The 224,084-nt window shown below is 40.9% G+C and carries 206 protein-coding genes, 8 tRNA genes, 1 other RNA gene and 7 pseudogenes (1 of these 222 only partly in view); 38 read left to right on the forward strand and 184 right to left on the reverse strand.

The genetic code is table 11. The features are described 5' to 3' along the window. From BN1356_RS07505 to BN1356_RS07515, 3 genes are all read left to right on the forward strand, one after another. Positions 1-132: the 3' end of a transporter substrate-binding domain-containing protein gene (locus BN1356_RS07505; protein WP_425423528.1), read on the forward strand. The gene continues 684 nt to the left of window position 1, outside the view; the window shows 132 of its 816 coding nt (coding positions 685-816); its start codon lies off the left edge, out of view; the stop codon is at positions 130-132. 12 nt (positions 133-144) lie between these two features. Continuing rightward, the gene (gene argF, locus BN1356_RS07510) at positions 145-1,119 is read left to right on the forward strand and encodes an ornithine carbamoyltransferase (protein ID WP_093650781.1); all 975 of its coding nucleotides are present in this window, start codon (positions 145-147) and stop codon (positions 1,117-1,119) included. Between the two features lie 150 nt (positions 1,120-1,269). Then, positions 1,270-1,572, forward strand: a complete 303-nt coding sequence (locus BN1356_RS07515; RefSeq protein ID WP_093650782.1) for a hypothetical protein — start codon at positions 1,270-1,272, stop codon at positions 1,570-1,572. A 60-nt stretch (positions 1,573-1,632) separates the two neighbouring features. Here the strand turns inward: BN1356_RS07515 and tpx are convergent, their stop codons facing one another. The 7 genes from tpx to BN1356_RS07550 all read right to left on the reverse strand — a co-directional run bounded on the left by tpx (position 1,633) and on the right by BN1356_RS07550 (position 10,322). After that, the gene (gene tpx, locus BN1356_RS07520; RefSeq protein WP_093650783.1) at positions 1,633-2,121 is read right to left on the reverse strand and encodes a thiol peroxidase; all 489 of its coding nucleotides are present in this window, start codon (positions 2,119-2,121) and stop codon (positions 1,633-1,635) included. 90 nt (positions 2,122-2,211) lie between these two features. Beyond that, positions 2,212-2,739, reverse strand: coding sequence for a GNAT family N-acetyltransferase (locus BN1356_RS07525; protein WP_093650784.1), 528 nt, complete (start codon positions 2,737-2,739; stop codon positions 2,212-2,214). A gap of 199 nt (positions 2,740-2,938) precedes the next feature. After that, entirely contained in the window at positions 2,939-5,407 is a 2,469-nt protein-coding gene (locus tag BN1356_RS07530; protein ID WP_093650785.1) for a heavy metal translocating P-type ATPase, read from the reverse strand. A gap of 116 nt (positions 5,408-5,523) precedes the next feature. Further along, positions 5,524-7,035, reverse strand: coding sequence for a PTS transporter subunit EIIC (locus tag BN1356_RS07535; RefSeq protein WP_093650786.1), 1,512 nt, complete (start codon positions 7,033-7,035; stop codon positions 5,524-5,526). A 27-nt stretch (positions 7,036-7,062) separates the two neighbouring features. Then, positions 7,063-7,752 (reverse strand): N-acetylmannosamine-6-phosphate 2-epimerase, encoded by a 690-nt coding sequence (locus BN1356_RS07540; RefSeq protein WP_093650787.1) that lies wholly within the window; start codon positions 7,750-7,752, stop codon positions 7,063-7,065. A 3-nt stretch (positions 7,753-7,755) separates the two neighbouring features. After that, positions 7,756-8,574 carry a MurR/RpiR family transcriptional regulator gene (locus BN1356_RS07545; RefSeq protein WP_093650788.1) on the reverse strand — a complete coding sequence of 273 codons (819 nt, stop codon included), beginning with the start codon at positions 8,572-8,574 and terminating at the stop codon, positions 7,756-7,758. 218 nt (positions 8,575-8,792) lie between these two features. Further along, positions 8,793-10,322 carry a helicase HerA-like domain-containing protein gene (locus tag BN1356_RS07550; protein WP_093650789.1) on the reverse strand — a complete coding sequence of 510 codons (1,530 nt, stop codon included), beginning with the start codon at positions 10,320-10,322 and terminating at the stop codon, positions 8,793-8,795. A gap of 147 nt (positions 10,323-10,469) precedes the next feature. On the opposite strand from BN1356_RS07550, the gene BN1356_RS07555 reads away from it, so the two are divergent. After that, entirely contained in the window at positions 10,470-11,084 is a 615-nt protein-coding gene (locus BN1356_RS07555) for an NUDIX hydrolase (protein WP_093650790.1), read from the forward strand. A 426-nt stretch (positions 11,085-11,510) separates the two neighbouring features. On the opposite strand, the gene BN1356_RS07560 is transcribed toward BN1356_RS07555, so the two are convergent. The 8 genes and pseudogenes from BN1356_RS07560 to BN1356_RS07595 all read right to left on the reverse strand — a co-directional run bounded on the left by BN1356_RS07560 (position 11,511) and on the right by BN1356_RS07595 (position 17,146). Continuing rightward, a complete protein-coding gene (locus BN1356_RS07560; protein WP_093650791.1) occupies positions 11,511-12,548 on the reverse strand; it encodes an oxidoreductase in 1,038 nt (345 codons plus the stop codon). A 136-nt stretch (positions 12,549-12,684) separates the two neighbouring features. Further along, positions 12,685-13,548 carry an aldo/keto reductase gene (locus BN1356_RS07565; RefSeq protein WP_093650792.1) on the reverse strand — a complete coding sequence of 288 codons (864 nt, stop codon included), beginning with the start codon at positions 13,546-13,548 and terminating at the stop codon, positions 12,685-12,687. Positions 13,549-13,583: 35 nt separating this feature from the next. Beyond that, positions 13,584-13,919 (reverse strand): carboxymuconolactone decarboxylase family protein, encoded by a 336-nt coding sequence (locus BN1356_RS07570; protein WP_093650793.1) that lies wholly within the window; start codon positions 13,917-13,919, stop codon positions 13,584-13,586. 27 nt (positions 13,920-13,946) lie between these two features. Continuing rightward, a complete protein-coding gene (locus BN1356_RS07575) occupies positions 13,947-14,369 on the reverse strand; it encodes a cupin domain-containing protein (RefSeq protein WP_093650794.1) in 423 nt (140 codons plus the stop codon). Between the two features lie 25 nt (positions 14,370-14,394). Beyond that, entirely contained in the window at positions 14,395-15,435 is a 1,041-nt protein-coding gene (locus BN1356_RS07580) for a zinc-dependent alcohol dehydrogenase family protein (protein WP_093650795.1), read from the reverse strand. A gap of 42 nt (positions 15,436-15,477) precedes the next feature. Then, positions 15,478-15,855 (reverse strand): annotated as a pseudogene (locus tag BN1356_RS07585) (MerR family transcriptional regulator). Positions 15,856-15,932: 77 nt separating this feature from the next. Beyond that, entirely contained in the window at positions 15,933-16,751 is an 819-nt protein-coding gene (locus BN1356_RS07590; RefSeq protein WP_093650796.1) for an SDR family oxidoreductase, read from the reverse strand. A 23-nt stretch (positions 16,752-16,774) separates the two neighbouring features. Continuing rightward, positions 16,775-17,146: a nuclear transport factor 2 family protein gene (locus BN1356_RS07595; RefSeq protein WP_093650797.1), complete on the reverse strand. Its 372-nt coding sequence runs from the start codon at positions 17,144-17,146 to the stop codon at positions 16,775-16,777. Positions 17,147-17,527: 381 nt separating this feature from the next. Here BN1356_RS07595 and BN1356_RS07600 point away from each other — a divergent pair, with 381 nt between their 5' ends. Further along, positions 17,528-18,415, forward strand: a complete 888-nt coding sequence (locus BN1356_RS07600) for a LysR family transcriptional regulator (RefSeq protein ID WP_093650798.1) — start codon at positions 17,528-17,530, stop codon at positions 18,413-18,415. Between the two features lie 48 nt (positions 18,416-18,463). On the opposite strand, the gene BN1356_RS07605 is transcribed toward BN1356_RS07600, so the two are convergent. Further along, complete coding sequence (locus BN1356_RS07605; RefSeq protein WP_093650799.1) at positions 18,464-19,843, reverse strand: 6-phospho-beta-glucosidase; 1,380 nt, start codon at positions 19,841-19,843, stop codon at positions 18,464-18,466. 192 nt (positions 19,844-20,035) lie between these two features. Here BN1356_RS07605 and BN1356_RS07610 point away from each other — a divergent pair, with 192 nt between their 5' ends. Further along, the gene (locus BN1356_RS07610; RefSeq protein ID WP_093650800.1) at positions 20,036-21,454 is read left to right on the forward strand and encodes a glycoside hydrolase family 1 protein; all 1,419 of its coding nucleotides are present in this window, start codon (positions 20,036-20,038) and stop codon (positions 21,452-21,454) included. A gap of 196 nt (positions 21,455-21,650) precedes the next feature. Here BN1356_RS07610 and nfsA read toward each other — a convergent pair whose 3' ends face one another. The 25 genes and pseudogenes from nfsA to BN1356_RS07735 form a co-directional block, all read right to left on the reverse strand. Continuing rightward, on the reverse strand, positions 21,651-22,391 hold the full coding sequence (gene nfsA, locus BN1356_RS07615) for an oxygen-insensitive NADPH nitroreductase (RefSeq protein WP_093650801.1): 741 nt from the start codon (positions 22,389-22,391) through the stop codon (positions 21,651-21,653). Between the two features lie 117 nt (positions 22,392-22,508). Then, the gene (locus BN1356_RS07620; protein WP_093650802.1) at positions 22,509-23,234 is read right to left on the reverse strand and encodes a CBS domain-containing protein; all 726 of its coding nucleotides are present in this window, start codon (positions 23,232-23,234) and stop codon (positions 22,509-22,511) included. Between the two features lie 204 nt (positions 23,235-23,438). Continuing rightward, positions 23,439-23,714, reverse strand: coding sequence for an HU family DNA-binding protein (locus BN1356_RS07625; RefSeq protein WP_093650803.1), 276 nt, complete (start codon positions 23,712-23,714; stop codon positions 23,439-23,441). 93 nt (positions 23,715-23,807) lie between these two features. Further along, on the reverse strand, positions 23,808-24,401 hold the full coding sequence (locus tag BN1356_RS07630; RefSeq protein WP_093650804.1) for a YpmS family protein: 594 nt from the start codon (positions 24,399-24,401) through the stop codon (positions 23,808-23,810). Then, on the reverse strand, positions 24,373-25,215 hold the full coding sequence (locus tag BN1356_RS07635; RefSeq protein WP_093650805.1) for an SGNH/GDSL hydrolase family protein: 843 nt from the start codon (positions 25,213-25,215) through the stop codon (positions 24,373-24,375). Before BN1356_RS07635 ends, BN1356_RS07630 begins: the two co-directional genes overlap by 29 nt. Then, on the reverse strand, positions 25,208-26,038 hold the full coding sequence (locus BN1356_RS07640) for a DegV family protein (protein WP_093650806.1): 831 nt from the start codon (positions 26,036-26,038) through the stop codon (positions 25,208-25,210). The genes BN1356_RS07635 and BN1356_RS07640 overlap by 8 nt, the downstream gene beginning before the upstream one ends. 87 nt (positions 26,039-26,125) lie before the next feature. Continuing rightward, positions 26,126-26,776 (reverse strand): HD domain-containing protein, encoded by a 651-nt coding sequence (locus BN1356_RS07645; protein WP_093650807.1) that lies wholly within the window; start codon positions 26,774-26,776, stop codon positions 26,126-26,128. Positions 26,777-26,813: 37 nt separating this feature from the next. Further along, positions 26,814-28,472 (reverse strand): DNA repair protein RecN, encoded by a 1,659-nt coding sequence (recN, locus tag BN1356_RS07650; RefSeq protein ID WP_093650808.1) that lies wholly within the window; start codon positions 28,470-28,472, stop codon positions 26,814-26,816. 3 nt (positions 28,473-28,475) lie between these two features. After that, positions 28,476-28,901: an arginine repressor gene (locus BN1356_RS07655; protein ID WP_093650809.1), complete on the reverse strand. Its 426-nt coding sequence runs from the start codon at positions 28,899-28,901 to the stop codon at positions 28,476-28,478. Further along, on the reverse strand, positions 28,894-29,715 hold the full coding sequence (locus tag BN1356_RS07660; protein WP_093650810.1) for a TlyA family RNA methyltransferase: 822 nt from the start codon (positions 29,713-29,715) through the stop codon (positions 28,894-28,896). Before BN1356_RS07660 ends, BN1356_RS07655 begins: the two co-directional genes overlap by 8 nt. Then, on the reverse strand, positions 29,708-30,574 hold the full coding sequence (locus BN1356_RS07665) for a polyprenyl synthetase family protein (protein WP_093650811.1): 867 nt from the start codon (positions 30,572-30,574) through the stop codon (positions 29,708-29,710). Before BN1356_RS07665 ends, BN1356_RS07660 begins: the two co-directional genes overlap by 8 nt. Then, positions 30,574-30,792 (reverse strand): exodeoxyribonuclease VII small subunit, encoded by a 219-nt coding sequence (locus BN1356_RS07670; RefSeq protein ID WP_093650812.1) that lies wholly within the window; start codon positions 30,790-30,792, stop codon positions 30,574-30,576. The genes BN1356_RS07665 and BN1356_RS07670 overlap by 1 nt, the downstream gene beginning before the upstream one ends. Beyond that, positions 30,767-32,110 (reverse strand): exodeoxyribonuclease VII large subunit, encoded by a 1,344-nt coding sequence (xseA, locus tag BN1356_RS07675; protein WP_093650813.1) that lies wholly within the window; start codon positions 32,108-32,110, stop codon positions 30,767-30,769. The genes BN1356_RS07670 and xseA overlap by 26 nt, the downstream gene beginning before the upstream one ends. Before the next feature lie 214 nt (positions 32,111-32,324). Next, positions 32,325-33,212 (reverse strand): VOC family protein, encoded by an 888-nt coding sequence (locus BN1356_RS07680; RefSeq protein ID WP_093650814.1) that lies wholly within the window; start codon positions 33,210-33,212, stop codon positions 32,325-32,327. A gap of 188 nt (positions 33,213-33,400) precedes the next feature. Next, on the reverse strand, positions 33,401-34,060 hold the full coding sequence (pgmB, locus tag BN1356_RS07685) for a beta-phosphoglucomutase (protein ID WP_093650815.1): 660 nt from the start codon (positions 34,058-34,060) through the stop codon (positions 33,401-33,403). Further along, positions 34,053-36,050, reverse strand: a pseudogene (locus tag BN1356_RS07690) (glycoside hydrolase family 65 protein). The gene pgmB and the pseudogene BN1356_RS07690 overlap by 8 nt, the downstream one beginning before the upstream one ends. Positions 36,051-36,058: 8 nt before the next feature. Continuing rightward, entirely contained in the window at positions 36,059-36,910 is an 852-nt protein-coding gene (locus BN1356_RS07695; RefSeq protein ID WP_093650986.1) for a carbohydrate ABC transporter permease, read from the reverse strand. After that, positions 36,891-37,811, reverse strand: coding sequence for a carbohydrate ABC transporter permease (locus BN1356_RS07700; RefSeq protein ID WP_093650816.1), 921 nt, complete (start codon positions 37,809-37,811; stop codon positions 36,891-36,893). The genes BN1356_RS07695 and BN1356_RS07700 overlap by 20 nt, the downstream gene beginning before the upstream one ends. Before the next feature lie 65 nt (positions 37,812-37,876). Next, positions 37,877-39,139, reverse strand: a complete 1,263-nt coding sequence (locus BN1356_RS07705) for an ABC transporter substrate-binding protein (protein ID WP_093650817.1) — start codon at positions 39,137-39,139, stop codon at positions 37,877-37,879. 19 nt (positions 39,140-39,158) lie between these two features. Then, positions 39,159-41,477: a glycoside hydrolase family 65 protein gene (locus tag BN1356_RS07710; protein ID WP_093650818.1), complete on the reverse strand. Its 2,319-nt coding sequence runs from the start codon at positions 41,475-41,477 to the stop codon at positions 39,159-39,161. 9 nt (positions 41,478-41,486) lie between these two features. Further along, on the reverse strand, positions 41,487-41,738 hold the full coding sequence (locus BN1356_RS07715) for a hypothetical protein (RefSeq protein ID WP_093650819.1): 252 nt from the start codon (positions 41,736-41,738) through the stop codon (positions 41,487-41,489). Further along, positions 41,725-42,120: an RDD family protein gene (locus tag BN1356_RS07720; RefSeq protein WP_093650820.1), complete on the reverse strand. Its 396-nt coding sequence runs from the start codon at positions 42,118-42,120 to the stop codon at positions 41,725-41,727. The genes BN1356_RS07715 and BN1356_RS07720 overlap by 14 nt, the downstream gene beginning before the upstream one ends. Positions 42,121-42,224: 104 nt before the next feature. Then, positions 42,225-43,208, reverse strand: coding sequence for a LacI family DNA-binding transcriptional regulator (locus BN1356_RS07725; protein WP_093650821.1), 984 nt, complete (start codon positions 43,206-43,208; stop codon positions 42,225-42,227). Between the two features lie 553 nt (positions 43,209-43,761). Continuing rightward, positions 43,762-47,115, reverse strand: a complete 3,354-nt coding sequence (locus BN1356_RS07730; RefSeq protein WP_093650822.1) for an FtsX-like permease family protein — start codon at positions 47,113-47,115, stop codon at positions 43,762-43,764. Between the two features lie 9 nt (positions 47,116-47,124). Beyond that, entirely contained in the window at positions 47,125-47,826 is a 702-nt protein-coding gene (locus BN1356_RS07735) for an ABC transporter ATP-binding protein (RefSeq protein ID WP_093650823.1), read from the reverse strand. 219 nt (positions 47,827-48,045) lie between these two features. On the opposite strand from BN1356_RS07735, the gene BN1356_RS07740 reads away from it, so the two are divergent. Further along, a complete protein-coding gene (locus BN1356_RS07740) occupies positions 48,046-48,579 on the forward strand; it encodes a TetR/AcrR family transcriptional regulator (RefSeq protein ID WP_093650824.1) in 534 nt (177 codons plus the stop codon). Positions 48,580-48,734: 155 nt separating this feature from the next. On the opposite strand, the pseudogene BN1356_RS07745 reads toward BN1356_RS07740, so the two are convergent. The 6 genes and pseudogenes from BN1356_RS07745 to BN1356_RS07775 all read right to left on the reverse strand — a co-directional run bounded on the left by BN1356_RS07745 (position 48,735) and on the right by BN1356_RS07775 (position 58,520). Next, positions 48,735-50,452, reverse strand: a pseudogene (locus BN1356_RS07745) (IS1182 family transposase). A gap of 349 nt (positions 50,453-50,801) precedes the next feature. Further along, a complete protein-coding gene (locus BN1356_RS07755) occupies positions 50,802-52,184 on the reverse strand; it encodes a hypothetical protein (RefSeq protein ID WP_093650827.1) in 1,383 nt (460 codons plus the stop codon). Positions 52,185-52,406: 222 nt separating this feature from the next. Further along, on the reverse strand, positions 52,407-54,458 hold the full coding sequence (locus BN1356_RS07760; protein WP_093650828.1) for an SEC10/PgrA surface exclusion domain-containing protein: 2,052 nt from the start codon (positions 54,456-54,458) through the stop codon (positions 52,407-52,409). A 250-nt stretch (positions 54,459-54,708) separates the two neighbouring features. Next, positions 54,709-55,560 (reverse strand): serine hydrolase, encoded by an 852-nt coding sequence (locus BN1356_RS07765; RefSeq protein ID WP_245620323.1) that lies wholly within the window; start codon positions 55,558-55,560, stop codon positions 54,709-54,711. After that, on the reverse strand, positions 55,472-57,262 hold the full coding sequence (locus BN1356_RS07770; RefSeq protein WP_141651835.1) for a GBS Bsp-like repeat-containing protein: 1,791 nt from the start codon (positions 57,260-57,262) through the stop codon (positions 55,472-55,474). The genes BN1356_RS07765 and BN1356_RS07770 overlap by 89 nt, the downstream gene beginning before the upstream one ends. A gap of 256 nt (positions 57,263-57,518) precedes the next feature. Next, complete coding sequence (locus BN1356_RS07775) at positions 57,519-58,520, reverse strand: helix-turn-helix transcriptional regulator (RefSeq protein ID WP_093650830.1); 1,002 nt, start codon at positions 58,518-58,520, stop codon at positions 57,519-57,521. 198 nt (positions 58,521-58,718) lie between these two features. Here BN1356_RS07775 and BN1356_RS07785 point away from each other — a divergent pair. Further along, a pseudogene (locus BN1356_RS07785) lies at positions 58,719-59,945 on the forward strand (MFS transporter). Positions 59,946-60,052: 107 nt separating this feature from the next. Here BN1356_RS07785 and BN1356_RS07790 read toward each other — a convergent pair. The 8 genes from BN1356_RS07790 to BN1356_RS07825 all read right to left on the reverse strand — a co-directional run bounded on the left by BN1356_RS07790 (position 60,053) and on the right by BN1356_RS07825 (position 67,088). Next, on the reverse strand, positions 60,053-60,826 hold the full coding sequence (locus BN1356_RS07790; protein WP_093650833.1) for an HAD hydrolase family protein: 774 nt from the start codon (positions 60,824-60,826) through the stop codon (positions 60,053-60,055). 15 nt (positions 60,827-60,841) lie between these two features. Next, positions 60,842-61,687 (reverse strand): bifunctional methylenetetrahydrofolate dehydrogenase/methenyltetrahydrofolate cyclohydrolase, encoded by an 846-nt coding sequence (locus BN1356_RS07795; protein WP_093650834.1) that lies wholly within the window; start codon positions 61,685-61,687, stop codon positions 60,842-60,844. 274 nt (positions 61,688-61,961) lie between these two features. Next, positions 61,962-62,102: a FeoB-associated Cys-rich membrane protein gene (locus tag BN1356_RS07800; protein ID WP_093650835.1), complete on the reverse strand. Its 141-nt coding sequence runs from the start codon at positions 62,100-62,102 to the stop codon at positions 61,962-61,964. 9 nt (positions 62,103-62,111) lie between these two features. Beyond that, entirely contained in the window at positions 62,112-64,253 is a 2,142-nt protein-coding gene (feoB, locus tag BN1356_RS07805; protein ID WP_093650836.1) for a ferrous iron transport protein B, read from the reverse strand. Beyond that, complete coding sequence (locus BN1356_RS07810; RefSeq protein ID WP_093650837.1) at positions 64,243-64,737, reverse strand: FeoA family protein; 495 nt, start codon at positions 64,735-64,737, stop codon at positions 64,243-64,245. The genes feoB and BN1356_RS07810 overlap by 11 nt, the downstream gene beginning before the upstream one ends. Positions 64,738-65,326: 589 nt before the next feature. Beyond that, a complete protein-coding gene (locus BN1356_RS07815; protein ID WP_093650838.1) occupies positions 65,327-66,061 on the reverse strand; it encodes an amino acid ABC transporter ATP-binding protein in 735 nt (244 codons plus the stop codon). After that, complete coding sequence (locus BN1356_RS07820; protein WP_093650839.1) at positions 66,054-66,743, reverse strand: amino acid ABC transporter permease; 690 nt, start codon at positions 66,741-66,743, stop codon at positions 66,054-66,056. Before BN1356_RS07820 ends, BN1356_RS07815 begins: the two co-directional genes overlap by 8 nt. A 114-nt stretch (positions 66,744-66,857) precedes the next feature. Next, positions 66,858-67,088 (reverse strand): DUF1797 family protein, encoded by a 231-nt coding sequence (locus tag BN1356_RS07825; protein ID WP_093650840.1) that lies wholly within the window; start codon positions 67,086-67,088, stop codon positions 66,858-66,860. A gap of 225 nt (positions 67,089-67,313) precedes the next feature. On the opposite strand from BN1356_RS07825, the gene BN1356_RS07830 reads away from it, so the two are divergent. The 3 genes from BN1356_RS07830 (at position 67,314) to BN1356_RS07840 (ending at position 70,560) form a co-directional block, all read left to right on the forward strand. Next, the gene (locus tag BN1356_RS07830; RefSeq protein ID WP_093650841.1) at positions 67,314-69,554 is read left to right on the forward strand and encodes an ATP-dependent Clp protease ATP-binding subunit; all 2,241 of its coding nucleotides are present in this window, start codon (positions 67,314-67,316) and stop codon (positions 69,552-69,554) included. A gap of 193 nt (positions 69,555-69,747) precedes the next feature. Continuing rightward, positions 69,748-70,206, forward strand: a complete 459-nt coding sequence (locus tag BN1356_RS07835) for an NUDIX domain-containing protein (protein WP_093650842.1) — start codon at positions 69,748-69,750, stop codon at positions 70,204-70,206. Between the two features lie 51 nt (positions 70,207-70,257). Further along, on the forward strand, positions 70,258-70,560 hold the full coding sequence (locus BN1356_RS07840) for a DUF1827 family protein (protein ID WP_093650843.1): 303 nt from the start codon (positions 70,258-70,260) through the stop codon (positions 70,558-70,560). Positions 70,561-70,632: 72 nt separating this feature from the next. On the opposite strand, the gene ileS is transcribed toward BN1356_RS07840, so the two are convergent. The 14 genes from ileS to typA form a co-directional block, all read right to left on the reverse strand. Next, entirely contained in the window at positions 70,633-73,431 is a 2,799-nt protein-coding gene (gene ileS, locus BN1356_RS07845; protein ID WP_093650844.1) for an isoleucine--tRNA ligase, read from the reverse strand. 495 nt (positions 73,432-73,926) lie between these two features. After that, positions 73,927-74,655, reverse strand: coding sequence for a DivIVA domain-containing protein (locus BN1356_RS07850; protein ID WP_093650845.1), 729 nt, complete (start codon positions 74,653-74,655; stop codon positions 73,927-73,929). Positions 74,656-74,663: 8 nt separating this feature from the next. Then, entirely contained in the window at positions 74,664-75,458 is a 795-nt protein-coding gene (locus BN1356_RS07855) for a YlmH family RNA-binding protein (protein WP_093650846.1), read from the reverse strand. Positions 75,459-75,467: 9 nt separating this feature from the next. Next, positions 75,468-75,728 carry a YggT family protein gene (locus BN1356_RS07860; RefSeq protein WP_093650847.1) on the reverse strand — a complete coding sequence of 87 codons (261 nt, stop codon included), beginning with the start codon at positions 75,726-75,728 and terminating at the stop codon, positions 75,468-75,470. Between the two features lie 5 nt (positions 75,729-75,733). Further along, the gene (gene sepF, locus BN1356_RS07865) at positions 75,734-76,294 is read right to left on the reverse strand and encodes a cell division protein SepF (protein WP_245620324.1); all 561 of its coding nucleotides are present in this window, start codon (positions 76,292-76,294) and stop codon (positions 75,734-75,736) included. Positions 76,295-76,303: 9 nt separating this feature from the next. Next, on the reverse strand, positions 76,304-76,975 hold the full coding sequence (locus BN1356_RS07870; RefSeq protein ID WP_093650848.1) for a YggS family pyridoxal phosphate-dependent enzyme: 672 nt from the start codon (positions 76,973-76,975) through the stop codon (positions 76,304-76,306). 1 nt (position 76,976) lies between these two features. Further along, entirely contained in the window at positions 76,977-78,197 is a 1,221-nt protein-coding gene (gene ftsZ, locus BN1356_RS07875) for a cell division protein FtsZ (RefSeq protein WP_093650849.1), read from the reverse strand. Positions 78,198-78,220: 23 nt separating this feature from the next. Next, complete coding sequence (gene ftsA / locus BN1356_RS07880) at positions 78,221-79,588, reverse strand: cell division protein FtsA (RefSeq protein WP_093650850.1); 1,368 nt, start codon at positions 79,586-79,588, stop codon at positions 78,221-78,223. Between the two features lie 156 nt (positions 79,589-79,744). Then, positions 79,745-80,794 carry a cell division protein FtsQ/DivIB gene (locus tag BN1356_RS07885; RefSeq protein WP_176694253.1) on the reverse strand — a complete coding sequence of 350 codons (1,050 nt, stop codon included), beginning with the start codon at positions 80,792-80,794 and terminating at the stop codon, positions 79,745-79,747. Next, a complete protein-coding gene (locus BN1356_RS07890) occupies positions 80,787-81,863 on the reverse strand; it encodes a UDP-N-acetylglucosamine--N-acetylmuramyl-(pentapeptide) pyrophosphoryl-undecaprenol N-acetylglucosamine transferase (protein WP_093650852.1) in 1,077 nt (358 codons plus the stop codon). The genes BN1356_RS07885 and BN1356_RS07890 overlap by 8 nt, the downstream gene beginning before the upstream one ends. Next, positions 81,860-83,218 carry a UDP-N-acetylmuramoyl-L-alanine--D-glutamate ligase gene (gene murD / locus BN1356_RS07895; RefSeq protein ID WP_093650989.1) on the reverse strand — a complete coding sequence of 453 codons (1,359 nt, stop codon included), beginning with the start codon at positions 83,216-83,218 and terminating at the stop codon, positions 81,860-81,862. The genes BN1356_RS07890 and murD overlap by 4 nt, the downstream gene beginning before the upstream one ends. A gap of 163 nt (positions 83,219-83,381) precedes the next feature. Then, the gene (locus tag BN1356_RS07900) at positions 83,382-84,065 is read right to left on the reverse strand and encodes a beta/alpha barrel domain-containing protein (RefSeq protein ID WP_093650853.1); all 684 of its coding nucleotides are present in this window, start codon (positions 84,063-84,065) and stop codon (positions 83,382-83,384) included. Between the two features lie 529 nt (positions 84,066-84,594). After that, positions 84,595-84,855 carry a DUF3165 family protein gene (locus tag BN1356_RS07905; protein ID WP_093650854.1) on the reverse strand — a complete coding sequence of 87 codons (261 nt, stop codon included), beginning with the start codon at positions 84,853-84,855 and terminating at the stop codon, positions 84,595-84,597. A 148-nt stretch (positions 84,856-85,003) separates the two neighbouring features. Continuing rightward, positions 85,004-86,845: a translational GTPase TypA gene (gene typA / locus BN1356_RS07910; protein WP_093650855.1), complete on the reverse strand. Its 1,842-nt coding sequence runs from the start codon at positions 86,843-86,845 to the stop codon at positions 85,004-85,006. A 213-nt stretch (positions 86,846-87,058) separates the two neighbouring features. Here typA and BN1356_RS07915 point away from each other — a divergent pair, with 213 nt between their 5' ends. Further along, on the forward strand, positions 87,059-87,958 hold the full coding sequence (locus BN1356_RS07915; protein WP_093650856.1) for an excalibur calcium-binding domain-containing protein: 900 nt from the start codon (positions 87,059-87,061) through the stop codon (positions 87,956-87,958). A gap of 13 nt (positions 87,959-87,971) precedes the next feature. Then, complete coding sequence (locus BN1356_RS07920) at positions 87,972-88,397, forward strand: thioredoxin family protein (protein ID WP_093650857.1); 426 nt, start codon at positions 87,972-87,974, stop codon at positions 88,395-88,397. A 196-nt stretch (positions 88,398-88,593) separates the two neighbouring features. On the opposite strand, the gene asnA is transcribed toward BN1356_RS07920, so the two are convergent. From asnA to BN1356_RS08020, 20 genes are all read right to left on the reverse strand, one after another. Further along, positions 88,594-89,586 (reverse strand): aspartate--ammonia ligase, encoded by a 993-nt coding sequence (gene asnA, locus BN1356_RS07925; protein ID WP_093650858.1) that lies wholly within the window; start codon positions 89,584-89,586, stop codon positions 88,594-88,596. Positions 89,587-89,728: 142 nt separating this feature from the next. Then, on the reverse strand, positions 89,729-90,967 hold the full coding sequence (locus BN1356_RS07930; RefSeq protein ID WP_176694254.1) for a carbohydrate-binding domain-containing protein: 1,239 nt from the start codon (positions 90,965-90,967) through the stop codon (positions 89,729-89,731). 79 nt (positions 90,968-91,046) lie between these two features. Further along, on the reverse strand, positions 91,047-91,430 hold the full coding sequence (locus tag BN1356_RS07935) for a rhodanese-like domain-containing protein (protein WP_093650860.1): 384 nt from the start codon (positions 91,428-91,430) through the stop codon (positions 91,047-91,049). Further along, entirely contained in the window at positions 91,427-91,648 is a 222-nt protein-coding gene (locus tag BN1356_RS07940) for a YqgQ family protein (protein ID WP_093650861.1), read from the reverse strand. The genes BN1356_RS07935 and BN1356_RS07940 overlap by 4 nt, the downstream gene beginning before the upstream one ends. Positions 91,649-91,737: 89 nt before the next feature. Then, complete coding sequence (locus tag BN1356_RS07945) at positions 91,738-93,018, reverse strand: O-acetylhomoserine aminocarboxypropyltransferase/cysteine synthase family protein (RefSeq protein WP_093650862.1); 1,281 nt, start codon at positions 93,016-93,018, stop codon at positions 91,738-91,740. A gap of 114 nt (positions 93,019-93,132) precedes the next feature. Continuing rightward, positions 93,133-93,819 carry a 5'-methylthioadenosine/adenosylhomocysteine nucleosidase gene (locus tag BN1356_RS07950; RefSeq protein ID WP_093650863.1) on the reverse strand — a complete coding sequence of 229 codons (687 nt, stop codon included), beginning with the start codon at positions 93,817-93,819 and terminating at the stop codon, positions 93,133-93,135. A gap of 8 nt (positions 93,820-93,827) precedes the next feature. Beyond that, positions 93,828-94,169, reverse strand: a complete 342-nt coding sequence (gene macP, locus BN1356_RS07955; protein ID WP_093650864.1) for a cell wall synthase accessory phosphoprotein MacP — start codon at positions 94,167-94,169, stop codon at positions 93,828-93,830. Positions 94,170-94,177: 8 nt separating this feature from the next. Continuing rightward, on the reverse strand, positions 94,178-94,726 hold the full coding sequence (locus BN1356_RS07960) for an NUDIX hydrolase (protein ID WP_093650865.1): 549 nt from the start codon (positions 94,724-94,726) through the stop codon (positions 94,178-94,180). Positions 94,727-94,848: 122 nt separating this feature from the next. Then, on the reverse strand, positions 94,849-95,637 hold the full coding sequence (locus BN1356_RS07965; protein WP_093650866.1) for an ABC transporter permease subunit: 789 nt from the start codon (positions 95,635-95,637) through the stop codon (positions 94,849-94,851). Beyond that, entirely contained in the window at positions 95,634-96,467 is an 834-nt protein-coding gene (locus BN1356_RS07970; protein ID WP_093650867.1) for an ABC transporter ATP-binding protein, read from the reverse strand. The genes BN1356_RS07965 and BN1356_RS07970 overlap by 4 nt, the downstream gene beginning before the upstream one ends. Continuing rightward, positions 96,448-96,915, reverse strand: coding sequence for a DUF3021 domain-containing protein (locus BN1356_RS07975; RefSeq protein ID WP_093650868.1), 468 nt, complete (start codon positions 96,913-96,915; stop codon positions 96,448-96,450). Before BN1356_RS07975 ends, BN1356_RS07970 begins: the two co-directional genes overlap by 20 nt. Next, positions 96,905-97,357 carry a LytTR family DNA-binding domain-containing protein gene (locus BN1356_RS07980; protein WP_093650869.1) on the reverse strand — a complete coding sequence of 151 codons (453 nt, stop codon included), beginning with the start codon at positions 97,355-97,357 and terminating at the stop codon, positions 96,905-96,907. Before BN1356_RS07980 ends, BN1356_RS07975 begins: the two co-directional genes overlap by 11 nt. A 284-nt stretch (positions 97,358-97,641) precedes the next feature. Further along, on the reverse strand, positions 97,642-99,021 hold the full coding sequence (gene glmU, locus BN1356_RS07985) for a bifunctional UDP-N-acetylglucosamine diphosphorylase/glucosamine-1-phosphate N-acetyltransferase GlmU (RefSeq protein ID WP_093650870.1): 1,380 nt from the start codon (positions 99,019-99,021) through the stop codon (positions 97,642-97,644). Between the two features lie 172 nt (positions 99,022-99,193). Beyond that, positions 99,194-100,171, reverse strand: a complete 978-nt coding sequence (locus tag BN1356_RS07990; RefSeq protein WP_093650871.1) for a Gfo/Idh/MocA family protein — start codon at positions 100,169-100,171, stop codon at positions 99,194-99,196. Next, positions 100,168-100,626, reverse strand: coding sequence for an ASCH domain-containing protein (locus tag BN1356_RS07995; RefSeq protein WP_093650872.1), 459 nt, complete (start codon positions 100,624-100,626; stop codon positions 100,168-100,170). Before BN1356_RS07995 ends, BN1356_RS07990 begins: the two co-directional genes overlap by 4 nt. Before the next feature lie 19 nt (positions 100,627-100,645). Then, complete coding sequence (locus BN1356_RS08000; protein ID WP_093650873.1) at positions 100,646-101,050, reverse strand: hypothetical protein; 405 nt, start codon at positions 101,048-101,050, stop codon at positions 100,646-100,648. Positions 101,051-101,058: 8 nt separating this feature from the next. Then, on the reverse strand, positions 101,059-101,757 hold the full coding sequence (locus tag BN1356_RS08005; protein WP_093650874.1) for a 3-oxoacyl-ACP reductase: 699 nt from the start codon (positions 101,755-101,757) through the stop codon (positions 101,059-101,061). Further along, on the reverse strand, positions 101,750-101,986 hold the full coding sequence (locus BN1356_RS08010; protein ID WP_093650875.1) for a DUF2829 domain-containing protein: 237 nt from the start codon (positions 101,984-101,986) through the stop codon (positions 101,750-101,752). Before BN1356_RS08010 ends, BN1356_RS08005 begins: the two co-directional genes overlap by 8 nt. Before the next feature lie 89 nt (positions 101,987-102,075). Further along, a complete protein-coding gene (locus BN1356_RS08015) occupies positions 102,076-102,900 on the reverse strand; it encodes a DUF1129 family protein (protein WP_093650876.1) in 825 nt (274 codons plus the stop codon). A 1-nt stretch (position 102,901) separates the two neighbouring features. Further along, the gene (locus tag BN1356_RS08020; RefSeq protein ID WP_093650877.1) at positions 102,902-103,219 is read right to left on the reverse strand and encodes a PadR family transcriptional regulator; all 318 of its coding nucleotides are present in this window, start codon (positions 103,217-103,219) and stop codon (positions 102,902-102,904) included. A gap of 348 nt (positions 103,220-103,567) precedes the next feature. On the opposite strand from BN1356_RS08020, the gene BN1356_RS08025 reads away from it, so the two are divergent. Further along, the gene (locus BN1356_RS08025; RefSeq protein WP_093650878.1) at positions 103,568-104,845 is read left to right on the forward strand and encodes a DUF2974 domain-containing protein; all 1,278 of its coding nucleotides are present in this window, start codon (positions 103,568-103,570) and stop codon (positions 104,843-104,845) included. On the opposite strand, the gene BN1356_RS08030 is transcribed toward BN1356_RS08025, so the two are convergent. The 4 genes from BN1356_RS08030 to BN1356_RS08045 all read right to left on the reverse strand — a co-directional run bounded on the left by BN1356_RS08030 (position 104,816) and on the right by BN1356_RS08045 (position 108,689). Beyond that, positions 104,816-105,511: a DUF1803 domain-containing protein gene (locus tag BN1356_RS08030; RefSeq protein ID WP_093650879.1), complete on the reverse strand. Its 696-nt coding sequence runs from the start codon at positions 105,509-105,511 to the stop codon at positions 104,816-104,818. The genes BN1356_RS08025 and BN1356_RS08030 overlap by 30 nt on opposite strands. 53 nt (positions 105,512-105,564) lie before the next feature. Further along, positions 105,565-106,500, reverse strand: coding sequence for a manganese-dependent inorganic pyrophosphatase (locus tag BN1356_RS08035; protein ID WP_093650880.1), 936 nt, complete (start codon positions 106,498-106,500; stop codon positions 105,565-105,567). A gap of 75 nt (positions 106,501-106,575) precedes the next feature. Beyond that, positions 106,576-107,799, reverse strand: a complete 1,224-nt coding sequence (locus tag BN1356_RS08040; protein ID WP_093650881.1) for an ABC transporter permease — start codon at positions 107,797-107,799, stop codon at positions 106,576-106,578. Next, on the reverse strand, positions 107,796-108,689 hold the full coding sequence (locus BN1356_RS08045; RefSeq protein WP_093650882.1) for an ABC transporter ATP-binding protein: 894 nt from the start codon (positions 108,687-108,689) through the stop codon (positions 107,796-107,798). Before BN1356_RS08045 ends, BN1356_RS08040 begins: the two co-directional genes overlap by 4 nt. 128 nt (positions 108,690-108,817) lie before the next feature. Between BN1356_RS08045 and BN1356_RS08050 the strand changes: the two genes are divergently transcribed. Next, positions 108,818-110,515 carry a M3 family oligoendopeptidase gene (locus BN1356_RS08050; RefSeq protein ID WP_093650883.1) on the forward strand — a complete coding sequence of 566 codons (1,698 nt, stop codon included), beginning with the start codon at positions 108,818-108,820 and terminating at the stop codon, positions 110,513-110,515. A gap of 48 nt (positions 110,516-110,563) precedes the next feature. Here the strand turns inward: BN1356_RS08050 and pflA are convergent, their stop codons facing one another. Both pflA and BN1356_RS08060 read right to left on the reverse strand, forming a co-directional pair. Next, the gene (pflA, locus tag BN1356_RS08055; protein ID WP_093650884.1) at positions 110,564-111,352 is read right to left on the reverse strand and encodes a pyruvate formate-lyase-activating protein; all 789 of its coding nucleotides are present in this window, start codon (positions 111,350-111,352) and stop codon (positions 110,564-110,566) included. 209 nt (positions 111,353-111,561) lie between these two features. Continuing rightward, a complete protein-coding gene (locus tag BN1356_RS08060) occupies positions 111,562-112,896 on the reverse strand; it encodes a hemolysin family protein (protein WP_093650885.1) in 1,335 nt (444 codons plus the stop codon). Positions 112,897-113,067: 171 nt separating this feature from the next. Here BN1356_RS08060 and BN1356_RS08065 point away from each other — a divergent pair, with 171 nt between their 5' ends. Then, on the forward strand, positions 113,068-113,847 hold the full coding sequence (locus BN1356_RS08065; protein WP_093650886.1) for an ABC transporter ATP-binding protein: 780 nt from the start codon (positions 113,068-113,070) through the stop codon (positions 113,845-113,847). 508 nt (positions 113,848-114,355) lie between these two features. On the opposite strand, the gene BN1356_RS08070 is transcribed toward BN1356_RS08065, so the two are convergent. The 13 genes from BN1356_RS08070 to BN1356_RS08125 form a co-directional block, all read right to left on the reverse strand. Beyond that, positions 114,356-114,916, reverse strand: coding sequence for a sortase (locus BN1356_RS08070; RefSeq protein ID WP_245620325.1), 561 nt, complete (start codon positions 114,914-114,916; stop codon positions 114,356-114,358). A gap of 19 nt (positions 114,917-114,935) precedes the next feature. Continuing rightward, a complete protein-coding gene (locus tag BN1356_RS08075) occupies positions 114,936-115,598 on the reverse strand; it encodes a hypothetical protein (protein WP_093650888.1) in 663 nt (220 codons plus the stop codon). A gap of 4 nt (positions 115,599-115,602) precedes the next feature. Beyond that, the gene (locus BN1356_RS08080) at positions 115,603-116,469 is read right to left on the reverse strand and encodes a class C sortase (RefSeq protein WP_093650889.1); all 867 of its coding nucleotides are present in this window, start codon (positions 116,467-116,469) and stop codon (positions 115,603-115,605) included. Positions 116,470-116,491: 22 nt separating this feature from the next. After that, complete coding sequence (locus tag BN1356_RS12475) at positions 116,492-118,009, reverse strand: SpaH/EbpB family LPXTG-anchored major pilin (protein WP_141651837.1); 1,518 nt, start codon at positions 118,007-118,009, stop codon at positions 116,492-116,494. Between the two features lie 24 nt (positions 118,010-118,033). Further along, positions 118,034-122,392 (reverse strand): InlB B-repeat-containing protein, encoded by a 4,359-nt coding sequence (locus tag BN1356_RS08085; RefSeq protein ID WP_342666768.1) that lies wholly within the window; start codon positions 122,390-122,392, stop codon positions 118,034-118,036. Between the two features lie 36 nt (positions 122,393-122,428). Next, positions 122,429-123,001, reverse strand: a complete 573-nt coding sequence (gene lepB, locus BN1356_RS08090) for a signal peptidase I (RefSeq protein WP_093650890.1) — start codon at positions 122,999-123,001, stop codon at positions 122,429-122,431. Further along, positions 122,994-123,260, reverse strand: coding sequence for a DNA repair protein (locus BN1356_RS08095; protein ID WP_093650891.1), 267 nt, complete (start codon positions 123,258-123,260; stop codon positions 122,994-122,996). The genes lepB and BN1356_RS08095 overlap by 8 nt, the downstream gene beginning before the upstream one ends. A 236-nt stretch (positions 123,261-123,496) precedes the next feature. Continuing rightward, a complete protein-coding gene (locus tag BN1356_RS08100) occupies positions 123,497-123,775 on the reverse strand; it encodes a hypothetical protein (protein WP_093650892.1) in 279 nt (92 codons plus the stop codon). A 317-nt stretch (positions 123,776-124,092) separates the two neighbouring features. Then, a complete protein-coding gene (locus BN1356_RS08105; protein ID WP_093650990.1) occupies positions 124,093-126,138 on the reverse strand; it encodes a cation:proton antiporter in 2,046 nt (681 codons plus the stop codon). Positions 126,139-126,180: 42 nt separating this feature from the next. After that, complete coding sequence (locus tag BN1356_RS08110) at positions 126,181-126,417, reverse strand: hypothetical protein (RefSeq protein ID WP_093650893.1); 237 nt, start codon at positions 126,415-126,417, stop codon at positions 126,181-126,183. Position 126,418: 1 nt separating this feature from the next. Then, positions 126,419-126,976: a tRNA 5-(aminomethyl)-2-thiouridylate-methyltransferase MnmM gene (gene mnmM, locus BN1356_RS08115; protein WP_093650894.1), complete on the reverse strand. Its 558-nt coding sequence runs from the start codon at positions 126,974-126,976 to the stop codon at positions 126,419-126,421. 64 nt (positions 126,977-127,040) lie between these two features. Continuing rightward, positions 127,041-127,979: a tRNA modification radical SAM protein MnmL/YtqA gene (gene mnmL / locus BN1356_RS08120; protein WP_093650895.1), complete on the reverse strand. Its 939-nt coding sequence runs from the start codon at positions 127,977-127,979 to the stop codon at positions 127,041-127,043. Positions 127,980-128,012: 33 nt separating this feature from the next. After that, the gene (locus BN1356_RS08125; RefSeq protein ID WP_093650896.1) at positions 128,013-128,300 is read right to left on the reverse strand and encodes a hypothetical protein; all 288 of its coding nucleotides are present in this window, start codon (positions 128,298-128,300) and stop codon (positions 128,013-128,015) included. 92 nt (positions 128,301-128,392) lie between these two features. On the opposite strand from BN1356_RS08125, the gene BN1356_RS08130 reads away from it, so the two are divergent. The 3 genes from BN1356_RS08130 to nadE all read left to right on the forward strand — a co-directional run bounded on the left by BN1356_RS08130 (position 128,393) and on the right by nadE (position 131,434). After that, complete coding sequence (locus BN1356_RS08130; RefSeq protein ID WP_093650897.1) at positions 128,393-129,055, forward strand: prepilin peptidase; 663 nt, start codon at positions 128,393-128,395, stop codon at positions 129,053-129,055. 94 nt (positions 129,056-129,149) lie between these two features. Continuing rightward, positions 129,150-130,607 (forward strand): nicotinate phosphoribosyltransferase, encoded by a 1,458-nt coding sequence (locus BN1356_RS08135; RefSeq protein ID WP_093650898.1) that lies wholly within the window; start codon positions 129,150-129,152, stop codon positions 130,605-130,607. Beyond that, complete coding sequence (nadE, locus tag BN1356_RS08140; protein ID WP_093650899.1) at positions 130,607-131,434, forward strand: ammonia-dependent NAD(+) synthetase; 828 nt, start codon at positions 130,607-130,609, stop codon at positions 131,432-131,434. Before BN1356_RS08135 ends, nadE begins: the two co-directional genes overlap by 1 nt. A 138-nt stretch (positions 131,435-131,572) precedes the next feature. On the opposite strand, the gene BN1356_RS08145 is transcribed toward nadE, so the two are convergent. The 7 genes from BN1356_RS08145 to BN1356_RS08175 all read right to left on the reverse strand — a co-directional run bounded on the left by BN1356_RS08145 (position 131,573) and on the right by BN1356_RS08175 (position 137,328). Beyond that, complete coding sequence (locus tag BN1356_RS08145) at positions 131,573-132,097, reverse strand: VanZ family protein (RefSeq protein ID WP_093650900.1); 525 nt, start codon at positions 132,095-132,097, stop codon at positions 131,573-131,575. Beyond that, positions 132,094-133,218: a dual-specificity RNA methyltransferase RlmN gene (gene rlmN, locus BN1356_RS08150; RefSeq protein ID WP_093650901.1), complete on the reverse strand. Its 1,125-nt coding sequence runs from the start codon at positions 133,216-133,218 to the stop codon at positions 132,094-132,096. Before rlmN ends, BN1356_RS08145 begins: the two co-directional genes overlap by 4 nt. A gap of 2 nt (positions 133,219-133,220) precedes the next feature. After that, positions 133,221-133,817 carry a YutD family protein gene (locus tag BN1356_RS08155; protein ID WP_093650991.1) on the reverse strand — a complete coding sequence of 199 codons (597 nt, stop codon included), beginning with the start codon at positions 133,815-133,817 and terminating at the stop codon, positions 133,221-133,223. Positions 133,818-133,946: 129 nt separating this feature from the next. After that, positions 133,947-134,996: a SepM family pheromone-processing serine protease gene (locus BN1356_RS08160; protein WP_093650902.1), complete on the reverse strand. Its 1,050-nt coding sequence runs from the start codon at positions 134,994-134,996 to the stop codon at positions 133,947-133,949. Then, complete coding sequence (gene coaD, locus BN1356_RS08165) at positions 134,983-135,471, reverse strand: pantetheine-phosphate adenylyltransferase (protein WP_093650903.1); 489 nt, start codon at positions 135,469-135,471, stop codon at positions 134,983-134,985. The genes BN1356_RS08160 and coaD overlap by 14 nt, the downstream gene beginning before the upstream one ends. Continuing rightward, a complete protein-coding gene (gene rsmD / locus BN1356_RS08170; protein WP_093650904.1) occupies positions 135,461-136,000 on the reverse strand; it encodes a 16S rRNA (guanine(966)-N(2))-methyltransferase RsmD in 540 nt (179 codons plus the stop codon). The genes coaD and rsmD overlap by 11 nt, the downstream gene beginning before the upstream one ends. 260 nt (positions 136,001-136,260) lie before the next feature. Continuing rightward, positions 136,261-137,328, reverse strand: coding sequence for an MmcQ/YjbR family DNA-binding protein (locus tag BN1356_RS08175; protein WP_093650905.1), 1,068 nt, complete (start codon positions 137,326-137,328; stop codon positions 136,261-136,263). Positions 137,329-137,436: 108 nt separating this feature from the next. On the opposite strand from BN1356_RS08175, the gene BN1356_RS08180 reads away from it, so the two are divergent. Then, entirely contained in the window at positions 137,437-137,796 is a 360-nt protein-coding gene (locus BN1356_RS08180; RefSeq protein ID WP_093650906.1) for a hypothetical protein, read from the forward strand. A gap of 49 nt (positions 137,797-137,845) precedes the next feature. Further along, on the forward strand, positions 137,846-138,703 hold the full coding sequence (locus BN1356_RS08185) for a metallophosphoesterase (protein ID WP_093650907.1): 858 nt from the start codon (positions 137,846-137,848) through the stop codon (positions 138,701-138,703). Positions 138,704-139,006: 303 nt separating this feature from the next. Here the strand turns inward: BN1356_RS08185 and pknB are convergent, their stop codons facing one another. The 9 genes from pknB to BN1356_RS08230 form a co-directional block, all read right to left on the reverse strand. Next, a complete protein-coding gene (pknB, locus tag BN1356_RS08190) occupies positions 139,007-140,983 on the reverse strand; it encodes a Stk1 family PASTA domain-containing Ser/Thr kinase (protein WP_093650908.1) in 1,977 nt (658 codons plus the stop codon). Between the two features lie 3 nt (positions 140,984-140,986). After that, a complete protein-coding gene (locus BN1356_RS08195) occupies positions 140,987-141,721 on the reverse strand; it encodes a Stp1/IreP family PP2C-type Ser/Thr phosphatase (protein ID WP_093650909.1) in 735 nt (244 codons plus the stop codon). 41 nt (positions 141,722-141,762) lie between these two features. Beyond that, positions 141,763-143,076 carry a 16S rRNA (cytosine(967)-C(5))-methyltransferase RsmB gene (gene rsmB, locus BN1356_RS08200; protein ID WP_176694256.1) on the reverse strand — a complete coding sequence of 438 codons (1,314 nt, stop codon included), beginning with the start codon at positions 143,074-143,076 and terminating at the stop codon, positions 141,763-141,765. Further along, positions 143,066-144,001 (reverse strand): methionyl-tRNA formyltransferase, encoded by a 936-nt coding sequence (gene fmt, locus BN1356_RS08205; RefSeq protein WP_093650910.1) that lies wholly within the window; start codon positions 143,999-144,001, stop codon positions 143,066-143,068. The genes rsmB and fmt overlap by 11 nt, the downstream gene beginning before the upstream one ends. A gap of 342 nt (positions 144,002-144,343) precedes the next feature. Then, positions 144,344-145,009, reverse strand: coding sequence for a CPBP family intramembrane glutamic endopeptidase (locus BN1356_RS08210; protein WP_176694257.1), 666 nt, complete (start codon positions 145,007-145,009; stop codon positions 144,344-144,346). A gap of 324 nt (positions 145,010-145,333) precedes the next feature. Further along, positions 145,334-147,715 carry a primosomal protein N' gene (locus BN1356_RS08215; RefSeq protein WP_093650912.1) on the reverse strand — a complete coding sequence of 794 codons (2,382 nt, stop codon included), beginning with the start codon at positions 147,713-147,715 and terminating at the stop codon, positions 145,334-145,336. 165 nt (positions 147,716-147,880) lie between these two features. Next, the gene (gene rpoZ / locus BN1356_RS08220) at positions 147,881-148,195 is read right to left on the reverse strand and encodes a DNA-directed RNA polymerase subunit omega (RefSeq protein WP_093650913.1); all 315 of its coding nucleotides are present in this window, start codon (positions 148,193-148,195) and stop codon (positions 147,881-147,883) included. Positions 148,196-148,223: 28 nt separating this feature from the next. Further along, positions 148,224-148,850, reverse strand: coding sequence for a guanylate kinase (gene gmk, locus BN1356_RS08225; RefSeq protein WP_093650914.1), 627 nt, complete (start codon positions 148,848-148,850; stop codon positions 148,224-148,226). 72 nt (positions 148,851-148,922) lie between these two features. Then, positions 148,923-150,536: a ribonuclease Y gene (locus tag BN1356_RS08230; protein WP_093650915.1), complete on the reverse strand. Its 1,614-nt coding sequence runs from the start codon at positions 150,534-150,536 to the stop codon at positions 148,923-148,925. A gap of 126 nt (positions 150,537-150,662) precedes the next feature. On the opposite strand from BN1356_RS08230, the gene BN1356_RS08235 reads away from it, so the two are divergent. Beyond that, positions 150,663-151,145: an S-ribosylhomocysteine lyase gene (locus BN1356_RS08235; RefSeq protein ID WP_093650916.1), complete on the forward strand. Its 483-nt coding sequence runs from the start codon at positions 150,663-150,665 to the stop codon at positions 151,143-151,145. A gap of 147 nt (positions 151,146-151,292) precedes the next feature. On the opposite strand, the gene BN1356_RS08240 is transcribed toward BN1356_RS08235, so the two are convergent. The 5 genes from BN1356_RS08240 to BN1356_RS08260 all read right to left on the reverse strand — a co-directional run bounded on the left by BN1356_RS08240 (position 151,293) and on the right by BN1356_RS08260 (position 155,579). Continuing rightward, positions 151,293-152,753 carry a cell division site-positioning protein MapZ family protein gene (locus tag BN1356_RS08240; protein WP_093650917.1) on the reverse strand — a complete coding sequence of 487 codons (1,461 nt, stop codon included), beginning with the start codon at positions 152,751-152,753 and terminating at the stop codon, positions 151,293-151,295. A 19-nt stretch (positions 152,754-152,772) separates the two neighbouring features. After that, positions 152,773-153,924 (reverse strand): THUMP domain-containing class I SAM-dependent RNA methyltransferase, encoded by a 1,152-nt coding sequence (locus BN1356_RS08245; RefSeq protein WP_093650918.1) that lies wholly within the window; start codon positions 153,922-153,924, stop codon positions 152,773-152,775. A gap of 309 nt (positions 153,925-154,233) precedes the next feature. Continuing rightward, an RNA gene (rnpB, locus tag BN1356_RS08250) (RNase P RNA component class B) lies at positions 154,234-154,598 on the reverse strand. Between the two features lie 30 nt (positions 154,599-154,628). Next, a complete protein-coding gene (gpsB, locus tag BN1356_RS08255) occupies positions 154,629-154,970 on the reverse strand; it encodes a cell division regulator GpsB (protein WP_093650919.1) in 342 nt (113 codons plus the stop codon). 69 nt (positions 154,971-155,039) lie between these two features. Continuing rightward, entirely contained in the window at positions 155,040-155,579 is a 540-nt protein-coding gene (locus tag BN1356_RS08260; protein WP_093650920.1) for an SLOG family protein, read from the reverse strand. A 65-nt stretch (positions 155,580-155,644) separates the two neighbouring features. Here BN1356_RS08260 and recU point away from each other — a divergent pair, with 65 nt between their 5' ends. Genes recU through rsmG form a run of 3 tightly spaced genes read left to right on the forward strand, consistent with a single transcriptional unit; the run spans position 155,645 to position 159,182 of the window. After that, complete coding sequence (gene recU / locus BN1356_RS08265; protein WP_093650921.1) at positions 155,645-156,256, forward strand: Holliday junction resolvase RecU; 612 nt, start codon at positions 155,645-155,647, stop codon at positions 156,254-156,256. After that, positions 156,246-158,411: a penicillin-binding protein PBP1A gene (gene pbp1a / locus BN1356_RS08270; protein ID WP_176694258.1), complete on the forward strand. Its 2,166-nt coding sequence runs from the start codon at positions 156,246-156,248 to the stop codon at positions 158,409-158,411. The genes recU and pbp1a overlap by 11 nt, the downstream gene beginning before the upstream one ends. Positions 158,412-158,468: 57 nt before the next feature. After that, complete coding sequence (gene rsmG, locus BN1356_RS08275) at positions 158,469-159,182, forward strand: 16S rRNA (guanine(527)-N(7))-methyltransferase RsmG (protein WP_093650923.1); 714 nt, start codon at positions 158,469-158,471, stop codon at positions 159,180-159,182. A 220-nt stretch (positions 159,183-159,402) separates the two neighbouring features. On the opposite strand, the pseudogene ltrA reads toward rsmG, so the two are convergent. The 3 genes and pseudogenes from ltrA to trhO all read right to left on the reverse strand — a co-directional run. Beyond that, positions 159,403-160,487 (reverse strand): annotated as a pseudogene (gene ltrA / locus BN1356_RS08280) (group II intron reverse transcriptase/maturase); the annotation flags it as partial. A 419-nt stretch (positions 160,488-160,906) separates the two neighbouring features. Beyond that, the gene (locus tag BN1356_RS08285) at positions 160,907-161,554 is read right to left on the reverse strand and encodes a uridine kinase family protein (protein ID WP_093650924.1); all 648 of its coding nucleotides are present in this window, start codon (positions 161,552-161,554) and stop codon (positions 160,907-160,909) included. Between the two features lie 76 nt (positions 161,555-161,630). Beyond that, positions 161,631-162,617 (reverse strand): oxygen-dependent tRNA uridine(34) hydroxylase TrhO, encoded by a 987-nt coding sequence (gene trhO / locus BN1356_RS08290; protein ID WP_093650993.1) that lies wholly within the window; start codon positions 162,615-162,617, stop codon positions 161,631-161,633. A 248-nt stretch (positions 162,618-162,865) separates the two neighbouring features. Between trhO and BN1356_RS08295 the strand changes: the two genes are divergently transcribed. Continuing rightward, positions 162,866-164,215 (forward strand): CHAP domain-containing protein, encoded by a 1,350-nt coding sequence (locus tag BN1356_RS08295; protein ID WP_093650925.1) that lies wholly within the window; start codon positions 162,866-162,868, stop codon positions 164,213-164,215. Between the two features lie 88 nt (positions 164,216-164,303). On the opposite strand, the gene lplA is transcribed toward BN1356_RS08295, so the two are convergent. From lplA to BN1356_RS08350, 11 genes are all read right to left on the reverse strand, one after another. After that, positions 164,304-165,293 (reverse strand): lipoate--protein ligase, encoded by a 990-nt coding sequence (gene lplA / locus BN1356_RS08300; RefSeq protein ID WP_093650926.1) that lies wholly within the window; start codon positions 165,291-165,293, stop codon positions 164,304-164,306. Between the two features lie 242 nt (positions 165,294-165,535). Continuing rightward, positions 165,536-166,969 (reverse strand): 6-phospho-beta-glucosidase, encoded by a 1,434-nt coding sequence (locus tag BN1356_RS08305; protein WP_093650927.1) that lies wholly within the window; start codon positions 166,967-166,969, stop codon positions 165,536-165,538. 29 nt (positions 166,970-166,998) lie between these two features. After that, complete coding sequence (locus BN1356_RS08310) at positions 166,999-168,435, reverse strand: 6-phospho-beta-glucosidase (RefSeq protein ID WP_093650928.1); 1,437 nt, start codon at positions 168,433-168,435, stop codon at positions 166,999-167,001. 29 nt (positions 168,436-168,464) lie between these two features. Further along, a complete protein-coding gene (locus tag BN1356_RS08315) occupies positions 168,465-169,064 on the reverse strand; it encodes a histidine phosphatase family protein (RefSeq protein ID WP_093650929.1) in 600 nt (199 codons plus the stop codon). Between the two features lie 3 nt (positions 169,065-169,067). Further along, on the reverse strand, positions 169,068-169,679 hold the full coding sequence (locus BN1356_RS08320) for a histidine phosphatase family protein (RefSeq protein ID WP_093650930.1): 612 nt from the start codon (positions 169,677-169,679) through the stop codon (positions 169,068-169,070). A 41-nt stretch (positions 169,680-169,720) separates the two neighbouring features. Further along, complete coding sequence (locus BN1356_RS08325; protein ID WP_093650931.1) at positions 169,721-170,326, reverse strand: hypothetical protein; 606 nt, start codon at positions 170,324-170,326, stop codon at positions 169,721-169,723. A gap of 104 nt (positions 170,327-170,430) precedes the next feature. After that, positions 170,431-171,912 carry a 6-phospho-beta-glucosidase gene (locus BN1356_RS08330; RefSeq protein WP_093650994.1) on the reverse strand — a complete coding sequence of 494 codons (1,482 nt, stop codon included), beginning with the start codon at positions 171,910-171,912 and terminating at the stop codon, positions 170,431-170,433. A gap of 206 nt (positions 171,913-172,118) precedes the next feature. Continuing rightward, the gene (locus BN1356_RS08335; RefSeq protein ID WP_093650932.1) at positions 172,119-173,048 is read right to left on the reverse strand and encodes an AEC family transporter; all 930 of its coding nucleotides are present in this window, start codon (positions 173,046-173,048) and stop codon (positions 172,119-172,121) included. 197 nt (positions 173,049-173,245) lie between these two features. Further along, positions 173,246-174,076 carry a Cof-type HAD-IIB family hydrolase gene (locus BN1356_RS08340; protein ID WP_093650933.1) on the reverse strand — a complete coding sequence of 277 codons (831 nt, stop codon included), beginning with the start codon at positions 174,074-174,076 and terminating at the stop codon, positions 173,246-173,248. A gap of 81 nt (positions 174,077-174,157) precedes the next feature. Then, a complete protein-coding gene (locus BN1356_RS08345; protein WP_093650934.1) occupies positions 174,158-175,639 on the reverse strand; it encodes a glycoside hydrolase family 1 protein in 1,482 nt (493 codons plus the stop codon). A 42-nt stretch (positions 175,640-175,681) separates the two neighbouring features. After that, a complete protein-coding gene (locus BN1356_RS08350) occupies positions 175,682-176,065 on the reverse strand; it encodes a VOC family protein (RefSeq protein ID WP_093650935.1) in 384 nt (127 codons plus the stop codon). 116 nt (positions 176,066-176,181) lie between these two features. Between BN1356_RS08350 and BN1356_RS08355 the strand changes: the two genes are divergently transcribed. Further along, positions 176,182-177,105: an AraC family transcriptional regulator gene (locus tag BN1356_RS08355; RefSeq protein WP_093650936.1), complete on the forward strand. Its 924-nt coding sequence runs from the start codon at positions 176,182-176,184 to the stop codon at positions 177,103-177,105. Positions 177,106-177,126: 21 nt separating this feature from the next. After that, positions 177,127-177,459, forward strand: coding sequence for a putative quinol monooxygenase (locus BN1356_RS08360; protein ID WP_093650937.1), 333 nt, complete (start codon positions 177,127-177,129; stop codon positions 177,457-177,459). 62 nt (positions 177,460-177,521) lie between these two features. Here the strand turns inward: BN1356_RS08360 and BN1356_RS08365 are convergent, their stop codons facing one another. From BN1356_RS08365 to BN1356_RS08400, 8 genes are all read right to left on the reverse strand, one after another. Continuing rightward, on the reverse strand, positions 177,522-179,207 hold the full coding sequence (locus BN1356_RS08365; protein WP_093650938.1) for a carboxylesterase family protein: 1,686 nt from the start codon (positions 179,205-179,207) through the stop codon (positions 177,522-177,524). A gap of 145 nt (positions 179,208-179,352) precedes the next feature. Beyond that, the gene (locus BN1356_RS08370) at positions 179,353-181,266 is read right to left on the reverse strand and encodes a beta-glucoside-specific PTS transporter subunit IIABC (protein WP_093650939.1); all 1,914 of its coding nucleotides are present in this window, start codon (positions 181,264-181,266) and stop codon (positions 179,353-179,355) included. Positions 181,267-181,511: 245 nt separating this feature from the next. Then, positions 181,512-182,348 carry a BglG family transcription antiterminator LicT gene (gene licT, locus BN1356_RS08375; RefSeq protein WP_093650940.1) on the reverse strand — a complete coding sequence of 279 codons (837 nt, stop codon included), beginning with the start codon at positions 182,346-182,348 and terminating at the stop codon, positions 181,512-181,514. A 299-nt stretch (positions 182,349-182,647) separates the two neighbouring features. After that, positions 182,648-183,490 (reverse strand): HAD family hydrolase, encoded by an 843-nt coding sequence (locus BN1356_RS08380; RefSeq protein WP_093650941.1) that lies wholly within the window; start codon positions 183,488-183,490, stop codon positions 182,648-182,650. A 566-nt stretch (positions 183,491-184,056) separates the two neighbouring features. Next, a complete protein-coding gene (lpdA, locus tag BN1356_RS08385) occupies positions 184,057-185,817 on the reverse strand; it encodes a dihydrolipoyl dehydrogenase (RefSeq protein ID WP_093650942.1) in 1,761 nt (586 codons plus the stop codon). A 259-nt stretch (positions 185,818-186,076) separates the two neighbouring features. Beyond that, entirely contained in the window at positions 186,077-187,459 is a 1,383-nt protein-coding gene (locus tag BN1356_RS08390; protein WP_093650995.1) for a dihydrolipoamide acetyltransferase, read from the reverse strand. A gap of 268 nt (positions 187,460-187,727) precedes the next feature. Next, the gene (locus BN1356_RS08395; RefSeq protein WP_093650943.1) at positions 187,728-188,723 is read right to left on the reverse strand and encodes an alpha-ketoacid dehydrogenase subunit beta; all 996 of its coding nucleotides are present in this window, start codon (positions 188,721-188,723) and stop codon (positions 187,728-187,730) included. Positions 188,724-189,061: 338 nt separating this feature from the next. Then, on the reverse strand, positions 189,062-190,030 hold the full coding sequence (locus BN1356_RS08400; protein ID WP_093650944.1) for a thiamine pyrophosphate-dependent dehydrogenase E1 component subunit alpha: 969 nt from the start codon (positions 190,028-190,030) through the stop codon (positions 189,062-189,064). Positions 190,031-190,261: 231 nt separating this feature from the next. Here BN1356_RS08400 and BN1356_RS08405 point away from each other — a divergent pair, with 231 nt between their 5' ends. Beyond that, a complete protein-coding gene (locus tag BN1356_RS08405) occupies positions 190,262-190,930 on the forward strand; it encodes a trimeric intracellular cation channel family protein (protein ID WP_093650945.1) in 669 nt (222 codons plus the stop codon). Between the two features lie 199 nt (positions 190,931-191,129). Beyond that, entirely contained in the window at positions 191,130-191,930 is an 801-nt protein-coding gene (locus BN1356_RS08410) for a TspO/MBR family protein (RefSeq protein WP_093650946.1), read from the forward strand. 289 nt (positions 191,931-192,219) lie between these two features. Here the strand turns inward: BN1356_RS08410 and BN1356_RS08415 are convergent, their stop codons facing one another. The 5 genes from BN1356_RS08415 to BN1356_RS08435 form a co-directional block, all read right to left on the reverse strand. Beyond that, positions 192,220-193,884, reverse strand: coding sequence for an ABC transporter permease (locus BN1356_RS08415; RefSeq protein WP_093650947.1), 1,665 nt, complete (start codon positions 193,882-193,884; stop codon positions 192,220-192,222). Further along, on the reverse strand, positions 193,885-194,964 hold the full coding sequence (locus BN1356_RS08420; protein WP_093650948.1) for an ABC transporter ATP-binding protein: 1,080 nt from the start codon (positions 194,962-194,964) through the stop codon (positions 193,885-193,887). It abuts the gene before it with no gap. 11 nt (positions 194,965-194,975) lie between these two features. Then, on the reverse strand, positions 194,976-196,010 hold the full coding sequence (locus tag BN1356_RS08425; protein ID WP_093650949.1) for an extracellular solute-binding protein: 1,035 nt from the start codon (positions 196,008-196,010) through the stop codon (positions 194,976-194,978). 67 nt (positions 196,011-196,077) lie between these two features. Continuing rightward, entirely contained in the window at positions 196,078-196,848 is a 771-nt protein-coding gene (locus BN1356_RS08430; protein ID WP_093650950.1) for a response regulator transcription factor, read from the reverse strand. Next, positions 196,836-198,500, reverse strand: a complete 1,665-nt coding sequence (locus tag BN1356_RS08435) for a sensor histidine kinase (RefSeq protein WP_093650996.1) — start codon at positions 198,498-198,500, stop codon at positions 196,836-196,838. The genes BN1356_RS08430 and BN1356_RS08435 overlap by 13 nt, the downstream gene beginning before the upstream one ends. 180 nt (positions 198,501-198,680) lie before the next feature. Here BN1356_RS08435 and BN1356_RS08440 point away from each other — a divergent pair, with 180 nt between their 5' ends. Further along, complete coding sequence (locus BN1356_RS08440; protein ID WP_093650951.1) at positions 198,681-199,073, forward strand: (deoxy)nucleoside triphosphate pyrophosphohydrolase; 393 nt, start codon at positions 198,681-198,683, stop codon at positions 199,071-199,073. Positions 199,074-199,243: 170 nt separating this feature from the next. On the opposite strand, the pseudogene BN1356_RS13120 reads toward BN1356_RS08440, so the two are convergent. Beyond that, positions 199,244-199,966, reverse strand: a pseudogene (locus BN1356_RS13120) (MAE_28990/MAE_18760 family HEPN-like nuclease). Continuing rightward, a complete protein-coding gene (locus tag BN1356_RS08450; protein ID WP_093650952.1) occupies positions 199,956-200,324 on the reverse strand; it encodes a hypothetical protein in 369 nt (122 codons plus the stop codon). The pseudogene BN1356_RS13120 and the gene BN1356_RS08450 overlap by 11 nt, the downstream one beginning before the upstream one ends. 160 nt (positions 200,325-200,484) lie before the next feature. On the opposite strand from BN1356_RS08450, the gene BN1356_RS08455 reads away from it, so the two are divergent. Both BN1356_RS08455 and BN1356_RS08460 read left to right on the forward strand, forming a co-directional pair. Continuing rightward, positions 200,485-201,507, forward strand: coding sequence for an IS30 family transposase (locus BN1356_RS08455; RefSeq protein ID WP_141651815.1), 1,023 nt, complete (start codon positions 200,485-200,487; stop codon positions 201,505-201,507). A 113-nt stretch (positions 201,508-201,620) separates the two neighbouring features. After that, positions 201,621-202,568 (forward strand): annotated as a pseudogene (locus tag BN1356_RS08460) (IS30 family transposase); the annotation flags it as partial. A 145-nt stretch (positions 202,569-202,713) separates the two neighbouring features. On the opposite strand, the gene BN1356_RS08465 reads toward BN1356_RS08460, so the two are convergent. The 14 genes from BN1356_RS08465 to BN1356_RS08535 form a co-directional block, all read right to left on the reverse strand. Beyond that, positions 202,714-203,403, reverse strand: coding sequence for a DUF262 domain-containing protein (locus tag BN1356_RS08465; RefSeq protein WP_093650953.1), 690 nt, complete (start codon positions 203,401-203,403; stop codon positions 202,714-202,716). Beyond that, positions 203,396-204,442: a DNA cytosine methyltransferase gene (locus tag BN1356_RS08470; RefSeq protein WP_093650954.1), complete on the reverse strand. Its 1,047-nt coding sequence runs from the start codon at positions 204,440-204,442 to the stop codon at positions 203,396-203,398. The genes BN1356_RS08465 and BN1356_RS08470 overlap by 8 nt, the downstream gene beginning before the upstream one ends. Positions 204,443-204,567: 125 nt before the next feature. Continuing rightward, positions 204,568-207,219, reverse strand: a complete 2,652-nt coding sequence (locus BN1356_RS08475) for a valine--tRNA ligase (RefSeq protein WP_093650955.1) — start codon at positions 207,217-207,219, stop codon at positions 204,568-204,570. 12 nt (positions 207,220-207,231) lie between these two features. Continuing rightward, complete coding sequence (locus BN1356_RS08480) at positions 207,232-207,798, reverse strand: DEAD/DEAH box helicase family protein (protein WP_093650956.1); 567 nt, start codon at positions 207,796-207,798, stop codon at positions 207,232-207,234. Next, positions 207,795-208,373 (reverse strand): GNAT family N-acetyltransferase, encoded by a 579-nt coding sequence (locus BN1356_RS08485; protein ID WP_093650957.1) that lies wholly within the window; start codon positions 208,371-208,373, stop codon positions 207,795-207,797. Before BN1356_RS08485 ends, BN1356_RS08480 begins: the two co-directional genes overlap by 4 nt. A 287-nt stretch (positions 208,374-208,660) precedes the next feature. Beyond that, entirely contained in the window at positions 208,661-209,032 is a 372-nt protein-coding gene (locus tag BN1356_RS12480; RefSeq protein WP_425423530.1) for a helix-hairpin-helix domain-containing protein, read from the reverse strand. Positions 209,033-209,236: 204 nt separating this feature from the next. Continuing rightward, a complete protein-coding gene (locus BN1356_RS08500; RefSeq protein ID WP_093650997.1) occupies positions 209,237-209,491 on the reverse strand; it encodes a DUF1912 family protein in 255 nt (84 codons plus the stop codon). Between the two features lie 16 nt (positions 209,492-209,507). Next, the gene (locus BN1356_RS12640) at positions 209,508-209,681 is read right to left on the reverse strand and encodes a hypothetical protein (protein WP_176694259.1); all 174 of its coding nucleotides are present in this window, start codon (positions 209,679-209,681) and stop codon (positions 209,508-209,510) included. 311 nt (positions 209,682-209,992) lie between these two features. Further along, positions 209,993-210,997 (reverse strand): aldose epimerase family protein, encoded by a 1,005-nt coding sequence (locus BN1356_RS08505; RefSeq protein ID WP_093650958.1) that lies wholly within the window; start codon positions 210,995-210,997, stop codon positions 209,993-209,995. Between the two features lie 486 nt (positions 210,998-211,483). Continuing rightward, positions 211,484-211,888, reverse strand: coding sequence for a PTS sugar transporter subunit IIA (locus BN1356_RS08515; protein ID WP_093650960.1), 405 nt, complete (start codon positions 211,886-211,888; stop codon positions 211,484-211,486). A gap of 1 nt (position 211,889) precedes the next feature. Next, complete coding sequence (locus BN1356_RS08520; RefSeq protein ID WP_093650961.1) at positions 211,890-212,708, reverse strand: PTS system mannose/fructose/sorbose family transporter subunit IID; 819 nt, start codon at positions 212,706-212,708, stop codon at positions 211,890-211,892. Further along, the gene (locus tag BN1356_RS08525) at positions 212,695-213,606 is read right to left on the reverse strand and encodes a PTS mannose/fructose/sorbose/N-acetylgalactosamine transporter subunit IIC (protein WP_093650962.1); all 912 of its coding nucleotides are present in this window, start codon (positions 213,604-213,606) and stop codon (positions 212,695-212,697) included. The genes BN1356_RS08520 and BN1356_RS08525 overlap by 14 nt, the downstream gene beginning before the upstream one ends. 39 nt (positions 213,607-213,645) lie before the next feature. Then, positions 213,646-214,131, reverse strand: a complete 486-nt coding sequence (locus tag BN1356_RS08530; RefSeq protein WP_093650963.1) for a PTS sugar transporter subunit IIB — start codon at positions 214,129-214,131, stop codon at positions 213,646-213,648. Positions 214,132-214,144: 13 nt separating this feature from the next. After that, entirely contained in the window at positions 214,145-215,926 is a 1,782-nt protein-coding gene (locus tag BN1356_RS08535) for a glycoside hydrolase family 35 protein (protein WP_093650964.1), read from the reverse strand. 626 nt (positions 215,927-216,552) lie between these two features. Between BN1356_RS08535 and BN1356_RS08540 the strand changes: the two genes are divergently transcribed. Continuing rightward, entirely contained in the window at positions 216,553-217,263 is a 711-nt protein-coding gene (locus tag BN1356_RS08540; RefSeq protein ID WP_093650965.1) for a GntR family transcriptional regulator, read from the forward strand. A gap of 29 nt (positions 217,264-217,292) precedes the next feature. On the opposite strand, the gene BN1356_RS08545 is transcribed toward BN1356_RS08540, so the two are convergent. From BN1356_RS08545 to BN1356_RS08560, 4 genes are all read right to left on the reverse strand, one after another. Then, positions 217,293-218,027, reverse strand: coding sequence for a GntR family transcriptional regulator (locus BN1356_RS08545; RefSeq protein WP_093650966.1), 735 nt, complete (start codon positions 218,025-218,027; stop codon positions 217,293-217,295). Positions 218,028-218,147: 120 nt separating this feature from the next. Continuing rightward, positions 218,148-219,503, reverse strand: a complete 1,356-nt coding sequence (gene rlmD, locus BN1356_RS08550) for a 23S rRNA (uracil(1939)-C(5))-methyltransferase RlmD (RefSeq protein WP_093650967.1) — start codon at positions 219,501-219,503, stop codon at positions 218,148-218,150. Between the two features lies 1 nt (position 219,504). Next, the gene (locus BN1356_RS08555) at positions 219,505-219,807 is read right to left on the reverse strand and encodes a DNA-directed RNA polymerase subunit alpha C-terminal domain-containing protein (RefSeq protein WP_176694260.1); all 303 of its coding nucleotides are present in this window, start codon (positions 219,805-219,807) and stop codon (positions 219,505-219,507) included. Then, complete coding sequence (locus tag BN1356_RS08560) at positions 219,765-220,391, reverse strand: tetratricopeptide repeat protein (protein WP_093650969.1); 627 nt, start codon at positions 220,389-220,391, stop codon at positions 219,765-219,767. The genes BN1356_RS08555 and BN1356_RS08560 overlap by 43 nt, the downstream gene beginning before the upstream one ends. Before the next feature lie 156 nt (positions 220,392-220,547). On the opposite strand from BN1356_RS08560, the gene BN1356_RS08565 reads away from it, so the two are divergent. The 4 genes from BN1356_RS08565 (at position 220,548) to BN1356_RS08580 (ending at position 223,105) form a co-directional block, all read left to right on the forward strand. Next, on the forward strand, positions 220,548-221,327 hold the full coding sequence (locus tag BN1356_RS08565) for an aminoglycoside 3'-phosphotransferase (protein ID WP_093650970.1): 780 nt from the start codon (positions 220,548-220,550) through the stop codon (positions 221,325-221,327). A 10-nt stretch (positions 221,328-221,337) separates the two neighbouring features. Further along, positions 221,338-222,114, forward strand: a complete 777-nt coding sequence (gene recX, locus BN1356_RS08570) for a recombination regulator RecX (RefSeq protein ID WP_093650971.1) — start codon at positions 221,338-221,340, stop codon at positions 222,112-222,114. Positions 222,115-222,188: 74 nt separating this feature from the next. After that, on the forward strand, positions 222,189-222,722 hold the full coding sequence (gene ntdP, locus BN1356_RS08575) for a nucleoside tri-diphosphate phosphatase (RefSeq protein ID WP_093650972.1): 534 nt from the start codon (positions 222,189-222,191) through the stop codon (positions 222,720-222,722). A 65-nt stretch (positions 222,723-222,787) separates the two neighbouring features. After that, positions 222,788-223,105: a DUF960 domain-containing protein gene (locus tag BN1356_RS08580; RefSeq protein ID WP_093650973.1), complete on the forward strand. Its 318-nt coding sequence runs from the start codon at positions 222,788-222,790 to the stop codon at positions 223,103-223,105. Between the two features lie 285 nt (positions 223,106-223,390). Here BN1356_RS08580 and BN1356_RS08585 read toward each other — a convergent pair. The 8 genes from BN1356_RS08585 to BN1356_RS08620 form a co-directional block, all read right to left on the reverse strand. Beyond that, positions 223,391-223,474 (reverse strand) — tRNA-Leu (locus BN1356_RS08585). 14 nt (positions 223,475-223,488) lie between these two features. Then, positions 223,489-223,560: transfer RNA gene (locus BN1356_RS08590), tRNA-Gln, on the reverse strand. A 7-nt stretch (positions 223,561-223,567) separates the two neighbouring features. Further along, positions 223,568-223,640 (reverse strand) — tRNA-His (locus BN1356_RS08595). An 11-nt stretch (positions 223,641-223,651) separates the two neighbouring features. Next, positions 223,652-223,722 (reverse strand) — tRNA-Trp (locus BN1356_RS08600). Between the two features lie 4 nt (positions 223,723-223,726). After that, positions 223,727-223,807 (reverse strand) — tRNA-Tyr (locus BN1356_RS08605). A gap of 14 nt (positions 223,808-223,821) precedes the next feature. Then, positions 223,822-223,894: transfer RNA gene (locus BN1356_RS08610), tRNA-Phe, on the reverse strand. A 9-nt stretch (positions 223,895-223,903) separates the two neighbouring features. Beyond that, positions 223,904-223,977 (reverse strand) — tRNA-Met (locus tag BN1356_RS08615). Between the two features lie 14 nt (positions 223,978-223,991). Beyond that, positions 223,992-224,081: transfer RNA gene (locus BN1356_RS08620), tRNA-Ser, on the reverse strand. Positions 224,082-224,084 lie beyond the last annotated feature (3 nt).

The raw sequence follows: 224,084 nt of genomic DNA on the forward strand, positions 1-224,084 counted from the left end.
TATGCCATTGCCTTGCCAAAAGGATCTACCGCGCTCAAGGCCGAAATTGATAAGGTTCTTCAAAAACTGATCGATTCCGGTCAAATTGAGCAAATGATTCAAGAAGCTTATGATTTATCCATAAAGGATTAGGAAGGAAAAGAGATGAAACTAACTTCATTTTTAAAAGAAATTGATTACAATAAAGAGGAATTAACTTATTTGATTGATGAAGCTATCCGCTTCAAGCAACTCAAGAAAGATAAGGTACTCCACAATTATCTGACTGGTCTCAATATCGCCTTGATTTTTGAAAAAGCCTCTACAAGAACCCGGGCTGCTTTCACTGTAGCCGCACAAGATTTGGGGATGAACGCGACCTACTTAGGCGCATCCGAAATCCAGCTGGGCAAAAAGGAGTCGGTGGTCGATACGGCCAAGGTTTTGGGTTCCATGTTCGACGGTATCGAATACCGGGGGTTTTCTCAAGAAGCCCTTGAAGATTTAGCTAGATACTCCGGTGTCCCTGTCTGGAATGGCTTGACCGACCAGTGGCATCCTACTCAAATGCTGGCTGATTTCATGACTCTCAAAGAACACTTTGGTAAACTAGAAGGCCTGCACCTGGTCTATGCTGGTGATGGCCGTAATAATGTTGCCAACTCCCTCTTGGTCACTGCTGCTATTCTGGGTGTCGATATTACCATCCTATCCCCTGAGAGCCTGCAGCCAGAACAAGCGGTCATTGATTTAGCTCACAAGCACAACACTGGGTCTAAGATAAAGATCACTTCTGACACGGCTGCTGTCAAGGGAGCAGACGCCATCTATACTGATGTCTGGGTGTCTATGGGTGAGGAAGTGGACTTCAAGGAGCGGATTGACCTGCTCTTCCCCTATCAAGTCAATCAAGCCCTTTTGGACAAGACTGAAAATCCTAATACGGTCGTTCTCCACTGCCTACCAGCCTTTCATGATACCAAAACTGCTATCGGCCTTGAAATCTATGAAAAATATGGCTACGAATCACTAGAGGTAACGGATGATGTCTTCCAAAATCATGCGGATATCATCTTCCAAGAAGCGGAGAATCGTATGCATACCATCAAAGCAGTCCTCTACCATAGTCTAAAAGACTGACCTTATCTGCTCAAAGATTCAGACAGCAACATTCAATAATCTTTCGATTATATAAACTTATCTCCAAAATTCTTTGGAACTATTTTTTCCTTTCTGACCAAGCGCTGTTTTTATGGTATAATGGATATGTTTTAGTCATGGAGGTGCCTTATGTGTATTAATTGCGGTATTATTTCGGATTTGTTTAACGCGACCAAGCAAAATCCCATTATCGGGTCTAAAAGAGTCTACCAGCTCTTGCTGGAAATGCATACACGTGGGCGTTTGCTGGTCCATACAGCGGCAGCAACCTCTTTTGAACATCTTGCAGCATTTTTGAAGACTTCACAAGAATCAGAAGGTTACTTTTATTTTGAATGTCCCAGATGTGGAGCCTATTTTCACTTCAGCATGGACAAAGAGGGACAGACTGCATATGGTCACGTCAATCAGATTCCTGCCCAAGTCCTATAACATTTCACAACAAAAAAACAGCTCTGGATTGATTGTCCAAGGGCTGTTTTTCATATGATTTTACAAGGCCTTTACAGCTGCTAATGCTTTCTCGTAGTTTGGATGTTCATTCACATTATCCAAGTATTCTGCGTAGGTGATGGTATTGTCTTCATCCAAAACCAGTACCGCACGTGCCAAGAGATTCCACTCTTGCATCAAGAGGCCGTAGGCTTTGCCAAAAGAATGATCGTAGTAATCTGAAAGAGTAATCGCGGACTCCAGTCCTTCGGCTCCGCACCAACGAGCTTGTGCAAATGGCAGATCGCATGAAACGGTGATCACTACTGTATTGTCCATGTCGGTCAAGTCTTGATTAAAACGGCGCGTCTGTGCTGAACAAATACCTGTGTCGATAGACGGTACGACACTGATGACCTTTTTTCCTGTATAATCTGACAGAGATTTCTTAGACAAATCAGGTGCCATAATGGTGAAATCTGGCGCCATAGTCCCAATCTGATGCTGTTTGCCCACCAACGTTACTTCTTTTCCGATAAATGTTGTCATAGAGACCTCCTTAAAACTCTTTTTCTTTATTGTAAGCATTTCCAATGAAAAATACCAATCATTTGACTGGTAATTTTTTTTATTTTCTATTTAGCTTGGCAAATCAGACTCCAACATGCCATAGATATAGGAGTCGGTCCATTCTCCCTTAGTCCAATAATCCTGGATAAAATGTGCCTCTCTTCTCATACCGATGCTTTCGCAAAGTTTTGCAGAAGCCAAATTACGTGCATCAAGTTTTGCTTGGATTCGATGAACAGCATAATCTTTGAAAAGAATGTTTACAAGCGCAGAGAGAGCCTCTTTGGCGTAGCCATGACCGGTGTACTTCTTATTAAAAACATAACCAATTTCGACTGTGTCTCGCATTTCCGTATAGAAAACGTTAATATTTCCAATGACCTTGCCATCATATTCTACGGCCAAATCCAACATGGAATCCTTGTCCAGCTTCCTTCTAGCCAGTTTCTTTTTAAAATATTCTGCAAAATCAGCCTCTGTCCATGCTTCATGAAGTAGAAAACGACAGGTTTCTTCATCACGATAGATTTCAAAAGTATCTTCTCCATCTTTATCTTCAAAGGGTCTAATACTTAATCTCTTTGTTTTAAGCTGCATGATTTCAGTTACTCCTTCCAAATCAGTCCATCATTTTCATACCGGTCGCAAATTTTGAAAAGCCCAGTTTTTCATAAAAGGGTGTCAATTCATCCTCACAGAAAAATTATAATAAACGATATATCTATATTTTCATTATAGCATATTTTCAATTTCCAATATCAAAAAGACAAGAATTGCTTCCTGTCTTCTCTATGTTTTATTCCGGTTTAAAGCCTTTCAAACGCAGGGCGTTGATAAGGACAGAGACAGAGCTGAGGCTCATGGCTGCACCGGCAAACATAGGGTCTAATAATGGGCCACCAAAGACATGGAGGAGCCCCATAGCGATAGGGATACCGATGACATTGTAGGCGAAGGCCCAGAAGAGATTCTGCTGGATGTTGCGGATGGTGGCGCGTGACAGCTGGATGGCCGTGGCTACATCGGTCAACTTGTTGTGCATAAGGACGATATCAGCTGATTCGATCGCCACATCGGTCCCATTTCCAATAGCCATACCGATGTGAGCCTGAGCTAGGGCTGGGGCATCATTGATACCATCACCAACCATGGCTACATGGCGGCCGGCTGCTTGAAGATTTTTGACTTCACGGGCCTTGTCTTCCGGTAGGACCTCACTCAAAACCCGGTCGATACCTACTTGCTGGGCAATAGCTTGGGCGGTCAATTCATTATCACCAGTCAGCATGATAGTTTCAATGCCCATCTTCTGCAGTTTGGCAATGGCTTCTAGGCTAGACTCCTTGATAGTATCTGCCACGGCAATGATACCTAAGAGCTGACCTTTTTTGCCCACATACATAGGCGTTTTTCCTTGAGTTGCCAGAGCTTGAGCCTGGCCTTCAAATTCTTCTAAGTCAATGCTCTGTTCTTGCATCCACTTGTTGTTCCCCAGATAAATGTTCTCATCTTCAATCTTAGCAACAATACCAAATCCTGAGATGGTTGTAAAATCAGTTGCCTTTGGCAAATCCAATTTTCGATTCTTAGCGGATTCGACAATGGCTTCACCCAGTGGATGCTCAGAACCCTGTTCAGCAGCTACAGCCAAACGCAAAAGCTCATCCTCAGCCACATCAGTTGCAACCAATAAATCTGTCACGACTGGTTTTCCTTCTGTGATGGTTCCTGTTTTATCAAAGACGATGGTCTGAATCTTCTTGGCTTCTTCCAGTGCATCGCCTGATTTAATCAAGACTCCGTATTCCGCTCCCTTTCCTGTGCCCACCATAATGGCTGTCGGCGTTGCTAAACCCAAGGCACAAGGGCAAGCAATGACCAGAACGGAGATAAGGATAGAGAGGGAGAAGATCCAGGATTCCTGACCTAGGACAAACCAAGCTAGACCTGAAAGGAGGGCCAGACCCATGACGATGGGAACAAAGACGGCCGACACTTGGTCTGCTAGTTTCGCGATAGGAGCCTTAGAACCTTGAGCTTCTTGCACCAGCTGGATAATTTGCGATAAAGTCGTATCCTTACCCACCTTGCTTGCTCGGAAGGTGAAAGAGCCATTTTTGTTAATGGAAGCACCGACAACAGAAGATCCTTCTTCCTTAAGGACTGGCAAAGATTCGCCGGTCAACATAGATTCGTCAACGGTGGATCGCCCTTCCACTACCTGACCGTCCACAGGAATTTTTTCCCCTGGTTTCACCAACAATAAGTCACCCACTAAAACCTGCTCCAATGGAAGCTGAATTTCTTTACTGTTGCGGATGACACGGGCAGTCTTCGGAGCCAAGCCCATCAGTTGCTTGATAGCTTGGGAAGTCCTCCCCTTGGACACATGCTCCATGTATTTACCCAGTGTGATGAGAGTCAAAATAACCGCTGCAGACTCAAAGTAAAGTTCCGGATGTCCTCCATGATGAACACCTACTTTACCCATAGCTAGAAGAATGGTCATGGCTAAGCCTTGTATGAGGGCTGCGCTGGTCCCGATAGCAATGAGCGAATCCATATTGGGATGACGCGCCATCAGGTTTTTAAACCCGCGGACATAAAAGGAGCGACCCAAATATACAACGGGTAGAGTAAAAATAAGCTGGGTCAGGGCGTAAGTGACTAACTCGTGGGCCGGATCCAAAAATCCTGGCAAGGGAAGACCTCCCCAAGGGACCATGGGTCCCATAGCAATATAGAGCAGGGGTAAGGTGAAAACGGTAGACCAGATAAAACGAGTCCAGAAGTTCTTGATTTGCTTTTCCTGACGATCTTCAGCCGGTGCTACTTCCTGACTTGCCAGAGACAAGGCTTTATATCCTGCTTTGTTCACCGCTTCGATGATTTGAGAGGGATAGAGATTTTGAGTATCGTAGCTGACCGTCAGTTTTTCTGTCGCTAAGTTGACGTTGGATGTGTCGACACCAGGTAGCTTACCAACTGCCTTTTCCACGGTTAAAGCACAGGTAGCGCAGGTCATGCCTTCAATATCAAAGGTCTCTGTCTTTACATCACGAGCCAAATGATAGCCAGCCTTTTCAACAGTAGCCTCCATGTCTGCAAAACTTAAAAGATTTTCATCATAATCTATACTGACTGTTTCATTTGCCAAGTTCACATGAACTTGTTGGATCCCTTCCAACTTTCCAAGGGCTTTTTCCACCGTCAAAGCACAACTAGCACAAGTCATGCCTTCCACTGCATAAGATTCTTTTCTCATAGATTTACCTTTCGATTACATTTGTAAACTTATTATATACAATTCGATTACATTTGTAAACAACTTTGCTTCATGCCAAAGAAAAGAGACTGAATTTCTCCAATCTCTCGCATTTCTTATTCTTCTCTACCGAGAATTTGATTGATTTCCTGACTGTAAAGAATGGCTTTACCACCATAGATGGCTTGAATCCCATTTTTTACATCCAAGACAGCTGTCGCTCCAATTGCTTTCAGAACATCTTTATCAACAAGACTGGAATCTTTTAGTGATACCCGAAGTCGCGTTGCGCACGCTGCGACATCTTCAATATTGCTATCACCGCCTAGAGCATCAATAATGTTAATAGACAACTCATGTAAACTGCTGCCATTTGCCATCATTTTGTTGGAAGTACTTGAGTTTAAATCTCCAGTCTCCATACCAGGGATAGCTACTTTGAATTTAGCAATGAGGAATTTAAAGGTGAAATAGTAAATTGCTGCCCAAAGCACACCCACAGGAAGAACTAAAATCCAGTTGGTATGAGCATTTCCTTGGAAAATGCCAAAGATTGTAAAGTCAATGAGACCACCAGAGAAAGAGTTCCCGATACGAATTTTAAGCAAGTCAGCTATGAAGAAGGATAAACCATCTAGAAAAGCATGGACAACATAGAGCCAAGGGGCTACAAAAAGGAAAGCGAACTCGATTGATTCTGTAATACCTGTTAAGATAGAAGTTAAGGCACTACTTGAATAGAAAGAACCAAATTTCTTACGATTTTCCTTTGGAATAGAATGATACATAGCCAAACAAGATGCTGGCAAACCAAAGATCATAGTTGCAAAACGACCTGCAAAGAAACGAGTTCCATAGGTAAAGAGACCTGTATGATTTGGATCACCCAATTGGGCAAAGAAAATATTTTGAGCACCTTGAATGGTCTCCCCAGCTACCACTTCTGTACCACCTAGCGAAGTGTACCAGAACATTGGATAAATGGTGTGATGAAGTCCAAAAGCACCTGTCAAACGAAGGAAGAAACCATACAAGAAGGTTCCAAAACTACCCATATCTGCAATCTTTTCACCAAAGACCACTAAAGCATTTTGAACAGGTGGCCAAATTACATAGAAGATGGCTCCAATGGCAATGGCTGCAAAAGAAGACACAATCGGAATAAAACGAGAACCACCAAAAAAACTTAAGTAAGCTGGTAACTCAATTTTCCGATAACGATTGTGAAGAGCAACGACTACCAAACCGATCACCAAAGCGCCCAAAACACCCGTATCAATGGTTGCTCCCTCTTTTGAAAAGAGACCAAGGAAACCAGAGATGGTTGCTGTATAAACCAAGTAAGCAACCCCAGCAGACAAACCAGCTGTTCCCTTATCAGCCTCCGCCAAACCAACTGCAACCCCAATAGCAAAAATAAGAGCTAGGTTTGCAAAAACCGCACCACCAGCAGTACTCATAATCTTAAAGATTACCTGCAACCACTCTTGATTCAAGAGCGGAAATTGTGACACTGCATTAGCATTGGATAGTGCACCACCGATACCAAGCAAGAGCCCCGCAACCGGAAGGATCGAAATAGGTAACATAAAAGCTTGACTCAATTTCGAAAATTTCTTAAAATCCATTTTTCTTCTCCTTTATGAATGAGTATGTTATAGAGCTGAAATAAAGCGATGAGCTATTTCTTTGGGGCGCGTAATGGCACCACCGACGACAATTCCTGCTACCCCTAATTTATGGATTTGGCTAGCTTGTTCGGGTGTGTGAATCTTGCCTTCTGCAATGACTGGAATTCCAGCTTTGCAGAGTTTATCCATCAAGTCCAAATCTGGTCCTTCCTCTTGCCGACTGTAGGAAGTATAGCCAGAAAGCGTAGTCCCAACAAAGTCAACGCCATCGCGATAGGCCGCAAGACCTTCTTCAAAAGTTGAAATATCTGCCATAAAAAGCTGATTAGGGTATTTTTCTCGGATTTGATGAATAAATTGTGAGATCGTCAAATCATCATGGCGTTCCCTTGAGGTACAATCTAGTGCTATCACCGCGATTCCTAAGGCAGCTAATTCATCCACTTCTCTCATGGTAGCCGTGATGAAAGGCTCCTCTGGTAAATAATCTCGTTTGATAATCCCGATAATGGGAAGACTAGTCACCGCTTGAATCTCTTGGATATCACGAACCGAATTGGCCCGAATCCCTACTGCACCAGCTTGCTCTGCTGCCAGTGCAAAAAGTGGCATGATTCCTCCCTTCTCCGTATAGAGCGGTTCTCCAGGTAAGGCTTGACAAGACACAATAATCCCATCTTTTATTTGGTCTAAAAATTCATCTTTTTTCAACATTCTTTAACCTCCTTCTATTTTGATAATGGTTCGTTTAAAGCGTTTTTCTTTTTCAATTTGGTTATTGGCCATAAAATTGGCATAGAGTAGATCCACAATCAATAAGAGTGGGAATTGTGGCGAAATACGGTTCCCATAACTCAAGTTTTTAGCAGAAGCGACCAGTAGAACTTCATCCGCTACATCATCTTTTTCCAGCTTTTGAGTTGACATTAAAATGGTATATGCTCCTTTTTTTTGAGCCTTCTTCAATGCCTCCATAACTGCCAAAGTTTTTCCAGAAATCGACTGACCTATAACCAAACATTCTGAATCAATGAGATTATCCATCCATTGCAACATGTGATCATCTGTTACTGCCTCACAAATCAGACCCAACCGCATAAAGCGAATCTTCATTTCTTGAGAAACTAAGCTAGACAAACCTTGGCCATAAAAATAAACCCTTTTGGCTTCTTCCAGACGACGACTAATCCGTAAAATTTGCTCTTCATCCACCAGAGAATAGGTCTTGGCTAATATCTCATCATAGTCGGATAAGACTCTCTTGGTCAACCCCTGATGAATGGTTGAAAATTGACCTTCACTTTCTTCCTTATAACGTTGGTATTCAAAGGCAAATTCGCGATAGCCCTTGAAGCCACATTTCTGTGCAAAACGTGTCAGACTGGCTTTTGAAACATGTAATTTCTTTGCTACTGCTTCAGCAGTCAATCCTTTTGGAGAGTCGTATAAAAAGTAATGTGCAATCTCTTTCTCCAAATGTGTCATTCCATCCAAGGAGGATTCGATAATGGGAAGAATCTTATATTTTATTTCCATAGTTTCTCCTAAGTAACCGATTACATTATCAGTATAGCTGTTTTTGAAAATTATTTCAATACTTTTTAAATTTTAGAAATTACTTTCACAAGTCATCCTAATTATTCATTTTTTGAAAAGTATTTCACAAGTCAATAGTGGTTGTCTGAACAGCTTCCATATCTAAAAATCAAAAAAGGAGCAGCTGCTCCCTTAGTGTCTGTGTGAAAGTTTCTAACTTATTTCTTACCTGTCAACATGCCGGTAATCCCGCGCATAAGAATGCGACCTGCCTCGCGGCCAACCGCTGACATAACATTTTTTGTGAAGCGATCCATTGGTGAATCGGAGCGACGTGTGCTCACTGTTTTGTCAGTTTTCTTACTTTCTGCTCTCTCTTCTTTCTGAGCTTCTTTTTCAGCTAACTTCTCTGCAGCTTTTTGGGCTTTTTCCGCTTCCTCTTTAGCCACTGCTTCTTTCAGAGCTGTTTCTTTTTCCTCATTCCAGGCAGCAATTTGTTCATGAGCAGACTCACGGTCAATGCTGTTTGCATACTTGTCCATGAGATTGGAGCGGTTGATCAAACTATTGACCAAACTTGGATCGGCCGTTCCCAGAAGACTCTTAGGTGGATAAATCATAACACGGTCAGCATAGCTAGGTGTACCATCTACTCCGAGCACAGATACGACAGCTTCCCCCACTTTGAGTTCTTGAATGACTTTCGCCAAATCTTGCCCAGCTTCTTGACGGAAAGTGTCTGCAACCACAGTAACGCTCTTCAATTCCTTCGGTGTAAAAGCACGAAGACCATGCTGAATTCGATTACCCAGCTGACTAGCGATAGTGTCAGGAATATCGGTTGGATTTTGAGTTACAAAGAAGATACCGACACCCTTGGAACGGATGAGACGGACAATCAGTTCAATTTTTTCTAAGAGAACCTTTGGCGTATCCTTAAAGAGAACATGAGCCTCATCGAAAAAGAAGACCATCTTAGGTTTGTCCAAATCTCCTACTTCTGGCAAGACTTCATAGAGTTCTGACAAGAGAGATAAGAGAACCGTTGAATACAGGGTCGGTTGGCTAAAGAGCTGAGTGGCATTGAGGACACTGATAATCCCACGTCCATCACTATCCAAGCGCATCAAGTCTGCGATGTCTAGGCTGGGCTCGCCAAAGAAAATCTTTCCACCCTGTTGTTCTAGAACCACTAAACTGCGGATAATCGCTCCAACTGATTGAGCAGGAATATTGCCATAGTGTTTGCTGAGTTCAGAGGCATTGTCTGCTACAAAGTTGAGCATGGCACGCAAGTCCATCATATCAATCAGAAGTAATCCACGTTCATCTGCTACGCTAAAGACAATATTTAAAATGCTTTCCTGAGTTTCATTGAGACCCAAGAGACGAGTTAGAAGGACAGGTCCCATCTCTGAAATGGTCATACGAACTGGAATTCCCTTATCACCGGTCACATCCCAAAGCTCAATAGGATATGATGATGGCTGATAGTCTACATAGTGAGTCGCTTCTAGTCGTTCAGTAGATACAGGCTCCGTATTTTCCTGAGCTAGACTCATGAGGTCACCCTTAATATCAGATAGAAAGACTGGGATTCCCGCATCACTCAGTTGCTCAGCTAATACCTTAAGAGTAACGGTCTTACCAGTCCCTGTTGCTCCTGCGATAATGCCATGGCGATTGAGTCGCTTGAGTTGCATTTGAGCGACAGATTGGCCGTAACCAAATTGTAAAACATCCGTCATAGTGTTTTCTCCTTGTTTTGTTTCTGCCTTTATTTTACCATAAATTCCTAAAAAAACAGCGTTTTCAGACTATCCTATTGACCATCTTTCAAAACTTTTGTAAGATAAAGAAAAAGAAGTTCTTCATCTAAGAAAGTCAGGTCTCCCATGAAAGAGTTGTTCTCCCATTATATTCCGAAACCCTTGGGCCAACGAAAAATCTATAGTGTACTCATTCCACTAGTCAAGGTTGATGGTAATTGGCACATCCTCTACCAAATCCGTAGTGAGACTATTCCGCAGCCGGGTGATGTATCCTTTCCAGGTGGTCGTGTAGAAGAGGGGGAAAGCCTGAGTCAAGCTGCTATTCGAGAAACCTGTGAGGAACTCAATCTTCAAAAGGAAGACATTAATCTTTTCGGAGAAATAGATTATCTCGTTCACCAGCACCGGACTATCCACTGCTTTATCGGTCAAATCCTAGTCCATGATTGGCAGGCCATTGAGCCAAACAAGGATGAGGTAGCTAGACTCTTCACCATCCCGTTACAAAAACTCATGGAGCAAGCTCCAACCTATCATTCTCTGGCCATGACTCTCGATGATCAGCAGGACTTCCCCTTTGACCGCATCCGTAAAGGACGCAAATATCCTTTTTCTGAGCAAGCTCGGACAATTCCTTTCTATGATGAAAACGGGGAAACTATCTGGGGTATGACAGCCCTCTTCACCCATCGATTCACTGAAATTTTAAAAGAAAATGGAGAAATACCTGACCAGTGAGCTAGGCATCTTTCACATAGAAATAGAAAGTTTGATTCATCACATCCAAGGAAATTTTAATAGCAGACCTGGTTTTATCCTCATCAATGAAATTTCTAATCTTATCTCTTTTCAAAGAAAGGACTTTACTTATCCTATGAATACTTTTTTTCAAAAATGTGACTTCTTGACTTACAGAGTTTTTACTTTGGTTGGGAGATACTTCGCTATTATCCTGCCAGCATACCTTCTTAGTTTCATTCTAGGATATTTTTTAATTGTTTGGGAAGTTACTTGGGCATTCATCCCTTGGAGTATCCTCATTTTCATCATCAGCTTCTTCTACCTTGCTTGTGTCGCCTATTATTACATCCGACAAAAACGCTCATAAAAAAATGCTTGACAATCAGTCAGGTATTTTTTATAAGCTTGCTTAACACTTCTTTCCTACTTTGCAAGACCACGCGCATACGAATCATTGTAAATTACATAGTCATGATCATGGAGCACACTGGCCGCATGGGCAGGCCAGTTAGGATTGCCAATCAGTCCACGACCGACTTGCACTAGATCAGCTTGCTGATATTGAAGAAGGTATTCACACAATTCCGGGCTGTGGAGCAATCCGACAGCCGTGACAGGAAGTTTGACCGCTTCTTTTATTTTTGCCGAAAAGCCTGCTTGATACCCACCATAGATAGGAATATTAGGTCTACGTGGTAACAAGCCACCAGTAGAAATATCCAGACAAGATACTCCCAGTTCTTCCAACCATTTAGCAATTTGCTGGTAGTCTTCGATCGTATTTTGTAATCCTGTCTCATCATAGGCAGAAACGGACAATCGGACCCAGATTGGTTTTGCAAAAACTGGTTTGATGTCCTCAATGATTTCTTTTAGGAAGCGGAATCGATTCTCCAATGAGCCGCCGTAAGCATCTGTCCGCTGATTGGTCATAGGTTCAAAAAACTGATTGATCAAGTAGCCGTGGGCTGCATGTATTTCAATCATATCATAGCCAGCAGCATCTGCACGTTTGGCTGCAGCAACGAAAGCAGCTTTGATACGGACAATATCGTCCATGCTCATTTGAATAGGATCATTAAAACTGTCATTATAAGGAATAGCACTTGGAGCTAGTGGCTCAAGGGCATCTGCTGCTTTGCGGCCTGCATGACAGATTTGTGCACCGACTTTTGCTCCAAAAGCATGCAATTCTTCCACCAGATGAGAGAGTGCCTCTCCTTGAGCGTCATTCCAGAGACCCAAATCATGTTTGGTCAGACGACCATCAGGCTCAACAGCCGTAGCCTCTTGAATAATCAAGCCGACACCGCCAATTGCCCTTGCACCATAGTGAGCGTGGTGAAATGCCGTTGGCAAACCATCTTCCGACTTGACTTCATACATACACATAGGTGGCATAACCACACGGTTTTTCAAGTCCAAACGAGCAATTTGTACTGGAGATAACAACATTGACATGGCAAATCCTCCTTTTTTGTCATTATATCAAAGTGAAAAATCTTTGTCTGAATTTTGCTACGGAGCTAGAGTTTTTAAGGCTTATTTCCAAAATTATCCAAAACATGCCCAACCATTTGGTCAGACATGATTGATTTTATTCATCAAAAGCGTGAATGTCGTAGTTACTGAGGAGCCACTCACCCACACCTGGTGCATCTGGGTCGTGTTTGCCTTGTCCCTTGTCCAAGTTCTGTAGGACTTCCATCTCTTCATCTGTCAATGTGAAATCAAAGATATCCAGGTTGGACTTGATGCGTTCTGGTTTGGTGGATTTTGGCAGAACGATGATCCCTTCCTGGTTTTCAAATCGCAGGATAATCTGGCCCGCATCCTTGCCATATTTTTTAGCCAAGGAGACGATGAGGGGATCTGATAAAAGTTTCGCATCTCCCTGACCAAGCGGGCCCCAAGCTTCCAGTAAGACATTGTCCTTAGCTAGTAACTGACGCAATTCTTTCTGCTGGGAATAAGGATGTAGTTCTACCTGGTTGACAGCTGGAAGCGTCATAAAGTTTGGGACAAATTTCTGCCATAATTTTGGCGTCATGTTGGAAACCCCGATGGACTTGATTTTGCCAGCCGCCTTAAAATCTTCTAGGGCACGCCAGGCATCATGAACTTCTCCGTATGGCTGATGGAGGAGGACCAAATCAATATAGTCCAAGCCAAGTTTTGCCAGCGAAGTCTCCAGACCCTTGACCGCTAAATCATAGGCATAGTCCTGTAACCAGAGCTTTGTGGTAACAAAGATTTCTTCCCGCGAGATACCAGAGTCGGCGATGGCTTGTCCTACTTCCTTTTCATTTAGATAGACTTGAGCCGTGTCAATGTGGCGATAACCAGCAGCTATAGCCTCTTTCACTGCTGCATAGGTGGAACCATCAGCTGGAATCAGGAAAACACCAAATCCCACACCTGGAATGGTGTTTCCGTCGTTCAGTGTAAATGTTTCTGTCATCTTGTCTCTCCTTTTTACATTCATAAATTGTCTGTCTAGTCTGTCCAAATGTCTTTGGCTAGGTGAAAGGTTGCCCAGGCTTTTGGCCAACCCGCATAAAAGGCCACATGGGTAATGGCTGCAGCGATTTCTACCTTTGTCACTCCATTGTTTTTGGCATTTTGTAGATGGTGCTCAAGAGAGGAATCCGTAATGCCCTGAGCCATGAGAGCTGTCACCGTCAGCAGGCATCTGGTTTTCAGGTCAATGTCCTTATTGTTCCAGTTCTCACCAAAGAGGACATCGTCATTGTAATGGGCAAATTCTGGTGAAAAATCACCTAAATGATCACGTCCAGCAGTTTGGACGATTTTTTTATTTTCTTCAGTCATCCGCAACCTTCTTTCTTTTGAAAAAATCTAATCCTGAACTTCATGTGCTAAGGCATAATCTTCATCAGATACAGCCTCATACCACTCCGCGCTGCCAGCTGAGATAGCCACATGGGAAAACCAGGAATCTTTGGTGGCACCATGCCAGTGCTTAACGCCATCCTCAATCACTACTACATCTCCTTTTGTCAAGAGACGAGCTAGCTTGCCATCTTCCTGATAAAAGCCTTGACCACCGGTCACTAAGAGAATCTGATAACCACCGATATGGGCATGCCAGTTATTGCGGCAACCCGGTTCAAAGGTTACATTACTGATTCCAAAATGCCCATCTGGAGCCTGGGCCAATGCCTGCAGATAGGATTGGCCCGTAAAGACATGGGAGTAGGCTTCATTTTTTTGCCCCAAAGGGAAGACGCCATTGTCCTTTAATTCTTCAAAATTTGCCATATGAACCTTCTTTCTATCTCTTGTTTTAGTCTCGAACGATGACCAAAGACTTGATGGCTTGTCGCTTGTCCATAGCTTCATAAGCAGCCTGAATGTCCTCCAACTCAAAGCGCTGATTAAAGACTTTACCAGGTTCAATGTCGCCCTTGAGAACAGCATCTAAGAGAACTTCCTTGTCGTAAGTGGTCACAGAGGCAACACCACCACGCAGTCCGATATTTTTCCAGAAGAGCTTGGCAGTATCCATGTCTGCTTTTTGTGGCACACCGACACGACCCACGATTGCACCTGGACGAGCAACATCGACAGCTGTTTCTAGAGATTGCTCGGTTCCGACGCATTCTAAAATGGCATCTGCGCCATCACCATTTGTCAAGGCCAGGACTTTAGCCACCGCTTCTTGACCCCGTTCAGCAATAATGTCTGTCGCACCAAATTCTTTGGCCAATGTTTGGCGATCAGGGTAGCGACTCATGGCTATGATGCGTTTGGCACCCAACATCTTGGCACCAATGATCCCACAGAGTCCCACAGCACCATCACCCATGACAACCACTGTATCCCCTTCTTTGACCTCAGCTGTTCTTGCAGCATGGTAGCCCGTTGCCATCACATCTGACAATGTTAGCAGAGAATTGAGCTGTCCATCTGTATAATCTGATGGCTGACCAGGAACTTTGACCAAGGCCCAATTGGCATTTGTGAAACGTAGATATTCTCCCTGGTAACCCGCATTGCCACCTGGCTCACGATGTGTACAGTTGCCATCAAAACCAGTCCGACAAGCCGCGCATTCTCCACAGCCATGGGTAAAAGGAACAATGACAAAATCACCTGCTTTGACAGCTGTCACCTCTACCCCAACTTCTTTGACAATACCAATGGCCTCATGTCCAGCATAAGTATCATGTTCACGAGGCGAAATACCTCGGTACCACCACAAATCGGAACCGCAGACACAGGCACGCACAATCTCGATGATGGCATCTGTCTCTTTTTCGATTTTCGGCATGTCAGCCTCAGTAATGACCATTTTACCTGGCTCAATAAAGGTTGCAACTTTCATATTTGTCCTTCTTTCTATGCTTTTTATTAAAGATTGTTCCACCTATTCAAACAATTCCTTCTCTGGTCCTGAAATCAAATTTTCATAATTTTCAACTTTGAAATGAAGTCGGTCTCTAGCAGCAGTCAATTCGGAAATCCTGCTATCCAAACCTTGCAACTCCTCTTTTAAAATCTCCAAACGAGCACGTTCAGTCCCCTCCCCTTGTTCCAAGAGCAATACATAATCAATCAGGGACTCGACACTGACACCTGCCTTCCGAAAACAGAGGACAAACTCTAAAACTTTTATCTCCTGTTCGGTAAAATCGCGAATGCCAGACTAGTTACGCGTGATAGTTGGAAGGAGTCCAATCCGTTCATAATAGCGAATAGTATCCGCAGATACGCCCACCAGTTCACTGACTCTTTTTATGTTCATGAAAACGCCTTCTTTCTATGGTTTATGACTATTATATATCTTAGAGTCAACTCCAAGTCAAGTATTTTTGTAAATTTTTACTGACCATAGAAAAATGTAGCGGTAGCACCACCATCGATGAGGAGAGTAGAACCCGTGATAAATTGACCTCGCTCACTGAGGATGAGGTCAGCTAGATTAGCCACTTCATCGGCTGTTCCAGGACGACCCGCTGGAGATTTGGCAAACATATTCATATAAAATTCACCGCGTGGTCCGTTGAATTCGTCCAATGCCAGTGGGGTGACGATGATCCCTGGTGCAATATCATTGATGCGAGCTCCTCGTTTGCCCCAGCGAACTGCTTCAAACATGACCCGCTTTTCATTAGCCCGCTTGGCTAATTGATAGGCATGGAGAGAGTCTGTGATGACATCTGACTGTAGGAAATCCAAATCCAGAAGTTCTTCCGCTGGACAGGTCGCCAAAGCCCTATCCTGTTCCGCTGTCAGAGCCGGCATACGAAAACCAGATTGGCTGGAAATGGTCACTCCAGCACCACCACTGGCGATGACCTTACCTACTTCTTCCAATAAAACTGCCGTTCCATACAAATCAACTTTGAGAATGGTCTCAATGGATGCCTGTGATGGCGAAACACCTGCACCATTGATAAGATATTTAATAGGACCATATCCTAATCCAGTAGCGATGAAGGTTTTTATGGAATCACGGCAGGACAAATCCATCTCCACCGGTAACACATCAAAACCAGATTGGCTTAAAATCATGGCCATTTTCTCAGCATTTTCCAGAGATTTATCGCCTAAAATGACTTTCTTACCAAAGGCCATACGACGCGTGATAGCCAGTGAAATCTGACCAGCACCGGTTACTAATACAACTTCTTTTGTCATTTCTTTTTCCTCTCTAGTTGAGTTTATTCATATGTACTTGCAATCTGTTTCACTATCTCCCACTGACCATCCACTTTTTCAAAGTGCATTTCAATTTGCAAGGGCCAGGTATGAGGACCGCCACCCCAGATGAGAGCTTTGACTCGACTTTGACCAATCAAACTAGCCTTGTCACCGTCAATAACAATATCCTTAATTGCTTCCTCTTTCCAAGAATAATACTTCATTTCCTCGGATTTAATCTGGTCCAGCCATTCTGAAACTGGCTGCTTGTAACCTGTCATATGAACCAAGACAGTATCCGCTTTTAAAAGTTCTTCCAACTTAGCAATGTCTTTGTCCACCATAGCTTGATTGACCTGACGATGTAAATCTTTTAGCACTTCCTTTGTCATTTCGCTTTTCCTCTCTGACTTGATAATTCTATTCTAATCCTCTATAATAAAATTATCCAATACATTTTTTCGATTATTAATAAAATAATTTTATAAGAAATAAAATGATAGAAAGGAATTGAACAGTTAGTTTATCTAACTGAACCCGCCCTCAATCCTGTGCAAAAAAGATGATTGTTTAAGTTGATTATCCTAATGATTGATATTCTCACGTCGTAGTCGTTTGAGTTTTCCTCGGTTTTTATAAACCTTTAAAAAATCTAGTCGACCTGACCGGGGTGCGTTAACGAAATCATTGTTAAAAGAAGCAATACTTCTTTCATTTTTAGCTGATTTACCGCCTATTTTTGCTTTGGATTTTACGGGCTTAATATCTTACTTATGAACACAAAACAAATGGACTATATCATCGAGACGGCGAAGACGCTCAATCTTAGTCGGGCTGCAGAAAATCTCTACATATCCCAGCCCTCTCTTTCTTATCAAATCAAGGTCATTGAGGAGGAAGTCGGATTTCCTATTTTTGATCGCATTGGGAAAAGCATCCGCCTGACACCTGCTGGTCAGCAGCTGGTCACGTCACTCCAACGCCTCTCAGTTGAACTACAGTTTGCCATTGAGCAGGCTCAAAATATGGGGGAAAAATACAGGGATTCCATCAGGATTGGCTATGCCACGCGCAGTTCTCTTTACTATCTGCCCCAAGCCATCAAGGCATTTGAGGAAAAACATCCCCAGATTCAGATTGTCCCTGAAATCCAGCCACCAAATGGTTACAGAACTGCCTTTCTACAAAAGGAACTGGATATGATTCTCTTGCCTAGGGAGGAAGCTGAGAAACTGAATGGCGTGACCATCCACCCTCTCTATACCAGCCATATTTACCTGCTCTGTCAACACAAGGATCCGCTAGCAAAACTCAATAGGGTGACGGTTCAAGATTTGGCTGGTCGAACCCTTCTTGTCAATGGTGGCTCTTCAAAGACCCTGCGGAAAGCGCAGCAACGAGTGTTGGAGACTGTTCCTATCCATTACTACAACAGTCCCACTCATGATTTCACCATGATTCAAGTTGCCAGCGACAAAGCCATCTGCCTTTCCCCAGGTTATCTCAATGATCATAACGGTGAATTTGCTTGGATTCCCTTCGACTGTCCAGAACATTTCGAGCTGGTTTTGGTCACTCACCAGGATAAGACAAGTCCTGCAATTCAGGATTTGATTGGTATTTTGAAAGATTGGTATGCCAAAAGTGACTTGAATCTGTAAGTATAGATAGACTAAAAGAAGACCAAATGGCCTTCTTTTCCCTGTTCATTAGTTGACCAAGTCACGGACTTTTTCATCCTTGATAGTGATACCTTGAGCTTCCAATTTAGAAATGGTATCCGCAAACTGTGGTAAGTGCTCTTTGTGAGCAATAAAGAGTTCATCCATAACACGTTTTGCTGTCGCACCAGCAGGAATGAGCGGATTGATGGTAAAGGCTTGAAGAGCTAGCGCATAGTTACCTGTTACGGCTGCTTCGATGGTCAAAAGTTCCATGGCTTTCATGACCTGCAACCAACCTTTTTCAGCAGTTGGCAGAGGACCAAAGACAACATTTCGCGCTCCTGCGGCACCCAAATTAGCCGTTACTTCGACAGCACAATCAGCTGGCAGGTCTGGCACCGCACCATCATTACGAGTGGACACCACAATTTCTGTATTTTTGTTAGCATAGATAGAGGCGATCGTTTCACAAGCCGCATCCGAGTAGTAGGCTCCACCACGCTCTTCCAATTGTTTTGGTTTGTAGTTAAGTTCTGGATCCTTGTAGAGTTCAAAGAGTTCATGTTCTAAGGCTTTGACTTGCTCTGCACGAGTACCGATTGTTGCAAACTCCTCCAAACCATGAGCCAGCATTTCCTCAGCCCGGTAGTAATACTGATGATACCCACATGGAATCATATTCATCTGGTCCAATTGTTCTCTAAAGAATGGCACACCATGGATATTTTTCGGCAGACCATTTTCCTCTTCGTAAAGTTTTTCGATGACCTGAGGCGTCACATCATTGCCAGCTCTATCAGCTACCTTATGCCAGTGGAAATGGTTGAGTCCTGCAAACTTGTAAATCAAGTCCTCAGCTGGTTGATTCAGCATTTCAGCTTCAACTTTTTTAGCCATAACAGGAACATTACAAAGACCAACGACCCGGTCCCATTTGCCATAACGCAATACTGCTTCTGTTACCATGCCACTTGGATTGGCAAAGTTAATAAGCCAAGCATTTGGACAGAGACGTTTCATATCCTCCACTACAGATAGGACAATTGGAATGGTTCGGAAAGCCTTGAACATACCACCAGGTCCATTTGTTTCTTGGCCTAAAAGACCATAAGAGAAAGGAATCCGTTCATCTTTGATGCGGGCATTGAGCTGACCAACACGGAACTGAGTAGTAACAAAGTCTGCATCTTTGAGTGCTTCTTCGCGATTGAGAGTTGTATAAACTTTAACATCATATGGAGATGCATCCCACATCCTCTGAGCCATGGCACCAACAATTTCTTGTTTTTCACGACCAGCTTCCACATCCACCAACCAAATTTCTCTAATTGGAAGTTCATCATATCGTTTGATAAAACCTTCCATTAATTCTGGAGTATAGCTAGACCCTCCACCAATTGTTGCAATTTTAACACCCTTAGACATTAAAATACCTCGCTTTTTTTATTTGTTCTTTCATTTTATAAAATTATGAAAACACTTACAAGAAAAAAGAGAAAAGTTCAGACTAAAAGCAAAGTATTCCAGAGGATAGTATCAAGAGAGCAGTTTATAGCATTAGTTTTTCCATCTATCCAAAAGTATACTATATAGTAAGAAAACAAAAAGGAGAATCTCATGCTTCATAAAAACTTAAAACCATTTCCAGATGATTTTTTCTGGGGAGCTTCCTCATCTGCTTATCAAGTAGAAGGTGCAGCCCTCATTGACGGAAAAGGACCGTCTTGTCAGGATGTTAAAGAAATTCCAGAAGGGACTTCGGATCTTTCTGTTTCGGTCGACCATTACCATCGTTACAAGGAAGATATCGCCCTCATGGCAGAAATGGGCTTTAAGTCTTACCGCTTCTCTATTTCATGGACACGGATTTTACCGGAAGGAACAGGCAAAGTCAACGCTCAAGGAATCGAATTCTATAACAATCTCATTGACGAGTGTTTAAAATACGATATTGAGCCAATCGTGACTATGTTCCACTTTGATATGCCTGCTGCCTTGGATGAACGTGGTTCTTGGTCTAAACGTGAGTCCATTGATTGGTTCGCGGAATTTGCCACTGTTCTCTTTGAAAACTTTGGTGACCGTGTCAAGTATTGGTTGACCATCAATGAACAAAACATGCTGACCTTGGTCGGTCCAGTTATCGGAACTTTGCATATCCCAGAAGGAACGACAAATAAAACCAAAGAAATTTACCAGCAAAACCATCACCAATTGGTGGCTCAGGCTAAGGCCATGCAAATTTGTCATCAAATGTTGCCCCAAGCCAAGATTGGCCCAGCGCCAAACATTGCTCTTGTTTACGCTGCTTCTTCAAAACCAGAAGATGTGATCGCATCCCAGAACTTTAATGTCATCCGTAACTGGCTTTACTTGGATGCTGCAGTCTATGGAGTATACAACAACCTCGTTTGGTCTTATTTGGAAGAAAATGATGCGACTCCGCATGTGACCAAAGAAGATTTGACCATCATGAAAGCTGCTAAACCAGACTTCCTAGGAATTAACTATTATAATACAGCAACGGTTGAAGCCGTCAGTGAATCTGATGTCGACGGGGTGACCGGTGACCAACAATCTCGTCGCACCATCCCAGGTATAGCCAAAGCTGTACTCAATCCAAATCTTGTTACAACTGAGTTCGGATGGGAAATTGATCCCCTTGGCTTCCGTTCTACTCTCCGTGAAATTTACAGCCGCTATCGCCTACCGATTCTCATCACAGAAAACGGCTTAGGTGCCTACGATACACTGACGGAAGATGGAAAAATTCATGACCCATACCGCATCGACTACCTCCGTCACCACATCGAGCAAATTCATTTGGCTATCACAGATGGTGTTGAGATGATGGGTTACAATCCATGGTCAGCCATCGATTTGATTTCAACCCATGAAGGAATCAAAAAACGCTACGGCTTCATTTATGTAGATCGTGATGATTTTGACCTCAAGACCCTCAACCGCTACCGCAAGGACTCCTTCTTCTGGTATCAAAAGGTCATCGCAACAAAGGGACAAGATTTAACTAATTAAAATTCTATAAAAGTAAAAAGGCTCAGAATCAGCACGGCTTTAAATTGCTGGTTCTGAACCTTTTATACCTTATTTTAAAAAATAAGCTGAAGATTGAGCTCTTTTAATCTCCTTGTTTAGAAAGTCAAAAAAATTCTGAAGCTAATCAACCAAGCAATCGTTACCTTATAAAATTTATGATAAGGAAAGTTTATTTCTATTTCTTAGCCAAGCCTTGCTTATTAAGAAAAGCTTTCATATGCTTACGAGGACGGCTGAGTAGGCTTTTAAAGGCAGTGGAGGACCAAGTGAGAGGCCCTTTACTGGAATCTCGCTTGAAATAATAATCTGCTGTCATTTCCTCGTACTCATTTGTTTTCTCTAACGTTTCCTTTGAATAACCATTATAATGATGAATACTGGTTCGTGGGAAACGAGGTTTCCTATCATTTATTTTTGCAGAATAACCAAGAACTAAACCATAGATGGGAAAGACATATTGAGGCAAATGCAGGAGCTCTGCAATAGCCTCAATACCATCCCTTACACCACCAATATAACAAGCCCCCATGCCCAAAGATTCTGCTGCAATAACCAAATTTTGAGCAGCCAAACTAGCATCTATAGCTCCAACCATAAGAGCATCAATTCCTTCAAGGGTCCCACTGATATCAATTTTTTGATGAGCAGCTAAATCGGCATGGCGCCTAAAATCTCCACAAAAAATGAAGAAATGACCTGCCTCTAGGATGAAAGACTGTAATTTTCCTTTTTCAACAATTTTCTCAAGAAGGTCTTCATCATCTATGCTGATAATAGAATAGGCCTGAAGAAAGCTAGCAGTTGAAGCTGATTGAGCAGCCTCGACCAAGGTTTCCACTTCTTTTTTATTTAATTTTTGAGGTTTGAAATTGCGAACGGATACATGCTTTTTTAATAATTGGATGGTTGGGTTCATTGTTACTCCTTTAAATATAGAGGGCCTAATACTTTCATTTTACCACATAAAATACTTACTTGCTGAGACCATTTTACCGTTTAAAAAGTCACCTGAAAAACAGATGACCACTGAGTATCATTGCAAATCTTTGATCATCTGACCAAGATCCGATTTGGTGATAATACCGGCAATATCAGCAGCTGATTGGATGCTTAAATTTTTCCGGTGGCAAACAATAGCGACACGGACTTTTGTACCTGTAAAATGATGAAGGGTTTGATGCAAAGTAGTTTCCTTGAAAAGACTGATCACTGCATCGCCATTTTCCTCAAAAGGAATAACTTCTGCTATCTTTACCCTATGCAAATCTTCTGAAGAAAAGGTTCCCTTTTGACTGAGAGTTGCTAGCCAATTTGCAATACCACTATTAGAAATAATACCCACATAACCCTTGTTATCAAAAACTGGAAACTGAGAAAAATGCTTTTGGTGAATCACCTTGAGAACATCCATTAAGGAGTCAGTCACTTTAAAGGAAAAGATTTTTTCACGCTGACCCTCTGCGAGAAAATCAGCAAGAGATTTTGGATGCTGATAATCATGTGTAACTTTTTTGAGAATATTGATAATTTGCTGGGAAGGAGTAGCTACCACCGGTAGATTCGTTTTGGTTTCATGAGCAAGCAGATTCCTTAGACGCCTAGCAATATCCAATATTTCCCAATTTGCCTTAACAGGATTGCTCTCCAAAGCATTCTTCTCCCGATCCAAGAGATCATAAATCGTTTCAGTACTATCATACTTATTTTGAAGCGTCTGCTCCAAATCATTAAAGATTTTCAAGAACTCAGTTTGACTCATCCTATCACACACTCTCTAAAAGATTTGCCTATATTATAGCACAATTTGGATATAGATTTTTTAAATTAATTAAAGTATGGGGAATTTGTTTACTCTTACTAGTAGGATGTTAATTCCCAAAGCCTATCTTATCCTTCCTCAGCCAAATAACTTAGACATACAAAAAACTACTGGCGAACCAGTAGTTTTTTCATCACAATGTGATTATTTAACAGCGTCTTTAAGAGCTTTACCTGCTTTAAATGCTGGAACTTTTGAAGCTGCGATTGTGATTTCTTCACCTGATTGTGGGTTACGACCTTTACGAGCTGCACGTTCGCGAACTTCGAAGTTACCGAAACCGATCAATTGAACTTTTTCACCTGCTGCAAGGTAGTCAGCTACTGCTGCAAATACAGCATCTACTGCTGCTGCTGAGTCCTTTTTAGTCAATGAAGTTGCTTCTGCAACTTTTGCGATCAAATCTTGTTTATTAGCCATTTTGCTAAATCCTCCAAAAATTTTCTGAGTTATTACTCACTCTCTTATCTTACCTAAAAATCTTGATTTGGTCAAGTTATTTACATACTAAGCCTAGTTTTTTCGATAGATATCAAAGATAATTTGATCATTATAGAGATCTAAAGTGTTGGCCTTTACATAGATCCCCAAATTATTACTAATGTTTTGGGTTTGAATGTGAATACTAGAATTAGCTACATCAACGGAAATAAAATCAGGCAAGGAATAATTCTTTTTGATGTAGGTCAAAATTTCAGCCCTTGGTAAAGCTAAGGTTCCTGCAGAAATCTCTGAGACCGTAAGCAAGACACTTCCATCTGCTAGCTTACTCGGTTGAAAGTAGATATACAGTGGAATTTTTTGTCCTAAAATCAAATATTGACCCTCGAATAAAACCAATTGGTTGCTGGCGTAGAGCTTGTAAGAAAAATCCATGCGTTGATAATCTTTTAGATAGGTAGCCACCGTATCGTTGAGCTGATCACGAGTAGTTATAAAGGTCCCAATCTTGGTCTCACCTTCCTTTTTAATCACAATTTGGCTGGTATCTTCTCGAAAGGTCGTTATCCGATTCAGTAAAATCATACCGAAACCCAAAACGGCCGCTAACAAGAGCAAGAAGAGCCACTTCCATATATTAATTTTTCCAGTTGTCTTTTGTTTCACGAATTTTCTCCAAGACTGCTCGTTTCATGATTTCATAGCCCGTATTATTGGGATGAAAATTGTCTTCCTGATAGAGGGCATTATTAATAATTTTTGTTTCATCACCTATTACTTGTATGATCCCTTTTTCACCATCAATGCCTTGATAAAGCAAATCATTGATCGGTACAAAATAAACATTATGCAAGTCGGCAATGGTATTTTCAGTTGTCTGATTCCAATTGTCCACGATAATCTGCATATCTGTCATTTCAGGAAAATTCAAATAGAATGGATTGTAAATTCCCAGTACATAGATTGGTAGGTCAGGATTTTTTTTGCGGGCCAACTTAATAATCTCAAGCAATCGTTTACTGTAATCTTTCGATGGTTTCTTAAAAGTTGAAATCTTTAAGTTGGTAATATTATCTAAAATAACTTTACGCAAGTCATTGCCACCTACTGTTAGAGTCATTAAGTCTGCTTTCTCCAAAGCATCGCTGATTTCTGATGTCTCCTTCATTCGCTTAAGAATCTGATTGCTGGTATTCCCTGCAACCCCGAAATTCTGAGCTTCAACAAGAACACCCTCGTCGTTCGTTAAACTTTGCGCCACAAGAGGAACAAAACCGCCTTGATTGGTCGCATCGCCAACCCCTTGGGTCAGCGAATCACCTAATGCAACGTAAAAGAACTGTTCGATTTTGTTTTTTTTGTAATCAGCTCTTGTCAAAATAGGTTTAGCTGGAACAACCAAAAGATGAAATAATAATAGAAAACCTAAGAGACTGATAAAAAAGAAGACCAGTCCCTGTAATAATTTTCGACTATTCATAACGCACCAAGATAGCCCATGCATCCTCACCAGTATGGGTTTGGATGATGGAACTGGTTTCTAAAACGGAGATAGGTGCAGGGACAAGTGGCTGCAATCTTTCTCGCATTTCTTGAGCATAATTGGCAGAGCCAGCAAAGGAAATTCCAATCTCTGCAACATTCTTACCTGCCAAATTGGCAATAAAATCATCAAACCATTTTTTAAAGGTTTTATTCCCACGACCTTTTGCGACTGGTTCAAGCAAGTGATTTTTCATGATCATGACAAGACGGATATTGAGGAGGGAACTAATAAGACCTGTCACACGACTAATACGACCACCCTTGACTAAATTTTCAAGAGTTGATACACCGATAAAGAGTTCCGTTTTCTCTTTCACTTCTTCAATAGCAGATAAGATTTCATCCTTAGTTGCTCCATCCTTGGCCATTCGAGCTGCTTGAAACACCTGGAATTTGGTCGCCTGATCAGTGAAACCTGAGTCCACAACTGTCACATCTGCACCTGACAAAATGGCACCTTGACGAGCTGCCTCAACAGTTCCAGATAGAGCGTGAGAAAGATGAATGGCAATAATCTGACTACCATCCTTCGCTAAGTCAGAAAATACCTCTGCAAAGAGACCAACTGGTGGTTGGCTTGTTTTGGGTAAGGCCTTACTAGCTCGCATCAATTCCAGAAATTGACCTTCTTTTATATCAAAATCAGAATAGACTACGCCATCAATCAAGGTGGTCAAAGGAACAATAGTAACCCCCAATTCCTCAGCCAAGTTCTTCTCCATAGTATTGGACGAATCTGTTACAATTTTAACTGTCATATCTTTTCCTACTTTACAATTGTTCTTCTTATTATATCAAAAAATGTAAAAAGCGGGCAATTTTATGGAAGAATATAGAAAGATTATCTAGCGTTTTGCATCCCACTCATCATAAAATTCTTGTAAGTAACGTTCTAAAAAATCATGGCGTCCTTGGGCCATTTCTTTTGCCGTCTTAGTATTCATTAGATCCTTGAGCTTTAAGAGTTTTTCGTAAAAATGAGCGATAGCCGAGCCTTGATTGGATCGGTATTCAGACAAGCTCATTTCTTGACGGATGGGCAGTTTGGGATCATGGATGATCCGGTTTTTATTGCCAGAATAGGCCATGGTCCGTGCAATCCCAATGGCTCCAAGAGCATCCAAACGATCCGCATCTTGAACAACCTGCCCCTCTAGAGACAGAACTAGATGATTTTGTGTACCCCCTTTATAGGACATCTGTTGAATGATGAGCATGACTTGCTCAACTTGGTCTCTAGACATACCTTTCTCAACCAATAATCGCCTCACTTCCCTTAAAGCAAGAACTTCATCCGCCACTAATTTGTCGTCTGCCAAATCATGAACCAGTGCTGCCACTTGGCAGATAAATGGATCTGCCCCTTCTGTCTTAGCCAATTTTTCAGCCATATTCCGAACACGGACAATATGCCACCAATCATGGCCAGATCCTTCACCAGACATTTTATGCTCCACATAAGTGGCTAGAGCATCTAAGATTTCTTGTTCTTTCATTCGTCCTTCCCCCATTTCAAAAAAAGCAAGCTCTCGCTTACTTCATTACTAATTCTCTTGCCTGACTTCTTGCCGCATCCGTCACGTGTTCACCAGCCAGCATTTTAGCGATTTCTTCCACGCGCTCATCCATCTCCAAAAGACGAACTTGAGAAACGGTCGATGCTTCATCGGAAATTTTCTCAATAAAGAACTGATTGTCCGCAATCGCAATTACCTGAGGGAGATGTGAAATCGCCAAAACCTGACCAAATTGACCAATCTTGTAGATTTTTTGAGCAATGGCCTGAGCCACACGGCCCGACACGCCCGTATCCACCTCATCGAAGACAATGGAGGTCTTTCCTTCCTTGCGAGCAAAAGCAGACTTGATTGCTAGCATAAGACGGGATAATTCCCCACCCGAGGCCACCTTAACCAACGGTTTAAAATCTTCGCCTGGGTTTGTCGAAATATAAAATTCAACTTGCTCATTGCCTTGTCGACTGAATTTTCCTTTCATAAACTCCACACGAAAACGAGCTTTTTCCATATAGAGATCTTGTAATTCCTGATGAATATGATTTTCTAAGATAATGGCTAAGTCATGTCTGGCCTGGCTAAGATTCTTAGCCTTATCAATCAAGTCTTTTTCCAAAACTTTGAGTTGACTTTCCATATCATTGCCTGATGCATTGGAGCCGGTCAGCAACTGGTATTCTTCCATAATTTTAGCAAAATAATCCCGAACATCATCTACCTGACCACCGTATTTGCGGGTGATAGAATAAATGAGGTCCAAACGATTTTCCACCTGCATGAGGCGATTCCCATCAAAGTCCAAATCCTCTAAGATATCCCCCAAACGCTTGCTGATATCTTCAATAACATAGTAAGACTCGGTCAACTGTTGAGAAATTTCCTTATAGGCCTTGTCAAATTCCTCCACAGACTGCATATCGTTCATAGCCGAGCGGAGATTACTTAAGCTTGAAAAATCTTCATTGTCCAACATGGTGTAGGCATTGGTTAAGGTATCGGCAATCTGCTTGTGATTCATGAGACGGTCACGCTCTTGTATCAATGCCAGATCCTCACCAGCCTGCAATTCAGCAGCTTCAATCTCGGAAATCTGGTATTCCAACATCTCGATGCGGGCTTTGTGCTCCAGTTCGTTCCTTTGCTTATCCAAAACTTGTTTACGCAGTGTCCGATAGGCATCGAAAACACCTTGGTAATCCTGTTTTAACTCAAGAAAATCAGCCTGTCCAAAACTATCTAAGAGACCGATATGATGGGCCACCTTCATCAATTCTTCTTGATCATGTTGCCCATGAATATCCACCAAAAATTGACCGACTTCTTTCAAGACAGATAAATTAACCATCTGTCCATTGATACGACTGACTGAACGGCCATTGGATAAAATTTCCCGACGAATGATCAAGTCATCCGTCATCTCAATTCCTTGATCAAGCAAAAGTCGCTCTAATTTCGCATTTTTTTCCAGCGAAAAAAGACCTTCAATCTCAGCTTTAGGACTACCATGTCGAATAACATCAGTTGTCGCACGGCTCCCTAACATGAGATTCATGGCATCAATAATAATGGATTTCCCTGCGCCCGTTTCTCCAGTCAAGACAGTCATCCCTTTGTCAAAAGTCAGAGAAACTTCTTGGATAATGGCGAAATTTTTAATAGAAATTTCCAGTAACATTCTTTACCAGACCTTTATTGTTTGTTCGATTTGTGGGAGGTAACTTTCCTCTTTTACGATAATCAAAATGGAATCATCGTCTGTAATAATGCTAAACAAATGATCCTTAAAACGTTCTAAAATCTGACGTTTAACAACAGCTGTACTACCTGGAACTAAGTTTAAGTGTATCATCTTATCCATGGAAGCAATGTCGAGAACATTCTTAGCCTTCATTTTAGATGAACCAGTCTTTGGCAAGCCATAAATATAACCCTTGCCACTAGCTGGAACCTTGACAATCCCCAACTCCTTGATGTCACGTGAAACAGTTGCCTGAGTAGCGTTGATGCCGACTTCATGTAGTCGGAGGACCATCTCTTCTTGTGTGTCGATTGGGTAACGAACCACTAGATCTTTGATAACATTTAAGCGTTCTTTTTTATTCATCTTTTGTAAATTCTCCATGTGCTTTGGCCACGACTTCCCTTAGTTGACTTGCAGGGAGAGCTTGTGGCGACTGTGATTTTTCTAAATAAGCCAAAAATTCGATATTACCATGACCGCCCTGTATAGGCGAGAAATCCAGCCCCTTAATTGTAAATCCATAATTCACAGCAAAATCTGTTACTTTTTCTAAGACCATCTCATGGACAGCTGGGTCTCTGACGATACCATTCTTACCGACGGCCTCTCGTCCCGCTTCAAATTGCGGTTTGATAAGAGCTACGACCTGTCCACCATCCGCTAGAACCTTATGAAGAGCTGGCAAAATTAAGTTGAGGGAAATAAAACTCACATCAATTGAGGCAAAAGAAGGCAAACCTTCTGTGAAATCAGCTTCTTCTGCATAACGGAAATTATACTGCTCCATAGAACGAACCCGCTCGTCATTGCGTAATTTCCAAACCAGTTGATTGGTTCCGACATCTACTGCATAAACCAGTTTGGCCCCGCTCTGCAACATAACATCGGTAAATCCACCGGTTGAAGCACCAATATCAATGGTAATCAAGTCAGCAACTGAAATCCCAAAAACGTGCAGGGCTTTTTCTAATTTGAGTCCCCCTCGGCTGACATATTTGAGTTTTTCACCCTTTAGTTTGAGCTCAGTATCTTCATCAATTTTCTCGCCAGGCTTGTCATAGCGCTCACCATTGATAACCGAGACCACTAACCCTGCCATAACGCCACGTTTGGCTTGTTCTCTGGTTTCAAAAAGACCCTGTTTATAGGCTAAAACATCTACTCTTTCCTTAGGCATGAAGACGCAACCTTTCTAGCATATCATGGATCTTTTCGGGATGAAAAGCCAGGAATTCATGCAGTTCTTGAAAAATAGATTGGGTTTGATTCAGTGACTCATTCAGCAGTTGGTATGATTTTTCTAGGCCCAGCAAGCTAGGATAGGTTGCTTTTTCAGCCTGTAAATCTTTCTTGGGTGTCTTACCCAAGTCATCAAAACTAGCTGTAAGATCCAGAATGTCGTCACGCACCTGAAAAGCATGTCCAACTAAATCCCCAGCCTTAGTCAGCTGATGGATAACTTCCTGGCTCTGTTCGGTGATAATACCAGCCGCCATAAAAGGAAAGGCTAAGAGCCGACCCGTTTTATTCTCATGTATAGCAGACAGTTGAGTTATATCCAAGTGCTGACCCTCAGAGCGCATATCAAGCATTTGACCACCAACCATACCGAATGTTCCCGATGCCCTTGACAAGGCTTGAATCAAGCCAACTTTAACAGCATCTGGCAAATCAGCAGCCGCAAGCAAACCAAAGGGATCCAAGAATAGACTATCTCCAGACAGAATGGCTGTCGCTTCATCAAATTTTTTATGATTGGTCAAACGCCCACGACGGTAGTCATCATCATCCATAGCTGGCAAATCATCGTGTATCAGACTGCCCGTATGAATCATTTCGATTGCAGCCGCTACATCAAAATGGGCCTCCGTCAACTCCATACCAAAGCCTTCTAACAACTCCAACAAAAAGAGAGGACGAATACGTTTGCCACCAGCATCCACCGAATAGAGGATAGCTTGAAGCAAATCTTCTGATACAGGCTTTTGACTATAAAAACGACGGATTGCCGCATTGATTCCTAGTCGTTTATCCATTAGGCTTCCATTTCTATTTCTGTTCCGTCAGCCTGCATAACCTTGACCAGTGTTTTCTCTGCTTCCTGCAAGGTTTTTTGTAGGTTTTTTGACAACTTCATCCCTTTTTGAAACTCAGACAAAGCCTCTTCCAGGGCAACATCCCCCTGCTCCAACTTGGTTACGACTGCTTCCAATTCCGCTAAATTTTCTTCAAATGTTTTGGTCTCTTTGGACATCTTTTACCTCCACCACTACTTGTCCGTCTCTCATACGGACGGTCATCTCTTCTTTTTCATCAATTTGTGTAATGCTATCAATCACTCGACCACCCTGCTCCACCATGGCATAGCCACGCGCTACGATGCGACTGGTATCCAACATGGTCAGAGCCTCCATGAGCTTCTCTGCCTTGGCTACTTTCTGATCATAACTATTGGCCATATTGCTCTTTAAAAGGCGTTCCTGTTGGTTGATTTTTTCACCTAGGCTACGCAAACGCTCTTGCAGATCAACAGACTGCAAGCGCTGGCTCAAGAGACGTTCGGTGTTCAGATTTTCTCTATAAGTCTGACGCATAACTGTCTGAAGATGCGTTGTCAAGGTATCTAATTTCTGCAAGTACCCATCATAAAGGCGCTCTGGTTGCCTGAAAATGACTGATTTACTAGACTGATCCAAACGCTCCTGCCTCTGCCGAATTCCTCTCAGTGCTGCCTGATAAGCCCTATTTCCCCGTTCGCTAATCCAGGAAATGATATCTGCCTTGGTCACTGGCGTGGCCAGTTCAGCCGCAGCCGTCGGAGTCGCAACTCGCCTGTCTGCCACAAAGTCAGCCAAAGTCGTATCGGTTTCATGGCCCACACTAGAAATAATGGGAATCTGTGATTCAAAGATAGCACGGACCACGATTTCCTCATTGAAGGCCCAGAGGTCCTCTATGGAACCGCCACCGCGTCCAACAATCAGAAGATCTAAATCATCTCGCAAATTCGCCGCCTGGATATTGGCAACCACTTCTTGAGCCGCCCCATCTCCTTGCACCTTGGTTGGATAGAGGACAATTTCCACACCCGGAAACCGCCGGGAAACGGTGGTAATAATATCCTTGATGACCGCCCCACTTGGACTGGTCAAAACCCCAATTTTTTGGACGAACTGAGGCAGAGCTTGTTTCCACTCTGGATTAAAAAGTCCCTCCTTGGAGAGAGCACTCTTCAACTGCTCGAACTTAATGGCCAATGCACCAATCCCATCTGGCTGAGCACTTTCGATGACAATGGAGTAAGAACCGCTCGGCTCATAGAGCTGAACACGACCGATGACATTGATTTTCATGCCCTCTTCCAGATCAAAACCTAACTTCTTGTATACACCGCCCCAAACGGTAGCTTGGATGACAGCATTTTCATCCTTGAGTGAAAAATATTGATGGCTCGGACGCCTCCGAAAATTGGACACTTCTCCCGTTAGGTAAACCCGCTCCAGATAAGGATCACGGTCAAATTTCAATTTTAAATACTTGGTCAAACTGCTGACCGATAAATAATCTGCCATAGCATCCTTTTCTACTTTGTATCTCTATACAATTCCATACAATTATACCATTTTTTGCATAAAATAGGCTAATGGAAAGCTAATTTATTCACTTCCTATAAACAAAAGCACCAGTCATTTCTGACTGGTGCTTTTGTGGAGATTATGAAAAATATTTAGGATTGATATTAGTATAACCTGATTAAGGTTATCTAACATCGGTCTCAAGTCTGATTTATCCTTTCTTTTTCACTAATTCTTTGATTTCATCGTAGTTTAAACGCTTCATGGTTAAAATGGCATCATGGACCGGCTTCATTTCTTCTTTTGAAAGGATCTGGTAGGCATCCATGAGAGGACGAGGAACAATCTGCCAGGAGATACCAAACTCATCCTTGACCCAGCCACACTGCTCTGACTCTGGAACATGGGAGAGTTGCTGATAGAGCCTTTGCGTTTCTTCTTGACTATCCGTATAAACCATCAAGGAAAAAGCTTCATTAAAGGAATTCTCTCCTCCAAATCCATTTTCCATGACTACTAGCCTTTGCTGATTTAGCAGTAGTTCACCATAATTGATTTGAGCCTTAGCTTCTTGCTTTTCATTTTCCTGATAGTGGTTGACTGTCCCAATCTGACTATTTGGAAACAGAGCCTGAGCCTTTTCTAAGAATGACCGAACTTGTCCTACCTGTTCTTGTGAGAAAAGAAGACAGATTTCCAACTGCACAGCTCTGCTATTTTCCGGAGAATAAAAGAATTGCCAGGACAGACCAAATTGATCTTCGAGCCAAACATAATAGGAATTAAATGGGTATTCTCCCAAAGGCATCAAGACACGACCAGCTTCCGAAAGAGTTTCAAAAATCCGATCTAATTCATCCTTATTTTGAAAATGAACCATCAAGGAAGTAGATTCATTGAGTTTGAAGTAAGGACCCGCACTGATAGCCGCTAAGGTTAGATTTGCCAATTGAAATTGAACAAGAACAGCATCTCCCGATGGGGTGTCTGTTAAATCATGTGTCCAATCCATGTGACTGTCTGGAAAAGGACTAGTGTAGAGTTGAGCAGCTTCCAAAGCTTCCCTATCAAACCAGAGGTGTGGAATAATTGTTTGCATTTTCTCTCCTTTATTGTTTGCCTCAATTCAGTATACCATCGTAGGTAAACATCTGATTAAACAAACTCCCAAAACCAAAGGAAAACACCAGCTGGAGAACTGGCGTTTTCAGGAGATTATGAAAAATATTTAGGATTGATATTAGTTTAACCCGAATCGAGTTATGTCACATCGGTCTCAGGGCTGATTTATCTTTTTTTCCAAATATCTTCAAGATAGGCCAAGGTCAAGTGACTTGTATCTGCTACAAGATGGATATCCTCTCCCAAATCTTCAGCTTTTCCGACTCCTACAGGGAAAGCTCCTACTGACTTGATGGCCTCAATTCCAGCAAAGGCATCTTCGATTCCGATAGTGTCCGAGATGGCCACACCTACTTGGTCTGCAGCAGCTAAGAAGATATCTGGAGCAGGTTTTGAAGCTGCCACTTTTGCAGGATCTGCTACAGCATCAAAATAGTCCTCGATTTCCATTTGTTTCAACAAAAAGGGACCATTTTTTGAAGCTGATGCCAGAGCAATTTTTATCCCATTTTCTCTAAGGTCTTTCAGTAATTCTAAGATACCAGGATAAATATCAGAAGGACTGACCTTTTGAATCATCTCTACATAATTGCGATTTTTCCTGTCGGCCAATTCAGCAAATTCTTCTGGTGAAACTTTTCGATTATCCAAATCCAGAATTTTTTGCAGCGAGTCGTCTCGGGATACACCTTTTAATTGTTCATTAAATTTACGATCTACTCCCTGAATATCTAATTCTTGAGCCAATGCTTTCCAGGCAAGATAATGATATTCGGCTGTATCTGTAATAACTCCATCTAAGTCGAATAAAACGGCTTTAAACATGTCTGTCCTCCTGAGTGAGAGAAATGCATTGAATTTCTCCCTTAATCTTGACCTTAAAGGTCATTTTCTTGATTTGTTTTGGTAATTGATTAGCAAATGCGACTTGACCATTTTCAAAATGCAGACCAGCAAAGCCATAAATCAAACCGAGCCAACTACCTCCCATGTTGGCTGCATGGATACCGTGACTGGCATTTCCTTGCCCGTCAGCCATATCCATAATGGCGCTGTCAGAAAAGAAGGCATAAGCTTGTTCATCTCTGCCTAAACGACTGGCAAGAATACCATGGATAGCTTTGGAAAGACTGCTATCATGGGTTGTTAGGGGTTCATAATAATCAAAATCTCTTTGCGTCTGATCCAGTGAAACGGGATAGAGCATGTGAGCTAGCAGTGTATCTGCCTGCTTGAGAACTTGATGCTTGTAGATTTTGATAGGGTGATAATGTAAGAGAAGAGGATAGTTTTCTGCTGGCGTTGCCTCAAAATCCCAAACTTGCTTATCCAAAGAATGATCGTCCTGCTTGGTTAACCCTCTTTCGTCATCATAAGCTAAATACATGGATTGACTGGCTTTCTTCCAATCAGTTGCTTCTTGCTCATGTTAAGTAAAACGCTGCGCCAGTTCTGCCGCATAAGCCAGATTGTGCTGAGCCATTTTGTTGGTGTAGTAGTTATTGTTAACAAGGGCAGTGTATTCATCCGGTCCAGTCACTTCGTGAATTTCAAAACCTCTCTTTGAAAAGAATCCAAAACTCATCCAGAAACGAGCTGTTTCATAGATAACTTCACGCGCTTGAGCAATAAAATCAGAATCTCCAGTCACCTGCTCATAGAGAGAAAAGGCGTGAGCGATATCCGCATTAATATGGAACTGAGCTGTCCCAGCTGGATAGTAGGCTGATGTCTCATGTCCACTGATGCCCCGCCATGGGTAGAGGGCACCTTTAAAACTTAGTTCTTCTGCCCTTTCTTTTGCTAGAGGAAGCTTATTAAGACGGTAGGTCAGCAAGGATTTGGCAATTTCTGGCTGTGTGAAGGTAAAGAAGGGAAGAAGGTACATTTCCGTATCCCAGAAATAATGACCTTCATAGCCCTCGCCCGTCAGGCCCTTGGCTCCAAAATTGGTCAGGCCATCTCTACCAGCAGAATTAAACAGATGATAGAGATTAAGACGGATCCCCTTTTGCAACCGATCATCCCCTTCAATGACAATATCAGAAAGCTTCCAAAATTCTTCAAAGACAGAAACCTGGTGAGCTTTTAATTCCTCATAAGAGTGATGCGCAAAATCATTTTCTCTTGATAAACGATAAACTTGCTCAAAGGAAATCTCTTCCCCTTCTACCAATTCATGACTTTGATTGTATTCTGCAAAATCAAAATAAAGGGATTGCTGGCTATTTTTCGTACTCAATTTATTTCCATCAAAAAGTAAGTCGGCACTGGCCTCACGAATGCGAGGATCAAATTCTTCATCCGATTGAACAGCTATATGTTGGGCTCCTTTTTTGATCTGAACTTTTCCAGAAGAATTGAGCAGGATGATAGTCCATTTTTGGAGGTAGCTCGTACGGTCCTTGTGACTAGTAAAACTCTCAAGTTCTAGCTTGACCTGCTTACCTGACTCTGTTTCATAGATGAACTCTTCAGTCAAAATCCCTTGATAAAGATTCAACTGCCTTTTCTCCTCAACTAAGTTTATTACTTCTTCGCCATCCACACTGATCTCCATGCTTCGAAAATCGAAGAGTTTGACCATGGTTTCATGCTTTTTGGCATAACCATAAGCATTCTCGCCATAGATAATATCATGCGATTCATAAAAACCATTGACAAAAGATCCTGGAGTGGAGTCCTCAGCAGCAAGGGGCAAGCTGGCTCTGACCCCCATAAAACCATTGGCTTGGGCGAAAAGCGTTTCAATATTCCCAACTGACTGAGTGGATAAATCATCCAAAGTCAGTAAGAAATCCTCTTTTTTGTGCATAACTTCTCCTATTTCTCTCCGTCCATCCGCACTCCTTGTAGGAAGTAACGGTTAAAAATGATGTAAAGAATGATAATGGGAATGATGGTCAAAATGGAGGCCGCCATCACACGGTTCCACATTTGTCCTCCTTGGTCGGCCTTTTGCAACATCTGCAAACCGACGGTCAATGTAAACTTACTCTGAGTTTTCAAGTAAAGCATTGGGGATAAGAAATTGTTCCAAAAACCCATGAAAACAAAGACAGCCTGTGTGGCAATCGATGGCTTAGCAAGAGGCATAACGATACGGAAAAAAGTACCCGTTCTGCTTAGACCATCAATGCGGGCTGCTTCTTCCACATCCTTTGGAAAACTAAGGAAGAATTGACGCATCATGAAAATGTTACCAATATTAACTGCGGCTGGAAGAATCAGAGCCCAATAGGAATCCAGCAGACCAAGATTGTTAATAATAAGGTAATTAGGAATGAGAAGGACCTGAGTCGGTACCATCATCATAGCTAAGATTCCATAATAAATTTTTCCCCGTCCAGGATAGTGAAGTCGGGCTAAACTGTAGCCAGCCATTGTGTTGAGAAAAAGATTAATCGTCGTTCCAATGGTAGAAATGATAGCGGAATTTAAGAACCATTGAACGAACATAGAGCCTGATTCCGGACTAAAGAGGTAGTTATATTGTTCAGTCGTAAAATTCTCAGAAATAAGGGATAGACTTCCACTTGTAATCTCCGACAAAGGCTTGAAAGAGGCAGCCAAAGCCCACATGAAGGGATAGAAAGTAATGAAAGCATATACAATCAAAATGGTGTACAATAAAATTTTGAGCATGCGACTCTTATCAAGTGTTTTCAATACCATTTCCTCCATTTAATTTTTCTGCAATTCGTGTCACGATAAAGATGATGACGGCTAATAATATGGCTAGAACTGCTGCATAGCCCATTTGGTGATTTTGCCCAAAGGCATATTGGTAAATTAATAAGGAAACCGTCAAAGTTGAGTTTACTGGTCCACCCGTACCTCCCGAAAAGATGTAGGCTTGATCAAACATTTGGAAAGTACCGATAATCCCCGTTAAAACAACGTAGGTTGTGATCGGTCTTAAATAGGGAATAGTGATATAGCGTAGCTTTTCAAAAGCATTGGCACCATCAATTTCTGCTGCCTCATAGAGCGAATGAGGCAAATCTACTAAAGAAGCAAGGTAAATCGTCATGAAATACGGTACTGTTGACCAGATGTTCATGACCATAATGACTTTTAGGGTCCAGTTTGTATCATTGATAAAATTAATTGGACTATCAATAAAATGAAGCGACATCAGTAGCTGATTTATAGGACCATTTTGGTTGAAAATAAACATAAAAATGAGAGTCAGAGCCGCTGAACTAGTCAAGGTTGGCAAGAAGTAGATCAAACGGAAGAAACGTTTCCCCTTTACTTCTCGATTAGCCAATACATAAGCCATGATTAAGGCAATGACCGTTTGCGCTGGAACAACAACCAAAGCAAAGAATGCTGTATTTTGCAAAGCTCGAATCAACTGCTTGTCGGTCAATAAATTCCTGAAGTTTCTGAGATCATTCCATTCATAGGTTTGAGCTATCAGATTGACATTATTGAAGGTCAAATAGATAGCAAAAAGGATGGATAGGATAAAAAATATAAAGATAACTAATAAGGCCGGTGCCAAAAAACTATAGCCCTGAATCCACTCCTCTATTTGTCTCTTACTGGTTTTCGGTTTCGGTGCTGTCATATCATTCTCCAGATAAGTATTTTACAGATAAGAAAGGGCGGTGTCGCCACCACCCCTTGTCAGTCTTATTTATTTAGTTTACTGTTAGCATCTTCATCAATTTGTTTCAAAGCTTTTTCCAAATCTGCTTGAGTTGCACCTTTCTTGAAGGCTTCGGAAATAAAGTTACCATATGAACCAACAAGCGTTGAAAGATTTGTACCATCTTGCCAAGCAACAGCATATTCAATAGCATCCTGGTGAACCTGTAGACCTGGATTAGCCGAAAGGAACTCAGAGTTTTCAGCCACATCTGGACGAGTTGCTAAAGTTCCAACTGCTTCTGTCCAAGATGCCATACCATCTTTACCACCAACAAATTGGATCCACTTATCAGCTAGGTCTTTAACTTTAGTGTTTTTGTATTGTCCCCAACCAACTGTAAATTGCATAGTGACTTTTTTGCCTTTATAGGTCATATTTGGCAAAATCTCAAATTTCAAATCTTTATATTGAGTTTTGAAAACTTGATAGTTCCAGTTACCAGTCAAAGCAAGAGCAAATTTCCCTGTTGCAAAACCAGCCCCTTCATCACCAGCACCAACTTGCTGAGGAGTAGCTACTGCCCCAGTATTGAACAAATCAATAGCAGTCATAAGGTTTTTAACGATAGTCGGATTGGACGTATTGATGCTACCATCTTTTTGAATTGGTTCTTGGTCATCCGCTATTAGATACGGCCAGTTACGAGCAAGGTCAGCATTCAAATTCATCAGATAAACTTGCCCTTTACCATAGGCAGCATCAATTTTTTCTTGTGCTGATGGTGCCCACTTAATGAAGTCTTCATATGAAGTTGGTACATCCGTCAAAGCGATACCAGCTTTTTCAAAGATAGCTGTATTCGCATAGAGGGCTAATGTAGATACATCTTTTGGTGCTGCATAGAGTTTACCATCTGTTGAGAAAGCAGTCGCAAGAGTTGAGTAGTAATCATCAGCATTCACTACATCAGAAATGTCATTCAAAACTCCCTCCCCTTGCAGATAAGGATAGAAACTAGAGTCAATATAGAAAACATCTGGTGCAGTTCCACCAGCCAAATCTGTTGGTAATTGTGTAGTAATATCCGTATAAACTTTTGATTCTACTTTAACCCCATTATCTTCTTCAAATTTCTTAATGAGAGTGTCCAAGGCAGCGTTTTCTGTGTCGCTTCCCTTCCAATAACCAATTGTCAGAGTATCATTAGATGAACCTGACTTGCTTCCTCCACCTGCGCAGGCTGCTAAGCCAACAACCGCAGTAGCTAATAAACCTGTTGCAAAAAACTTTTTCCAAGTTTTCATATCTTAAAACCTCCTAGTTTTAATAAAAAATTGTTAACGAATCGTTTAGTTTGTGAGTTTTTCCTTTTGAAGTAAACTCAATGGCTTTACCTTGTCCACTTTTTTCAATGATAAAATGATCTGGTCTAACCTCTACTGTTATTTCTTGACCTTTATAGTCGAAACCAAAGGTCAAAGTGTTCCATTCCTTAGGCAGATGTGGTTCAATCCTCAATTGTTCATTGACAATACGAACTCCTCCATAGCCAAAGACAATCATTTGCCAAATCCCCCCAAGACTTGCAGCGTGAATCCCTGGATCTGAGGATTTCATGTACTCACCCATATCAATATTACTTGCTTGCTGGAAGAAATGATAGGATTTTTCCAACTTACCCAAATCAGCGGATAAAATTGCATGAGTAGAGAGACTTAAGGAGCTGTCATGAGTCGTTTTAGGCTCGTAATAATCAAAGTTTTTCTCTTTCAATTCTTTGTCGAAGAGTCCTTCAAACAAGAGGAGCAATAGCAAAACATCAGCCTGCTTGGTAATCTGCATCTCATTAACTTGCTCTAAATTGTATTCATGGAAAAGTGAGTCAACCCCATCTGCTTCCTTATATTTGGTCAGATCCAAGACTTTTTTAGATAAGTAAGAGTCATCTTGAGGAATAATTCCATCCTCTGTTGCTTGAGGGAGAAAGATTTTTTCAGATTTTTCTTCTAAAGTTTGCACGAGAGATTTTAAATCAAATTTTTCATCCAGTTTTGCGTAAACTTGTGGCTCTCTCTCCTTTAGTTCCGCAACTAAGTCGATAACATAGACCATGTTCCAGTGAGCAGTATAGTTGGTGTAACTATTGTTGTTAACATGCTCTTTGTACTCATCAGGTCCAATCACATCACAGATTTCGTAATAATCCTGTTTAGCATTGTATTCCAATCGGCTGGCCCAAAACTTAGCTGTATCCACTAGGATTTCATAACCTTTTTCTCTGGCAAATGTGTCATCACCTGTTACATCCAAGTACTGCTTAATCCCAAAGGCAACATCGGAAGTAATATGTTGTTCAATAAAGCCAGACCAAATCTTTGTTGCTTGCCCCGTCACGATATCAGCAGCTCCCCAGACAGGAGTTACTTCACCATCCGTTGGCCATGCAGCCTCCCATGGGTATTGGGCACCTTCATAACCATTACTGGTCGCCTTTTTATGGGCGCCGTCCAGACCAAGATAACGGTAAGTCACCAGACTTTTGGCAATTTCTGGATGTGTAAAACTGAAGTAGGGAAGCATAAAAATTTCTGTATCCCAGAAAGTGTGCCCTTTGTATCCTTCACCGGACATTCCTTTGGCACCGATATTCATCCGTTCATCGTGGGCAGGTGTCATAACATGAAGGTGGTACTGAGCGAAACGAATAGCAATTTGATCTCGAAAATTCTTTGTTTCAATCTTAATTGGATGTTTATCCCAAATTTTTTGCCACTCTTTAGCCGATTCACTGAGTAAATCGTCAAAGGATAATTCTTCAAGAGAAATCAATTCAGCAACAGCAAATTGGCGCATATCCTCAACCTTATTACTGGATAGCTCCTTGTCTATTGAGGTGTAGATTGACGAGCGTTTCTCGAAACTGATTGAAGAATTCCCGTTCAAATCAAAGGCGTAATTCATGTAGAAACCGCGACGGGCTGTTTCAGGACGATTCTCAGTAAGCTCTACTCCCTCAAAACGATGCTCTGAAGTCTGAACAAATTGAATCTTACTTTGTGTCGTCTCAGGCATCATTTGGATAAAGCGCCCTTCCATCAGACCCTTTTCTCCATCCGTGAAATGCTGACTGCCTTCATTGGATAATTGCCCATTGATACCCGAACGAACTTTAACAGATAAGGGTTGATCGCTTAAATTTTCAATCTGAACCTGTGTTGCTAGGAAATGAAGTCGAGCTTTTGAAACAAAGCGACGAAAAGTCAGTTTAACAACTACCTCATCTTTTTTCCAGATAAAACTACGAACTAGTTCTCCTGTTTTTAGATTCAATTTTTTACTGTAGTCGCTGACCTGTCCCTGAATCAAAGATAAAACGTGTCCATTGAGAACAAAGTTCATACCAAGCATATCAGGTACATTGGGCAGCTCAGTTACCTCATTCTCATCAAAAGCATTGAAAGTTCCTGCAACAAAGGTATCGCGCGTTTCTCCAACATAGGATTCCTCCTCGCTGGACCGAACTGCTAAGTATCCATTTCCTAAAACCATGATGCTCTCAGTTTTACCTAAAAACTTCTCATCGAAACCGACTTGCTCAATTTTCCAGAGATCATTGGTATCGTAATGCATTAGTGTTGACATCTTCTCTTATTACTCCTTATCAAAATAATGTTGATTTCTAAAAATCAAAACAATAAAACCAAATATAAATAAACCAATAGCCAAAAACCAGTTGACATCTATAGGTATCATCAGTAAACAGAATCCTCCGCCAATAAGAGCATAAAGTTTGGCTACTTTAACAAAATCGTATTCATCTCTTCCGATCCAGGCTGCTAAATAGGCAATAATCCAAATCCCTAGAAAGCCGAGCAACAAAGAGAATGTATTAATTTCTTCCATAAACGATAACCTCACTTTTTGCAAACTTATCATGAAGGAAGCGACCTTCTTTGATATAAATCAATAGAGAGAGAATCATAAAAATGAAACCGACCAGAGGAAGAAAGTATAAAAGCTTTATTGCTTCTCTTTGTCCCATTTCCATCAAAGATTTTGTAACTGGTGTAACTTTCAAACTTGCAAAGTATTTCCCAATGGTCTGACCGGAAAAATAGACTGTGGACAAAACATTGTAAACAAGAAAGAGAATGATCGAGAGCCAATTTTGGTAACTATTTTCTCTTCCAAAGAGAATAAAGACCAGAAACTGACTTGGTAAATAAATAACTAAAATATCAATTAAAGCCGCTAAAACACGTTGTATAAACAAGATTTTTTTCATTTTGAAATCCTTCTAAAACGTTTTAGTTAACTCTATTATACCGTAAGCGTTTCCAGAAGTCAACAAAAAAAGAGAAATATTAATCCCTCTTCCAAATGATGCTATTAAATGTTTGCGCTTTCTCTCACAATAATTTCATAGGGCAACAAGCGATGCCTTACTTCTTTTTCCTCAATTTGTAAAAGAAGATCCTCAACAGCAGATTCTGACATAGTCTTAACATCCTGTCTAACGGTTGTTAAGGTCGGGGAAACATAACTTGCTAAAACATTATCGTCGAATCCAACAACAGCTATAGATGTTTCTTTTTTTCGAAGCCGTAATGCTTTAATAACACCGATGGCCATCAGATCACTGGCTGCAAAGATAGCATCAATTCCGGTCAAATCTGCATCTAATATTTGTAACATTGCTTTTTCTTCTGAAAAATGTGCATAGTCAATCAGAACTTCTTTAACTTGCGAACGATATCCTGCTTCTCGTTTTTGGGATACTTCATCATGAGTTGTTCCATTCAGAAACAGAATTTTCTCATAGCCTGCTTGTCGCAAGCGTTTTGTAACTTCTGCAGCAGCACTCTCATTATCAATTGATACCGTTCCAATCTTGCAATTCTCTATTCGTAAATCTATGGCAACTGTTGGCATAGAAAAATTTGCTAATTCTTTATAATATGGATCTGTTGTTTTAAGTCCCTGAATTAATAGACCTGTTATACTATGTTCTGCACAAAATTGTTTGAGACTTTTCTCTGCCTGTTTTTTACTTGTGGTACCATAGAAAACAAATTCATAATCTGTTGCCTCAAGGTAATTGCTGACTCCACTCAAAATTTCTAGTGGCATGGTGACTCCACGTTCAACCTTGATTTCGTTTAGAATCAAAGCGATAATCTTAGTATGCTTACTAGAAAGTTTCCGTGCTGCTTGATTAGGAATATATTCTAATCTCTTTGCAGCAGCAAATACTTTATTCTGGGTTTCTATACCAATGTCTCCATACTTATTGAAAACTTTAGACACAGCGCTAACCGAGACTCCTGCCTCTCTAGCAACATCTTTAATGGTACTTGCTTTTTCCTTTGTCATTTTATCACCTACTTAATTTCATACATTGTATCACAAACCTTCTCTTAACTTCAAGTTGCATTTCCTTGAAACAAAAAGAAAACACCAGCTGGAGAACTGGCATTTTCAGGAGATTATGAAAAATATTTAGGATTGATATTAGTATAACCCGAATCGAGTTATGTCACATCGGTCCTAGGGCTGATTTATAGTTTCCTGCTTTAAGACAAGAGAAAACACCAGCCACAAGGCCAGTGTTTTCAGGAGATTATGAAACTATTTAGGATTGATATTAGTATACCCTGATTAAGGTTATATGGCATCCGTCTCAGGGCTGATTTATAGTTTCCTGCTTTAAGAAAAAAGAAAACACCAGCCACAAGGCCAGTGTTTTCAGGAGATTATGAAAAATATTTAGGATTGACTATAGTATACCTTATACAAGCATCGACCACATCCGTCTCAAGGCTGATTTTGAAAACAGCAACCATATGTGAAAGAGTTCATATTGGTACATCCAAAACTATTCGTTTATCGCATCTCTCGTTACAGTCTAAGATATGTGCTCTTTTTATCATTCTACCGATTTGAGTGCTTCTAACATATCCACTCGCTTCAATCTACGATTCACTAGCACTCCTAAAATAGTTAAAATGATGCTAATCGCAAAGATGGGAATAAGATAAACTTCTAAAGTGGCATTTGGATTAAACATCATGCTATGAGGTGCTATCAGTTCAATGAGGAGTTGGTGGAGGAAATGTCCTGCAATGAGGCCTGTCACAATGCCAAGAACTGATAAAAGGACGGTTTCTCTGTAGATATAGAGGGTTACTTCCTTACTATGAAAGCCTAAGACCTTGATGGTGGACAGTTCTCTAATTCTTTCCGCCACATTGATATTAGTCAAATTATATAAAATGACAATGGCCAATAAGACCGCGACTACCACAAGAATAATCATAATGGCCTCCAAAGATGTGACAATCGTATTGACCTGATTGATGACCGAAAGATTTTGAACAACCGCATCAACAGCAGCTTGACTGAGTAGATGACTGGCTGACATTTCTATTCCAGCTTGACTTGCATCCTTGAGGCCAATTAGATGGGCATTGGACTGATAGTTTTGACCGAGCAATTCTTCATAGTAGACCTTGCTCATATAAATCGAATGCCCCGCATACATCTCCGAAATCCCAGAAACTTTTCCGGATACTGGCTTGTCCTTGATGGTAAAGCTGACTGAATCTCCAACAGATACCTTTAAAAGTTTGGCTAATTTTTCCGTAAGAATCAGTCCATCGTCAGGCAAGGCCAACTGTTGCCCCGTCTGTCGATTGGTCAATTTAATAAAGGAATCCAAGTCTTTGTCAGCAATCAAGAGTGAAATCGTCTCTTGATTACCAGCAATGTTTTTTTCTATCCGTTCATAGTGAATAGCTTGACTATGTGAAACTTGATCTGACGAGAGATAGTTCAGCAAGTCCTCTTTTTCTGTCTGACTGGCATCATTATTATCAACCACGAGCATGTCGTAATGCAGTAGCTCATCAAATTGCCGACTGGCAACACCAGATAAAGAAGAACGAATACCCAGACCACCCACCAAGAGAGCGACCGAGCCAGCGACTCCAAAAATAGTCATCAACATCCGTTGTTTGTAGCGGAAAATATTTCGTGCGGTTACTTTTTGAGTAAAGCTCAGTCTTTTCCAAATAAAGCTAGCTTTTTCTAAAAGAATGCTCGAGCCAGATACAGGCGGCTTGGGCAAGAGGAGCTGTGCAGCTTCTTCTGACAATTCTCTCCTGGCAACAAGAAAGGCTGGTAAGACGGCAGATAGAAGCGATAGACCAACAGCCAGTAGAATATAGGCTGGATAGTCATAGAGATTGGCTCTACCAATGACCGTATCTGCTGTAATCAGGTCCGAAATCATTGGCGACAAAAGATAATTCCCCCCTAAAATACCAATCAGTGTTCCGATCAGACCAGTGACCAGACCATAAATGACAAATTTAGAAATGATTTGGAAATTAGTATAGCCCAAGGCCTTGAAGATTCCTGCATTGGTCCGCTCTTCATCGACAAAGCGGGTCATGGTAGTAAAGGTTACCATGGCAGCAACCAAGTAAAAGACAACCGGGAAAATATTGCTGACTGCAGCAATGGAGTTGGTTGAATTTAAGTAAACATTATAGCCTTCGCTCCCTGGCAAACTTTTACGACTATAGGTTCTGTAACTGGGCTCCTTTAACTGAGAAAGGTCTTTTTCACCCTTTAACAAGTCCTCTTTAGCAGAAGAAATCTCCTGTTTGGCACTTTCTGATTCCTTGGAAAAGTCCTCCCGAGATTGTTCTAATTGCTTCTGAGCGTCTGTCAGTTTGTCTTGATTCCTAGCCAATTCAGCCTGACCCTCCTGCAAGCGAGAAAGACCAGCCTGGTATTCAGCTTCTGATGCTTGCAGTTGAGCCTGACCTGTTTGTAACTGGGCCAAGCCAGATTGATACTGCGTTTGATTAGCCTCATAGACTGTCAGGCCCTCTTGGTACTGCTGGAGACCTTGTTCATAGTGTGAACGTTGCTTTTCCAATTCAGTTTTGCCCGCCTCATACGTAACTTCTCCAACAGCTAATTGGGATTGAGCCTGCGAAAGAGCCTCTTCCTGCTGCTTTATTTTTTCCTCTGTAGCCAGAATTTCTGGGACTGTCTCAGGGTCAATTCCTTGAGCCAAAAGTTGATTTTTTTGGGCTTGTAATTGTTCTTTTCCTTGAATAAGAGAGGCATAACCAGCCGTTACTTGCGCCTGACCTTCATCTAATTTTGCCTTGCTTGCATCAAGCTCTGCTTGGGCTGCCTGAATTTGTTTAGCAGCTTGATCTAATTGAGCTTTGCTTTGATCTAACTGACTTTTCGCAGTTGCCAATTGTTCCTTAGCAGCTGCGAGTTGAGCCTCTCTCTGAGCAAGTTCAGCTTGACCTGCCTTTAGTTGGCTTTCAGCCTCTGCTAACTTGGCTTGATTGGCAGCTAATTCAGCTTGTCCAGCAATCAGTTGATCTTGACCTGCTGTCAAATCATCCTCAGCTTTCTGGAGCTGATTCTCCCCATCTTTCAGTTTTGCTTCTGCATCCGCAATCTCTGCATAACCATCATCCAGTTTTTCTTGAGATTGACCTTTTAAAGCACTGAGTCTCTGCGCCCCATTATCTTTCAGAAGAGCATCCAATCTTGCTTGATGGGCTGCTACTTTCTTTTCATAACCTTTGTCATAATAGGGAAGCGATTTTAAATCATCATAACGCAGGCGAGCAATCATATAGACATCGCTATCAAAAGCCCCCTCTGCTACCAAGGCATACCCATTCAAAGTCCCTGCCCCTGCAGAGGATGGACCCATATTGATGTTGGACCAGATTTCAGCCGACTTTACAAAGCCTGTAATGGTGAAAGTTTGCGACTTTAAGACCTTATGTCCACTTCCAGATTCAAAAAAAGTAATCCGATCCCCAATTGTGTAATCTGATTGGAAGTTATCCCCCAGTGCGATTTCATCCGTCTGGCTGGGAAAGTGACCTGAGACTAACTGGGAAAGAGAGATATCAGAAGGTTGAGAGAAAATTCTCACAGCCTTTTGACTATTTTCAATGCTAACATCTACCAAATAGCCGAACTCTACTTGGCTATCTGCTATATTTTTCAGTTCTGTCTGATCTTCCTGACTCAGACCATAGTCAGCCATGACTGCTACATCCATGGTTTGAGCCTCATTTTGATAGGACTGGGCTGTCTTCTCCATATTAGGCGCCGTCACTCTTAAACCGATTAAGGCAAAGGCTCCTAGCCCCATCAAACTCATAATGGATAAAAAACGACCCTTTGATTTTTTGAAGGACTGAAAAACATCCTTCCAATACGTTTTATAAGACATAGACACCTCCTAATATTCCAAAGTAGCAATATTTTGAGGACTTGGATTCACCTTTATAGACTTAACGCTGGCGTCTCTCATATGAATGACCCGATCTGCGATGGGAGCTAGAGCTGTATTGTGGGTAACAATAATCACTGTTGCCCCCTTCTTACGGCACATATCCTGTAAAATCTGCAAAACCTGCTTGCCAGTTTCATAGTCAAGGGCTCCAGTCGGTTCATCACAAAGCAAAATCTTAGGATTTTTAGCTACTGCCCGCGCAATGGAAACCCGTTGCTGTTCTCCACCAGAAAGTTGGGCCGGAAAGTTATTTATCCGATCCTGCAAGCCAACCTCTCTTAAGATTTGAAGTGGATCCATAGCATCCTTTACAATTTCTGAAGCCAGCTCTACATTTTCCTTGGCTGTTAAATTGGACACTAAGTTATAAAATTGAAAAACGAATCCAACATCATCTCGTCGGTAATTGGTCCGTTGATGGGATGAAAATTGAGCAATATCCACACCATCTATGATGACCTGTCCCTGATCATTGGTGTCCATACCTCCTAAGATATTCAAGACTGTTGATTTTCCAGCACCTGAAGAGCCTAAAATAATCACCAGTTCGCCCTTATTGATTTCAAAATTGACATCTCTGTTGGCGATAATTTCAGTATCCCCTACTTGATAGCGTTTGTATGAATTCTTTACCTCTATATAGGCCATTCTCTTCCCTCTCTTTCAAAACAAATCACACTTGACTCCCTGTCTAAATCATGTTAAACTGAGATTAAATGAACAACGTGTTGATTTAATAACTCTATTATAACTAGAAACAAAACTGAATGCAATGGTCAAAAATTCTGAATCTGTTGATTTAAGAAAGAGAACAGGCAGAACGGATACAACATAAGGCAGCAAAAACAGAATGCTGAGAGGAACAACATGGCGCAAATAAGAAAAACAGATACGAAAGCTGCCATCAAAGAAGCCCTAGTATCCTTACTAGAAGAAAAAAACTTTGAGGAGATTTCAGTCTCTCATATAACACGACTCGCTGGTATCAATCGCGGAACTTTCTATCTGCATTATCTCGATAAGTACGATATGGCTGACCAAATGATGTTGGATATGAAAACTATTTTTCAGCAATTTATTGAAAATTCCTATTTAAATCCTTATGAAATTATCCTCCAAGCTCTGACTTATGTTTATGAGAATAAATCTTTTATCAGAGCAATCAGCAAATCAACCTATTTTAACATGTCTTCTTTCATCAAAGATTTGATTCGCCAACAGATTGATCAATCTCCAGAATTTCAAACCTTGGTCCATGAGACCTACAAAATTCCAGAACAGTACGCTCGAGAAGCCATGGTCAGTAGCCTGACTGGCGTGGTCCTCCTATGGATTGAATCAGGCCTGTCTGAAAGCCCTATTGAAATGGCGAATATCCTTTTTAAAGTTTTAGGGGCTTAAAGAGGGTTGAATCAAACAGAGTGTAGGAAAAAGACTGTTGTACTCACTGAGGTTGGTCGCTAGAAGAACTGAAGGACTCCTCCTCTTTGAACATGCACCGTTGACTTTTTGTTGAGCACCTTGCCCACCACTCGGTATGCCTGCATTACTTTGCCTCATCTATTTGATTTTCTTCTATAGTAAAAGTTGAATACAGAAGAAGAGGCTGGGCAAAAAGTAGCTTCAAATAAAACCACACGGTGATTTCTGTCTTGAAAACAATCAAGATGAAAAAATCACTGTGTGGTTTTTGAGTATGTGAAGTTTTAGAGGCTAGATTCTTGGCCAATTTCGTGAGATTCATACTCATGAAGAGGAATCCAACCTCCGTTTGGACGGCTCGATTGCCTCTGACATGAACCCTGCGCACGCCAAAAACACTCTTTAATCGGCCAAAAACGGGTTCAACATCGATTTTCCGTTTGGCATAGATTCGAGAGCCTTCTTCGCTATGTAATTCTTCCTTGATGAGTTCTTTAAAGTAATTCCAAGTTGGATTGTAATGGATTTGTTTCTGGCGACCACTTTCTGTTTTGGAAAGTTTTTCTAACTCTTCTGTGCCTTGTATGTTATCCGCCTCATAGATTTTAAAGTCACGTTTAAATCCGTACTTGTCAGTTCGACGAGAGTAATTCTTAAAGGAATAAACAACTCCGTCTGGTTTAATAAACTGATCTGTCTCTTCAAGGTAGTCCCAATTATTTGGATTAGTAGGACTGTTCTTATATTTCTTCGTCAATTCCTTCTGGTACATACCATAGGGAATCAGAGGGGTCTTCTCCAACTCATCAATGATAAAACTATAATTCTCCTCACTGCCATAACCGGCATCGGCGACAATATTTTGGAACAAGTCTAAGGTTTGAATCGATTGGAGAAAGGGTTTTAGAGTTCTGGTGTCCGTTGGATTTGAAAAAATATCGTAGGCAAGTACATATTGACCATTGGTGGCAGCTTGAACATTATAGCCAGGTTTGAGCTGGCCATTCATCATATGGTCTTCTTTCATTCGCATAAAGGTGGCATCATGGTCCGTTTTGGAGAAAGAGTTACGCTCTTCTAGAATCTCTCTAGCCTCCTCATAGCGCTGTTTACGAGGAATGTAATCTCTTCTCAACTGGTTGCGCAGTTTCTTGATGCGACGTCGTTTCTGTTTATTAATAGAACCACCCTTGATAACTTTGGGTTCCTCAGAAATAGCCTTCTCAACTTCAGCTAAGGCTTCCGCAGTTTTTTCAAGCAATTCTTCCAAACCTTGGCTGGTTTCGCATTCTTCTTTAGACAGAGCTAGGTTTACCCCCTCTTGAACCAGCTGGTCATAGAGTTCTGAGATTTTCCCATTTAGGGCATCTTCATATTTATCAACAGCTCTTTTCCAAGTGAAAGAGTAGAGATTAGCATCAGCTTCTAGCTTGGTGCCATCGATAAAGAGAGCCTCGTCTTCAATCATGCCATTTTCACGCATGAGGAGGGTGAAGTAAATAAAGGCAGTCTTAATCAGGTTGTTGGCATGCTTACTGGAACGAAAATTATTGATGGTTTTGTAGCTGACGTAAGTATCCTGGCTCAACCATTTCATGGGAATGACTTCCTCATTCATCTGAACCATTTTGCGACCAGAAAAGACCTGACGAGCGTAGGCGAAGAGCGTCATCTTCATGAGCATAGCCGGATGGAAGGCAGGACGGCCAGTGTGTGATTTATCTTCCAATAAAACATGATTAGGGATACTGTCCACAAAAAGACTGATCAATCTAACCTCGTGATTCATAGGAATATCGTAGGCAAGATTTAGTTCCAAACTGAGTTGATTTGTGTTATACTCTTTATACATGATCATGGCTTTCTAGTTGTTTTGTCGTTATTATAATTATAAACCATGACATAGGGAAACGAGCATCTCCAACTGCGGAAATGCTCGTTTTTTCTATTCTGAAGCTACTTTTTGCCCAGCCTCCTTTTATTATCTTTTCATGATACGATTCTCTTCCTGCAGAAAACGAAAATAAGAAAGAGAAGCCCCTGAAAGTTAGGTTATAAAGATGCTCCAGGTGATGGCTATCTCTTCCTTGTCTCTTCCAGATTTAACCTCTCTAGAATCATCTCGATTCCTTTGGAAAAAAAGCATAACAACTTTAAAATGATTAAATTTGTTAGGCCATACTTCTTTCAAAAAGAGCTTTTTATTGGCTATTCCAAGAAACACCTTCATCTTTCCAACCTCGGTTAGAAAGGATAGAGCGCTCATTTGCATCTCTAGTATAGAGGTGTTTGCGAATAGCTGGGTGATAGAGGCGGTAGACTCTTACAGGGCCGGAGGAACGGTAGGCGATTCCCTCTTGTTTCCATCCACGTGAGGCAAGAACTTGATACTCATTGGCATCTTTGGTATACAAGTGGTATCTCATTCCTGGATGGTAAAGGCGATAGACGGGATCTCCCTGCTGGGACTCTGTCTTCCAAGCGACCCCTTCGTACTGCCAACCATTTGCACGCAAGACATTTCGTTCATTGCTATCTGCACTGTATAGATGAACCTGAAGTCCTGGATGGTAGAGACGATAAACATCTTTTAATTCTGACCTAGGGACTACTACTCCCCAAGATGCTGCTGCGGCGGCATTGGCTCTTGCCAATAAGTCTTTACCCTCCTTATTGGCCCATTCTTCTATGCTCTTATATCGATTGAAAAATACTGCACCTCCTTGAGTTCCTCCATAAAATGATAGGGTAAAGCGATAGGATGCTGGACTTTCTTCGATTTTGTATAACTTCTCATCGTATCCTAAATTCGTCATCGCCTGACGGATTCCTGCGGAGTCATAGAAGATCTGTTCGCCATTAAAGAGGCCTGCCTTTCTTGCAAGATCCGCAACTTCCTTTCGAAAGCGATCCAAAGATTCTTTGGTCTTGAAATTTGCTGATTTTAAGAGTAGGCCATATTCTCCTGGAGATGTAGATGCCAAAAAGCTATCTTCTTCCCGTTTGGCTGAATCCGAGATAGGTAGATTACTAGGAGCAACATCTCCCGGTGCACTCCATGCTTTGTAAACTGAACCATAATATATCAGCTTATCCAAAGTCGTTGAAATAGTGATTAAATTATCCATTGCACCACCAGTATTGCTAATACGATAGCGAACATAGTCGGTTAAGTTTCCCTTTACTTGGCCGGTTTCTTTATCTACGATTTGATAGTTCTTGTCAATAGAAAATTTTGGATGCCTTGTGACTCTAGCACTACCTGCAACCCAAAGACCTAATTCATAGTCTTGTGAAACCTTCCCAGAAGCATCATGTAGTTGGCCATTGCTATCAATAAAGCCCACAATCTGACCTTGTGAGGCATTGCCAATAGTGTTTTCTGGAATATAGAGGGCATCTCCTAAATATTGCGTAGTCATAGCTGACTCATTTACTGCCTCGGATAGAGCTTCAGTCGTTGTATCTGTATTGGCTAAGGCTAAGTGGCTAAAGGCGAGTGCTCCAAATAGAGCCGCTGTTGTCATCCCAACAGTAAACCATTGCTTAGTGATTGTTTGTTTTGTTCTTCTTGATTCTTCCATCGTGTCGAACTCCTTTCAAGTTAATCTTGAGTGAATATCACCCAAGTAAAGATAGCAAGTCATCTAGCAGACAGTTTGCTAGATGAGGTTTTAAAAAAATGGAAATTTTATTATCCTTAAGAAACTGATTCTTCTAAAAGATGTTTATTTTTCTACAAATCCTCCCTCCAAAAAGAGAGAACTTATAAAGATTCCTCTCTTAATCGAGTTAGGAATATCCTTTTATTTATTAAGGGCTGCTTTTAATGCAGCTTGTGCGGTAGTATATGCTTTTTGTGCGTTTGTAAGATTTGTTTCGGCAGTTTTCCGGTCAGCAATAGCTTTTGTATATACGCTTTCAGCTGCAGGCGTTTTATTTGGTGTTGCTTTCAAAGCATTGAGTTGATCCGTTGTTGCTTTAAGAGAGGCTTGAGCGGCGTTATAAGTTGCGACACTAGCGTCTTTGTCGGCAAGCACTTTTTGCAAGTTCGTTTTAGCCTCATCAAGTTTTGATTGAGCAGCCGCTACAGCAGCTTGATCGACAGTTGAAACAGTTGAAGTTGCTTTAGATTGCAAGTCAGCGATTTTGGCGTCGAGATTCATTGCTACTGGCTTGTTGTTAGACTGGTCAGGCGTCGTAAAATTATACACAATTTTGACATTGCCATCACTAGTATATAATGTAGAAAACATCATATTGTGCAGACCGCTAGCACCAAACTTTGCGCCTGATTTGATGATCGATGCTGTATGACCCCAGCCTGAATCAGCGTCATCAAACAACATGCTAGTGATGCCCTCAGTGATCATAATTTTCACGTCAGACAAGCTCATCGACTTGTCACGATAGAAATACGTCACTACATCTTCTTCCTGAGCTTTCTGAATGAAAGTGCCTTGCAAGTCAGATGAAGCAACGGCTTGTTGCACTACGTGTCCAGTGTAGCCGCCTGGATAGTTTTTAGCGAGCCAGTTCATGTATTGGCGAGCACCTGCTAGACTTTCAACTGTGACCTGCACAAGAGGAATCTTGATATCAGAGCCTGCTGCGTCAAGCTGCTTCTGCGTTTGTGTACGGAACATGTTGATGACGTTTGCTGAGTATTGAGCAAGCACGATCAGTTCGTCATCAGAGATGTTAGCAAGATTGATCTTGTAGTTTTGCTCATCAGCGTTTATGCCCGCATTATAGAAAGCATTGATGTATTGACGATAAAGGTTTTGCTCTTGAGCATAATTCTGTGACAAAGTAGTTTGGGCAGAGCCGTACATCTTTAAGTCGTCTCCAAACATGAAGCGAGCAAAGTCCTTTGGCACATCCCATGAGACGATGTTTGTTGTTGCTGCGTTGTTCAGCGTTTGCAACGTAGCGATTTGAGCTGCAACTGGCGAAGTTTTCGGTGTTTGCAAAGCGGTTAAAGTAGCCGTTGCATCTGTCACAGCTTTTTCAGCAGTTTGTACCTTTGCCTGATTAGCATTAACTTTTTGTTGGGCAGCAGAGACTTCGGCAGTTTTTGTCTGAACTGCTCTAGTGAGACTATTAATTTGATTGGCCTTTTGCGCATCAGCTTGCTTAGCAGCTGAAATAGCAGACTGTGCCCTAGACTCTACTAGTTTTGCTTGAGCTAAAGCCTCTTTTGCTTTTTGAAGATCTTTGAGAGCTGCTGCCTCTTTTGCCTTAAGTTGGTCTAGTGGAGTTGGTTCTGGAGCTGGGGATTGAATTGGCCAACCATCATTCATGGCCATGAATGCTACACCTTCTTTGTTCCACCCCTTTCTACCTAGAGTATTGTACTCATTGGCATCTTTTGTATAAAGGTGTTTTTTTATCCCCGGATGGTAGAGGCGGTAGATAGGAACCGTTCCATAGGATTTATAAGCCTCTCCTTCTTGATTCCAACCTCTTGTCGCTAGGACAGAGTATTCATTTTTGTCCTGTGTATAGAGATGAACCCTAAGTCCCGGATGGTACATGCGATAAACCGGCTTTCCTATCGAAGTATTTGTCTGGAAAGCCACTCCTTCTTGATTCCACCCGCGTCCGGCTAAGATGTTATATTCATTCTTATCCTTAGTATAGAGATGAGCTTGTAGACCCGGATGATAGAGGCGATAGAGTGGTTGCCTAGGATCTCCATTAGCTGTTTCCGCTTGTGCCTCCTCAGCATCAGCAGCAAGAATAGACTGTGGACGGTTCTCTTGATTATTCTCTGCCCTAACAACCAGAGACAAGGACTGACTAAACAACATACCAGACAGTATGGCCATTGTCAGATAAGGTAATTTCTTTTTCATATGGGCTCCTTTTCTTTATACATAATCATTATACACAATCAAGTGTTCAAAATATGAACACTTACCAATTTTTAGAAATTGCCGTCTTGTGAAATGTACACTCTCAGATTAATAATGCATGCTCTATCATTTCATTTCCAAAGAAGAGGCTGGGATTCGAATTCTCCCCAGCCTCTTCTTAAGTATTCTTTTAGTAAATGTGAAACCTATGGTTTTTGTACTAACTAGATTTTTTCTCTTACTTTCTCAATCAACGTTGGCGCATAATGGCTGCAATGGCAGCTCCTAACTGAGCAAATTTAGAAGTGTAGCTTAGTCCATTTGATCCTGTGTGTTGTGTGAGGAGTCCCACGACGTATGCACGTCCATTGACTCTTATAACGGCTATGTCATTTTCAACACCGAAGCGAGGGTCATTACCAGGCTTGTCCCAAGTGCTTGCGCTTGTCGATAGGTTTGCGGTTAACCACCAGTTATAGTAGTTGTTAGACAATTGATTGAGCATCAATACCTCCGAATTATTATTTTGGAGAGTATTGTTATAGATGTTTTTTAAAAGGTCACTTGCTTCTTGGGCATTGATATAGTTTTCTAAACCGGCATCAATTTGAGATTGGATACGCATATAACGATTAAGAGTCGTATTTGTGTATCCCATTCTCCTGATTTCGTTATTGACTGCCTGGATTCCACCAATTCTATCAATGATAATATTAGTGGCAGAGTTATCAGAATACTGAACCATGAACCGTGCAATCTCATTGAGGCTATAGGTAGAGCCGGCCTTACCATCTAATATAGGAGAGGCAGGAACGAGATCAGTTGCTTTAACGGTATAGTTTGCATTCATGTTCAATTCACCACGAGCAACTTTTTGATAGGCTGCTGCTTGAATGAAGAGTTTAATTGTTGATGCAGAGCGTTGGGCACCATCCGCATTTACGGCAACAAACTCAGTTCCATCACTTGAAGTTACGTAAAAACTTTTGTTTCCCCCTATAGAGTTAAAGATGCTATGGTAACTTGCCAGGATTTGGTTTAGTTCTCCTTGAATGACAGAACGAGGAGCTTTGATAGCGACAGTTGTTTTTTTTACTAGCAATGCCTATTGTTTGTCCCTTGTTTGTTTCGATATAAGCATGGACATGGTAGAGTCCATTTGCGTAGGAGTGGCTAGAGAGTCTGGTAATGGCTGAGTAACTTCCATCTGGGTTTCTAAATGTTGTCAGCCACTCAATATCATCCTGTCCTTTTTCATCTGTCCAAACCGCGATTTTGATCGACTTAACACCGTCTTTTGCAGCCACGTTTTTTAAATGTGCCGTAAAGGTATAATCACTATGATTAACTGCAGAGATGGACAATTCACCAGTTGAACTTGGTGTCTCATTAACGGTGAAGTTAGTTGCCGCAAGAGCCACTTGTTTGTTATTACCAACCAAACTATTTCCATAGACATGAGCTGAGTAACTTCCAGACTCCAGATTATGGTCTGCAACGGAAACTGTAGCGACATAGCTTCCATCAGCTTGTTTTTTTGCTGGCCACCACTTGATATCATCCTGTCCATTTCTTTGAGACCAGACTGGAACATTCACTTCTGTGATGTAAGTTGGTAAGCTGGAAACATGGACGTTGTAACGCAGAGCATCGACTTTTTTTACAGAAATACTTGCTGATGGTTTTGGGACTTCAATAGTGGAGGTTGTGAGTCCTCTTGCCGAGCCAGTTTCGAAAGAGTAAACATGAATTTGGTATTTTTCATAGTCTTTGTGTTTGCTATAAGCTGCTAGTACTTTACCATCTGGTCCAGGAGTGTACCACTGAATATCGTCCTGTCCGTTAGCTTCTGACCAGACTGCTATTTTCACTTTGGAAAAATCAGTATTATCTGGTGCGGTTAGTTGGATTTGGATTCCTTGTGTGGTCAGGCTGGCAACTAACTTATCAATAGTGATCGTTGGTGTCGTAATAGGAGGGGTATTTGGTTCTTCAGGGGGATTTGTACTTGCAGAGCCAATTCCATAAAAGGCAATACCTTCCTGTTTCCATCCGCGGCTTGCCAAGATACTGTACTCACGGCTGTCTTTTGTATAGAGATGACGTTGCAGACCAGTGTGGTACAAGCGATAAATTGGCAATGAGCCAAAAGAACGAAAAGCTTCTCCTTCTTGTTTCCATCCTCGGCTTGCTAAAACATTGTATTCATTACGGTCCTTGGTATAGAGATGGACTTTAAGTCCTGGGTGGTACAAACGGTAAACAAGCTCACCATTTGTCTGACTAAAATTCCAAGCGATATTTTCTTGTTTCCATCCTCTTTGACTCAAGGTATTGTATTCGTTACGGTCCTTTGTATAGAGGTGGACCTTCAGTCCTGGATTGTAAAGGCGATAGAGCGGGAAGCTAGATTCAGTAAGTGATTCTTCAGACTTTTCACTAGATTCATTTGTTGTAGTGACTTCTGCTGAAGAGATAGGTAGCTCCGAAGAACTTTCTCCAACTTGACTATTCACATCGCTAGAGTGACTAGTTGTTGTGTCTCCTATTGAAGAAGTAGGTACTTCAGAAGTGTCTTGTCCAACTTGAGTATTTGCATCACTAGTGTTACTTGTATCATCAGAAAAAGAACTTGTGGAATTAACATTCGGTTCTATCGTCGTGTTTGATGCAGTATCTGCTTGCTCTCTATTCGCCTGATAAGCGCCAGTATCTGATGTATCACTATCACTTATTGCAAGAACTGTTGACATAGGTTGTAGAAGAGTAGCTGCTATTACAGTCGAAAGAATTTTCTTTCGCATAAAGTGCTTCTTTTTCATGGTTTAATAAATCTCCTTTTTGTATTTTTGTCACAAATAGAACAACGGAAATTGAACTGAATTTCTGACGAACATAACCTTGTCTGTGACCGACAATAGCATACTTTTTAGTCAACTATTATTCTCCATGTTCATCCTATCGTTCTAATTTTCTCTATACAGAGTCATTATACACAATCAAGTATTCAAAATATGAACACTTACCAATTTTTAGAAAAAAAATAGCTCTTCCAAAGAACTATTTTTCATCATCGACTAGATAGTGGGTTTGCATTTCCTTGATTTCATCTAAAATAAATTGCTTGAGATGAAGTGGTTTAATGACTTTCAATTGCTTTCCTTGCATCATCAGCCACATTTTTAAGCCGTATCCATCATTTGAGCGAAACTTGATACGTGTAATCCCCGTTTCAATATTTTGTGAGAGAATTTCATGATCAGGAAATCTATCTGTCACATAAACAGGATCATAGTAAAAATCAATGGTAACCTCAAGAGGTTTGCCATAAAAGGAAAAAGGTCCTGTCAAGTGTGCTAAATAGCCAGGTTGAGGTCTATTTGCATAGTCTATAGACTGCTGTTTTCCTTTAATTGAATGGAGATTTCGCATGTTATTGATTCTGAATTTGTTGAGGTTTTCTAGATGAATACCATCTTCAGATTCATGACTGTCTGTTGCTACGTAGAAATAAAGGTCGCTGAAAAAGACTATCAGTGGTTTCTTTATAAATTTTTCGGTTTTAAAATTTTTACTATAATCAAAGGAGATATAATCACCATTTTGGATAGCTTCTGTGATTACTGTGATTTTATCTAAAACTGGATCAGTGAACCTCTCAGAATAGTGGTAAAGGGCATTTTTTAATAGATCTTGATTGGCATTGTCTTGACTGAGAACAGTGATCAGTCGTGTCACCTCTTCTTTTGTAAAAGCTTTACTATAGACTACTAGTTGCGCAATAGCTAGTAGTTCAGTATCGCTTAATTGCCTAAGATTAAAGAGTCCTGCATGTAATAAAAATTCAGGGTTTAAGGAATAAGTTCCTTTTGGAATGCTAAGTATAGGAGAGTCTTCAAAGTGCTTAGGATTTAAATCCCTTAAAACATTCTTAATACTATTGATATCCCTTTGGACAGATAGTCCTGAAATTTGATACTTTTCTATCAGATCTGACTTATGTAATTTTTTATGCTTTATCAAGCAAAGAAATAGGTCAAGTAATCTTTCTTTTGAATTCATGGTGTATCCCTTACATTTTTTGAATACTATATCATAATATTTTTTTACAGTCTAGACAAAGAATCATTTATCTGATAATATTTTAAAGATTTGAAAATTTTGTTAGGAAATAATTTTATGACTAAAAAACAATTGTTATCCTATGGTTTACTTGGTTTCTCCAAGGACCTTTTGATCGCTTTTTCTGGTGGATTAGTGATGCTCTACTTTACAGATGCCTTGGTTCTATCCCCTATGCTTGTAGGGAGTATTGTCTTCTTTGGTAGATTACTCGATGCCTTAGATGATGTCGTAGTTGCTTACTTTATGGACTATTTATCTATTGCCTACAAAAAATGGTATTTAGCCGGTATCATTGGTTCGATTCTGACTTTTATTACACTCTATTCCTTGGGAACCAATACCAATTTTGCTCAACTAGTACCTTTAATAGTCCTTTTATATCTCTTGCTTGGAATTAGCCATACCCTTATGGATGTGAGTTACTGGTCCATGCTTCCTAAACTATCTCAAAAAAACCAGTCTAAAATTACTTTATCCACCTTAGCTACTTTCTTTTCCAGTAGCTAAGCCCTAATTGGCTTTAGCCTAGCCCTTCCTTTACTGAACTTTCTGAGTCAAGGAAACTTAGTAGCTGGTTTTTTGAAACTTTCTTACCTGGTTTCTCTCTTTATCATTTTTGTTTTGCTCTTTTCTTATCCCCTTTTGCCAACAATCAGGCATGAGCAAATGAAGTCTCGTAAAGGGAGTCCTCTATCTAGTATCTCCCTCTGTTTGAAAGCCATTTTGAATAGTCGTATTTTTTTAAGGTATCTACCTTACTTCTTTTTCTTTCAACTCTCCTTTGAGTGGATGAACTCCTTTAACATTTATTATTTCAAGTACAGTCTCAATCAAGAGTATTTCTTTTCAATTTATGCTTTTACGATTTTAGCTCAGATGTTTGGAGCCAGTATCTATCCAAAGCTCTGTCGTTACATCAACGAAGTAACCCTATTTTATCTAGCAACTTCATTTAGTATCTTTGGTATGTTAGCCATCTACGTCCTAGGACGTCTTGACCCATCCAATCTTCTCTGGATGTTTGTGGCTGCCTGTGTCAAACAAATTGGGTCTGGCTTGTTTATGGTTGCTACAACAGCTGATCTAGCCCATTCTATTCAGTTTAGTCAGGAGAAGACTGGCCTTGATAATGTAGCTATCCTGACTTCTGTAAAATTATTAGTCGCAAAACTAAGTAATGCTATTGCTGGGTTAGGAGTGGGAATGGGCCTTTCTTATGCTGGCTTTGTCAGCAACCAGATTCAAAGTCCTGAGACTGCCATGATTATCGGACGTTCAGCACTCATTATTCCAGTCTTTATTGTATTAATGAGTTGTTTCTTCTACCAAAGATTTGTCGTATATAAATCCGAAGTCAACTAATCCAAATAATCCCTTTTTCATTTTCAAAGAGCATTCACAAACATAGTGCAAAAAAGCGAATGACCAAAAAATCATTCGCTTTTTCTATTCTAGCTATCAGAATGCCTCTATTTTCCCTTAAAAACAGCAAAAACTTGTAGAATCTTAGCTGCAATAGCAGATGGATAATCTCCTAGTAGCTCAATTTGTTCGTCTGCAAATTCTGTTAATACTGAAAAATCTCCGACCTGAACAGCATAGAGCGACTCTTTGAAAAGCTTAATATCATTGCGGTCATTGCCAAAGACCACTACATCATTACCAACATGGTCAACTAAGGTACTAGCCTTATGGGTGTGGGCTGGATTGAGATAGATACATTTTTCAATGTCATCAAAATAAACATCCAGACTCTCTTCTTTTGAAAATTGAGTCAGGGTTTCCTCGAGCAAGTTTTCATGATTGCCCATATAGACAACCACTTTTATCGGATTCTTTAGATCCTCTAGAGCTAAAAACTGGGCCTTATTAAGCGGATCTACGCTTGTGATAAAGGGCATTTTTTCAATGATCTGTCCGCTGTAATCGAAGGCATTATCTACAAAGAAGGGGAGATTGTAGGTTTGGCACCAATCAAGTAAGAGATGGTAGGCAGATGGATCCATCGTTCTCTCAAAAATCAGTTGTCCATCTTGGTAAACGAGCCCACCATTCAGAGCGACAACCATCTTTTGACTCAGTTCTGGTCCAAGAGTAAAGAGACAATCGCGATAAGAACGCGAGGTTGCAAAAATCAATTCATGACCGTAGTCTGCGGCATTGAGTAAAACTTGCTTGATCTCATCATCCATCGTCCTGCGATCAAAACATAGGGTTCCGTCTATATCAAAGACAAATTTCATAGGAATTCCTCCTCACTAAGTGTTTCGAAGGGCCGCCTCATAAGTCTGTTCCATCAGCATGGTAATGGTCATGGGTCCCACACCACCTGGAACGGGCGTAATCAAGCTAGCCACTGGGGCAACTTCATCAAATGCTACATCACCAATCAACTTTCCATTTTCGTCACGGTTCATACCGACATCAATAACAACCGCACCTGGTTTGACAAAGTCTTTGGTAACAAAGTTTCCTCGACCGATAGCCACTACCAAAACATCTGCTCGATGGGCTAATGCAGCCAAGTTTTTCGTTCGAGAATGAGCAATGGTCACAGTCGCATGGGCATCGAGGAGCAATTGAGCCATAGGCTTTCCAACAATATTGGAACGACCGATGACCAGTGCATTTTTCCCAGTCAAATCCACCTTGTATTCTTTGAACATTTCCATGATACCTGCTGGTGTCGATGGAATCATGACTGGATGGCCTGACCAAAATTTCCCCATATTGGTTGGATGAAAACCATCCACATCTTTATCCGGTGAAATAGCAAAGAGTACTTTTTCTTCATCAATATGTTCTGGTAGGGGTAATTGTACTAAAATCCCATGCCACGCTGGATCTTGATTGTATTGCTCAATCAGTTTGAGGAGTTGATCTTGGCTTGTTGCCTCTGGTAAGCGAATCACCTGACTATTAAAGCCTGCTGCTAAAGCTGAGCGCTCCTTGTTACGGACGTAGACTTGACTAGCAGCATCTTCTCCAATCAAGATTACCACTAGTCCAGGTACCACTCCACTTTCCTCTTTGAGCTTTGCAGTCTTCTTAGCTAGGTCTGCCTGCATCTTGGCAGCCAAAGCTTTTCCGTCAATAATGGCCATGTCAAACTCCTTCTTCTTTTCCTCTATTATACTAAATTATGGGATAAATTCCCAATAATCTATCAATCAACTACTGAAAGTTCGGACATTTCTGCCTTTGATGGATCATCATTCAAAATCCAATTATTCCATATACATATCAAAAATCCTTTATCATACTCAGAGAAATCAACAGCATCCTTATACATTTCTCATTCTATTGTGAACACGGATTTCCCGGAAATAATCTATAAAACCCTCTCCAAATCAGCTGCTCGGCGAGGGTCATTTTTTATCATTTGGGGAGCTTGTTCATCTCATCCTTAATGGGACAAGAGCAAGCACAGTCACCGCAAGATCCTTTCCCCTTAACAAAGGTTATCAGACCAAAAAAGACTCCCACACCGATTAGTATCATCAAGATAATTGTTGCCATAAAGCCCTCCTAAGACTGAACTGTTCCAAGATTAGTGAGACTGATAATATCTTCCTTTAAGGGAAGTGGTTTGCGTGCAATCAGGTAGACAATCAGGATAAACAAACCGCCTGCTATTACTATCCACAAGCTAATCTCATGACCATAGAGGAAGACCAATCCAAATTGATAAATGATGAGGCTGACAAGGTAAGCCAAACCGGTCTGAAAACCAATGGCACCCAAAGTCCACTTGAGATTGTTCATTTCTCGTCCGATAGCACCTATTGCTGCAAAACAAGGAGCACAAAGCAGGTTAAAAGCTAGAAAGGAATAGGCGGTTAAGACTGAATAATCAGCTAATAAACTATTGGCCAAACCGGAACTACTGGTATTTTTGTAAAGAACACCAAAACTTGCCACGACGGTCTCCTTGGCTGCTAAACCGGTCACCGTAGCGACAGTTGCTTTCCAATTGTCAAACCCTAATGGTGCAAAGAACCAGGCGATTGACTGACCAAAACCAGCTAACATGCTAGCATCCGTCTCCACTGGCCGAAGTTGCAAATTATAAGACGATAAAAACCAAATCAGGACTGTTAGACTAAAGATGACAGTTCCCGCACGCTTCATAAAACTCAAGGCCTTGTTAAAAGCATAGCGCAGAACCGTTAGCATCTTAGGCAGATGATAAGCTGGTAATTCCATGATAAAGGGACTGCTAGCTCCCCCTAGGAAACGTGTCTTTTTCAAAGCAATTCCAGAGAAGATAATGCTGACCATACCAAGAAAGTAAGCGGATGGTGCCATCAGAGGATTGTGCGGAAAAAAGACACCTGCAATCAGGGCGATAATCTCTAATTTAGCTGAGCAGGGCATAAAAGTAGCTGTCATAATGGTGATTTTTCGATCTCGCTCATTTTCGATGGTTCGACTAGCCATAATAGCCGGAACGCCACACCCAGTCGCAATGAGCATGGGAACGAATGATTTCCCAGACAGTCCAAATCTCCTAAAAAACCGGTCCATGACAAAAGCAATCCGACTCATATAACCCGTATCTTCTAAGATCCCTAGGCAGACAAAGAGAACGAAAATTTGAGGTAAAAAACCCAATACTGCCCCGATTCCAGCAAGGATACCATCCAATATCAAGGATTGCATCCAACTGGCTACTTGCCAATAATCCAAGATTGACTGAACCCAAGTAGGAAGCAAGTCTCCAAAAAGCACATCATTGACCCAATCTGACCACATGGTTCCTACCGTCTGAATCGAAAGAAAGTAGACCAAAAACATAACCAAAGCAAAAATAGGTAGGGCTAAGATCCGATTTGTTACAATTTTATCAATTTTATCTGACAAGTTTAGTTTAAAATCAGTATCCTCTGTCTGGACTTCCTTGGCTATGCCTTCAATAAAAGCATAGCGTTGATTGATGACAATGGATTCTGAATCCTCTGTAAAAATTTCCTCTGTAATTTGGATGATCTCATCAATCTCTTGACGTTGAAACGATGATAAGTCTACTTCTGCTTCTACTAAGAGATCACGTTCAAACAGTCTGATCGCATAAAAACGTGCCGAAACCTGTGGCACGGTATTTCCCAATACTTCTATAATCTGAGCAATTGCTGCTTCAAACTTCTTGTCATAACTGGGAAATGAATTCTCCTCAAGTGTCTGTCGCCTATTCTTTGCTGCCTGTTTGATAGCTGCATCAACGCCTCTATTTTTCAAGGCACTGATTCCCATAACAGGAACCCCCAGAAGATAAGAGAGCTTATCCAGACGGATGGTTTTTCCTTGACTAACCAAAACATCGGTCATATTCAGACACAAGGTCAAAGGGATACCCATCTCCATCAGCTGAGTTGTCAAATAGAGATTGCGCTCTAGATTGGTCGCATCTACTAGATTAAGAATACTATCCGCACGATTACTGAGAAGGTAATCACGAGCAACTTTCTCCTCTGGACTGTAAGGCGACATAGAGTAAATCCCTGGAAGATCTTGAACAGTGACATCAGGCAACTTTCTCACCTTACCGCTCTTACGCTCGACGGTTACACCTGGCCAATTCCCCACACGCTGATTGGTACCTGTCAAAAGATTAAAAAGTGTTGTTTTCCCACTGTTAGGATTCCCAATTAGGGCAATTTCAATTCCCATTCCTGACGACTTCCTTTTCATCTTTTTCAGCCGCTATGACACTAATTAACTGTGCTTCTGATTTTCGCAAAGTCAATTCATAGCCTCTCAAACTGATCTCAAGAGGGTCTCCCAAAGGAGCTACCTTTCGTAAGTAAATTTTGGTATGACGTGTCAATCCCATGTCCATAAGACGTCTCTTGGCTTCCTTAGCAGCAAAAATGCCATCTATATAAGCGAATTGTCCAACTTCCAAAGTGGATAAAGGGATACTCTTTTGCTCCCAACTATCCTCTACCACATCAATCTGGCTTAAAATAGACTGATCAAAAGCCAGACGACTCGATTTTACTAAGACAATGGCCGTAGTCGGCGTTTTGGAAAGCAACTGAATAACACTACCAACTGTTAACCCCAAATTGGATAAGTGTCTCTGACTGTCCTCTGGCAAATGAATACTGGCTACCCGATATGAAAGCCCAATCCTAGCCTCTAGTAATATCATAATGGTCAGACCTTTCTTTTATAGTCATTTGAATGAACCTTAATCCGTCGTCAGTTTCTACTTGCCCTACTCTAGTTGAAAGACACTTAGTTCCTTCTATTTCTAACCTCAAACAATCTATTCCCAGACTGTAAGGTGAACGGACTGTCCTCAGTTCTTATTTCCCGCCTCCAACTGTCACTCTCCTGACTGTTGGAGCAGACTGCGTCTCAATTCCTCGTCCAAAAGTTCTTCATTCGACTGTATTTATTTTCTTTAAAATATGAGAGTTTTTTGACAATTTCAGTATATCAAAAACAAGATAGGGAGTCCAATAAAAGTCTGCATTTCTGATAATTTTCAGACAATTTGGTAATTAAAAAAAGATGGAAGTTTCCATCTTTAATGACTTATAGTCAAAGCAAAGCAAAAATGGATGATGAAAAGCGACACAGGCATATCTAGTGGTAGACAAGGAGTTTTAATTCATCTAATATTGATTTTCAGAGAGTATAGTCAAATGAATTAGATTTAGATTTAGAAGTAGGAACCGACTGGAGTACGGCAAGCCGATAGTGACAACGTAGAAAAGCTAATTCAAAAGACGATATTATAAAACTTTACTCAAGAAATCCTGGGTCCGGGCTTCTCTAGTGTGTTCAAAAACTTGCTCCGGTTTGCCTTCTTCAACGATGACACCACCATCCATGAAAATCACTCGGTCAGCTACCTCACGAGCAAAGCCCATTTCATGCGTCACAATCACCATAGTCATCCCAGATTTTGCAAGATCCTGCATAACCGCTAATACCTCACCGACCATTTCTGGATCAAGGGCTGAAGTTGGTTCGTCAAAAAGGAGGACATCTGGATCCATAGCCAAACCACGTGCAATAGCAATCCGTTGCTGTTGACCACCCGAAAGGCTTTGTGGATAATCTCCCGCTTTCTCAGGCAGACCTACTTTTTCCAGAAGATTATGGGCAATCTGCTCAGCTTCTGCTTTTGACAAACCTTTTGTTTTAATAGGAGAAAGAGTAATATTCTCTAGGACAGACATATTTGGAAAGAGATTAAACTGTTGGAACACCATCCCCATCTTCTCTCTCATCTTAAAAATATCATTCTTCTTATCTGTAATATCAACACCTTCAAAGGTTACTACACCCATAGTCGGATCTTCTAGGAGATTCATAGCTCGTAGAAAAGTCGATTTTCCAGATCCTGAAGGACCGATAATCACCACTACTTCCCCTTGTTGAATATCTAGGTCGATTCCCTTAAGGACCTCATTATCTCCAAAAGATTTGTGCAGATTTTTAATTGAAATAATTGTTTCAGACACCCGTGCGCCCTCCTTTATTTAATTTTTTCTCATACGTTTGGATAGCAAGCGTCAGAATACTGGTCATCAAGAGATAGTAGGCTGCCGCAAAGAGAAGAGGTTCCTTAGTGATGTAAGTCGTCGTTGATACGGTTGTCGCGCCATTCCAAAGCTCCATGACACCTATTGTAGATAAGAGGGAACTATCCTTAACAATCGTCACAAATTCATTTCCCAAGGCCGGTAAGATGTTTTTAATGGCCTGTGGCATGATGACATAGCGCATGGCTTCCCTTGGTCGAATACCCAGTGAGTAAGCTGCTTCCAACTGACCCTTTGGCACGGCGTTGATACCTGCTCGTACGGTTTCACTAACATAAGCACCCGAGTTCATACCGATAATGAGAATACCAGGTATCAGTCGTGTCATATCCACCGTTAAAATACCAAGTCTGAAAGTTGGGGCTACAATATGCATAGTAGCAAAAGCAATCATGATTTGCACCACCATAGGTGTCCCTCGGAAAATCCAAACATAGATTTTAGCCAACCAAGCAAGCGGACGAAAGTGACTACGTTGGGCAAAGGCAAGAAGAACACCTAAAATAGAACCGAGAATTACTACACATAATGCTACCAAAAGGGTTATGAGAGCTCCGTAATTAAAATATGGCCAATATTTGGGCAAGAAAGAAAAATTCATTTGTTTACTCCATTTTTATCATTTAAAGATATATTGTACCACAGTTTGAATAATCATACAAGATATTAGGAACTTTATGCAAAATAAAAAAGGCCAACTAGTGCCTCTCTTATGTTAGTACAACAATTCGTAAATTTCCATTGCGATCAAGTCAATGCTATCAAAAGTGTATGTTTCACGAGCAGCGACATCACGCAAAGTAAATACAGAACCATTCTCTTCGTCATGATTGTAAGCAACTTCTGCTACCACAAGACCATCACGTTCAAAATTACGTTTCAAAGTACCACCATCCGTTGCCATAGCTTCAAGACGATTGATAATTCTCACTAAATGTGATTCCATCTCCATTTCTCCTATTCCTTTTATTTATAAGTGTATTTTACCATAATTCACCTAAAATGTCTTGTATTAAAGCAGTCTTTGGGCACTGGTAAGCGATTTATTAGGAAGAAATTTTCTATAAAGAGATCTAGATTCTTGCAATTTCATCAGAAATTGATATAATTATTTTATATCTGACCTTTTCTGACCAAAGAAAAGAAAACCATCACAGAAAGAGGTAGTGCTATGTTATGTCAAAACTGTAAAATCAACGATGCAACCATTCATCTCTATACAAACCTCAATGGTAAACAGCAGCAAGTGGACCTTTGCCACAACTGCTACCAGATCATGAAAACAGACCCCAATAATGCCATTCTAAGAGGCCTTGCTGATATGAATAATCCCAATGATATGGATCCTTTCAGCGAATTTTTCAACCATATTGGAGGTTTCCCTGGAAAGACTCCTGCAGGCCGAAGACCCGATCAAGTACCGCCGACTCAAGCAGGAAGAAATGGTGGCGGTGGCCATCAACAACCCCCTCAACAAGTTCAACAGCCAGCCGGCTTGCTAGAAGAATTTGGAATCAACATCACAGAAATTGCTCGCCGTGGTGATATCGATCCTGTTATCGGGCGTGATCAAGAAATTACTCGTGTCATCGAAATCCTCAATCGTCGGACCAAAAACAACCCTGTCCTCATCGGCGAGCCCGGTGTCGGTAAGACCGCTGTGGTCGAAGGACTGGCTCAAAAAATTGTCGATGGCAATGTTCCACAAAAACTACAAGGCAAGGAAGTTATTCGCTTGGATGTGGTTAGTCTAGTGCAAGGAACAGGCATTCGTGGTCAATTTGAAGAACGCATGGCCAAACTCATGGAGGAAATACGAAACCGCAAGGAAGTCATCCTCTTCATTGATGAAATTCATGAAATTGTCGGTGCCGGTGCTGCCGGAGATGGCAATATGGATACAGGAAACATCCTAAAACCTGCCTTAGCTCGCGGGGAGCTCCAACTTGTGGGTGCTACTACTCTCAATGAATACCGTATCATTGAAAAAGACGCCGCACTTGAGCGCCGTATGCAACCTGTTCGTGTTGATGAACCATCCGTTGAAGAAACCATTACTATTCTCAAAGGGATTCAAACCAAGTACCAAGATTACCACCATGTCCGCTATACGGATGAAGCGATCCATGCTGCTGCGGTTCTCTCCAATCGCTATATTCAAGACCGCTTCTTACCAGACAAGGCTATTGATCTCTTGGACGAATCTGGCTCTAAAATGAATTTGACCCTCAACTTTGTTGATCCAAAAGAAATCGACCAACGCTTAGTTGATGCTGAAAACCTCAAGGCCCAAGCAACTCGCGATGAAGATTACGAAAAGGCGGCCTACTATCGCGACCAGATTGCCAAGTATAAGGAAATGCAGAAAACGAGCTTGACCGAGGAAGACATTCCCCTCATTACAGAGAAGGAAATTGAAGCCATCATCGAGCAGAAAACCAATATCCCTGTAGGTGAACTCAAAGAAAAAGAACAATCGCAATTGATTCATCTTGCAGATGATCTTAAAGCTCATGTTATCGGCCAAGATCAGGCCGTTGATAAAATCGCCAAAGCTATCCGCCGCAATCGTGTCGGTCTTGGGGCACCCAATCGCCCCATCGGCTCCTTCCTTTTTGTAGGACCAACTGGTGTGGGTAAGACAGAATTATCCAAACAACTAGCCATCGAACTCTTTGGGTCAGCGGATAGTATGATTCGCTTCGATATGTCCGAATACATGGAAAAACATAGTGTAGCTAAATTAGTTGGCGCTCCTCCAGGCTATGTAGGCTACGAAGAGGCTGGCCAATTGACAGAGAAAGTCCGCCGCAACCCCTACTCCCTCATCCTCCTAGATGAGGTCGAAAAAGCTCATCCAGACGTTATGCACATGTTCCTTCAGGTACTCGATGATGGCCGCTTAACAGACGGACAAGGACGAACTGTCAGCTTCAAGGATGCGATTATTATCATGACTTCAAACGCTGGAACTGGTAAAGCCGAAGCATCTGTTGGATTCGGAGCTGCGATGGAAGGCCGTACAAACTCAGTGCTTGGTCAATTAGGTAACTTCTTCAGCCCTGAATTCATGAACCGCTTTGACGGTATCATCGAATTTCAAGCTCTAGATAAGGAACACTTGCTTCAGATTGTTGAACTTATGTTGCAGGATGTCAATGCTAGACTGGCCAGCAATGGTCTCCATATCCATGTCACAGATAAGGTCAAGGAAAAACTGGTTGATCTCGGTTATGATCCAAAAATGGGAGCCCGACCACTTCGCCGCACCATCCAAGACCAGATCGAAGACGCCATCACCGATTATTATCTAGAACATCCTTCTGATAAAGAGCTACGAGCAGTCATGACTTCCAATGGGAAAATACTTGTCAAATCCACTCAAAAAACAAGTGTCGATAAAACAGAATAACAGGAAAGTCTCGTCAAATTCCTATAAAGGCTCAGAATACGGTCATAAAACCGTAAATTCTAAGCCTTTTTTATTGGGCTGAATTCTAAATACTAAATTGAAGTTGAGTTTTTACTCAGATAGATACTTTTTTGATGGAATTTTCATATTATTTTTAGTATAATATCACTAATTAAAATAAGAGGAAAAGATTATGACAAATCCCGTATTTGGTAAAAAAGTAGATGGAGTGAATTACCAATCTCGTTATGGTGTTTACGCAATCATTCCAAACTCAGAAGAAACGGATATTATCCTTGTTCAAGCACCGAATGGAGCCTGGTTTCTTCCCGGTGGAGAGATAGAAGACGGGGAAGACCACCTGACTGCCCTTGAAAGAGAGTTACTAGAAGAATTAGGCTTTGTGGCAACTGTTGGCCAGTATTATGGTCAAGCAGACGAGTATTTTTACTCTCGTCACCGCGATACACACTTCTATAATCCTGCCTATCTCTACCAAGTAACTAGTTTTACAGAAATTGATAAACCATTAGAAGATTTTAATCAGTTAGCTTGGTTCCCGATCGATCAAGCCATTGAAAAACTAAAAAGAGGCAGTCACAAATGGGGAATTGAGCAATGGAAAATTCAAAAAAATTCCAATAAAAGCTAGAAAAATCAGTCTAAGCGTGCTATAATAAATCGAAAGAAGAGGAGGTCAAGCATGAAATTAATCAACACGACCAATAGCCATATTCAGTTGGTCCAGAGCCAGTTAGAAAATACGGATGCCTTTCTGGTAGAAACCTACTCAGCTGGAAATACAGATGTTATTTTTACTCAGGCACCACTTCACTACGAACTACTCATCACCAATAAATATCGAGCTATTCTTCCAAGAGAAATTGAAGGAATCCGTGACTTTTTCCTTAAGCGTAAAATTGATAAAGAAATCATCAATCCCTCTCGCATTCAAACGATTCATACAGAACGTCTAGTCGAAATGTCTATACCAATCAATCAATAACTTAGCAAGCCTTGAGCTTGTTTTTTTGTCCAACCATAATGAAAATGACCTAAAAACTAGGTCATTTTTTCATTATTTAGCGTTCACTTCAAACCCTTCAGCTACTGCTTGCGCAAAGTTAGCTTCAACGATTTGAGCACAGTGATCACAAATGTGTGCATGATAGGAACGATCCGCAACTGTTTGATCGATACGACGGCAACGTTCACAAACCTCACCCTGAGCATGTTCAACTACAAAAGCTAAACCATCAAAAGCAAGGGCAGTGGCGGGTGCCTCTTGATCAGAGACTGTCAATTGAGAAACAATCAAGAGTTGCGCGATATCGCTGTCCAAGGCAGCTAAAAGTGTCCGTACTGGTTCTGTAGCATAGATGGTCAAGTGAGCTTCCAAGGATTTACCGATAATTTTCTCGTTACGCGCTTCTTCCAAAGCTTTTTGAGCCTGGGTGCGAAGGGTCATAAAGGCCTCCCACTCCTGCAGGATAACTTCTTGTTCTGCGAAGATTTCTGCTTCCGGTAACTCAGCCAATTGAACAAATTCTTCGGCTTCAAATTCTAGATAGGACCAAATTTCCTCAGCTGTGTGTGGAAGAATTGGTGTCAAGAGTTTAGTAATTTTTACCAAGATATCGTAGAAGACTGTCTGCATTTGACGCCGAGCCAGTGCATCTTCTGCCTCAATATAGACAACATCCTTAGCAAAGTCCAAGTAGAAGGCTGACAAATCAACTGTAATAAAGTTGACCAGAGCCTTGTAGATGGTTAAGAAATCGTACTTGTCATAAGCTTGGCGAATGGTTTTGACCAAACTATTAAACTTAATCGTCATATACTTATCAACCGGACGCAAGTCTTGGAAAGAAAGTGCATCTTTTTCTGGATTGAAATCAGAAGTATTGGCAATCAAGAAGCGAAGTGTATTTCGAATCTTACGGTAGGTTTCAGAAACTTGCCCTAAAATATCCATAGAAACGCGTACATCATTGTCGGTATCAACAGAAGCAACCCAGAGACGCAAGATTTCAGCACCATATTGCTTAGCGACATCATTTGGAGAGATAATATTGCCCTTAGATTTAGACATTTTCTCACCCTTACCATCCAATACAAAGCCTTGCGACAAGACTGATTTGTAAGGCGCATGTCCATTGACTGCAACAGAAGTAATCAATGATGAATTGAACCAGCCACGGTACTGGTCTGAACCTTCTAGGTAAAGATCTGCTGGATAAGCTAAGTTTGCACGGGCTTTCATGACACCATTCCATGATGAGCCAGAGTCAAACCAAACATCCATGATATCTGTTTCTTTTTCAAAGAGACCGTTTGGCGAACCTGGATGCGTGAAGCCTGCAGGAAGTAAATCCTTAGCCTCGCGTTCCCACCAGATAATGGATCCTTCTTTTTCAAAGAGTTCAGCGACATGGTCTGTCACTTCTTTTGTCATAATGGCTGTACCATCTTCGGCATAGAAGATGGGAAGTGGAACACCCCAATTACGTTGACGCGAAATAACCCAATCCCCACGGTCACGGATCATGTTATAAAGACGCGTATGTCCCCATGATGGGTAGAATTTCGTTTTGTCAATCTCTTCTAGAATTTCCTGACGGAATTTTGACACAGAGGCAAACCATTGGGGTACTGCGCGCCAAATGATTGGTTTCTTAGTCCGCCAGTCAAATGGATATGAGTGATTAATCACTTCTTTAGCTAGGAGCAAATCACCCAATTTTTCGACTACAGTTGGCAAAACCTTAGCATAAAATTGACCTTGGAAGTCTGGGCCAGCCAGTTCATTCATCATCCCACGTTCGTCAACAGTTACGTAAACTTCTAAACCGTATTTGACACCAACATTGTAGTCATCCTCACCAAAGGATGGAGCTGTATGGACGATCCCTGTACCAGATTCAGTCGTTACATGGTCGCCCAAGATGACCAATTCATCAACATGAGTATCCCATGGGTGTTCTGTTACGATATGCTCAAGTTGAGAACCCTTGTAGTTGGCAATGATTTCAAAATTTTCCCAAGCAAATTTTGGAGCCAAACTGTCCAAGAGAGCTTCTGCAAGAATATATTTGCGCTCAGATCCAGCCGGTTGAACAGCCACATAGTCCACATCTGCTCCTACTGTCAAACCACGAGAAGCTGTGATGGTAAATGGAGTTGTTGTCCAAACGATGATATAAGAATCTGTATCAAGAACACCCTTGCCATCCTTCACTTTATTGGCATAATAGAGAGAAGTCGAATCAACATCGTGGTATTCAATTTCTGCTTCTGCTAAAGCAGATTCTGATGACCATGACCAGTAAACAGGCTTGGCTCCACGATAGATATATCCCTTGTCAGCCATGGCACCGAAAACGCGGATTTGAGCTGCTTCAAATTCAGGATAAAGAGTTACGTAAGGATTTTCCCAGTCGCCAGAAACACCCAGACGCTTGAAATCATCTCGTTGTTTATCCACTTGGGTCAATGCATAATCACGGCACATCTTCAAGTAGCTGGCACGGTCCAATTCTTTGCGTTTGACACCTTGTTTAGCCAATACTTGTTCAATTGGCAAACCATGCGTATCCCAACCAGGAATATAGGGTGCTCGGAAACCGGACATGGACTTAGAACGAACGATAATATCCTTTGAAATCTTATTAAGGGCATGGCCTACATGGATATTTCCATTGGCATAGGGAGGGCCATCATGAAGGTGGAAGGCTGGTTTACCAGCATTTAATTCTTGGCGCTTAGCATAAAGATCCGCATTTTCCCAATCCTTTTGCCATTGTGGTTCCTTGTTTGGAAGACCAGCACGCATAGGAAAGGCTGTCTTTCCTAAATTCAAAGTTTCTTTGAGTTTCATTATTTCTCCTAACTATTTTATCCATAAATTTTTATTCAGTTTTCCATTGAAAACCCATAGCTGACTACTGATTCATTTGTCGATGACAGTTGTCCATTTTTCCATAAAGAGGTCAATAAGCTCTCAACAAGATTTAGTAGTTCCTTTTATTTATCCTCCTGTGATGATCAAAAGGACACTGTCTTGTTTTGCTCTGATAAACTGGAATTCTAGCTGCAACTTAATCATCTGATTTTTTTTATTTCTCTTGGGTCTCATGTTAGCCCAACATAAAAAACTTCCGCCAGAAAGGACGAAAGTTCGTGGTACCACCTTAGTTTAGACAGAATTCCCCCTGTCCCTCAGTAACTCGTAACGTGAGTCAACCGTTTTTCCCTACTAACCTTCAGGAAAAATCCAGCAAAAGGATATCTCAATACTGAGGAATTACAGGACTTCCACCATCACCTGCTCGCTATAAATATCATTTATTGAGAATTTTTTGCTCTTGGTTTATTATTCATTTTCATGAAACTCATGGTTATCATGAGCTTCAGAATGGTCAGACCATTCCTCATCATGGTTTGCATTATCCATTTCAGCTGCGTGACGTTGCAATTCTTCTAATTCTTCCTGGGTTAACTGACGAGTCATTTCCAAATCTTCTTCTGTCACAGCTGGTCTTTCATCCAAAGCTTTTTCCATCACTTCACGGAAAGCTTCATCAGAAGTTTGCAAATAGGTAGCGGTTGGACGAAGAATATCTTCCCAGTCTGAAGAATTGATGATAGACAATTGACTTTCAACAGTTGATTTAAGACGTTGGTGGAAGATACGAGTTTTATTCTTCAACTCTTCTGTTTCCACAGCAATTTTCTTAGCATTATCGGTAGCTGAACGCAAAATTGTATTGGCTTTTTCTTTTGCTTCGTTGAGAAGATTTTGCGCATCGTATTCAGCCTGTTTAAGGATATTCTGGGCCTGATCTTCAGAAGCATGTTTTACTTTATCAGCCGTATCTTGAGCCAAAATAACAGACTGGCTCAGGGATTCCTTCATTTCATCAAAAACAGAAAGACGATCTTTTAATGATTTAATTTCTGACTCTTGAGCATGATTTTTATGAACCAGATTCTCATAATCACGGGTTACAATATCCAAAAAATCATCAACTTCTTCGGCATTGTAGCCTCTAAATTTTGTAGCAAAGGTTTTATCTTTTAACTCTAATGCTGTAAGTGCCATAGCGTCTCCTATTTCTTAATAACTTCAATTTCTACTTTTAATTTACCTTGCTTTGAGTGTCCTAAAAGTTCTCTCAGTTTCAGTCTTCCAAAGCCTCTTACACTGACTAGTTGCCCTATCTCTAAGAGCTTACCAGCTTGTTTCATTTCTTTATAATTAACTTTAACCTGTCCAGATTCTATCAATTTAACTGCATTGGAGCGTGACATTTTAAAGCCTGCTCCAACAAGCTTGTCTAAACGAAGACTGGACAAAAGCAAGTGCATACTTTTAAAATCTTTATTGTTCTCTACCGGAAGAGTTGATAAAGCTTGTTCTTTCCATGTAACAGGGACGCGCGATATTTTAGAAATCGTAGCCCTTGCTAAATCACCAAACCTCTTCTCAAGAATGACAAAAACGCCTTCATCTCCGATAAGAATGTCTCCGATAAAATCTCTTCTGATTCCCAATTGGTTCAAGAGAGTCCCTAAAACCTGAGAATGACTAAGGCTATGAAATTTTTTCGGAAAACAAATTTCAAGAGCCAAGATGTCGAAGTCAGATTCATCTAAAACATAATAATCTGGAGCAATAATAACCCTGACAAATTCTGTCGCCAATATTTGCTGACTAGAATAAGTATTTAGATGAAAATGAGCAGCAATTGATTGGAGAATTTCTACCTCTCTGGGATTGAGAAAAGAGCTTAGATGGTAAGAATAAGACTCTTCAACTTCTTGACAAATACCGATTATTTTTTCAACAAATACTTTTTCTTCAGAAGTAAAATGCTGAAAAATTCCATCTATTTTTTTCATCATATACTAATCTTAAAAGAAAAACATCATTCGGACTAAAATTCTTGAGAGAACATTTAAGAGCATCCAAATCACAAAGACTGTCCAATCCAGACCGAAAAACTGGAGATTCAGTCTTCGAAAAGGAGCAATAACTGGACGAACTAGAGAAACAATCATTTTCCCAAGTGCTGTGTCATAAAGATTTGGAATCCAAGTGAGAATGACATAAGCCAACAAAATGTAAGAATAAAACTCAATAACTCTCAAGAGAATCAAAATAATAAATTGCATATTGCCTACCGCCTCATATCAAAGTCGAATTGAGACTCTGAATGTGCTGAGCTTGCTGAACGCAATTCTTCTATTTTAACTGTTACATTGACAGGTGTCAATAACCACATGGTATTGGATACTTTTTTCAAGTTGCCTGCCAATACAGAACGAGCACCATCTAAGTAATCTAGACATCGGCGAGCTTGTGTCTCTGACATGTATTGGAAATCAATCAAGATACTCGCATTTCCCAAGAGAAGATTAACAATTTCAGTTGCTTCTTCATATTTTTTAGGATATTTGATATCAATCGTTGTTTTTTTAGCATCCGAATCAGATTGCAGCTCTTGCTGACGCTCGTTTAAACGTTGGATATTATTTCCTTCAACGGGGGCTTGTGTGCGAACTGAAGTCCGTCTCATTTCAGCAGGTTCTGTTCTTTCCACGGGTGTTTGCACCGGGGCAATTCTCATTTTTGGAGCGTCATGTTCCATATAATAATCCCCTTCTTCTTTTTCAACTTCAGCAGAATCGTCAATCTCGAAGTATTTAAATATTCCTTTAAAGGTATCTTTCAATGCCACTCTATTTCCTCACTTAAAAAATGCTGTTCCAATGCGGACAAAAGTTGAACCATGTAGGATGGCTTCCTTATAATCGCCACTCATACCCATACTCAATTCTGTAAATGGCATGTTGGCAATTCCCAATTGGGATAATTCCTTTTGTAAAGCATGTGCTTTTGAAAAAATTTCATCCAGTTGCTTCTTATCAGCATCAAAAGGTGCCATAGTCATAAGACCAACTAACTCAATTTTATCATAGTTTCTGATTGCTTTGATGGCTTGACGGATTTCTTCTACCATAAACCCATGTTTGCTCTCTTCTCTCGAAATATTTACCTGAAGAAAGCATTTGATAGTTTTATTGGCTCTTTTTTGAATTTCAGTTGCTAACTTGATAGAATCCAAGGCATGGAAATAATCAAGATAATTGATGATATCCTTTACTTTTCGTCTTTGCAGACTACCAATCAGGTGCCAAGTCAAATTCTCATCCGCTAGAACTTCATATTTTTCTAGGAACTTATCAACTCTATTTTCACCGATATGATCAATCCCGGTTTTTATCAGTTCTTTAGCAATAGAGCTGTCAACATACTTTGTGACAGCTATTATTTTTACTGAATTATGTGGACGATGAGCTTCTCTCGTTGCATGTGCAACTGCTTGAAAAACTTCATCCCTATTTTTTTGAAAATCCATCTTATCGATTTCTAAAGAATGGCGGTGTATCTAATTCATCTTCTTCATCTTCAATAGCAAATTTTTCTACTGAAACGGATGAATGTCCCTCAGTGTCATGATTTCTAAGAATATTTTCACGACGGAGATCCCATTCGCCAAAAGCTGTTGCCTTTGGTGCTTCTGTTTGAGTTTTTGTAGCCACCGGAGTTGGGATGTCATAACGACTTGGACGTGTCAAGGCACTGGATACCTCGCGTTGAAGAGGAGATTTTTTCCCAGCATTGTCCTGACGAACACCTGTTGCCACAACGGTCACACGAATTTCATCCTTCATGCTATCATCGATAGATGTACCCAACCAGATATTCACACCTTGGCCAGCTGCTTGATGAACGATTTCTGAAGCTTCTTCTGCTTCTGTCAAGGTCATATCGTAACCACCAGTTACGTTGACGATAACATCCTCTGCTCCATCAATTGTAGTTTCAAGAAGCGGAGAATAAATCGCTTTACGAGCTGCTTCAAGGACGCGTTCTTCTCCAGTACCGATACCGATACCCATGAGAGCATTTCCCTTGTTTTCCATAACCGATTTAACATCTGCAAAGTCCAAGTTGATGAGACCTGGATTTGTAATCAAGTCTGTAATACCTTGCACACCTTGGCGAAGAACATTATCCGCTTCGCTGAGTGCTTCAATCAGTGGAGTCTTCTTATCAACGATTTCAAGCAAGTTATTGTTTGAGATAATCAAGAGAGTATCCACTTGTTCACGGAGCCCGTCAATACCTTCAATAGCGAAGTTTCCACGTTTGTTACCTTCAAAGCCAAATGGTCGTGTTACAACTGCAACTGTTAAAGCACCTAAGCCTTTAGCAATCCGTGCAATGACTGGTGCTGCTCCAGTACCGGAGCCTCCGCCCATACCTGCTGTTATGAAGACCATGTCAGAACCTGTAAGGATATTTGTCAAAGATTCTTCACTTTCCTCAGCAGCTTTACGTCCAACTTCAGGATTTCCTCCAGCACCTAAACCACGCGTTAATTTAGGACCCAATTGGATAACTGTCTCCGCTTTAGAACTGCTAAGTGCTTGAACATCTGTGTTTGCAGCGATAAATTCCACACCTGCAACACCCTCTTCAATCATGCGGTTAATAGCGTTACCACCGCCACCACCGACACCAATAACTTTAATGACAGCACCTTGAGCAGCTGCTGTTTCAAATGAAAATGTCATAGTTTTAATCACCTTTTCTTATTTTACTCAAACATGCTTCCGAAGAAACCACGAAGACGATCGCCGATATTCGTTTTTGGCTCTTCCTCTTCTCTCTTGTCAGTGTAAATAGGAGTCTCGACTTGGACTTCCTCTTCAGCTTTTGGTTCTGACTTCGAAATAATTGGTAGGTTAGTAGGTCGTTTTGAAGTCATTGGAATCTCAACTGGTTTTTGACGAAGAGTTGCTTCACCATTAACCGCTACCTGAGCAATCTTTTCAACATCATCCAAATTACCGACATACTCAACAATACTAATCACATGAGCAAAGGATGGGTTACGGATGCCGATTTGATTTGGTACATATAATTTTGTATTGACACCAAAGATTTCTTGAGCTAACTCTGCGATGCCAGGTAAAATTGCACCACCACCGACGAGTACAACACCGCCAGGAAAGTCTAAAGCACGAGTCCGTTCCAAATCTTGTTTCACTTTTGTAAAAATCTGGCGAAGACGTGCCGAAATTACTTCTGACAAGTAACGCTCAGTGACTTCAACAGGATTGCTCTCACCAATCACTTCAACTGTAAATTTTTCTTTTTCCGTTGCTTGTTGTGGATAAGCGATACCGTAATTGAACTTAAGGTTTTCGGCAATACTTTGTGAAGTTGTCAAGACTTTGGAGATATCTTTTGTGATATAGTCTCCACCTTCTTGGTAAACATTGGTATATTGCAACTCTTGTCCGCGCATAACTGCGACGGTGGTTTGACCACCACCAAGATCAATGACAGTTGCACCGAATTCCTTCTCGCCCTCATTTAGAATAGAGCGAGTCAAGGCCAATGGAGAAATCACAACATTTTCTACTTGAACGCCTGCACGTTCAACAGTTTTGCGAAGGTTGTGCAAAATAGTACGCGGACCAGTATACAACAAACCGCGCATCTCTAAACGAATCCCCATCATACCACGTGGATCTTTAATTCCTTGGAAACCATCCACTACAAACTCTTCGGGTACAAAAGAAATAACTTCACGTTCTGGAGTCATACTTTTTGTCAAAGCTGATTTAACGACATTTTCAACATCCACATCAGTGATTTCCTGTGAATTGGTGGTCACAGGAATCATTCCTTGAGTTGGCTCAATCTGCAAAAGGTTTGCTGGCAAGCCAACATTAACCTTATCAATGCGAATACCTGCTTTTTCCTCTGCTTGAGAAAGAGCCGTTTTAATCGCCTCCGCAGCAACATCAATATTAATTATAATACCGTCCTTGACTCCAGCACTTTTCACATTGCTAACGCCAATCACGTTCATTTGTCCATCAATATATTCAGCAACCAATACTTTGATTGTGCTGGTTCCTATATCTAATCCCGTAAAAAAGCCATTCCTAGCCATTCTATCAGTCCCCTCTTACTTCCGACTTTTTAAAATTTACTCCTATTTAGGAAAAATAGAATTATTCATCCTCCATTATAACATACAATCTTTTAAAATGGGGAGAATAACCGCTTTTTCAATATTTTTTTATCTGTTTTTAGACATTTATCTTGGCTATTGGCTGGCGTAACTAAAAATACCAACTTCCATGTCAATGACGCTAACCACCTCTAACTGAGGAGCAATTTTTTCGTAATAAGGTAACTTAAAATCAATATCTGAAAGCGGAATCAAAATTTTGTTTCCATTCATCATCGTTAATGTCAAGAGATCATTGGTTACCTTGCTTGGTGTCAGATGAATATCTCGGATGTCACTTAAAACAACTTGATTGACAGTAGCCAACTGCAAAACCAAATCTTTAACTAACTCAGGATCCGTCAAATAAATAGTTGTGTAGACTGGTGGCAATTGATCGTGGGGAGTTTCCGTATCTGCAATTTCTCCACTGGATAAAACCGAATAATATTTCTCACCTCGTTTGACATAACCAATTTGCTTATATTCTTGTATAGAGATGGTGAACTTATTTGGAAAAGTATAAGTCATTTTTGCATCTTTAACCCAGGTATTACTATGCTTAATATTTCGTTCATGACCAGACTTATTGAGAAGAGTTGTCAGAACGTAATCCTCTTCTTGAATGAGACTATCTTTTACAATTTCCGCAGATTCTACATGCGTATTGCCTTCAATTTGAATATTTTTCATTTTACCAATGGGTGTAATAAAATAAAGACAAATAATCACAAAAGAGAGAGCTGTCGAGATAATCGGTATTACTTTCCAGATTAAGCCTTTGGGAAGGGCAGTCTTTGGAGTTTCTTTTGATAATGCATGACTTTCTTCTTTCACATCGACAGATATAGGATCCATCTTTGCTGTTTTTTTCTTTTTAAAAAGGGAGTTTTTTGGAGACTTTGTTTTTTCCTCTTCGATAGGTTTCTCATGCTCTTTTTGACCGGCCAAAAAAGCCTCATGACGTTCCTGCCATTTGAGCAAGAATTCACTTGGTTCTTGGTCTTCTTTTTGAATTTGGTCAGAGTCACTATTTTCTTTAGGTGCAGCCACTTTCGTCTCTGCCACTTCTTCTACAAGTTCTTCTTTTTCCTGATCCTCACCAGAATTCATTTCTTCTGATTCCTGCACATCTTTTTCAGTCATTAGTCCCCTTTCCAACCATATCATCTCTTAAAAGAGCATAGAAACTATCCAGGGATTGGATTTCCTGTGAATGGGCCATATTCTCTAGATAATAGTCTTCTTGAGAAAAAAGATCTTGGATTGATTTTAAGAGTGAGTCAAGATTCAACTGACTTTCATCCAATTGACGAGCATAACCTTTTTCTTCAAAATAGCGAGCATTTTCCAATTGATCCCCTCGACTGGCTTGCTTTCCTAAGGGTACAATTAAATGGAGTTGTTGCATAGCTACCAACTCAAAAATAGTATTTGAACCACCTCTGGTCACAACTAAGTCAGCAGCATCCATGAGTGGTTGATAGAGATCGGTTACATAGTCAACTCGATAGAGATTTTTACTTAAGTTATTGAGCGAAGAATCTCCTGTCAAATTAATGATGTTAAAGCGCTTGGTTAATTCGGCCTGATTTTGACTAATCAAATCATTAAAAACCTTGGCTCCTCCTGATCCGCCAACAAATAAAATCGTTTTCAACTTCTCATCAAAATGAGATAAAATCTCTGGAAGTTGTATCGGGATAACATTGCTTTTTTGCCCCACTTTAGTGACTGCTCCAACATGCTTGACCTTTGTCAAACTTGCTGCTTGTTCAAAGGTTGAATACATGGTGGTCGCAAATTTGTAAGCAATCTTATTTGCCAAACCCATAGACAAGTCAGATTCGTGGATATAAACTGGAATTCCTAATAATTTTGCAGCTACAACCGGCGGCACTGAGACGAAACCTCCCTTAGAAAAGAGGGCCTGCGGTCTGATTTTTACTAGAATAAGAAGAGATTGGAAGACACCCAAAGCAACCTTAAAGACATCCATCAAATTCTGCCAGGAGAAATAGCGACGTAGTTTTCCAGTCGCAATAGAATGAAAGGTTACATCTGATCCTAGTTTAGTGATTTGCTCATGTTCAATGCCGTTCTCATCACCAATATAATGAACTTCCCAACCATCTTTGATAAAGAGAGGAATCAGTATGAGATTGAGAGTTACATGCCCAACCGTTCCTCCACCGGTAAAAACTATTTTATTCATACTTTTTCCTTTATTTGTTCAAAAGTCTTTAAGAAAAGATCCCCTCGAACTTCAAAGTTAGCATACATATCCCAGCTAGCATTGGCTGGACTAAGTAGCACAACATCTCCTTCCTCTGCCAATTCATAAGCCTTGTGCGTCGCATCGGCAATATCGCTTGCATCTACAAAAGAAACTCCAGCCTGATGGGCAGCTCTTTTGAGACGCTCAGCTGATTGACCTAAAAGAACCATTTTCTTCAACCCCTGAAGATCTGCTACCAAGTCATCAAATTCATTGCCACGGTCCAAACCACCGGCAATCAAAACAACCTTGCTATTATCAAATCCTGAGAGAGCTTTTTGAGTCGCTAATATATTGGTCGATTTACTATCATTATAGAAAGAAATACCATTAATCTGACCCACAAATTGAAGGCGATGCTTGACGCCACCAAAGCTAGACAGTGCTCCCTTAATGACTTCGTTGGCGACACCGGATAACTTAGCAGTCGCAATGGTCGCTAAAGCATTTTCAACATTATGACTTCCAGGCACCCCGATTTCACTAACTTGCATGACTGCTTGATCCTTGAAATAGAGGGTTTCCCCATCTAAATAGGCTCCATCTACCTTTTCTCTGGTTGAAAAAGGAACCACGGTCGCTTGCGTGCGGCTGGCCAATTCTTTCGCTTCCTCCTGATTAACATTGAGGACCACAAAATCTTCAGCTGTCATCTGTTTTTGGATATTCCACTTGGCTTCGATGTATTCTTCAAGCGTTCCATGATAATCAATATGAGTGGGCATAAGATTGGTCAAGACGGCAATATGTGGTCTAAAATCCTTGATTCCCATAAGCTGGAAAGAGGAGAGTTCCATAATCAAGAGGTCAGTAGAATTTGCTTCTTGAGCAACGCTGGACGCAGGATATCCGATATTCCCACAAAGCTTAGCAGATTTACCGCCAGCATTTAAAACATCTGCGATCATGGTGGTTGTAGTGGTCTTTCCATTCGAACCAGTGATACCGATAATTGGGGCATCCGAAATCAAGTAAGCCAACTCAACTTCTGTCCAAACTGGCATCACTTTTTGTTGGGCTTTTTCTACCATTGGATTATCATAGCGGATTCCTGGGTTTTTAACTAGGAGGGCAAAATCTTCATCCAAAAGCTCCAAGGGATGACTGCCACAAATCACACGGATACCATCTTCCAACAAGCTTTGAGCTGTAGGATTTTCTTCAAAAGGCTTGCCGTCATTAACCGTGACAATAGCCCCTAATTTATCCAAGAGGCGAGCTGCTGACTCACCAGACCTTGCCAAGCCAAGCACTAAAACTTTTTTATCTTTAAAATCAGTAATGTATTTCATAAGGTTGTCCAATCTTTCTAACTCATCTATTTTACCTTGAATTAGCTCCTTTTTCAAGCCAGAGAGAAAAAACAAGAAAAGAAAGAGCATGGAACTCTTTCTTCGGTTGACTTATTCTATTCAAGATTTCATAAAGATAGCCTCTATTGAAAGAAACCATCAATCAATATCCGTCCTCTTCTTGCTGACGATACTTCTCCATTTTTTTCTTAAAGAGTTCTCCATTACTAGGCGGGGTAAAGGTAATGGCATTGGCTCCAGCTGCAATGGTAGCCTCGATGCTTTCAATACTAGGACCACCTGTTGCAATAATGGGAAAATCAGGGTAGCTTTCACGAATTTTGGCTACGATTGAAGCTGTGTTAGCACCACCACTTACATTCAAAATATCTACACCAGCTTTGATTCGTGAACCGATATCAGCCTTGTCCGAAACAACTGTATAAATAATCGGAATATCGATGCGATCATTGATAGTCTGAATGGTCGATATATCTGTCGGACCATTGACAACCACAGCAACTGCACCCTCTGACTCTGAAAAAAGACTCATATTTGCCGAACGGTCTCCCTTAGTCAGACCACCTCCTACACCAGCAAAAACTGGCACTGAAGAAACTTGCATAATACTTTTTAAAACAGTAGGTGTCGGTGTAAAAGGATAAACAGCTAAGAGAGCATCCGCATTATTATTGGCGATAATGGATACATCCGTCGTGAAAATAATCGATTTGATCCGTCGGCCATAAATCTTAATCCCTGAACATTTTTTGATACTTTCAGGCGCTTCGACAATCTCATGACGTAAATCGGACATGACAGATGGAATTGGTTTTTTCTCAGACATGGGTATACTCCTTACAAATCTATAACTAGCCTCATATGGTCTTTGGAATTAACTTTAATACCTTGTCACTATCAGCTTGCCCTAGTCTAGTTGAGAGAAACTTATTTTCTTCTATCTCCAAGCTCAAACAGTCTATTCCTAGACTGTAAGGGCAACTGACCGTCGTCAGTTTTTTATTTCCAACCTAAAACAGTCTGGGAATAGACTGCTTGAGTTACTTGCGCCTCAGTTCCTAGTATTGAAGCTAATTCACTTGACTATAGTACCATAAAATAGGCAGCTAAAAACCTTTTTTTGGAAGTTTTTCAAAAATATTCTAATCCTGCTTGAGAAAAAGAAAACTAGCGGAAAAGTCGCAGCTAGTTAAAAGTTTTGGGAAGCCTCCTTGGGATGGAATTATGAATGGGCAGTGGTCGGGAAGCATTCGATCCATATAAGCATAAAAAGATTGAAGGTTGGATCAATGGCGACCCTTTCTTCAATCTAATGGTATTTGTTGTTCTATCTATTTAAGAGGACGTTTCAGAAATTATTTTTTTATTCTGAGTTTATCTGATTTTGGCATGAGGTAGATATCTCGCATAGCCCAGATCTCAACTACCAGCATGGATATGCATAACCAAATCTCTGGTGGCGATTGGACAACTCTTAGAAAGCCAAGAACCAAAATGATGACCAATCCTACCAGAAGAAAGACAAGAGCAACTAAATTCATGGTCCCTCGAATATTTTTTGGAGCTGCAAAGATATAAAATAAGAGTAACATGGCAGCAATAATCAAGTAAAACATGAGTGTTCCTCCTCTCTAAATTCAGATATAAAGGGCGGATAAGGACTGACCGTTTGAATATGGTCTTTAAAAGACGCTACTTGACGCTACTTATTGAGCAAAACTCTACATGTTACATTAGCCCATATCCATTTAAACTAGACTTTCTTTATTCCGCTAACTTTTTCTTTTTGTTGGCTTTATCACGCTCTGCCTTGTTCAGGATTTGTTTGCGTAGACGGATAGAAACCGGCGTTACTTCCATGTACTCATCATCATCCAAGAATTCAAGGGATTCTTCCAAGGTCAAGATACGTGGCGTTTTGATAACAGATGTTTGGTCCTTAGTCGCTGAACGGACGTTAGTCATTTGTTTGGCGGTAGTGATGTTCACACCAAGGTCGTTTTCACGCGCATTCTCACCGATGATCATTCCTTCATAAACTTCTGTTCCTGGGTTGACAAAGATGGTACCACGCTCTTCAATACGCATGATGGAATAAGTGGTTGCCTTACCTTGGTCGATCGATACCAAGGCGCCACGGTGACGACCACCGATTTCAGCTTGAACCATTGGCATGTACTGATCAAAGGTGTGGTTCATGATACCATAACCACGAGTCATGGAAAGGAACTCTGTTGAGTATCCGATAAGACCACGAGCTGGGATAGAGAAAATGAGACGAGTTTGGCCATTACCCACCATCTGCATGTCAATCATATCTCCTTTACGCTCTGAAAGGGATTGGATGATGGCACCTTGGTACTCTTCAGGAGTGTCAATTTGCACGCGTTCAAACGGCTCACATTTCACACCATCGATTTCCTTGATGATAACTTCTGGACGAGATACTTGCAATTCATATCCTTCACGACGCATGGTTTCAATCAAAATAGACAAGTGGAGTTCACCACGACCGGATACCGTCCATTTATCTGGTGAATCCGTCGCTTCAACACGCAAGGATACATCTGTTTGCAATTCTGCTAAAAGACGCTCTTCAATCTTACGAGAAGTAATCCATTTCCCTTCACGACCTGCAAACGGTGAGTTGTTCACCAAGAAAGTCATTTGAAGAGTTGGCTCATCGATACGAAGAATCGGAAGAGCTTCTACACAGTCAGTCGGTGTAATGGTTTCTCCAACAAAGATATCTTCCATACCCGAAACGGCAATCAAGTCACCAGCTTTTGCTTCTTTGATTTCTTTGCGGTCAAGACCGAAGAAACCGAACAGTTTGGTCACGCGGAAGTTCTTTGTTGTGCCGTCCAATTTTGAGAGGGTAACTTGATCCCCAACCTTGATGGTTCCACGGAAGACACGACCGATACCGATACGCCCAACGAAGTCATTGTAGTCTAAGAGTGAAACTTGGAACTGCAAAGGCTCATCAGAGTTGTCAACTGGGGCAGGAATATGATCGATAATGGTATCAAAAATCGGTGCCATTGTTGCTTCTTGGTCTGCTACATTGTCAGACATTGAAGATGTCCCGTTAATCGCTGAGGCATAGACAACTGGGAAATCCAATTGTTCATCATCTGCACCCAATTCGATGAAGAGTTCCAAAACTTCGTCCACTACTTCAGCAGGTCGAGCAGATGGTTTATCAATCTTATTGATAACAACGATTGGAATCAAATCTTGTTCTAGAGCTTTTTTTAATACGAAACGGGTTTGTGGCATAGTACCTTCGTAAGAGTCAACGACTAGCACGACACCATCAACCATCTTCATGATACGTTCTACTTCACCACCAAAGTCCGCGTGTCCTGGCGTGTCCAAGATATTAATACGTGTCCCATTATAGTCTACGGCTGTATTTTTAGCCAAGATAGTGATCCCACGTTCTTTTTCAATATCATTTGAATCCATTGCACGCTCATCTAAATTGGTTCGTGCATCTAGAGTTTGCGATTGCTTGAGCAGTTCATCTACTAGCGTTGTTTTTCCGTGGTCAACGTGGGCAATAATGGCAACGTTGCGGATATCATTTCTTAAAGCAGTCATTTTTTCCTCTTAAATTTAAATTATTTTAACTAAAGAATTATAACACAGTTTGATGCAAAATAGCAGAATTAAGACAATGTAAATGTTTTCAACGCATTAACAGAAATTTACTGAGATTAGCAGAAAAAAGTACTACTAAATATTTAGTAAGTTTGAATTTTCTTAGTCCATATGATATACTAAAATAAATATTAAATTTATGGAGAGGTATTTATGAAAAAGGGTGGAATGTTACGTAGCTTATCCCTAGGTGTATTGATTACTAGTTTGCTTATTCCTGTATCTATCTTGGCCCAAGATGGGACATCAAGTACTGTTGAAACATCTCTTTCGACAGTGTCTGATTCAGATACCAGTATAAGTCCAGCGACTACTGAGCCTCTTGTTACAGAAACTCCAATATCCACTACGAGTGAACTCCTTCCGGATACGACACAAGAAACTAGAGAGGTGAGTACTGAGGAAGAAGGTAGCCTTGTTCCAGAGTCAGCTCAAGTATCCATTCCCATCTACCGTCTCTATCATCCGGGAATCGGTAGACATCTCTACACTACTGATGAGAACGAGAAAAATATTCGCTATAATGAAGGATGGGGATACGAGGGAATTGCATGGTACGCTCCAGGTCAAGGGACGCCAGTTTATCGCCTTTATAACGCTACTTTAAAAAATCATCTTTACACACAAGATCGAAATGAAGTACATGTTCTCACTAGCCTACACGGCTGGAAATCGGATTTTAATGGTCAACCAGTTTTCTACTCTGGAGGGGAGATTAGCGTCTATCGTCTCTATAACCGTAATCTCCAAGGTCGTCACCATTGGACAACTGATACGAATGAGTATCGAGTCCTACCAAGCCACGGCTGGACACAAGAGGGCATCAAGTTCAAGGCTCTTCAAATTGGAAAGCCGATCCAAACTCAGTATAAGTATGTCGCAGCTGCTCCTGCGCCAACACCTGCTCCTGCGCCAACACCTCAACCACCACAAGCCTATTATCCAAATTGTACTGCAGTCCGCAATGCTGGTCGAGCACCTATCTATAGGGGGCAACCTGGATTTGGTCCTCATTTAGATCGAGACGGGGATGGGGTAGCTTGTGAAAAATAAAAAGGAGAGTAACATGAAAAAAATAATAACATTTCTTTGCCTAATGGCTTCAACTATTTTTCTAGTTGCTTGTACAAGCCAGTCTAAAACTACTGATGAAAAGAATTTGACAAGCTACCAGAGTATTAGTTTATCTGAAGCAGTTCAAAAGATTCAAAACCAGGAAGATTTTTACCTTTATGTTGGTAGACCAACCTGCCCTTATTGTGTTATCTTCTCTCCAAATCTAGAAAAAGCGATCACTACTACGCAGGTTACCGTTTACTACGTTGACACTGATCAAGAAAAACAAGAAGATGTGAAAATTTTCGCGCAAAAAGAAAATATACAAACGACTCCTAATCTCAGCTATTATAAGGCTGGTAAAAAAATGAAATATTTGGTTAAAGGTAGCGAATCTAGCGTAAAAGAAATTGAAGATTTCCTAACAGAAGAGTAAAAGTAAAAGTAAAAAAACGAATGATCGTAATTGGTTGAAGAACCACTATTGTCATTCGTTTTTTGCTATCTTTTGAACAAACTTGATTTTCTGTGATTTCGAAATTTAGACACTATTTTCACAAAAAATCTTTTCAATATGTAAATGCATCTAAATTTACTAATTTTATGCAAAATAAAAACAGCCAAGGCTGTTTTTATAAGATATTCTCAAATTCTTCTCTAACGGATTCTGGCCATACACTTGAATGGACTTCTCCTATGTGTTTTTTGCGAAGGAGGAACATAGCCAAACGAGACTGTCCGATACCACCTCCGATAGAGAGTGGGAAGAGTCCGTGGAGCAAGGCTTTATGCCATTCAAATTCTAGTCGATCCGTATCTCCTGTGATTTCACACTGACGTTTGAGAGCATCTCCGTCTACACGGATACCCATAGAGGATAACTCAAATGCTGCACCGAGCTGGTCATTCCAGACCAAGATATCTCCGTTAAGTCCTTTGTATCCCTTCTCTGATGGGGTCGTCCAGTCATCATAGTCTGGTGCTCGGCCATCATGTGGTTTACCATCTGCTAGTTCACCACCGATACCAATCAAGAATACAGCTCCATATTCTTTAGCCACTGCATTTTCACGTTCTTTTGGTGTCATTTCTGGGAAACGTTCTACCAATTCTTCTGTGTGGATAAAGGTGATTTGCTTAGGCAAGACAGAATCAATATCATAGCGAGCTTCCACAGCTAATTCCGTTAGGCGAATTGCCTTATAGATTTGCTCAACTGTTTCTTTTAAATAAGCCAAATCACGATGACCATTTGGAATAACTTTTTCCCAATCCCACTGGTCAACATATATGGAATGAATCGGGTCCAGTGAATCTTCATCGGGACGAAGAGCTTTCATATGAACAAAGAGCCCTTCCCCATCGTTAAAACCAAAACGAGCAAGAGTATGGCGTTTCCATTTTGCAAGAGAATGCACTACTTCATAGGTGTGTTCTGGAATCAACTTGACCTTGACAGACACCGGATTTTCAATCCCGGAAAGATTATCTTGCATACCATCTCCAACCCGGCTAAGAATTGGACCTTGAACTTCTACCACTTCAAGTTTATCTTTTAAATACTGCGTAAAAGTGTTTTTAACAAAGGAAATTTCTTCCTGTTGGTGAATAAAACTTTTTTTCATCGTTCTTCCCTTCAAATAATGATATTCCCATTATACGCTTTTTTTGGAACTTGTAAAGTTAAAAAAGAAGAAAAAATTAAATTTTCTGATATTTTAATAATCCCAAAAAATTAAAGAGCAGGTAATTCCTGCTCTAAATCGCTTATGGTGTTGTGGAGGTGGATTTACTTGCTGTAGTTTGTCCATAGCTACCACTTGTCGTAGAAAGGTAATAAACACTACCACCGGTCAGATTTGCTGATGAGTAAGTCACCTTAGCAAATGAGATTGGAGCAGGATAGGAGGCAATTTCATTTCCCGCCGCATCTGTGATGGTTAATGTATCTCCTGCATTGCCATTCAGACCTGCCATGAGGACTTCTTGATGACTTGATGTTAGAGTAACCACTCCTAGTGCAATCAAGCTCCCACCTGTCAATTCTGCGCTTCCACTATAGTTGAAGACGGCTTGTTCACCCATGCTTGCTAAAAAAGTATTGATGCCACCTGCAATGGTAATATCTCCATTGGATAAGACTGGGTTAGCTCCAGAAGTGATATTATTAGTTCCACCATTGATGGTCAGATCAGTTATCGAAGCTTGTCCATCTTTAGCAAGAGAATCCCTGGCAACCATTCCGTTGGTTACAGAAACCAGGTTAGCAGTTCCACCATTGATGACTAAATGTTTGCCTACATATGCTTCATGAGCTGTAGTAACCGTTACGGATCCATTGTTAATCGTTAATTTATTACTTGCTAAAACAGCCGCACCGGCTTCTTGGGATGAGCTTATATGAGTGGTTCCGCCATTGATGGTCAGATTCCCATGTTCTCCTTCCGTTTCATGGAAGGCATAGAGACCAAATCCTCCTGAATCAATGATTAGGTTTCCTGATTCGAGAACCAAATCGTCTGATGCAAAAATTCCATACTGACTCACTTCTGAAATAGCCAAGCTACCATCTCCAGTTAAAGTAATATTGGTTGCTGAAATCCCAGTTTCTTCGCCAGATAAACTATTCTTTGAATCCTTAACCAGATTCAAAACATTCGTGCCTCTAGAGTGTAGGTCCAAAGATGCGAAACTTGCATTATTTAAGCCAATAGTGACATCTTGAGAAATCTCTTCTGATACCTGGATATTTACCTTTTCTGCCTGACCAGTAATCTCATATTGTCCACCAGCATTTATGGTGACAGTATCATTTTCTACCCGAACAGCGTTTGAGGAAGACTGAACACCATTCTCAGACAATTCAATCAAAACGGTTTCCGTCACCGTTTTAGTGCTTTCTTTCCCAAATTCCTTAAAATCTCCCTGTAAATAGGCTACTGTGCCCATTGAAACTGCTCCTAATAAGACTACAAAAGCTGCCAAGACATACAATCGCTTGTTCATCATTACCCACCTTGAATTTATTCTAACACCTAGTATAGCACAGTTGCCCAAAAGAAAAAAGTTTGGAATCGATCCAAACTTAATTGCTTTTCACTTTACCATCCCAAGCATTCAACCCATAACTGAGGATGTAGATATCCGTATAACCTTGTTTTTTTAGATAAAGAGCCGCAGGCGTCACACGTTGACCGCGATCATTTTCATAAAGCAATACAGCCTTGTCTTTACGAATTGCTCCCAAACTTTGCTTGAGTTGCTCATAAGGGATATTGCGAGCCCCAAGAATATGCTTTCTACGGAATTCAACTGGATCACGTAAGTCAATCAATTGTCCCGTAAAAATCTTTTCAGCAAATTCTGCATTTTCCAAGAGTTTTGCTGCTCGTCTCAAACGCCAGTAGTTAAATCCAGCCCAGCCAGCTACAAGAAGGATGGTAGCCACAAGTATATAAAGTGCTTTCATTTTTTATCTCCTATTTTCTTCTGATAGTCCAACTCTAATCTATGCTCACGTCTCAAGACCATTTCAGCCTCAATATAGTCCATCCTATCGATGAGCCCCATCTGGTAAAGCTGACTCAATTCCAATTTCATGACTTCAATTTCATACAGGCGATTAGCCATATAAACAATAATGCCGTAACGCTTGAGCAACTGTTGCACATCATAAAGTGTCTTCATAGGAAAAGTGTAGCAAATTTTTCAGCTTTTTTCAAGACTTTCCACAAATGATGGCTCTCTAAAAACCAGCTGATAAGAATCAGCAATACTTAACTATTTTCCAGAGCGAGAGTTAAATCTTCAATCAAGTCATCTACATTTTCTAGACCGATAGAAAGGCGGATTTGATTGGGAGTAACCCCACAGGCAGTTAGGTCTGCATCAGACATTTGGGCATGAGTAGTCGTGTAGGGATGGACTACTAGTGATTTTGCATCCGCAACATTGGCCAAATTAGAGAAGAGTTCTAGTTGGTCAATTACCGTTCTGGCATCCTGAGAACCACCTTTGACATGGAAGGTAAAAATCGAACCAGCTCCCTTGGGAAAATATTTCCGTGCTAATTCGTAATATGGACTAGATGGCAAACTTGGATAGTTTACTTTCTCAACTTTTGGATGATTTTCCAAAAAATCCACAATTCTCTTTGTGTTCTCAATATGACGATCAACACGAAGGGATAAAGTTTCTAATCCTTGCAAAAGTAGGAAAGCATTAAAGGGCGAGATGGCTGCACCTGTATCACGCAAAAGTTGAACACGTAGGGCTAGGATAAAGGCTGCAGCACCTATGTCACGGCTATAGGAAATATGATGATAAGAAGGATCTTCCTCTACAAACTGCGGAAACTTCCCAGATGCAGCCCAATCAAATTTCCCACTATCCACAATCACTCCTCCAATAGTCGTACCATGACCACCAATAAACTTGGTAGCAGAATGAATAGAAATGTCTACTCCATGATCAAAAACATTGATCAGATAGGGTGTACCAAAGGTATTATCTGCAACCAATGGAATGTTGTGAGAATGAGCAATCTCAGCAACTTTTTCAATATCTGGAATATTGATGAGGGGATTTCCTAAAGTTTCAATCAAGACCAACCTTGTATTGTCTTGAATGGCAGCTTCCAACTCTTCTAAATTTTCAACATCCACAAAGCTTGTAGTAATCCCATAACGTGGGAGAGTTTCCTTAAGAAGATTAAAGGTACCACCGTAGAGAGTAGTTGCAGCTACCACATGGTGACCAGCATGAGCCAGCCCAAGGATTGTGTAGGTCAAGGCAGCCATACCAGAAGCGGTAGCCAAGGCTCCTACTCCCTTTTCGAGGGCAGCCATACGTTCCTCAAAAACAGCTACGGTTGGATTGCCGATACGCGTATAGATATTGCCTGACTTTCTCAAGGCAAAGAGATCTTCGGCATCCTGAACATCCTCAAAAACAAAAGAGGACGTTTGATAAATAGGGACTGCCCGAGATTTAGTTTCTGAATCTGGTGTCTGACCGGCGTGTAATTGCAAGGTTTCAAAATTATATTGGCGCGTCATAAAATCCTCCACTTCTCAACAAAAAATAATTTTCTATTTCATTTTACCCCTTTTCTTTCCCTGTGACTAATACTTATAAAAAAGAAAAAGATATAGTTCTTGGCTATACCTTCTCTAAAATTCTAAAAGTGCTAGAAGAGTTTGAGCAGAGCGTTTACCGGCTTCCACAATAAACTGATCAAAAGTAATATGGGCATCTCCTTGAGCTGTATCACTCATGGCACGAATGACTAGGAATGGCTTACCGGCTGCTTGTGCGGCCTGAGCGATAGCTGCTCCCTCCATCTCAACTGCCATAACCTCTGGAAAGTGTGATTTGATTCTTGCTACCTTTTCAGGGCCGGCAATAAAACTATCTCCTGTTGCAATCAACCCCACATGACTAGGAAGTTCTTGTTGAATAAGAACCTTTTCTAGTTGAAGAATCCATTCTTTATCAGCATGGTAATAGAGATCTTGCCCTGCCATTTGTCCATAAGCATAACCAAAAGCCGTCACATCTACATCATGGTAGACGAGCTTATCGGCGATGACAACATCTCCCACTTCCAAGCCATCCGCCACTCCACCAGCTGAGCCTGTATTGATGATTATATCAACCTGAAATTTTTCTGCCAAAATAGCAACTGACATAGCTGACATGACTTTTCCGATACCTGATTGAACTAAAACAACCTCATGATGACCAATGTGACCTGTATAATATGTTTTGTCCAAAATGATAACTTGGTTCTCATCCTGCAAGGCTGCTACTAATGTTTTCAGTTCCTGCTCCATAGCAGCAATGATTCCAAACTTCATATTTTCTCCTATAACTTAAAGACTGCAAACAAAAAGATGATGACCAAAATGATAATCCAGAAAAGAATTTTATTTAGTTTGGAGCGAAATTCTTCTCGTTTGACCGTTTCAATCCGACGACTTTTAATAATAGAATGCTCTACTGGAATGCGCACAGTCTGTCCTTCCTGATAGCCTTCATATTCATCATCCCAGTCATCCTCAAAATCGTCATAATCTTCATATTCATCATACTCTTCAAACTGATATTCATCCTTAGGATTTGGCGAATAATAGCCAAATTCCCTTTGCCGAGACTTTCGTCTACGAGCTCTTTCGAGAACTTCATCTGTTAATAAGGGTCTCCCCATTTGCCTTCCTACTTTCTGATAATCTGTAAATGTTGAATAGCCATAATGGTTTTGGCATCACAAATTTCTCCACTAGCAATGAGATCCAATGCTTCTGCCAAGGTCACCTCCATGAGTTCAATGACCTCATCTTCATCTTGTGGACGCGGATTTTCCACCTTGACTAGGTTATCAGCCATATAGAGACGAAGTCTTTCGTTGCAAAAACCGATAGCTGAATAAAAATCATGGAGAAGAGTTAATTTGGGACTAGTGTAGCCTGTTTCCTCTTCCAATTCACGAAGGGCTGCCGCTGCTTCACCACCTGCTTCGCCCACTTCTAGTTTCCCTGCTGGAATCTCAATAGAAGTTGCTTCAATAGCTTTTCGATACTGCTTCACCAGAATGATTTTATCTTCTGGCGTTATAGCCAAGACACCGACACCGCCATTATGGAAAATCAATTCTCGTTTTGACTGTCCCAGACCATTAGGCAGCTCTACATCATCCACAGCAACTGTGAAAATATGGCCCTTAAAAATTTCTTTTCGATTGATTGTTTTTTCTTCAAAATCCATCTTTTTTACCTACTTGTTCCTAATATCTACTGTAAATTTTACTATAATCACGCTAGAAAAGCGAGTGTTACCATATTTTCTCCAAGAATAGCCGGTCTAATCCAAGCTATCTGGTAGGGCAATCAGGCTTTGAAATCTTTTTTCTCTAGGATAAGGGCTGCGCCAATAACGGAGAATAAGCTGATCACTCCAGCCACCAAAAACAAGGGCCAATCTATCCCGATACCACTAAAGACATCCGCTCCATTGGCATAGTAGAAAGGGGTCAGGTACTTAAGGAAGTCCAAATCTGTCACGATACGAATCATCATATCTAAACTGTAGACTAACAAAACCAGACCCATGGCTAACCCCACTTGTTTCTTGGTAGAAAGACTAGAGATAAAGAAGCAAATACTGGCTAGTTCTACCTGCATTAGGAGCGCTAGCAGATGGTAGTGAAGCATGGAAGTATAAGAAAAAGTCATATCCAGTTGCCAAACGCCCAGCCAGTTAAAGCAAAAAACGATGGCATTGAAAATAAGAATAAGGACCAGAACACTGATATATTTCCAAAGCAAGATACTGCTACGGCTAAAGGGTAAGGTATAGAGGAATTCGCTGGTATGTCCTTCTTCTTCCTTGGCTAGGCTATTGACCCCCGTCATAGCCGCAAACATTGCTGACCCTAAAGCAAACATGAGGATGATTTCAGTGGCATAATAGCCATCCAGGGTAGCTAAACTGACCTTATCCATTCCTAATGCCTTTGTGATTTCCCCCATATTGGCATATAGGTCCGCGACTTGAGACAATTGGCCTGCAACACTGTCATAAAGTAGAATAGACCCATAACAAATCAAACCAATCGTTACAGACCATATGAGTAAGGACTTGCGGTTTTCCTTTAATTCGTGTAGTAAGAGAATCATGACTTCACCTCCTCATAATAGTGATGGAAGAGTTCTTCTAAAGAGAGTTCTTCTACCAGAAAATCAGATGGAGACAAGTCTTGAAGGCGCTCCAATAACTGAGAACTAGACCCATCAAAATGGAAGTGTTCTTCTTTGCCATCTTTCCAAATCGTAATTTTTTTCGTCTGGCTCCGCGTCAGGTTTTCAATCCTATCGACCCTTAAGAGCTCTCCACGTCGGATAATAGCTGCTCGATCACAATAATTCTTCACCTCGGATAAATTATGGGAAGATAAGAAGCAAGTTGTCCCAGCTTCACAGGCTTCTTTTATCAGAGCGAAAAAACGTTCCTGCATCAGAGGATCTAAGCCAGATGTTGGCTCGTCCAAAATCAGCAAGTCAGGTTTATGTTGCAGGGCACAAACGATAGCTACTTTTTTACGATTTCCCAAGGATAAGTCCTTGATTTTCTTATCAAGTGGCACTTCCAAAATCTGACAAATCCGCTCGGCTTCTGCTTGACAATCTCTTTTTCTAGCTGTAGCCGCAAGGCGGATGACTTCCCTGACTTTCATATCTGGATAAAACTGCGATTCTGAAGGCAGGTAGCCGATATGAGCTAGTGATTCGGTCAGACTGCCATATTGGCCACCAAATAGCGTCACTTGACCTCTTGTTTTATGGATAAGACCCAGTAGACAACGGATAACCGTTGATTTTCCCGCACCATTAGCACCTAGAAATCCAAAGATTTCGCCCTTTTGAACGCTTAAATTTAAATCGTTTACCGCTAAATTTTTTCCGTAATATTTTTGCAAATCTTTGATGTCAATAACATTGTTGGTCATCGTTAGTCTCCTTTCTTTTCTTCAATTGCTCTAACTGTTGGTTAAGTTGTTTACTATCAATATGCCGTTTGATTTTGTTGGTAAAAAATATGGTCAAGTGGGTGATAACCATGTAGATTACCAAGAAAATCATCATGTCCCATCTCCTATCAAACCAGTTGAAGACTTGCCCAAATAACCCATAAAGTCCTGAACAAAGAAATAACCCCAGCCATTCTCGGCCGCCCAAATGATCAGCCTCATCAACGTTTTGGAATACAAGAACTTGAATTTGTGAAATAACGTAAGCAAAAAGAACCATTTGTATTAAAATAAAAATATCAGCCCATGTTCTCCCCTGAATAAGCTGGTAGCCCCCGTAAAAGAAGAAGATACAGAGACTATAAACCGTCGTTTTATATTCCGTGGCAATTTCTTGGCTTAAAAAAATTTCCCATTTAGTCTTCATCCCTTACCCCTTCTTCTAACAATTGTCTCAATTTCAACGCATATTTACGCGAAATCAATACCTTTTCCCCATTATCCAAAGTCGCTTCAATCCTGCCAAAAGAGTGGCTTTTGAAATTGGCAATATGATAGATATTTAAAACCATAGCCTTGGCAGAGCGAAAAAAACCTTTTTTCCCATAGGTATAAACTAAGTTTTTCAAAGTCTGGTTAACCTGATAAACTTCATTTGGTGTATAAGCAAAATTTTTTCCGTCAATACTTTCAAAATACAAAATAGTATCGACTAGAATAAACTGACTTCCGTCATCATCACTGGCTAGAATTTTTTCACCACTAGCCTGGACCATTTGACTAACAGCTTGAACAGTCGCATTCATATGACGGTAGCGAATAATTACTTCATCAAAACCTTCCGATATTTTTTCTAATTTTAATCTCACTGCTTTTCTCCTTAGCTTATTATAGCAAATTTTACGAAGCAGAGAATAAGAAAAAGATAACTTCCCAATCCCTATTTTTGACAAGTTTTGACAATCATCAAATATGTATTTTATACTAGAGAATAGAAGCCGCTGAAATGCAGAAAAGAGGCTGGGCAAGTCTAAAAAATAATAAATGGCTTAGAACAACATCGTTAAGAAATGTTGATTCTAAGCCATTTTATACTGTTTATTTTTTGATAACAAAGCCCAAATTTGAGTTTTGCCCAGCCTCTTCACTAAACTTATTTTTTATTTGGATGATGATTGAAATGAATGGCATAGCCATTTTTATTTTCCTGACGAGCACGTCCGATGGCAATCGCATCTGACTCGACATCCTTAGTGATGACAGATCCTGCGGCTGTTAGAGCGCGGTCTCCAATCGTCAGTGGCGCAATAACTGTTGAGTTGCTGCCGATAAAGACATTGTCCCCGATGGTGGTTGTAAATTTGTTTTTGCCATCATAGTTGGCTAGGATCGTCCCCGCCCCAAAGTTTACGTCCTTCCCAACTTCAGCATTGCCAAGATAGGTTAAGTGGCCAGCCTTGGTATTTTCTCCAACAATTGACGATTTGACTTCTACAAAGTTTCCGATATGGGCTTTTTTCTTGAGCAGGCTACCTGGGCGGACATGGGCATAGGGTCCAACCGTAACACCCGCTTCAATGATGGATTCTTCAACATCTGAATTTGAAATGACCACATCTGCCGCGATTTGGCTATCCACTACTCGGCTTCCATTGGTCAAAACAGTGCGTTCACCGATACTTGTTTTCCCTTTCAAAACGACATTGGCTTCAATGACTGCTTCCGCACCAATTGCTACGTCAATATCGATATAAGCAGCTTCAGGATTGACAAAGGTTACCCCATTAACCATATGCTTTTCATTGATCCGCTTGCGCATCACACCTTCTGCCGTCGCCAGTGCAATCCGGTCATTAACTCCCAGACTTTCTTCAAAATCACGCAAAAGATAGGCCCCCACCTTTTCACCTGCCTGACGGAAGATGGAAATAACATCCGTTAGGTAGTACTCTCCTTGGGCGTTGTCTGTATTAATTTCTTTAAGGGCTTCAAAGAGACGTTTATTCTCAAAAAGATAGGTTCCTGTATTGATTTCTTTGATTTGTTTTTCAAAATCATTGGCATCCTTTTGCTCCACAATCTTAGTCACTTCACCGTCAGCATTACGGATGACGCGGCCATAGCCAAAAGGATTGTCTGCTTGAGCAGTCAAAATAGTCGCAACATTTTTATGACTAACATGGAAATTAACCAAGTTTTTTAAACTCTCTCCTGTAATCAGTGGCGTATCACCAGCAATGACCAAGGTGTGTCCTTCCAAACCAGCTAATGCTGGCTCAGCCATCATCACCGCATGACCTGTTCCCAGTTGCTCCGATTGCAGGGCAAAATCTGATTGACCGGCCAAAACCTGCTCAACCAATTCAGCCTTATGACCTACGATGGTATCAATCTTGCTCGGATTAATCTCAGAAACTGCACGAAAAACGTGTTCTAACATAGAAATACCAGCAACCTTGTGAAGAACCTTTGGTAAATCCGACTTCATGCGGGTACCCTTACCCGCTGCTAAAATAATGGCATAATTTGACATACTATTTTCCTCATACAAAATGGAGTGACATAAAATCACTCCATTATACCATATTTTTAGCTTGATAGTTGAGAATAATTGAACCATAGTCGAATGAATTAAGTTTTGGACTAAGAATTGAGACGCAGGCTGTACTAGAGTACGGCAAGTAGAAAATGACGACGTATCCAAGCTAATTCATTTGACTATACATACTCTTCACAGCCTCATCTAGCACGGCCATAACGGCTCGGCTATGGTCCAAGGCCACTTGCGCACGCGCATAATCTTTGCTGGAAATCGTCTCCTCAAAGGCCATAAACTCATCGTTCATGCGGTGGTAGGGACGATTCTGATCCATCACTTGAACCTCTTGCCCATTGAGAGCTAGGCTTAGCTCTGGCATAGCATTTGTAGGTCCGATAACAGCGATGGACCCCTTATCTCCTTGGATTGTAGACTTGATTTCTGCTCCACAATCTTTAGCCCCAATCGCAACAGCCTTAAAGTGACCATAATCCATAACCAGCATACCAGATGTATCGATATTTCGCTCTATATTAGCCATGTATTGGACCGATTTCGGTTGACCAAAGAGACCGACCACCAAATGGATATTGTAGATATTGAGGTCACGAAGGGCTCCACCACCCATTTCTGGGTTAAAAGCTGACGCGATTTCTCCACGCTTGAAGGCATCATAACGAGAGCTGTATTGGGAGTAATTGCAAGAGACAATTTTAATATCCCCTAGTTTATCTAGATTTTCTTTGATGAAGTGGAAATTCCCCAAATACTGATTGGTAATGGCTTCCAGTAAGAAAAGTTTTTTCTCAGCTGCAATACTAACTAGATCCTCCAACTCATTCGCCAAAAGAGTAAAAGGCTTTTCACAAATAACATGTTTGCCTGCCAAAAGAGCTTGTTTGGCATAATCGTAATGGGTATGGTTGGGTGTTCCCACATAGATAGTATCAACTTGAGGATTAGTTAGAATTTCTTCATAGTTGCTGGTCGCCTGACTCATGTCGTATTGTTCCGCCAGGGCGTGAGCTTTTTCAATGGACCGCGGTGTGGACAGAATCCCTACCAACTCAATCCCTTCGATTTCTTGCAAAACGGGTAAGACCTCAGTGACAATCATACCTGTTCCTAAAAGTGCTAATTTCATCCTATTTCTCCTTTATCCAGTGAATAAACCACTTCAAATTCTTCTAAAACAATCCTTGTGTCTTGCGTAAACGGTATCTGGCACTCCTCCAAATAAGGTCGGAAGAAGGCCTCGTGAACTTGTCTCCAATATTCTAGTGAGCGATCGCCCTCACCTTCCTTGTAGGCATGTTCTGCCGATACATCCTTAAATGGAACTACAGCAACCTTGGTCGTGCGGAGGATACAGACAGCCTCATCCTGACTGTTAAGAAGGACATCATATTCCCCAACTTGCGGTAGAGTTTCCTTATCCACCTCATACAGGTCATAGGCAGATGCGGTCGCTGTTTTGATGCCTTTTATCACTAAATCAGCCAGTATATCTGGCTCTGCTCCAAAAGCCCAAGCATCGATTTCATCGCCAATCTCTGGATTGATTTTCTTGTATTGATTCCATAATTCTTGTGGTGTCATGCTGCTATTTCCTCCATTTCTATGGTAGGTCATCCCATTCCAAATCAGAATCTTGTACATCCCAATCAATAAAGAAATCTGTTTGCAATGACTCTTCAATGAAACTCAGTCCATCCCCCAGACTATAATTTTGCTCCGCTGTGAACTCCCCTAATTGCGGTTTTACATGAATAGTTGCCTCACGTTCATCAAATTGAATTTGAAGTGCCAACTTCGGCTCTACTTCTTCTCTTATTTCGGCAACGTGTTCATACAAGTAAACTTGATACACAATTTCAGTATTAGACTGTGCTACACGTTCATATCTTAGGCCGACAAAGTGAAAAATGGAGATGTGATTACAATACATCAGCAACACTTCTTTTTCCTCAGACATAAACTGCGCAATATTTTCTGGCTCAATAAGCCCTCTAATAAATGACATAATTCCTCCTACTTCAGTCCCCAACCGCCATCCATTTGGATGATTTGTCCTTGCATGGACTGCATCTTGCTTGATGCCAAAAAGAGTGTCATTTCTGCAATTTCTTGGGGTTGGACCCAGCGTTTGATAGGGGTTTCTTGAGCGACCCAATCAGCTAGACCGCCATCTTCAAAATCGGCTTGGGTCATGGCTGTTTGCACTGCACCCGGTGCAATGCCAAAGACTTGGATACCTTGGTCCGCATAATCCAGTGCCAACTGCTTGGTAAAACCAGCCAAGGCGTGCTTGGAGGCCGTGTAGGCCGATCCGCCACCGCCAGCGAGAACAGAGGCAATGGAGCACATGTTGATGATGATACCAGCTTTTCTTTCCAACATCTTTGGCAAATACTGGCGACAAATTTTCGCTACTGCGAAAAAATTGACTGCAAAAATTTCTTGCAAGTCACAATCTGATTGCCCCAGAAGGGGCTTGTAGTCATCTAAAATGCCAGCTGTATTACAGATGATGTCTACATCAAGTAACCAGTTAAAAAGAGGTTGCACATCACCTGCTAAATCCAACTGCAAGAAGTGAAAATCACCTGTCAGCTCTGGTTTTTCAGCCTTGTCTACTCCATAAACCTGGTCACCTTTTTTCAAAAAAAGACGAGCCTGCTCCAAGCCAATACCGCTGGATACACCCGTCACGAGTACTCGCCTAGTCATGGACTTCCATCCAATCTTCAGCTAGGACATCACACGGTGTGGGGCTCCACATGGAGAAACCCTCGCCCTCGCCCGTTACGTTGATGAGGAAATAAGGTGTCGCTTCCAACTTGACACCCTTGACTTCGATAGAGTCAAAGAGCTGGACATAGTTTTCCGCCCCGCCCCATCCTGTGCGAACGTATTTCTTTTTAGCTTTTAAACCTGGCAAAATTTCTTCAAATGTCATGGTTTTCTCCTTTGTTTACTTACTATTATAGCATATTTTCAAGCTTTTTTTGACGGCGAAAAGGCAGTTCGCTTCTTAATTCATGCCCTCTATTTCTTCCTTTTAGCTAAAAGCAGGACGATAGAGCCAATCCAAAAAAGGACAAATCCCAGAAGCATAACTCCTACTGGCAACCACTTATTCCAAAAATCTCCTGAAATGCCTTGGAAGGCTAAGTAAACCTGCAACAAACCACTTAAGAAGTAAAGAAGAAAGACAGGAAGAAAGATACATTTGACGAGGTCTTCTTTACGATAAATGGTAGTCACTACTACAATGATCAGCGCTAGTAAAATACTCCAGATTCTTGGTAAGAGAATAGATGATAAATGATTGGTAATCCAGGTATTGATAGCAAGCGCAGTTACAAACAATAGCCCAAAAAGTAAATAAGTTCCCCAAATTTTCCATTTTTTCGTTTGGTAGATAACCTGTTTGATGAGGAGAAAAAAGAGGATTGGAAAGGCTAGAGCAAGAGACATAAATCCCAATATACTCATCATATTTAGTCCTATCTGACCACTTCCTGCAAATTCGGCTAAGAATTGAAAGGCTAGGAAAATGCCTCCTACCATCAAACTTAGATCCAAAGCTTTTTTGACGGTCAGTGGCGGTAAATTCTTCAACAACTCATCTGCCATAGCCTTAGGGTTATCCCCTAAAAATTCCTCTGCAGATAGACCATTCTTTTGTCCCTCAAAAACATCCAGATACATATTGTAGAGATGTTCGACCATGACCTCATCCGCATCATGAAAGAGCGAAGAAAGTAGCATATACCCCTTGACCTTGCTCATGTAAGTCCGATTTTCTTTGCTCAATTTATGTTCAATGTCTTCAATTGTAGTCCAATAGATTCTTGCTTGATCTTTCATCTCAATTACCTCCTAACTTCCCAACTTTTTCCACCAAATCTGACCACTGTTCCCAAAAAGCATCCAGGTAGTCCTGACCATCTGGCGTCAGATAAAAATATTTACGATCTGGCCCATCTTGTGAAGGTTTCATAATCCCACTAATATAGCCATTTTTTTCTAATTTCTGCAAAAGGGGATAGACAGTCCCTCCAACAATGGTTGAAAAACCCGCTTCCTTTAATTCTTGCACTAACTCGTAACCATAAATTTCCTTTTGAGAAATAATTTGTAAGACACAGCCGTCCAAGACTCCTTTTAATAACTGCGTTTCTTTCATGTTTTACTCCTTTGCGGATCCACTATTGAAGTAGAAAAATATACTGAACACTAGGAAGATAGCTAAGAGTAGAGCTTCATCCACGCTTCAGTCGAAAAATATAGGAAGCACCAATACCATTGTCCTTCTTTATGAGCTTCCTTACCTTGTAAAACAAGCTAGTTGTTTTTTAAAAACACTAGTCGGCAATACAAACTAGTTTCTATAAAACAGTATATCCTTTTTCTACTAGTTTGTAAAGCATAATAGTGGATGTTCGTTGAATATGATAAAGTCATTCTTCAGACTCTTGAATTTTTCCTATTTTCACGCTATAATGCAAACAGATATATTTTAGAAAGGGAAATTATGTCCAATGTGATTGATTATGTGCTTGCCAACCAGTATGATAGTTTTTACGATAAAGATTTCACCATGCTTGATGCCCTAGCTCTAACAGAATTGGCTTACTTACCCTTTGAGGATTTAGTTCCGAGCAGGCACTCAAGTCCTAAAGCTCCATCTCTGAAACAGTTAGCAGATCTCTTTGAAAAAAAGTTTCAAGGAAAGTATCCTCCCTTAGGCATGGTTAGTCCCCATCGTCTCAAATTATTGAGCTGTTTCTCAACTGCAAAGCGTTACAAACAGATTCGCAGCCTAGCCTTTGTAAATGATTATAATCTGGACAGTCAAAAACAGTTTGCTGCTCTCACCTATCAGATTCGTCCGAAAGAATATTTGGTGGTTTTTCGCGGCACAGATGACACTCTCATCGGCTGGAAAGAGGATTTTCATATGACCTATATGGAGGAAGTTCCTGCCCAAGTTTCTGCTAAAGATTATCTAAATCAAATCTTACAAGAGATTGATGGAAAAGTATGGTTGGCAGGACATTCTAAGGGTGGAAATTTAGCCATCTTTGCGGCTAGTCACGTAAGTCCAGAATATCAAGAAAGAATTCAGGAAATTTATAGTTTTGATGGACCCGGCCTCCACTCTTCTATCCTGTCCTCAAAAGGTTATAAAGACATTGAAAGAAAAGTTCAAGCCATCATTCCAGAAAATTCCATCGTTGGTATGATGCTAGAACCACCTGAAGCAGATCTCATCGTCAAGAGTAAAAGTATAGGACTCCTCCAACATAATACCTTTTCATGGGAAATAGAGGAAGATCATTTTAAAGTTGTTAGTAAGGTAAAAGATGACAGCATCCAAGTCAACCAAACTCTTAAAACTTGGACTGCCAACTTGAGTCAAGATGAATTGAGAGATTTTTTTGATCTTTTCTTTGGAATCTTCATTGAGGCAGGTATTTTGCGCTTTGGTGATATGACAATCGATACTTCTGAAAAAATTCAAAAAGTAATCCAAAATCGAAAAAACCTATCTCCAGAACAAGTGACCATGTTGGAGCGAATTACTAAACTTCTTATCGATATCCGTTTTCAAATATGGAAAGAACATCTGCCAAACCTTACAAAGTTAAAGGGAGTCCATTTCTCAGGGCAATTACCGGCTCAATGGAATGAAAAAATCGCTACTTTAAGCACTATAAAGTCCGAAAAACAAGGAGGGAGTTTAGCTGATTTCAATTTGCAAGAAAAAATCCGCTCCCTTTTAGCTGATAAAAACAAAGGCCAATCCTAAGATTGGTCCTTTATTTTTTTTTGAAAAAATCAAGTCTTCTTTTTTCATGGTCATAGTCAGGGCATATGTCTGAGGAGCTACTTGATTCATAAACCCAAGTAAAAGCAAGGCCTCTACAAAAATATCTGGGCGTCTCTGAATAACCACTTCTTTTCGAGTAAATTTCAAAAGAAAATTGGTCATATATTTAAGAGCATAGTCTGGATTAATGTCTCCCAAGATAGCATATAATTTTTCTTGATCCCTTGAAAGAACTTCTTGGCTCCGCATTTTATAGAAATAAGAATCTAAGGTCAAACCTTCTCGCACAAAATCAACCTCTTCTACAATGATCAACTCATTGGTCGAGTTGGTGAGTTCTTTCCGAAAAGTCAATTCCTTTAAACGTGAAAAAACAGCTGCTTCAGTATCCACAAAGACTTCTGTATCAAGGCTCAAACCATCCAAGCTTTCTAGCAAGGAAAAAGCATTTCGATAACGACGATTCTCCCGAATGATATAACCCGCTTCGATAGCATTTTCTAGCTGACGATCTATATTTTTCTCTCCCTCAAAGGCTACCTTTATTTGACGAAGAGTTACGTCTTCATGGTCATGGAGATAATTGATTACGTCTTGGAAAAAAGGTTGTCGTGTCAGTTTATTGGCATTGAAGATTCTAATCATAAGACTATTATAGCACAAGAAAAGACAGCCGAGACTGTCTTTTTCAAGTATTCTTATCCACCAAAACTCTCCGTCAACTGTGGTACAACTTGTTTCTTACGAGAAACTGCACCTGCTAGAAAGGCATGGTTGTTTTCTAATGTGAAGTTGAAAGCTGCTTCTACCTTGTCCATGTTGCTTCCCAAAGCCAAAATTTCAGAGTTTGAGTTAACAATGTCCGTTACCATAAGAACAAAGTCTGAATAACCGTTTGCTGCAATGGCCGCAAACATAGCTGCTTCAATCTCATCTTGGCGTTCCAAGACTTCTGCGATATCAACTGTGTTGACTTGCGCTACACGAACATCGTTGCCGTTGAGACCAAATGTTTTGGCATCGATATCAATCAATTCATCTGCTGACTTGCTAGAAAGATTTGTACCTGCTTTAAGGAGAGCCAAACCGTACTCTTCCAAGTTGACACCTGCAATTTCAGCCAATTCTGCTGCTACTTGTGGATCGGAAGCATGAGTCGTTGGTGATTTGAGCAAGAGGGTATCTGAAATCAAACCAGACAAAAGGAGACCTGCTACTTCTTTTGGCAGTGTGATGCCTGCTTCTTTGGCTGCACGATAAACGATAGAGGAAGCTGATCCAACTGGTTCCAAACGCATGTAAAGTGGATTCGCGGTTTCAAAGTTTGCTACACGGTGGTGGTCGATGACAGCAGCCACTTCCACATCGCAGATATCGCTAATGGACTGTTGGAATTCGTTGTGGTCAGTCAAGATAACCTGACTAACGCCTTCTTCCTTAGCAGAAGTCACCACGCGCGGTGCTGTCACGCCAAAGTAATCCAAAGCGAAAGCTGTTTCTTCATTTGGGGTGCCAAGGGCAACTGCTTCTGCATCGCGGCCCCAAGCCTCACGCTCCAAGTAAGCCCAACCATATGAGGATGCAATCGCATCTGTATCTGGATTTTGGTGACCAAAAACTAAAAATTTAGACATGTTTTAAAACCTCTTTTTTCTATTATCAGTTTATTTTATCACATTTTCTAGCAATAAGAAACTGATGCCCCGGCCTCATTTTCTCAGTAAACCTTTTTTCAGATTTTGCATAAAACCAAGATCATCTTTTTGAAGAATCAATCCTGCGTAAGATTTACCAATAAAATAAATCAGGGCTATATTTGTCGCAATCAACATCAGCAAGGAAACTAAACTTTCCAATAGGTTGACCGAACCGTTAATATAACGTAATGGCATGAAGAATGGTGATGTCACTGGGATGTAGGAACCAATCTGCATCAACAAATTATCACGTCCACTTTGCTCCAAGACCATAGAGCCAACAAAACCAAACATAACCAAGAAAACTGCTGGTTGCGCTGCCTTTGGTGCATCTTCTGGACGGCTAACCAATGAACCACATAGGGCTGAAATAACGACAAACAACAAGATACCAAATAGAACATAAAACACTACGATACCATTCAGATTCCCGAATACAGCTTGAATCGTAGGTGTCACATCTTTGGTCATCTGTGCCGTTGCAGGGAAACGATAGAAGAACTGATAGGCACCAAAACCGCCAACAAGATAGACTGAAATATGGGTCAGAATTGCTCCGAAAATACCCAAAATACGACCATAAAAGTAATTCCTAGCTGGAAGACTTGAAAAGATAACCTCCATAATCTTGGTTCCTTTTTCTGTCGCGATTTCCTGAGCCGTTGTGGATGAATACATGATAATCATGAAGTAAAGGACAAAGGAAATTGCCATAGGAGCTATGGTCTTGCCAATCTTCATCAGCATATTATCAGATTCTGACTCTAGTTCTTCCTTGAAGAGAGGTTGACGTGCTAGACTCTCTTGTTGCTCAGTAGTCAGGTGAGCCTCGGTGACATTCAACTGACTCTGAACATTCCCCAACGCTTGCTCCAATTGAGAGCGGTAAATCGGACTAGGGTTGCTATCCCCTACATATGTCCCAACGACCTGATGTTCCACTACTTCAACCAATAGATAATCTGCGATTTTCTTCTCTTCATAAGCTTCTTTTGCTGCTGTCTCATCCTTATAGTCAAAGGTAACATTTGCCACTCCGGAAAATGCCGCTGGGACAGAAGGCTCTTTGCTGACAATCGCCAAATCATGATTGCTACTCGCAGCTGCTCCCGACAAATAACCAATTCCACCTGAAAAACCAACAAATAAGAAGGGAGACAAAACCATAAAGAGAAAGGCCCAAGACTTGACCTGGCGTAAATACGTTTCTTTTGTGACTAATAGTATCTGTTTCATTTTGCCACCCCCGATTTGATTTTAAAGATTTCATCAATGGTCGGTGCCTGCTGGTCAAAAGTAGCGATATAGTCCCCACCTGAAATCAGATGAAAGAGTTCCTTACCAGCTTCTTCTGTTTCCAAAATCAATCGCCAGAGTCCTTGATTGGTCATGGAAATATCTGTCACATAGGGGAGATTCTCCAGACGCTGACGCTCTAAATCTCCTGATACAAAGAGACGAGTCTTCCCAAATGACTGACGAATGGCTTGAATGGTATTGTTCAACACAATTTTCCCATCATGAATCATAATCAACCACTGACAGAGTTCCTCCACATTGGCCATAGTATGATCAGAGAAAATAATGGTCGCTCCGCGTTCCTTTTCCTCCAAAACAACCTCTTTCAAAAGAGCCACATTGACTGGATCCAAACCAGAGAAAGGCTCATCCAAAATAATCAAATCTGGTTCATGAATCAGAGTAATGATCAACTGAACTTTTTGCTGATTTCCCTTTGATAGACTCTTAATTTTATCAGTCATCTTACCCTTTACAGCTAGTTTTTCCATCCAAATTGGCAATTTTTCTGCCACTTCCTGAGCGGTCATCCCCTTTAAACCAGCCAAATAACGAACCTGCTCTGCAATGGTTAACTTGGGCATGAGACTTCTCTCCTCAGGCAGATACCCAATCCTAGCATAAGATTCCTGTCGGATATTTTCTCCATCTAGAAAAATTTCACCCTCATACTGGACAAAATTTAAGAGCGAATGGAAAAAAGTTGTTTTTCCTGCACCGTTTTTTCCAATGAAACCGCAAATAATTCCTGAAGGAATCTCAAAAGACACTTCCTTCAATACTTGCGTGCTTCCATAATTTTTTGATAATCCTGATACTGTAAGCATGTTCTACCTCCCTGACAATAGTATATCAGACCTACTTATTTTTTCAAGCTTTTTTAGGTGGCATCTTGCATCGAAACTACAAAAAGAGTAAGATAGAGAGAGAAATTAAGAACAAGAAAGGAATTTTTATGAAATTCGCAGAATATACTTATACGCGTCCTCAGTATGAGGATATCAAGACTCAAATGACTGATTTGACAGAAAAACTAGCTGCAGCTGAGTCCGCTCAGACAGCCCGTCAAATCGTTCAAGACATTACCACCATCAGCAATCTGATTGATACCCAAATGAACCTGTGGAGCATTCGTCATTCTATCGATATGACAGATGATTTTTACAATGAAGAAACCAAATTTTGGAACGAGCATAGCCCACTCTTTAGTGAACTTTCGACCAACTACTACCGTGTTATCGTAGATAGTCCTTACCGTAAAGAACTGGCAGATCTCTTACCCGAAACCTTCTTTATGTTGGCTGAGAATCAGCTCCAAACCTTCTCTTCAGAAGCCATTCCATTGTTCCAAAAAGAAAATGAATTGGTAGACCAGTATAATAACCTTATGGCGACAGCCAAGTTGGACTTCCGTGGCCAAACCTACAACCTGTCACAAATGATTCCATTTGGTGAATCAACTGACCGTGACACTCGTAAAGAGGCATCCGAGATTGTCACATCTTTCTATGAAAAAAATGAAGAAAGATTCGATGGCGTTTACGATCAGTTAGTAAAAGTCCGCCACGAAATTGCTACTACACTTGGTTTTAAAGACTATGTTGAATACGGTTATAAGATGATGAACCGCTTTGACTACAACCGTGATATGGTCAAGGTTTACCGCCAAGAAATCCTCAAGCACGTTGTCCCTGTTGTTCAAAAACTCCGTCAACGCCAAGCTAAACGCATTCAAGTTCCAAGTCTAAAACATTATGACCTTACCTTGGAATATTTAGACGGCAATGCCACTCCAAAAGGAAGTCCTGAAGAATTGGTTGCAGGTGCTCAAAAAATGTACCAAGAACTTTCTCCTGAAACTGGTGAATTCTTCGACTTCATGATAGAAGGCGACTTGCTCGATTTAGTTGCCAAAGAAGGCAAGGATACGGGTGGCTACTGTACCTATATTGCAGACTATGAGAGTCCGTTTATCTTTGCTAACTTTAATGGTACGAGCGGAGACATTGATGTCTTGACTCATGAAGCGGGTCATGCCTTCCAAGTTTACCGTTCTCGTTGGATCCAAAGTCCTGAAGTCCTCTGGCCAACCTATGAATCCTGCGAAATCCACTCTATGTCCATGGAATTTATCACCTGGCCATGGATGGAAAATTATTTTAAAGAAGAGGTTAACAAATACAAATTCAGTCACCTCTCTAGCACCCTCTTCTTCCTGCCTTATGGTGTCTTGGTCGATCACTTCCAACACGAAGTTTACGAACACCCAGAAATGACACCTGCAGAGCGCAAGGCAACTTGGAAACGCTTGGCCGACCTTTATCTCCCAGACCGTGATTATTCAGAATCTGATTTCCTGACACGCGGTGGCTTCTGGTTCCGTCAAGGACACATCTTTGCCAGTCCATTCTACTATATTGACTATACCTTGGCTCAAGTCTGCGCCCTCCAATTCTGGAAACGAACACAGGTGGACCAAGATGAACAGGCTTGGCAAGACTACTTGCATATCTGTGACCTAGGTGGAACTAAGACCTTCCTACAAATTGTAGAAGCTGCAAATCTCCAATCCCCATTCAAAGAAGGAGCCTTGGAAGCAACGATTGCAGCTGTAACTGCTTATCTGGATAGTGTAGATGATCAAACTCTCTAAAAAAATAAAAGAAAAAGCTTGGAAATTCCAGGCTTTTCTCTATTTGTTTTATTCTCGAATCCGCTCTAGATACTCTTGGTAACTCTCTGTTTCCATCAACCTCTTGGCATTTTCAACACGAGCTTTACTTGGTGGTTGTGTTCCTTCTAGGGGATACGGTTTTCCTAGTTCGCGCCATTTGAACTCACCTAAATTATGGTAAGGTAGGACTTCAAAACGTTGGACATTTGTAAGTGTTTTGACAAATTCTCCCAATTGTAGCAAATCCTCATCCCTATCCGTCAAACCAGGGACCAAGACATGACGAATCCAAACAGGTTTTCCGATATCAGAAAGATACTGAGCACAAGCTAGAATGGTTTTGTTACTGTGGCCGGTCACAATCTTATGCTGATCTGGGTTTATTTCTTTGATATCAAGAAGCACTAGATCGGTTACCTCCATCAGTTTACTGTATTTTTCCAGATAACGAGGGGTATTGCGAAAAGTCAGGGCACAGGTATCCAAAGTAGTATGGATGCCTTTTTCTTTGGCCAAGCTAAAGAGAGCAATCAAAAAGTCAATCTGAATAGTCGCTTCACCACCAGAAACCGTAATTCCACCTTCTTGACCCCAGAACATTTTAAAGCGAATTGCTTCATTGAGAACATCCTCAGCTGTGCGCTCTGTTGCCATCGGATTGACCAAATCCCAAGTATCTGGATTGTGACAGTATTGGCAACGCATATGACAGCCTTGCATGAAAATAACAAAGCGAATACCTGGCCCATCTACGGCTCCAAAGCTCTCAGTTGAATGAACCAAACCAGTTACTTTCCTGTAATCAACTTCTTCCATTTCCTCATCCTACTTTCTATATACCTATTATAGCATGATTAAGGGTAAAAAACGAAAGAAAACGTAAGATTACAGTCCTAGATCCGAAGCCAGATAGGATGGTCAGACAAAACTCATTTTTACCATAAATCCCATTTGGACAAATAAAAAACTCTAAAATTTTCCTTAAGAAACCATTTTAGAGTTCTTTTTTACCTAGGATAAAGAAATCAATCTTTTTCTTCTTGGTCTTCAATCTTTGTAATCACTAATCTAAGTTTGGTCACCCGACCATTTTTGACCTTATCATTCATCAAGACAAGATGGTAATCAGCACTATCTAGCTCAAAAGTCTCTTTCTCCTCTTGGCTAGGAATAGTTCCAACACCGGTCAAATAATAACCGGCAATAGTGTCAATATCATCACTCTCGAGCTTGGTTTGGAAATAATCATTAAAGTCATTCAGTGTCATGGTTCCCAAAACAATAAAAGTGTTTTCAGCAATTTCACGAACAAATTGTTCTGCCTTGTCGGTCTCATCATCAATTTCACCAACAATTTCTTCTAGTAAATCTTCTAGTGTCACCAAACCAGCAACCCCACCATATTCATCCAAGAGAATGGCCATTTGGTTTTGAGTGTTGCGCAGTTGACGCAACAAATCATCTACAAAAATGGTCTCCGGTACAAAGAGCGGTTCTTGTAAAATTTTGATGAGAGGAACATTGTCAAAACCATTTCTAAAACCCGCTTCCAGTAGTCGCTTGGTATGCAATATCCCAATAATAGAATCGCGATCATTATCGTATACTGGAATTCTTGAAAAATTTTGTCGCAAGATTTCTTGAATATTGGACTGCAAGCCATCATTGATATCAATCATAAAGGCATCGGTACGAGGAACCATAACTTCGCGAGCCAACATTTCATCCAGTGAAAAAATCCCCTGCAACATACCAATTTCCTCGGCATCCAAGGTCACTTCACTTTTCGTCAGCATATACTCAATTTCATCACGTGTCATCTGCTCATCCGCATCGTCAAACTTCATCGGTGTAATGCGACTGAGGAGATTGGTGGAAGCAGATAAAAGCCAAACAAAGGGAGTGACTAGCTTTCCAAGAGCTAGAATGATGGGAGCTGAGATAACAGCCAGATTTTCCTTCATATTCATGGCAATCCGCTTTGGATAAAGTTCACCCAAAACGATAGAGATATAGGTCAAGAAAGCCAGAGCTACCCAGTAACCAGCCGTTTGTGCAGTACTTGAATTTCCCAACCAGCCAGCAACAATATTCCCAAGATCACTAGCCAAACTAGCCCCTGATAAGATAGAAATAAAGGTGATACCAACCTGAATGGTCGATAAAAAATGATTGGGGTTTTCCAAGACCTGTTGCAAGCGTACAAACTTTAAAATCCCCTCTTCAGCCTTCTGCTCTACCCGCGAACGGTTGAGTGAGACCAAAGCCATCTCAGAAGCTGAGAAAAAGGCGTTTAAAAGGGTCAAGAATAACAAAATAATGAGTTTCACGTAAATGGTCTGACTACCGGGGTCTTCCATGACAATCTCCTGATTCTTAAAAATAGTAGTCCTATTATATCATATTTTTCAATTTAGAGAAATAGTCTGCACTAAGTCTAAAGAAAGTTTTTATATGAGAAAATAAGGAAATCACACAGGTATCCTCATTTTATGTTAAAATGAAAAAAAGTTTCGAAAGAGAGAGTAAAAATGATCCTATCCTTGAAAGAAGTCAGCTACCGTAGACAAGGAAAAAATATCCTTCAAAATATATCCTGGGAATTTAAAAAAGGACAAACTTGGGCCATCTTAGGTCTCAATGGCGCTGGAAAATCCACCCTTCTGAGGATTTTAACAGCTGAATTTTGGAAATCATCAGGAGAGCTAACTGTTTTAGGAGTCCCCTTTGGTAAGGGCGATATCCCCACCCTGCGCACTAAAATCGGCATCGTAGGCTCTTTCCTAGCTGAGCGCTTTCCTACAGACCTCCTAGCCGAACAAATCGTTCTGACCGGAAAATACAAGTCTTCCATTCTCTATCGCAAGTACGGGCAAAAGGATTTACAGGAAGCTATTGATATGCTGACCAGTATTGACGGAGCCCATCTGGTTGGGCGCGCCTACGCCAGCCTCTCGCAAGGAGAGCGCCAGCTCTTGCTCATTGCCCGTAGTCTCATGGAAAGTCCCGAACTCTTGATACTGGATGAGGCGACTGTGGGACTGGATCTCTTAGCTCGTGAGCGCCTCCTAAAGCACCTCCATCACATCTGCCAACTGGACAAGGCTCCAGCTATCATCTTTGTTACCCACCACGCTGAAGAAATCACAGCAGACGTGAGCCACGTCCTCCTCCTCAAAGATGGCAAGGTCTTAGCGCAAGGACCAAAAGAAGACATCCTGACAACTGACTTGCTGGAAGATTTTTATGGCAACCAAGTGGACCTGATCCCCTTGGGCGATGAAAGATTGTTTATAAAGCCGAGGTTGTAGAAATAATGTAAAAAAAGCCTGTTATGGCTTTTCCAGGAAAAAAGTAGACTTTCTTATTTTAGCTAACAATAGGTCAGTAGTGATTATTTTCATAATACAATAAAATATAAGCATTTTCTAACTGATAACCCTTAGCAAAAAAATTAATTTTGATAAGATTGAACAATAAAAGTTTATCTTTTTAATGATATTTTTCCTAACCCGTATAAAAGCTTAACAAATAAGAGTCTTAGAATACTTTAAATATGCCATGAATATAAAAATACCACTAGCATCCCACTCCATTGTTAAAATACAGAATGGGAGGCTAATAGTATGGAAACCATGATGAAACCTGTTGTTGTACTCATGCTCTATCAAAAAAACACTATCTGTTGTTGCATTTTTGATGGTGGATTATATACTACAAATCAAGGAAGACAGATAAAAATTCGACATACCTACGTTTGAACTTCAAGGTACCTTGGCTTACTTGTAAGAAAGTAGGAATTTTTATTTTTAATCTTTATTAGATGCGTACACAGCGAACAAGGACACGTGCTAAACCTGTTGGTGTACAAGTGAAGAGAGTAAGGTCCCAGTCACCATCCACACCCTGATCTTTGAATACTTTTTCAACTTCTGTTGGTTCAATCACTTCGCGATTGCTGATGATATAACGAATAGTTTGTCCATCCACAGTTTTCAAAAAAATTTCTTGTCCCAAAGAGATGGTTCTGAGGGGATCAAAGTGACTTCTATAATTATGAGCACAAATAACTAAATCATCCGTATAATAGGAACCACTATAGCGAGTTGGTGTTTTATACATTTGCTCAAAACTATAGTCTCCAGCAACTGGTAATTGGATCTGTTCACTTGGAATTATCAGGTTGCCAATATAGGTGACACTGTCAACTGTTTCAATCGGCATAGCACCATCTTCTGAAACAGGAACTTGTCTACTGGTGAGACGATTGAGAATTTCCCCAATCTCTTGAGAGGATTGTGTCGCTGCCTCAGCTTCTGCTATATTATGCCAAGCTAAAAAGCCACCACTTCCAATACAAATCAGTCCAAGAAAGCGCAATATCCATCGAAAAAATTTTCTAGTGTTTATAGCTTTTTCCTCCTCGAAATGATAATAAAATTAATCCAATACCCACCACTATTAATATAGGAATAGGCCACCAAATTTGACCAGTGAAGGGTAATTCCTTATCTCGTTGTTTTGTTTTATTTGGAATAACTGTCGTTGGCTTTCTCGGTTGAGCATTAAGAAGGCTCATTTTTTCTGTCGCTTCAACATTTAACTTGCCATCTTTTGGTAAGGTCAAAAGAAATGGTTTCATCAGTTCATAACCAGGAGCAGCTTGTGTTTGAAGAAATAGATAAAGTCCTTGCGGCAATTCTTCTATAACTACACCAGTTGCGGGAATGGTTTCTATATCTTTAAAGACTGGAGCTGATGCCGCAAGTGACTGTAAACGGCTCGCATATTCAGCGTTCAATTGATCCAAGTTTGCATCATCTAACAGCAAATTAGCAGCGCTAAATACGGGCTGAATTTGATAAGCCTTAGGTCCATCTTTATAAATAACTGTTGCTACTTGGTATACTTTTAAATTACCACCTTCTACTATCTGCCCAGCATAAGTTGGCTCAATAGTAACACTACCTACTTGATTGATATCTAGGACACTTGCTCTTACTATTTTTCCACCTAGAACTAGAGAAAAAACCATTGCCCATAATAAGAAATATTTTTTCATCACTCTAGTCCTTTCTTTTGCCTAGCTGTCGTCTGAAGAGTCGTTTGCGTCTTTGTTCTTTATTGGTAGAGATAATAAAGAGAAGTAAGAGTAAAATTACAACTGGGATACCAATAAATGGGGCAATATAAATAGGTTCAATTTGAATAGCATCCGCAATAACGAGTGCATTGCCATCTTCATTTGCTACACGATGACCACGAACCAAGAGACGGTGTGTATTGACACCATAAGGTGTGCATGTCAAAAGTGTTTGGTAGTCCATTCCTTCTTCAATCTGGATATTACTCAAATCTTTGGGCAACACAATCCGAATTTGATCTACTTCATAAGTATAGGTTTCATTGAGAATACTGACAGTCCAGCTATCCCCCACTTTTAGTTTGTCTAAATCCGAAAATAATTTTGAAGATGGCAATCCACGATGTCCTGATAAGACTGAATGAGTGGACTCACCACCAACTGGTAAGCTTGTGCCTTCCAAATGCCCAATTGAGGTCTGTAGCACTTCTTCGGTTGTCCCATGGTAGATTGGTAAGGTCACATTGATTTTTGGAATGGTAATATAACCCATATTTCCCGTATCGTCAATAGATAGCTTAGAATTATAGTCCGATTGTTCCTCATCTGTCATATGCCACTTGATACCTGTATCAAGAAACTGCTTATTATAATCTGCCGCATCTGCCAGTATTTTTTCATACTGGCTAGTATCCAAATCAGTCACACGCTCCTGATACTTCATGATAGCTTGCGACTGATGGAAAGAATTCCAATAATCTGCCAAGGAAGGATAGACCAAAAGGCCTATCCCCGTAATAATAATACCAATAAGCAGATAGGAAATAACCTTATCTGTTAATTTTTTCATCCGTCTGCTCTGTCCTTATTCCTTAGTCTTGTATACGGCGACGTGCTAACAAGATTACAACTCCACCGATAACGAGCGCTGCACCAAGTGTGTAGAAAATAGTTGTACCAATTCCACCTGTTGATGGTAATTCTGCACCTGTCTTGTTTTCGATTTTAGAAGTAACAAGCAATGTATCACCATCAGCAGGATTTTCATCAAAAGCCAATTTTACTGCAATTGGATCTTGCAATAAATTATAACCTGCCGGCGCTTCTGTTTCAATTAATTCATAGTCACCTTCATCTAAACCTGAAATAGTTACGGCACCTTGAGAATCCGTTGTAAATACCTGCGCTGCATCACGCGCTACCCAAGTTACATTTTCAGTAGCATCTTCTAATTTCAAATACTGACCTGTATCTTTTTTACGTAAAACAAATTTAGCATCTTTCAGTTTGTTATTTGTTCCTGCTGCTACTTTGTCAACTGTGATTTGTCCGTCATAGACTGTCGCTGATGAACCTTTATCTGTTTTTAGTTCATTTGGGTTAATGTAGGCTGTATTTTTATTTGTATCTGTTTCAGAAGAACCTTCTGTAGCAGCTTTCAACATGGTTGCTGTATAAGTGACTTTTATATTTGAAATTGGTTTGTAGTAAAAATCATCTTTATCTCCAAGATTTCCAGCCTCTGTGCTACCTGCAACAACGTTACCGCTATGAGTTGTCATGGTTTGAGTCGCTGCCCATGGAATTGTAACGGTGAAGCCATTTCCAGATTGGTTTAACACATAGGTTGTTTTTCCTGTACCTTCTGTAAGTGCTTGTCCGTCAACTTCTACTTTTACAGATCCTTCATTGAAATCAACACCTGCTGGAAGTGCATCATTAACAACATACTGGTAAACTTTATTGCCATTTGCATAATAAGTTGCATTGTTATAGTTCAAAGTGTAGGTAATCACTTCTCCAACTGCTTTTACTTTATCATCCACTGATTTACCTGATGTACCTTGGTTATCTGAATCACCCCAGGTTGGTTCATTATTTTTTTCACGAATCGTCGCATTTGGTGAAGCAGATGTTACCATAATAGTTGCACCATTGTTTGCTGTAGTGCCGACATAGTAGTAACCATAAGGCACTGTTAATTCTGCTGAACCAGCTGCATCTTCTGTGACAGTTGCCGCAACTGGTTGACCTGCTGAAACTGTTTTAGCCCACTCAGCAATCTGTGCATCCGTTGCAGTCTCTTTTTTTGTAACATAAGTCATGCCACCATTTGTAGTGAGCGTGAACAGTGCCTCAAAGTTAGCACTTGCTTTGTAGGCATCTACACGATCTGCTGGAACAGTGTAAGAAACAGCACCATTATTTATATTTGGATTAGTGACAGTTGCATCAAAAATTTTGTAGGCAGAATAGACAGCTCCTTTTTGTGTACTTTCAATAGTGATTGTTCCATTGTCAGCTGCAAAAACTATTTGTGTTGCAATTGGTGCTACTGCACCTAGAAGAAGGCTAGCAGTCAGTAAACCTTTTACGAGTTGTTTTTTCATAATGTTCCTATTTTCTAGTATGGCCTATTCCATACGGGTTATTTTTCTTTTTTTCAAAATAAGTATCGCTGGAAGAATTAAGATCAATCCAGATACAAGAAATATATGGCGACCAATGCCACCTGTATTTGGAAGTTCAACACCGCGCGAGTTGGTCACTTTCATAGTGAACAGTTTCTCACCGTTTTCAAGGAAACTAGAAGAAGACGGTGCACTATTCCCATTTTGAATGAGAGTTACAGAATCACTCATAACAGACACTCGCATAGCCTCTTTCTCCAAGTTATAGCCATCAGGTGCTTTAGTCTCAACAATGTAATAATTTCCAAGAGGAGCCACTATATAATTTGCATTGTCTAATCGTAAATTACCATTGCCATCACTAGTCAATCCAGTATAGAGAGGTGATTCTTCCATATTACCATCACTAGCTTCACGATAAATATTAAACTTCGCTCCTTGGAGAGGCTGGTTTATGTTTTCTACACTAACCTTCTGAATTGCCAATCGTTGTTGGCTTCGTGTGTTGGTAAAAACAATATCAATATCACCATCAACTGTCAAAGCGGCTAAGCCATTAGCTTCATATGTTCGCTCACTTTCTCCCGAAGCAAGATTTCGATGCGTCACTGTCTCCTTCCTTGTAAAATCTCTATATTCTTGTTCATCGATTGTGATTTCTGTACCATAAGGGATATTGATAAATGTTTTATTTTCCCCATCTTTAAGCATGAAGTTTTCATCTTGCAAATTGTCACTTGGCGTAAAGGTAAAAGTACGATTTTTATCAGATTGATTGCCGATTACTTTTTTTGTAATCGTTATGGTGTAAACCTTCGGTTCCCAAACAGCATAGAGGGTATTACTCTCATCTGGACGATTATCCAAACCGACTTTTTGTCCAAGTCCAAATTGAACTTGACCAGCTGTTGCGCTTGTCTTATTTTCATTCCAACCAATTAAATTATAACCGATCCTCTTGAAATAACTGTCATCAGGAGTCTCCACCACACTATTCACATCTAAATGATCAATTGTGACTTGAGTCACCTCAGCTACTGTACCATTTTGGGTAATCTTTTTACTTCCACCATTCCCATCATAAACAATCTTAGTGTTTTTTACTTCCAAATCTGCAACAGGTTTGTAAACAGGGTGGATAGTAATATTCTTATTTGAATCCGCTAAGGAAGCTTTAATAATAAAGGAGTCATGTGGATTATAGATTTTGCCATCATAATACCAACCGCGGAAACGGTAATCAGACGAAGCAGTTGGACGTGTCAACATGGCTGAGTGAGATTGGTCATCATAATTATTTGAATCAGTTGGTAGATTAGTAGCTTGAACATTACTTCCGTCACCTTTCAAAATAGGCTTACCATCTAAACCATATACTATTGGGCTGTATACCACGTGGTATTCTCCAACTCGGCGCCATACAGCTCTTAAAGTAGTATCACCAACAACTACACCCGAGAAATTATATGGTCTAGTATTTCCATCTGAATCAACATAATACCAACCAATTAATTTATACGCATCTTCTTCATAACGGTAGCGCTTCGTGGTATCAACATTTGGCTCGGTTGGATTTTTCGTGTAATGAGCATGACGCCCATCAGTCTTTTCACCATCTTCCCTATCATAGCGATAGTAATACTCACCATTGGGATCTTCAACATAGTTCCGCGTGATATTGGCATATTCCGTAATCTTTTCACCATAGTTCAATTTAAAGTAAGTCGCTTGTGTATCAAGTAACTCTCCTCCACCTGGATCAATGACAATATTGTAGCGAATTTTTTCCCAACCCGCATAAGCTTTTAAGTCATGAGAAGGCATGGTTATTGACCAATCAATTTCTTGCGTCAGGGTCTGGTCTTTGTACCACTTTCCATTCCATCTATATCCGGGAAGACTTGGCGTTGGTTTGACAAGGGTTGTATTCGGTTGATATTTAGCAATAGTATCTTCATACAAGACACTTACTGGATCAAAATTGACTAAATCTTTATTATTCAAAGGATCCAAGAAATGGATATTGTATCTCTTTCGTTCAAATCGGATATACAAATCCAAGGGATAGCCATAAGTTGTATCATATGTATATGTAATGGCACCATTCGCTGCACGTCTCCACGATGTGTCATAATGGGTATTGGTACCTGCATAATTTCTAGTATACCAAGCTACATTGAAACCGGTATATTTCTCTGTAAAAGTAAAATTGCCCGTTTGACCAGTACCAGTATCGGTGGGATTGTTATTATAACTCTCATCAGTATTTTGCTTATGGAAATAGTATCGAACTGCTTGTGTTCCCCTACGGAAAAATCGTGTTTCATTTGCAAAATATGAATCATTCGGTAAAATAAATTCACCAAGATAGGACATTCCAGGTTGTGCACCACCTGTTCCATAATAGGCCCAGTTTTGAGTTCCACTGGATGGCCATGTATAACCATTCTCTGCCAAGCTTGTACCATATAAACCAGTATAAGTCGTTACATATCTGGCATAGGTTGAGCTTGTCCAAAGACCATCAGTCACATTTGGAATCCCACTATAAGTATTATAATAGTTGTTATTTAAGAATCGCATTGTTATCAATCTGCGATCAAAATAGACATTGATGATAGATGAACCATCTGCCCGAACAACTGTACCACTTTCACCTCTGGCGCTTGTATAATAAAATCCAGTCGGAGCAGTAAAATCTGACTGCTGTAGGTAAACTGTAGATTCTACTGTTCCTGTTCGATTAATTTGGCCCACATAATCATAGGTTTTTTGTCCAGCACCTGCATTCTTATTATCCAATTTTGATTGTTGCCAAAAAACAACCGTATAGTTTGCAGTTGCTGGTATCCAACGAGCGTAAAGAATGATATCACTTGTCACCATTGAAGAAAAATTAAATTGAGTGCCACCAGTCTCTGTTGTATACCAACCACCAAAGGTATAACCATTTCGTATCGGATCTGTCGGTTTTGCTGAGTTTGCCAGTTCACCTTCCAGTACGTACTTAGGAGCTACATAAGGGGCACCATTTCCGATATCACCAGTATTGAACTCAATTTTCTTGGCTTCTTTAAAAATTGGATAAAATTTTGTGTCGCCAGTAATTGAATAGTTTTTAACATTTTCCTTCACAATAGGACCGCCCGGACTCAAAGACCAGCCAGCAAAAACTTCAGTTGAGGAAGGAGCTGGTGCCATGTGTTCAGACAAGTCAACGGTTCCGGGTCCATACTGTATCGCAACCTGGTGTTGCTCCAATATAGCTTTGCCTGTGGCATCATTATAGAAAGTAACATAGGCAACACGTCCATAACTTGGGCGTACAATCACTGTTTTTTCTTCCGAAACTACAATGGGATGTTCAATCAAGACTTCATTACCCAGTGTCTTTGTCGTTGGATTATATTCATACCAGCCATTAAAATGTTGGTCATCACCTACATAAGGGATACCTACACCGTGAAGACTTTCTCCATCTTTTACAATCTGGATATTGGTATCCGTCCCAGTAGATGTTTTAAAATAATACGGTGAGCCATTCGCATTTTCAAACTGATAGGTGATACGAGGAACTGTTGTCCCATCAGGTTGTACTATGGCATAAACAGAAAATGAACCGGTTTCAAAGGCCACATCACTAGTTGTTGCTTTTGTTTCTTCCGTATTTTTAGATTTAAGAACCTCTAGTTGTCCATCTTCCTTAAAGTGAACAATCTCAATTTCTTCATCAGTTACTTCAATTGGTTCATCATATAGCACTTCCACCTGAATCGGAGCTTGAGGTTGAACTTCTTTTTCACCTACCATGAGCTTAATGTCGTATAGTTTTATGCTCTTGATATCTGATTCTTTTCGTTCAACCTTTTCCAGAGCTTGTTCTTTATATGTCTTGTATTCACCACTTGTTTTTTCAATTTCTTGTACTCGTAAACTTGTTTCTTGAGGCAATCGAGCATCAGCTCCAACCACTACTTTAACTTGATAACCCTGTCCTTGATGTGTCAAAGTAGTATCAAGATAGTTTTCAATAGAACTCACCTGTGTTTGAGTAGATGATGGTAAGGTTTCTTGACTTACCTCCGATGAGGCAATCTCAATCGAAGTCTCGCTAATAGCTGGGGATTGGGTTGTCGAATCACTCGATTCAAAACTAGCTTCTTCTTGAGTCGTATCTTTCTGTTCTAGCTGAATCCCTGCTTGATCTACTGTTTGATTTTCAATAGTAATAGCAGGAAGAATGAGAAAATAAGTCGTTAAAAAGGTTGTCAAGAGTGCCACTGACCACATGGCACTCTTCCATCGGTATTTGTATTTTTGATTTTTAATAGAATCTAATACCACTCTATAAATCTTATCCACACGCTCACCTCCTTTACTATTTTTTATTCATATTCATTAGTCAATTGGTCCAATTTCATTTAGCGGCCACACTCGAAAAGCAATCTCACCAACAATCTGCTCCTGAGAAACACCTCCGATTGAGGTATTACGTGAGTCAATCGATGTCGCTCGATTATCTCCCAAAACAAAGATTTGACCGTCTGGGACCTGGTATGGATACTTAATATTACTTTCTCCTAGTGCTTTCTCCAATACATAGGGTTCGTCCAATTTTTTCTGGTTAACGTAAACTTCCCCTTCTGAATTGACTTCAACCCAGTCTCCCGATTCAGCAATTACACGTTTCACCAGCACCTTGTTGTTGTAATAGAAGGCAATTACATCTCCCCTGTCAAACTCAGAACCTTTTAGGGTAACAACAATGTCCCCTTCCGCCAAAGTTTTATTCATTGAATGTCCATAAATTCGTAAAACTGGCAGCCACAAAACAGCAATCAGAACAGCTGTTGAAGCGACTGCCATCAAAACATAGAGGGTATTTCTAACAATTGTCCAAAATCGATGACGATATCGTACACGATTTAATTCTTGGGATAACTCCTTAGAACTTAGCCCACGACTATTCATCTTTTTCTCCTTGTGAATTCTTTTCTTTAATACTCAATAGATATTGGTCTGCTGCCGCCTGAGCTGCCTCGAAAACACCATTCAAAGCAAGGGTTGCTTCTGCGATGGAACCCGATTCTTTTAGAGTAATCGTTTTACGGTTCAATTCATTTTGCAACTCGAGGATTTTCGCCTCTTGTTCTTCAATTTTTTCTTGCTGCTGCAGCATCAATTCTAGTAGCTGATCTCGCTTTAATTTCTTTAAATGACCCGCTTCCATTCTTCCCTCCTGATAAAAACACATTATTCCTATTATAGCAAGAATCCACAACTTTGCCACTAAATAAAGCTTTAATTTTAAAGCAAATGTTTTCACTCGTCTAGTTAATGTTAAAAAAAGAAAGTAAATAGACATCTATCTAAAAAGCCAGAAGTCTCATTTGAATGACTTCTGACTTTTTAATTTTGATGGAGTTTTATTTTATTCAATCTGATTAGTAGTCATGGAAAGCTATGCTAATCTCCAATTTCCACATAGAAGCTGCTTCTGCCAAAGAAGCTAAACAAGTTTCCAAGTAAAGAACTCTTAGCGATAACTGTTTCTCCTTCTTTGACGGTGATAGTTTTACTTCGAATAAATCCTTGTCCGACTCCGACTTCAACACTTTCACCAGTAAATTCAAATTCTTTACTTTCATTATTGGCTAAACGATCTATCTTTTCACCATTTACATAGACATCCAATTTCATGGCAAGACCAACCATGCCAGTATTTCTTTTTACAGTAAATCTCATATAAAACTCCTTTTTCTAACTTTTTAATAGCCTTTTGCCAATACTCAACTTCGCATCTTAGCGAACTAAGATCTATCAACTGCCACCTGATTTGTTTTTGATAGTTTAACTTACCCTCTTCCAGCTTCTATCAGCTTTGTCTGTTCCAAACTCTTCTCAAAAATATCAAAATATAAATGTCGAGTGGAACATAGCTCATTTGAAAAGTGTTTCCAAATGAGGCCTAACCTAAAATATAGAGAAATTTGATGGTCGTATTCAGCCATTTTTAAATTCAACTTTTTCTAACCTATTTTCCATCAATCGATCTTTCTTTTTCAATCCGCATTTTTCAAGTCATGAGGTAAAATATCATCGCTTTCCTTGAGAGAGAAGCTTTCTAGTTTATTAACATTGCTGCGTAGTCGTTTGGCAAAGCGTCTCGTGATTAGGTCTTTAGCCTGGTATTCAGAGATAATTTTGCGTTCCAAATAATAAGCACGCAGCATCTCATCAATATTTTCAGGCTTAAACCGCGCAATAATCCGTTCAACAAAGTGACCAGACTCAATAATCAGAGCGTCTTGTAAGCGGGAACGCTGCAGGTATTCGATCAAAAATTGATTGTAAATACCTTCTAGATTTTCCAAGCCTTCCATAACCAGTTCGGTATTGGAGAGATAGAGGTCCGATAACTTATCCTTACTGGCTTGACTCAGGCGTTTTTTAGCTGGTTTTCCACTAAGAATGGAGCGTAAACTAGGACCTAGAGTCAGTAGTTCTCGTAGGAGTCGGCGACCAACACGTAAGCCAATCAACATCACATATTGGAAACTAGAGACAAATCCACGGTCGATTGTCCGTTCCAAATATTTGAGATAGCGTTGGTAAATCCTATATTCCTCTATCCCGATTTGTCCCATTTTATAGGCATGTTCCAGACCATGACTTTCCACTTCCAAGACCATCAATTGCAGGTATGCTAACTCCTGCTTCACACCTTTGCTTTCCTGCAATAAAATTAATTTTTTAATGCGTTCATTGTAAATATCGATAGCCACATAAAGTGGAAATTTATCATTTGTAACTTCTATATCTTCTTCCAAGACAGCAACAACATCGTTCAAAATAGCCAGCAAAGTAACATAATCGGTGTCTGCTGCTTCCTGCTTAGCTTCAGAAAGCATAGGGAGAATTAATATCCCTGTCAAGAAACTAAGCAAGGTCACCGAACCAACGGTAAAGAGAATGAGACTATATTGATAAGCCCCAATGGCCTGGGGCAAGAGAAGTATAGTCGCAATCGAAACCGTTCCTTTGACTCCTGAAAAAGTCAAAATCATCATATCATGCCAAGCAAGTTGGGATTTTCTTCCTTTTTTCCACCAACGGATGAAAAAATAAATAAAAATCATGACAAAGCGGATCAGGAACAAGAGGACGGTAAACAAGATCACTAGCCCTAAAAGCTGGAGATTGCTGACAGCAGGGTTGCTGAGAGCTGATTCTACAATACGGGTCAATTCATAACCGAAAACTAAAAAGACAAAACCGTTTAGGATGAAACTAATTGTATTCCAAATCGTTTGGCTAACTCGATCAACCTCTGCATCAAATAGATTGACTTTCTTGAGGCGTTTGGCTTGAGAAAGACCCGCAATGACGACCGCGATGATTCCGGAAACCCCAAGTAAACTAGCTACTAGGTAAGAGACGATAGGCAGAGATAGTTCTAATAAAAGGGCACCTGTCACATCGGCTGCATCGAATTTTTCCAACAAATCTAAAAGTGCTCTGTCCAAGAGTGCAAAGAAGATCCCTATCAAAAAGCCACCCAAGATAGCAACGACGAGCTGCCAACTAGCCTGACTCAGAGAAAAGGCACCCGTCATCATAGCTGTTAGGGCAAATTGGAAGGCTACCAAGCCACTAGCATCATTGAGCAAACCTTCCATCTTGAGGATTTCCTCCAAACGCTTGGAAAAAGCAAAACGTTTAGATAAGGAAATAAAAGCCACTGCATCAGTCGGACCCAGTGCTGCCCCCAAAGCAAAACAGGCTGCTAGAGAAATGGTAGCTGGTAAAAAGAAATTGGCCGCCAGTCCAAGCAAAACAGTTGGTACAAAAACAGCTGGTAAAATCAGGTAACCAATAATACTTCGGTATTTAATGAGGCTGGAGACATCACTTTCTTGCCCCTCCCGAAAGGACAAGGGAGCTACAATCAAGGCTAGAAAAATATCTGGTTTCAAAACAAAATCGATTCCCTGATTGAAAAAACCGATGACAACACCCAAGGCAATCTGAATCAAGGGTAAGGGCATTTTAGGAAAAATACGATTAAGAATGTTGGATAAAATAAGGGTAAATAAAAATAAGATCATCAATAGGGTAACTGTCACAATTACCTCCTTGTCTATTTGAACTTAGAGAGATTTAAAATCTGTCTTCAATTTTGAAATCTTGGCTTCAACTTCTGCCAAATCTTCACCAGAACGCATTTTCTGGCACCGAAGCGATTCCAAATGAACCAGTTTCTTTTTAATAGCAGAAGCTTTTTTCTCATCAGAAAAACTTGATTTCCTTTCCTGATCAGCTGCTGCTTCATCCAAATATTTGGACTTCATTTGGGCTATCTTTTCCTTAACGGCTTGCGTTTCCACACTAGTTCTCCTTTGTTAATTTCTCCACCATGATTAAAAATGGCGGTGTGTTGATTTGATTGAGCGGCTGGTAGAGCATGGTGGCAAAGTTATCCTGCGGTAGTTTTTTGATAAACTCTAGAACAGCATCCTTCTCCATATCGCCACCCTCATGCCCATAATAGATCATGATGGAAATACGACCACCTACTTCCAATCGCTCCAGAATTTTCTCAATAGCAACTAGGGTCGTAGCCGGCTGGGTGATGATAGACTTGTCCGCCGATGGCAAATAACCAAGGTTAAAAATGGCGGCTCGGATTGGCTCTTTAACAAACTCATCTAGGTGCTCATGACCTATCAGATGGAGTTGGGCGTTATCGAGACCAGCTTCTGCCAAACGCTGACTGGTTTTTTCCAGAGCCTGCTCCTGAACGTCGAAGGCATGAACAAGTTTCGCACGTTGAGTTAGAAACAACGTATCATTCCCATTGCCCATCGTCGCATCAACTGCCACCGCTTCTTTATCTAAGATCTCCGCCAAAAAATCATGGGAAAGGTGGATAGGGCGTTTAATCATAAAATCTCCTTATTTTAAAATAGAACTGCTCTCACAGTTCCTCATTTCCAGACTCAGAGCATGACTACTCTAACACTTTGAGTTTACACCCCTGCACTGACCCCCGTCTCTCCATTTCCTTATCAATGGCATTGAGGACTTCCCACTTGTTGAGGCTCCACATGGGACCAATCAGCATGTGTCGAGGAGCATCACCTGTGATGCGGTGGATAATCATATGCTCTGGAATGATTTCCAACTGGTCACAAATGATGGAAACATACTCTTCTTGGCTAAGCAGCTGCAGTCTTCCTTCATGAAAATCACGTTGCATACGGGTATTGGTCATGAGATGCAAGAGGTGCAATTTGATGCCGTCAATATCATTATCGGTCACACAGCGGCGGACATTTTTTACCATCATTTCGTGGGTTTCACCCGGTAATCCATTGATTAAATGAGCCACAATTTCCGCTTTTGGTGCCAGCTTACGAACCCGCTTGACCGTCTCCACATAGAGCTCATAAGAATGGGCGCGGTTGATGAGCTTAGACGTTTCTTCAAAGGTCGTCTGCAAGCCCAATTCCAGAGTCACATGCATGCGTTCTGTCAACTCTGCAATGTAAGTTAAAGTTTCATCAGGGAGACAATCTGGACGCGTCCCGATATTAATCCCCACCACACCCGGCTCATTGATGGCCTGTTCATAGCGCTCTCTGATGACATCAACTGTGTCATGGGTATTGGTAAAGTTTTGGAAATAGACCAGATATTTCTGAACTTCTGGCCACTTGCGGTGCATGAAATCAATCTCATGATAAAACTGCTCACGAATAGGGGCATCTGGTGCCACGATAGCATCCCCAGAGCCAGACACCGTACAAAAAGTACAGCCCCCTTTTGCCACCGTTCCATCCCGATTGGGACAGTCAAAACCGGCATCAATTGGTACCTTGAAAATCTTCTCTCCAAAAAGTTTGCGGTAATAATCATTTAATGTATTGTAGCGTTTCATATCTTTCAATTATAGCATATTTTTGTATAAAAACGGGGTGCTCTATTCATTTTTATCCTTGGATTGAAGGATGAGATAGATGAAATAAATCGGTGAAATCGCAAATAAGCCCAGATAAATCAACCGATAGAAAATAGCTGGCAATTTTGAAGACGATTCATTTTCAAAATGATCTAAAACCAAGGAAAAACAAATCATACACACAAAGAAATACAAGGTACCGATAATTTGTGGAAATTCAAAAAATGACTTCTCAAACATCATCAAGTAGATGAAGAAAAAACAGCCTCCTACAAAGAGAGCAATAAAGTCAAACTTCATTTTTTTCATGTTAAATCCTCCTAATTCACTAAATATAGCACTTTTCTAGTAAAATTCAAGACCTTCTACTAAAGTTAGCATCCTTTTGCGAATAAAGAAGTATGAAGCTTATAATCCTATTTTTATTTGGTGCCAGCCTGGGTTCCTTTCTAGGGCTGGTGATTGACCGTTTTCCTGACCAATCCATCATTTTTCCAGCTAGTTATTGCAACCACTGCAAAAAAGCACTTAAGGCCTGGGATTTGATTCCCGTCTTTTCACAAATTTGGCGAAAATCACGTTGTGGTTATTGTCAAGCCAAAATCCCAATCTGGTATGCCTTTTTTGAAGTTTTGACAGGTGGACTAGTCTTACTGATAGAATTACAGGTCCTCTCCCTAGCCCAGTTTCTTTTAATACTAGCTGGCTTGGTTCTAGCCATTTACGATATCAAACACAGAGAATATCCCCTCATGGTCTGGTTGATCTTTGCTGGATTAGTTTTAGCTCTTATTGGCTTTAACCTTCCCTTCTTTTTCTTTCTAATGCTGGGCCTATTAGCTGAGATTTTTCCCCTCAAGATGGGCTCTGGTGACTTTCTTTACATGGCTCTCATCGCCCTTGTTTTCTCTGTAACAGACCTACTCTGGATTATCCAAATCAGTTCTTTTCTCGGTATTTTCTTTACGGTTAGTTTGAGACAAAAAAGCCCCCAAATTCCTTTTATTCCTTATCTTTTACTGGGAATCCTTTCTTATCTACCGATTGCTTCCTTCGTTTTTTAAAAAGGAAGTCTAATCTCTTTTTCTATGAGATTTTAGTCAATATAATTTTGGGGGTATTTATGCTATAATAGTTTCATTAAAAAGGAGATAGCTTATGTATCCAGATGATAGTTTAACGCTACACACAGACCTCTACCAAATTAATATGATGCAGGTCTATTTTGAGCAAGGTATTCATAATAAAAAATCAGTTTTTGAAGTGTATTTCAGAAAGGTCCCATTTAGCAATGGTTATGCTGTTTTTGCCGGACTAGAGCGCATTGTCAAATACTTGCAAGACCTCAAATTCACTGAAACGGATCTGGCTTATTTGCGAGACCAAGGTTATAATGAAACTTTCTTGGCCTATCTGCGTGACCTCAAGCTAGAACTAACTGTTAAATCGGCCCGCGAAGGGGATTTGGTCTTTGCTAATGAACCCATTGTTCAGGTGGAAGGTCCTTTGGCCCAATGTCAGTTAGTTGAAACTGCCCTACTCAATATTGTCAATTTCCAAACCCTGATTGCAACAAAGGCATCGCGTATCCGTGCTGTTATCGAAGATGAACCACTCTTAGAATTTGGTAGTCGTCGTGCCCAAGAGATGGATGCCGCAATCTGGGGAACTCGGGCTGCCATTGTTGGAGGAGCGAATGCCACTTCAAATGTTCGGGCAGGCAAAATCTTTGGTATTCCCGTCTCTGGTACTCATGCTCACGCTTTGGTGCAAGCCTATGGTAATGATTACGATGCCTTCAAGGCCTATGCCAGTACCCACAAGGACTGTGTTTTCTTGGTAGACACCTATGATACCCTACGAATCGGTGTACCAAATGCCATCAAAGTGGCTAAGGAAATGGGCGATAAGATTAATTTCCTAGGAGTTCGTTTGGACTCCGGTGACTTGGCGTACTTATCCAAAAAAGTACGCCAACAGCTAGATGATGCTGGTTTTCCAAATGCTAAAATTTATGCTTCCAATGATCTAGACGAATACACTATCCTTAACCTCAAGATGCAGAAAGCAAAAATTGATGTTTGGGGAGTTGGCACCAAATTGATTACAGCCTACGATCAACCTGCTCTCGGCGCAGTATACAAGATTGTCTCTATTGAAGACAAAAATGGACAAATGATTGATTCTATCAAACTATCAAACAATGCTGAGAAAGTCTCCACACCTGGTAAAAAGCAAGTTTGGCGTATCACTAGTCGTGAAAAAGGGAAATCAGAAGGAGACTATATTACCTTTACCGACACCAACGTCAATGATATGGATGAGATTTTCATGTTCCATCCAACTTACACCTATATCAATAAAACTGTCAAAGACTTCAATGCTGTTCCTCTTATGATAGACATTTTTGACAAAGGAAAACTCATTTACACATTGCCAAGTTTGGCAGAAATCCAAGCCTATGCTAGCAAAGAATTGGATAATCTCTGGGATGAATACAAACGTATTCTCAATCCACAAGACTATCCAGTTGACTTGGCCAAGGATGTTTGGGACAACAAAATGAACTTAATTGACCGTATCCGCAAAGAAGCTTATCGCAAAGAGGTGAAATAATGTCATTACAAGATGAAATCATTGCCTATGAAGGGGTAAAACCAGTCATCAATGCACAGGAAGAAATTCGAGTTTCCATCGATTTTTTAAAGACCTACATGCTCAAACACCCCTTTCTTAAGTCCTATGTCCTAGGTATCTCCGGTGGTCAGGATTCTAGTCTGGCAGGTCGTTTGGCCCAAATGGCCATGGAAGAACTGAGAGCCGAGACCGGCCAAGCAGACTACCAATTCATCGCTGTTCGCCTTCCTTATGGGGTCCAAGCTGACGAAGCGGATGCTCAGAAGGCTTTGGATTTCATTCAGGCTGATTTGGAATTGACGGTCAATATTAAGGAGGCCGTTGATGGAGAGGTCGCCCAATTGGAAAAAGCTGGTGTTCCCATTTCAGACTTCAATAAGGGCAATATCAAGGCGCGCCAAAGAATGGTGACTCAGTACGCCATCGCAGGTCATTATGCTGGGGCCGTCATTGGAACAGATCATGCAGCAGAAAATCTAACTGGTTTCTTCACCAAGTTTGGAGATGGCGGTGCAGATCTCCTTCCGCTCTTCCGTCTCAACAAACGGCAAGGCAAGCAACTTTTGGCTGAACTGGGAGCAGATAGAAGCCTCTATGAAAAAGTACCAATCGCTGATTTGGAAGAAAACCGTCCAGGTTTAGCGGACGAAGTTGCGCTCGGCGTGACCTATACTGAAATTGATGATTATCTTGAAGGTAAAGCTGTTTCCCCTCAAGCACAAGAGACCATTGAAAGCTGGTGGTACAAGGGCCAACACAAACGCAATCTACCGATTACAGTATTTGACGAGTTTTGGAAAAGCTAAGATCCAAAAAGATCGGATGTTTAGATTGTAAAAAACAAAGTCCCCAAATAGAATAAAGAAAAACGAATGATGCATAGTTTGAACTCTAACTATTTATCATTCGTTTTTTGCTATAATTTATCAAGAAGTTAATGATTCTTATTCGATTTTCTTCTGAACAAATTTCATCGCCATCAGATAAGTCCAATAGGCCAATAAACCGCCCAAACTATTGGTCCAAAGGTCATCCACTTCCACTACACGTCCTGCATCGATCAAAAGATCCAGAATAAGTTGAGTAAACTCAATACCCAAGCTCATATAGAATGTATTTCGTAGAACACGTTTCCAATTTCTCCAACTTGGAAATAAGAAGACAAGGCAGAGAACCAGTGGGTAAAGTAGAAATACATTAGTCACGTTTTGAGCTAAGATCAAGAAAAAATCACCTATCGTTTCTATGTGATTGGCATGAACAAGAGTATTAAAGGGAGTGGGTAAAAAGAAGACTCTACCAATTTGAATGATTCCTGGTGTGGTAAAGTCTTTCAAATTTGGATAAACTGACTGGGGCAAAAAGCACATAAGGACAATGGCTAGAGCGTAAACTCTAGCCACTATTTTTGTTACTCTTTGTCCCCAAGGATTTAATTCCCCAGTTGATGTAAAGAAACGCTGAATCATACTTTTTTCCCGTCTTCAATACCAGCTTTAGCCTTGGCTGCCGCGATACGTGCCCGTGCCTTTGCCCGATCGTTCTTCAAGGTATTGGAACGCAATTGGCCACAGGCTGCATCGATATCGGTACCATGTTCTTGGCGCACCACACAATTAACGCCATTTTTCTTAAGGCGGTCATAGAAGGCCACAACTCGTTCTGGCGTCGAGCGGCTGTATTGGTCGTGTTCTGAAACTGGGTTATATGGAATCAGGTTGACATAGGATAGTTTACGGATTTTTTTGGTCAAATCCGCTAATTCCTGTGCTTGTTCTACTGCATCATTGACCTCATTGAGCATGATATACTCAAAAGTCACCCGGCGGTTAGTAACAGCGATATAATCTTCGATGGCTTCAAAAAGTTGTTCAATAGGAAATTTACGGTTAATCCGCATCATACGAGAACGAATTTCATTGTTAGGGGCATGGAGGGATACAGCCAAGTTAACTTGAACGCCTTCACGCGCAAATTCCTTTATTTTTGGAGCCAAACCAGATGTTGAAACGGTAATATGACGGGCTCCGATAGCTAATCCCTTATCATCATTGACGATGCGAAGGAAATTCATGACATTGTCATAGTTGTCTAGAGGCTCACCAATTCCCATGACGACAATATGACTAACCCGTTCGCTCTTATCCCGTTCATCAAAGTATTTCTGAACCAACATAATCTGAGCCACAATTTCTCCGCTGGTCAAATCACGCTGTTTGGGAATGAGACCCGATGCACAGAAGGTACAACCAATATCACAGCCCACCTGAGTGGTCACACAGACTGACATGCCATAATGCTGACGCATAAGAACAGTTTCAATCAGCATGCCATCCGGCAATTCAAAGAGGTATTTTACAGTACCATCCTTAGATTCTTGTACAATCCGTTGTTGCAAAGGGTTCACGACAAAGGCTCCATTGAGTTTAGCAATCAGTGACTTGGATAGATTGGTCATTTCTTCAAAGGATTGGACACGGCTGCGGTAGAGCCATTCCCAAATCTGAGTAGCCCGAAACTTCTTCTCTCCATTTTCCAGTACCCAATTCGTCAAAGCCTTACGACTGAGTCCGTAAATTGATGGTTTCATACTTATCTCTCTTTCTGACGAATCACAAAGCCCCGTTTGACTTCTTGAATTTCGCGGTTAACTTTTTTCTTATCTTGACGTTTTTGACGCTCTTGCTTCTGCTGCTTACTAGCAGATGATCCTAATTTAGCAGGCTTGCCCTTGTTTTGGCGACCAGTATTCTGAACAGTACGGTTTTCTTGCGGTTTTCGATTGTTGCGCGAGCGATTGCGTTTGCGTCTTGGCTTGTCTTCTGGTTCAGCCGGCATTTCCTGCGGACTATCATTGCCAAGCACAAAATAAGCACAACCAAAGTTGCAATACTCAAGCAAATAATCATCCAAACGACCAATTTTCAGATCTGAAGCAACTGGCTTATCATCCTTGTAGAAGCCCTTAAGACGAAGCTGTTCATTTCCCCAATCACCCACAATGTAGTCGAACTTGAGCATGAGTTGAGAAAAACGTTGTCCAAAAACAGTTTGGTCAAAGGCCTCCTTGTGGTTTATCAGTAGTGATAATTCAATATTCTCTGACACTACCTTGTCACCAACTAGGGCAAAGGCAGGACCTGGAAATTTATTATAATTATATAATTCTGGAGAAACTTCCTTCTTCATTTTCATTCCTTTTCTTTTCTATCTAACCCTACAATTATACCTTATTTCAAGGTATTTTACCATGACGGATAGATAATCTAATAAATTTCAGACAATTTTACGAAGATTTTTGCAAGAAAAAATGAAGGACTATTTTTCCTTCGTTTTCTCTAGATAGGCAATAGCCTCTTTCACATTTTTAACGGGCACTACTTCGATGTCTAGCCCCTCTTCCTTAACGGTTTTAAGAGCTTCATCATAATTAGACAGGGCTTTTGGATTGTGTTTAAGTACTTCCTTATCAACGGGATTATTTGGCGCAAAAAAGACCGTTGCACCAGCCTGGGAAGCTGAAATAACTTTTTTATCTATCCCACCGATATCTCCAACAGAACCATCTTGCTCAATGGTGCCTGTTCCCGCGATATCCCGGCCACTACGCAAAGTTGGATCCGCAAGCTGGGTATAGATAGATAAAGTGAACATGAGACCCGCACTTGGTCCTCCAATATTTGCTGTTTGAAAATCAATAGGGATATCAGTCTTAACCTGAGTATGGTCCACTAAACCAATTCCAATTCCATTTTTACCATTATCCAGTTTAATAATCTGGCCATCAGCGCTTAATTTTTGTCCCATGCTCTCATAGCCAACTGTCACATCACTCCCTACCTTGAGCTTACTTACATAATCAATCAAATCAGCTGAAGATTGAAAGGTCTCACCATTAATACTGGTTACCGTGTCTGCAATATTGAGAATACCCTTGAAAGTCGAGTCCTTGGCTAAACTCAAAACATAGACTCCAAAAAATTCCATCTTAACCTCTTTACCAGCTAGAGTCAGAGCCTGATACTTAGCCAAATTTTGTGAGGTTTCCATATAAAATTGACTGATACGGAAATAATCCTCATTAGAGGATCCACCCGTCATATCTTCTTCACTATAAATATCCGAATGTTTATCCAAACTAGCTGCCAGAAGTTGCAGAGCTGTCGCCTGACGTACTTGAACATAGACAAAATTGTAGGATCCATCTTCCTTATCCTCTTGATTATTGACCTGTAAGACTTGGCGGACATCACTTGCACCACCAGGACTTTCAATGTAGTAAGGAAGAGGAATCAGGACCGCCGCCCAAATAGCTACTGTTACCAAAACAATAGAAGCAATAAGAATAATTTTTTTAGATGTTTTCACGTGTTGCTAACTCCTTTATGACTGCTTGAGGAACGTATTTTTCAATATCCTGCTGGAAATGAATCAGTTCCCTTACTTGGCTAGATGAAACAAACTTGAACTCTGGTTTTGCCAAGAGATAAATGGTATCGATTTGTGGAGCCAATTCTCGGTTATAAAAATCAAAGCTGGCCTCATATTCCAAATCCTGCGCATTTCGAAGACCACGAACCAGATGGTTGACTCCTACTTTTCTGGCCACATCAACGACCAACTCGTTTGTAGAAACCAGAATAGATATCTTATTATTTCCTGCAAAAATATCTGCTAAAATCTGCTTGCGAGTCTCTACGTCCAGAAGACCAGCCTTATTGGGATTGTAAAAAATACCTACATAAAGCCGATCAAAAAGTCCACTAGCTCGCTCAATCAAGTCCAAATGCCCCAAGGTAATGGGATCAAAAGAGCCCGTGAACAATCCAATTCTATCTGACATAAACCGTCACCTTACTTATTCCATAAACTTTTTGCTTCCAGATACCTAAATCCGCAATTTCTTCTGGCAAATCAACAGACTTGTCACTTTCACAAACAACCATAACCTCATCAGACAAGAGATTGCCTTGACAGAGTTGCTCAATATTTTTGATGATTTCTTCCTTGGCATAGGGTGGATCCAATAAAACCAAATCAAAAGGCCCACTTAGCTGAGGAAGAGCTGTATTAGCATCCATTTCTAGCAGTTGGAACTTCTCTGTTTCCTTTGTCATGGCAATATTTTCTTTAATGATAGCCTGAGCCTTGCGATCACGCTCCACAAGAACGGCTGATGACATGCCACGGGAAACTGCCTCAATGGATAGTCCACCACTACCAGCGAAAAGATCCAGAACACGGCCACCATCAAAATAGGGGCCAATCATATTAAAGATAGCACCTCGAACCTTATCCGAGGTTGGACGGGTCAATTTGCCCTCTAATGTTTTCAGCGGACGACCGCCATAATTTCCAGAAACAATTCTCATAGCTGATATTATAGCAGATTTTTAAGAAAATTTAAAAATCTAAGTCGTTTTGAAAGGTTCATAGTAAAAATAAAGATTTTTTTTATTTTATACTGCATCTTACTCTCAATTTTATTTCTTTTCAAGCCTACATAGTTACAATTCACGCATTTAATCTTCAAGTTTCTATAGCCAATTATCAACTTTGATGCTCCGAAAAATCATTTGGTATCATCAAATAGTCTACGATTTAGCTCCCACGTTTTTCTCAAGCTCCATCTTTATTTTCCAGCCATCTTCTTCTCTATAGCCTCAATCATTTCTTTTGTCAGTCGTCTTGGTCCACGAACAGCCCGGACTCCAAACTCTTTCATGACTGCAAATGGAAAGAGGCTATCATCAAATGTATGAATCAACTCTACTTTCATACGTTTTTTGCCTGCTGAATCTCCTGGATAACTACTATTATCTATTTGGGCCTCCAGACAGCGACAGATATAGCGAATAGCTTGTACGGGCGCCGTTACATACATGGCCACCAAGTCACCTTTTTTAATCTTACCTTTCTGGTTCCAGTAGACAATCTTATTTTCCGCAAACTCGGCATCAATATTAAAAACCTTGGGGTTAGCTGGAATAACCCAGAAATCAGGACCGCTAGAATTTCTCAGTGGAGTAGGATTCGCCAGCTGGCGACTTCTAGCAACTAACTCCCAGAGTGCATCATCGGACAGACTATCATCCAAAACGACCGAAATCCAGTTCTTCTTAGACATGTGATAGGATGGGTAAACCCCAGGCTGAGCAAGCAAGCCTTCCATATCATCTGGATCTACCTTAAGATTGACAACTTCCACTGACAGCTCTGCTTTGTTCCCCGTGACACCTAACTTAGCTAGCTTGAGAGGAAAAATCAGGGCGTACCACTTGCCTCCGATACGGTAGGAAGCATATTCGGAATGTTTCTCAAAGGGATAGTCCATTGGGTCAGACCACTCCTCTGCGATTTTTTTAGCCAACCGATTGGTTTGGTCTTTGGCAAAAGGCAGAGCGACAAAGCAAGTTTCCGCCAGACGCTCCAAAACAGCCAGATAAGCCTCTCTGACCTGCCCAATAAAGGCTCCTGTCGCACGGGAAATATGGATGGCTGTGTATTCCTCTTCCAAATCAAGATCATAAACCTGAGAAAAAACATGACCAGTTTGATCAATTCGGACCCGTACCTCAAAATCCCCATCCAAGATGATTTCCTGATAGGAGTAAATCCCCTTTGAAAAGATGAATCCAGTAGCTAGTAACTTTTCAAAAATAACTTTTTGCTTGGAAAATATAGCCTCTTGTCTTGTCATAGGTCAGCCCTTCCTTTCTCATTTCTTCTCTTTATTTTACCATAGAATACTCCTATACTTTGACATAGAGATAAGACCTTGATATACTAAAAACAGAAAGGAAGTTGTATGAAGTTAACCATCACTAGAAATAAAGATCCTTTGTCTTTCGGACAAGGAGTGAGAATTTTCCTAAATGGAGCTCCAACTATCCAACTCATTGAGGGACAAAAGGCTGAAATGGTCCTCCATCTACCAGAACAAAGTTCAGTCATCCTCAGTGTCAAAGAAATCAAACGCACTAGCTTACAGATTAAAGATGGTGACCATATTTTGTTGGAAAGAAATCCTATCTATCTGTTCTTGGCAGTAAGTGGAATCTTTCTGTTAGTCAGTAGTTTCCTCTTTCACTTCCCTAGTTCCTACGCTTTTCCCCTCCTTATTTCCAGCTTTTTAGTGGAGCAATTTAAATTAAGAAAGATTAGATAGAACAGGCGCAAAGCCTGTTTTTTCATGGGGAATCCTGTATAATAAAGACATGAAAAAATTGGCCATTATGAGTGACCTCCATATTGATTCCAATCAATTTGGCAGTGAAGAGATTAAGACCTTACTAAAAATCTTTAAAGAACAAGAGGTTAGTCATCTCCATATCGCTGGAGATATTTCCAACCATCTCGAGAGAGAAACCCGACCGTTCCTAAATCAACTCGGTCAAGACCTGAACATCACTTATAATTTGGGGAATCATGACATGTTGGGTCTGGATGAAGAGTGGATTCAAGAAGAAAACTTCAAGTGTATTGATTTTTCTAATCGAACACTATTGGCCTTTCATGGTTGGTACGATTATTCTTTTTCTGAAGAAAGCCAGGACACGATTTTAAGACGAAGAAATCTATGGTTTGACCGCCGTTTAACCCGAAAAGGAAGTGATCAAAACATTGTTGACAGGGAAATCCAGCAACTGGAAGAACAGTTGAAGATGTTGGATACCAAACGGCTCATTGTCGCTATGCACTTTGTCCCTCACAGCAAATTCACCATGTGGCATGAAAAATACGCTCCTTTTAATGCCTTTCTGGGAAGCCAGGCTTATCATAGTCTTTTTGTCCGCTACGGTGTTGCGGATGTGGTCTTTGGTCATGCCCACCGCTCCTATGGAACCATGGAAATTGAAGGTGTTCGCTATCATTCCAGACCCCTTGGCTATATCCGTGAATGGGATCTGACCATTGACTTTGTGAATCAGCATCCCCATCTTAATCCGACACGCACTTGGCATCTATCAAAGCGTTACAACCTCATCAAACATCTTCCAGAATTTCACATCTACAAAAAAGAGAAGCTCAAATCTGAACTTCTCAATTCTATGACATTTTTCGATATTGATTAGGAAAAACAAATTTCATACCAAAATGCCAGTTGATTTTTTTAAGATCCAAAGGCAGGTTTTACCAGCTAGATAGCTTCTGAAACAGCCTTAATTGGAAGCATAAACATCACACTTGTTTTTCATTGTCAGAGTAACTTCGTCAAAATTGTATACCTGATCTGCATGTTAGCAGACAGGTTTTTTCTTTTTCCTTCAACATATTTTATCCATTCCATTTCTGGAACTCATTGGATTAGAAAGAAAGATCGAACATTCTGAGACTACTATCATCAAAATCTAGAAAGCTTATAATAAACCTTATTTTTAATGGCCAGTTGCTGTTGTGGTTGGAGTCTCAGTTGTCGTTGGGTGAGTAGGAGTCGGAGTTGGAGCTGGATTACTTGCTAAAACTGTTACATTTAGTGTAACAGTTCCTTCTATCCGACTTCCAGCTGCTGGATACTGGCTAATGACCAAATCAGCCGTTGTATATGGATGTGAAGCATCTTCTACTTTTTCAATGTTGGCAACTGAGATACCCAAAGCTTGTAATTGTCTTCTTGCCTCGGCATAACTAATCTGTAAATTTCCAAAATCAGGCATCAAAATCCCTGACCCTTTTGAAATGTGAAGATTAACGGTTGAGTTCTTAGAAAGTCCTGTTCCGGCAGCTGGATCCGTAGAAATTACTAATCCTGCAGCTACACTGTCACTATATTCTTCTCTCACTTCTCCAACTTTAAAACCAGATGATTCTAATTCTGCCTTAGCTGCTTCTATTTTTTTACCATTTAAGTTAGGAACAGCCACCATTTCAACACCCTTAGAAACGATGATATTTATTGTACTTCCCTTAGCTTTTGAACTATTAGCTACTGGATCTGTAGAAATAATCATCCCCGCTGCTTGTTCATCACTATTTTGTTCCGTTACCGTTCCAACCTTGAAACCAGCAGCTTCGAGTTCTGCTTTACCAGTTTCTAAATTTTTTCCTGCTAAATTTGGCACATTAGCAACTTCTTGTCTTGCAATTACAATGTTGACCTTACTTCCTTCTCGTTTAGAAGTATTAGCAGCTGGATCCGTACGAAGGACAGTACCTTCCTTAACCTCTGAAGAAGCTTCTTCTGTAATGGTACCAACAATCAGACCGGCCGTTTCAATCTTTTCACTGGCTACTTCTAGAGTTTGGCCTTTGACATCAGGTACCCTAACTGTATCTGGTGTATTGAGGAAGATGGCGGCGAAGGTTGCAATCAATAAAAGCAAGGCTCCGATTAAAACCTTATAGCGAGTTCGCATTTTTCGTCTTGGTTTAGGTGTCTTACCTTTTGCCTGAGGAATAGGAACTTCCTTCTTTTCCTCAATATTTTTTTGAGGTCGTTTTACTTCAGGCGTCACTTGAGATAACTTGGGCAGAGTCTTTGTATCCACCTTGTTATCTGCCAACATAACCTTCTTTTCGTTGCGACGATGGTCTGACAGAGCTGAAGCTAAATCTGTATACATCTCAGCAACGGTCTTGTAGCGGTCTGTCAATTTTTTAGCTGTTGCTCGTAAAACAATATTTTCCAAAGCTTGAGGTACTTGTGGATTGCTGTCTCGAACGGATGGTAGAGGTTGTTGAAAATGTTGAAGTGCAATGGTGACCGCACTATCGCCATCATAAGGAATACGTCCTGTCAACATTTCGAAAAGGATAATCCCCATAGCATAGATATCACTTTGCACAGTCGCCTTTGACCCACGCGCTTGTTCAGGTGACAAATAATGAACAGAGCCCAGCATCGAGTTGGTTTGGGTTAAACTTGTTTCCGCAAAAGCAACTGCGATACCAAAGTCAGTAACCTTAGCTGTTCCATCCTTTGTCAAGAGAACATTTTGTGGTTTCAAATCACGGTGGACAATGCCTCGGGTGTGGGCCATCCGCATCGCTAAGAGGATCTGCCCCATGATACGAACAGCTTCGTGATTCGTTAGAGGGGAGTTTTCCTTAATGTAGCGTTTCAAATCCACTCCATCTACAAATTCCATGGCTAAATACTGCTGTCCATCTTCTTCGCCAATGTCAGAGATGCGTACAATATTTGGATGGTCCAATTCTGCCATGGCCTTAGCTTCCCTTTGGAAACGCTGAATAGCTATCTGGTCGGTCTGATAATTGGTCCGAAGAACTTTAACCGCTACTTCTTCACCATCCAATATCAGATCCCTAGCCAGATAGACATCCGCCATCCCGCCACGGCCGATCTGACGAACGACGCGATAGCGGTCTGCAAATATCTTTCCAATTTGAATCATGGATTAGCCCTCCTCCGGCAAGTAAAGAAGTGCTACAGTAATATTGTCTGTTCCACCTGCATTATTGGCAAAGCGAATGAGACTTTCAGCCTTACTCTCAAGAGGGACTTCACTGAGAAGAATATCTCGAATATCTTCTTTTGAAACCATATTTGTTAAACCATCGCTATTAATCAGAACATAGTCACCAGGTTCCAAAGTTTTAAGTGCAATATCTGGTTCAACAGGATCATGTTGTCCGATAGACTGAGTAATAATATTTTTCTGTGGATGACGGCGAGCTTCCTCTTCTGAAAGTTGTCCTGCTCGAACCAAGGCACTAACTAAAGAATGGTCACTGGTCAACTGCGTGTATTCCCCATCACGAATCAAGGCAATGCGAGAGTCTCCAACATGGGCATAAATCATTTGTTGCTCAATAATCACAACTGCCTCAAGTGTTGTTCCCATTCCCTTGTATTCTTCGGTTTGTCCCAGTTCATAAATCTTCTTATTTTCTTCTTCTAGAACAGCAATCATCCACTCGCGAACTTCGTTGAGGGTATTGAGCTGAGTATCCACCCAACTTGCACCTAAATCTGTAGCGGTCATCTCACTAGCAATATGACCTGCACGGTGACCACCCATACCATCCGCCAAGACAATCAAATCAATTCCTGCTCTATTGGTATAACGGTTAACATAGTCCTGGTTGTTGGAACGTTTTTGTCCAACATCTGTTAAGAGTGCAATTTCCATATATATGTAACGCTGACGAGTCAGCTTCCTCCTCTAATAATTTAGGATATTCTTCTAACTTGACCGATGAAAAAGCCATCTGTCAGATATTGTTCCGGTGTAATGACAATACAACCATCTTGAACGATATCAGTGCAGTCATGCGTCAAGGATACCTGCTCAAAATTTGGATGTTGCTCCAAAAATTTTGCTAAAACTTCTTGGTTTTCCTTGCCCACAATTGTGCATGTACTATAGGTTATTATACCACCTTTTTTGACCGTTTGGCAAACGCTGTCCAGAATGGACAACTGAATTTTTTGGAGTTGGTCAAAATCAGCTGATTCTTTTCTATATTTAATATCTGGCTTGCGTCTGATGAGACCGATACCTGAACAAGGCGCATCCACTAATATCTTGTCAAAATAATCTGGTCCAAATTCTTGGGCAACCAGATGGGCATCTAATTTTTGCGTCACTACCCTATCAGCAAGCCCCAGCCGTTGGGCATTATCTTGGACCAAACTCAGTTTGTGATCGTAAAGATCCAAGGCCATCACACGCCCCGTCGTCAAATAAGAAGCCATATGACAGGTTTTACCACCAGGTGCCGCACAAGCATCTAGTATTTCTTCCCAGCCTTCAATCTTCAATGTTGGAGCAACCAGTTGACTGGTCTCATCCTGAATGGTCACACGACCGTCTTTAAAGACTGAACTACTTGCAAAATGTCCCTTCGTTTTCACCAGACCGACTGGAGATAGTTGAGAGTACTGCGCCTGCAACTCTTCTGCTAATCTATCAACTTCACTACTATCAGTCACCCGAACAGAGGCCTTGTTGCGGATAAAGAGACTGGCTAAGATAGCCTCCGCTCTCTCTTCTCCATATTCCTCAAACAAAGTAGCAATCAACCAAACTGGTGTGGAATATTGAATAGACAGACGCTTTTTTTTACGTTTGATAGAGACTATATCTGGCAATGGATTGTTCAAAAACTTGCGGAGAATTGCATTGACAAACTTGTCGGTCCCACGACCTCTTTTCGCAATGTTAACTGCTTCATTAACCACCGCATGGTTTGGAATTTTATCCAGAAAAAGAATCTGGTAAAGACTGAGCATGAGTAGATGATAAACCCATGAGTCTAACTTTTCTCGATCTTCAATCACATGCGCTAGGTACCATTCCAAAGTAATTTTTCTAGAAACGGTTCCATAGACTAATTCTGTAACCAAACTCTTGTCTGTTTCAGAAAGTTGGCTGGCTTGCAATACCTTATTGAGTGCGATATTGGAATAGGCTCCATTATCGAAAATTTCCTGAAGAACTTTCAGAGCAACTCCGCGGGCATAACTCCTTTGTTTATTTGTCAAAATAATCACCTACTTTTAGATCGCGACCGGCACCATTGAGAAAATCAGTAATGCTCATCTTCGGTTTACCAGCTGGCTGGACTGTTTTGAGAGAGAGAGAGCCCTGACCAGTCCCCACAATCAATTCTTTCTTATTCCGAACCAGGACTTGACCCGCTGCCCCCTCTCCTTCTGCTACAAGAGCCTCATAAACTTTAAATCGTTCTCCCTGCCAAAGGGTATGTGCAACCGGCCAAGGATACATACCGCGAACCTGATTAAAGAGTTGACGGGCAGATTTATTCCAGTCTAGTTTTTCTTCTTCAGGATTAATATTGGGTGAAAAGCTGACTTTGCTGGCATCCTGTGGCTCTGGAATAAGACTTCCTGACAGGTAGTCTGGCAAGCTCTTGATGAGAAGGTCACGTCCAACAATAGCCAGTTTTTCAAAAAGAGTTCCCACATTATCCGTCTCTTCAATCAAAACGCTATCACTAGCAATCATATCACCAGCATCCATCTCCTTGACCATCTCCATAAGCGTCACACCTGCACGCTCATCGCCGTTGATAAGTGCATAATGGATAGGTGCGCCTCCGCGATACTTAGGCAATAATGAAGCATGGACATTGACAGCAAAATCGACAGAATCTAGCAACTTGGTCGGCAAAAACTGACCAAAGGCAGCTGTGACAATGCCATCAGCTCCCAGATCCATGATATCTATCATCTCTTGACTGCCAGATATCTTTTCTGGCTGAAAAACTGCTAAATTGTGAGCCAATGCCAGCTCTTTCACCGGAGTCATCTGGATTTGACGCTTGCGACCCACCGCCCGGTCAGGTTGGGTAACCACAGCTAAAATCTCATATTGTCCTTCCGCTAGCAAGCCTTCCAGTACAGTCGCCGCAAAGGCAGGTGTCCCCATAAAAATAATCTTTGTCATCATTTCCTCGCTCCGTTTCATATCTTGTTATTATACCATTTTTAGGAATATTTTACTTGATAAGGACTTGGATTCATCAAGCCAGAACTCTTGCGTTTTTGAGTGGAAGTCAGCAGTACTATCAAACTATATCGGAGCCTTTCTTCCATTTGTACATAAAAATAGGAAGTATAGGCCGTTTGCTTTTACCTCCTATCGAATCTTTATTTGACTATCTTTTGTTAGAATCATACTCAAAGAAAATCAAAAATAGATGAAGCAAAGAGACGCAGATATCCCTAGTGTAGGCAAGGCCTCTTCACAAAGTATAATTTTGAATTTCAAAGTGTCTCAATTGATTCTTTACAGCAATAGAAAGGCCCACAGGGTAATCAAAGCATCATAGATGCCATGTGCGATGATTAAAGATAGGGTTGAACAGTTCTTAATCTTGATTCTGCAAATGCAATAAAAAGCACCTATTACTGTTGTCAAGAAAACCTGGATGAGATTGCCAGAGAAGATGTGGAAGAAACCAAAGAACAGAGAGGATGCAGCTACCGCAATGACATCACTCTTTCCAATGCTTTTTATTTTTTTATAGAGCAAGCCTCGGAAAATAAATTCCTCAGTCAAGGCAACCCCGAATAAACAATAGATAAATTCAAAAATAAATTGCCAGAGATATTGATAGTTCTTGCCACTATCAACATAAGAAGCTAGGCCAAGCAAGTGAGGGACTACTGTTAATAGCACTGACATCAGAATACCTATTGTCATTCCTATAATAACTTGTCGACTAGTCTTATCTGAGGTAAAACCATAATCCCTTAACCTATCCTTGGTAATGACCATCACAAGTATGGGTACCAAGGCAATGAACCAATAGCCAACTATAGCAGCAAGCATTCTCATCCCTAGAGGGAGCGAAGCCAAAATAGATTGATTAAAAGTTATCACCCCGTAAGCACTCAAGAAAGAGCCGAGAACGGCCACTACAATAGAAAACAGTTCTTTCGATTTTTTCATTTTTCTCATTGCCTCCAAAACCTGGTTCTAACCGCCCAATCGTTTTTTTAGCGAGTGAAATTAGACTAAGCTTTCACTTTGTCCATACTATTTCATGGCGGCAATTCTGTCTAGTTATATTTCCCAATAACAATATCAAACAAGTATCCACATCCAGCCAGACTGACTTGTCTCTTCACTCATTATTATATTATTTTTTCCTCGTTTTTTCCATTCTTGACGGACACTCAGCATCCTATCTAGCCAACAAAAAAAATGGCCGAAATTGACCATTTTTTTTCAGGCTTATAAAATGACGGAAGTCATTCAGTCTAAGGGACCAAACTAAGTCACATTCTGGGGTTCATTATCAATAACCAAACGCAAATCTTTATTTTCTTTCTCCTGTGACCAGTCCAAAATAGCGTTGAGCACAGACTCCAAACGCTCTTCTTTGCGATACTTGAGGAGGATTTGATAATGGTAAAGATTGTGGGTTCTGGCGATTGATTTTGGAGTTGGTCCTAAGATTTGAATCTTATCAGACAAGTTTTCTTTTAAGATAGCCAACACTTCATAAGCTTTTTTGACCGTAAAATCATCTGATTGATGCGAGAGCGTTAAGCCAACAGTGAAGGTATAGGGTGGATAAGCCATGCTCCTTCGGATGCCCATTTCGTAGTCATAGAAACCTTCATAATCTTGCTGTTGGGCAAAATTGATAGCATAATGATTTGGATTATAGGTCTGAATCAAGACCTGACCTGGTTTCTCAGCTCGACCTGCCCGACCTGCCACCTGAGTCAAGAGTTGGAAAGTTCTTTCTGAAGAGCGAAAATCTGGCAAATTCAGGGCTGTATCTGCATTGAGAACACCCACAAGGGTCACATTTGGAAAATCTAAGCCCTTGGCAATCATCTGCGTGCCTAAGAGAATATCCGCATCTCCCCGGCCAAATTCTTGCAAGAGGCTTTCATGGGCCCCTTTTTTTCGGGTAGTATCCACATCCATCCGAAGAATGCGGGCATCTGGGAAGAGTTCTTGCAGTTCCTGATAAGCCTTCTGCGTCCCTGTACCATAGTAGCGAATGGAAGGGCTAGAGCAAGAAGGACAATTTTTCGGGATAGCTTTTTGAAAACCACAGTAATGGCATTGCATAGAGCGAGTATCCATATGCAAGGTCAAAGAAATATCACAATTGGGACATTCATCAACTGCTCCACAATCACGGCACATGACAAAGGATGAATAGCCTCTTCTGTTTAACAGAAGAACAACCTGTTCCTTCCGTTCCAAGGTTTGACGGATTTTCTCCAACAAGATGGGGGTATAATTGCCATTTTCTTGTTGCCCCAAATACTCGCGAAAATCAAGGACTTGAACTTGAGGGAGGAGGGCATTTGGATTGGCTCTTTGGTTCAATTTGAGGAGACCATAGAGACCTCTACTAGCTCTAGCTCGACTTTCCAAACTTGGTGTAGCAGAACCTAAAACCAAGGCAGCTTTATGGTACAAAGCTCGCAACTTGGCTACTTCACGTGCGTGATAGCGTGGGTTACTTTCCTGCTTATAGCTAGCTTCATGTTCCTCATCGATAATGATGGCACCGATGTTTTCTAAGGGAGCAAAGATAGCTGAGCGGGCACCGACTACAACCTTAGCCTGTCCGCGCTCAATCTTCCGCCATTCGTCATATTTTTCACCATCTGATAGGCCAGAGTGGAGAATGGCTACTTGTTGGCCAAAGCGAGAGACAAAGCGGCGGGTTACCTGAGGTGTCAAGGAAATTTCTGGCACCAACATGATGGCCGTTTTCCCCTGCCTAAGGACTCCCTCTATGACCTGGAGATAGACTTCTGTCTTCCCACTCCCTGTCACACCCTGCAAAAGATAGGTCTGAGCTTCCTGACCAACTTGAGATAAGATTTCTCGTTGGGCAATTTCCTGTTCTGGATTGAGGTCTAGAGAAGGACTTGCTTCTACTCCATCAAAGAAGGCCTGCAGTCGACTAACTTCCTTTTCCCAAACCTCAATCAAGTTATTTTCTTGGAAAAAGCGGATGATATCTGCTGAATAATCTTCTCGCAGTTGGGATAAGGGAAAATCACCATCTTGACCCAGCAAGTGGTCTCGCAATTCCAAACGTTTCTTGGCGCGAGTTGGTATTTCGATTTCTTTCAGCAATTGGTGACACGGTCGATACCATTTCTCCGTCTTAATCTGTTTCTTATCCTTGGCTACATATTCTGAAAGGATACTGCCTTGTTGAATAGGACCGAGCACCTGCGTCTGTTGCTGGCTAGTCAAATTAGAATAATAAACCTGTTCAGCCTGACCAAAAATTTGATTCGCCAAGTCAGCCGAGAGTCCTTGTCCTTTTTTCAATAACTTGTCGTAGGAAGAATTAAGGAGATTGGGCAACATAGCTTTGAGAATCGAAATTTTATAGGAAAAAACAGTTTTTCGCATCTGATCAGCCAACCAGAGTTGCTCCGAAGTCAGTACTGGCGAGAAGTCCAAAACTTCTGCGATAGCTTTCAAGTTTTCCTCATCCGCTCCTTCTTCTAAAGCAATGACAATACCCTGAATGAGACGATTGCCCTTACCAAAGGGAACATGGACACGAATACCAACTTGTACCAAAGATTGTAATGTTTCTGGAACAGCATAAGTAAAGGGTTTATCCGTTTGAAACAAGGGTAAATCCACAATAATCTGAGCCTGCATAAGACCTCCTTTCATAAGCTATGAGAGCATCCACGAGATAACTAGTGATGGCCGTATTCCTCCTCACCAGACGAAACCGCCTCTAAACAGTTTCCAAATCCTATATTGGAGCCGCTTCTCTCAAAAACAAACTCAGTTGGACATCCAACTGAGTTCTCATCTGTCTTAAATTTTTTCGCCTTCTTCTTTTTCTTTGGCGATTTGAGCTTTGATTTTGCGCTCTTCCTCTTCGCGACGAAGACGCTCTTCTTCAGCACGACGACGAACAGCTTGACGTTTCGCTTCAGGATCTGGGTGGATAACTACATTACCAGCTTCAATCTCTTCTAAGGCACGAAGAGTTGATTTTACGGAACTGAACTCTTGAGTAGCTTTAGCACCAGCTTCCAATTCGTGAGCCCGTTTTGCTTCTAAAATCACCAAGGAATATTTCGAAGGAACTTTATCCAAGAGGGTATCAATGGAGGGTTTTAACATCATAATCTTTTTTTCTCTTTTCTATCCAATCTTAACGAAGAGCTACTTGTTCGCTAATCATCTCATCATATCGTCCGATGACACGCTCTACACGAAAATGCTCCGCTTCAATGATTCGTTTGACACGATCTGCTGCCAAAGGAACTTGATCATTGACTACAGCATAATCGTATTCCCGCATGAGAGCAATTTCTTCTCTAGCTTTGGCAATCCGTTGGGCAATGATTTCCTGACTATCTGTTCCGCGACCCACTAAGCGATCATGGAGCTCGTCCAAATCAGGCGGAGTCAGAAAAATAAAGACACCATCTGGCACTTTTTGTTTAACCTGTAGAGCTCCTTGAACTTCAATTTCTAGGAAAACATCCACGCCACGATCCAGTGTTTGATTAACATAAGTCAAAGGGGTGCCATAATAGTTTCCAACATATTCAGCATATTCCAACATTTGCCCTTGACGAATCAACTCTTCAAATTCTTCACGGGTGCGGAAAAAATAATCTACGCCATCTACTTCACCCGGGCGTTGAGGACGAGTCGTCATAGACACTGAGTATTCAAATTTATTGTCAGAGCTTTCAAAAATTTCCTTACGGACAGTACCCTTTCCGACACCAGATGGGCCAGAAAAGACAATCAGTAATCCACGTTCTGTCATGACATCTCCTTCTCAATCTTTCTCTATAGTGTAACAAAAAAGCACTCGTATTTCAAGTGCTTTTTCTTTGCTTTATTTAGCCACGTCAGTCGCCCGAGTTTCACGGATAACAGTGATTTTAATGTTTCCTGGATAATCCAAGTTATTTTCAATTTTCTCACGAATATCGTGGGCCAGAATGGTGACCTTATCATCATTCACAATGTTCGGATGAACAATAATGCGAACCTCACGACCTGCTTGAATCGCAAAGGCTTGTTTAATGCCCTTGAAGCTATTCGCTATTTCTTCTAAGTCATGAAGGCGCTTCACGTAAGCTTCCATTGACTCACGACGTGATCCTGGACGGGCAGCACTGAGGGCATCCGCAGCTGCTACGATAACAGCAATGGTACTCTTGGCTTCTACGTCACCGTGGTGACTGGCAATTGTATTGATTACCACTGGATTTTCCTTGTACTTACGAGCCAACTCAGTCCCGATTTCCACATGACTTCCATCCACTTCTCGGTCAATAGCCTTCCCAATATCGTGCAAGAATCCTGCGCGACGGGCTAGATTGACATTTTCACCCAACTCAGCGGCCAAAATACCAGAGAGTTTAGCCACTTCAATAGAGTGACGAAGGACATTTTGTCCATAGGACGTACGGAAGTGTAAGCGTCCCATGGTCTTAATCAAATCAGTATGAAGGTTTGGAGCACCAATTTCGTAAGCGGCCGCCTCACCATACTCACGGATCCGATTGTCCATTTCAAGACGGTGCTTCTCTACCAACTCCTCGATTCGAGCTGGATGGATGCGACCATCCTGTAGAAGAGCCTCCATCGTCATTCGGGCAATTTCCCGACGGATCGGATCGAAACCAGAAAGTACAACGACTTCTGGTGTGTCATCGATAATAACATCAATACCGGTCAAACTTTCAAAAGTACGAATATTGCGGCCTTCACGTCCAATAATCCGACCTTTCATAGCATCGTCTGGCAGATGTACAGATGTAACTGTTTGTTCTGCAACATATTCTCCAGAGATACGTTGCATAGCCTGGGCCAAGAGTTCCTTAGCTGTCTTATCAGAACGTTCTTTGATTTCGCGTTCTGCTTCTTTAATACGACTAGCAACTTCATGCGAGAGTCTATCGCGGGTATCCACTAAGATTTGCTCGCGCGCTTCTTCTTGACTTAAAGAAGCTACCTTTTCTAACTCAAGAGTTTTTTCCTCTTCTAGTTTTGCAACTTTCTTCTCACGCTCATCAATGTGTTTAGATTTATCCGTCAGACTTTGTTCTTTTTGCTCCAAAGTCTTCTCTTTGCTTGTCAAATTATCATCTTTGCGATCCAAGCTACTAGCACGTTCTGTCAAACGTAATTCTGTTTGACGGAGTTCTTGCTTTTCTGCCTTGAATTCTTCTGCAACTTCTTCGCGGTACTTACGAGCCTCTTCTTTAGCTTCCAATAGCAATTCCTTTTTCAAGGATTGGCGATCACGTTTAGCTGTTTGAACAATCGATTCTGCTTCTTGTTCAGCTTTTCCACGGACATTGCTTGCTTCTTGTTCAGCGTTAATAAGTGTCAACTCTGCAGTGTCTTTTGCAGATTTCATCTTCAAAGCAATGGCTAGATAACCTACTACTAAACCAATGAGAGCGGATACGATTGCAATGATTCCAAATGTCATATCCATCTTCCACCTCAATTTTATTAATGGGATTTTCAACAAAATCCTTTTATCATTTTATCATATTTCAAACGATTTCACAAATCAAATTTTTTATATGATATAATAATTTTAGATAAAAAGGAGGCCCCTATGACAAAAAAAGTTATCGTAGAAAGTTTTGAATTGGATCATACTGCTGTTAAAGCCCCCTATGTCCGCTTAATTTCAGAAGAGTTTGGACCAAAAGGAGATGTCATTACCAATTTTGATATCCGTCTGGTACAACCCAATGAAGACTCCATCCCAAGCGCTGGTTTGCACACCATTGAACATTTACTAGCTGGGCTGATTCGCCAACGTATTGACGGGATGATTGATTGTTCACCCTTTGGTTGTCGGACCGGCTTTCATATGATTATGTGGGGACAACACTCCGCTACTGACATCGCAAAAGTTATCAAGGAAAGTTTGGAAGAAATCGCCCATGTCACCAAGTGGGAAGACGTTCCAGGAACCACCATCGAATCCTGTGGCAACTACAAGGATCATAGCCTCTTCTCTGCCAAAGAGTGGGCAAAAATCATTTTGGAGCAAGGAATTTCGGATGATCCATTTGATAGACATGTAATCTAATCCGCAAAGAAAATCAAACAAGATGAGACAATGCAATGTCAGCATACCGAGTTGCCGACAAGGAACTTGACGCCTCGATTTTCAAAAAATGGATCCATACAAAAAAACTAGCTCAGGGAAATCTAAGCTAGTTTATTCTTTTGCTTTTTAATAATCCAAATCGTCTGCACGACCAGGTGCATTCCCAACGAAATAACCTGTTTTGGCATTGATGGAGAAAAGATAAGTCCCATCTGATTTGAAGAGATTGTAGTATCCACGACCATTGATGATATTGACTTTCTCAAGGAAATAATCATTTCCTGTGATATGGCCACGTTCCTTGGCGATATTGATAATATTTTCTAAAATACCAGGATTAAATGTCCAAGCTGGATTGTTGACATCATCAATAGCAGCTTGATTATATGGCACACGGCTAAGTTCACGTTGCAAATGAAGAACTGCTGGAATTTCCATACCGTAAACAAGGCCAGCAATATTTACCCATCCTGGGTTGTTGGAGCTTGTTACAGGAGCAGGTACCTCAGCAGGAGTTGCTGGAGCTGGCGTTTCAACCGGCACACTTTGAGCCGGTGCAGGTGTATTACTACTTGCTTGTCCCACACTTTGTCCTTGGCCTTGAGCTTGATTAGTTGATGAGGCGGCTGGCTTTTGAGTTTGCCCCATATTGATAGCAGAAGTTAAGAGAGCATCCACAGCTGACAGCCCTGTTGAGACAGAATCAAATTTAGCATCCGACTTGACATTTGCAGTTGTGTCTAATTCTCCATCCACAATAGCAGGTTTATCAAAGTTTGCATTGATAGTCTTGATAGACTTGATAGCTTTTTCTAAGGCATCGTATTTAGCCTTGGCTGCCTTGTAACCAGAACTTGACTTACCAATCTTGTCCAAAGCCGCTTTCAGTTGATCTAGTTTATCAAACTCACTGTTTTTCAACTTAGTCAAGCTACCGTCCGTAAAGAAACTAGCATAGAGTTTTTCAAAAGCTGAAACATTGGGATCGGTTGGATTAGACTCAGTTGTTTCGGTCGTGGAATCGGAGGAAGGTGGTAACGTTTCTTTCCTATTTTGATTATCCATCCAAACAAATGCACTTACTAGAATAGCAATAAAAGCCAGCATCAGACCTAGCCAAATAAGACCTTTCTTCTTACTTGATGTTTCCTGATTCAGTTCAGCATCATCATCGCTTTCAAATTCTGATATTGGAGGAATGGGAGTAACTGATGTATCTTCTGATTTTTTACTAGTTTGAACCTTATGGATTTGAAAATCTGCTTCTAGAGGCCCTTGTTTTTCAGCACGCTCTCTAGGCTCCATTTCGTTTTTCGATTCTACCGCTTCTTCAGCAAACGCAATATCCTCATCAGTCAATGCTGGTGTTGCTATAAGTGTTTCAAATTTTTTGGCTTCTATATCTTCACGGTGTTGCTTGATATACCGATCCAGAACATTGTCATCAGCCTCCACACCGTCTTTTATATCCTGTTGTTTGCGTACAACTTGTCCAACGGTCATATCTTTGGCTTCGTCAAAATTTAAAATCTTTTCATCATTTTCTTTTGAATTGTCTTGTGATTTTGCTTTTTTCTTTTTCGACACGTTTCTAACCTCCTCGTGTTTAGTTGGAACGTTTTACTCTCTGACCAAAGAACTGATAGAGGTCAACTTTTAAGGTCCCATTGTATAATTTTCGCTTTTTATCCGCCAATCGACCAAATCGTGCTTCAAATTGTTCATCACTAGTTAAGACAAAGATAGACCACGTTTTAAGCGAAGAGAACGTTTGTCCCATTTCTTTATAAAGTTTCGCGATAGCATCATCATCCAAGAGACGCTCACCATATGGGGGATTGGAGAGGATGACTCCGTTTGTTTTTTCTGTTTTTAAATCTTGCAGTCTCATCTGTTTGAACTGAATATCTTCTGCGACCCCCGCAGCAAGCGCATTTTTATTGGCAATCTCAATCAAGCGGGCATCGATGTCAGATCCTAAAATATCCAATTCTAGTTCTTTATCAATAGCCCCCTCTGCTTTTTGACGTGCTTGTTTAACCAAGTTCTTATCCACCCAATTCCAATCTTCAAAGGCGAAGTCACGTTTGAGACCGGGAGCTATCTTTCGAGCCATCATAGCGGCTTCGATACAGAAAGTCCCTGAACCACAGGTTGGATCAATCAGGGGTTTATCGGGATACCAGTTGGATAAGAGTAGGATAGCTGCAGCCATGTTTTCCTTGATAGGAGCCCCACCTTTTTCTACCCGATAGCCACGCTTAAAAAGACTAGAGCCAGTCGTATCAATCATGACCGTAGCTACATCCTTCAAGATGGATACTTCAATTTTGAACTCTGCGCCTGTTTCTTGCAAAGGCACACCTTCAGGTCTATGGAAATGCTTCTGCAGTTTTTTAACGACAGCTTTTTTAGAAATAGCTTGAACACTCGGTTCATTGTGAAGTTTGGACTTGACACATTTGGCTTTGGAAATAGGAAATTTACAACCAAGCGGCAGGTAATTTTCCCAATCGAGGCCAAACACTCCTTGGAAAAGTTCTTCAAAAGTACGAGCCGGAAATTGACCAACAATGATTTTGATGCGGTCAGCAGCACGCAACCAGAGATTACTTTCTATAATGGTCGAAATGTCTCCTGAAAAGCGAACACGGCCGTTTTCGACCTGGCATTCATAACCCAAGTCTCTCAATTCACGACCTACTACAGCTTCTAAACCGGCTGCTGCAGTGGCAATTAAGTTAAATTTATTTTTCATAGTCAAGATATTTAGAACGTCTAAAGCGAATTAAAATAGGAGACCTCCTGAAATACAGATTTCAGAAATGGGCATCTTTTTTTACAGGCTTTTAGTTCTTATTCAATTCCTTTCTCGATTTCAGGTTGTTACTCATTTTATCAGCATTCTGTGAATCATGCCTCTAAACTAAGTGTAGAGTAGCTTGAGAAAGTGGATTCGTCTAACTCTTCATTTTTTAAGAGAGAGGACAATCAAAAGCTTTATTTATTCTAGTTAAAAAAGAAAAGTCTAGGTACTTTCGTCCTAGACTAGACCTATTATGCAATTTTCTATAAGCCATGTTTTGTTCCGGTGGTACTAGGTACTACCACCTTCGATAATCATCTGTCTACTGCTTTGCAGTCAGGAAAGACCGTTCGTTTCCAGCTTTCCCATGCCCCGACCGAAATTTGGGTTGCTAGCTTGAGGGGTTTACCGCGTTCCACTTCTCACGTTTCCATGAGAACTCCGTCACTGTGGCACTTTCAGAGCTATTGTGACCTATCCGAAGACTTAGCCAGTTCACTCGCCGTAACATATTTCTATGTCCCTAGGCTTATGCATTCGCCTAGCACAAACACTACCAGCATCACAGCCGGTGCTAGCATGGACTTTCCTCATGGTGACAAATCACCACGCGATTATCCAAAAATTGCAAGTTTCTTTCTATATTCTATATTATTTTATAAGTCTTGAGCGATTTGCTTGCCAAAAACTTCTTTCTCCAGACGATTCAAGCGACGCAAAATATCAAAATTTGTAGCAGATGAGCCACGTTCTGTACGCAATATATCTGTTTCTTCAGAAATTGGTGCTACGGCAACAGCAGCTTTTGGAGCATTGACTGCTTGAGCTTTTAGGCGAGTAATTTCACCTTTTAATTCCTTAATGATTGCTTCGTAGGCATCATAATCTTTCATGATCCCATCCAAGAAATCATTTACTTCATCTTGGTCGTAGCCTCGGAATCCAATTTTAAAATCTTGCTCATAAATATCTTTTGTTGTAAATTTAATCGTCGCCATATCTCTCTCCAAATCTAAAAAGTCGCTATCTTCATTATATTAAAAAATATAGGCAAAAATCAAGTTAAATCACTCATTTTTTATAAAATTTTCGGCTATCTGGTTTAAATCATCAAAGTTTAAGCTTTTTACAGTATATCCTACTTGAATTAAGATTAGGTTGTATAAATATTTCAAGTTTGTTTCATTTTCGCTGTCATAAAATAAATAAGCCCCATCTGTATTTTCCAAAATAAAGCGATTGTAGTCTTTAAACTGACCAGGATTCTCGTATTGAGCAAAGGCATATTTGACAAAATCACAGCTTTTAAAGGTGGCTAATTTAGTCTGGTTGTTCTCATTCCAATTCTCGCCGTGGTTGGCAAAAGGAAAAATGACTGCGGTCTGAAAACCATAGCCTTCTTTCTTTAAATCTTCAAGGACTTCCAGAGCCCAAAACTCAAACCCTAAACTCCCTGTGAAAATGAACCATTCTGTTCCTTCTTCTATCATCTTGATGCAATCTTGACGAATTGCCTCTTTTATAATAGGGATACGAGGATCTTTATCTGAAAAAATACCTAAATCTGTGTGCTTGTAACCACTTATCAAAACCGTCTTAATAGTCATTTCTTGTGCTCTTTTCTTGTCTTGTGGTATAATGTACTGATAGTATTTTAACAAGAAGGAGTTCTATGGTCAATTACCCTCACCAGGTTTCTAGAAAAGCAATAATACCTAGTGTACGTTCTGAAAAGAAAGAGGTCGATTTTGCCAACCGTGGAATGACCTTTGAAACAGCCATTAACGAGAGCAACAATTATTACTTGGCACACGGCAAGGCAGTCATTCATAAGAAGCCCACACCTGTCCAGATTGTCAAAGTTGACTATCCCAAGAGAAGTCGAGCTAAAATTGTTGAGGCATATTTCCGTCACGCTTCGACGACTGACTACTCTGGAGTATACAAGGGCTATTATATTGACTTTGAAGCTAAGGAAACGCGACAAAAGACAGCCATGCCCATGAAGAACTTTCATGCTCATCAGATTGAGCATATGGCTCAGGTTTTGCATCAAAAAGGAATTTCCTTTGTACTCCTTCACTTTTCAACATTGAAAGAAACTTATCTCTTACCTGCCCAAGCTCTCATTGATTTTTATCAAATTGATAAGGGCGGAAAGTCCATGCATATAGACTATATCCGGCAGCATGGTTTTGAGATAAAAATGGGTGGCTATCCTAGCTTGCCCTATCTGGAAATAATTGAAGAAAAATTATTAGGTGGTAAGAATTTTGAAAAATGAAACCCTAAAAAGAATCCTTGTGATAGTGGGCAATGTCTTACTTGCTGGTTTTATTCTAGCAAGTTTAGCTGCAGCTGGTTTGGTGGCCTACTATGTTAGTTCAGCCCCAGCCCTGACGGAAGAAGCCCTAACAGCAACGACTTCTAGTAAGATTTATGATAAGAACGGTGGCCTTATCGCTGACCTTGGTTCTGAAAAACGCTCCAATGCCAAGACTAAGGACATTCCTACCGATTTGGTAAACGCCATCGTGGCTATTGAAGACCAACGTTTCTTCAATCATCGTGGCATAGATGTCATCCGAATTGCTGGTGCCTTTTTAAACAATTTGAGAAGTGGTGGACTTCAAGGTGGATCGACTCTAGACCAACAGTTCATCAAATTGACCTACTTCTCCACTTCAAAAGATGATCAAACCGTCAAGCGAAAGATTCAAGAAGCATGGCTAGCCATGCAATTGGAACGCCGCAATACCAAGCAAGAAATATTGACTTACTATGTCAATAAGGTATACATGTCTAATGGTAACTATGGCATGAAAACGGCTGCCAATGCCTACTATGGCAAAGATTTAAAAGACTTATCTCTAGCTCAACTGGCCCTCCTTGCCGGCATGCCTCAAGCACCAAACCAATACGATCCCTACACCCAACCTGAAGCTGCACAGGGACGTCGCGATATTGTCTTAGGTGAGATGTTAGAAGAAAAGTACATTACTAAAGAAGACTACGATACTGCTATTGCAACTCCTGTAACAGATGGACTCCAACCCCTTAAAAACACTGCAGCCTATCCTCTCTATATGGACAATTACCTCAAGGAAGTCATTGAAGAGGTAGAGGAAAAAACAGGCTACAATCTCTTAACAACGGGAATGGATGTCTATACTAATGTGGATCCAGTTGCTCAACAGCAACTTTGGAATATCTATAATACTGATGAGTTTGTCTATTACCCTGATAACATCTTCCAAGTTGCCTCTACCGTCGTGGATGTGTCAAATGGTAAAGTCATTGCACAACTTGGTTCTCGCAACCAATCAACCAATGTTTCCTTTGGAATCAACCAAGCTGTTGAAACCAACCGTGATTTCGGTTCGACTATGAAACCTATTACGGACTATGCTCCCGCCTTAAAGAATGGCGTCTATATTTCTACAGGTGATACCATTGTAGACGGTCCTTATAACTATCCCGGCACTAACACTCCCGTTTACAACTATGAACGTGGTTATTTTGGCAATATGACCTTGAAATCTGCCATCCAGTATTCAAGAAATATCCCAGCCATTAAAGCCTTGGAAGCAACTGGCTTAGACAAGGCCTTGGAATACTTGCAAAGTATTGGTATTGATTATCCAGAGATGCATTACTCAAATGCTATTTCAAGTAATACAACTGTCTCAGATAAAAAATACGGTGCCTCTAGTGAAAAGATGGCTGCGGCCTATGCTGTTTTTGCCAACGGTGGTACTTATTACAGACCACAATACGTCAATAAAGTAGTCTTTAAAGATAATACAACAAAAGAATTTGCTCCTGAAGGCACTCAAGTATTAAGTCCTGAAATTTCCTACATGATGACAGACATGCTTAAGAGCGTGTTGACTTATGGAACTGGTCTCAACGCCGCTGTCAGCGGTGTACCGATTGCTGGTAAGACGGGTACCTCTAACTATACTGATGATGAACTAGCTGCTATTTTGGAGTCTAACGAGGCAGCTCGATACAGTTCTCTTGCTGCACCGGACCATAGTTTTGTTGGCTATTCGACCAAGTATGCTATGGCTGTTTGGACTGGTTATTCCAACCGTACAACCCCTATCTTGGACAGTGGAAATATGATCGCAACAGATGTCTTCCGAAGTATGATGAGCCAACTCAATCCTCCGGAAACGGCAAGCGACTGGGAAATGCCAAGCGGTCTTTACCGTTACGGTTCTTATCTTTACCTCAATGGAGCCCAAAGACGCTCCAATTCCAATTCTTCTAATGCTTCCATTCCAGAAACCACAACAGTTGCTGCAACAACTGTCGAAGAAACTCAAACTACACATACAACAACTGTTGAACAAACTGTAGCTCCAACCGAACCCGCTTCAACAACAGCAGCAACGACTAGTAATTCCTCTGGAACATCGCAGGATAATCAATAAGCGTAAACTCAGAAATTTTTCTGGGTTTTTCTTTTAATAATATGATAAGATAGAAGCATGAAACCAGAAATCTTTTACCAAAAATTAGCGGAACTAGGCTTCCAGCTAACTGACAAGCAAAAAAAACAATTTAAGCGCTACCTTGACTTACTGGTAGAATGGAATGAAAAAATCAATTTAACTGCCATTACAGAGGAAGATGAGGTTTATCTCAAGCACTTCTACGATTCGTTAGGTCCCATCTTGCAAGGCTATTTAAAAAATGAGCCAATTTCTATCCTAGATATTGGTGCTGGGGCTGGTTTTCCCAGTCTACCTATGAAGATCCTTTTCCCTCAACTAGAAGTAACCATCATTGATTCCCTCAACAAGCGCATTCATTTTCTTAATCTTTTAGCCCAAGAATTGGACCTTGAGGGAGTTCATTTCTATCATGGTCGTGCCGAAGATTTTGCACAGGATAAGAAGTTCCGCGCCCAGTTTGATGTGGTGACAGCTCGCGCAGTAGCCCGCATGCAAATACTAGCAGAATTGACCATTCCTTATCTCAAGATTAATGGAAAATTGATGGCTCTCAAGGCTTCTAATGCTGAAGATGAATTGACTCAGGCCAAAAACGCTCTCAACCTTCTTTTTGCTAAAGTGATAGAGAACGTGGATTACCAGTTACCAAATGGTGACCCACGAACTCTAACTCTTGTGGAAAAGAAAAAAGAAACCCCCAATAAGTATCCTCGCAGAGCAGGGATGCCAAATAAGAAACCTTTATAGGAATCGAGTAGAGACTAATTCCTAGCCCCTCTCACACCACCGTGCGTGCCGTTCGGCACACGGCGGTTCAACTAACTTTTAACGCATGTCGTTCAAGATAATAATCTAGGCATGAAACTAGTCCACGTTTAGCGAGGACTGGTTTTGATATAGGAATCGAGTAGAGACTAATTCCTAGCCCCTCTCACACCACCGTGCGTGCCGTTCGGCACACGGCGGTTCAACTAACTTTTAACGCATGTCGTTCAAGATAATAATCTAGGCATGAAACCAGTCCACGTTTAGCGAGGACTGGTTTTGATATAGCTGAATTGACTTTTGTGCCACTAATTGATAGTGGTCACCCCAGCCAGATACCTTATCAGCTATCCATTTGGGAGTCCCTAGTTTAAGTAGTCCCCAAAGTCGCCTTGACTTCTTCTTCCATTGTTTCCAAATAATAACTCTAATTCGTGTCCTCAATCGTTTATCAATTTCTCCCATGACTGACTTCATGTTAGTCAATGCGAAGTAGTTTATCCATCCGCGAATAAGCCAGTTGAGTTTCTCAATACGGCTACCCAAGTCAGTGCTCCATTTGCGTGTTGTGAGCTTCCTAAGTTTCCTCTTGAAACTCTGGATACTCTCTTGATGTGGACGACTTTTCCACCCTTCAGCTGATTTCCAGAATCCGAATCCAAGGTACTTCAGTTGACTCGGTCTGGTAATCTTAGTCTTGGTCATATTGACTTTCAATCCCAGTCGCTTCTTAATGAATCGGCTAACTTAATACATGATACGTTTGGCAGATGCTTCGCTCCCAACTGTGATGACACAGTCATCTGCGTACCGGACGAAACGAAGCCCTCGATTTTCCAATTCCTTGTCCAGCTCATTGAGCGTGATATTGGACAGGAGGGGAGATAGATTCCCACCTTGTGGTGTTCCCACCAGCGTTTTATGGCGCTGTCCATTGATAACTACACCCGAATGAAGATACCTACGAATCAGAGACTCTGTATCTCCATCTTGGATAATGTTATGGACAAGAGACATCAATCTATCTTGGGGAACTGTGTCGAAGAATTTCTCAAGGTCAATGTCCACAATCCACTCATAGCCATCATTAAGGTATTCTAGTAACTTGATGATGGCTTTTTCGCATGACCGTTTCGGTCTAAACCCATAGCTCGTTTCGGAGAAATGAGGTTCACACAGAGGGCTGATAACTTGGACGATGGCCTGTTGAATCATTCTGTCCATTACTGTTGGGATGCCAAGCTGGCGGACTCCTCCATTGGGCTTTGGGATTTCAACGCGTAGGATTACTTCGGTTAATTGTTAAGCCCTTCGCTCCACTTCCATTACAGAAGCTTCGTGACTACTATGGCTTCGGCTGACCGTTGTTACTACGTCTAGGACGCTCATGAGACCTCACGGGATAAGTCGTACATCTTTCCTCGTTTACTCTCGTGATTTACGCATATAGGTTACGACTACCTATTTGGACTTTAGAGTTTTCAGCCCCCTCATCCGCTATATACGCCTTAATATCACGTTTCTGTTCGTAGAGCCACGATTTCGCTATCCCTTCCTCTCCCCGCTACCTCGCGATAGTCAGGCTTGGGAATCGCTATTGGGTTCACCGGTAGCGGGTGCCCACGGAGGACTTGCACCTCAGATGTACGACATGCCCGTCGTACTGACAAAGCCGACCCTCGAATGAGAATCGGCTTTTTGGTTATCTATCTGGTTGGGAAGATTGCTTTTTCTACTTGAAAATTATTCCCTGACTGGTTGATGACAATATCAAACTGAGACTGATAATCCGCCATATAGAGGTCATACTGTCTTCTGCGATGGTTGTGGGTTTGTCGGATAAACTCTGGATTTCTTCCTCTATGAGCCACATCACGCTCCAACCTTCTTTGAAGTTCTGTATCGGAATCTGTATAGAGGAAGATTGATAAATCAAAGAGTTGCGAATCTAAAAAAGTGGGGGTCATCCCTTCGACAATGGTCACTGGACAATGACTCCTCAGATGTTTTTCTGGTAACCATGGAAAATCGGGAGTCAGGACGTCCATTCCCCTTCTCAGCATAGCTACATCTCGTTTCAGTCCATTTAACTCATGCCTAGCTGGATGACAAGCAGTGATATGGTAAAAATCCTCTTTTTCTTGAAAATCATACTGCAAAAAAGTTTCCTTACTATGCTGACCAGAAATAATATAGGCATCCGCTTCAATCAGCTGACTTTGACCATCTTTATAAACTTGATGGAGAGCAGTCGCAAAACTTGTTTTCCCCGAAGCTCCATGTCCACAGATTCGAAGAACGGTCTGTTTTCTCGTATTTGTAAAGGCAATAACCGTCTGAATCAATTTTTTCATAAATCTATTATAGCATTTTTTAGACAAGAAAAAGGATTAGAGCTGATTCTCTCCAATCCTTACTGATTCTTCTTTTTTAAGCTGTAGCTACTTCTGGCAGAGTTTCTCCAATTGCTTCAAGGCGCGCTGCCCATTCTGCACGAGTCAGACCATGTTCAGAGACATAGCGGTTGCGTTCGTGCGCACGACACTCTGCGGAGCAACCACGAACATACTTGTCCTCTGTTTCTTCGGTCATGAAGATTTGCTTGTTGCAATATGGATTTGCGCAATTGACATAGCGTTCACATGGTTCACCTGTCATCATATCTTTACTGATAACAGTTGGATTGACACGGTTTACTGGCACTGCAATGCGTTCATCAAAGACATACATCGCTCCATCCCAGAGTTCTCCCATCACCTCAGGATCTTTACCGTAGGTTACAATTCCTCCATGCAACTGACCAACATCTTTGAAGCCTTCACGAACCATCCAACCTGAGAATTTTTCACAGCGCACGCCACCGGTACAATATACAACCACGCGCTTCTCCATGAATTTTTCCTTATTATCACGGACCCACTGTGGCAGATCACGGAAGTTACGGATATCTGGACGGATTGCTCCACGGAAGTGTCCTAGGTCGTATTCGTAATCATTACGCGTATCCAGAACAACAGTATCCTCGTCCAACAGAGCTTCTTTAAACTGTTTCGGATCAAGGTATTCACCTGTTGTTACCAATGGATCGATGTCACTATCAAAGTCGTCGTCTTCTAGACCTAGGTGGACAATTTCTTTCTTATAGCGGACAAACATCTTCTTGAAGGCATCTATCGGCTCATCATCAATTTTAAACCAAAGGTCACTAAAGATTGGATTGGCATGGACATAATCCATGTATTTTTGAGTCGTTTCGTAATCGCCAGAAACTGTACCATTGATTCCCTCATCTGCAATCAAGATGCGACCTTTCAGGCCAATGGATTTACAAAACTCCAAATGCTCCTTGGCATAGCTTTCAGCATTTTCAATTGGGACATATTTATAATACAGTAAAACACGAATATCGTTTGACATGATTTTCACCGTGAACCCCTTACAAATCTGGGTTCACTCCTCTCTTCTTGAATGGGATATGAATTTACATACCCTACTAGTTTACAGTTTTCATATAAATAAAGGAAATGATTTGGCTGGAAAGTAGATAAGAGCTTAGATGTCATCTGTGTTACAATTTCTTTAAATTTTAGTTTATCGACTAGTATGATTTTACCTTCCATGATAAGATAAGAATACTATAATGAGAAGTTAAAAAGAAGGATGATATGAAATTTAGGAAGTCTCTTTACTCTGCTCTTTTACTGGCCATTCTTTTGGAAATGGGTGGTTCTTTACGAATCTCTGCCGATACAGAAACCACAAGCAGGCAGGAAGCTGTTAGCAGTGAATCCAGTTCAACAATGGAAGATCCAACCACCACAAGTGCTGAAGCAGCTCCAAGCACGACTAGCGAGACCAGTCCAGATAGCACAGAAGCATTGACGTCAATTGAAGTTCTTTCTGAAGAAGAAGCAGACACGACAGAAGAATTTGAAGCCGGTATTGCCCTTACAGAGAGTGCAAGCAGCATTGCCATTGGAGATAACTACCCTGCCTATTTAAAAAACATCCCTTACTATTCATATACCGTTGATCCTTGGAGCTATTACCACAGACAATGTACTTCTTTTGTGGCCTTCCGTCTAATCAATGTCAATAAGTTTAATGATGTGCGCATGTTTGGAAATGCGACAGATTGGGGAACCAATGCTAGGAACCGTGGCTATCTTGTGGATAAAACACCAGCATATGGTTCTGTTGCTTGGTTTTCAGCTGGTCATGTAGCATGGGTATCAGATATTCGAGGTTCTTATGTCGAAATCGAAGAATACAATGTTCCAGCTAATTCTGGAAACTACAAAAAAAGGATTGTTCCAATCAGCTCTGTTACAGGTTTCATACACTTTAAAGATATTCAAGCTAACAAAACTGTCGCTACCGAAAGCGTCAGTCTAGACAAGACTGCTCAAACTTTGACAGTTGGTAGTTCCTTTGTACTAACAGCAGCACTCAAACCAACTAATGCGAGCAACAATACTGTCCAATGGACCACATCCAATCCTAAAGTAGCCACTGTTACTAATGGAAATGTTGTGGCTGTATCCCCTGGTAGCGCAGTGATTACTGCAAGAACTGTTTCTGGTGGAAAGACCGCTAAAGCAAACATCACGGTTCAAGCTGGAAAACAGGTTGCCGTTTATCGACTCTATAACCCGAGTATTAAACGTCACCTTTATAGCCAAGATACGAATGAAGCTAGGATTCTTCAGGGACGTGGATGGAATTTTGAAGGTCAATCTTTTGTTACTTCAAGTGGTGGACAACCTGTTTACCGACTCTATAATCCATCGTTAAAAGAACATCTATACACGACCAATAAAACTGAAAATGATATCTTAGCTACTCAAGGTTGGTCTGCAGAAGGCGTTGCATGGTATTCGTATGGTACAAAACCTGTTTATCGTCTTTATCATCCCGGTTTAACCATTCATCTTTATTCTGCAGATAAGAATGAAGTCGATATTCTTATGAAACGCGGTTGGAAAAATGAAGATATTTCCTTCTATACAAACTAGATCTCGTACTATATGACCACAAAAAGAGACTCTATAATTTCTGTAATGGGTAAAACCACCGCAGAGACTATAGAGCCTTTTTTGCACGTCAGGCTACAATCGCTTTGGCCACTTCTTCCGCTGTCATTCGAGAGAAGTAATGGGCAATGTCGATTGTTTTTAATTTTTCGAGAATATCAGCATACTCGTAGCGACTGCCGATGAGAAGTTTTTCAATATCAGATACATCACCAATACCGAAGAAATCTCCGTAGATTTTTAGTGATTCAATGATGGATTTTTCAGTCTTGATGTAGGATGTAATGGTTCCAGCTGGATACCGAATGCTTCGCTCAACTGTATACTCAGGTGTTGTTCCAAAAGTCCATTCCCAAGTGCCAAACTGCTGATCGCGAATTTCTTGGATATGAGTCAATTCATCTTCTGAAAGTACATATTCTTCCATATCTGGATATTCTTTTTTCATTTGGTCCAGAATAGCTTCTTTAAATTCCAGAACGGTCATTTTTTCTGGTAATTCCTTATTGATGTTGGTCACTCGAGCACGAACAGACTTGACACCCTTAGACTCAATCTTATCTTTGGAAACTTTGAGGGCTTGACCAAGGACCGTCATATCCACGTCAAAGAGGAGACAGCCATGGTGCATCATGCGTCCTTTCGCATAAGCTTGGGCATTGCCACAGATTTTCTTACCATCAATTTCTAGATCATTACGGCCTGTAAAATTGGCTTCAACACCAAGGGTTGCAAGGGTATCGATAACAGGTTTTGAAAAGGTTTTGAAATCAAAAGCTCCCTCTTCTGATTTGTTAGAAATAATGGTGTAGTTAAGATTGTTTAAATCATGATAAACTGCACCACCACCAGATAGACGACGAACCACATGGATCCCGTTGGCATCTGTAAATTCCTTGTTGATTTCTTGGATGGCATTTTGGTGCTTACCAATGATGATGGCAGGCTCGTTAATCCAAAGGATAAAAATTTCATCAATATCTGTCAATTCCTTGAAGGCATACGATTCAAGGGCGATATTAAAAGCTGGGTCGTTGGAATTGTTTACAATGTATTTCATTTCTTGATAGCAAGTTTACTTAAAAAATCTGACTGGCAGACTTTCCCTGTCACTTGATTCCTTTCTATTTTCACAAGTAACTCTATTATAATGAAAACGGTCGCAATTGACAATGAAAAAGGTTCTAGTTTTCAGTCTTGATTTTAACTATTGAAGAGAAATTGATAGGATTCTTATCTACTTTTATTCTATCAAGAAAGAAAACTATAGACATAAAGAAACAGGCCTTGCGGCCTGTTTTCTTAGTCGAGATAAGCACCATTGCTGGCGATAACATTTTTGTACCAGTCAAAGGATTTTTTCTTAGAACGTTTAAGGGTTCCATTGCCTTCATTGTCGCGGTCTACATAGATAAAACCATAGCGTTTTTTCATTTCCCCTGTTCCAGCAGAAACTAAGTCGATTGGGCCCCAAGTGGTGTATCCCAACATTTCCACGCCATCTTCATTAATAGCATCTCGCATAGCACGGATATGTTGATCCAGATAATCGATACGATAATCATCTGCTACATAGCCATTTTCATCGGGCACATCGACGGCCCCCAGACCATTTTCCACCACAAAGAGTGGTTTACGGTAGCGATCTGACAGCTCATTGATAGTGATGCGGAAGCCCAATGAATCAATAGCCCAACCCCAATCTGATTTCTTCAAATATGGATTTTCGGCTGAGGCTAAAAGATTGGCTTCTGTTTGATCTGCCGGATGGGCTTCTGCGGCACGAGTTTGGTAATAAGAGAAAGAAACAAAATCAACTGTGTGTTCTTTAAGGATATCTAAATCACCCTCTTCAATCGGAATAGTGAGACCTTCTCGCTCAAAGAATTTGAGAGCATAGCCAGGATATTCTCCATGGGCTTGGACATCAATAAAGAAATAATTTTCACGATCCTGATCCATGGCCGCTTTAACGTCTTCTGGTTTTGGAGTCAATGGATAGAACTTACCACCGGCCAACATACAGCCGACCTTATTCTCAGGGTCCACTTCATGGGCAATCTTAGTGGCTATGGCAGATGCCAAGAGTTCATGGTGGGCAGCGGTATAAAGAACTTGATTGCGGTTTTCTCCTTCTTCAAAGGCGATACCAGCCCCCATAAATGGTGCATGCAAGAGAACATTGATTTCATTGAAGGTCAACCAATATTTGACCAAACCTTTGTAGCGATTAAAGAGAACGGTGACTAAGTTTTCGTAGAATGTGACCACTTTGCGATTGCGCCAGCCGCCATACTCAGTTACCAAGTGCATGGGGATATCAAAGTGAGTGATGGTTACCAAAGGCTCAATCCCATATTTACGGCATTCTTTAAAGACATCTTCATAGAATTTGAGACCTGCTTCATTTGGTTCTACCTCGTCCCCTTTAGGGAAAATACGAGACCAAGCAATTGACAGGCGGAAGGTTGAGAAACCCATTTCTGCAAAGAGAGCGATGTCCTCCTTGTAATGATGATAGAAATCAATAGCACCTTTTGCTGGGTAGAAATGCTCATTGTCAAAATCAAAGTGTTTGACTTGACCAGTGATAATTTTAACCCGGTCTGGTCCAACGGGTGACACATCCACGTTGGCCAAACCGCGGCCATCTTCATTGTAGGCACCTTCTAATTGATTGGCAGCCGTTGCCCCTCCCCATAAGAATCCATCTGGAAAAGTTAATTTTTTCGACATGTTCGTCCTCCATTTTTATAATTTTTTGATTAATCGACATCTAGACCGTTTGTAGTAATGACTTTTTTATACCAGTCAAAGGATTTTTTCTTGGAGCGTTTAAGAGTTCCATTGCCATTATTATCACGGTCCACATAGATAAAGCCGTAGCGTTTCTTCATCTCGCCGGTACCAGCTGAAACTAAGTCAATACAGCCCCAAGTCGTATAGCCCCAGAGGACAACGCCGTCTTCATTAATGGCTTGATTCATGGCTTTGACATGTTCACGTAGGTAATTGATGCGGTAATCATCTACCACATAACCATTTTCATCCGGTGTATCCACTGCACCAAGTCCATTTTCTACGATGAACATTGGTTTTTGGTAGCGATCCCAGATGGCATTGAGAGTAATACGAAGTCCGAGTGGGTCAATCTGCCAGCCCCATTCAGAAGCATCCAGGTATGGATTCTTGATGGAAGCAAAGATATTGCCTGCTGTTTTTTCCTTAACGGCTGGATCACCTGATGCCACACGGCTTGAATAGTAAGAGAAGGAAATGAAGTCCACTGTGTGTTCTTTCAAAAGAGCCAAGTCTTCCTCGGTCATCTCAATATTGAGACCCTCTTTTTCAAATTTCTTCTTGGCGTAGTTTGGATATTCACCACGCGCTTGCACATCGATGAAGAAATAATTTTCACGGTCCTGCTCCATCGCTTCCCAGTAGTCGCGAGGATGGGCAGTGTTTGGATAGTATTGACCGGCCGCCAACATACAACCCACCTTATTCTCAGGGTCTACGTCATGGGCAATTTTAGTGGCGATGGCTGAAGCTACCAACTCATGGTGAGCTGCCTGGTATTTGACCTGCTCGACATTTTCACCTTCTTCAAAGTAGAGACCAGCACCCATGAATGGGGCATGAAGAATCATGTTGATTTCATTGAAAGTCAACCAGTACTTAACCAAACCTTTGTAGCGTGTAAAGAGGGCACGGCAGAGGTTTTCATAGAAGCCCAGCATCTTACGATTGCGCCAGCCGCCGTACTTTTCAATCAGATGCATTGGGCAGTCAAAGTGAGTGATGGTGACCAGTGGCTCGATGCCGTATTTATGGCATTCTTTGAAGAGATCTTCGTAGAATTGGAGACCCGCTTCATTTGGCTGCTCCTCGTCTCCTTTAGGGAAAATACGGGTCCAGGCGATAGAGAGGCGGTAAGTCTTGAAGCCCATTTCGCCAAAGAGAGCAATGTCTTCTTTAAAGTGATGGTACATATCGATGGATTCCTTGGCTGGGTAGAAATAGCCATCCTCGAAATCAAACATTTTCTTCTTACCGGCGATAATCGGGAAACGGTCCTCACCGATTGGTACTACGTCTACGTTAGCAAGGCCACGGCCGTCTACGTTATAAGCACCTTCACATTGATTGGCAGCTGTTGCGCCGCCCCATAAAAATCCTTTTGGAAATGGTTTTTGAGTCATATTTTCTCCTTTAAAACAAAAAGTTTGGTTTATTGATATATTTTTCCAGCAATAGGATCGATAATTCTGACCAAACTTAGGTCATGATCTGTCAGCTCATACTGGAAGATGCAACAATTACTGAAATGAAGTTCTGGGTACTTTTCCAAACGCAGTGTCAGGAAGAACTGCATAAGAGCACCTGCATGGCTGACAGCCAAAGCGGTCTGTCCCTCCTTCATTTCTTGAAAAATCCCTGAAATAGCCTGGGATATTCGACTTTGAATCTCCTCTTCTCCATCACCATCATAGAGAAGATAAAAATCTTCATGAGACTGTTGGTCGGGTCTCCGATTAGGATGTAGGTATTCCTGTTGTCCCTCCATGCGACCGAAGTTCCACTCTTTCAAACCTTTGAGTCGTTGGTAATCGGTTCGTCCAGAAGCCAACTCTAAAGTATCACTCGCCCGCTCTGATGTAGAGGAGTAGAGACGATCAAATTGGATCCCTTCTCCATCAAAGAATGCCCTAGCCATCTTAGCTTGCTCTTCTCCTTCTTTTTTCAAGGGAGAATCACACCAACCTTGGATGCGCTCTTGAACATTGAAAAGGGTTTGCCCGTGTCGCATCAAATAGAGTGTTTTGGTCATAGCTTACCTCTCGTAAATAAAAGAGTTGTCAATAGGATCGTAAATCGAGTCTACTTGGAACTCTCCTTGATGATAGCTGATTTTGAAGACAGCACAATTGCTAATCCGTTTTTTCAAGACGGGTGGATTCTGAGTCACATTTTTGAAAAACTGACCAATCGCCCCGCCATGACTGACAAATAAGAGGGTATCATCCAGAGCAGACTTCTCTATAATCTCAGTAATGGTATCCCGCATGCGGCTATAAACTTGGACATTGGATTCTCCGCCATAGGCCACGAAATAATCGCGGTAACCCGATCCATCCTCTCGAAAAAGTTTGGGATTCAGGTATTCTTGGTGGGCTTCAAAAGCCCCGAAATCCCACTCCTTAATTCCTTTAAGACGGATATAATCACTTCGTCCCGTCGCAAACTCTGCTGTATCACAAGCTCGCTCCTGGCTTGAGCAATAGACCTTGTCAAAAGCAATGCCTGAACGGTCAAAATAGGCCTTGGCCGCCTTGGCTTGTTCGATACCTTCTTGGGTCAAGGGAGAATCACAAGCCCCCTGAATCCGCCCCTGTTCATTAAAACGAGTCCGGCCATGTCTCATTAAATAAAAAGTTTTTTTCATCTTTTACCTTCCTAAACGTTTAAAATACTTTAATATAGCTTTTAATCATCTAGAGTCACTTGAAGATTCCTATAGTAAGCTCTGGTTCCAATATCAACAAAGAAGCCAACTTGCCCACGAGCATCTTTTCCAAGTTTCATTTGAGCAACATGTAAGATATGCTTATCATTGATGTAAAAATCAGCCTCCTGATCCTTAACAACAGCTTTTATCCTAGTCCATTCTGCTAGACCAATATCTGCTTGACCTTCAAATTCTGTGATCCCTCTTTCCCTAAAATAGTCGAAGGTATAGTTGGGATAAGAAAAATATTGAATCGCTCGATTGCTACGAACTGGGTCATCTATGCGACCATTCGTCGGCCGAATATAGAAAGACTCGAAAGCAGAATCATCTTCTTTTATTCGATAGGCAATACCGATAAAACCCCTGGCATAATCAGGAGCATCATCTAGCAACTGGCTGTAAACATCAACCTCGATTGTGCCATTATGAAAGGAAAGTTCCTTTAATTTGGCATAGGTATTTTCATCAGGCTGGTCAATCTTATCAACCTTGATAACTTCTAGCACTTCCTGACCATCAAAAACTAGATTTCTGATACTGGTATGAAGGGCTTCAAATTCATTTTCTTTTATAGAAACCATCTTTCCTACCCTTTCTGTTTTCACGAAAACAGAGTAAGAGAAGAACTTTTTGCCATTTTTCCTTACTCATCCTTATAACTTATGAAATATTTGGATTCGGATACTTAGTCATTCAAAACATTAGCTGCATTGGAGGCAATCAGGTCTTTGTAATAGTAGAAAGAATCCTTACGAGAGCGGTCAAAGCTTCCATTTCCCTCATCATCCGCATCCACATAGACAAAACCATAGCGCTTGGACATTTCTGATGTTGATGCTGAGACAAGGTCTGTACAACCCCACCAGGTATAGCCCATGAGTTCCACCCCATCTTCAATGGCTTCGTACATTTGCTTCACATGCTTTTCTAAATAATCAATACGGTAACTATCATGGATAGATCCATCTTCTTCTACTTTGTCCAAGGCACCCAAGCCATTTTCAACAATAAAGAGGGGTACTTGGTAGCGGTCATAAAGTTTGTTAAGAGTCACCCGTAGACCAACTGGATCAATCTGCCAGCCCCAGTCCGAAGCCTCCAGATAGGGATTGGCTTCTCCCAGCACTAGGTTTCCAGCCGTTGCTCTTTGCTCTGGTGTCTGATTGTTTGGATGACGTGTCACAGAAGACATATAGTAAGAGAAACTCATAAAATCAACAGCATACTGCTTGAGGATAGCCTCGTCGCCTGGTTCAAAAGCAATCTCGATATTATTTTCCTTAAAGAAACGCTTCATGTAGCGTGGGTATTGTCCACGAATTTGAACATCTGAATAAAAGAGATTTGACTGGTCTTTTTGAACAGCATTCATGATATCATCTGGATGACAGGTCGCTGGATAAGCTTCCATGCGGGCCAACATCATACCGACTTGGTTATTCGGATCAATTTCATGGGCCGCTTTTGTTGCTAGGGCTGATGCGATAAATTGATGGTGAATGGCTTGATACATTTCATCCCAGTGCAGTTTCCCATCTTCAAAGAGAAGACCACCTGACAAGTAACCAGTCATACCAAGAATATTGATTTCATTGAAGGTTAACCAATATTTCACTTTCCCTTTATAGCGATTAAAAACCGTTTCAGCATAGCGAACGAAGAAATCAACCACCTTTCGGTTTTTCCAGCCACCGTATTCTGTTACCAAATGGATTGGAAACGCATAGTGTGAAAGAGTAACCAGTGGCTCAATACCATATTTATTGAGCTCGTCAAAGACCTTATCGTAGAAGGCCAAACCTTCTTCATTTGGCTCTAGTTCATCTCCTTTAGGAAAAATCCGTGGCCAAGCAATGGAGAGTCGGAAAGTTTTGAAACCCATCTCAGCATAAAGAGCAATATCTTCTTTATAGCGGTTATAAAAATCTGAACCCCACCGTTTAGGATAGCGACCTTCTTTGTCATTGAGAGCAAAATCCAATTTTTTTCGATTCATAGGAGTAGTAAACTCCCCACCAAAAGATTTGCGCTCTTCCGGTGCTACAGCCCGAGCTGTGTCTGACGTGGCAAAGCCACGTCCACCTTGACCAAAGCCACCTTCAAACTGATTGGCAGCTGTTGCCCCACCCCAAAGGAATCCATCTGGAAATTTTTTCAATTCTGTCATTATTTTACCTCGCTTATTTTCTTCTTTATTGGCTTTCAATTGTTCTTTCAAACCAACATCTATCACTCTTAATAGTTTAACAAATTATGTAAGCCTTTTCTTGTCTTATATCATGAAATTCTGATACTATAGTCGGTTCAAGCCGTTCTGAATCTTCTTCTTTTTCTAAAAGAAAAGCCAGCCCAAAGCTGACAAATCAAGAGACATTATACAAAGATAAGAACTAAAACAGTATAGACGACAATAGTTATCAACATGTAAAGCGAAATGAAGGTAGCCGAATAAGTTTGATCCTTCTCATCTGTAAAGGAATCTTGAATCAACAGTGGCATAGCGAACCCTGTCGGGCACATGAAGTAGAGCAAAACTGCAATCATGAAGAACTTATCTGCCATAAAGTTGGGAAAGAGGATAAAAAAACCGGCTATAACTAAAAGATAGTAGAAAACTCTTAGGATCATCAAAGAAATCATGGATTTGAGGGTATGGAAATCAACAGTGAAATCATAACCCAAAACAAAAAGAATCATGCCCAAAATGGGTCCTGTTGCTTTTTCCATTATACCACTATATAAGAGAGAGAATGCTGACTCAATTATCCAGGCATGGAGACCAGAAAAATTGAAAAACAATCCTAGTGCAATAGCTATGACAAAAGGATGAGAGACAACCTCCTTGGCTAAGTCAAACTTAGTTTTTTCATGTCCAGAAGAGCTAGCCACCATAATCGGAATAATCAGAAAAGCAATGATGGAACCTGCTAGGTCAAAAATGACCGTGTTACTTGACTGGCCCACAATCGATAGATAGAGAGGTAGGGCTACTGCACCACCCTCAACAGTTGTTAAGAGATAAGGTGAAAAGTGAGCCTGTTTCTTACCCGTCAAGAAAGACAGTTTCCTTGCGACAATTATCGCTAGAAAGAAAGCTACCGTTACATAAGCAATAATCCCAACTGTTTCTAGCCGGAGCTGAGCGGAACCCAAAAGGTTAAATATAAGAATGGGGAAAAGAACAGAAAAAACAATAGTATTGGCGCCAGATTTTTGCTCTGGACTAATCCAAGCTTTCACTCTGGATAAAAAACCCAGTCCTAACATAAAAAATACTGGTACTAACGTATTCAGTGCTGCCATTTGCTACCTCTATTTCTGTCATAATTGTTTCTATTTTAACATGACAGCATCAAAAGAACTGGTGCTTTCTGACGGAAAACTGATACTTTCCTCTTTTCTATTAGAGAGCTGACGCTTTCCCAATGCAAAAAGAAAAACTGCAAAGTAATCTACTTGCAGTTCAATCTATCCTCTACATTCTATATTGAAACATTCCCTCACATTTTCAGTAGGAGCTCCTCAATAATTTCCATAACAGCATTGTCCTTATGATGTCCAATCTCATGCTGGGCGGCTGCTTTAACCGCTTCAGGAGCATTGTCCACAGCATAGGAATGCGGAGTCATTTGCAACATTTCGATATCGTTGCCTCCATCACCAAAGGTCATAACCTGATCGGCCTGAATCCCATAGCGCTCCATGAGCTGTTCGATTCCCCAAGCCTTGTGGATGCCTTTTTGAATGAAATCAACTGCCCCATAGCCACTTCCGACAGCGACTAGGTCGCCTTGAAAGTTTTGGTTGAAATCTTGAGCAATCGCTTCATGAGCATCAAAAACCATCATAGTTACCTTACTAATAGCTTCCTGCTCAATAATCTGAGAGAAGTCATCAACTGGCTTGATATGACTGATAAAAACTTCATATTCCTTTTCTTCAATCATGCCGAAGCCAGGTCGGAAATCAAAGTTACTTTTTTTCAGCCGATATGCTCCATTGATGCCAGAAATGACCACTCTGTAGTCTAGTAATTTATCTGAAAAATAAGTCAGTAAGGCTTGGACTTGTAATTTGGGTAAACTATGGTGGATAATGGTTTGCCCATTTTCTACGATATGAGCGCCATTTTCAGCCACAAAGGTCACATCCTTTTCAAAACCTGCAAACATGCGATTGAGCCGCGTCATGTTATTGCCAGATGCTGCTACAAAGTGAATTTCTTGCTTCTGTAATTCTGTCAATATCTTTTCAAATTGTTCCCGATTATAGTTGCCATTGGCATCCAGAAAGGTTCCATCCATATCTGACGCGATTAATTTAATACTCATCTCTTCTTTCCTCATACAGTCGAAAAAGAATGACCAAATTTGGAGTGAGGTCATTCTTGATAAATTTTAGCAATCTTTAGTTTATTCTATGTCTTGGCCATTACTTGCGATGACTTTCTTGTACCAGTAGAAGGAATCTTTTGGTGTACGGTCGAGCGTACCATTTCCAGCATCATCCATATCTACGTAGATGAAGCCATAGCGTTTGCGCATTTCACCCGTACCAGCTGATACGATATCGATACAACCCCAAGTCGTGTACGCAATGAGGTCAACTCCGTTAGCTACTGCATCTGACATAGCCTTGACATGCTCGCGGTGGTAGTCGATGCGGTAATCATCATGGATCGAACCATCCGCTTCTACTGTATCAAAGGCACCAAGACCATTTTCCACCACCATGAGCGGTACTTGGTAACGATCGTAAATTTTCTCAAGATAGTACTGAAGACCAGTCGCATCGTGCGCCCAACCCCAATCAGAATAAGTCAGGTAAGGATTACGGGCACCCATTGAGAAGTTACCAGATACCTTATCTGTAATCTCATGCGTGGTCACGTTGTTAGACATGTAGTATGAGAAGGTGTAGATATCTACTTTACCCTCTTTGAGCTCTTCCAGGTCCCCCTCTTCCATCTCCACTTTTACATTATGAGCATCCCAAAGGCGTTTAGCATAACTACCATACTCGCCCTTAACTTGGACGTCACCACAGTAGTAGATTCCTGCCTGCCACTTATGCTCCGCAGCCAAGATATCCGCTGGATCACAGGTTGCTGGATAGAAGGTAATCCCACAAATCATATTCCCAAAGACAAAGTTAGGATTGATTTTTTTACCCAAAGTAACCGTTCTTGCTGATGCTAAGAATTGGTGGTGCAGAATTTGGTAACCCTCTTGGAATTCCTCATCACTACCCTGGTTGCCCATCATATCCAAGAACATGGTCGTATTGTTAATCTCATTAAAAGTCAACCAATATTTGACCATATCCTTGTACTCGTTCATGATGACTTCTGTATATTTGACATAGAAATCAACCAATTTACGGTTTTTCCAGCCACCGTAGTTTTGTTCGAGGTTCAAAGGTGTATCAAAGTGCCAGATCGATACCAAGGGCTCAATGTTGTACTTACGGCATTCTTCAAAGACAGCACGGTAAAAGTCAAGGCCTGCTTGGTTCGGCTGCGCATCATCCCCATTTGGGAAAATACGGGCCCATGAAATAGACAAACGGAAGATGGAGTAACCCATTTCTGCAAAGAGTTTGATATCTTCTTTGTAACGATGGTAGAAATCAACGGCCTTGTGGTTGGGATAATAGAAATCGTCCAAGACCGCGTATGTTGCTCCTTCTGGAATACGAGCATGGTGGCCCATACCGCCAGATTTACCCGGCTTGCCATCCTTGTCGATGTAGGTAGTGTAACGTGGCGAATCCACCGAACCACCTGTGGTTACGTCTGTTTGTACTAGACCGCGACCATCTTCATTGTAGGCACCTTCAGCTTGGTTGGCAGCAATCGCGCCACCCCAGAGGAAATTCTTTGGAAATTGTGTCATTTGAAATACTCCTTTTATTCTATTCAATTTAAATTTGCCGAATCAAACGGTTAATTCAATCATGTTGCCCTCAAAAGCCAGCAGACAAGATTCATAGTAGCCATCTCCTGTCGTTCTGGGACCAGAAAGTAGTTCATAACCGTCTGCTTTCATGCGCTCTGTCAAGAGATCAACTTTTTCTTTGGAACCGAGTGAGAAAGCTAAATGGATAAAACCAAGTCGCTCAACTGGCAAATCAGATTGGTCAACGCTAGGCTTGTTCATAATTTCTAATCTGGCCCCATCTTGGAAAGTTAAGAAATAGGATGAAAAGCCAGTTTTTGGATTGTGGTAGAGTTGATTGGATCTAGCTGCAAAATATTCTTCAAAAAATGCTTTTGCTCCTTCTAAATCTCTTACATAGAGAGCTATGTGCTCAATTTTCATCAGCAAACCTCGCTTTGTTTGTCTTTTTCATATAAATATAGTATAAATGGATTAGAAGCCCTTTTCTTATCCAATAATATGGTATAATGATACTATCATCTGATAAAGAGGTTCTTATGAAACAACATTTAACAGACCAGTTTTTCCAGCATCAGATTGATTACGACAATCACCTCTTGCCTTTTAAGTATTACCACACCCATGTTCGTAATGGTATCCCTGATGTTCTCTTCCACTGGCACAACGAATTTGAAATTAATTATGTCTATGAGGGTTCTGCTCGATACCATATCGATTACAACTATTTCGATAGTCAGGCCGGTGATATTATCTTGGTTCGTCCAAACGCCATGCATTCTATCCATCCCATTGATGATGTAGAGCACGTGACTGATAGCTTGGTTTATCATTTAGACATGTTGGGAGCTTCAAACTTAGATCAAACCTCTATGCTTTACCTTCAGCCCCTACAAAATGATATTTTAAAAACAGTTCCTCGGATTCAGCCTCACGAGGAAGGCTATGAAAAAATCAAAACAGCTATCTTTGCCATCTTTGACACTATTCGTAAGCAAGAGTCTTATTATGAACTCCTACTCAAAAGTCGACTCCTTGATTTGCTCTATCTTCTTTATCAATATGGCTACATCGTCAAGAAAAATACCGATGATCTTTATCGAAAAAATGAGAAATTAAGAGGTCTAATCGATCATATTCATCAGCATTACCAGGAGAACTTGACCATTGAAGACATGGCTGATTATATGGGCTATAGCAAGACCCATTTTATGTCGGTTTTTAAACAACAAACCGGCACATCTTGTATGGAATTTGTCATCCAAGTTCGCCTCAGAGAAGCTTGCAGTCTCTTGACCTCTAGTCTCAAATCAGTCTTAGAAATTTCCAATCATGTCGGTTTTAACAACCTATCCAACTTTAATCGGCAATTCAAACGCTATTACCACATGACTCCCAGCCGTTACCGCAAGCAATTCCGCAAAGAACAAAGTTACCTAGGTGCCAGACCACTAAAACTATAATACTAGCAAAGGAGAAATCACATGCCCATTACTATGCACCTCTACTATAGTGGAAAAAATGGTGCTGCTAAACTCTTCGCTCAAGAAATGGAGGAGAGAGGCATTGCCAGTAAGACTCGTCAGCAAGCTGGAAATCTAGCTTACGACTACTACCAATCCTTGGCAGATCTTGAAACCATCCTCCTAGTTGATACTTGGCAGAATCAAGAAGCTCTAGATATCCACCATGCCTCACCCATGATGCAAGAAATCTTAGAACTGAGGGAGAAATATCGCTTAAGCGTCCGAGCGGAACGCTACCTATCAGACCAAGAAGGAATCCCTGAGAGCGACCAGAAATACCATAACCAATAAGAGCGAAAGAGTTAGGCGAAAAAGCCTGACTCTTTTTGCTAAGTGATTTATTTAAGATTTATTTACTCTGCATATTTCTCATCAATAACTGAACTGAACCAGCGACCATTGAGGACGGTTTTGTTGAGTTCATCTTTGGTTTCTTTTGAAAGAGTTCCGTCAATTTCCATTTGGTTTAAGATATCCTTTGCCTCTTGCTTATCACTTGTCATATGGATTTTAGCAACTTTAGTATCCGCATTCATGCTTAAAACATCTTGACCATCCGTAGTATAAGCCTTCCATTCTGGCAATGAATCCGCATTTGGATCACCATTCGCAACAAAAGATTTTAGATAAGCTTTAAAGTCAGCACTAAGAGCTCTGGCCCCTTCTGACTCAAAATCTTCTCCGATAAAGGTCGCATAGTTGGATGGTTTTTGCAAGAGAGGTTCAAAAATTCCGTGGAAAGCCCCTAATAAGGCAGCTGTTTTTGGTGTAACGCTAGCATCATCACCAAAAGAAATCTGGCTGATATAGATTGGAGATTTATAAAGGCCATCCATGAGACGGGCACTTTCCATGGTATTGGCCAATCGATAGAGCTCGCTACCATTTTTTTCCACATAATTAAATTCTTTGAGTTTCGTAATATCTGTATACAGGCTGCCATCACCAACTGATGCTGCAAACCGTTTATCAAAGGCTGAGAAGAGGGAAAATTCATTGGTTCCTGTAATCAAAAGAAGCGGAACATCATTGTATTCTTTAGTATCAAAACCTTCTTTAGGAATGACAACTCCATCTTTATAGAAATGAGGGAAGACTGATATACGGATGCCGGCATTACCCATGAGAGGAGCTAGCCGATCTGCTGAAAGGTTATAGAGATAATCCTCAACTTCTTTGTAGCTGGTTAGCAACCATGCTTTTGCCTCTTCTTCATTAGCTTTTTTACCATCTTCCACGACCAATGGTGCCAATGTTTTAGCAAATATGCTTTGACTATCAGCTTCATCTGCCAGAGTCATTCCGCCACTAAAAGAAATGGCCTTGTGGTATTTGCCTTCAAAAAGAGGAGAGATTAGAGTTGCCATGACATCACGACCACCAGCAGAGAAGCCCGTCAAAGTGACATTGTTCTTATCTCCACCAAAAACTTCTATATTGTCTTGCACCCAGTCAAGAGCTGCCGCCACATCCAAAAGGCTGTAGTTCCCCGAATTTTCCAGATCTGTACCAGTCTTTAAAGCAGATAGAGGATTGAACCCAAGTGCTCCAAGTCGATAATTGATGGATACATAGACAGCATTGATATCCTTGACAAAAGTATTTCCTTTGATTTCTTGAGCATGACCTGTCTGATTGTTTCCACCATGCAAGAAAACCACTACCGGCAATCCTGCTTCGCTTGTATCTGGACGGACCACATCCAAATTAAGTGCATCTTCTGAACCAACTACTTCACCATTTGAGAACTGAAGAAATTTTTCACCCGCTTTAGTTGCATCAAGAACTTCCTTCCAATCCTTGACCGCTTGCGGCTCTTTCCATCTCAATTCACCGACTGGGGCTGCAGCATACGGTATACCTAGCCATTCCAAAACATCGTTTTCTTTATCTAGGTTTCCCTTGATTTTTCCACTTGTGATAGTCTGATTTACATCCTTCTTAAAGGTTTCCGATTCCTCCTTAGGTTTTGTTTGGCCACAAGCAGTTAATAGCAGGAGCATGAATATGCCAACCCATTTAATCAGTTTCTTTTCCATTCTTTCGAATCCTTTCATCCATAAACAAAGAGAATACTAACAACTGACGATCCAAACCTCCTTTCTTCTTTACAGAATACAAAGAAAGGGACTAGGGAACATCCCCTAGCCCCTGATTAGTGACTTATCTATTATAGAGTAGCGCTTATTTCACAGCAGTCAAGAGATAATCACCGGTCTTGACTTGGCTTTCTTGTGTAAATAGGATATCTGTAAAGTCAGCCGTATTTGTCACAATAATAGGAGTTGTAATTGGTAAGCCAGCTGCTTGAACAGTTGCAATATCAAATTGAACTAATTTTTGACCTGCAGTAACTTTATCCCCAACCTTGACAAAGGTTTCAAAACCTTTACCATCAAGCGATACAGTATCCATACCGATATGGATGAGAAGTTCAGCTCCATTCTCAGTCGTCAGACCGATAGCATGACCAGTAGGGAAGACAAGAGTCACTTCCGCATTGGTTGGAGCACATACCAAGCCTTCACTTGGTTCAACTGCGATGCCATTTCCCATTGCACCCGAAGCAAAAACTTCATCAGCTACATCTGCAAGGGTTACTACTTTACCTGTCACTGGACTAGCAAGAATTTCTTGTTTGATTTCTTGTAATTCTGGAACGGCTGTCACAGGTACCTCAGTTACTGCCACTTCACTTGCTTTGGCATAAAGAGTTGGAACTGGGACCATCATTTGAATAGCAAATGATGCGATGATTGCCAATGCTGCAAAACCAATAACAATCCACATAGGAGTCATACCTGCTTCTGGACTAACATAACCAGGGAATGCGAAAATCCCCATTGCACCCATTGCATAGTTTTTTAGATCTGGGAAGAATGATAGACCCGCTCCGATAGCTGCTGCTACCGTACATGAAATATAGAATGGAGTTTTCATTGGAAGAGTGACGCCATAAATGGCTGGCTCAGTCACACCAAAAATAGAAGAGATAAAAGCTGGCATTGCAATGGACTTGACTTTTTCTTCCTTGGTTTTCAGCATAATCGCTGCCAAAACTCCAGTTTGAGTGAAGTTAGGTAACAAAGCTGGAAGCAAAATGGTTGACCAACCATTTTGTGAATATTGGAGAATAGCCAATGGAACAATTGCCCAGTGCAAACCAAACATAACCAAAACTTGCCATAAAGCACCGAGAAGAATGCCGTACAGAAGAGGACTAAAGTTCATGACGGATGTAAAAGTATTTGACAACATATCAGAGGCAATATTAGCCAAAGGTCCTACTGCCAAGAAAGTTACCGGAACTGCTAAAATAATAGTTACAAATGGAACAACGAAGACTTTGACCACATCTGGTGTGATTTTCTTCATGACCTTTTCGATATGAGACGCTACCCAAACGGCTAGAAGAACTGGCATAACTGAAGAGAGGTAGCTACCTGATGATGGCAATTCAAATGGAATACCAAAAACATGGTTGAGACCTGTTTCACTGAGTTTGGCAACAGTTGCTGGAAGGCTTGGGTAAACCAAAGCCATGGCCACTGCCATTGCTGTAAATGGATTCATCTTGAACTTATTAGCTGCATTATAGGCTAAAACAATTGGTAAGAATTGGAAAAATCCATCTCCAGCAGCGTTTAAAATCACATATAGAGCACTATTGTCTGCATTCAATTTGAACAAGTTGGCCATGATCGCAACGACACCCTTGATGATACCGGCAGCTGCCAAGGCCCCAAGAGATGGTTGGAAGATGCCTGAAATCAAATCAACAAAACGATCAAAAAGGTTTCCCTTTGGTCCATCCCCCTCATCAATATCCAAGCTTCCAGCACCTGCCAAACCTGAAACTGCTAGGAATTCTGCATATACATCTGGCACATGGTTACCAATAACCACTTGGTATTGACCTCCAGCCTTAACAACCGTCACGACACCATCACGTTGGGTCAGGTAATCTGTATCCGCTTTTGCTTCATCTCGCAATTGAAAACGAAGTCGGGTCACACAGTGTTTCACCGAGATAATGTTTTCTTTACCACCGACGTGGTTCAAAATATCTGTAACTAATTCAGTGTATTTATTAGCCATGATAATCTCCTAAATAGTATTATTTGTATCAAATTAGGTTGATCAAGTCTAATTTGAAATTATTAGAAAAGTATTTTTCCTGAAAAAAGAGAAAAACCTAAACAAATACCAAATAAGGGGAACACATCATAATGGGTTCTGCTTACTTCGTATCTATTTAGGTTTTGCCTGCTAACCAGTAACAATCCTTTTGCACTTTCATACTAACATAAAAAAACGCTCTTTGCAAGCGTTTTTATAATTTTTTAATGACCTTTTAATCTTTGTATATGAATGGTTAGATAAACTTGCTCATCCAGACTCATCTCAAATTCGTAGGCTGCCCTTACATAGGCACGAATTTTTTGCGTACAAGCATAGGCTTGGGGGTAATTTTTTTGAACTTGTTCAAAGAGAAATGCATCATTAACTCCCTGAACCAAACCTGATACCACACGCTGAGCAAAATATTGTACGTGGGTCACAAAGCGATGATAGCTAATGTCATTGTCATCAAAATCATGTCCAAAATGCAGTCGGACAATATCTATAATTTGCGTCACAATCTTAGAAATGGTATAGGTATCTTGACCCAACATACCATTTTTCTGAGCGTTAACAAAATGAAGAGCAATTGAAGAAGCTTCAGCCATATCCAATTTTTGTCCCAATTTTTCCTCAACCAGGCTTAGCATCTCAACACCCAGTTGATATTCTTTAGGATAAAACTTACGAATCTCCCAAGAAAGAGGGTTTTGTAAAGGTAATCCAAGGCGATTTCTCTCCAGAGTATAGTGTAAATGATCCCCAATAGCCAGATACAGAGAGAGTTCAAATGTGGACTCTAGTACTTCTTCAGCTCGGCGAATCAGCTGATTGACAAGGATCAACTCCTCCTGAGAGACTGTTTTTAGGATTTCATGAACATCTGTCGACTGAAGATTATTTTGCAAGACAAATGTTTTTTCAATCTGTTCAGGATTCAGGCTATCACCATTCTTTTTTTGAAAGCCTAGACCCCTGCCCATAACAATCATCTCCTTGCCATCAGCATCATAAGCCTGAACGACATTGTTATTATAAACTCTATCGATTTTTAACATTTCAAACCTCGTTACTTTTTATAAAAAAATAACCTAAACACATAGCAACAGCATGCCAAAAAAGCCACTCATGTTCCTATCTGTTTAGGTTTTGCCTGTTACCAGTAACAATCCTCTTTCTGACTATATTAACAAATTCTCTTTTCTTTTGCAAGCGTTTCTAAAAAAATCGGTTGCCTTCTAAGTCGACTCACTTAAAAGTTTTAAATGTTGGTTTTCTTAGCTGTTTGGGCAAAAAGAAAAACCGAAGAAGTTTTTTCCTCAGTTGTTCTTGTAAACTTTTCTTCATAAGCTAAGTCCTAATTAAAAAGACCTAGTTTTTCGAAGGCATTGTATAATCCATCATGCTCTACATCGTCAGTTATCATATCAGCCATAGCCATAATTTCAGGACCACCATTGCCCATAGCAACACCAACTGCACAGTATTCCAACATAGGAATATCAATTTTTGCATCTCCAAAGGCGATGGTATCTTCTTGTTTAGCACCAAGATGTTGCAAGAGAACAGCGATTGCATGAGCCTTATTAATATCTTTCACACCTAAATCACCAAAAAGTGCCGTCTCCCCACGACCACCCCAGGTGTTGGCAACAAGGTTCGGAAAAGCTTCTTTGGAATCCAAATGATCTTGATAAGATTGTAGAATGAAGCTAACTTTATTGAGATCATCACAGTAAAGTTCTCCGCCATAAACGATTCCATGCAAAATGTCCTCTGCTTCTTGGTCAGCTACCTCCTCAGCAGACTTGCCTTTGTTCATAGCATATAATTTCATTGTTTCTCGTGCTCGATCACGGAAACCTTGGCTAGCAAAGAGACCGTTATTACTTTCCAGATAATACTCTAATCCACGATTGTCAAGCCAATCAACAACCTTGACAGCATCTTCTTTCGAAATGAGTTGGTGCATGATAACCTGACCATGGTGCTCCACATAAGATCCGTTGCCACCGATCATCCCATCCAAACCAATATCCCAGAGTTCTGCTTGCATTTCTGCTCGACTACGCCCTGTTGAAACATAGACCAAGTGCCCCTTAGCTCTCGCTTTACGAATAGCATCAATGGCTGACTCTGGAATACGATTATGATAGTCAACTAGGGTACCATCAACATCTAGAAAAATAATTTTGCTCATACATTCACCTCAAAGATTTGTTACTACTATTATACGAAGATTGGAATTTCTTTCCTAGCGAAAAAATGCGAAAAAGTGATACTATAATCTGCTTTTATACCTTTAAATATAGCCAGACAGGAAAAATCCCTAATGATCTATTGGAACTCTAACATTGGCATTCGATAGCTTTTGATAGAAAGACTCCATATTGTTAAATCAAAGGTAACAAGCTTACGTTAGAATATTCTTAAAACAAAAAGAAGCAGGTTGTAGCTAGGAAGCGAAGTGCAGGTATAACTCAAGTTAGGCAAGCTGAAGCTGACAACTCCATGCTAGGAGTACGACAAAACAACCCTTAAGTCGATCATACTTAAGGGTTGTTTCTAGTTTAAGAGTTAGCCAGTTCGCCATAGCGACTGGCGTGCTAGTACATGGATTTTAATCCATAGTGATAGCTAAGATTACGACGAAAAACGACATCGTTCGATATTAACGATGTCGTTTTGCTAGTTTAAGGCTTAGGCAAGACACCATGGTGCTTGCCGTTTCTTATCAACTGCTTAAGCAGTTAGATAAGAATAGCCTTATTTGCGTTTTGGTGGGTTGTGGATAGCCACTCCAAGTACATCCAAGAAGGCTTCATACATAACCTCTGAGAAGGTTGGGTGACCGTGGATAGATGCTGCCACGTCGTCAACTGTCAATTCAGATTCCATGATGGTTGCAGCTTCGTTGATCATTTCAGCAGCAACTGGACCGATGATGTGGACACCCAGCACCTCGTGGTATTTTGCATCAGCGATAACTTTTACGAAACCTTGTGCTTCGTTTGAAGCGATGGCACGACCGTTACCAGTGAAGCTGTTGCGACCTACAAGGACGTTAGCTTTACCATATTTCTCGATTGCTTGCTCTTCTGTCAAACCAACCATGGCAATCTCTGGGTGAGTGTATACTGCAGCTGGAGTGAACTCAAGGTTTGCTTTGTGGTGGTTACCGTTGATCGCATTTTCAGCAGCCACTTCACCCATACGGTAAGCAGCATGAGCCAACATCTTCGTACCGTTGACATCACCTGGTGCGTAGATACCTGGGATAGATGTTTCTTGGTAGGCGTTGACTTTGATACGTCCGCGATCCATTTCAAGGTTAAGGTTCTCAAGACCAGCCATTTGTGGCACACGTCCGATTGAAAGGAGAGCTTTCTCAGAAACGATTTCTGAACCGTCGTTGAGTTTGATTGTCAATTGGTTGTTAGCTTCAACGATTTCAGTTACACCAACTGAAGTCTTGAATTTCATGCCTTTTTTCGCAAGAACTTTTTGAAGTTCAACAGAAACTTCACGGTCCATACCTGGGATGATGCGGTCAGCCATTTCGACAACTGTTACATCGACACCGTATGATGCCCAAACAAGTCCAAGTTCAACACCGACAACGCCACCACCCATAACAGTGAGTGTTTTAGGAATTTCACGAAGATCAAGAATATCATCTGAGGTCAAGACAAGTTTAGATTCGATACCTGGAATGTTGATACGAGAAACTTTAGAACCTGTTGCAAGGATGATAGAACGACCCTTGATTGTTTGGCTACCAATAGTAACTGTCTTGTCTGGATTCACTTGACCAAGACCGTTGAAGATGGTTACTTTGTTGGCTTTGAGCAAACCAGCAACACCACCAGTCAAAGTCTTAACAACTGAGTTCTTGAAATCGACAGTTTTATCCATGTCGATTGTGTAGTTTGTTGAAGCCAAGTTGATACCACGACCAGCAGCAATCTTCAAACCTTCAAGAATTTCAGCGTTTTTCAAGTATGTCTTGGTTGGGATACAACCCACGTTCAAACAGGTTCCACCGAACTCAGATTTTTCAACGATAGCGATTTTACCGCCCAATTGAGCACCACGGATAGCCGCATAGTAACCAGCAGGTCCACCACCGACAACAACCATGTCATACTCATCGGCAGCCAATTCAGCTTTTGGAGCTTGAGCCACTGCAGCTGGGGCAGCAGGAACTTCCAAACCAGCAGCTTTAAGGTCTGAAGTTGCTTGCGCAACCGCTGCCGCAGCTGGTGCTGCACCTTCTTCCACTACTTCGCCTTCCGCACCGATGTAACCAATAACTTCAGTAACAGGAACGGTTTCACCATTACCGCGAACGATCTTGATGAGGACACCTGAATCTTCCGCTTCCAATTCCATGCTTGTCTTATCAGACATCATTTCCAAGATAACATCGCCTTCATTAACGACATCGCCCTCTTGTTTTTTCCACTCGATGATTTCGCCTTCTTGCATATCAACGCCAAGTTTCGGCATAATAATTTCAACAGCCATTTTTATTTCCTTTCAGGATTTTTTTATTGATATTTGTCTTAAGTGGTGGGGTCGTCAGCGAACCTACGGTTCCATGACTTGGTTTGGAGCCACTAGTCTCCAAACCTCCCCCGACTAATCATCACTAGTGGTAATTAGTCTTATCACCACGGCGACAAATATCTAGTCTGGCCAGCCTTTGGCTGGCTTTTTGTGCCCTCACGAGGGCGTTCTAGCGACTACGTCGCCTTTGTAAAAAGCAGTTTATTCAATCTCTAAATCAAATCAACAATTCCAATGGATTTTCAAGCAAATTCTTGAGGTCTACCATGAACTTAGCACCATTCATACCATCGATAATACGGTGGTCAATGGTCAAGCAAAGCGCCATGATTGGACGAATTTTGATTTCTCCATCAAGGACAACTGGTGTTTGTACAGTTGATGCTACACCAAGGATTGCTGAGTTTGGTTGGTTGATGATTGGGTTGAAAGTTTTCGTACCAAACATCCCCAAGTTGGTGATAGAGAAGGTTGAGCCTGACATTTCAGCACCCTTGAGTTTACCAGATTGTGCTTTCTTAATAACATCTTTCGAAGCTACCACAAAGTCTGACAAGCTCATCTTATCTGCACCGTGAACAACTGGAACAACCAGACCTTCATCCAAACCTACGGCAATACCCAGGTTGACAAATTTATGGAGTTCAATTTCTTGTGCATCATTGATTAGGGAAGCGTTCATGTAACGGTGCTCTTCTTTCATAAGCGTGCGCGTTACAGCCAAACCAATCAAATCTGTAAAGGTTACTTTGAGACCTGTTTTGTTCATGATTGGCTCAAGTACTTGTTTCCGAAGAGCCATCAAGTTGGTCATATCAATATCATAGTTAAGCGTAAAGGTTGGTGCAGTCAAGTAAGAGTTAACCATACCTTTAGAGATTGCCTTACGCATTGGGCTCATCTTGATGATTTCAACGCCTTCTGGCAATTCTTTGGCCGGTGCTACTTCCTTAGTAGGAGCTGCTTCAGCGACCGGTGCTGCTGGTGCAGTCAAGGCAAGAATATCTTCCTTAACAATCTTACCTGCAACGCCTGTACCAACAACTGTTGCCAAGTCGATACCCAAATCAGCTGCCATTTTACGAGCCAATGGCGTTGCTTTAGGAGCTGCGCCTTTGAAGTCTTCGACATCAGCCTTGTGAACACGACCATTTGCACCTGTACCTGGCACCAAACCAAGGTCGATGCCCAAATCAGCTGCTGTTTTACGAGCCGCTGGAGTTGCACGAACTTTACCACCGCCTTGTGGTTTTGCTGCTGGGATTGCTACTGGAGCACTTGCTGTAGCAACCGGTGCTGGTGCTGCTTCGACAGCTGGTGCTGGAGCCGCAGCAGGTTGACTACCAACTTCAACAGTTTCACCTTCTGCACCGAGGTAGGCAATCACTTCTGTTACAGGAATAGTTGCGCCATTCCCATGAACGATTTTCAAGAGAACACCTGACTCTTCAGCTTCTAATTCCATGCTGGTTTTATCAGACATCATTTCCAAGATAACGTCGCCTTCATTGACGAATTCGCCTTCTTGTTTTTTCCACTCGATGATTTCACCTTCTTGCATGTCCACACCGAGTTTAGGCATAATAATTTCAACTGCCATATTTAAGATACCAAGTCCGACCAGGAGACGATTGAAAAAAGGAAACTGTAGGAAATCCTGATTTCCTAAACAGTTTATCTTTTTCCCGAGTCTTCCGGACGGGTTCAATTCCTTTCTACAAATCTTACGGATTGAAGCTAGAATAGCTCCAACCTTACATTCCATTTTCAACAAGTAACACTTAAAAATCAGATGGATATCTGATTTCTAAGGGCTTTATGGTTTGAGTGCTCCATCCTTTATCTAGAAAGTAAACACTTTGCTTTTCTTAACCTTTGCTTACTTGCTTATAGATTGCAGCCTTGATTTTCTCAACACTTGGAAGGACTGCATTTTCAAGAATGTTTGCGTAAGGAACAGGTACATCATCAGATGCAACACGGATGATTGGCGCATCTAGATAATCGAAGGCTTCGCTTTCTGCAACCATCGTTGCGATTTCACCGATGAATCCACCTGTCTTATATGCATCATTGACCAAAATTAATTTACCAGTTTTCTTCACTGATTCGATGATCATTTCTTTATCCAATGGGATAAGGGTACGTGGGTCAACAACTTCAACGCTGATGCCTTCTTCAGCCACTTCTTCAGCAGCTTTGATAACACGTTCCAACATACGTCCATAGGATACGATAGTGACATCTGTACCTTCGCGTTTGATGTCGCCTTTGCCAAGTGGAATATAGAAATCAGGATCTTGATTGACTTCTTCTTTTTTACCATAAAGAGCTTTTGGCTCCAAGAAGATAACCGGGTTGTTATCAAGGATAGAAGATTTCAAAAGACCTTTTGCTTCGTTAGCCGTACCTGGGGCAACAACTTTAATACCTGGAATATGTGTTACCCAAGCTTCAAGTGACTGTGAGTGCTGTGCCGCAGAACCGATACCTGAACCTGAAGCTACGCGGAAGGTTACAGGTGTTTTCAAACCACCACCAAACATGTAGTTGGTTTTAGCTGCTTGGTTAACGATAGCGTCAAGTGCGATGGTGATGAAGTCCATGAACGTCAAATCGACGATTGGACGAAGACCTGTTTGCGCTGCACCTACTGCCGAACCAGCAATCGCTGCTTCAGAGATTGGAGTGTCGCGAACGCGTTTTGGTCCAAATTCTTCCAACATCCCTACAGAAGTACCGAAGTCACCACCGTAGATACCTACGTCTTCACCCATGAGGAAGACTTTTTCATCTTTACGCATTTCCTCGCTTTGAGCCAAGTTAATCGCTTCACGCAAGGCCATTAGTTTTGTTTCAGCCATTTATACTAATTCTCCTAGTTTATATCAAAAATTATGTCACTGTGTCAGTAGTCATTGTATTCAGACTAAAACCGATTGATCTGTGCGTCGTAGCTGTCTGAACTTTCTTCGCTCTTTGAGCTATGAAAATTCTAGTCAGCCTGACGTTAGAATAGTCTAAGAATAGACTGTTCTAAGTGGGAAATAAAGAAATGTTTCATTTCGTCAAAAGCGTCTGCAAAATCATTTTTGACAGAAGCGATACTTCTGTTATCTCCAACCTGAAATCATCCACTGGATAATTTCAGCGGACTTACCGCCATTTTTTTCTCGGTTTCTTAACGTCTTCATAACTTATTTTAATCTACAAATACGTCTTCGTAGGCTACTGAGATTTCTGGGTCTGGGCTTTCTTGTGCAAACTTCACAGCGTCTTCTACTTGTTCTGCAACTTGTGCTGCAATGGCATCCAATTCTTCATCTGTTGCAATTTTGTTTTCTGTCAAGTAAGTACGGTATTTCTTAAGTGGATCTTTGGCTTTCCATTCTGCCACTTCTTCTTTGGTACGGTAGACACCAGCATCAGCTGTTGAATGACCAAACCAGCGATAAGATTCAACTTCGACAAGGGCTGGTCCGTTTCCTGCACGCACATACTCGATGACTTCTTGCATTTTTTCGTAGACAGCAATGACATCATTTCCATCTTCCACATAGTGACCTGGCATGCCGTAAGCAGCTGCACGGTGATAAAGATGAGGAATTTTTGTTGAGTAAGTGATATCTGTTGAGATACCGTAACGGTTGTTCGTGATAAAGAAGATAACTGGCAAGTTCCAAACAGCAGCCAAGTTCATAGACTCATGGAAAGAACCCTCATTGGTTGCTGAGTCACCTGAAAAGGCGATGACAATGTTATCAGTTCCAAGGTAATCTTGTGTCAAGGCAGCACCAACTGCAAGAGCGTATCCACCACCGACAATCCCGTTTGATCCAAAGTTTCCTTTTTCAACATTGGCCAAGTGCATAGAACCACCACGACCTTTTGAGGTACCTGTTGCTTTACCGGCAAGTTCTGCCATCATACCATTGATGTCAATTCCCTTTGCGATAACATGCCCGTGCCCACGGTGGTGTGAAAAAATAATGTCTTGATCAGTCAAGCTGGCGATGGGACCAACTGCTGCAGCCTCTTCACCAACTGAGAAGTGAGTCATTCCTTGTACGAAACCACGACGCACCAATTTGTTCAATTTCATGTCCACATCACGGATTTGTTGCATTTTCAAGAACATATCCAAATGTTGCTCTTTTGAGATAGATACCATAATTCCTCCAAAATAATTCTAATTCACTCATAATGATAGAATATAATTTCACAAATAGCAAATATTTGAACCGGTTTCTTCTCTAGAAAGACAGGCTTGAACACAGGGTTTTACGTGCTTTTTTTCACAATCTCTAGTCTTGTTCACAGGTCAATGTTCTCTTTTTCACAAAGTGTTTTTGTCCATTGTCAGTTCATTATTTTTGTGCTAAGATAGGGGCTGGAGGACCTTATGGATTTTGAACTTTTCTTATTGATCTGCAATTATATTGGCACCATTGCTTTTGCTGTTTCTGGTGTGGTTAAGGGTTTTAAAAAAAACTTGGATATTTTTGGCATCACGCTTCTGGGGATCCTCACAGCGGTTGGTGGTGGAATTATTCGAGATACCATGATTGGGGACGTTCCCACTGCCTTAACAGATCCTTCTTCTATTTATTTATCGATTACTGTTGCCCTCATCATGTATGTCATTGTCCGCATTAAGAAAAATGACACACCTCGGGAAAAACAGATGGTTCACTTCTTAACAAAAACAAATCTTGTCTTCGATTCCATAGGACTGGCTATTTTCTCCCTTATCGGGGCCAGTGCGGGGACAAACCTTGAACTAAATGCTATGACTTCTGGCATCTTAGCGACCCTAACTGGAGTTGGTGGAGGAATTTTAAGGGATGTTTTGGTTAATGAAACGCCCATTGTTCTCAAAGAAGATGTCTATGCAGTCCTCGCCTTGGGAGCCGGAATCTTCTACCATGTCTTTGTCGTAGACTGGCACCTTCCCCATATCCCTGTCTATCTAGGACTTTTTACTGTCTTTTTAATCATCCGACTAGCGGTTATCAAGTATCATCTCCGATTGCCAAATATGGAAAAGAAAGAGGTCAAGAAAGCTCCTTAATCAGTTAAACCAAATGATTTGTTGGCATAATTCTCACCATATAAGAGAATTGTGTCTTTCTTTTGTTTTTAATTTCTATCTTGAAAACCCAAAAGATATACAAGAGCGGGTTCTCCATCTGATAAGAAACTAAAAAATGGAGGTTTTTTCGTTCTTTTGCTACAATAATGTGGTATACTAAAAAGAAAGGAGATTTATTATGACAAAGAAAGAACAAAGACTGAAAACCCTACTGATTGTTGACTTTCTAGCCTTTGGTGCTATGATTCTCATCAATTTTCTTGGAGCCAGTGGTTTCTTTAATGGAATGAGTCAAGCTGCCATTTCTGATCACTATCCGACTTTGATTACCCCAGCAGGTTTTACTTTTAGTATTTGGGGACTTATTTACAGCTTAATTTTAGCTCTCTTGGTTCAATGTGCTCTTAAACTAAGAAATGGAGTTTATAGTTCCTTAGTCCATAAGTTCAGTCCATATTTTCTTCTCAGTTCTTTCTTAAATGGAGCTTGGATTGTCGCTTTTTCTTATGACCAAATCGGTCTTTCAACTTTATTGATTTTTGCTCTACTATTTAGCCTGATCTTTCTACTGAAAAGCTTACGAGAACATTTTGGTAAGCAGAAAGAATCCAGCTTGGCACATATCTGCTTCTCTATTTACACAGCCTGGGTTTTGATCGCTACTTTTGTCAATGTCTCTGCTTGGCTGGTCAAAATAAATTGGAATGGATTTGGTATCGCAGCTTCCATATGGACTATCGTCATTCTATTCATAGCCCTGCTTTTCACAATAGCCTACTCCTATTTTTATCAAAATAGCATCTTTCCACTTTCGATTATCTGGGCCTTTTGGGGAATTTACAAGAATGCTAGCCTCAACTCGGACCAAATTGACTTAGCTCCAGTCATTCAAGCTCTTCTCCTTGTTAGCATGCTTTTGTTAATAGCCTTGATGTTTATTATCTTCAAGAAAAATCAATTTCGATTGTTTGCTCAATAACATAATCTATCCAGGAGAATTGATAGACAAAGAAAACTAAAAAATGATGAGTTAATACTTCATACCTAGTCGTAGACAAGGAGTTTTAACTCATCTAATGTTGATTTTCAAAGAGTATGAAAAACCTTGAATACCAGGACCCTTTTTGGCACGAAGACAACACTTCTCACTTTGATGGTTTGTCTTTTCTTTTTCTTGTAAATTGTTGTATGGAAAAACTGGGCCTGCTTGACTGCTATTAAGCAAAATACAAAAAGCCTTCCAAACGGAAAACTTCTTGTGACTTCATCTACATAGAAATACTATCACTCTTAGAAACTTTCATAAAAAGCAAGAGTGACAGAACAGTAAAGCCAGTCAGGAGGGTTGATAGCGCGGCTGCGATGCCGTAGTTGCCTCTCAGGACCTCTGTATAGATAGCTACTGTCATAGTTTTTGTGTTGACATTATAAAGCAAGATAGAAGTTGAGAGCTCTGAAATCATAGTAATCCATGATAGGATAGCTCCTGAAATAATCCCTGACATCATCATTGGGATAGTAATCTTTGCGAAAGTATTGAGTCTTGAACTGCCCAAACTGGCTGCTGCTTCTTCAATACTTGGTGAAATTTGATGCAAAGAAGCAACCGACGAACGGATAGTATAAGGCAAGCGACGAACAGACAAGGACACAATCATAACAAAAGATGTCCCAATAATCGCTAAGAACCCTGAACCACCGATACCTGTATTAAAGGCAGTGATAAAGGCAATCCCCAAAACTGTCCCTGGTACGATATAAGGGATCATACTCATGCTATCAATCAGAGAAGTAAATGGATTGCGTTTACGAACACTCAAGTAAGAAATAAAGGTCGCAAAAATCAGGACCAATACCAAAGCCATCAGTGGAATTCTCAAGGTATTTAAAATACTGGTTCCCATCCGGTCAAAGGCTTGACGGTAACTATCTAATGAATAACCTGGAACAAAAATCATTCCTGATGTTTTTAGGAAGGACGTGTAAATCAGATAAGTCTGTGGCAAAACAGACAAGGCAATCACACCATATACTCCTAGATAGATAAAGAATTTCTGCCAACCATGAATAGCCTTTGGCTCAATAGAATGGAGTGAACTCATGCTGAAACTATTCTTCTGAGCCACATATTTTTGGATTAAGAAAATAATCAAGGCGATGGAGATGGCTATGATAGCCAAGGCCGATGCAAAGGCTGAATTACCCCCGACTTCACTAATAAATTGAGAATAGACCAGAACTGGGAATGTTCGATAGCCCTCCCCGATCAGCATAGGCGTGCCGAAATCAGAGAATGCTCTCATGAAAACGAGAAGAGCGGCAGCCAGCAATGTCGGAACCAACAGTGGCAAGACAATATGAGTCAACCGTTTGATTCCCTTGACACCCATACTCTCCGCAGCCTCTAGCAGTGAATTGTCCATGCTTTTCAAAGCACCGCTCACATACAAGAAGACAAGTGGAAACAACTGCAAGGTAAAGACCAAGACAATTCCTGAAAAACCATAAATATCCAATTTTGGAAAACCCAATGCTGATGAGAGCCATTTGGTGATGACACCATTACGTCCTAGAAGCAAAATCCAAGAATAAGCACCAACGAAAGGAGCAGACATAGATGCAATGATGACTAAAATCTGCAAAACCTTTTTCCCCTTGAATCGGAACATAGCGAAACAATAAGCCAGTAGGGTCCCAACGACCAAAGATAAAACAGTTGCTACTACAGAAACTTTAAAACTATTGAAAAGTGTTTCAAAATAATATTCTTTCGAAAAGAAAGTTAGAAAGTTATCCAGTGATAAATGCCCATCCACAAACAAAGCCTGTTTGAGAATAGTAACGATAGGATAAATTAGAAATAAAATGTAGGAAATGAATATGATAATTGATGACAAGAGCCAAATATTCATTTGTTGAAGGCTTTTTTTCATCTAAATCACCTCCAACAAATTCACCTTACCATCGGCTGAAAAAACATTCATTTTTTGAGCGTTGATCTCCAGTCTGATTATGTCACCAGGACCAAAATCCTCATCCAAGGTTGACTCCTCTGTCACCTGGATCCGCCCCGCAAATCCTGTTTCTACAATGTATTCCGTATTTAAACCCAAGTAAGTAGAGTCTTTGATCGTTGCCTGTATCGGCCCATCCACACTTCTGACAAATTCTTCTGGACGAACACTGATACGAACATCTTGATCTTCCAGATGATTGAGAGCTGGATAGGCAATCATATGACCGTCTGACAAACGAATATAAGCCTGACCATCCTTATGTAGGAGTTGTGCTGGAATCATATTGGTTCGACCGATAAAGGTCGCTACAAATTCATTGCTTGGACGATGGTAAAGTTCTTTTGGTTTGCCGATTTGCTGGATTTCGCCTAGATACATCACCGCAATCTGATCAGAAATAGCCATAGCTTCTTCCTGATCATGGGTCACATAAACCGTTGTAATCCCAACTTCTTTTTGAATTTCCTTGATGGCCTGACGCATGTCAATTCTCAATTTAGCATCTAAGTTACTCAGGGGTTCATCCATCAAGAGGACATCTGGGCTGATAGCCAGAGCACGTGCCAAAGCCACCCGTTGCTGCTGACCACCACTCAAGTTTTCTGGCTTGCGGTCTCTAAACTGATCAATTTGCATCAATTTGAGATATTTATCTACTCGTTCTTCCAATTCTTGCTTGGACAGTTTACGTTGTTTCAAACCGAAAGCTACATTCTCTTTTACTGTCAAATGTGGGAAAATAGCGTAATTCTGGAAAACCATACCAATATTACGCTTACTTGGTTCCATTTGATTGATACGGTTCTCTCCAAAGAAGAAGTCACCCCCTTCAATGGAGTTGAAACCTGCAATCATTCTTAGAAGCGTTGTTTTTCCACAGCCAGAGGGGCCAAGAAGAGTAAACAAGGTCCCGTCTGGAATGGTAACATTGAGATTTTCAATCACAGGAGTATCATGATAGATTTTTTTGGCATTGGAAATGGTAATTTGACTCATTGAACCGCCTCCTATTTTGACTGAATATCTACAAAGATTTCACTGTAATGTTTCACTAATTCTTCCTTGTGTTTGATGACATAATCATAGTCTTCCACAATAGTTTTGATATCATCAAGCGACTTCATATTTTTGCTAACAGTTGCATCTTTACGAACTGGACGGTTGGTTGTTTCCGTTCCAAGTGCATCTTGTGCTTCTTTTGATACAAGGAAGTCAATAAATTTTTCAGCATTTGACTTATTTGGTGCATCTTTGATAATAGCAGCACTTGCTGGCAAGAAGACTGAACCTTCTTCAGGATAAATCACTTGAATGTTTGCACCGTCATTTAACAACTTGACACTAGGATCTTCATAAGAAAGACCGACTGCCATTTCTCCATCAGCAACAGATTTGTAGACACTTGATGAACTAGAATTGATTTTCCCATCAACAAGGGTAAATAAATCCTTTACATAAGTCCATGAAGCATCCTTGTCATAGCCTCCATTTGCCAAAAGCATATTGGTCAATTGAGCAAAGGCACTTGAGGAGTTTGCAGGGTCAGCAGTTGCAATTTTACCTTTCAACTCTGGATTGAGCAAATCTTTGTAGCCCTTGATGTTCATGCCTTTGGTCAAATCTGGATTGACAATAATGACGGAGCCATCCAAAGTATAAGGTGTTGAATAACCAGTTGTATTTTGGTAGTCTTCAATCACTTGGTCATTTTCTTTCGCTGTATATTCTTCGAACAATTCAGGATGTTGTGCATACTGTGTATAAGATCCACCAAAGATCACATCTGCTACTGGTTTGCTGGCTTCACTCTCTACCTTCTTAAAGAGTTCACCTGTACCTGCTTGAATTAATTCAACTTTGATTCCATATTTTTCTTCAAAGGCTGGGATAGTCGCATTGATCAATCCTTCTGAGTTTGGCGAATAAACAACCAGTTTGTCGCTGCCTCCATCAGCTGCCTTGTCCTCTGTCTTGGAACCACAGGCTGCCAAGCCAATCACTGCAGTTGAAGCCAATAATAGAGATAAAATTTTTTTACGCATAGTCATGCTCCTTTGTTTTTTGTTCACTTTATTCTACAAAAGAAAGCGCTTTATTTATAGAAAAAATCTATCCTCTATGAGTAAAATTCTCTTTAAATTCCGTAAAAGTTAAACCAGTATACTTTCGAAAGACCTTCCCAAAATAGTTATAGTCAGAAAACCCAACAGCCTCTGCCACCTCATAGACTCTCAAATCTTCATGGCTAGTTAGGAGTTGAATCGACCGCTTAATCCGGTAACGATTAAGGTAATCTTTTAAAGTAATCCCCAACTCCTCCTTGATTTTTTTGTAGAGATAACTCTCACTATAGCCAAAATTCTTGGCAATTTCTTCTGTCGAAATCATCTTGTTATAGTTCTGATGGACATATTCCACCAAAAGAGCTGACCAATTTTCCTGGTGAATAGTAGGTAATTCAATACTAGGAAAAGCTTCAGCTTCTCTCTCCTGTGTTCGCAAACGACGTTCTTCTTTCAGATCAAGACAAATTTGCCACAAGGAATCCCGTAACTCTTCGACATCTAAAGGCTTTTCTAAAAAATTGAAAACTCCATATTTCATGGCTTTTTTGGCATGGTGAAAATCACTATAGGATGATAAAATCACCTTTTCATAGGAAATATCCTTAGTTTCTTCAAACATATCAAAGGCCGTTTTTTTAGGCATCATGATATCTGTCAAAACAATATCTGGTTCCAGATTTCGAATCAGTTCTGCACCTTCCTCACCATCTCTCGCAGTGGCTATCACAGAGATACCTAGCTGACTATACTGCACAGCACTGGTCAACCATTCTCTAATCAGCGACTCATCCTCCACAATTATCATTCGTAACATGCCTGTCTCCTTTCAAACCTTAACTCTACTCCGTGCATCTCACCGTCCTGACAAAGCCGAATCTTGCTACTTGGATACATCATAGACAAGCGACTATAGGAATTGACCAGACCATGCTCTGTGCGACCTTCCTTCACATAATCCGCAAAGCGTTCCTGGAACTCTGCGCTAAATCCAGGTCCATTATCCATTACCAAAAACGAAATCATCTGCTCATCACAGCTCACATCCACCCTCACCTTTAGATCATGGCGAATCTCCATTCCATACTTGAGAGAATTTTCTATCAAGGGGAGTAAGAAGAGTTTTGGGACCAATAACTGATCTAGTTCTTGAGGAAATTGAATCTGGAAATCTAACAAATCGAAACGAATCTGATTAACTGTCAAGTAATCATCAATAATGTCCATATCCCGCTCCAACTGAACATTTTCTCGCTCAGAAGCAATGCTGTAACGCAATACACGATTAAGGGATAAAATCATTTGCTCTGCCTTTTGAGGATTAATGTGCATCAAGATTTTGATGGATTCCAAGGAATTATAGAGAAAATGCGGATGGAATTGAGCCTCCAATAGTTTCCGTTGAAAAGTCACCTTTTCCTTTTCTGATTTTAAAGTTTGGAAAAATAAGCGCTGCAGTGTGTCAATCATGCCATTAATTTTCTTAGCCAAATAGCCAAACTCATCATCAGTATTGACCCCCAAATCAGACTTGTATCCACTCATAATCATCTCTAAATCAGAGACTAGTACATCAATGCTATCACTACTGTGAATGGCAATTCTCCTAGATAATTGACCCGACAAACTGATTAAAATAAACATAATAAAGATGACAAATAAGCAAGTCACGACCATTAGATAAGAAATAGGAACGACCGAAATATAGGAATAGAGGTTTAATTGATTTCCCAATTGATACTGATTGTTCAAATACAGTTTCCCATCCCTCAAGGAAAGAAGATCCGAAAATAGCTGCTCATCAACCTTCTTCAACTCCTGATTAACATATTTTACACTATTGGAGCTGAAAAGATTCTCATAGCTATCTGCAATGATGTATTGGGTCGAATCTGCTTGCACACTAGCTTCAAAGTCACTTCCATCTATATAGAGCACCAAATAACCCATCGTCTTCTGATGATTTACTAAAGGCTTTATCTTTAACAGGTAACGATTGCCTTGATAATCTTTGGTTATCCGATACTCTGCCTGACCAGTAATGTTTTTCATAGCAATCTTCACATAAGAATCATCACTCAAGCCATCACGGTTGGGCAACCTAGTTGATAGCAATAATGTACCATCTGGCTGATAAATCGACAAGGCAGAACGAAAAGGCAGACTCCCCGTTTCCTGATAGACCTGCCGAAACATTTCACGCTCTTCTAAAGTCCCATCTAAAAACTCAAGAGCTCCGTGCTCTTGCAGATTTTCAAAAATGTGATCCGTCTCCAGATCAATCTTATCAAAGTAAGCAATGATAGTATTGCGTCCTTCTGTCAACTGACGAAACTGTACCAACAAGAGAAAGAAAATCAAGACCACAAAATAACTCAAACCAATAAAAATAGCCGTCTTTTGGAAACCTCTCAACATTTCCTTACGAAGCTTAACCTTAAAAGGAACAATTCCCTCTTTTTCATTCATAGATATACCAACCATTTCAATACAATCATTTTATATACAAACACATCGAGCAATAAAACTATTATAGCATGTTTGAATGTAAGCAAGTGCAAAGCAATGAATAAACTCTTGTTACGCCGATTGAAACTTTCAACTTCATCTAAATTCTGGTATCATATTCTTAAGTAAATGGAGAAAAAAATGTCAAAAAAAGTTATCAATGTTGTTGCTGCTGCTATTGAAAAGGACGGGCTCATCTTCTGTGCTCAACGTCCTGAAGGAAAAAGTTTGGGAGGGTTTTGGGAATTCCCAGGTGGAAAACTAGAAGTGGGTGAAACACCTGAAGAAGCCCTGGTCAGAGAAATTCAGGAAGAATTCAATTCTAAGATTGAGGTCTTATCCTATGTCAATGAGGCCTCTTATGAGTATGAGTTTGGAATTGTAACCATGAAGACCTATCTTTCAAGATTGATCGAAGGTGATTTAGTGTTACTGGAACATCAAGATTCCAAATGGTTGCCAGTTGAGAGACTAATGGAGCTAAACTGGGCACCCGTTGATATCCCTGCAGTTGAATGTTTGCAAAAGAAATAGAGATTCGCGCGAATCTCTATTTTTCTTATCTATCCGTCAGATACTTGAACAAATTTGCCTAGACTGGGGATTCGAGTTACTAATAATATCCCCATGTATATGATGCAAAAAGTTTGTTTTGCGTTTTTTTACTTTGAAAAAATTACAAAATTAGAAATTTTTTTAAAACACTAACAGTATTCTTGTTCTACTAAAGAAACGAAGTATTCTAAACATTCATAAGTTTTTTCTTTGAAACCAATAATTTGAGAAATAGAAAAACCTCGGCCATTCTCTTCAAATGACACATTACCATGTGCTAAACGGTTACGTTGGGTCTTAATGGTAAGTAAAGCCCCACCATAATCTCCAAAAATATTATCATCGTATGATACACCATGTATTTTTAAAATATTTTTAATTTCTTGAACATCAGCATTACCGGACAAATGGAACGATTCTTTTTCGATTTCAATTTTATACTCTGAGTTCAATGTGTTTTGAATCATTTTAAAAACCTCATGTTTCATTTCATTGCTTTTCACTTTTTCAAGGTAATTCTTTACCCACAATCTTTGTATTGATTCAATAGTTTCTGAAAATTTAAGTCTTTACTTATTTAATATAGTATAATAAGCAAACATTGTTGTGCGTACGGTCGCTTCAACAAGATTATATAACATTAAAATTGCATTTGATTTCAACGTTTTTATTATTGATTCAATCTCATCTCTATCTCTAAATTCTAATTTATAATCGCTCTGTTCAAGAGAGTCTTCGTCTTCATTTGCTTTTACTATTTTAAAGATACCGTCAAGTGCAGATGGCAACCCAATTAAAGCATTCTCGTATCTCTCTATCAAAAGTATAAAACGATCAATTTCATTTTTCAACCTATCATACTCAAGACTCATCTAAGACTCCGTTCAATAAATAATCCTTTACACCGTATATCCTTTTTTCTACTTTTATCCTATTGTTTGCAGCATCAGAAGTTGTCCATTCTCGAAATTGATCACTATCTAGCAATCTAACGATTTGCTCTTTGGAAACAGTTAATTCAGGATTCACCCTTAATGCAAGATTCACTCCAACTGAAATGGCTTCAAATCTAACACGTGGTGTTTGATTGCGATCCTCTTTTTGAAAGCCTCTTTCAAAATTTTTAGCAACAAATTCCATTGTTTTATTAAATTCAGCTCTAAATAATAGCTCTTTATCGGGTGTCCAGTCTGTAGCAGATCCACTAACAAAGTCGTCAACGAAATTCATAACTTGGCCATTGTAACTATCTAAATTATTACTATAGGCAAAAAATCTTGAAACTAATTCAATATCTTCTTTTCCCGCGTTGTAAAATGAAGTGCAACAAAAAAGACATGTTCGTCTGATATACTAGAATTCCCCAACTCAGTATAGAAAGCAGATGAACATGTCCAACACTCATTCTACCAAAAAATCAACCTATTCTCATCTCTCAGCCTCGGAACGTGGCGAAATGGCTGCTTATCTTAAAATGGGAAAGAAACCGGCTGAAATCGCTCGTCTTCTAGGTCGTCACCGGTCGACAATCAGTCGAGAAATCAAACGTGGTTCGGTGGATCAGGTACAGGATAAGAATGGGAAACGTACCTATTTCAGTGCCTATTTCGCTGATAGCGGACAGCGTGTCTATGAATCCAATCGTCAAAAGTGCTCTTATCTCAAGTTGAATGACTGCTCCGCTAAATTCATTGAGCAATTAGGATATGCCTTGAAAGCTAAAATTCGTCTTCATAGCGTAGATAGTTTCGTTCAGACTTATAAAGCAAATCATCCTGAGGAGGTTGTTCCCTCTACCAAAACCATTTATCGCTATATCAAAGAGGGGCTGTTAGTTATAAAACCAATCGATTTACCTAAGATGGTCAGTATCAGGAAACGTTCTAAGCCAGTCATTAAGACGAATAAGAAAACTTTAGGTCAGTCTATCGAAGAACGTCCTGAGTGTATCAATGACCGTTCTGAATTTGGTCATTGGGAGATTGACTTGGTTCTTGGAAAGAAAACCAAAGGTGAAGCTGTTGTTTTGACTTTGGTAGAGCGCCAGACACGCTATGCACTAGGAGTTAAGCTAGAAGACAAACAGTCCCATACCATTAATTGTGCTGTCAAACAACTTACAAGTCAGTATCCTATTGCATCCATTACAGCTGATAATGGTTCTGAATTTAGTTTACTCTCAGACTTGGAAGCTGTTGATGTTTACTTTGCACATCCATATTCTTCACATGAGAGAGGTACAAATGAGAACTTCAATGGTCTCCTCAGAGAATATATCCCTAAAGGAAACTCTTTTAATTCACTAACCTCTGAAGAACTTGACAACTATATCACAGCCATCAATGAGCGCCCGAGACGACTTCTTCAATACCAATCTTCAAAATTCCTATTTGGGATAGCCCAAATAGCTTAACCTCTGGATCTCTAGTTATCAATCAACTTGTTGCACTTGACTTGACAACATGCGAATATCTTCTTTTCTATTAATTCTGTTCTGAGAAAGATTCGTATTCCTTCTGAACAATTCATCTTAAAATGGGAAAGAAACCGGCTGAAATCGCTCGTCTTCTAGGTCGTCACCGGTCGACAATCAGTCGAGAAATCAAACGTGGTTCGGTGGATCAGGTACAGGATAAGAATGGGAAACGTACCTATTTCAGTGCCTATTTCGCTGATAGCGGACAGCGTGTCTATGAATCCAATCGTCAAAAGTGCTCTTATCTCAAGTTGAATGACTGCTCCGCTAAATTCATTGAGCAATTAGGATATGCCTTGAAAGCTAAAATTCGTCTTCATAGCGTAGATAGTTTCGTTCAGACTTATAAAGCAAATCATCCTGAGGAGGTTGTTCCCTCTACCAAAACCATTTATCGCTATATCAAAGAGGGGCTGTTAGTTATAAAACCAATCGATTTACCTAAGATGGTCAGTATCAGGAAACGTTCTAAGCCAGTCATTAAGACGAATAAGAAAACTTTAGGTCAGTCTATCGAAGAACGTCCTGAGTGTATCAATGACCGTTCTGAATTTGGTCATTGGGAGATTGACTTGGTTCTTGGAAAGAAAACCAAAGGTGAAGCTGTTGTTTTGACTTTAGTAGAGCGCCAGACACGCTATGCACTAGGAGTTAAGCTAGAAGACAAACAGTCCCATACCATTAATTGTGCTGTCAAACAACTTACAAGTCAGTATCCTATTGCATCCATTACAGCTGATAATGGTTCTGAATTTAGTTTACTCTCAGACTTGGAAGCTGTTGATGTTTACTTTGCACATCCATATTCTTCACATGAGAGAGGTACAAATGAGAACTTCAATGGTCTCCTCAGAGAATATATCCCTAAAGGAAACTCTTTTAATTCACTAACCTCTGAAGAACTTGACAACTATATCACAGCCATCAATGAGCGCCCGAGACGACTTCTTCAATACCAATCTTCAAAATTCCTATTTGGGATAGCCCAAATAGCTTAACCTCTGGATCTCTAGTTATCAATCAACTTGTTGCACTTGACTTGACAACATGCGAAATGAGCGCCCGAGACGACTTCTTCAATACCAATCTTCAAAATTCCTATTTGGGATAGCCCAAATAGCTTAACCTCTGGATCTCTAGTTATCAATCAACTTGTTGCACTTGACTTGACAACATGCGAATATCTTCTTTTCTATTAATTCTGTTCTGAGAAAGATTCGTATTCCTTCTGAACAATTCATCTTCTGCCAATTCTTTTATTAAATTCATTAACAGGTTATCAATTTCCCTACCAGCTCTAACTTCACTTGTATTTGCTTTTAGTGAGCTTGTATTTAACCTATCAAATAACTCTTTTCGAACATCTGCAGGAGTGTTATGTTTTAGTACAATTACCCTTAAAGCCCTTGCTTTGAGTCTCCTAATTTCATTATTTGGCATCTCATCACATATACACCCATTGAGTTCTGTAAGTTTCTTCAAACCTACTAGCTTTAAATCCCCAGCAAAAAAAGCAGAAAGAGTAGATATCCTTTGTAATCCATCAACAATCTCCATACTACCATCATCAGTGTCACCTAAAAATATCAATGGAATGGGATAATCTAAAAGCAGGGATTCTATAAACCTTGATTTCTGGTTTAAAGTCCACAATAGTTCTTTCCTCTGATATTCTGGTGCATAAATGTCATTCTCATTATCATATAAATTTACTATAAAACTGATAGGATAATCTCTTGTATCGTAATTGAGTTCATATTGTAATTGATTAATCTGCTCCTGAATTTTTTGCTTTTTTTCTTCGTCCTCAAATAATTTTAGTTGGCTAATCATATTTTTTCTCCAAATGTTTTATTATACTTTTTCCGATAACTTCTCCTAATTTAGGTGGTACAGCATTTCCAATTTGTATTGCAATTTTTTGACTAGAAATCTTTTCTGAATCTTTTCCGAATCTATAGTTTCTGGGGAAACTTTGTAAGATAGCTCCTTCTCTTAAGCTCAACGCTCTAGTTTGTTCTGGATGCCCAAATCTACCATTTCCATATCCAGGAAATTGTGTAGTAATCGTAGAAGATGGCTTATCCCACTCTAGTCTACCATATACGGAACCAAAAGATTTACCACTTTTCTTTTTATAACAATTTGGTAATAGTTTCTCATCCCAATCTCTCCAGGTCCCACCAGGTTTCGAAGACTTTATTCTTTTTAAATTAATATCAGTTAAATTTCTTGCAGAATGAAGAGGATCTTTTACATCTTGCTGCCCTGCTTCAAGTTTTGGTAAATCTCCAATTGCTTGCCTAACTGTTGGATATTCTTCCTCAGGAAGTTCAGGTTCAAATTCTATTTCTCCTAACTTTGAACCCAGCAATAAGAGACGCTTTCTGCTCTGCGGAATACCATAAGCTGGTGCATATGCAATTTTCCAAGTCACATAATATCCCTCATTTTTAAGTAATTTAACGAATCTACTAAAGATCTCTTCCTTCTCCAATTGTGGTACATTTTCCATAGAAACAATTTGGGGCTTTGTTATTTTGATTTGTTCTCCAAAATAATCTAAAAGGTCTAATTTCCCTTCACCAACATTACTGTTCTTATATCTACGAGAATATGAAGAGAAAGGTTGACATGGAGTACAACCTATCAAAATTTTAATATCAGTATCCTCTGGATAGTAAGACTCCAATTCTCCATTAACTAATTCTTTTATATCTTTGTGAACAAACATAGCTTGGTTATTGGTTTCATAGGCAAATCTGCAAGACTCTTCAAAATCAAAGCCTGCAACCACATTTATTCCCGCGTTTTGAATACCATGGGTTAGTCCACCAATGCCACAAAATAAATCTAATGCATTAATTTTCATTACAATACCTCAAACTAATTATACCAAACTTCTGAAAATTCGTCGATGGCAAACTATCAAAAAACGTCTAATAATCACGTACACAAAACCCAACCGTTTAGGCTGGGCTTTTTATGTCTATTAACTTACTTCACTAACTTCTGCATCTCCACAATACGCTCCTGTGTCGCATCAAACTTAGCCTGGTAATCGGCTTGTTTGGCTTGTTCTTTGGCCACGACTTCTGGTTTGGCGTTGGCGACGAAGCGTTCGTTGCCCAATTTCTTGCCGACCATGTCTAGTTCTTTTTGCCATTTGGCCAGTTCTTTGTCAAGGCGGGCCAATTCTTCTTCTACATTGAGCAGGTCTGCAAGTGGCAAGAAGATCTCTGCGCCTGTGATTACGGCTGACATAGCCAATTCTGGGGTAGCGATGGCTGAGCTAATTTCAAGGGTTTCTGGGTTTGTGAAACGTTTGATGTAGTTGACGTTGGCATTGAAGAAGGCTTCAAGTTCAGCGTCACTTGTCTTAACCAAAATAGTGATTGGTTTAGATGGGGCAACGTTCACTTCCGCACGCGCATTACGTACTGAACGAATCAAGTCTTTGAGGCTTTCCACACCAGCGTGAGCTGTGGCATTTTCAAAGGCAGGGTTGACTCTTGGATAGTCCGCGGTTACGATTGAACCTTGCGCGTACTGACCGAAGATTTCTTCCGTCACGAATGGCATGATTGGGTGGAGGAGGCGCAAAATCTTGTCCAGGGTATAGAGAAGAACAGAGCGTGTCATGACTTTTTCCTCTTCATTATCGCTGTACAGCACTTCCTTGGTCAGCTCCACATACCAGTTAGCAAACTCTTCCCAGATGAAGTTGTAAAGGATATGGCCCGCCACACCGAACTCAAACTTATCAAAGTTTTCCGTCACCTTAGCGATGGTCTCGTTGAGGTTGTGGAGGATCCAACTATCCGTCACGTTACCTGCCTGACCAGCAGCCACCTTGTCCACATTGGCCGTCGCTTGCTCTAAGGTCAGCCCCTCATTATTCATGAGGATGTAGCGTGAAATGTTCCAAATCTTGTTAATGAAGTTCCAGCTGGCATCCATCTTTTCATAGGAGAAACGGACATCCTGTCCTGGGGCAGAGCCGTTAGACAAGAACCAGCGCAGAGCGTCTGCACCATATTTCTCAATGACATCCATAGGGTCGATACCGTTCCCCAAGGACTTGGACATCTTGCGTCCGTCCTCAGCACGAATCAAACCGTGCATGAGTACGTTTTTAAATGGCTGACGACCGGTAAATTCAAGGGATTGGAAAATCATGCGAGATACCCAGAAGAAGATGATATCGTAACCTGTTACCAAGGTTGAAGTTGGGAAGTAACGCTGGAAGTCTGCCGCATTTTCATCTGGCCAACCCATGGTTGAGAATGGCCATAGGGCAGATGAGAACCAGGTATCGAGAACATCTTCGTCCTGAATCCAGCCATCGCCTTCTGGTGCTTCTTCGCCGACATACATTTCGCCCGCTTCATTGTACCAAGCTGGGATTTGGTGTCCCCACCAGAGTTGGCGAGAGATTACCCAATCATGAACGTTTTCCATCCATTGGAGGAAGGTATCGTTAAAGCGTGGTGGATAGAACTCCACCTTGTCATCTGTGCCTTGGTTGTCAATGGCAAGCTTAGCCAGTTCATCCATCTTGACGAACCACTGTGTTGACAAACGCGGCTCAACTGGCACACCTGTACGCTCTGAGTGACCGACTGAGTGGACACGGTTTTCAATTTCAACCAGTTGGCCCAATTCTTGCAGCTTGGCAACTGTGGCTTTACGAGCCTCAAATCGGTCCATACCCACAAAATCACCAGCCAGCTCGTTCATGGTACCATCGTCGTTCATGACGTTTACTTGTGGCAAGTTGTGGCGTTGGCCGACTTCAAAGTCATTTGGATCATGGGCTGGCGTAATTTTTACCACACCCGTACCAAACTCAGGGTCCGCATGCTCGTCTGCGACGATAGGGATCAGTTTGTTTACGATTGGCAGGATAACGTTCTTGCCGATCAGGTCCTTGTAGCGTGGGTCCTCAGGGTTGACCGCAACCGCCACGTCACCAAACATGGTTTCTGGACGAGTGGTGGCCACCTGAAGGGCACCAGAACCGTCTTCCAACAGGTAGTTCATGTGGTAGAAGGCACCCTCGACATCCTGGTGAATCACCTCGATATCAGACAGGGCTGTGCGAGCTGCTGGGTCCCAGTTGATGATGAACTCACCGCGGTAGATCCATCCTTTTTTGTAGAGGTCCACGAAGACCTTACGAACCGCTTTTGAGAGCCCTTCGTCAAGAGTGAAACGCTCACGCGAATAATCGACAGAAAGCCCCATCATGCCCCACTGGTCCTTGATAGTAGCCGCATATTCATCTTTCCATTCCCAAACCTTAGTCAAGAAAGATTCACGACCCAAGTCGTAACGAGTGATGCCTTGCTCACGCAAACGCTCCTCAACCTTGGCCTGAGTGGCGATACCAGCATGGTCCATACCTGGCAACCAGAGGGTATCAAAGCCCTGCATGCGTTTTTGGCGGATGATGATATCCTGCAAGGTCGTGTCCCAAGCGTGACCAAGGTGAAGCTTCCCCGTAACGTTTGGCGGTGGAATCACGATGGAATACGGCTCAGCCTCCGCATCTCCTGATGGTTTGAAGACATCCGCTTCAAGCCACTTAGCATAACGCCCAGCCTCAACCTCGGCTGGATTGTATTTTGGTGAAAGTTCTTTTGACATAATATGTCCTTTCTAGTTTTTCTCTAATTCTGTTATTTTTTCGAAAATCAACTCAGCAACTTCTTCGGCAGACAGATGAGTATTGTTGATTTTGTAATAATGCTGAATAAAACTTGGAATTTCATCTGTTGTATATCGGCAGCGCTCACTTGTATCCAAGATTTCTGATTCCGATATGTCTATGTGGCGCTTCAATGGCTTATGTTTCAGTCGATTCTCAGTTTTATTTCTTCGTAATCGCTCTTCCAAACTGGCATCCAACTCAACAAACAAAACTTCTCGCTTGTGTTGATGAAAAAGATTTTGCACGATCTCCAAAAAGCCGACTTGATTTGAATCATTAAAATCAACCAGTGCAGTCGTGATTAAATCACGCCCATATTTTGCGAAGACATCGTAGATATCAAAACAAATTCTAGAGTTCAACTCCACCATATCGGATGTGAAATCTGGAATAAATTTCAAAACAAAATCAATGGTTTCATGATTATGGATCAAAGTTGCTTGTATCAGTTTTTCAAGCTCTTGACCAATTGTCATTTTCCCTGAGGCTTGGGCACCAATGATAATGATATTCATTGCAGCGCCTCCCACTCACTTCTGAGTAGACCATAGCGTAAGTCCCTACAGCGATTGTCTTGAGCATCCCTACGGTCACGGACACTAGCTTCGAGGGTGAAACCACATTTCTCTGCAATGCGACAACTAGCATAATTGTAATCAAAGCAGGCTAGTTCAATCTTATGAAGATGAAGAAGGTCAAAACCAACTTCCAAAAGAGCTTCTACCGCCTCAGTCATAATTCCCTGACCCCAGTAATCTGGATGGAGGAGATAGCCAATTTCCAAAATATCTTCTGCATGGCGATTGTTAAAATCAACGGAACCAATAATGCGATTCTCACCTTTCAAAGTGATGCCATAACCTGAAGGAAGGCTTTGTCGTTCTAAGTTGGCAGGATAGATATCTCTCAGGTAGACTAACTCATCTTCCAAGCTTTTGACGGGTGGAAATCCTGCTGGATAGCTAACTTCTGCCAACTTGGCATAGGCAAATATATCCTCTGCATCAGATAAAAGACGTTGCCGCAAGACCAATCGCTCCGTTTCCAAGTCAGGTAAGATATTGTTCTCAAATGTTCCGAGAATCTTCATATAGCTACCTCCAATCAGTACATCCCTATCTTTATAATAGAACCAAAAATCCCCATCCAGCTTACGCTAGACAGGGACGAATTTCATGACGATTTCCGCGGTACCACCCAAATTCGAGTATCAGCTGATACTCGCATCTTAATTATATTTATTATCTTATCAACATCAGCAACTCTTTTGCAACTTTTGCGGATTTCTCAGCCCCACCGCTTTCTGTGAAAAGTTGTTCTCAAAATACCTCTGAATGTCCTTATTTTATCAGATTTCCTAGACATAAGCAAACTATTTTAGTCTTTAAATGCGATTCCTAGTTCTTTCAATTGTTTTATCGTTGCTGGACCGATTCCTTTGAGGGATAGAAGCTCTTCTTCCGTCCATTTTTTAAAGTCTTTCTTAGCTCTGATGCCTTCTGCATAAAAGGTTTCCAGCCTTGGCATCGCCAATCCTTCCAACTCTGCTGCCAATGCATCAAAATGATCCACACTTTCTTCAACAGCTTCTTTTGCTTGTTCTTTTAAGACTGGTTGCGCCTCGTCAAGCACTTTTTTCTTTTCAGCAACTTTTTTCTCTATGACTGGAGCTGCTTCTTCCACTTTCTCTTCTACTTTTTTTGATTTATGACTCAGTTGTTCTGTCACATTCTGGACTTTCTCAGTCATCGTTTCAACCACATTTTCAGTTGATTCCACCACGTTATCGACAACTTTTTCAGTAGCGTCTACTACGTTACCTATGACTTCTTGCGCCTTATCAACCACCGCACTTGTCAAAGACAAACCAGCCTTGCGCAAATCCAAAACTTGCTTTCTTAATTGCTTCTTACGATTAACCTTCTTTTTTGCCATTCTTATACTCCAATCATTTTAATAATGTTTTTGTCCAAACAAACCATCTGGCAGATCATGGAAACTTTTCCCTGCCTTGTAGTTAGCAAATTTCCCCATCATAAACTGATAGGCATCCAACTTACTCTCATAGCGAATGTAAGCGTCCGCTGCCCGCTCATCCTTGTCCTCTTCAATGACACGACGGCTTTCATTCATAGCCATCTCATTCACCATCATTTGCGTTTTGACCCACTCTTCAAAATCCCTTAAAAATTCCTCTTCGTATGTCACTTTTGTCTCCTTCATCTTAATACCACTTAGTCACTGTTCCACCAAGGACAGAACAAAGTCCGATAAATGTTGCAACAAGTAGACTTTCCTGAAAATGAGCCCAGGGATTGCCTTGGGTCAACCAGAACCACAAACTAGCAAGACCAAAAATAAAAACAGTCACAGCAAGTGCATCTCTAATTTTATTCATCCAAGTCCCTCCTCATTGCAATCTTCTTTTCCTTATTTTACCATAATTCTCTTATTTTTACATTCAAAAAAGAGTTGGTAACACGGCGTACGCATGAAGAAAATGGATGTAACCATTTTCAAGCTACACCCATTTTTTCAATAAATTTTCAACATTTTTCATTTTGACATGGTCAAATCCTCGTTTTCAGCTTGATTATACCATAAATTTTATAATTTATAACTGCTTCCTTATGAAAATACGCTATCTGAAAACATAAATTTCTTCATGCGTTTGGCGTGGAGTTGGCAAAAACCGACTCTTCCTAAGCATCAAAACTCAAACTGATAAGAGAAGTGACTGTCAAATTCTTGGTCTTTTTCAAGTAAAATTGAACCAAAATTCTCAATATTGCAGGCATTTGGGAATCCTTGGCATTCTAATGAGAAGACGGTATGACGCCCTGCCATATCAGTTGGTCCGTGATTGTAAGTATAAATAACCACTGCTGGTTGATTGGACCGCATCAGGAGGCGAACTTTTTCATCTGGACTAATGACTTCAACCGGAATATCCGTATCTTCCAAGACCCACGGATGATCAAAACCATTGACTAATTTGGTCTGTGGATCTTGTCCATCCATACCTTGTCCCAAAGGAGCAAATTGACGGAAGTCAAAGGCTGTGCCATCAACAGGCCAAAACTCACCCAAGGGCATATTATCCTCTCCCAAAGGAAGGAATTGACTAGCCTGGATTTTCATCATATGTTCCGCTACAGTCCTATTGAAATCTCCTGACAGATTGAAATAAACATGATTGGTTGGATTGAAAATAGTATCTTTTTCTGACTTAGCCCAGTAATTTATCTTGAGTTCATTCTTTTCGGTCAACTCATAAGTCGCCTGAACCTGAACAGCTCCTGGAAATCCATTATAGCCATCTGGCAAGACCAGACTGAATACCACTCGATTGTTTTCTTCCTCTACTTCTGATTCCCAATATTGTTCATTAGAAGTATGGTTCCCACTATGCAAGGTCCGTCCTGGCTCATTTTCTGTAAAGTGGACAGTCTCTCCCTTAATAAGGGTTGCTGCACCGGATATTCGCCCTGCAACTGGAGCAACCGTAGATCCAACATACGAATCTTTTTCCATATATTCTCTATCTGACTTAGCCGCTAGACTGACATTACGAAGTTGACCGTCAATGGGCAATAAAATATCAACCAAGCGAGCACCGAAATTGGTCAAACTGACCTGCATGCCTCTACTATTTGTCAAGGTGTAGAGTTGAGCATTTTCACTTCCAAAGGAATCAACTGCTATCTTTGCCATAGAAACTCCATTCCATATTTTTCAAATACCCAAAGACAACCAAAAATAGATGATGCCAAGCAACGCGGACATACCCAGTGGTAGTACGGAGCTATGACAAAACCTACTATAGTCTTTTGAATTAGCTTTAATACAGTGTCACTATCGGCTGGCCGTACTCCAGTACAGCCTGCGCCTCAGTTCCTAGTCCTAAAGCTAATTCATTTGACTATATATGATGTTCAAAGAGTATAAAAAGCCAAAGAAGGCTAGGACCTAGGCCCAGCCATTCTTAGGATACTTAAAGACATTTTTGTTCGTTTTATCAACGATTCAAGTTCGGACCGAGTATAGTTACTTTCCCGTTTCTAGGCTCTGACTGAGTATGGTCACTCTCCAAATTCAAGGTAACCAGCTGAAACAGTCCATTCACTGACTGTTTCAGCCCCCGGAGGTTCCTCGCTTTCCCATTTCTAGGCTCGGGCTGAAAACCTCCCCCGGAGGTTTTCACTCATCTTCATCATCATCGCTTGCAGCAAGCATAGCATTGATGTGTTGGATGTTACTAGCACCAAACTCGACATAATTAACTTCTTCTCCAATCAACTCACCATTCAGGTAACCGATGACCATTGGCATGTTCATGCCGGCATAGAGTTGAATATCTTTGCCTTCTAAAATCAATCGAGAAACAACATTGCAAGGAGTTCCTCCAAGTAAGTCAGCAAAGACTACAAAGTCCTCCAATTCGGCAATTTCTGCCTGAAATTTGGCTAAGAAATCTTCAGGACCTTCCTCAGGTTGCAATGCCACAGTATGGATATGCTCTTGCGGTCCCATGATCATTTCCGTCGATTTTTTCAACTCCTGACAAAAGTTGCCATGGCTGATTAAGATTAATGATTTTCCCATACTAAGCCATACCTAAGAAGAAGTGTCCAACTGCTGACAAAGCAAGGGCAAGACCAATGATAATCATAATGGCTTTTGTAGAGTTCATACCTTTGCGACCCAACAACCAGAAGACAAATCCTGTAAAGATAGCTGGTACCAAACGTGGGAAGATCGTATTCATGATATCTTGAATCTCAATCGCTTTTTCTCCAATTTTAGGAGCCCATGAAATATCAAAGTTGATCATTGTGGCGATAAGCGCACCCATCATGAATACTCCAAGAACAGAAGCTGCATCAATAATGGCTGTCAAAGTATCACGCATAGTGGTGATCAATTTCACACCTTCTTTGTAAGCAAATTCCAACTGTTTCCAACGGAAGATGTCATACAATACAGCCACACCAATCCAAAGGAAAATCCCCCATGGTTGACCTTGTGTTGCCATTGTTGCTGCCACTGTACCCATGATTGCTGGTACAAGAGAACCAAAGATGGTATCTCCAAGAGGAGCAAATGGTCCCATCAAACCAGTCTTAATACCTGTAACCGCATCAGCTGATGCCACACCTTCTTTTTCTTCCAGTGCAAGGTCGAAACCAGCAATGATTGTATGGAAGAACGGTGATGTATTGAAGAATTGAGTGTGTAATTTCATCATTTTTTGCAATTCTGATGTCCCATCTCCGTACATTTTACGAAGTTGAGGCAAAATCATATAAAGATAACCAGATGCCTGCATCCGCTCATAATTCCAACCCAATTGGAAAGTGAACAAGCTGCGCTTATTAATTTGTTTAAAATCTTCTTTTGTTAATTTGTAATTAGAATTCGTCATCTTCAATCTCCCCACTTTCCACATTAGTTGTTGGTGCTGCCACCACTGTTCTACGAGCATTTTGATAGTGAAGCACTGCCAACAAAATACCGATGATAGAAATACCAATCATAGATAAGCCTTTGAAGTTGTTCACAAATGCAAGTTGAGCATCTTCAGGGAGCAATTTGTTTACTTCTGGAAGGATTCCTGAAACTGCTGTACCCAAAGCACCTACATTAGCATAAAGAACAGATAACATAGCTGTTAAGGCAAAACCACCTGCTAAATAGTGAAGATTGCGTTTTACTGGTAGATAGTGAAGCAAAATAGCAAACCCGAGACCTGGAAGCATACGACCAGCGAGAATCAAACCATTAGCCAACCATTGGTATTCTTGAATTCCATCTACCAAGGTTTGTACAAATCCACCACCAAGTGCCAAAGCTAGGAATACTGGAAGTGCACGAGAAAGTCCCCATGGAAGTACACCTAAAAGATAATTGCGTTCAATTCCTTTATAATCAAAGCGTTCAACTGCAGCATCCACACGGTGTGCAAAGTAAGTAGTTGAAAAACGTCCAAGAATATCCGTATAGACAAGCAATGCTGCTACGGGTACCGCAATAGTTGTTACAGCGATTTCTGGTTTAATCCCTTGCGCTACAGAGAAAGCTGTTGCAAGAACCGCACCTGAAGTTGCGTCAATACGAGATGCCCCACCGAAAGTACCAACACCCAGTACCATCAATTGCAAGCTACCACCAATGAGAAGGCCAGTACCAATGTCTCCCATTATGAGACCAGTAATAAAACCTGCGAATACTGGAGAACCAGCTGAAGAAACGATCGTTAACTCATCACAAATTTGATAGAATGAGTACAACGTAAGTAAAAGTATTTGCCACCATTGCATAATAGTGTTCCTCCTATAAATTTTTCTACATTTTTCCCTATATTAACGAACTTTATCCAAGAGTGGCATAAAGTCTTTGGCTGGATCATTTGGTACCATCTGAGCAATCAGTTTAACCCCTTTTGCTTTCAGAGCATCAAAATCCGCGATATCTTTATCAACAACATTGATTGAGCGAGTAACAGAACGAGTTTCTGGGGTTTGAGACATATTGCCTACATTGACTTCTGCCAGTGGAACTCCTGCCTCTACCAAACGAAGGAACCGTTCTGGATAACGAGCCACAATCAAGAGACGTTGTGAATCATATTTTCCTGCCAAGATATTTTCAGCTGCTTTCTGAACTGGTAAGATACTCAATTTAACACCTGGCGGGCAAGCCAATTTCAAACCTTGTTTTTCAATATCATTTTGAGCTACCTCATCATCGATAACCATGATACGTGAAATATTGAGTTTTCCTGTCCATAAGTTTGCTACTTGACCATGGATCAAACGACCATCAATACGTGTAGCGATAATTGCCATAATCTATTCTCCTTTAATCTCTGCTAATTAATTCATATAAGTGTTCCTGAGAAAAAGCCAACTTTTCCATGTACCTGCCTTCTGTTTCGAAGACAACTATTTCATTTTCTCCTTTCTTTAAGTATCCCTTTGGTACATAGAGAGAACGTTGAGGCCCCTTCTTCCAAAAACGACCTAAGTTGTATTGGTTGACAAAAACGACACCCTTTCCAAATCCTGTCATATCTAGATAAGTGTCTGCTAGATCATCTAGCATCAATTGATAACGATAAAAGGCTGGCTGTCCTTGATCCCATCCCTTAGAAAAATCCAAATTCTCAATATGTTCCAAATCTAATGGATACATATCCCAATTTCCAATAAAATGAAGATCCGCCATCGCTCCTCTTCCAAGTCCTTTGGACTGAGTCGGAGCTGTCAATTTATGACCGTAGTTGACACGGCCCATATTTTCGACCAAAATCGAAATTTCGAATACTCTCTCAGGTAATTCCAAGGCGATATCTTCGCCAATATCTTCCTGGTACTGAGTAGCTACCCATTCCCTATCGCGATATACTTGAATCCGGTCCCGGCCATCAATGATCCGAAAACGCTCTGCTTCTTCCTTATCTCTTTCCAACAAAGTCTGATAGAGGATGTAACCTGTACTTTGTCCCAATTCTTCCATATTAAGTGGATAGAAAGAAGATATTTTTTGAGATAAATCTTCTAAGCAGTTGAATAAAGAAACCTTACCAGTCAGAGAGATATCAGCATATTTTTTTGCTTGCTTGATCAGTGGCTCTGCATAGTCCCGCTCAGGATAAGCAGCTTTCATCTTTTCCTGAATCAAGTAGAATTTCTTAGTCGGATTACCCGCTTCATCAAGGATAGCATCGTAGTCATAAGAAGTCACTTGTGGTAAGTCTTGCTGACCCCGCGCTGAACAACCATTCATAAAGCCAAAGTTGGTACCGCCGTGAAACATGTAGAGATTGATAGAACCTAGTTGGATACAGTCCATAACTGCTTGAGCCAACTCTTCAGGATCCCGACGAATGACTTCATCTCCCCAGCGGTTGAACCAACCGTCCCAAAATTCCATACACATGAGCGGCCATTTTTTTCCATACTCAGCGAAGAAATCCTGCATCTGGTCAAAATTCTCTTTGGCTTTGGAACCGAAGTTGCCAGTTACCAAAATGTCATCTTCTATGAGGCTACCTGCCCGCAAGCAAGCTCGCCAAGGACCATCTGACGTAAAGAAGGGAACTGTGAGACCAAGTTTTCGCATCAGATCCGCAACTGCTCGTAAGTAAGCTTTCTCCTGTCCATAAGATCCATATTCATTTTCCACTTGAAACATGAGGATATTGCCACCCTGCGACAACTGTCGCTTAGCCAGTTTTGGCAACAGAAAGGCAAAGTAATCATTAAGATGTCTAAGAAAACTAGGATCACTGGAGCGAACTCTTACTTGCTCTGTCATCAGCCAAGCCGGAAGTCCACCCCACTCCCATTCTGCACAAATGTATGGAGTCGGTCGAACGATCGCGTAGAGTCCTAGATCCTGAGCCAGTTGTAAGAATCTTTCAACATCCAAAATCCCTTGATCCCTGAATGTTCCCTTTTGTGGTTCATGCATGTTCCAAGGTATATAAGTCTCAACCGTATTGAAACCTAGCGCCTTCAAATTGTATAAAGAATGATACCAATCATCTGGGTGCACTCGGAAATAATGAATGGCCCCAGATAAAATTTTAAATTTTTCACCATTTAAATAAAAGTCATCTTTTATCTGAAAATCAGTCATATCATTTCTCCGTGTAACCGTTTTCTTTTCTATATCAGTATATTAACATAGTCTACTGGTTATGTCCAGTGATTTTGCAAAAAAAATTATTTTTTTCTTTTCTTTTTTAAGATTAATTTAGTATAATAACTTTAGAAAAAGAAAACCAATCCCAAGAAATGAAGCCATTAATTACTGATACCAACAGATAGATGGCCATGCTTACAAGTAATCACCGTCATTCTTGCCTCCTAGATATCTGGATTTAAAAATCCTAATCAATCGGACATATGCGCATCTGTAACTTCAAAGTGTTTGGACTTACCACATATTTTGACTGGGCATATGTATGATGGAGATACTCATATACTGTCTCTGAAGTATCTGACAAGTTTATGTTTTTACCTGCCAGCCTTTCGGGAGTGGAGTGAAAAAACCTCTTCCCAGGCTCTTTCACTCCTAACTCCGCAAGCCTATTAGGATAGTTCACGCTTTAAAAAAGCGAAGGAATCTCCACTAGGCTACTGCATATTGGTCATATACCGTACATTATTAAAGAAGTCTGGACTTTTGCCCAGCCTCAAAAGCATCGTATTTGAATTGAGTTTGAGTTACAACTCTCTAACATCTTATGAAAGGAGGCCAACATGAAAGTACCCAAATACCAATTAGTTCAAAACGAACTAAAGCAACAGATTATTTCTGGTAAGTTTGAAAATGGCGACAAGTTCTATACCGAGGCAGAACTAACTAAACTTTACAAAGTCAGTTCTATCACCGTAATTCGTGCTATGAACGAATTAGTTAAAGATGGCTATTTGGTTCGTCAGCAAGGTAAAGGAACCTTTGTTTCCAGATCGCGAAAAGGAAAACTAGTCAACTTCTCCGACATAGAAATTTTTTCAATGGACCACGATCAGGTAACTGTCTTATCCTGTGAGAAAGGTAACGACCAGATTATCCTCGATAAGCTAGAACTAGATAAGAATAGTTTCTACTATAAGATTAATCGTGTTCGCACTGTTGATGGTAGCCATTATATCTACCAACAATCGTATATCCCTGCCCGCTACATCCAACAACCGGATGCACCATTGGAACACTTCCAGTCTATCTATCAACGTTTCAAACTGGATTTCAATATTCACATGTCAGAGGAATCCTTCCTAGAAACCAATCAAATCAGTTTTCCAACACCAAAAGAAGTCGCAGAGATACTCCAGATTTCTCCTGAGGAGCCCACTGTTCTTCAAGTTAAGAGAACCAGTAAAAATGGTACGAATGAAATTTTAGAGTATGTTGAAAGTTACAAACACTGGAAATACTACAAATTTGAAATTTCTGTCAATAAACAATAAAGAGAGCTCAAATGAACTCTCTTTATTGTTTATGAATCATTTCGCTGGTGAGTAATCTTATAGCGGAACTGGTCTGCTCTAGCAATCGAAAAAGTATATTCGATCATAATATTCTTTGTATTGTAGGTTTTTCGCAATAAATGAAGAACAGGATCTCCACTCCTGATATCAAGCAGTTTCGCCTCATTATCTAAAGCAATGCTGGCATAAAACTCCTCATCAGCCAGACGCACCGTCTGAGAAAAATAATCCTGAAAAAGTTCATAAAGAGACCGATGAGTCAGCATATCTTGGGATAATTCCTTAAACAAATCATGAGGCAAGTACGTCCGCTCAATCATCATAGGAATATCGTTAGCAGACCGCAAACGCTCCAATTCAAAAATTAATTCCCCAGCTGACAACTGCATTTCCTGTGCAATCGATTCTGGAGCCTCAATAACACTAAAGGAAAGAATGCTAGTCTGTGGTACCTTCCCCAGTTTTTTCATTTGCTCTGTGAAACTATAAGCAGTTGACAAATCCACCGCAGCATCCCCAATTTCGGAAACAAAGGTTCCCTTACCATGTTTTTTGTAGACCAAACCACGGTTTTCCAACTCTTGCAAAGCCAAACGAACCGTAATTCGACTAACACCATATATTTGAGTCAACTCTCGTTCAGAAGACAACTTATCATTTGCTAGCATGGACTCACGAATTTCCTCTTCAAGAGTGTCTACTAACTGCAGATACAAAGGCTTTTCACTCGCTAAATCTAACATCTACTCTTCACCATCCGTTTCCTGAAGTTATTATATTATTTTCGAGGAGTGAAAGCAAGAGGAAACTGGTTATTACCAGAAATTGTAGTCATTTTTATTTTTTTCATCATTCGATGCTTTTTAGGATCTCCTAACCAACTTCACAACCGCTTCGGTCCTTGCAGTATGAGGAAACATATCCACGCTTTGGATATAGTCTACCTTATAAACCTTAGCCAATTTGACCAAATCACGCGCCAAAGTTGATACGTTACAAGAAACATAAACCATTTTAGCTGGCTGGTATTTCAAAATTGTCTCCAACAGACGATCATCCAAACCAGTACGTGGCGGATCGACCACCAAAGCATCTGCCCGATAACCTTGGGCATACCATTTAGGGATAATCTCTTCTGCCTTACCTGCCTCATAGTAAGTATTTTCAAAACCCAGCCTAGCAGCATTTTTCTTAGCATCTTCAATGGCTTCAGGGATAATATCCATCCCCCTTACAGACTGGACCTTCCCAGCAAAAGCAAACCCAATGGTCCCCACACCACAGTAGGCATCAATGAGATGCTCTGATCCATCCAAATCCAGTGCCTTGACAGCTTCCCCATACAAAACCTCTGTTTGCTCAGGATTTAATTGGTAAAAAGCCCGAGGTGACAAGTCAAATTCATAGCCCAAAACCGATTCCCGAATGCTTTCTTGCCCCCAGATAATCTCCGTCTTCTCTCCATAAATCTCACTGGATTTGGACTTGTGATGATTGAGAGCCACCGTTACAATAGCCGGAAATTCTGCCACCAATTCCTTAATCAATCCCGTTAAATTCACCTGACGAGAGGTAACAAAAATCAACTGCACCTGGCCAGTTTCCCTAGCTCGACGAACCATAACCGTTCGAACTCCTTGAATCTTACGCTCATCATAAATGGGAATCTGATGCTTGGTCAGCAAATCAGCAACCTGAATGATGATAGCTTGTGTTGTCTGATCCTGGACCAAACATTCCTTAATGGCCACTAGACGATGGCTACCCTCCGCATAAAGTCCCGCCTGAACCTTGCCTTTAAAAGACCGCGTTTGAAACTGAAGCTTCCCACGATAATATCTGGGTTCCGGCATTCCTAAGGTTGGACGAATATCATATTCCTCAAAACTAGCAGGTTGGTATTTTTTGAGCGCCTGACGCAACAAATCCGCCTTAAAATCCAACTGCTTATCATAGCGCAAGTGCATGATTTGACAGCCACCACAAGCCTCATAAATGTCACAAGCAGGCTCGACACGAAACTTGGAAACCTTATTGATCTCCAACAAACGCGCCTCTGCAAAATTTCGTTTCACAGCCGTAATCTGGCAAAAAACATCTTCTCCCTTGAGGGCACCGGGTACAAAGACCAATGTCTTCTTGAAAAAACCAATCCCCTCACCATTAATCCCCATCCGCTTGATTTTCAGCGGAATTTTTTGTTTTACTCGCAAGTTCATTTTAATCAGGCTGTCTGAAAACAGCTCCCTCCCTCTTGATCATGTCTAAGACCTTAGGACCCACACCCTTAATGGCTAAAAATTCTTCCTCCGTCAACTGCGACAGCTCCTCTAATGTAGTAATGCCAATTGTCTTTAAATAGTCTGTTACTTGAGCTTTCAAACTAGTGCTTACCAAGACAGTCCCCATTTGTCGAAAAATCTCACCGATATCAATAAAAGAATTGAAAAATCCCTGAATATAGGGACCCGCCACCAAGGTCACTGGAAAAATTGCAAAAAATGCCCAATAGATTTCTGACACCGTTTCTGGCATATAAGCCGAATGAAGAGCGACCTGTTGAACCTCATCAAAAGGAAAATCTCGATGTACTCCAAATATTCAAAGCCATCAATGGTAGCTAAAAGTTCTTCAAACAAGTCCTCGGCAATCTCTTCTTCCCCAGCCATCAGAGCGGCAACAAGATAAAGCAATACCATTGCACCATCTTCTCCGAAATCTTCTCGGCTATTGAAAAATGATTTGGCTTTCGGAAAATCAGACAAAATCACATAAAGTGACAATATCTCATAGCGAGTATCCAGCTGGTCGTTATAATCTAGACTGTATAATTCCTGAAAAATAGCTAACGCCTCACGGTAGCGACCAGTTAGTTTGTACTGTCCGGCTAAATCTCGATAAATAGCTAGAAAGGTTTTCTCATCCCGATTGGTCCAGCCCGCACGAGCTGTCCTAAGCCATTTAGGTCGCTCTTCAGCCACTAATGCCTCTAACAGTTTTACATCCTGGTAAGGACCTTCCTGTCCCAGCACATTGCCAAAGCTCTCTCTGCCCTCTTCTTCTCTTGGTTCTAAATATTGGTTAAAATCCACTATATTATCTCTCATTACACAACTTCCTCCTGAATCATCTCCCTCTATTCTACCATTTTCTGTTATAATAAACCTATGAAAATCACACATTTAAGATAGAAATCTTTCCCCAAGCTCCTAGAGATTTTTAAAATATAGGATGAACTCCCAAAAACAAAGGAACCCCAGCTCATGCCTCAAAACAATACCTTTCCAAATCTATCTGATTTACCAGAACCATTACAACCCTACCTAAAAGGTTCAAAACTCTCTGATTCCTCATCCCACTCAGGAGCCACCGTCCTCTATAGTGACAGGGGTTATTACCTCAAAATAGACCAAGCTACTAAATTACAAGAAGAAAACCTCTTAGCAAGGTACTTTTACGAATTAAATCTTGGAGTCCCAGTTTTAGAATACCTGACCTATGACGATATGGATTATCTGCTTACAAAAGAAGCCAATGGCTATTCTGCCCTTTCATTCTTAGAAAATCCCCAAGAAGTCTGCTTTACGCTGGCAAATGCTCTAAAAAAACTCCACAGCCTTACTCCCAAGGATTTTCCCATTCAAGATCGCTTGGAAAATTATCGGAAAATAGCCCAAGAAAATTACCAAAAAGGTCTCTTTTATGAAAAAGCCCTCCTTCCACAATTTGGCATCACGACCAAAGAAGAAGCATACAAACTCATACAAGAAAAAGGCCATCTTCTTACAAACAATGCCCTTATCCATGGAGATGCCTGTCTACCAAATATTATTTTAAAAGATGCTCATACCTTCTCATCTTTCATAGATTTGGGCCTAGCTGGCATCAGCGACCGCCATATTGATCTATACTGGGTCATTTGGTCCCTCAACTATAATTTAGGCACACCCATCTATGGAGATCTATTTTTAGATTATTACGGCAGAGAACAGATAAATATGGAACACCTATCCATTGTTGCTGCCTTCGAAGCCTTTGGCTAGAAAGAAACTGATGAAAATCACCAAACTCGAAAAGAAAAAAAGACTCTACCTCCTTGAAACAGATACAGACCAGAAAGTCTACATTACAGAAGATACCATCGTCCGCTTCTTTCTCTCAAAAGACAAGGAAATATCCGAAAAAGAATTAAAAGAAATCCAAACATTTGCCCAATTTTCTTATGGAAAAAATTTAGCCCTTTATCATCTTTCTTTCAAACAACGAACAAAAAAAGAAGTCAGTGACTACCTCCATTCACATGACATTGAAGCCACAATCATCCCACAAATCCTTTTAGAACTAGAAAAAGATAATTGGATTAACGACCAAAACTATGCGAAGAACCTCATTGAACAGAACCAGCTATCAGGTGACAAGGGGCCTCTCGTCCTTCAACAAAAACTAAGTCAAAAAGGGATCGATACAAGTATACTAGCCCAACTGATCCCCAACTACGACTTTACAGAAATTGCTGAGCGAGTTGCTAGAAAACTCGTTAAAAAATACCACAGTAAACTCCCTCTTAAAGCACTCAAAGACAAAGTAACCCATAATTTGATGACCAAAGGCTTCTCCTATAATCAGGCCAAACAAGCCATCTCAACATTGGAACTCCAAGCAGACCAAGAACAAGAAGAAGACTTTATTTATAAGGAACTAGAGAAACAGTTTAGAAAGTATTCAAAAAAATATGACGGCTACGAATTGAAACAGCGATTAACCCAATCTTTAGCCAGAAAAGGCTATGATTACGACCAAATCAAGTCCGCCCTTAGAGATTACATATAAAATTCACCCCATTCTAGTAAAAATATGGTATAATAATCTGGATTAAACTTAAATTGTAGAAAGATGGTAACATTGTGAAATTGCCCAAAGAAGGCGACTTTATTACAATTCAAAGTTATAAACATGACGGGGAATTACACCGAACTTGGCGTGATACCATGGTACTAAAAACAACAGAAAATGCCATCATTGGCGTCAACAACCACACCTTGGTGACAGAAAATGATGGTCGCCGCTGGGTCACACGAGAACCAGCAATTGTCTATTTTCATAAGAAATACTGGTTTAATATCATCGCGATGATTCGTGAAAATGGAACATCCTATTACTGCAATCTAGCAAGTCCCTATATTTTGGACGGCGAAGCCCTTAAATACATTGACTACGATTTAGATGTCAAAGTCTTCTCTGATGGAGAAAAACGCCTCTTAGATGTGGATGAGTATGAAAAGCATCGCAAGCAGATGCAGTATCCAGCTGATATTGATTACATTCTTAAAGAAAATGTCAAAATTCTTGTTGATTGGATCAATCATCAACGTGGTCCCTTCTCACAAGCTTATGTTAATATTTGGTACAAACGCTATTTAGAACTGAGAAATCGTTAAAGTTGCATAAAGAAAAAACCTGTTGAACAGGCTTTTTTCATACCTAGAAAGAAAAAGGAGAATACATGGCCTTTACCAATACCAAAGGAAGGTATGCCACTTTTGGCATTGTAACCTCCCTACCAGGAGAAGTAATCGACAGTTTCTGGTACTTTATAGACCAATATTTAAAAGGTGTCATTCCCTTAAACCATATCCTCTACTTTCATCTAAAAAACAAAAACGGCCTACTGTCTGTCACATTTTCTCAAAATGGATATCCTAAAAAGATTACCGTAGATTTCCCTTACAAATTTGATCCATTTTATCCTCATTCCGTAATAGTCGTTGATCGTGATGGTAAAGAAACCATCGCTCATCCAGATGAAGTAATCAATCTATAAAACTATATAAAACCAAAAAAGAACTGTTCAACAAACATTATAGACCTCTTAACTCAGATAAAAAATTATTGGATATGTGAATTACAAATTCTAATAACGAATATAGACGTTTCATCAACCCACTACAGTTACATAACGACAGTTAAGTTTAGGAGTTGCGATTGGGAACACCGGTAAGGGGGGAGGGACCCACGGAGGACTTTCGTTTGATATCTACAACTTATGACCATCGTACACAAAAAAGACAAGGCTTAGAAACCTTGTCTTTTCAACTTTTAAGCAATATACCGGCGGCCGGGGTCGAACCGGCACGTCCGTGAGGACACTGGATTTTGAGTCCAGCGCGTCTGCCAATTCCGCCACGCCGGCTTAAAAATTTATAACTGGGGTAGCTGGATTCGAACCAACGCATGAGGGAGTCAAAGTCCCTTGCCTTACCGCTTGGCTATACCCCAAAAAATAGGCGATCGAGGGGAATCGAACCCCCGAATGTCAGAGCCACAATCTGATGTGTTAACCACTTCACCACGACCGCCATATTCTGGACACGGGCAGTAGGAATCGAACCCACACTGAAGGTTTTGGAGACCTTAGTTCTACCTTTAAACTATGCCCGTAATATGGAGAGAGAGGGATTCGAACCCCCGAACCCGAAGGAGCGGATTTACAGTCCGCCGCGTTTAGCCACTTCGCTATCTCTCCAAAATATAAAATAATGGCGCGAGACGGAATCGAACCGCCGACACATGGAGCTTCAATCCATTGCTCTACCAACTGAGCTACCGAGCCATAATTTAATTGCGGGAGCAGGATTTGAACCTACGACCTTCGGGTTATGAGCCCGACGAGCTACCTAGCTGCTCCATCCCGCGTTAACAATATTTTAAGGAGGATGTGGGATTCGAACCCACGCACGCTTTTACACGCCTGACGGTTTTCAAGACCGTTCCCTTCAGCCGGACTTGGGTAATCCTCCAAA

This window comes from Streptococcus varani, from assembly GCF_001375655.1.
Taxonomy (GTDB): Bacteria; Bacillota; Bacilli; order Lactobacillales; family Streptococcaceae; genus Streptococcus; species Streptococcus varani.

Bases quoted from the DNA above. Each gene is read 5' to 3' on its own strand.
- BN1356_RS08470 (WP_093650954.1), bottom strand. From the start codon at position 204,442: ATGAAAATTAATGCATTAGATTTATTTTGTGGCATTGGTGGACTAACC.
- recX (WP_093650971.1), top strand. From the start codon at position 221,338: ATGAAAATCACCAAACTCGAAAAGAAAAAAAGACTCTACCTCCTTGAA.
- BN1356_RS08295 (WP_093650925.1), top strand. From the start codon at position 162,866: ATGAAATTTAGGAAGTCTCTTTACTCTGCTCTTTTACTGGCCATTCTT.
- BN1356_RS07600 (WP_093650798.1), top strand. From the start codon at position 17,528: ATGAACACAAAACAAATGGACTATATCATCGAGACGGCGAAGACGCTC.
- BN1356_RS08230 (WP_093650915.1), bottom strand. From the start codon at position 150,536: ATGGATATGACATTTGGAATCATTGCAATCGTATCCGCTCTCATTGGT.
- BN1356_RS08195 (WP_093650909.1), bottom strand. From the start codon at position 141,721: ATGGAAATTGCACTCTTAACAGATGTTGGACAAAAACGTTCCAACAAC.
- BN1356_RS07710 (WP_093650818.1), bottom strand. From the start codon at position 41,477: ATGTCAACACTAATGCATTACGATACCAATGATCTCTGGAAAATTGAG.
- BN1356_RS07705 (WP_093650817.1), bottom strand. From the start codon at position 39,139: ATGAAAACTTGGAAAAAGTTTTTTGCAACAGGTTTATTAGCTACTGCG.
- trhO (WP_093650993.1), bottom strand. From the start codon at position 162,617: ATGTCAAACGATATTCGTGTTTTACTGTATTATAAATATGTCCCAATT.
- BN1356_RS07755 (WP_093650827.1), bottom strand. From the start codon at position 52,184: ATGGAAGAATCAAGAAGAACAAAACAAACAATCACTAAGCAATGGTTT.
- BN1356_RS07515 (WP_093650782.1), top strand. From the start codon at position 1,270: ATGTGTATTAATTGCGGTATTATTTCGGATTTGTTTAACGCGACCAAG.
- BN1356_RS07800 (WP_093650835.1), bottom strand. From the start codon at position 62,102: ATGGCAACAATTATCTTGATGATACTAATCGGTGTGGGAGTCTTTTTT.
- BN1356_RS08145 (WP_093650900.1), bottom strand. From the start codon at position 132,097: ATGATTCAGCGTTTCTTTACATCAACTGGGGAATTAAATCCTTGGGGA.
- BN1356_RS07990 (WP_093650871.1), bottom strand. From the start codon at position 100,171: ATGAAATTAGCACTTTTAGGAACAGGTATGATTGTCACTGAGGTCTTA.
- BN1356_RS08535 (WP_093650964.1), bottom strand. From the start codon at position 215,926: ATGACTGATTTTCAGATAAAAGATGACTTTTATTTAAATGGTGAAAAA.
- BN1356_RS07840 (WP_093650843.1), top strand. From the start codon at position 70,258: ATGAAATTAATCAACACGACCAATAGCCATATTCAGTTGGTCCAGAGC.
- BN1356_RS07575 (WP_093650794.1), bottom strand. From the start codon at position 14,369: ATGGCAAATTTTGAAGAATTAAAGGACAATGGCGTCTTCCCTTTGGGG.
- BN1356_RS08080 (WP_093650889.1), bottom strand. From the start codon at position 116,469: ATGAAAAAATTAACAGATAAGGTTATTTCCTATCTGCTTATTGGTATT.
- BN1356_RS07835 (WP_093650842.1), top strand. From the start codon at position 69,748: ATGACAAATCCCGTATTTGGTAAAAAAGTAGATGGAGTGAATTACCAA.
- BN1356_RS08215 (WP_093650912.1), bottom strand. From the start codon at position 147,715: ATGCAGGCTCAGATTATTGTGGATTTACCCTTGTTTCAAACGGATAAA.
- BN1356_RS07550 (WP_093650789.1), bottom strand. From the start codon at position 10,322: ATGACGGATGTTTTACAATTTGGTTACGGCCAATCTGTCGCTCAAATG.
- BN1356_RS07680 (WP_093650814.1), bottom strand. From the start codon at position 33,212: ATGCAAACAATTATTCCACACCTCTGGTTTGATAGGGAAGCTTTGGAA.
- pknB (WP_093650908.1), bottom strand. From the start codon at position 140,983: ATGATTCAAATTGGAAAGATATTTGCAGACCGCTATCGCGTCGTTCGT.
- feoB (WP_093650836.1), bottom strand. From the start codon at position 64,253: ATGGGAATTGAAATTGCCCTAATTGGGAATCCTAACAGTGGGAAAACA.
- coaD (WP_093650903.1), bottom strand. From the start codon at position 135,471: ATGTCAGATAGAATTGGATTGTTCACGGGCTCTTTTGATCCCATTACC.
- BN1356_RS08350 (WP_093650935.1), bottom strand. From the start codon at position 176,065: ATGAAAATTGAGCACATAGCTCTCTATGTAAGAGATTTAGAAGGAGCA.
- BN1356_RS07960 (WP_093650865.1), bottom strand. From the start codon at position 94,726: ATGGATTTTGAAGAAAAAACAATCAATCGAAAAGAAATTTTTAAGGGC.
- BN1356_RS08325 (WP_093650931.1), bottom strand. From the start codon at position 170,326: ATGGTTTCTATAAAAGAAAATGAATTTGAAGCCCTTCATACCAGTATC.
- BN1356_RS08015 (WP_093650876.1), bottom strand. From the start codon at position 102,900: ATGAAAGATCAAGCAAGAATCTATTGGACTACAATTGAAGACATTGAA.
- BN1356_RS08065 (WP_093650886.1), top strand. From the start codon at position 113,068: ATGATCCTATCCTTGAAAGAAGTCAGCTACCGTAGACAAGGAAAAAAT.
- BN1356_RS08345 (WP_093650934.1), bottom strand. From the start codon at position 175,639: ATGACACAATTTCCAAAGAATTTCCTCTGGGGTGGCGCGATTGCTGCC.
- BN1356_RS08210 (WP_176694257.1), bottom strand. From the start codon at position 145,009: ATGAAAAAATCGAAAGAACTGTTTTCTATTGTAGTGGCCGTTCTCGGC.
- lpdA (WP_093650942.1), bottom strand. From the start codon at position 185,817: ATGGCTGTTGAAATTATTATGCCGAAACTTGGCGTTGATATGCAAGAA.
- BN1356_RS08540 (WP_093650965.1), top strand. From the start codon at position 216,553: ATGAAAGTACCCAAATACCAATTAGTTCAAAACGAACTAAAGCAACAG.
- BN1356_RS07625 (WP_093650803.1), bottom strand. From the start codon at position 23,714: ATGGCTAATAAACAAGATTTGATCGCAAAAGTTGCAGAAGCAACTTCA.
- BN1356_RS07920 (WP_093650857.1), top strand. From the start codon at position 87,972: ATGAAAAAAATAATAACATTTCTTTGCCTAATGGCTTCAACTATTTTT.
- BN1356_RS07540 (WP_093650787.1), bottom strand. From the start codon at position 7,752: ATGTTGAAAAAAGATGAATTTTTAGACCAAATAAAAGATGGGATTATT.
- BN1356_RS07935 (WP_093650860.1), bottom strand. From the start codon at position 91,430: ATGAAAGCACTTTATATACTTGTGGCTACCATCCTTCTTGTAGCTGGC.
- BN1356_RS07770 (WP_141651835.1), bottom strand. From the start codon at position 57,262: ATGCGAAAGAAAATTCTTTCGACTGTAATAGCAGCTACTCTTCTACAA.
- BN1356_RS08415 (WP_093650947.1), bottom strand. From the start codon at position 193,884: ATGAAAAAAAGCCTTCAACAAATGAATATTTGGCTCTTGTCATCAATT.
- BN1356_RS07665 (WP_093650811.1), bottom strand. From the start codon at position 30,574: ATGGATAAACGACTAGGAATCAATGCGGCAATCCGTCGTTTTTATAGT.
- BN1356_RS07855 (WP_093650846.1), bottom strand. From the start codon at position 75,458: ATGATGAAAAAAATAGATGGAATTTTTCAGCATTTTACTTCTGAAGAA.
- BN1356_RS08390 (WP_093650995.1), bottom strand. From the start codon at position 187,459: ATGGCAGTTGAAATTATTATGCCTAAACTCGGTGTGGACATGCAAGAA.
- BN1356_RS08135 (WP_093650898.1), top strand. From the start codon at position 129,150: ATGTATCCAGATGATAGTTTAACGCTACACACAGACCTCTACCAAATT.
- xseA (WP_093650813.1), bottom strand. From the start codon at position 32,110: ATGGCAGATTATTTATCGGTCAGCAGTTTGACCAAGTATTTAAAATTG.
- BN1356_RS07995 (WP_093650872.1), bottom strand. From the start codon at position 100,626: ATGACACCACAAGAATTATGGAATCAATACAAGAAAATCAATCCAGAG.
- BN1356_RS07535 (WP_093650786.1), bottom strand. From the start codon at position 7,035: ATGGATTTTAAGAAATTTTCGAAATTGAGTCAAGCTTTTATGTTACCT.
- BN1356_RS08155 (WP_093650991.1), bottom strand. From the start codon at position 133,817: ATGAAGAAGGAAGTTTCTCCAGAATTATATAATTATAATAAATTTCCA.
- BN1356_RS08035 (WP_093650880.1), bottom strand. From the start codon at position 106,500: ATGTCTAAATTTTTAGTTTTTGGTCACCAAAATCCAGATACAGATGCG.
- BN1356_RS08030 (WP_093650879.1), bottom strand. From the start codon at position 105,511: ATGATTAGAATCTTCAATGCCAATAAACTGACACGACAACCTTTTTTC.
- gpsB (WP_093650919.1), bottom strand. From the start codon at position 154,970: ATGGCGACGATTAAATTTACAACAAAAGATATTTATGAGCAAGATTTT.
- BN1356_RS08310 (WP_093650928.1), bottom strand. From the start codon at position 168,435: ATGACTCAAAAACCATTTCCAAAAGGATTTTTATGGGGCGGCGCAACA.
- BN1356_RS08040 (WP_093650881.1), bottom strand. From the start codon at position 107,799: ATGAAACAGATACTATTAGTCACAAAAGAAACGTATTTACGCCAGGTC.
- murD (WP_093650989.1), bottom strand. From the start codon at position 83,218: ATGAAATACATTACTGATTTTAAAGATAAAAAAGTTTTAGTGCTTGGC.
- BN1356_RS07545 (WP_093650788.1), bottom strand. From the start codon at position 8,574: ATGGAAATAAAATATAAGATTCTTCCCATTATCGAATCCTCCTTGGAT.
- BN1356_RS07930 (WP_176694254.1), bottom strand. From the start codon at position 90,967: ATGAACAAGCGATTGTATGTCTTGGCAGCTTTTGTAGTCTTATTAGGA.
- lepB (WP_093650890.1), bottom strand. From the start codon at position 123,001: ATGAATAGTCGTGGGCTAAGTTCTAAGGAGTTATCCCAAGAATTAAAT.
- BN1356_RS07595 (WP_093650797.1), bottom strand. From the start codon at position 17,146: ATGACAAAGGAAGTGCTAAAAGATTTACATCGTCAGGTCAATCAAGCT.
- BN1356_RS08430 (WP_093650950.1), bottom strand. From the start codon at position 196,848: ATGTTACGAATGATAATTGTGGAGGATGAGTCGCTGATTAGAGAATGG.
- BN1356_RS07635 (WP_093650805.1), bottom strand. From the start codon at position 25,215: ATGAATAGTCGAAAATTATTACAGGGACTGGTCTTCTTTTTTATCAGT.
- recU (WP_093650921.1), top strand. From the start codon at position 155,645: ATGGTCAATTACCCTCACCAGGTTTCTAGAAAAGCAATAATACCTAGT.
- BN1356_RS08335 (WP_093650932.1), bottom strand. From the start codon at position 173,048: ATGGCAGCACTGAATACGTTAGTACCAGTATTTTTTATGTTAGGACTG.
- BN1356_RS08450 (WP_093650952.1), bottom strand. From the start codon at position 200,324: ATGAATTTCGTTGACGACTTTGTTAGTGGATCTGCTACAGACTGGACA.
- tpx (WP_093650783.1), bottom strand. From the start codon at position 2,121: ATGACAACATTTATCGGAAAAGAAGTAACGTTGGTGGGCAAACAGCAT.
- macP (WP_093650864.1), bottom strand. From the start codon at position 94,169: ATGGGGAGACCCTTATTAACAGATGAAGTTCTCGAAAGAGCTCGTAGA.
- rlmD (WP_093650967.1), bottom strand. From the start codon at position 219,503: ATGAACTTGCGAGTAAAACAAAAAATTCCGCTGAAAATCAAGCGGATG.
- BN1356_RS12480 (WP_425423530.1), bottom strand. From the start codon at position 209,032: ATGACTGAGAAAGTCCAGAATGTGACAGAACAACTGAGTCATAAATCA.
- BN1356_RS07830 (WP_093650841.1), top strand. From the start codon at position 67,314: ATGTTATGTCAAAACTGTAAAATCAACGATGCAACCATTCATCTCTAT.
- BN1356_RS12640 (WP_176694259.1), bottom strand. From the start codon at position 209,681: ATGAATAAAATTAGAGATGCACTTGCTGTGACTGTTTTTATTTTTGGT.
- BN1356_RS08060 (WP_093650885.1), bottom strand. From the start codon at position 112,896: ATGGAAGACCCCGGTAGTCAGACCATTTACGTGAAACTCATTATTTTG.
- BN1356_RS08440 (WP_093650951.1), top strand. From the start codon at position 198,681: ATGTCAAAAAAAGTTATCAATGTTGTTGCTGCTGCTATTGAAAAGGAC.
- BN1356_RS08455 (WP_141651815.1), top strand. From the start codon at position 200,485: ATGTCCAACACTCATTCTACCAAAAAATCAACCTATTCTCATCTCTCA.
- BN1356_RS07565 (WP_093650792.1), bottom strand. From the start codon at position 13,548: ATGACAGAAACATTTACACTGAACGACGGAAACACCATTCCAGGTGTG.
- BN1356_RS08185 (WP_093650907.1), top strand. From the start codon at position 137,846: ATGAAAAAATTGGCCATTATGAGTGACCTCCATATTGATTCCAATCAA.
- BN1356_RS08095 (WP_093650891.1), bottom strand. From the start codon at position 123,260: ATGGAAGCGGGTCATTTAAAGAAATTAAAGCGAGATCAGCTACTAGAA.
- BN1356_RS07580 (WP_093650795.1), bottom strand. From the start codon at position 15,435: ATGAAAGTTGCAACCTTTATTGAGCCAGGTAAAATGGTCATTACTGAG.
- BN1356_RS07655 (WP_093650809.1), bottom strand. From the start codon at position 28,901: ATGAATAAAAAAGAACGCTTAAATGTTATCAAAGATCTAGTGGTTCGT.
- ftsZ (WP_093650849.1), bottom strand. From the start codon at position 78,197: ATGACATTTTCATTTGAAACAGCAGCTGCTCAAGGTGCTGTCATTAAA.
- BN1356_RS08025 (WP_093650878.1), top strand. From the start codon at position 103,568: ATGTCCAATGTGATTGATTATGTGCTTGCCAACCAGTATGATAGTTTT.
- BN1356_RS08405 (WP_093650945.1), top strand. From the start codon at position 190,262: ATGGATTTTGAACTTTTCTTATTGATCTGCAATTATATTGGCACCATT.
- BN1356_RS08075 (WP_093650888.1), bottom strand. From the start codon at position 115,598: ATGAAAAAATATTTCTTATTATGGGCAATGGTTTTTTCTCTAGTTCTA.
- BN1356_RS07905 (WP_093650854.1), bottom strand. From the start codon at position 84,855: ATGTTTTACTTGATTATTGCTGCCATGTTACTCTTATTTTATATCTTT.
- BN1356_RS07775 (WP_093650830.1), bottom strand. From the start codon at position 58,520: ATGAATTCAAAAGAAAGATTACTTGACCTATTTCTTTGCTTGATAAAG.
- BN1356_RS07890 (WP_093650852.1), bottom strand. From the start codon at position 81,863: ATGAATAAAATAGTTTTTACCGGTGGAGGAACGGTTGGGCATGTAACT.
- BN1356_RS08100 (WP_093650892.1), bottom strand. From the start codon at position 123,775: ATGAGATTTACTGTAAAAAGAAATACTGGCATGGTTGGTCTTGCCATG.
- glmU (WP_093650870.1), bottom strand. From the start codon at position 99,021: ATGTCAAATTATGCCATTATTTTAGCAGCGGGTAAGGGTACCCGCATG.
- BN1356_RS08050 (WP_093650883.1), top strand. From the start codon at position 108,818: ATGAAATTCGCAGAATATACTTATACGCGTCCTCAGTATGAGGATATC.
- BN1356_RS07725 (WP_093650821.1), bottom strand. From the start codon at position 43,208: ATGACAAAGGAAAAAGCAAGTACCATTAAAGATGTTGCTAGAGAGGCA.
- BN1356_RS08505 (WP_093650958.1), bottom strand. From the start codon at position 210,997: ATGGCAAAGATAGCAGTTGATTCCTTTGGAAGTGAAAATGCTCAACTC.
- ileS (WP_093650844.1), bottom strand. From the start codon at position 73,431: ATGAAACTCAAAGAAACTTTGAATTTAGGAAAGACAGCCTTTCCTATG.
- BN1356_RS07735 (WP_093650823.1), bottom strand. From the start codon at position 47,826: ATGGCCTATATAGAGGTAAAGAATTCATACAAACGCTATCAAGTAGGG.
- BN1356_RS08305 (WP_093650927.1), bottom strand. From the start codon at position 166,969: ATGTCGAAAAAATTAACTTTTCCAGATGGATTCTTATGGGGAGGGGCA.
- BN1356_RS07645 (WP_093650807.1), bottom strand. From the start codon at position 26,776: ATGAAAGAACAAGAAATCTTAGATGCTCTAGCCACTTATGTGGAGCAT.
- BN1356_RS07825 (WP_093650840.1), bottom strand. From the start codon at position 67,088: ATGGAATCACATTTAGTGAGAATTATCAATCGTCTTGAAGCTATGGCA.
- BN1356_RS07640 (WP_093650806.1), bottom strand. From the start codon at position 26,038: ATGACAGTTAAAATTGTAACAGATTCGTCCAATACTATGGAGAAGAAC.
- BN1356_RS07965 (WP_093650866.1), bottom strand. From the start codon at position 95,637: ATGATTCTCTTACTACACGAATTAAAGGAAAACCGCAAGTCCTTACTC.
- argF (WP_093650781.1), top strand. From the start codon at position 145: ATGAAACTAACTTCATTTTTAAAAGAAATTGATTACAATAAAGAGGAA.
- BN1356_RS07570 (WP_093650793.1), bottom strand. From the start codon at position 13,919: ATGACTGAAGAAAATAAAAAAATCGTCCAAACTGCTGGACGTGATCAT.
- BN1356_RS08020 (WP_093650877.1), bottom strand. From the start codon at position 103,219: ATGAAAGAAACGCAGTTATTAAAAGGAGTCTTGGACGGCTGTGTCTTA.
- BN1356_RS08000 (WP_093650873.1), bottom strand. From the start codon at position 101,050: ATGTCATTTATTAGAGGGCTTATTGAGCCAGAAAATATTGCGCAGTTT.
- BN1356_RS08285 (WP_093650924.1), bottom strand. From the start codon at position 161,554: ATGAAAAAATTGATTCAGACGGTTATTGCCTTTACAAATACGAGAAAA.
- BN1356_RS08045 (WP_093650882.1), bottom strand. From the start codon at position 108,689: ATGCTTACAGTATCAGGATTATCAAAAAATTATGGAAGCACGCAAGTA.
- BN1356_RS08370 (WP_093650939.1), bottom strand. From the start codon at position 181,266: ATGGCTAATAAATACACTGAATTAGTTACAGATATTTTGAACCACGTC.
- BN1356_RS08465 (WP_093650953.1), bottom strand. From the start codon at position 203,403: ATGATTAGCCAACTAAAATTATTTGAGGACGAAGAAAAAAAGCAAAAA.
- BN1356_RS07670 (WP_093650812.1), bottom strand. From the start codon at position 30,792: ATGTCCAAAGAGACCAAAACATTTGAAGAAAATTTAGCGGAATTGGAA.
- mnmM (WP_093650894.1), bottom strand. From the start codon at position 126,976: ATGATTAAACGCCCTATCCACCTTTCCCATGATTTTTTGGCGGAGATC.
- licT (WP_093650940.1), bottom strand. From the start codon at position 182,348: ATGTTAAAAATCGATAGAGTTTATAATAACAATGTCGTTCAGGCTTAT.
- BN1356_RS07760 (WP_093650828.1), bottom strand. From the start codon at position 54,458: ATGAAAAAGAAATTACCTTATCTGACAATGGCCATACTGTCTGGTATG.
- BN1356_RS07720 (WP_093650820.1), bottom strand. From the start codon at position 42,120: ATGAAAAAAATCTTGTTTATACAACGTGTTTTAGCGGCTTTAATTGAT.
- BN1356_RS07870 (WP_093650848.1), bottom strand. From the start codon at position 76,975: ATGGATTTTCAAAAAAATAGGGATGAAGTTTTTCAAGCAGTTGCACAT.
- BN1356_RS08565 (WP_093650970.1), top strand. From the start codon at position 220,548: ATGCCTCAAAACAATACCTTTCCAAATCTATCTGATTTACCAGAACCA.
- BN1356_RS07820 (WP_093650839.1), bottom strand. From the start codon at position 66,743: ATGAATTTTTCTTTCTTGCCCAAATATTGGCCATATTTTAATTACGGA.
- pgmB (WP_093650815.1), bottom strand. From the start codon at position 34,060: ATGTTTAAAGCCGTTTTATTCGACTTAGATGGAGTTATTACAGATACA.
- BN1356_RS07715 (WP_093650819.1), bottom strand. From the start codon at position 41,738: ATGGAAGAAATTAATACATTCTCTTTGTTGCTCGGCTTTCTAGGGATT.
- BN1356_RS07605 (WP_093650799.1), bottom strand. From the start codon at position 19,843: ATGTCTAAGGGTGTTAAAATTGCAACAATTGGTGGAGGGTCTAGCTAT.
- BN1356_RS08420 (WP_093650948.1), bottom strand. From the start codon at position 194,964: ATGAGTCAAATTACCATTTCCAATGCCAAAAAAATCTATCATGATACT.
- BN1356_RS08580 (WP_093650973.1), top strand. From the start codon at position 222,788: ATGGCCTTTACCAATACCAAAGGAAGGTATGCCACTTTTGGCATTGTA.
- pflA (WP_093650884.1), bottom strand. From the start codon at position 111,352: ATGGAAGAAGTTGATTACAGGAAAGTAACTGGTTTGGTTCATTCAACT.
- ftsA (WP_093650850.1), bottom strand. From the start codon at position 79,588: ATGGCTAGGAATGGCTTTTTTACGGGATTAGATATAGGAACCAGCACA.
- typA (WP_093650855.1), bottom strand. From the start codon at position 86,845: ATGACTGCTTTAAGAAATGATATCCGCAACGTTGCCATTATTGCCCAC.
- BN1356_RS08365 (WP_093650938.1), bottom strand. From the start codon at position 179,207: ATGGAAAAGAAACTGATTAAATGGGTTGGCATATTCATGCTCCTGCTA.
- BN1356_RS08480 (WP_093650956.1), bottom strand. From the start codon at position 207,798: ATGAATATCATTATCATTGGTGCCCAAGCCTCAGGGAAAATGACAATT.
- BN1356_RS08320 (WP_093650930.1), bottom strand. From the start codon at position 169,679: ATGAAAAAAACTTTTTATTTAATGAGACATGGCCGGACTCGTTTTAAT.
- BN1356_RS07975 (WP_093650868.1), bottom strand. From the start codon at position 96,915: ATGAAGACTAAATGGGAAATTTTTTTAAGCCAAGAAATTGCCACGGAA.
- rsmG (WP_093650923.1), top strand. From the start codon at position 158,469: ATGAAACCAGAAATCTTTTACCAAAAATTAGCGGAACTAGGCTTCCAG.
- BN1356_RS08410 (WP_093650946.1), top strand. From the start codon at position 191,130: ATGACAAAGAAAGAACAAAGACTGAAAACCCTACTGATTGTTGACTTT.
- BN1356_RS08340 (WP_093650933.1), bottom strand. From the start codon at position 174,076: ATGAGTATTAAATTAATCGCGTCAGATATGGATGGAACCTTTCTGGAT.
- BN1356_RS07790 (WP_093650833.1), bottom strand. From the start codon at position 60,826: ATGAAATTTGTCTTTGATATAGACGGAACCCTATGTTTTGATCGCAGG.
- BN1356_RS07660 (WP_093650810.1), bottom strand. From the start codon at position 29,715: ATGCCTAAGGAAAGAGTAGATGTTTTAGCCTATAAACAGGGTCTTTTT.
- BN1356_RS08125 (WP_093650896.1), bottom strand. From the start codon at position 128,300: ATGAAAAAAATGAAGTTTGACTTTATTGCTCTCTTTGTAGGAGGCTGT.
- BN1356_RS08260 (WP_093650920.1), bottom strand. From the start codon at position 155,579: ATGACTATTAAGACGGTTTTGATAAGTGGTTACAAGCACACAGATTTA.
- BN1356_RS08130 (WP_093650897.1), top strand. From the start codon at position 128,393: ATGAAGCTTATAATCCTATTTTTATTTGGTGCCAGCCTGGGTTCCTTT.
- BN1356_RS08400 (WP_093650944.1), bottom strand. From the start codon at position 190,030: ATGGTATCTATCTCAAAAGAGCAACATTTGGATATGTTCTTGAAAATG.
- BN1356_RS12475 (WP_141651837.1), bottom strand. From the start codon at position 118,009: ATGAAAAAACAACTCGTAAAAGGTTTACTGACTGCTAGCCTTCTTCTA.
- BN1356_RS07850 (WP_093650845.1), bottom strand. From the start codon at position 74,655: ATGGCACTTACAGCATTAGAGTTAAAAGATAAAACCTTTGCTACAAAA.
- BN1356_RS07915 (WP_093650856.1), top strand. From the start codon at position 87,059: ATGAAAAAGGGTGGAATGTTACGTAGCTTATCCCTAGGTGTATTGATT.
- BN1356_RS08380 (WP_093650941.1), bottom strand. From the start codon at position 183,490: ATGAGCAAAATTATTTTTCTAGATGTTGATGGTACCCTAGTTGACTAT.
- BN1356_RS08515 (WP_093650960.1), bottom strand. From the start codon at position 211,888: ATGGGAAAATCATTAATCTTAATCAGCCATGGCAACTTTTGTCAGGAG.
- BN1356_RS08005 (WP_093650874.1), bottom strand. From the start codon at position 101,757: ATGACTAGGCGAGTACTCGTGACGGGTGTATCCAGCGGTATTGGCTTG.
- BN1356_RS08545 (WP_093650966.1), bottom strand. From the start codon at position 218,027: ATGTTAGATTTAGCGAGTGAAAAGCCTTTGTATCTGCAGTTAGTAGAC.
- BN1356_RS08395 (WP_093650943.1), bottom strand. From the start codon at position 188,723: ATGGCTGAAACAAAACTAATGGCCTTGCGTGAAGCGATTAACTTGGCT.
- BN1356_RS07900 (WP_093650853.1), bottom strand. From the start codon at position 84,065: ATGTCTGAGAAAAAACCAATTCCATCTGTCATGTCCGATTTACGTCAT.
- rpoZ (WP_093650913.1), bottom strand. From the start codon at position 148,195: ATGATGTTAAAACCCTCCATTGATACCCTCTTGGATAAAGTTCCTTCG.
- BN1356_RS07620 (WP_093650802.1), bottom strand. From the start codon at position 23,234: ATGAGTCAAACTGAGTTCTTGAAAATCTTTAATGATTTGGAGCAGACG.
- BN1356_RS07590 (WP_093650796.1), bottom strand. From the start codon at position 16,751: ATGACAAAAGAAGTTGTATTAGTAACCGGTGCTGGTCAGATTTCACTG.
- BN1356_RS08475 (WP_093650955.1), bottom strand. From the start codon at position 207,219: ATGTCAAAAGAACTTTCACCAAAATACAATCCAGCCGAGGTTGAGGCT.
- BN1356_RS07945 (WP_093650862.1), bottom strand. From the start codon at position 93,018: ATGACGCGCCAATATAATTTTGAAACCTTGCAATTACACGCCGGTCAG.
- BN1356_RS07940 (WP_093650861.1), bottom strand. From the start codon at position 91,648: ATGAAGACACTTTATGATGTGCAACAGTTGCTCAAGCGTTACGGCATT.
- BN1356_RS07950 (WP_093650863.1), bottom strand. From the start codon at position 93,819: ATGAAGTTTGGAATCATTGCTGCTATGGAGCAGGAACTGAAAACATTA.
- BN1356_RS08175 (WP_093650905.1), bottom strand. From the start codon at position 137,328: ATGACAAGACAAGAGGCTATATTTTCCAAGCAAAAAGTTATTTTTGAA.
- BN1356_RS08105 (WP_093650990.1), bottom strand. From the start codon at position 126,138: ATGATCTTATTTTTATTTACCCTTATTTTATCCAACATTCTTAATCGT.
- BN1356_RS08520 (WP_093650961.1), bottom strand. From the start codon at position 212,708: ATGACGAATTCTAATTACAAATTAACAAAAGAAGATTTTAAACAAATT.
- BN1356_RS08330 (WP_093650994.1), bottom strand. From the start codon at position 171,912: ATGACAGAATTGAAAAAATTTCCAGATGGATTCCTTTGGGGTGGGGCA.
- BN1356_RS07555 (WP_093650790.1), top strand. From the start codon at position 10,470: ATGAAAGAGTTGTTCTCCCATTATATTCCGAAACCCTTGGGCCAACGA.
- lplA (WP_093650926.1), bottom strand. From the start codon at position 165,293: ATGAAATACATTGTAAACAATTCCAACGACCCAGCTTTTAATATCGCC.
- BN1356_RS07860 (WP_093650847.1), bottom strand. From the start codon at position 75,728: ATGCAATTTATTATTTTGATTCTCTTGAGAGTTATTGAGTTTTATTCT.
- BN1356_RS08355 (WP_093650936.1), top strand. From the start codon at position 176,182: ATGAAACAACATTTAACAGACCAGTTTTTCCAGCATCAGATTGATTAC.
- BN1356_RS07885 (WP_176694253.1), bottom strand. From the start codon at position 80,794: ATGACTGAAAAAGATGTGCAGGAATCAGAAGAAATGAATTCTGGTGAG.
- BN1356_RS07700 (WP_093650816.1), bottom strand. From the start codon at position 37,811: ATGACAGCACCGAAACCGAAAACCAGTAAGAGACAAATAGAGGAGTGG.
- BN1356_RS07795 (WP_093650834.1), bottom strand. From the start codon at position 61,687: ATGGCCATTATTGACGGAAAAGCTTTGGCTGCCAAGATGCAGGCAGAC.
- BN1356_RS07610 (WP_093650800.1), top strand. From the start codon at position 20,036: ATGCTTCATAAAAACTTAAAACCATTTCCAGATGATTTTTTCTGGGGA.
- rlmN (WP_093650901.1), bottom strand. From the start codon at position 133,218: ATGAAACCATCAATTTACGGACTCAGTCGTAAGGCTTTGACGAATTGG.
- recN (WP_093650808.1), bottom strand. From the start codon at position 28,472: ATGTTACTGGAAATTTCTATTAAAAATTTCGCCATTATCCAAGAAGTT.
- BN1356_RS07810 (WP_093650837.1), bottom strand. From the start codon at position 64,737: ATGATATTACTAGAGGCTAGGATTGGGCTTTCATATCGGGTAGCCAGT.
- fmt (WP_093650910.1), bottom strand. From the start codon at position 144,001: ATGACAAAGATTATTTTTATGGGGACACCTGCCTTTGCGGCGACTGTA.
- nadE (WP_093650899.1), top strand. From the start codon at position 130,607: ATGTCATTACAAGATGAAATCATTGCCTATGAAGGGGTAAAACCAGTC.
- BN1356_RS07530 (WP_093650785.1), bottom strand. From the start codon at position 5,407: ATGAGAAAAGAATCTTATGCAGTGGAAGGCATGACTTGTGCTAGTTGT.
- BN1356_RS07560 (WP_093650791.1), bottom strand. From the start codon at position 12,548: ATGTCAATGTTGTTATCTCCAGTACAAATTGCTCGTTTGGACTTGAAA.
- BN1356_RS08485 (WP_093650957.1), bottom strand. From the start codon at position 208,373: ATGAAGATTCTCGGAACATTTGAGAACAATATCTTACCTGACTTGGAA.
- BN1356_RS07970 (WP_093650867.1), bottom strand. From the start codon at position 96,467: ATGACCAACAATGTTATTGACATCAAAGATTTGCAAAAATATTACGGA.
- gmk (WP_093650914.1), bottom strand. From the start codon at position 148,850: ATGACAGAACGTGGATTACTGATTGTCTTTTCTGGCCCATCTGGTGTC.
- BN1356_RS08245 (WP_093650918.1), bottom strand. From the start codon at position 153,924: ATGAAAAATAAATTTAACTTAATTGCCACTGCAGCAGCCGGTTTAGAA.
- BN1356_RS08530 (WP_093650963.1), bottom strand. From the start codon at position 214,131: ATGGCAATTATCGCTACACGTATTGATGGTCGTTTGATCCATGGTCAA.
- BN1356_RS08435 (WP_093650996.1), bottom strand. From the start codon at position 198,500: ATGAATGAAAAAGAGGGAATTGTTCCTTTTAAGGTTAAGCTTCGTAAG.
- BN1356_RS08010 (WP_093650875.1), bottom strand. From the start codon at position 101,986: ATGACATTTGAAGAAATTTTGCCAGGTTTAAAAGCTAAAAAGAAATAC.
- BN1356_RS08180 (WP_093650906.1), top strand. From the start codon at position 137,437: ATGAAGTTAACCATCACTAGAAATAAAGATCCTTTGTCTTTCGGACAA.
- BN1356_RS08235 (WP_093650916.1), top strand. From the start codon at position 150,663: ATGACAAAAAAAGTTATCGTAGAAAGTTTTGAATTGGATCATACTGCT.
- BN1356_RS07525 (WP_093650784.1), bottom strand. From the start codon at position 2,739: ATGCAGCTTAAAACAAAGAGATTAAGTATTAGACCCTTTGAAGATAAA.
- BN1356_RS07740 (WP_093650824.1), top strand. From the start codon at position 48,046: ATGGCGCAAATAAGAAAAACAGATACGAAAGCTGCCATCAAAGAAGCC.
- BN1356_RS07695 (WP_093650986.1), bottom strand. From the start codon at position 36,910: ATGGTATTGAAAACACTTGATAAGAGTCGCATGCTCAAAATTTTATTG.
- nfsA (WP_093650801.1), bottom strand. From the start codon at position 22,391: ATGAACCCAACCATCCAATTATTAAAAAAGCATGTATCCGTTCGCAAT.
- BN1356_RS08360 (WP_093650937.1), top strand. From the start codon at position 177,127: ATGCCCATTACTATGCACCTCTACTATAGTGGAAAAAATGGTGCTGCT.
- asnA (WP_093650858.1), bottom strand. From the start codon at position 89,586: ATGAAAAAAAGTTTTATTCACCAACAGGAAGAAATTTCCTTTGTTAAA.
- BN1356_RS07730 (WP_093650822.1), bottom strand. From the start codon at position 47,115: ATGTCTTATAAAACGTATTGGAAGGATGTTTTTCAGTCCTTCAAAAAA.
- BN1356_RS08425 (WP_093650949.1), bottom strand. From the start codon at position 196,010: ATGCGTAAAAAAATTTTATCTCTATTATTGGCTTCAACTGCAGTGATT.
- BN1356_RS08560 (WP_093650969.1), bottom strand. From the start codon at position 220,391: ATGAGAGATAATATAGTGGATTTTAACCAATATTTAGAACCAAGAGAA.
- BN1356_RS08315 (WP_093650929.1), bottom strand. From the start codon at position 169,064: ATGACCAAAACACTCTATTTGATGCGACACGGGCAAACCCTTTTCAAT.
- rsmD (WP_093650904.1), bottom strand. From the start codon at position 136,000: ATGAGAATTGTTTCTGGAAATTATGGCGGTCGTCCGCTGAAAACATTA.